Below are 196,182 nucleotides of genomic sequence, written 5' to 3'. Positions count from 1 at the left end.
AGGGTCCTAAAGGGCCGTTGGAGACCACAACGTTGATAGGTGGGGTGTGTAAGCGCGGCGACGTGTTGAGCTAACCCATACTAATTACCCGTGAGGCTTAACCATACAACACCCAAGAAGTGTTCTGGGCCTTGTAGCAAGTGAACGAACTACTTAACTAATTCAGTGATAATGACCCAGTCGTTATTCACATCAGCTTTCTCAGATTGAATTAATTTGCCTGGCGGCCATAGCGCCGTGGAACCACCTGATCCCATGCCGAACTCAGAAGTGAAACGCGGTAGCGCCGATGGTAGTGTGGCATTCGCCATGCGAGAGTAGGACACTGCCAGGCACCCAATACAAGAAACCCCGCTCGATGAGCGGGGTTTTTTATGGCTATGTCCCAATTACGTGTTGCATGGGTTGCCCCAGCGCCTCATGCAAACACGCTTTGATATTCACTCCCTTCCCGTAACGCTCCAGCATCCTGCGCCAACCGAGATAATTCCTCAGGTAATGAGTTGCCACGCCATGGAAGCGCGCCATCCACTCCTTCAACCGATGGTGATACCCATTTACATGCTGGATGTGATACGCGCCGGCCACTCGCTCACCCTGACGATTGCGCACTACTTGATGAGTCACTCCCTGCACTTTACTGAAACTGGCATACACGCCCGCACCATCGCTACACAGCACTGCATCCGGCGAGACAAGGGGCTTTAAGACTGCAATGACTGTTTCGGTATTCATCTTTTCCAACTGAAAATCTGCATGATGGCCAGCGCGGTCCTGCACCACCATCACTGGGATGTAATCCGGCCCGGTACCACGGGTTCGCCCCTTGCCACCACGATGGCGTGCCGGACGCGGCAGTCCCCGTTGCCCCTTGAACGATTCGAGGAAGAAGGTCTCATCGACCTCAACGATACCCTCTTCCCGTGTGGCTTGATGGGCGGCCATCGCACGCAAGAAGCGGTGACGCCAGAGGAACGCGGTGTTCTTGCTGACCCCACAACGCGGAGCTGCCCGGCGGACAGTCAGTCCTTCAATAAGGGCTTGCGCATAGTCTTCCCTGCACTGCGCTTTACGTAATCTGGCCAAGGGGGTCTTGGTCAGCACGGAGCTGGTGCGCAGACACAGTTTGCAACGGTAGCGACGCAGTCCGCGACTCCATCACCAGGGAGCCAGCTGATTGGCATCGGCCTGACAATGTGGGCAACCGCTGCATGCAGGTAGCTGGGTATTGAGTGAGGTAATGGCGTGGGGCGCAGTGAGCTCCTGCTGGGCAACACGACGTTGGCGCAGGGTAAGTTGTGGAAAGAGAGACAAGAGGCGTTGAAAGGCTGGGGTATCCATGATGGTAGACCTCAAGGGGATGGCCTACTTCAAGCTTAGCCTTTCAACACATAATTGGGACAGAGCCTTTTTTATTGGCTGAAATTCAGCAAATCGCCTGATAATTGACCGCTATCGAGCGGTAATTGCAGCTGTGCTGTGGCTACGTGCAGGAAGGGAACCTCTCTGGCAACGGTGGGCTTCGTTTATGGATAATGCTGACATATCAGCGTTATGTTGGTGTTGACCTTGTACTAAGGGTTGGCAGCGCAACAAGCCGCAATAAAAACGGGGCCCTGTAGTGGTCAACTAAAAATGGCCCCGTTCTGCTGTTAGCTTGCAGCTCTCATCGCTTCAGGTAGCGCTGTTCCAGATGCTGGCGCAGCCAGTGCGGGTTGAGCGCTTCACCGGTGGCGCGCCGCACCAGCTCGTCGGTGCTGTGCAGGCTCCCCTGTGACCAGATGTTGCGTCCGAGCCAGCCGAAGATCTCCGGCAGGCGGCCCGCCGCGATGACATCCCCCATGCTGCCTAGCTCTTTCTCGAGGGCAAAGCGCTGCTGGGCGGCATACATGGCGCCCAGGGTGTAGCTCGGGAAGTAGCCGAACGAGCCGTCGGTCCAGTGAATATCCTGCATGCAGCCATTACGGTAGTTGCCCTTGGTCGAGAGCCCCAGCCACTGCTGCATCTTGGCATCCCACAGCTCGGGGATGTCGGCTACCTCGATCTTCCCTTCCACCAGATCGCGCTCCAGCTCGTAGCGCAGGATGACGTGAGCCGGATAGGTCACCTCGTCTGCATCGACCCGGATAAAGCCCGGCTCGACCCGGCTGTAGAGCTTGGCCAGATTGTCCGGTGCAAATGCCGCTTGTTCGCCGAAGTGATGACGAATGCGTGGCGCCAGCAGCGTGAGGAAGGCCGGATGATGCCCCAGCTGCATCTCGCAAAACAGGCTCTGACTCTCGTGGATCGCCATGGAGCGCGCTTCGGCCACCGGCTGACCCAGCAGATGGCGCGGCAGCCCCTGCTCGTAACGGGCGTGACCGGTTTCGTGCACTATGCCCATCAGGCTGGAGACAAACTCCTGCTCGTTATAGCGGGTAGTGATCCGCACGTCGGTCGGCACGCCGCCACAGAAGGGGTGACTGCTCACATCGAGGCGGCCCTGGGCGAAATCAAAGCCGAGCAGCCCCATTACCTCCTGGCCGAGTGCCTGTTGGGTCGGGATGGGGAAGGGGCCTTGCGGCAGCAGCAGGGCATCGCCCTTCTGCTGTTCACTCACGGTCTGGATAAGAGCCGGCAGCCAGCTGGCGAGATCGCCGAAGATCTGATCGAGCCGTGCGCTGGTCATGCCCGGCTCATAGAGCGCCAGCATGGCGTCGTAGGGGCGCACGCCAAGCGCATCGGCCCGCAGCTGCGCCACGTCACGGGAGAGTTTCACCACCTCCTCGAGATTGGGGGAAAAACCGGCCCAGTCGTTGTTCTTGCGCTGGCTGCGCCAGGCATGCTCGCACTTGCTGCCGGCGAGTGACAGCGCTTCGACCAGCTCACCGGGCAGCAGGCTGGCATCTTGCCACTGGCGCTTGATCTCGCCGAGGTTGGCACGTTGTACTTCATCGAGCGGTTCGCTCTCGGCCTTGGCAATCCAGTCGCCCAGCTCGGGAGTGGTGCGCTTCTGGTGGATCAGCAGACCGAGTTCGGCCATCGCTTCGGCGCGAGCATCGTTGCCCCCCTCCGGCATCATGGCCGCCTGATCCCAGCCGCAGATGGCGGCGAGGTGGCTAAAGCGGTGGATCTGCTGCTGATGTTGTTCAAGCTTTTGATATGACATGGGATTGTCCTTGTTATCGTCCCTGATGGTATGCCGCCCCGTACCTGGCATGCTCGGGGCAGTTCGATGCTAACACCGCCGCAGCATCGTTGACCACCATCATGCAGGCGGGCCAAAGGCATGGGGGCGAGAGGCGGATTAGCCGAGCCGCTTCTGGTGCCGTTCGCGGTTTTCCGCTTTTTTGCGTTCGCTTTTACGCAGCAGCACGTATAGAGCACCGCTGCCGCCGTGGCGACGCTCGGCGCTGTGGATCGCCATGACGGCGGGCAGTTGCGGCAACCAGGCGCTGACATAGCTTTTCAGCAGGGCGCGCGGGGTGCTGCGCTCCCCCTTGCCGTGCAGGATCAGCAGGCAGCGGATATCCCGGACTTCACAATCCGCAATGAACTGCACCAGCGTCTGGCGCGCTTCGTTGAGGGTTTTCTGGTGCAAGTCCAGGCTGGCCTGCAGCTCGTATTTGCCGAGCCGCAGCTTTTTGTAGACCCCCTCCTGCACCCCATCACGCTTGAAGCCGATGATTTCGTGCGGATCGCGCATCTCGATGGCCTCCATGGTGAGGTGGTCGAGGGCGAGTTGCTCGGCGGTGGCAGCCTGACGGCGAGCGAGCTGCGCCTCGGTCGGGGCGGATTTGGCCGCATGGGGATGGATGTTGTCGCTGCGAATGGGCCGCACGTCGGCCACTTCATTCATAAATAGCGAGAGTTCGTCGTTATGAGACACGGCAGGCTCCCCATAAGAAAAAGTGGGGGCCATTATAACGGCCGCAACCGGCACAGAAAACGGGGAAAGGGGGAGGGGATAAGGGGCGACGAGGATGGACACAGGTGCAGCCTGGCCCGGGAATCACAGTCGCGAACCATAAAACAGCACAGGCGGTCAGTGTGAGCTGCCGCCTGTGGTCAGAGGATTATTTTCCCTCTTTGGGTTGTTGAGAATGGGGTTGCTGTGAATGAGGCGGTTGCGAGTGCATCACCTTGTAGATGAAGTAGGCCGCGTAAGAGCTGATGAGCAAGAAGGTGCCGATAATCACCAGCATCGACATCAATCCCACGCTGTTGCCAAACATCAGGTCCAGCCAAAAGTCCATTTTATTGCTCCTGTCACCCGGTTGATGACAGGCATGATAAATACCTCTTTGCCCCGTCCGTGATGATCCCGATCAACTCCCTTGCAGGTTGTTTAATAACCAGTGCGATCTGTGATCGTTCTCACTGGACTCCTTGCGACTGAGCCTGCACAGGGCCCGGTGTGGTGAGCGGGGTAATGCGCCACCCCTGCTGCTCCAGCAACGCCAGCAACCCCTGTTCGCCGTAAAGGTGCAGGGCACCTACCACGATAAAGCTCTCGCTGGGCAGGGTGGACCATTTTTTCAGCCAGTTGTGATTGCGCTCGGCCAGCAGGGTTTGCTCCATCCAGTTCTGTAGCGCGGGCGGGGCCATCTCCTCCTTAAGCAGATTGATCAGGGCCGCCTCATCCCCCTGCTGCCACGCCTTCATCACGGCGGCGAATCCGCTCTCCAGCATCGGCAGCTCATCCAGGGTGCTGGCGAGCATCAGGGTCTGGTTGTCACCCACGCTGGCCAGATAACCGAGCTGTTCCAGCAGGGTTTCAAAGCCCACTACCGGTTTACCCTCTTTGGCGGCCCGGGTGGCAAAGTGCTGGTCTATCCCGAGTTCACTGTTGAAGTCGGAGCGGGCCATGGCGGCCTGGGTCAGGGTAATGGCGGCAAACCAGGGCCGCAGGGTGGTGAGGGTAGCCTCGTCGATGCCATAGCGGGCGCCCGCCATCAGGGTGCGTTGATAGAGCTCGGCAGGCAGATGATCCTTGAGCGGTTTGCCATCCACCAGTCGGGTGAGGGAGCCGGTCTGTTGCCACTGATCCGGCGTGATGCTGTTCATGTCCACCTCCATCACCAGTGCGCGGCTCTGCAGCCAGGCACGCTCGACCGGCTCGGGCAGAGGATAAAGGGCAGGCTTGCCCGCATGGATGGAGCCCAGCAGCCAGTGTTGCTGGTTGCCCTTGCTCACCCGATAGAAGGCGGGATCGGCAAAGGCGTGCAGCGGTAGCAGCAGGCAGAGCAGGAAGGCAAAGAGGGTGCGATGAAATCTCATGGGGATCCTTAATATGCGCCGGGTGACTTCTCTTGCTGACAATAACTCCTATGATAAGTCCTCATTTCAGATAACCAAGAGGTTTGCCATGCCCCATCTTCGTTTTCGCGCCGTTACCCTCGATACCCTGCAACAGGTGAGCGGCCCGCTGCTGGCCGAGCTTTGCGAGCTGACCGGCGGCAAGCCGGAGTTTGTCACCATGGAGCGGGTGGAGAGCTGCTGGATCCGCAACGGCGAGCCAGAGGCGGGTTTTCCGTTTGTCGAGCTGCACTGGTTCGAGCGGCCACAAGAGATGCAGGACGCGGCCGCGCGCCTTATCACGCGCCATTTGAAGCAGGTGCTGGGGGAGCAGACCTATGTGGTGGTGCAGGTGATCCCTCTGGTCAAGAGTGCCTACTACAGCAATGGCGAGCACTATTGAAGAGAGGATAAACAAGGTTGGCGGGTCGGGTTTAGGTCGCTACACAGCTAACCCAATCTACGCTACTGGATGCTTATCGCCAATCACGGGATCAGGCCGATTTGGCCAGCAGTTTGTCGAGCCAGCGAGTGGGCAGGATCCGTTTTAGCAGTGCAAAAATCCTGGTCGGGGTGGTCACCGGATAGCGCGCTTTGGGATGGGCGTGGCTCAGTGCATGGAGCAGCGGCGGGATGCAGGCTTCGCTGGGGAGGGTAAAGCCGCTAGTGGCACCCTCTTTTTCCAGCCGGGTCAGGGTCTGGTGGTAGGCAGACTGATGGCGGCTCTGGGCCGGATCGATGTGACGCAAGAAGGCGCTGCGGGCATTGGCACGAAAGCGGGTATCGATGGGGCCCGGCTCGATCAGGCTGATATGTACCCCGCTGCCCGCTAGTTCGAGGCGCAGGGTGTCGCTGTATCCTTCCAGTGCAAACTTGCTGGCGTTGTAGGCGCCACGATACTTCATGGCAACCAGCCCCAGTACCGAGCTGTTCTGCACTATCCGGCCCTCTTTGGCCTCCAGCATCGGCGGCAACACCTGGCGGATCAGATGGTGCCAGCCAAACAGATTGGTATTGAACTGCTCCTTGAGCGCCTCGGTGGGCAGATCTTCCAGTGCCCCAGGCTGGCCATAAGCGCCGTTGTTGAACAGGCCATAGAGGCATCCGCCCGCCAGATGGAGCGCCGCACTGGCGCCCAGCTCAATGGAGGCTGGATCCGCCAGATCCAGCTGTACCGCCAGCAATCCCTGTTGCTGCAAGCGGGCCACATCTTCCGCCTTGCGCGCCGAAGCGATCACGGTAAAACCGTGCTGCCCCAGCGCCTGTGCGGCGGCGAGGCCAATACCGCTGGAACAACCGGTGATCAGAACAAAACGGGGCATGATGGCGTCCTTGTAACTGCTGGCAGAAGTGTGCGGGCTGGTGTGCGGATAAAACCCTTATCCGGCTCGCATGTTAGCCTGCCAACCGGGAAAAAGAAAACCGGGCCAAGTGGCCCGGTTTGCTGACATCGTCTTGCCTGATTACATGATGGTAAACGGAGCAATGATGTGGAACTTGACGTCACGTTCGGAAGTAAACATGTTCGGGTAATACCAGCTGCCCAATTCGTCTTGTTTGTTGTTGTAATCGGTGAAGTGCAGTTTGAACAGAGTACCTTTCAACTTGCCATCTTGTACGGTGTACATGACATCGAAGTTAGCTGCCCACTCTTTACCGTCAACACGTGTGCTGTTGCCATTTTCTGCATCCCAGCCGTAAGCACCGGATACACCAACAGTCCAACCAGGCGCACCAACCAGGTCATCCAGAGAACGAGTTACACCTGCAAACAGTGCTTTCTCGTTGTTTTCGTTCCAGTCGGAACGGGAATCCCACCAAATTTCGTTGGCGCCTTGAGAGTTTGCATAACCAGTGGTCAAACGAGGCAGATAGTTACCCAGATCGCCTTCCGCCTTGGTCCACAGACCTTCCAAGCGGAAACCATAGGGTCCCATAGCCCAAGAGGCGGTCAATGCTTGTTGCCATGCCAGGCCGTTGTAATCGCTGTTATCGGTTTCAGAACCGTAGAACTGGTAGCTGGTGGAGAGGCCGCCCAGTACGTCAAACTTGTGAGCCAGTTTGAAGTGGTAGCTATCCATGTAGCCTTCGGACTGACCGAAAGAACCGGTCACAGCAGTGCCATTTTCGAAGGTGTAACGAGCAGCTAAACCGTGGATATAGTCGATGCTATTTTCATCGTTAAATGCAGTGCTGCCTGCATACATAGACTTTTTAGAGAATCCAGCAGTCTCTTTAAACCATGGTGCTTTGTATTCATCGGCAATTGCGTAAGTAAGGTAGAGACCGCCAAAGTTGCCTTCGACTTGGCCACCACGATAGGTACCTGGTTGATAGGACCAGTTAACACCAATTACACCTGGAACGTATAACTGTGTATAACCGCCTTTAGCGGTAACACTGTCACCCAATTTGAATTTCAGTGCTGCGTTAGAAAGGCTAAATCCACCTTCCGCAACACCATCCATTTTATCGCCCCATTTCTTGCCAATGAAGCTGAACTCGTTTTCTTCGTTAACCCCATTACTTTCATCGATGGAGAGATCGTAAGCGCCGAATCCACCCAGATCCAGACCGATAAAGTTCCACGCATAACCCGAGTTAAAATTCAGGGCGGCTTGAGCGGTACCATGGCTAAGATTGGAATGATATTTTCCATCGCCAGCAGCGCCACCTTGGATGCGCTGACGATCACGCTGGAAGTAGAACAGACCACCACTTAGCTTGGCGTCATCAGCAAAGGCTTCATAAGACTTGCCGTATTCCGGGCTCATCATATCCTGAGCTGCCAACACCATACCGGGGGCGACCAGCGCGGCTACCACAGCGGCACTTAAAGCGGCGCGCTTGAAGATCACTTTTTCCATTTTTATTGCTCCTGATTTTATGGACTTAGCTTTTTGTCCCGGCAGTTGGCATCAGGCCTACCGCTCGGTATTGGCATTGCAATCAAAACCCCTAAGGGCAAAAAATCTTGTCTTGGTTACTTGCGAACTCGGATGTCTTGGCACATCTGTAGTTGGCATTCCTGATCATCACATGTTGTTTTTTTATGTTCCGATTCTTGGCTATCGGACAACCATAAGAGTACGTTCGCGGTGCGAAATATCAATGAAAAGTTCCCGTCATGTTTCAAAAGTATGACCGAGTGCAAATATTCATTACCGCACCTGTAATCTGTTACATCCCCTGTATCGCTGCAATAAAAGCGTTTTTCTTGGCTGTAGCCTGCGTTCACACTGGTTTTTATCAATCAGGGTCCGAGTAGAGCAATTAACCTCGTTGTAACAGATAAATTTTCGTTACAAAAAAACTATTCGCCAGATGTTTGCCAGCTGTCACGGGAGGGAAGCGAGACGTTGAGCCTGCTGACTGAGGTGGTGAAAACCTGAGTCATGACACATGATTTAGGTTTTCCTTTTTTATTTTTGCCAGTGATTCCATAGCCTTGGCTCGTTGACCAAGGGCGCGCATTGTCACATTTCTGGCATGTCGTACCAGTGAGCCAACGCACATTACGGGGATGCAAATGAGGATTATTTTGGTTTTTTTGACTTGGCTAACAGCATGAAATTAATGATAAAAATATTAATTCCTAGCTGACTGAACATGGAGGGTTAGCTGGAAATTCACATATTTTCTTTCGAGAATTAAGATTGAGACTCTGCTGGTTGATTCCTATACTCGGCATGTTCCTCAAGGAACCCAGGTAAAGGGCAAACCGGTAGTGATGTCGGGGCGCAATGCCTCCGGTCTTGATCATGGATCCAGATAGCGGGGTTTCCCTGGGTGAGGGTGGTTTTTGTGGCAAGTCCATTGCCAGTTGTCTGCGCCCATCATGCAGGTTGCGATTGTTCTTTGCCTTGGTGACCAATGCCAAGACAAAACAAGGAAGATAACAATATGCAACAGCTCTTCAGACCCAGCAGGCTTGCCATGCTGGTCGCCCTTGCGGCTGTGCCCGCCTGGGCTCAGGCCGCTTATCCCGCCTATAAATCCGGTACTGCCTACAAGGCTGGCGATATCGTCAGCAACGTCGGCGCTCTCTACGAGTGCAAAGAATTTCCCTATTCAGGCTGGTGCGGGGCATCTCCCTATCACTATGAACCGGGCGTTGGTGCGGTCTGGGCCGATGCCTGGAGGCTCTATGGTGGCGAAGTGCCCCCCCCAGCACTCGGCGTAGCTGTCAGCTCACCGGCTGCCGGTGCCAGTTTCAATGAAGGTGCCAGCGTGGCGCTGGCGGTGAGCTTGAGCGGCCCGGTGACTGCGCTGGTCAAGGTGGAATATCTTGTTGACGGCAAGCAGGTCGCCACGGCGAGCGCCTCGCCCTGGAATGCCAGCTGGAGCGCTGCCGGAGTGGGGGCCCATGCTCTGAAAGCCAGGGCACTGGATAAAGATGGCAAAGTGTTGAGCGAAGCAGATTCCAACTTCAAGGTCACCGCCGTGGTGGCACCAGAGGCGCCCAAGGCGAGCATCAGCAGTCCGGCCAATGGCGCCAAGGTGACGCTGGGTCGCAGTGTGGCGGTGAGTGGCAATGTCACCGATGCCAACAATGACGTGGCCAAAGTCGAGCTGTTTGTCGACGGCAAGAAGATTGGCGAAGATACCACTGCCCCCTGGCAGGTGAACTGGACGCCGGATGCCAAAGGCAGTGCTGCCCTCAAGCTGGTGGCTACAGACAAGACCAATCTGAGCGGCGAGTCGGCGGCGGTGACCGTCAATGTCGAAGAGGCCGCCCTGCCGCCAGATGGGGGGAATCTCTCCTGCGATATCCGTCAGATCTACCGTCCGGATGGCTACGAGTGCATGGGGGATGACCATGCCCGCCGGGTTATCGGCTATTTCACCTCCTGGCGCACCGGCAAGAATGGCCTGCCCGCCTATCTGGTGAGCGATATTCCGTGGAACAAGATCACCCACATCAACTATGCCTTCGCGGCAGTGGATGAGCAGAGCCACCAAGTCAAGGTGGACGACGCTGCCACCAAGATGACCTGGGATGGCGTGCCGGGTGCCGAAATGGATCCTGAATTCGCCTACAAGGGCCACTTCAACCTGCTGTCGAAGTACAAGAAGCAGTATCCGGACGTGAAGACCCTCATTTCGGTAGGGGGCTGGGCCGATACGCGCGGTTTCTACACAGCTACTACCAAGGGCGATTGCTCGGTCAATACCGACGGCATCAATGCTCTCGCCACGTCGGCAGTTGGTTTCATCCGTCAGTACGGCTTTGACGGGGTCGATATCGACTACGAATACCCCACCTCCATGAAGGATGCGGGTAACCCCAACGACTTCCCACTCTCCAACCAGTGTCGTGGGAAGCTGTTTGCCAACTACAAGGTGATGATGCAGACCTTGCGTAACAAGCTGGATGCAGCGGGCAGCGAGGATGGTCGCAAGTACATGTTGACCATCGCCTCACCGGCGTCGGCCTACTTGCTGCGCGGCATGGAGAACTTCCAGGTCACCCAGTACCTCGATTACGTCAACCTGATGACCTATGACTTCCACGGTGCCTGGAACAACTTTGTCGGCCACAACGCGGCTCTGTTTGATAACAAGGCTGATGGAGAGTTGGCCAACTGGGGTGTCTATACCCAGAAAGAGTTTGGCGGCATCGGTTACCTTAATGCGGCCTGGTCGGCACACTACTTCCGTGGTGCGCTGGCAGCCGGCAAGATCAACGTCGGTGTGCCCTATTACACCCGCGGTTGGCAAGGTGTCAGTGGTGGTACCCACGGCCTGGGTGGCAAGGCGGCCCTGCCGAGCCAGAGCGATTGCCAGCCCGGCACCGGTGGCAGCACCATTCCGTGCGGCAACGGGGCGGTCGGCATCGACAACATCTGGCATGATCTGGACAAGAACGGCAAAGAGATCGGCGGTGGCGCCGTGCCCATGTGGCATGCCAAGAACCTGGAGAATGCGGCCAGCCTCGGCATCACTACACTGCCGAGCTACGGCACCGCCTGGGGTCTGGATCCCAACAACCCCGCCCACGTGATGCAAGGCAAGTATGTGCGTTACTACGATGACAAGGCCCACGCACCCTGGTTGTGGAACGAAGAGAAGAAAGTGTTCCTCTCTACCGAAGATGAAGAGTCAATGGGCCACAAGCTCGACTACATCATCAACCGTGGTCTGGGTGGTGTGATGTTCTGGGAGATGGCGGGCGACTACGCTTTCGATCCTGCCAAGAACGAGTACGGGATGGGGGATACCCTGACCACGCTCGCCTACGACAAGTTCGCCAAGGCGACGAAGTACCACACCAAGCAGAACGATCTGGCAGCTCCGGCGGCCCAGCTCGACATCGCAGTGAGCCTCTCCGGCTTCAAGGAAGGGGACTCCAACTATCCGATCAACCCGACCCTCAAGCTCACCAACAACTCGACCCAGACCATTCCGGGCGGTACCCGTATCGAGTTCCTGGTTCCGACCTCTACCTCCGATACCATTACCGACCAGAGCGGCATGGGGCTGAAAGTGGTTGAGAGCGGTGGCAACCAGAACTCCGACGGCATTGCGGGCGAGAAGGACTTTCACAAGGTAGGGTTGACCCTGCCGACCTGGAAGGCCTGGACACCGGGGTCCGATGTAGAAGTGGCGCTGACCTACTATCTGCCAGCCGCTGGTGTGCCGAGCGGTATCCGCATCATCAGCGGCAACCAGACCGCTGGTCTCAAGGCCGAGTTCCCGACTCTGCCCGAGGCGGTGCTAGGTTCCGGTGGGGGTGAGAATCCGGGGACCACTTGCAGCAGCCAGATCATTAATCCTGCATCTTACAAGGCCTATCCGACCTGGCCGCAGGGGGATCATGCCAATGGCGGCGATCGCATTACCCATAACAAGGTGGTGTGGCAGGCCAACTGGTGGACCAGCAGTGAGCCAAAGGCAACCGACGGCAGTTGGAAATCTGTATGTAGTTATTAATCTTGAAATCAATGAGATAAGTGGGGCTTCGGCCTCACTTTTTTTGTCTGGTTGGTCGATCTGGTTGAAAATGCGCCTGCCTTTCCTGGCGGGCAGCCTCTATAATAGAGTCGATTAATAAACAGATGGACGTTGCATATGGCGAGTATATTGGATTCAGTTGATCAACGAACTCAGCTAGTCGGTGAAAACCGCCTGGAGTTGTTGATGTTCCGTCTCGGCACCCGCCAGATCTTTGCCATCAACGTCTTCAAAGTGCGGGAAGTGGTCAAACTGCCGCACCTTAGCCGAATGCCCGGTTCTCACCACAATATCAGCGGTGTGGCCAACATCCGTGGCACCTCGATCCCGGTGATCAATCTGCGCAGTGCCATCGGTATGCGCCCCATGCCCATCGACACTGAATCCAACCTCATCATCACCGAGTACAACCGCACCATTCAGGGCTTTTTGGTGGGGCAGGTTGCCAACATCGTCAACATGACCTGGAAGGATATTTTGCCGCCACCGCGCTCTGCCGGGCGTGCCAACTACCTCACCGCCATCACTCGTATTCCGGATGACGGCGTCGATCAGATCGTCGAAATCATCGATGTGGAGAAGGTGCTGGCAGAGATCATCACCTATGACATCCGGATCTCGGAAGAGGTGCTGGATCGGGATATCCTGCCAGAGATGCATGGTCGCAAGGTGCTGATCGTCGATGATTCCAGCACTGCCCGTAATCTGGTGCGCGAAACCTTGATGCAACTGGGTCTTGAAATCATTGAGTGTCAGGATGGCTTGCAGGCGCTTAACCTGCTTAAAGGCTGGTGTGATGCAGGCAAGAAGGTGACCGACGAGATTTTGCTGATGATCACCGATGCGGAGATGCCGGAGATGGACGGCTACCGTCTGACCCACGAGGTGCGCAGCGATCCGCGTATGTCCGATCTCTTTATCACTCTCAATACCTCCCTGAGTGGCAACTTCAACGAAGCCATGGTCAAGAAGGTAGGGTGTGACCGCTTTATCTCTAAGTTCCAGCCCGACCTGCTGGTGGGGGTGGCCCAGGAGCGGCTGCGCCAGGTGCTGGAAAACTGAGAAGCTGCCTGCCCAGTCATTCTCAATCAATAACAAAACATCCCGCTTCGGCGGGATGTTTTGTTATTGGGATATTGGCTCAAAGAGGCGGACTTATTGGCTGAGTAGCGGTTCCATAAAGCGGGCAACTTTATCGCGGATCCGGGGTTGGGCCGCCGGGGTGGGATGAATGCCATCGTTCATCATAAGTTCAGGGCGCAGCGCAATATCATCCATGAAGAAGGGTAGCAGCGGCAGATCGTTGATCTCTGCCAGCTCCGGGAAGATCTGCTCGAACTGGCGCAGGTAGCGGGCACCGTAGTTGCGGGGCAGCTGGATCTGGGTCAACACCACACGGGTCTGCTGCTCCTTGGCGAGCGCGATCATGCTGGTCAGATTCTGGCGAGTAATGGTCGGCGCGAAGCCGCGCAGGCCGTCGTTGCCCCCCAGTTCGATCAGCAGCCAGTCCGGTTTGTGCTCTTTCAGCAGGGCGGGCAGGCGGGCCAGGGCCCCTTGGGTCGTTTCACCGCTGATGCTGGCGTTGAGCAGGGTGTTTTTGCCCCCCTCATCTTGCCATTTCTGGTTGAGCAGGGCGGGCCAGCTCTGCGCAACCTGCATCTGATACCCGGCGCTCAGGCTGTCACCCAGCACCAGCAGGGTCTGGGCCTGAACCGACGAGAGCAGGCTGCCAAGGCCAACCAACAAAGCAAACAGAATACGCACCATCAATTCAACTCCCGCTATGGATTGCCATCAAGGGATTGGAACAAAGGACACAACGCATGAGTTCAACCCCCATTATTGTCGTCAAGGGCCTCGGCAAATCGGTTCGCCTCGGCCAGGAAAGTCTCACCATCCTTGAAGGGATCGATCTGCAAGTCAATAGCGGCGAGACGGTGGCACTGGTCGGCGCCTCCGGCTCCGGCAAGTCCACCCTGCTGGGGTTGCTGGCCGGGCTCGATCTGCCGAGTCAGGGGGATATCGAAATCCTCGGCAAATCCCTTGGCGAGCTGGATGAAGAGGGGCGGGCCCGATTGCGCGCCGAGCAGATCGGCTTTGTGTTCCAGTCGTTCCTGCTGCTCCCCACCATGACGGCGCTCGAGAATGTGATGTTACCCGCCGAGCTGCGCGGTGAGCGCGATTGCGAGCCAAGAGCCCGCGAACTGCTGGCGGCGGTCGGGCTTGGCGAGCGGTTGCACCATCTGCCGCCACGGCTCTCCGGCGGTGAGCAGCAACGGGTGGCTATTGCCCGCGCCTTTATGACTCGTCCCAGCCTGCTGTTGGCGGACGAGCCGACCGGTAACCTCGACAGCAAGACCGGCGAGAAGGTGATCGAACTGCTGTTTGAACTCAATCGCAAGCACGGCACTACGCTGGTGGTGGTGACCCATGACCATCAGCTGGCCGAGCGTTGCCAGCGGCAAGTGGTGATGACTGCGGGCAGGCTGGATCGCGAGGTGGCCCATGATGTGGTGTAACGGGTTTTGCTGCGGGTCAGGCGGGAGATGCAAGGGATGATGCAGTGGCGATTGGGATGGCGACTGCTTCGCCGGGAAGGGTTCAGCGGTGAACTGCGCTGGTTTGTGCTGGCGCTGGCCCTGAGCGTGGCGTGCGTCTTGAGTGTGGCGCTGGTGGCGGATCGGCTCGATGCCGGACTCAAGGCGTCGGGCCGTGATTTTATCGGGGCGGATCGGGTGCTGCGCACCGCGGCCGCCCTGCCGGATGGCTGGCTGGCCCGGGCGAAACAGGATGGCTTGGCGCTGCAGACCACCGTCAGCTTCAACAGCATGCTGTTTCACGGTGATGCGTTGCAGCTCGCCTCCATTCGGGCGGTGCCCGACGGTTTTCCCTTCTACGGCAAGCTGGTGCTGGAACCGGCCCGCCCCCCGGTCCCCGGCGAGATCTGGCTCTCCGCCCGGGTGATGCAGCTGCTGCAGGCCAAAACGGGGGATGAGCTGGAGGTGGGCAATACGGTACTCAAGGTTGCCGGTCTGCTTGGCGAGGAGCCGGATCAGGGCTTCAGCCCCTTCCTGCTGGCGCCGCGGGCGCTGATCCACAGTGCCGATATCGAGGCGACCGGCGCCCTGTTGCCGGGCAGCCGCCAGCAGTGGCGCTATCTGTTCAAGGGGCCGCGAGAGTCGCTGGCCCGTTACGAGCAGTGGCTGCTGCCGCAATTGCAGGCCGGACAGAAGTGGATCAAACCCGATGACAGTGAATCCCGGGTGGGCCGATCGCTGGCTAATGCCGAGCGTTTCTTCCGGCTCGCCTCGCTAAGCGGGGTGCTGCTGGGGGCGCTGGCGATGGGCATTGCGGTGCGTCACTTTGCCGAACGCCAGACCAATATGGTGGCGCTGCTCAAGACGCTGGGGGCATCCCGTGCCAGCCTGTGGCAACTGATGAGTGTGTTGCTGCTGTCGTTGACGCTGATCGGTGCGCTGCTGGGGCTGGTGGCGGGCACCGCCATGCAGTGGATCACCTTGCAACTGCTGGGGGACCTGTTGCCACCGGATCTGCCGCCTCCCTCCTGGCGACCCTTTGCCCTTGGGGTGGCAGTGGCGCTCTTTATCACCCTGCTGCTCGCTTTTGTGCCCTTCTTGCGGCTGCTGAAGGTGCCGCCGCTGCGGGTATTGCGCCGGGAGCTGGAGGCGGGCATTCCTCCATGGCTTGCCTTGCCGGTCGGTTTGCTCGGGCTGTTTGCGCTGGTGTGGGGGTTCACTGCTGATGTGAAACTGGCGCTGGGCCTGGTCGGTGGCATGGGATTGCTGATGGGTCTGCTGGCCCTGCTGGCATCCCTGATGTTGCGGCTGGGGGCCAGAGTGAAGGGGCCGCAAGCTCTTAGGTTGGCGCTGGCCCACCTGTCGCGCGAGCGCAGCAGCGGCCTGTTTCAGCTGGCGGGTTTTGCGCTGGCGCTGATGCTGTTTGGCTTGCTATGGGCGGCCCGGGTCGATCTGCTGGATGAGTTTTCTGCCCGCCTGCCCGCCGATGCGCCCAACCGGTTTCTGGTCAATGTGGCCGAGAACGAGCGGGAGGGGATCCTGAGCGAGCTTGCAGCAGCAGGGGCCACCACTTCCGATTTCTATCCTATGGTGCGCGGGCGGCTGACCCATATTGCCGGCGAGGCGGTGGGCGAGGGGGCCCGCAGTGGCCGTGAAGGGGTCGATAGGGAGCTCAACTTCACCACCACAGCCACCCTGCCAGCGGATAACAAGCTGGTAGCCGGGAAATGGCTCGCCGGCACCGGCGAGGTGTCGGTGGATAGCGAGTTGGCCAAGCGGCTTGATATCAAGCTGGGGGATATGCTCGCCTTTACCATCGAGGGGCGCAGCTTCGGTGCCAGGGTCACCAGTCTGCGCAGTATCAAGTGGGACAATATGCGTCCCAACTTCTACATGATCTTCTCACCCGATCTGCTGGCCTCTTTCTCCAGTACCTGGTTGGGCAGCTATCGTTTACCGATTGAAGGGCGCAGCGCCGAGGTGGAGCTGATCCGCCGTCATCCCACGGTGAGCCTGATCGATGTGGATGATCTGATCGCACGCCTGACCCATGTATCGGAGCAGGTGAGCCGGGCGCTGGCCCTGATGTTGGGGCTGGTGACGGTGGCGGCATTGCTGGTGCTACTGACCCAGACCCAGGCCAGCATGGCTCAGCGTCGGCGTGAGCTGTTGCTGATGCGCACCTTGGGTGCCAGCAGCGACCTGCTGAAAAAGATGCTGCGCTGGGAGCTGGTGGCCAGTGGTCTGCTGGCGGGGCTCTGCGCCGCCATGGTGGTGGAGCTCTGCTCTTTTGGCCTGCAGTGGTGGTGGTTCGAGGGACAGTGGCAGTTCCACTGGGCCATCTGGCTTGGCCTGCCAACCTTGGGGGCCTTGCTGGTGACGCTCGCCGGGCAGGGGATGCAGCGTCAGCTGCTGGCTGGCACCCTCAGCGATCGGCTGCGGGGTCTGGGTCAGGGGTTGCTGTAATCCCGACAGTGCGAACCGATGCCACCACATGGCGCCATCGATCACCCACTATCACCAACAAGCAAGCAGCCCGGCCATTGGCCGGGCTGCTTGTTATTCGAGGTGCTGACGAGCGGGCTCAGCGAGCTGGCGTCAGTTAACGGGGTTCGTGCAGCAGATTGGTGAGGGCACTTGGCAGCTCGGGATAGCTGAAGTGAAAACCGGCCTGTTGCAGTCGTGCGGGCATCACCTTCTGGCCGGTCAGCAGCAGATCCGCCGCTTCCCCCATCACCAGTTGCAGCAGGGGGGCGGGCACGAAAAAGAGGTGCGGGCGGTGCAACGTGGTGGCCAGGGTCTGGCTGAACTCCCGGTTGCTGACTGGATGAGGGGCGGTTCCGTTGAAGATGCCGCTGCACTCTTCGTGCTCCAGCAAGAACAGCATGGCGCGCACCAGATCCTGCACATGGATCCAGCTCATCATCTGGCTGCCCGGCCCCATGGGGCCGCCGAGCCCGAGTCTATAGGGGGGGAGCATTTTGGGCAGGGCGCCCCCATCCATGCCGAGCACCAGCCCGATCCGCACGATGCAGACCCGGGTCTGGCTGCTCTGTGCTTCCTGCGCCAGAGTCTCCCACTGCTGGCAGAGCTGGTGGGTGAACTCGTCGTTGGGAGATCGGCACTGCTCGTCGAGGGTTTCGGTGCCCTGCCTGCCATACCAGCCGATGGCGGAGGCATTAATCAGCACCTTGGGCGGTGTACTGGAGAGTTTGATGAGATCCACCAGCTGCTCGGTCAGCAGCCAGCGGCTATCGCAGAGCAGCTGTTTGCGCGACTCGCTCCAGCGTCCGGCGGCGATGGGCTCACCCGCCAGATTGATCACTGCATCCACGTCATTGAGGTCATCGAGCCGGTCCAGGCTATCGATCACCTTAATGTCATGGCCGAGCAGGATATAAGCGCGGCTGCTTTGCCGACTCAGTACCACCACCTCGTGATTGACCTTGAGATGAGCCACTAGTTTGCGGCCGATAAAGCCGGTTCCTCCGGTAATCAGAATTTTCATCGTGGTTCACTCCTGCTGCGGTCTTGCTCTACTCTAATGGCACCTATCCAGATCAACAAGCAAGATGCTTGGCGAACATATAGTTACTTAAATGTGTGTTAACCATATCTCTTCCTTGCGATGTATTGTTGAACAAAGTGATGAGTTGATTGATTTTTGTTGGGTGGACATTTGTTGTTCGCTCGCTATCATGACGGCCCTTCGCGCTGTCCATCGGGGCTGTCACCACTTAATCAGTGTATCAAAGAGGCATCCATGCCATTTCGTCGTTTGAAACTTCGCCAGCTCTACAAAAGGATTGTGGTGGCACTGCTGGTTGGCGTCACGCTCCTGCTGCTGGGGGGCGTAGCTGTGATCTGGCAGACCGTTTCGGAGATAAGGCAGGATGCCGAGTCACGTTTGCAGCGTGCCCAGCTGATGTTTGATCGCACCCTGGGTTATGCCCAGCAAGCAGCCACTAATGTGGAGGGCGTGATTGGAGCTCCCTGTTCGGAGGCTGCATTGCTGCTGCGCGAGCAGGTGCTCATGTTGCCAGATGTCCGTTCCGCCAATCTGGCTATTGGTCGCCGGATCTACTGTACGTCCCTGTATGGCGACTATGATGGGCCCTTCGGTCCGGACAACTATGTAGACGGCAAGCTACAACTGCTCAGTGGTAATGCGACGACTCCGGATAGACCGCTGATCGTGCTGCGTCATCAGGTTGACCAAGGAAGTGCACTGATCGCTGTGGATGGGTATTACCTGCGCAGAACCCTGGAGATCTCCAGCAAGAGCTCCCCAATGGCCTTGGTGGTGGGGCAGAGTGCACTGTTTGGCTCAGGTCAGGTCGGGGCAGCGCCTTCCTCAACAGAAGAGGGCTATATGGCACTCTCTTCGGCCAGTTTCCCCTACAAGGTAGTCACCCAGGTGACGAGTGATGACTATCTGAGCCACGCTTGGCGCTATTCCAGAGACACCCTAATCCTTTGCCCCTTGCTGGCGTTACTGGTTGGATTTGGCACCTTCTGGTTGATGGGCCGCAGTAACAGCCCGGCAGAAGAGTTGAAACGGGCGTTGGTACAACAGGAGTTTATTCCCTACCTGCAACTCGTGGTCGGCGGTGATAATGAGCAGTTGCGCGGTTGCGAGGTGTTGATGCGCTGGCAGCACCCCAAACAGGGAATGATCTCGCCGGATCGCTTCATTCCGCTGGCGGAAGATAGCGGGCTGATTGTGCCCATGACCAGCCAGCTGATGGCGCAGGTACGGGATTATTTCTCCCCCCATGCCAGCAAACTGCCGACGAAATTTCATTTTTGTTTCAACATTTGCGCCAGCCACTGTAAGGATCTCAGCCTGGTGGCCGATTGCCGGGCATTTCTCGATGCGTTCAAGGATAACCCCGTCGATTTGGGGCTAGAACTGACCGAACGGGAGCTGATTGTGGCTGATGAGGTAACAGACCAACTGTTTGCCGAATTGCACCAGTTGGGGGTGTTGATTGCCATCGATGACTTTGGTACTGGCCACTCCAGTCTCACCTATCTACAGAAGTTTCAGGTCGATGCGCTCAAGATCGATCAGAGTTTTGTCGGCATGATAGGGACTGATGCGCTCTCCAGCCATATTGTCGAGAACGTGATTGATCTGGCGAGTCGACTGGAATTAATTTTGATAGCCGAGGGGGTGGAGAATAAGACTCAAGCGGATTATCTGCGGTCGCGCAATGTTGACTATCTGCAAGGGTATTTCTATGGGCGGCCAGTCCCGATGAAGGAGTTCAGCAAGCGCTTGTTTGGCTGAGTGGCTTGGCAGTTGCAATAAAAAACCAGCGAGAGATCGCTGGTTTTTTATTAGTGCAGCAGGGTATGCATATCAGAGCATGCGCTGGAGCGCGCGAACCAGCCGTTTGACCCCCTCTTCGATGGTGGCTTCATCCACACAAGAAAAACTCAGGCGCAGGGTGTTTTTGATCTCGGGGCGCACGTAGAAAGGGGCGCCGGGTACGAAAGCCACTTTCTCTTTGATTGCCTCGTCAAACAGCGCCATGGCACTGATGTGGGCTGGCAGGGTCAGCCAGAGGAACATGCCCCCTTCCGGCCGGGTGTAGCTGACGCCGGGCGGGCAGTGACGGGCCAGAGCGGCCTCCATGGCGGCACGCTGGCGACCATAGACCTCTTTGATTTTTTCCAGATGAGCATCCAGCGAGTGATCCATCAGGAAGCGGTGCAGCACCTGCTGACTGAAGGCGTTGCTGTGCAGATCGGTGGCCTGTTTAGCGATGGTGACCTTCTTGCGCAGCCAGTCCGGCACCAGCATCCAGCCAAGGCGGAAGGCGGGCACCACGGTTTTCGAGAAGGAGCCGAGCAGCACGGTATTGTTTGGCGCCAGCTTGGCAATCGGGGGCAGATGCTCCCCTTCGAAGCGCAGTTCGCCGTAGGGATCATCTTCCACCATCAACAGCTCGTGGCTGACCAGCCGCTGCGCCAGCGCTTCGCGGTTGGCACGGCTGTAGGAGACGCCACTCGGGTTCTGGAAGTTGGGCACGCCGTAGAGCAGCTTGGCATTGGAGCCACTTGCCAGCAGCGCATCCAGCGCCGCCAGATCCAGTCCCTCCTCGCCGAGAGTGATGGGTTTGAAGGCGGGCTGATAGACAGAGAAGGCCTGAATGGCGCCAAGGTAACCCGGCTCTTCGATGATCAGATCTTGTCCTTCATCGATCAGCACCTTGCCCAGCAGATCCAGCGCCTGCTGGGAGCCGCTGGTGATCAGGATGTTGTCCGGATTGACCTGCATGCCGTGGCGGGTCAGGTAGCGCTCGGCAATATACTGGCGCAGCGGAGCGAAGCCCTCGGTGGCGGCATATTGCAGGGCGGCAGCCCCTTGCTCGCGCAGTACATCCTGACAGGCCTGATCGATCGCCTTGACCGGAAACAGGTGGGGATTGGGCAGGCCACCGGCGAAGGAGATGATCTCCGGATTGGCGGCAACTTTGAGGATTTCACGGATAAAGGAAGGTTCGACCTTCTCGAAGCGCTGGGCAAAAAACGGCTGCATAGACAATTCTCTCGGCATGTGGGCGGTCGCTCCATTCGACCGCCAGGTTATCCGTTTGTATCAGATTTCAGAAATGAGGCAATGATTGTCACAAAAATCGCCAGAAAAGGGCTGGATTGACACTGGTTCGGATTATATTGAGCGGTTAACTGGGGTATCGAGCCTGTTAAGGGGCCGGTTGGTGGCGCAATGGAATATTTGTTGTGTGAAACACTTGCGCCTTGGGCCTATCTTGGGATAATTCGCTCCCCTGTTTTCGCTGATTGACGAGATAACGAGCAATTCATTATGCCTGTGACCCAAGATGTATTTAACGAAGACGGCACTTTTATGCGCAAAATACGCAGCTTTGTCCGTCGCGAAGGCCGCCTGACCAAAGGGCAGGAGAAGGCACTGGAAGATCTCTGGCCGGTCATGGGTATTGATTTTGCGCCAGCGCCCCTTGATCTGGTTGCCCTGTTTGGCCGTGAGGCCCCGGTGGTACTGGAGATCGGTTTTGGCATGGGTGCTTCTCTGGTTGAGATGGCCAAGAATGCCCCCGAGAAGAACTTCATCGGTATCGAAGTGCACTCCCCGGGCGTAGGTGCCTGTTTGGGTACTGCACAGGAAGCGGGCGTCACCAATCTCAAGGTCATTTGTCATGACGCGGTCGAGGTGCTGGAGCACATGATCCCCAATGGTTCGCTCGCCTGCCTGCAGCTGTTCTTCCCGGATCCCTGGCACAAGAGTCGCCACCACAAGCGCCGCATCGTACAATCGGCGTTTGCGCAGGATATTCGTCAGAAGCTGGCCATCGGTGGCGTGTTCCACATGGCGACCGACTGGGAAAACTATGCCGAGCACATGCTTGAAGTAATGAGCGCCGCCGAGGGTTACCAGAATACCTCTGCGACCGGCAACTGGGTGCCCCGTCCGGACTGGCGTCCGCTGACCAAATTTGAACAACGTGGCCATCGTTTGGGTCACGGGGTTTGGGATCTGATTTTCAAACGCGTCAGCTAAGCTGGCACGTCAATTCACCTAGCGTATCAACTAACTTGAGGAGCTATCATGGCCAATCGTAGCCGCCGTCTGCGTAAGAAACTGCGCGTCGATGAATTCCAGGAAATGGGTTTCGACATCAGCTTCAACTTCCCGGTCGGCACTGCCGAAGAGTCCATCGATGCAGTAGTCGATGCGATGATCGATGAGGTTGTAGAACCCCGCCGCCTGGCGTTCGCCGGTTCAGGCCACCTGGCTTGGGAAGGGATGATCTGCACTCAGCAACTGGGTAAATGTACCGAAGAAGACCGCGCTGTGCTGAAATCCTGGCTGGAAGGCAAGGGGATGGAAGCCGTGGTGGTCACCGAGCTGTTCGACCTCTGGTACGGTGAACCGGCCTGATACAGGGCAGCCTTTCTGGCGCCTTGTTGTGGGTAATTAGACAAATCCCGCCGCTGGCGGGATTTTTGTCAGTGGGGATGGGATCTCCACCGCTGTTTTAGTCATGGAATCGCTTATCGCTTATGGTGTTGTCATCCGAATTACTGGCCAGCATTCTTGAAGAGGTGCGCCCGCTGCTCGGGCAGGGCAAGGTGGCCGACTACATTCCTGCATTGGCTCAGGTACCGGCCGATCGCCTTGGTATCGCAGTCTGTACCGTCGAGGGAGAGCTGTTTACCGCTGGTGATGCCTGCGAACCTTTCTCCATCCAGAGTATCTCCAAGGCCTTGAGCCTGACGCTGGCGCTCACCCTCTATCAGGAGGAGGAGATCTGGGCCAGGGTCGGCAAGGAGCCCTCAGGCCAGCCGTTTAACTCGCTCGTTCAGCTTGAATTCGAGCAGGGCATTCCCCGCAACCCCTTTATCAATGCCGGGGCGCTGGTGGTGAGTGATCTGCTGGAGACCCGCCTCACCGCGCCGCGGCAACGTACCCTCGAGCTGGTGCGGCGTCTTGCTGGCAACCCGGCCATCATGGCGGATCAGGTGGTGGCCCGCTCCGAGTATCAACACTCGGCCCGCAACGCTGCCATCGCCTATTTGATGAAGGCCTATGGCAACTTCGAAAACGAAGTAGACAAGGTACTGCAAAGCTATTTCAATGCCTGTGCCATCCGCATGAGTTGCGTCGATCTGGCGCGGGCATTCGTCTATCTGGCCAACCGTGGCCTGCCGCTGGGCGGCAGCGAGCCGCTGTTGCCAGCCCGCACCACCAAGCAGGTCAACGCCCTGCTCGCCACCTGCGGTCTCTATGACGAGGCGGGAGATTTTGCCTATCGGGTGGGTATGCCGGGAAAATCGGGGGTGGGTGGCGGTATCATCGCCCTGATCCCGGGTGAACTCAGCGTCTGTGTCTGGTCACCAGAGCTCAACAAGGCTGGCAATTCGCTGGCGGGTACGGCGGCACTGGAGCTGCTGGCTGAGCGGCTGGGTCGCTCCATTTTTTAACCTTGTTCACTATGAATCGAGAAATCACCATGAAACGACATTTTCGCTCTCTGCAGGCCGTTTTGGCGACCTTACTGCTCTGGTGCGCACAGCCGGCTTTGGCAGGGGAATTGCCACGGCTCTCGCTGACCGATGCCAAGGCCAAACAGGCGGTCATCCTGGATACCCGCGCCAGCCACTTCTATCAAGGCTGGCCCATGGACGGAGAGAAGCAGGGGGGCCACGTTACTGGCGCCGAGAGTCTTTCCGCCGATTGGAAATACAGTGATGAAGAGTGGCCAGCAGCGCTCGAGAGCAAGGGGCTGAAGGCCGATCGTCCGGTTGCGATCTACGGTGCGCCGCGGGAAGTCGCCGAAGTCGCACGTCTGCTGCGCAAGCAGGGCGTAAAGCAACTGTTTGAGCTGCAGGGCTGGAAAACCATGCCACGGGAGTCTCTGGCTCGCTGGCAGCAGTTGGTCTATCCGCGCTGGTTGGCGGACCTGCAAGAGGGCAAGCCGGTCGTAGCGGCGCCCAAGGGCGACTGGAAGCTGTTTGAAGTGGATTGGGGTTCACCCAAGGCCTACCTTATCAGTCACATCCCGGGGGCGGGGTATATAAATACCAACGACCTGGAAGAGGAGCCGCTGTGGAACAAGGTCTCTGATGAGGCACTCAAAAAGTTGCTGCTGGAAAATGGCATCCGTCACGATACCACCGTCATCCTCTATGGTCGCAACACCATGGCGGCGGCCCGTGCAGCCCACCTGATGATGTATGCCGGGGTGGAAGATGTGCGCCTGCTGGATGGGGGGCTGGATGCCTGGTTCGTGCAGCACCTGCGCACCGAAACCGGTCTGCCTAACAAATATGAGCCGGTGAAGGAGTTTGGCGTGGCCATTCCCGCGCACCCCGAGTACTACACCACCCTGGATCAGGCCAAGGCGCTGCTCAAGCAGCCGGATAGTGCGATGGTCAGCGTGCGTACCTGGGACGAGTTTGTCGGCAACACCTCCGGTTACAGCTACATCAAGCCGAAGGGCGATATCCCGGGGGCCAAGTGGGGTCACGGCGGGGTGGATGCCAACAGCATGAGCGATTTCCACAACCCGGACGGCACCATGAAACCGGCCCGCGAGATCCTCGCCATGTGGGACCAGTGGAATATCGAGCCGACCCAGCAGGCTGCGTTCTACTGCGGTACCGGCTGGCGCGCCTCCGAGGCCTTCTTCTACGCCTGGCTGATGGACTGGAAACGGATCAGCGTCTATGACGGCGGCTGGTACGAATGGAGCATGGATCCGAAAAACCCGACCGTGACCGGTGAGCGTCAGCCCGCCAAGTCATGATTGAGCAGTAGACAAAAGGCCGGACAGAGATGTCCGGCCTTTTTCATTGATGTGTCTACCGAGCCAGATAGCGATGCCAAGTTGCTGATTATCATCTTTGATTATCAGGGCTATCTGCGGGTGGCCCTGTCGTTTTCAGAAGTGACGGGCCACCGCAGGCTGGATGTCGCTGATGTGCTCAAATACTTCCTTTTTCTCACCATTCACGGCATGAATACAGCTTCCGTTATGGTTTGACCCGTATCATAACGCTCCGTTTTTATTGGAGGTGTTATGTCCCTGAACTCAATCTGGCGTATCGCGAGTTCCAGTCGCGTTCTATTTGGTACTTTGTTGCTGGTGGTGGCCTCAGCCTGCCATGCCAGTGATGACCAGTTCACCCTTGGCCGCACTATTTTGCTGGGGATCGGTGATCATGGTGCCAATATTCCCATGGTTGCTTGTCGTCAGACCAAATATATCAAGGTGAAGGCGGAGCGCGATTTGACGCTGGATCGGATCGTGGTGACATATGGTAGCAATCGTACCAAGACCATCAAATTTGATCGCAATATGCGCGCTGATAAAGAGACCGAATGGAAATCCCTCGGCTCGAGAGTCTGCGTAAAACGGCTTGAAGTGTACGGTAATGCAGAGGGGAGCAAGGCGGGCGTCAAAGTATTTGGCCGTAAATAATCGGGCTACGATCTTTTTTTAAATAATGGCGAGCCGTGGCTCGCCATTATTTTTATGGCCAGGTTAGCTATTTTTTCGGTCGAAATGGCTTGATGACGGCTTCATCGCACTCGAGGTAAGGCCCCTCCATCAAATCGATGCAGTAGGGGATGGCGGGGAAGACGGCATCCAGACACTCGCGGATCGATTTGGGTTTACCCGGCAGATTGACGATCAGGGTGTCATCGCGCAGTCCGGCCGTCTGGCGCGACAAAATGGCGGTTGGCACAAACTTGAGGGATTCGGCCCGCATCAGCTCGCCAAAGCCCGGCATCATGCGATCACACACTGCCTCGGTCGCTTCCGGCGTGACATCCCGCTTGGCCGGGCCGGTGCCGCCGGTGGTGACGATGAGGCAGCATTGCTCTTCATCCGTCAGCCGGATCAGGGTCGCTTCAATCTGATCCTGCTCATCGGGGATCACCTGATAGACGGGTTCCCACTCTGAGGTCAGATAGGCGTTCAGGGTGTCGATGATGGCTTTGCCAGAGAGATCTTCATAGATGCCCGCACTGGCGCGATCACTGACGGTGACGATACCGATTTTTGCCTTGCTCATGGTCTGCTCTTGGATGAACGATAAAGTGGCAATTAAAATAACATAATCAGTGAGATATGTTAAATCATCAAGAAATGTGGCCGAGTGGAACGGGGAGAATAAAGTGTCGAATGAAGCGAAGTAAAGTCACACTGGTTTTTATTTGAAGTAAAAAACCTAAACTTACAGCCAAAAGCGTATAAGTATTTTTGAACGTTCAAAATTAAAATAATTGCTTGTTCCTAAACACAATTAAATTTTATAAGCACTCTTTTCTGTTCACCCCGGAACCTGTTGATGGAATCCTTTTTATATTGGTCGTATATACACTGTTATATAGCTGGATCGCTATGGCACCGATGTGAGAAGCCAGCAAACATTGCCGGGGAGGGCGTATGGAGTTGCCTGATTTTGATACCTTGAAAGAGCTGGCTACAACTGAGCCTGCCCGATTGGATGCGATTCTGGAGCAGCAGATAGATCAGTTGATGACCCGGGCAAGTCCTGATCAGCAGCGCCGTCTGCGTGGCTTGCAATTCAAGATTGATGGCCAGCGTCGGTTGGCGAAAAACAACCTCGATAGTTGTATCCGGATCGCCAGCATGATGCGGGAATCCTTTTATGTGATGCGTAGCGAAATGCTCCAGTTCAGTGAGCAGGAGGAGTTACCAGCTGAAAGCGATAGCAGTGGTAAAATAATCTGTCTGGCTGATTATCAATGTGGTAAATAACCTGCCACAACGCTTTTTTTTGATATTTTTACTGAATATGGGAAACCAATATAAATAGCTATTCATGATATGCCGATTGTTATGGTTTTTAATGTTAGTGGTAATGTATTTGTAATGTGGCCTCTTTTTTCCTTCTTGTAATAACTGGTAGACCAGGTTGTGATAGGGGTGGATGAATAACAACAAAAGTTAGGCTAATATGGCCGACACTTTTATTGCTACGACTCGAAGGGATTATGAGAAGTATCACACCAAGACGGGTGTTGTCGCGGGAGCAACAGACAGAGATCACCCGCATTATCGTCAAGGTGGGTCAGATGTTGGCCCAGTTCGGGGCGGAGAGCCGGATCATCGAGCAGACCACGGTGCGCCTTGGCATGGCGCTGGGGCTGGAGAGTGTCGAAATGGCCATCTCTTCCAGTGCTATCGTGCTCACCAGTCTCTATCAGGGCGGTTGCGTCACCACCACCCGGCGGGTGCGCGAGCACGGCATCAACATGCAGGTGGTGTGCGAAATTCAGCGCATCTGCATCATGGCGGAGAAAGAGCTGATCGGTGCCCGTGAAGTGCGCCAGCGCCTCGAAGCCATCGTCCCCTTCCACTATCACCCCTGGCTGGTGGTGCCCATGGTGGGGCTCTCTTGCGGCGCCTTCAGCCTGTTGTTTGGCGGTGATTGGCCTATCTTCCTGGTGACCTGCTTTTCGTCTGCCGTGGCGATGCGGGTGCGCCAGTTGATCGCTCGTCATCACCACAGCCCACTTATCAACTTTGCCGTAACCGGTTTTATCGCCACCCTGCTCTCCTCCAGTGCAACCTTCTTCGGCTGGGGGGCGCAGCCTTATCTTGCCATGGCGGCGAGTGTCTTGCTGCTGGTGCCGGGCTTTCCGCTGATCAACGCGGTCTCCGACATGGTGAAGGGCTACTTCAACATGGGGCTGGCCCGCTGGGGCTCGGCGACCCTGCTGACCATCAGTGCTGCGATCGGCATTATTCTTGCCATGTCGCTGACCGGGATTTGGGGGTGGAAGGTATGACGGATCTGCTCTGGTTATTGGCCAAGGATGCCTTCTGGTCATCTATCCCCGCAGTGGGCTTTGCCATGCTGTTCAACGTGCCGCCGCGGATGCTGAAATATTGCGCCATGGGCGGGGCGTTGGCCCACAGCCTGCGTACCCTGCTGATCCACTACGGTATGCCCATCGAGTGGGCGACCCTGGCGGCGGCGACCACGGTCGGTTTTGTCTGCGTCTACTGGTCCCAGCGTCTGTTGGCGCCGCGTCCGGTGTTCAGTGTGGCTTCGATCATACCGATGATCCCCGGCAGCTATGCCTTCAAGACCATGATTGCGGTGGTGGAACTCAATATCTCCGGGGTGACCATGGAGCTGATGCAGAGCGCGGTGGAGAACGGCCTCAAGGCGCTCTTTATCGTCGGCGCCCTCAGTTTCGGTTTGGCGATCCCGTCTCTGGTCGTGTACCGTAACCGCCCCATAATCTGACAGACGGTGAGAGCCCCAATGAAGATCTCCATGATTGCCGCCATGGCCCACGACCGGGTGATCGGCAAGGACAACCAGATGCCCTGGCATCTGCCTGCTGACCTGGCTCACTTCAAACGGGTGACCCTCGGCAAACCGGTGTTGATGGGGCGCAAGACGTTTGAATCCATTGGACGACCGCTGCCCGGACGGCGCAATCTGGTGATCAGTCGCAACCCCGGCTATCAGGGCGAGGGCATCGAAGTGGTGGGTTCCGTCGAGGCGGCGCTGGCCCTGCTGGCGAGCAGCGCGGTGGCGGAGTTGATGGTGATCGGCGGCGGTCATCTCTATGCCGAGATGTTGGCGAGTGCGGATTACCTCTACCTGACCCGCATCGATCTGGCGGTAGAGGGGGATACCCGCTTCCCCGCCTTTGACGATGGTCAGTGGCAGCGCATCGACAGTGAGAGCCACCCTGCCGATGAGAAGAACCCGCACCCCTACAGTTTCGAGACCTGGCAGCGACGCTGACCCATTGTGATGCGCTAACTGATAGCCAGTAAAAAGCCCCTTGTGTTGCACAAGGGGCTTTTTTCGCACTGGCGGTTTGCCAGAAGAAACCTGTCCAGCAGGCCGATTATCCAAGGTGGCCGTTGCGATCTAAGCGAGGCGTTTGATCACTGCTTCAGCCTCTCTTCTTGTCTCCCAATTGCTCCCCATTCTGACAATTAGATAGTTAGAGTTGTAATTATTTATTGGTGAGAGCTATCAGAGTGGAATGCCCCTATCCAATAGGCGCTTACATGGCTGATTTTGCTGTTTTTTTTGATTGTTTTTAAATGGTTTTCACAACATCTTCTCGCTAACTGTTGCGGTTGTTATGGATAAAATCCGGCCATGTCTGTTTTTAATTGCTTTAAATAATGATTTAAAATCAAGTGCTTATCGATTGCTTTGTTTTACGGGACTCTTGTGGTTCTTTTGTTTTGACTGTTAATTGCTTAGTGTAGAAAGCAATTGGTTCGCGTTCGGCAGGTTAATCACCAAGATGTCGACCATGAAAAAAGGACAGTATGACAGTCAAACTCGAAGTCAAATCACTCTATAAAATCTTCGGAGAACATCCGGAAAAGGTGTTCAAATTGCTGGCGAAAGGGCACGACCGCTCCAGCATTCTGCAGAAAACCGGACAGACTCTGGGTGTGCAGGGGGTCGATCTGGCCATTCACGAAGGGGAGATCTTCGTGGTGATGGGCTTGTCCGGTTCGGGCAAATCGACGCTGGTGCGGCTCTTCAACCGCCTTATCGAACCGACCCGTGGTCAGGTGCTGATCGACGGTGAGGATATCGCCGCCATGTCGGAGAGCGAACTGCGTCAGGTGCGGCGCAAGAAGATCAGCATGGTATTTCAATCCTTTGCCCTGATGCCGCACCTGAGCGTGCTGGAAAATACCGCCTTCGGGCTGGAGCTGGCCGGTGTGCCGCTTCTCGAGCGCCAGGAAAGTGCCCGTCAGGCACTCAATCAAGTGGGTCTTGGCCAGTGGATTGAGGCCTTCCCCGATGCCCTCTCCGGTGGCATGAAGCAACGGGTCGGACTGGCTCGTGCGCTTGCCAATGACCCCGATATCCTGCTGATGGACGAGGCCTTCTCCGCGCTGGATCCGCTGATCCGCACCGAGATGCAGGACGAGCTGCTCAAGCTGCAGGCCAGCCATCAGCGCACCATAGTGTTTATCTCCCACGATCTGGATGAGGCGATGCGGATCGGCGATCGCATCGCCATCATGCAGGATGGTCAGGTGGTGCAGGTCGGTACCCCCGACGAGATCCTGAGCCAGCCCGCCAACGACTATGTGCGCGCCTTCTTTCGCGGGGTGGATCTCGCCAATGTTTTCAGCGCCCGCGATATCGTCAGTCGCAAGCAGATGCCGCTTATCAAGAAACACACCACCGACGGGCCGGGCAACGCCCTGCGTCAGCTCAAGGAGCTGGAGCGGGAATTTGGCTACGTGGTGGATCGCAGTCGCCGTTTCATCGGCGTCGTCTCGGTCGAGTCGCTCAGTGAGGCCGTGCGTGGCAAGGGGAGTCTGGAGCAGGCGTTGCTGGCGGATATCCAGCCGATCCTGGCCGACACCTCTCTCAATGAACTGATCAGTCAGGTGGCAGCTGCACCCTGTCAGGTGCCCGTGGTCGAGGAGGATGGCACTTATCTGGGGCTTATCTCCAAGGCCAATCTGCTCAACACCCTGGACAGGAGTACCCCGGTATGAAGCTGAACAATCCCCACGCATTGCTAATCGGCTTGCTGGCGCTTCTGCTGCTGGCGAGCCCCTCCCTGCGGGCTGATGAAGCGGATGCTGACCCTTGGGGTGCAGCGACCACCACGGTTGCCGCCGATCCCTGGGGCAGTACCGCCACCGAGGCGGCCGACTGGCAAAACCAGATTGCTGCCGTGGATACCCCGGCCGCCGTCAACTGGCTGGATCCCTTCCAGCAGGCGCTGGTGCCGCTAGATAGCTGGGTCGAAGGGGGCATCGGCTGGTTGGTGGAGAACCTGCGCCCGCTGTTTCAGCTGATCCGTGCGCCGGTGGAGGTGACCCTCAACGCCATGACCCATCTGCTGCAGACGGTGCCATCTACCCTGATGATCGGGTTGTTGACCCTGATCGCCTGGCAGCTGGTCAACGGCCGGATGGCGCTTGGTACCCTCGCCGCACTGGTCGGGATCGGGCTGATTGGTGCTTGGTCCGATGCCATGGTGACCCTGTCGCTGGTGCTGACCTCGCTCGTCTTCTGCATTCTGATCGGTTTGCCGGTGGGCATTTTGCTGGCCCGCAGTGAACGGCTCTCCCACTGGACCCGGCCGCTGCTGGATGCGATGCAAACCACTCCGGCCTTCGTCTACCTGATTCCCATCGTCATGCTGTTTGGCATCGGCAACGTCCCCGGCGTCGTGGTGACCGTGATTTTCGCCCTGCCGCCGATGATCCGCCTCACCATGCTGGGGATAAGACAGGTGCCTGTGGATCTGGTGGAGGCCGCTCACTCCTTTGGCGCCAGCCCCTCCCAGCTGTTGTTCAAGGTGCAGTTGCCACTCGCCATGCCCACCATCATGGCCGGGGTCAACCAGACCCTGATGCTGGCGCTCTCCATGGTGGTGATCGCCTCGATGATCGCGGTCGGCGGCTTGGGTCAGATGGTGCTGCGTGGCATCGGGCGTCTCGATATGGGGCTCGCCTCCATTGGCGGTCTCGGCATCGTACTGCTGGCCATAGTGCTCGACCGTCTGACCCAGGCGATGGGCCAACCGGATCGCAACCGGGTTGGCCGCTGGTATCAGCGTGGCCCCGCTTCCTTGCTGCTGCGCCTCACTGGCCGCAGCAAATCCATCGATTACAAAGGAGTAAATGGATGAACCTCATCACCACAACGCGCACTCGTCATTGCTTGCTGTTGAGCACCCTGTTGTTGAGCTCCTCGCTGCTGAGTCCGCTTGCCATCGCCATCGCCAGCACCGAGCGGCCGGGGGAGGGGATCCGCGTTCAACCCTTGCAGAGCTCCCTGCCGGAAGAGACCTTCCAGACCCTGCTGGTTAGCAAGCTGATGGGGCGTCTGGGTTATGACGTCCAGCCGGTGCAGGAGGTGGATTACAACGTGGCCTATGCCTCGGTGGCGCAGGGGGATGGCACCTTCCTCACCTTTAACTGGATCCCGCTGCAGGACAACAAGTACCAGCATGCGGGGGGAGACAAGGTGTTCTTCCGTCAGGGCACTTATGCATCAGGTGCCGCTCAGGGCTATCTCATCGACAAGCAGACCGCGACCCGATATGGCATCACCAATCTGGGTCAGCTCAAGGATCCCAAGCTGGCGGCGTTGTTTGACGGCGATGGGGATGGCAAGGCCGATCTGGTGGGCTGCAACCCGGGCTGGGGCTGCGAAGAGGCGATCAACCATCATCTGGATGAGTTCGGGCTGACCTCCACCATTACTCACAAGCAGGGCAACTATGCGGCGCTGATCGCCGATACCCGTGCCCGCCTCCAGAGCGGCAAGTCGGTGCTCTACTACACCTGGACCCCCTACTGGCTCAGCAGCGAGCTGGTGCCGGGGCGGGATGTGGTGTGGCTTGAGGTGCCTGCTGGCGCCAAAGATGCCGACAGCACCCGCCTGCCCAACGGTAAGAACTACGGCTTCGCCGTCAACACCATACACATCGTGGCTAACAAGGCATTCACCGACGCCAACCCGGCGGCTGCCAAGTTGTTTTCCATCGTCAAGCTGCCGCTGAATGACATCAACATCCAGAACGGGCTGATGAACAAGGGCCAGAACACCCAAGCGGATATCGAGCGCCATGTGATGGCCTGGCTCAAGGGGCACGAAGCTCAGGTCAGCGACTGGTTGACTCAGGCGCGGGTTGCCGCCGAGCAGGTCAACGCGGCAGGTTAAGCCTCTCTCCCGATCCGTCCCGTTGGAAGGGCTGCAAATCAGCCCAAGCAGAACGCCCGGCAGTTGCCGGGCGTTCTTTATGGTCAGGATCCGACCTTGCCTGCGGGCTCAGATGCCGGAGCCGCCCTGCTCGCCATGCTCTTTGCCGCCCTCCTCGTGCAAGCCGCACTCGCGCTTGAGGCCGAAGAAGCGGGTCTGCTCCTCGCTCATGCCCGGCTCCCACTTGGTGGTGGTGTGCACATCGCCGACTGACAGATAGCCTTGCTCCCACAACGGATGGTAGGGGAGGTCGAACTCCTTGAAGTAGTAAAAGACGTCCTTGTTGCTCCAGTCGATCACCGGCAGGAACTTGAAGCGGCCGCGCTGGATGGCCAGCACCGGCAACTTGCCACGGCTGCCGGACTGCTCCCGGCGCAGGCCGGAGAACCAGGTCTGGGCGCCGAGCTCGTGCAGGGCTCTATCCATCGGCTCCACCTTGTTGAGCTGGTTGTAGCGGGTGATCCCCTCCACGCCATGCTCCCACAAGAGGCCAAATCGCGCCTCCTGCCAGGCCGGTGACAACTCGGCACGGTAGATCTTCAGGTTGAGCGCGAGGCGCTCGGTCAGCTCGTCGATAAAGCGATAGGTCTCGGGGAACAGATAACCGGTATCGGTCAGCACCACCGGCACGTCGGCCCGCTCGCGGTTCACCAGATGGAGCATCAGCGCCGCCTGAATGCCGAAGCTCGACGACAGCAGATGCTCCCCCGGCAGATTGGCCAGTGCCCAGCGCACCCGTTCGGGGGCGCTCATGGTATCCAGCTCCCGGTTGAGGGGCGCCAGCGCTTCGGTCTGCTCTTCACGGCCGAGGGCCAGTAGTGCCTGCAGGTCAAGGCGGCCATCTTCAGTGACATTAAGCGGCAGATTAAGCAGCATAGAAGTCTCTCGCAGAATCGATAACGGGAGCAATCACCCCAACCCGGATCACGAAGTCGCCAAAGCATTCGCCCTGATTGCGCTCGTTCGCCCAGCGGCCGATCAGCGCGTCCAGTTCGGCCAGGATCTGCGGCTCTGTGATGTTCTCCTGATAGAGGCGCGGAATGCGGGTCCCCTCCAGATTCCCCCCCAGATGGAGGTTGTAGCGGCCGGGCGCCTTGCCCACCAGACCCACTTCCGCCAACATGGCGCGGCCACAGCCGTTGGGGCAGCCGGTGACCCGGAAGACGATGGCGTCATCCGCCAGCCCGTGCTTGGTGAGCAAGCCCTCGATGTCGGTGACAAAGGCGGGCAGCATGCGCTCGGCCTCAGCCATCGCCAGTGGGCAGGTGGGCAGGGCCACACAGGCCATCGACTGCTTGCGCTGCTCGCTGATGCCGTCATCCAGTAGACCGTATTGGCGCGCCAGCCCTTCGATGCGGGCCTTCTCGCTGGCGGGCACCCCTGCGATGATCAGGTTCTGGTTGGCGGTCAGGCGAAAATCCCCCTGATGCACCTTGGCGATCTCCAGCATGCCGGTTTTGAGCGGCTTGCCCGGGAAGTCCAGCAGGCGGCCATTCTCGATAAACAGGGTGAGGTGGTGCTTGCCGTCGATCCCCTCGACCCAACCGAAGCGATCGCCACGGCTGGTGAACTCATAGGGGCGACTCTCGGCGAAGGGGATACCGGCGCGGCTCTCCACCTCGGCCTTGAAGGCCTCCACCCCCACCCGTTCAAGGGTGTACTTGGTTTTGGCGTTCTTGCGGTTGACCCGGTTACCCCAGTCGCGCTGGGTGCTGACGACGGCAGCCGCCACTTCCAGCACGTGGGAGAGCGGAATAAAGCCAAAATCGCTCGCCTTGCGTGGATAGGTGCTGGTGTCTCCGTGGGTCATGGCGAGCCCGCCACCCACCAGTACGTTGAAGCCCACCAGTTTGCCACCTTCGGCAATCGCCACGAAGTTGAGATCGTTGGCGTGGATATCCACGTCGTTATGAGGCGGGATCACCACAGTGGTCTTGAATTTGCGCGGCAGGTAGTTGGAGCCCAGGATAGGCTCCTCGTCCTGCCCCAGTTTTTCACCGTCCAGCCAGATCTCCACGTAGGCGCGGGTCTTGGGCAGCAGGTGCTCGGAGATCTTCTTGGCCCACTCGTAGGCTTCCTGATGCAACTCGGACTCCACCGGATTGCTGGTGCAGAGTACGTTGCGGTTCACGTCCCCAGCGGTGGCAATACTGTCGATGCCGGTGCTGTTGAGGGTCTGGTGCATCAGCTTGATGTCGCGCTTCAATACCCCGTGAAACTGGAAGGTCTGACGGGTGGTCAGGCGAATGCTGCCGTAGAGACTGTGCTCTTCGGCGAACTTGTCGATGATCTGCCACTGGGCCGGGGTGATGATCCCCCCCGGCAGGCGGGCGCGCAGCATCACGTTGTGCAGCGGCTCCAGCTTCTGGGCGGCGCGCTCGGGGCGAATGTCGCGATCATCTTGCTGGTACATGCCGTGGAAGCGGATCAGCTGGAAGTTGTCGCCGTTGAAGCCACCGGTGAGCGGGTCTTGCAGATCCTGCTCTATGGTACCGCGCAGAAAGTTGCTCTCGCGCTTGAGGCGCTCGTTGTCGGCCAGTGGTCCTTCGACTGGACCGGCTTTTTGTTGCAAGACAGGTTGTTTGCTCATCAATAGACATCCCTTTGATAACGTTTGGCACGACGCAATTCGCTCAAATACTCTTCTGCTTCCTCACGGCTCTTGTGACCGTGTTCGGCAATCACATCCAGCAGGGCCTCCTGCACATCCTTGGCCATCTTGTTGGCGTCACCACACACATAGAAGTGAGCACCTGCTTCCAGCCACTGATAGAGCTCCTGGCCCGCTTCGCGCAGGCGGTCCTGCACATAAATTTTGTTGGCCTGATCCCGGCTGAAGGCCAGCGAGATCTTCGACAGCAGCCCCGATTTCACATAACGCTGCCACTCCACCTGATAGAGGAAATCCTGGGTAAAGTGGGGGTTGCCGAAGAAGAGCCAGCTCTTGCCTTCCGCGCCCTGAGCTTCCCGCTCCTGCATAAAGGCGCGGAACGGGGCGATGCCGGTGCCCGGGCCCACCATGATGACGGGGGTGTCGGGATTGGCCGGCAGGCGGAAGTTGTCGTTGTGCTCCACAAACACCCGCACCTCGCCATCCTCAATCAGCCGATCCGCCAGATAGGATGAGGCCGCGCCAGAGCGCACAGTGCCGTCCTCTTGCGGGTAGCGAACCACCCCGACGGTCAGGTGCACCTCCTCTTCCACCTCGCTCTGGCTTGATGCGATGGAGTAGAGGCGCGGGGTGAGGGGGCGCAGCAGCCCGATCAGCTGCTCGGCAGTGAGTGTGGTCGGGAAACGCTTCAGTACATCCACAATCTGGGCTGAGGCCACCAGCCCATTGACCTGAACCTTGTCGCCGGCCAGATCTTTCAGCGCTGCGTTGCCCGCGATCTCGGCAAGACCGGTGATAAAGCCGCCGTGCAGCCGGGTCAGCTCGAAGTGACCGGTCAGTGCGGCGCGCAAGCTGCCGTGGGCAGTGGCTTCATCGCCAGAGAGGGCGGCCAGGGCCAGCACTTCGCCCACCAGATCGGCGTCGTTGTCGAACCAGACGCCGAGGGCATCACCCGGCTGATAGGTGAGGCCGGAGTCGGCCAGATTGATCTCGATATGGCGGATATCCTTGGTGGAATCCCGACCGGTGATCTTCTGGTTGACTGACAGGCGGGCAGGGAAGGGGTTCTCCTTGCTGTATTGGCTATGACCTACCGCCTGCTGCACCTCGCTTGCCACATTGTTGCTGGCTGCGCCTGTAGAGAGGGTCGCGGCAATGGCGTTGAGTGCCTGCTCGCCCCAGCTCTTGGCGGCATCCTGATAATCCACATCGAGGCTGGCGAGCTCATAAATCCGCTCGGCCCCAGCGGTGGCGAGGAAGTTGTCAAAATCTTTGCCGGTCTGGCAGAAAAATTCGTAGGAGCTGTCACCCAGCCCCAGCACCGCGAACTTGAGGCCGTCCAGCTTGCCAATCTTGCCTTTTTTAAGCTGCTCGAACAGATCGACAGCGCTCTCCGGCGGTTCACCCTCCCCGTAAGTGCTCACTACCACCAGCAGATGGCTCTCTTTCTTGAGCTGCTTGGGTTTGTAGTCGGCCATCGACGCGAGGGTGACCGGTAGACCACGGGCCTCGGCCTGCGCCTTGATGGCACTGGCGACACCTTTGGCGTTGCCGGTCTGGGAGCCGTAGAGAATGGTCAGGCTGCCACTGGGCGCAGCCACGGCCGCGCTGGCGGTAACGCTCTGCTGACCGGTCTGGGAGAGGCCGTAGAGATATCCGCTCACCCAGGCCAGTTGCTGGGTATTGAGGGTCGAGAGTACCTGACCCAGCTGACGTTGCTGCTCGTCAGAGAGGGGGGAGAGGTTGAATGGGGAGTCCTTCAATTGCATCACACGCGTCTTCCATGGTCTGATTTTTGGCCAGATTAAAGGGCGTGTTGGCTAACAACAAAGAATAAAAATATCTTCTTTATTCCATTATTGAATTTATAAAGTGATTTGGCGGTAAAGGAGATAGAAAAACGCCCCGCTGTTACGGGGCGTTTTTATTGGCTATCACGCTCGGGATTGACCCAAGGGATGTAGCTGGCTTCTGTGGGCCTTATTTCTGCGGATCTTACTTTTGTGGGCGTAAGGCCGGGAACAGAATGACGTCACGGATGGTATGGCTGTTGGTGAACAGCATCACCAGACGGTCGATACCGATACCCTGACCGGCAGTCGGCGGCAGGCCGTGTTCCAGCGCGGTGACGAAGTCGGCGTCGTAGAACATGGCTTCGTCGTCGCCTGCTTCTTTCTGATCAACCTGATCCTGGAAGCGCTTGGCCTGGTCTTCTGCATCGTTCAGCTCGGAGAAGCCGTTAGCCAGCTCGCGGCCACCGATGAAGAATTCGAAGCGATCAGTCACGTCCGGGTTCACGTCGTTGCGGCGAGCCAGCGGAGAAACGGCTGCCGGGTACTCTGTGATGAAGGTCGGTTGCAGCAGCATGTGTTCAACGGTCTCTTCAAAGATCGCGGTGATCACGTGGCCCAGCTCCCAGCCTTTCATCAGTTCGATGTGCAGACGCTTGGCAACGGCCTTGGCGCTCTCCAGGGTAGCCAGATCGTTCAGGGTCACATCCGCGTTGAACTTCAGGATGGACTCGACCATGGTGAGGCGCTGGAACGGCTGACCGAAATCGATGGTCAGACCCTCTTCGCCCTCTTTGGCGTAACGGATCTGGGTATCGCCCAGAATGTCCTGCGCCAGGGTGCGCAGCAGATCTTCGGTCAGGTCCATCAGATCGATGTAGTCGGCGTATGCCATGTAGAACTCGATCATGGTGAACTCGGGGTTGTGACGCACCGAGATACCTTCGTTACGGAAGTTACGGTTGATCTCGTACACGCGCTCGAAACCACCGACCACCAGACGCTTCAGGTAAAGCTCCGGGGCGATACGCAGGTACATGTCGATGTCCAGCGCATTGTGGTGAGTGACGAACGGACGGGCTGAGGCACCACCCGGGATGACTTGCATCATCGGGGTTTCCACTTCCATGAACTGCTTGTCGTTGAAGAACTTGCGGATCCCGGCAACCACTTTGGTGCGGATCACGAAGGTCTTGCGGGACTCTTCGTTGGCAATCAGATCCAGGTAACGCTGACGGCAGCGTGCTTCCTGGTCGGTCAGGCCTTTGTGCTTCTCGGGCAGCGGACGCAGCGCTTTGGTCAGCAGGCGGATATCGGAAACGTGAACGGAGAGCTCACCGGTCTGGGTCTTGAACAGGGTACCTTCGACACCGACGATGTCACCCAGATCCCACTTCTTGAACTGCTCGTTGTAGAAACCTTCCGGCAGGTCGTCACGGGTGACGTAGACCTGGATCTTGCCGGCCATGTCCTGCAGGGTGGCGAAAGAAGCCTTGCCCATGATCCGGCGGGTCATGATGCGACCGGCAATCTTCACCCGTTTACCCAGGCTCGTCAGCTCCTCGGCGTTTTTATCGTCAAACTCGGCATGGAGTTCGCCAGAGAGGCTGTCACGACGAAAATCATTGGGGAAAGGATTACCCTGGGCGCGCAGGGCGGCCAGTTTGGAACGACGCTCGGTCATCTCGTTGTTGAATTCGAGTGCTTGGTCGACTACCGGAGTAGTGGTTTGTTCAGACATGGTGATTCCTGCTTGTTTACAGACCTGATTTCAGGCTGGCTTCGATAAACTTGTCCAAGTCACCGTCGAGTACCGCTTGGGTATTACGGGTTTCGACGCCGGTGCGCAAATCCTTGATACGGGAGTCATCCAGCACATAGGAACGGATCTGGCTGCCCCAACCGATATCAGACTTGGTCTCTTCCAGGGCTTGTTTCTCGGCATTCTGCTTCTGAATTTCCAGCTCGTAGAGCTTGGCTTTCAGCTGCTTCATACACTGGTCTTTGTTTTTGTGCTGGGAACGGTCGTTCTGGCACTGCACGACGGTATTGGTCGGCACGTGGGTAATACGCACGGCGGACTCGGTACGGTTAACGTGCTGACCACCGGCACCGGAGGCGCGATAAACGTCAATGCGCAGGTCTGCCGGGTTGATCTCGATATCGATATCATCATCGATCTCGGGATAGACGAACACGGAGCAGAACGAGGTGTGACGACGGCCGCCAGAATCGAACGGAGACTTGCGAACCAGACGGTGAACACCGGTTTCAGTACGCAGCCAGCCGAACGCATATTCGCCGGTGAATTTGATGGTGGCGGACTTGATGCCGGCCACGTCGCCGTCTGACAGTTCAATCAGCTCAGGCTTGTAACCGTGGGCATCGCCCCAGCGCAGGAACATGCGCAGTACCATGTTGGCCCAATCCTGAGCTTCGGTACCACCGGATCCGGACTGGATATCGATATAGCAATCAGAGCCGTCGTGCTGGCCGGAGAACATGCGGCGGAACTCGAGATCTACCAGCTTGGTTTCCAGCTGTTCGGCTTCGGCGATGGCTTCGTTGAAGGTATCTTCATCTTCCCCTTCGACGGCCAGGCTCACCAGCATCTCGACGTCATCCACGCCCTGGGTCAGGGTGTCGATGGTGCTGACCACGTTTTCCAGGGTGACGCGCTCTTTGCCCAGTGCCTGTGCACGTTCGGGCTCATTCCAGACGTCCGGCTGTTCCAGCTCGGCGTTGACCTCTTCTAGACGCTCTTTCTTGGCATCATAGTCAAAGGTACCCCCTAAGAAGCTCGGTCCGTTCAGACAGCTCCTTAAGTTTATTTAATACGGGATTAACTTCGAACATCGTGAAAACTCTCAGGGTCGATGTGACTTAAAAACAGGATATTCTAGCCAATTGTGGAAGGAATAAACAGGGTTGCCTGAGCTTGTGCGGTTTGTGCCGTTAATTTCTGGTGCATTTTGCTGCAGCTCGACAGAAAATATCGCCCGCCGACCCATTTTCAGGTTCAGTTGTTACCTGCCGGGTCGCTAATGACTACGTAGTGTTGTGCACCTTTAGGGATAAACCCGCTCCTCATCTATATAAGAAGAAATTATGATGAACAATCTCTCACTCAAGCAGAAGATACTGTTGTCAGTGGTGATCGCCCTGTCGTTGGTGATTTCGTTGCTCTCCTGGCAGAGCTATAGCAGCCAGAAGAGTCTGTTGCTGCAAGGCAGCCAGGAGCAGCTGCAGCGGCTGGGCACCCAGCAGGCCGCCAGTGTCAGTGACTGGCTCTCTGCCCGTCGTGACGTCATTCAGGCGCTCGGCAACAAGACCAGTGACGAGCCCCTCAATGCCCTGCAACAGGCGCAGGTTTCTGGCCGCTTCCAGCTCACCTACTTCGGTGAGGGCAGTGGCAAAATGAATGACTCCGACCCCTCTATCAACCGTGACGGTTATGATCCCCGCTCCCGTGGCTGGTATCAGGAAGCGATGGGCAAGGGCGGCCTGATCGTCACCAAACCCTATCTCGATGTGGCCTACAACATCATGGTGGTGACTCTTGCCCAGCCCGCTCAGGGCGGCGTGGTCGGTGGTGACCTCTCCATTGCGTCTCTGGTGGATGACGTGACCAAGATGAAGCTGCCTGCTGATGGTTTTGCCATCATGATGCACAAGGATGGCACCGTCATTGCCTATAAAGATGCGGCCAAGGCGATGAAACCGGCGACCGAGATCGACAACGATTTGACCAATGCGCTGATCGAGCAGAGTAAGTCGAGCAAGGATCTGGTACCGGCTTACTTCGACAGCGAAGGCCGCGACAAGCTGCTGTGGGCGGTCGATATTCCGGACACTGACTGGGAGCTGTTGCTGGTACTGGACAAGGCAGTGCTCGAAGCGCCGCTCTCTTCCCTGCTGATGACCCAGCTGGGGATGGCATTGCTGGCACTGGTGGGCAGCATTCTTGCCATCTCCTGGCTGGTCAGTCTGCTGCTCGGCCCGCTGAGCAAGGTTTCCCTGGCTCTCGCTCGCATCGCCGACGGTAACGGCGATCTGACCCAGCGCATCAAGACGGAAGCCAACGATGAAGTGGGCCAGCTGGCCAACAGTTTCAACCGTTTCGTCGGCAGTCAGCACCAGCTGATCGGCAATATCCGCAAGCTGGCCAACGAGCTGAACGCCGATGCCGAGCGCAGTCTAGTGACCAACCAGGCCGCGGTGGACGAGCTGCAACGTCAGCAGCAAGAGGTGACCATGGTCGCGACCGCGGTCACCGAGATGGCGAGCGCCACCATGGAGATCGCCGGCAACGCCGAGAACACCGCTGCTGCTGCCCAGCAATCTGCCCAGAGCAGTGAACAGGGCAAGATGCTGGTCAACAAGACCCGTCAGTCCATCAATGGTCTGGCTGAAGAGGTGGGACAGGCGACCGAAGTGATCGGTGAGCTGAGCCGCCACGCGCAGGCCATCACCAGCATCCTCTCTACCATTCAGGGGATTGCCGAGCAGACCAACCTGCTGGCGTTGAACGCGGCCATCGAAGCGGCTCGTGCCGGTGAGCAAGGTCGTGGTTTCGCGGTGGTCGCTGACGAGGTACGGGTGCTGTCGCGTCGTACCCAGGACTCCACTCAGCAGATCCAGTCCACCATCGAGACCCTGCAACAGACCACCGCCCGTGCGGTGAGCCTGATGCAGACCAGTCAGGGCTTGGCGGACAACAGCGTGCAGGATGCCGATCAGGCGGTGCGCGCGCTGGAAGAGATCACCAGTGCCATCTCCCTCATCTCCGACATGGCGGGCCAGATCGCCACGGCAGCCGAGGAGCAGACCCAGGTGACCGGCGAGATCACCCAGAACACCACCGCCATCAAGGATGTGAGTGACGAGATCACCGCGGCTGCCATGCGCGATCTGGATCAGGCCCACAGCCTTAAAGGCCGTGCCACCGACCTGAACCAGCAGGTGTCGACCTTTATCCTGTAAGGCACAAGTCGCCATCCTTTCCTGGCTGACATAAACAAGCCCCGCCCTCTTTCGAGTGCGGGGCTTTTTGTTGCCTTGGAGATAGATAATTATGGCCAACATATGGTTGATATTATTTGTTTTTCGGTCAGCTAAAAGCCATCACATTCAAGGTTTCTTCTGTGCTGTTTGGAGCTGAATGTCAACAATAGGTCAAATTGCAGCTTCAGTTTTGCTGTGAGTGGTCGCTGTTTATGCAAAGAACAACGTGGTGCTATGCACTTTGAATCATTCCTGATTTGGTCTGAAGAAAAACAGAATGAAAAATTTATCTCTCAAACAGAAGCTTCAGCTCTCTGTGGTTAGCGCACTTTTGTCGGTTATTTTCTTGCTTTCATGGCAGAGCTACAGCAGGCAAAAGGAGCTGCTGCTGCAAGGTAGTCTTGAGCAAGTACAACAATTGGGTACGCTGCATGCTGAGCACATTAGCCAATGGTTGGGCATGCATCGCGATGTGATCCATACCCTTGCCAGCAAGGTTAGTCACAAGTCTTTTGAGGTGTTGCACGTGTCGCAACACGCGGGGGGATTTCAGCTGACCTTTTTTGGTGAGGAAAATGGGAAGATGAATTATTCAGACTCATCTGTGGTCAATGAAAATTACGACCCCCGGACTCGTGAATGGTACCAGAAGGCAATGAACACAAGGGGGAGGGTCACAACCAACCCCTACATGGACTTGGCTTATAACATCATGGTGATTACCTTGGCCGAGCCTACTCAAGGTGGGGTCGTCGGAGGCGACTTGTCCATCGACTCTCTGGTGGATGGCGTCACCAGAATGAAGTTGCCAGCAAACGGGTTTGCCATCATGAAGCACAAAGATGGCACGGTGATCGCCTACAAAGATGTAGCCAAGGCGATGAAACCAATCCACGAGATCGACAACGATCTGACCAATGACCTGATTGAACAGAGTAAAACCCAAAATAGCTTAATTCCCGTTTACTTCGACAATGAAGGGCGCGACAAGCTTTTCTGGGCGGTTGACATTCCTGATACCGACTGGGAACTGGTTCTGGTGCTGGATAAGTCTACTCTGGAGGCGCCACTCTCCTCCTTGTTAATGACCCAGTTTGTGCTGGCTATCGTGGTGCTGGTGATCAGTGTTTTGGCGATTTCCTGGCTGGTTGGTTCTCTGCTAGGACCACTTGTCAGAGTGTCTCAGGCGTTAATGGTTGCAGCGGATAAGGGGGATCTCACTCAGCGCGTAAAGATTGAGGCCCGGGATGAAGTCGGGTTATTGGGGAATAGTTTCAACCACTTTTTTAGTGGCCTCCATCCGTTGATTAACAGCATTCGTGGATTGGCCAGCGAATTAAGCATTGAGGCTGAGCGCAGCTTGGTGACCAATCAGGCCACTGTGGAAAAGTTGATGCATCAGCAGCAGGAGGTGACCATGGTCGCGACCGCGGTCACCGAGATGGCGAGCGCCACCATGGAGATCGCCGGCAACGCCGAGAACACCGCCGCTGCCGCCCAGCAATCAGCCCAGAGCAGTGAACAGGGCAAGATGCTGGTCAACAAGACCCGTCAGTCCATCAATGGTCTGGCTGAAGAGGTGGGACAGGCGACCGAAGTGATCGGTGAGCTGAGCCGCCACGCGCAGGCCATCACCAGCATCCTCTCCACCATTCAGGGGATTGCCGAGCAGACCAACCTGCTGGCGTTGAACGCCGCCATCGAAGCGGCCCGTGCCGGTGAGCAGGGTCGTGGTTTCGCGGTGGTGGCCGACGAGGTGCGGGTGCTGTCGCGCCGTACCCAGGACTCCACCCAGCAGATCCAGTCCACCATCGAGACCCTGCAACAGACCACCGCCCGTGCGGTGAGCCTGATGCAGACCAGTCAGGGCTTGGCGGACAACAGCGTGCAGGATGCGGATCAGGCGGTGCGCGCGCTGGAAGAGATCACCAGCGCCATCTCCCTCATCTCCGACATGGCGGGCCAGATCGCCACGGCAGCCGAGGAGCAGACCCAGGTGACCGGCGAGATCACCCAGAACACCACCGCCATCAAGGATGTGAGTGACGAGATCACCGCGGCTGCCATGCGCGATCTGGATCAGGCCCACAGCCTTAAAGGCCGTGCCACCGACCTGAACCAGCAGGTGTCGACCTTTATCCTGTAAGGCACAAGTCGCAGTCCTCTCTTGGCTGACATAAACAAGCCCCGTCCTCTTTCGAGCGCGGGGCTTTTTGTTGGTCGGAAGAATGCTGGGCATCGGGGGGCAGTCTGGTTTGCGCGCCAGTCATCTTGGTGTCGAATAGGTGACTCGGCCCTGACAACCTCGGCTGGCGAGAAGAGTGCACAAGCAAAGAGCCCACCGAAAGGTGGGCTCTGATCATATATGTCTGACGGGAAGGGGATTACAGGAATGGCATCGCCATAAACAGCTTGATCACCATGGCGTTGATGATGTCGATGAAGAAGGCGCCCACCATGGGCACTACCAGGAACGCCAGATGGGATGGGCCAAAGCGCTGGGTGATGGCCTGCATATTGGCAATGGCTGTTGGCGTTGCGCCAAGACCAAAGCCGCAGTGGCCCGCTGCCAGCACGGCGGCATCGTAGTTGCTGCCCATCACCCGGAAGGTGACGAAGATAGCGTAGAGCGCCATCGCCACCGTCTGGGCGGCTAGCAAGATAAAGATGGGCAGGGCCAGACTGGCCAGATCCCACAGTTTCAGGCTCATCAGCGCCATGGCGAGGAACAGCGACAGGCTGACGTTGCCAAGCAGAGAGACCTCGCGGTCACTCACTTCATGCCAGTTGAACAGGGTCAGCAGGTTGCGCAGCAGCACGCCGACAAACAGCACACAGACGAAGATCGGCAGCTCCAGCATTCCGCCCTTGAGGGAGGCGGAGAGCAGTTCGCCGCCCTTGAGGCTGATGGCGATCAGCGCCAGGGTCTCGATCAGGCTGAAGGTGGTGAGGGGACGCTCCATATCGGGCATCTCAAAGCCCTTGGGGGCTTCATCCTTGTTGTGCTCTTCACCGGGCACCTGCACCTTTTTCACCAGGTGGCGGGCTACCGGGCCACCGATCAAACCGCCCAACACCAGACCGAAGGTGGCACAGGCGATGGCCAGTTCGGCGGCAGATTGCACCCCGTACTTTTCGGAGAAGGTGGCGCTCCAGGCCGCGCCGGTACCGTGACCGCCAGAGAGGGTGATAGACCCAGCCAGCAGTCCCATGTGGGGATCCAGGCCGAGCAGGGTCGCCAGACCCACACCCAGACTGTTCTGTACGATCAGCAGACCGGTGACCACCAGCAGGAAGGTCGCGACCGCTTTGCCGCCACGTTTCAGGCTGGCGAGATCGGCAGAGAGACCGATAGAGGCGAAAAATGCCAGCATCAGCGGGGTTTGCAGGCTGGTATCGAATTGCAGCTCCATCTGCAGGGTGGATCGCAGCAACAGCAGCACCAGCGCGACCACCAGGCCGCCGGCAACCGGTTTGGGGATGTTGAAGGTACGCAGCAGCCCGACCCGGGTGACCAGTACCCGGCCAAGCAGCAATACCAGAGTGGCAGCGACCAGCGTTGCGTAGGAATCAAGTTGTAACATTAAGTACTCCCATGTTGATTGGCTGTGCCTTTCGTTGATGAAGACTCACAGATTCAGCCGGGATAAATAGTGTGGCTCAAGCGCCAACAAAGAGGGGGAGAGTTCTCCCTGCCCCATGAAGATAGGGCCTGTGCGGGCCTGAAATACTCAGGCATCCAGATGAGATTTTAGTAAAATCCGGCGGATTGTAGCAAAAATCATCGTTTAATTCCATCTTTGTCGTATTAATGCTCGTTTTAGCGGTTTTTTGTGATATTTAACACTATGGGGGTAGAGGGCAGAAAAGCCGAAAAGGGTGCATGGAACGGCTGTCATTTGGGGCGTCAGTCTCTATAATCCGCCAGTTTCCGTGGCACGCAGAGGGTATGACGGGAGGTGACATGGTTGTTCACCCCGACATGACTCATGTGCCAGCGGTGTTCACTTCATCAAGAGGAGAGGGTGTGAAGAAGTCTATCTACATTGCCTACACAGGCGGCACCATTGGGATGCAGCGCTCCGATCACGGCTACGTGCCGATGGCGGGCTTTATGGAAGACTGTCTGGCGCGGATGCCCGAGTTCCACCGCCCCGAGATGCCGGATTACCATATCCACGAATATGCGCCCCTCATCGACTCCTCCGACATGACCCCGGCGGACTGGCAGCGCATCGCCGAAGACATCAAGCGCAACTACGACAAGTACGACGGCTTTGTGATCCTGCACGGCACCGACACCATGTCGTTTACTGCTTCGGCGCTCTCCTTCATGCTGGAAGATCTGCACAAGCCGGTCATCATCACCGGCTCCCAGATCCCGCTGGCCGAGCTGCGCTCCGACGGGCAGCAGAACCTGCTCAACGCCCTCTACATCGCGGCCAACTACCCGATCCACGAGGTGACGCTGTTCTTCAACAACCAGCTCTATCGCGGCAACCGCAGCAAAAAGGTGCACGCCGACGGCTTCCACGCCTTCGACTCCCCTAACTATCCGCCGCTGCTTAATGCCGGGATCGCTATCTCGCTGGAAGCGGGTGAGCTGGGCGTGCCGTCCGAGCGGCCGCTGGTGCTGCACGACATCACTCCCCAGCCTATCGGCGTGGTGACCCTCTATCCGGGCATCTCCAGCGAGGTGATCGCCAACATTCTGCAGCAGCCGGTGAAGGCACTGATCCTGCTGTCGTTCGGGGTGGGCAATGCACCGCAGAACCCGGCCATGCTGGCGCTGCTCTCCGAGGCCTCGGCCCGCGGCGTTATCATAGTCAACCTGAGCCAATGTTTGCACGGCAAGGTCAATATGGGCGGCTATGCCACCGGCAATGCCCTGTCGCGGGCTGGGGTTATCTCGGGCTTTGACATGACTGCCGAGGCGGCGCTCACCAAACTGCACTTCCTACTGAGTCAGGAGTTGCCCTCCCACCGCATTCGCGAGCTGATGCAGCAGTCCCTGCGCGGGGAGCTGACCCCCTGAGCGTTGTGGCCCTCACCCTAACCCTCTCCCATCGGGAGAGGGGATAGATCGAGGGGCTGTTGGCAGCGAGGCTTGCCATGGCGATCGCCGACAGGTGACCCGCTTACTGTCCGCAGGCTGCGAGCCAGCTCCCTTCTCCCCTGGCGGGAGAAGGGCTGGGGATGAGGGGGATGAGTCACCCTGCATAGATAGGAAAAAAGAGGAGAGCCATCATGGCTCCCCTCTTTGCTATTTATCGCACTATTTATCGAACTCTCGCTGTTTCATTAGTCGCTGTTCGATAGGCCGCCGCGAGACAGTAGCGGCGAGTGGTCTCAGTGATTGAGATTGACCCGCACTATCTCCTCTTCAACCGGCTGAGGTTCATCACGAAACAGCCGTTTTAGCTCGCTCTTGCTCTTCATCACGATCTCGCCGTCGCGACCGATATTCATGTGTTCTGGCTGGTCGAGGTGTATCGCCTGCCAGGCCATCACCGCTTGCAGAGAAGTTGCCTTCTGCTCGTCGGTGAGGGGCTTGCCATCGGGCCACTTGCCCAGCTCGACCGCGGTCTTGAGCCGCTCGTACACCTCTTGTGGCATCTGCCTGATCGCTTGTTGAAACTCACTCTGTTGCAATGACATCCGGCCTCTCCTTTATCATTGTTCCTTGAACCCGGGGTCTAGCTGGCTGAGCATCAGCCATCTGTGCCATCAGCGGTCCTCAAACTCGTGGTCATACCCTATCTGTCTTGGTGCTGAATCTTGTGGTGATGCAGGCGAACCGAGGGGGCCCGAAACGGGTATCCCGTCAGTCGAAACAAACCGGCTCTGGGTTGTAGACGGCATGGTGGCGGCCTGCCCCGGGGTTCTTGCCATGTCGGCAAGTGGTGATGGCGGGCTACCCGGAGACCGTTTATGTAATCTTGTCGCCGTAAACACAAATTCGTCGAATGCAGATCAGTGTCGGGGTGTATATTTCGTTATATTATTCTGCAATAGCGACGTGATATAGCGCGCTAATTGTAATGAATCTGTAATCAGCTTGCTAGCTTTCGACGGTCTCACAAGACACTGACTCTACCTACAAGATGTGACCCATGGCCCATTTCTCTCTGCGACAGACGCTCATCATGATCTCAGTCGGTCTTGCCGTGACGGGCTGTAATGACGACCGCATCCACAATATTTGTGGTAACAATCCCGAGCTTTGTCAGGATCTGGTGGACGATGGTTGGTGCCGCTATGAGCGTACCGATGTCATTCGTAGCCGCTTCTACCTGAAAGAGGAGGGCACGGATCGGCGCAAGTATGAGTTGATGCGTGGCCTTGAGCGCTATCTCAAGTGTGCCGAACGCTCCACCAATATCGAGTACAAGGCGGCGAAGGAGCAAAAGAGCCCCCGGGTGGAGGGGATGCTGGCCGCAGGGGATCAGCTGGCCCAGCTTGATGTGGCGACTCGCAATTCGCAAGATCCCTATCTGCTGCTCTGGCACTGGACCAATAACACCAACGAGCTGGCTCGCCAGCAGTTTATGGCGCTGGAAGGCAGCAAGGCGTTGGATGAACCCGAGCTGCAACTGGCGCTCGGTGGTATCTACGCCAAGAGCGACCCCGAACAGGCCATTGCCACCCTGCAGCGCGGCCTCTCCCTCTATCATGAGGGGGACAAGGTCAACAGCCGCTTGCTCACCTCCCTCAGTACCCTCTATATGGGGCAAAAGCAGTATGGGCTGGCCTATCTGTGGGGCAAGGTGAGCGAGTCGTTTCAGGATGCGCCCGAGGTGTCAGCCAAGCGCTTTGCTATTTATCACTCACTGAGCAAAACGGAGCAGGATGGCTACGACGTGCGGGCTGCCGAGATCGTCGAGCAGCTCAAGCGTGGCAGCTATCGACCCTGAGGCAATGATGACCACTCTCTCTTCGGCCAGTTGCTGGCCTGACCCTTTCTCTCTCTCTTTTATGCATGGTGAGGTGCTCACTGAGGGTCGCACCCTGGAGCGCCTGACTGTGCGTGCCGTGGTGCGACGTGATGACGAATTGCTGCTGGTCCACTCCCGGGTTAATGGCGATCTGATGTTCCCGGGTGGTGGTATCGAGGAGGGCGAAAGCCATGCCGCCGCGCTGGCCCGCGAGCTGCTGGAAGAGTGTGGCGCCGAACTGTTGGAAGTGGGGGCCCTGCTCGGCGAGACCCGTGAGTATCGTGCTGCTCGCGAGCCGGGCTTTGATGCTTATTGTATCCGCTCGCTCTACTACTTGTGCCGGATTGGCGAGCAGCTGGTGGCCCCGCAGCCACAGCCCTACGAGATCCGCCTCGGCTTTGTGCCTGGCTGGTTTGTGCTCGACGAAGCGTTGCAGACCAACAAGACCCAGCTGGCGGGCCCCTGTCCCCAATGGACGGCTCGTGAGACCCGGGTGCTGGCCCAGCTGCAACGCTGGCATCAGCAGGGGTTTTTCGACAGCGGCAGCTGAGTGCATCAAGCTGCAACAGTCAGAGACACCAACAAAAAGAGCGCCAATAGGCGCTCTTTTTGTTGCTGGCATTCGTCGTTGAGGTTATTTGACCTCTTCCCCTTTCGCCTGCAGGTCGGCGTGATAGGAGGAGCGCACGAAGGGGCCGCAGGCAGCGTGGCTAAAGCCCAGCGCCATGGCGACATCTTTCAGCTCGTCAAACTCTGCAGGCGGCACGTAGCGCTTGACCGGCAGGTGGTGGCGGCTCGGCTGCAGATACTGGCCCAGGGTCAGCATGTTGACGCCGTGCTCGCGCAGATCGGTAAGCACCTGAACGATCTCTTCGTTGGTTTCGCCCAGACCCATCATGACACCGGATTTGGTGGGGACATGGGGGTGCATCTCTTTGATGCGACGCAGCAGTTCCAGCGACCACTTGTAGTCGGCACCCGGGCGGGCAACCCGATACATGCGCGGGGCGGTTTCCAGGTTGTGGTTGAACACGTCCGGTGGCGTTTCACGGAACACCTCCAGCGCCTGCTCCATCCGGCCACGGAAGTCCGGGGTGAGGATCTCGATGCGGGTCTGCGGGCTGTGCTCGCGGATCTGCTTGATGCAGTCGGCAAAGTGCTGGGCACCGCCGTCGCGCAGGTCGTCGCGGTCTACCGAGGTGATCACCACATATTTCAGCCCCATCTCCTTGATGGTGAGCGCCAGCTTCTGCGGTTCGTCCGGATCAAGGGCCAGCGGGCGACCGTGGGCCACGTCGCAGAAGGGGCAACGACGGGTGCAGATGGCGCCCATGATCATGAAGGTGGCCGTGCCATGGTTGAAGCACTCCGCCAGATTCGGGCAGGAGGCCTCTTCACATACCGAGTGCAGCTTGTTTTTGCGCAGGGTGCTCTTGATGTGCTCGATCTTCTGGCTGGAGGGGGGCAGCTTGATCCGCATCCAGTCCGGCTTGCGCAGAATTTCTTCGCTTGGATCCGGCATGAATTTCACCGGGATCAGGGCCATCTTGTCGCCATCGCGCAGCTTGACGCCCGGCTCCATACGAACGGGTTTGCTCATGATTCACTCTCGGTGTTTGTTATTGTTTGATTGATAGCTGTCGGGTCACTTGCATATCCCCATCGCTGTGCGGCATAGCCGGGCAGCAGCGGGTTTGCTTATGATGCCTCTTCGGTATTGGTTATTGCGTCATAGCCAATCAGCTTGGCCAGTTCGGCTACCAGAATGGCTTGCGCCTCGGCCACGCTTTGCGGGCCGCCCAGGGCGCTGGTCTGGGTCATGGCCATGCCCGCATAGCCGCACGGGTTGATATGCAGGAAGGGGGTCATGTCCATGTTGATGTTGAGAGCCAGCCCGTGGAACGAGCAGCCCTTGCGGATCCGCAGTCCCAGCGAGGCCAGTTTGGCCTCCATGCCGAGATCATTTTTCACATAGACCCCGGGGGCGTCTGCCTTGGCATATGCATTGATATTGCTCTTGGCAAGGGTGCTGATAATGGCGGTTTCCAGTGCGGTCACCAGCTCGCGGACCGAGAATTTACAGCGACGCACATCCACCAGTACGTAGAGCACCAGCTGGCCCGGGCCATGATAGGTAATTTGACCGCCGCGATCGCTCTGCACCACCGGAATGTTGCCCGGATTGAGCAGGTGTTCGGCCTTGCCAGCCTGGCCCTGGGTGTAAACGGGATCGTGCTCGACCACCCAGAACTCGTCCGGGGTATCGCTGGTGCGGTGGTCGGTGAAGACTTTCATGGCGTCCCATACCGGTTGGTAGGGGCTGCGGCCCAGATGTCTGACGATCAGTTGGGACTGGACGGGGATCCGGGATGGCATGGCTTCCTCAGCACAAAAACAGTCGCCCCGCAGAACGGGGCGAGAGAGAAGTTACAGTACGTATTTGACCAGCTCGATATCGCCGAGCGCTTTGTACATGGCTTCGATATGTTCTTTGTTCTGGGCCGTTACCGTCACGCGTACCGAGTGGTAAGTACCTTTGGCACTGGGCTGAACGGTCGGGCTGTAGGTGCCGGGAGCGTGCTGTTGCAGCACTTCTACCACTCTATGGGGCAGCGCAGGGTCGGCAATGCCGAGCACCTTGAACGGGAATTTGCAGGGAAACTCCAGCAGTTCATCAAATTTGGTATTCATTTACTCACCTTTTTCGTCATCAACGGGATGACTTCATCTTGGATAGCTAGTGGCCTATGACTCGCAAAAGCCGCCATTTCAAGTCTATATGGGCACTGCCCGGACCGGGATCAAGGCCAGCATCAGTCAGACCAGAATGGAAGTGCTGCTTTTTACCACAAATCAGGGGAGGGCGGAACCGGCAGTTTGCAGGGTTATTCACAGTGCAGATATGACCAAGGCAGCAGCGGCGCCTGTTGGCGCCGCTGCTAGGTGACAATATTGCGCCGTGATTACTTGAACCAGCTGGTGACCAGCAGTACCAGGTAATCCCACAGACGGCTCACCAGACCACCTTCCTGCACCTCTTCCAGGGCAACCAGCGGAACCTGTTTGATCTCCTTGTCGCCCTGCTTCAGGAATACAGTACCGACGCGCTGCCCCTTGGCCAGCGGCGCTTTCAGCTCGCTATCGAGTTGGAAGTCCGCTTTCAGGTTGTTGCCCTGACCACGGGTCACCAGTACGGAAACATCCTGATCAACCCCCAGTTTCACCTCAGACTTGTCGCCCATCCAGATCTTCTGGGTGACCAGCTCGGTACCGGCTTTGTACGGGGTCAGGCTCTGGAAGAAGCGGAAACCGTAGGTGAGCAGTTTCTTGCTCTCGGCCGCACGGGACCCTTCACTGCTGGCTCCGAATACCACGGCGATCAGGCGCATGCCTTCGTTATTGGTGGCAGAGGAGACCAGGTTGTAGCCGACCTGGCTGACGTGGCCAGTCTTGATGCCATCCACTTGCAGGGATTGATCCCACAGCAGGCGGTTGCGGTTGTGCTGGGTGATGCCGTTGAACACGAAGGATTTCTGGGAGTAGACCTTGTACTCCTCCGGCAGGTCGCGGATCAGCGCCTGACCCAGACGGGCCATATCGTGAGCGGTACTGTAGTGACCTTCCGCATCCAGACCGTGCGGGTTCATGAAGTGGCTGTCGTTCATGCCGAGCTTGGCGGCCCAGCTGTTCATCAGGCTGGCGAAGGAGTCGGTGCTGCCCGCCAGGAATTCTGCCATGGCGACGCAGGCGTCGTTGCCGGACTGGATGATGATGCCTTTGTTGAGATCATCGACGGAGACCTGCTTGCCCACCTCGATAAACATCTTGGAGGAGTCGGAGTAGTTCTTGGACCAGGCGTTCTGGCTGATGGTCACCATGTCGGTGCGCTTGATGTTCCCCTTCAGCAGCTCCTGGCCGATGATGTAGGAGGTCATCATCTTGGTCAGACTGGCGGGCGGCAGACGCTCTTCGGCGTTCTGCTCGGCCAGCACCTGACCCGAGTAGTAGTCGATCAGAATATGGGCCTTGGCGGAGATCTCCGGCGCGGCGGGAACCACCATGGGCATGGCATTCGGAGTCGGTGTCGGCACCGGCGTATTGGCCTGGGCGGTAACGCTGACCAGCGAGGCCAGAAGAACTGAACGGGCAAATTTGGACATCTTGAAATTCCTGCGAGCCAGATGGGGATAAAATGCGGGCCTAACTATACCAGATGCGTCCGCTGGTCATAGCCTGACATGGCGATCATCACTGGTTTTTTATCCATCAGCCCGGCCATCACGCCATAAAGCGACGTGATGGCCGGGGCTGGGACATGGGCTACGCCCGCCTGCAGAGAGGGGTTAGGGAACGATAAAGGCCTGTTCCAGTCCGCCTTGACGTACTTTTTCCAGCACGCTTGCCTGCTGGTCAGCGGCGACCGGGCCAATCAGCACCCGGAAAATGGCGCCATGGGCATCGACCCGATAGGGCACGCCGTAGCGCTGGGTCATCACCTTGCCCATCGCCTCGGCCCGTTCCTGTGAGCCGCTGGCCAGCACCTGGATCATCTTGCCATCGCCGCTGCTGGCAGGCGCTGCGGCCTTGGCTGACGCTGGTTTGATAGGCGCCGCTTTGGCTGGCTTGGCGGCTGGCGCCTTGACGGGGGCGGGGTCGGCGGCGGGAGTTGCCATCGCCAGCGCAGTCGGTTCACCCAGGAAGCCATCTTGCGACAGGGTGTTGGGCGCCGCAGCGGCCGGAGTGGTCGGGGTCATCTCGATGGGCTTCATCGGCTCCATGATCACCATCTGATCCGGGGTGTCGTTGATCAGCTCCAGCCGTACCCGCGCTTCCCCGCTATCGACCATCTCCAGCAGCTTGGCTGCCGCGTAGGAGAGATCGATCAGGCGAGGGCTGTTGAACGGGCCGCGATCGTTGACCCGCACGATCGTCTCCAGCCCGTTGTCCAGATTGGTGACCCGCACATAGCTCGGGATGGGCAGGTTGCGGTGGGCAGCGCTGAACAGCGTGCTGTCCAGCACATCGCCGTTGGCGGTCTTCTGGCCATCCAGATCCGGCGACAGCCAGCTGGCGGTGCCCTCTTCGCTGTAGTGCTTGATATCGCGCCACACCTCGTTTTTCTGCTTGCCGATCCAGTAGTCCCGGTTGCCGCTGGCACTCAGGGGCTCGGGGCGCGGAATGGCGCCGGTGGCTTGCGGGATCTCGATGACGGGCGGCTTGCTGACCGGTGCTTGCGGTTCGACGGGGGCGGTCTGTTCCGGCTGGCTGCTACAGGCGGCCAGCAACAAGCTCAGGCTGAGCGGGAGGAGTTTGTGACGAAGATGCATACGCTTCCTGAATGGCTTGGCTAAGTTGATACACCGCCATCGCATAGAGTGGGCTGCGATTGTAGCGGGTGATCACATAAAAGTTATGCCGTGCGACCCAGTATTCCGGTCCATCGGCTTGGGCAAACGCCAGTAACTTGACCGGCGTCTGTGGGGCCAGCGGCGTGGCGAGCTCAATCCCTGCCGCCGCCAGTTCTGACCACTGTTGTGTTAGCTCGGGCTCAGGCCTGAGCAAGGGTTCGACTGCCATCAGCCCGATCTGGGCCGGTTCCACCACGGATTCGCCCCAGCGCCACTGGTGGCTGGCAAAATAGTTGGCCACGCTGCCGATGGCATCGACCGGGTTGGCAAACAGATCCCGCTTGCCATTGCCATCGAAATCAACGGCGTAGTGGCGGTAGCTGGAGGGCATGAACTGGCCCATCCCCATGGCTCCGGCATAGGAGCCCTTGAGGCGATCCAGCGCCCACCCTTCCTCTTTTGCCAGCAACACCAGCTGGGCAAACTCCTTGGCAAAGAAGTCGCTGCGCTCGGGGTAGTGAAACCCCAGGGTGTAGAGGCTATCGAGCACCGGATGACGGCCCATCTGGCGACCATAGAAGGTCTCTACCCCGATGATGGCCACTATGATTGACGCCGGTACCTGATAGGTTTGCTCGGCCCGCGTCAGGGTGGCAGCATGCTGCTGCCAGAACAGCAGCCCATCCCGGATGCGATCCGGGGTGACGAACAGCGGCCGGTAGCGATGCCAGGGTTTGGCTTCCCATGGCTTGCTGATGGTGTCGAGCACCTCCTGGCGCAGCTGGGCGCGGGCGACTGCGGCCTGCAACTCCGCCAGCGGCACCTGTTGCTGCTCGGCGAGCAGCGCCAGCCGATCCGGCGCCACGGCGGCAGTTGCCACCGTTGTGGCGAGAGAGAGCAGCAATCCAACCCATCTCATCAGGCGAGCAGTCTTCTATGAGTCTGAATGGACATCAGGATGCCGAAACCGGCCATCAGGGTCACCATGGAGGTGCCACCATAGCTCACCAGCGGCAGGGGTACCCCCACCACCGGCAAGATGCCACTCACCATCCCCATGTTGACGAACACATAGACGAAGAAGGTGAGGGTGATGGCGCCCCCCAGCAGCCGCTCGAAGCTGCTTTGGGCCTGCATCGAGATATAGAGGCAGCGGCTGATGACGTAGAGATAAAGCACCAGCAACAGGGCGACCCCCACCAGACCAAACTCCTCGCTAAATACCGCGAAGATAAAGTCGGTATGGCGTTCGGGCAGGAACTCCAGCTGGGACTGGGTCCCTTGCAGCCACCCCTTGCCGAACACGCCGCCGGAGCCGATGGCGATTTTGGATTGAATGATGTGATAGCCACGGCCAAGCGGGTCTTTCTCCGGGTCGATCAGCATCATCACCCGCTGGCGCTGGTAGTCGTGCATCAGGAAGAACCAGAGTACCGGCATAAAGGCCACTATCAGCATGACCGCCAGCCCGATCAGCCACCAGCTGAGTCCCGCCAGGAAGATGACGAAGAAGCCGGAGGCGGCCACCAGAATGGACGTACCGAGATCGGGCTGGGCGGCGATCAGCAGGGTGGGCAGCAGCACCATCACCAGGGCGATCACCACATGGCTGAACTTGGGGGGCAGCGAGTGGCGGCTGAGCCAGGCGGCCACCATGATCGGCATGGAGAGCTTCATTACCTCGGAGGGCTGGAACTTCATAAAGCCCAGATCGAGCCAGCGCTGGGCCCCCTTGCCGATATGACCGAACACATCCACCGCAATCAGCATCAGCACTACCACCGCGAACAGCGGCACCGACCAGCGGGCATACAGAGACGGTGGCAGCTGGGCCATGCCGATCATCAGGGCAAAGGCGATGCCGCCCCGTACCAGCTGGCGCACGATGGAGTCGAGATCCTGACCGGAGGCGGAGTAGAGCACCACCATGGAGAGTGTCATCACGGCCAGCAGACCGAGAAACAGCGGCAGATCGATATGCATCTTGTACCAGATGCTTTGCTGCCGAGCGGAATTACTCATGGGAAATAACCTTGTGCTGAATTGACGGCACCCCTTGGTGGCGCAAAATCGGGTCAGCCTGCTGCGGCCGATGGACATCTGATTGATGTCCACAGCCTTGCTGGCGGGCGGCGTTACTCACTGGGGCTGACCTCGCTCGGCTGGGACGGCGTGGTCGGCGTCGGTGCCGGTGGCAGTTGCGGATCCGGGGGCAGCAGATAGGCATCCAGCATGGCGCGCGCCACCGGCGCTGCATTTTTACTGCCGCCGCCTGCGTTTTCGAGTACCAGTGCTATCACCGCTTTAGGCGCATCAAAGGGAGCAAAGGCGACGAACAGGGCGTTGTCTCGGTGCTCTACCTTCATGTTCTTGGCGTTGTAGACCTGATTCTCTTTCATGTTGACCACCTGCGCGGTGCCCGACTTGCCCCCGGAGGCATAGGGGGTGTTGGCAAAGGCGTGGCGGCCACTCCCTTCCTTGCCCTGGTTCACCCGCCACATCCCCTCTTTGGCAACCTGCCAATAGCTGTCGCTTTTGGTTTTGAGGGCGATATTCGGGTTGATGGGGGCATTCACTACCTCCGCCAGCGAGGCGGTGCTCTTGAGCAGGTGCGGGGTCACATCATGGCCGTTCTGGGTCAGGATGCTGATCGCCTTGGCCAGCTGGATCGGCGTTGCGCTCCAGTAGCCCTGACCGATACCGATGGAGATGGTGTCACCCTGATACCAGGGCTGGCGCCAGCGGGCCATTTTCCAGTCACGGGACGGCATCACCCCTTTGGTCTCTTCATAGAGGTCGACCCCACTGTACTGACCAAAACCGAACTTGGTCATGTAGCTGTGGATCTTGTCGATGCCGACCCGATAGGCGAGATCGTAGAAATAGGTATCCGCCGAGACCTCGATGGCGCGATAGACATCGAGCCAGCCATGACCCCAGCGGCGCCAGTCACGGAACTTCTTGGTGGTGCCCGGAATGGAGAAGCTCGGGCCACCGAAGTAACGATAGTTGGGGGTGATGGCCCCCTCGTTGAGCCCCATGATGGACATCATGGGTTTGACGGTGGAAGCGGGTGCATAGATGCCCTGCGTGGTGCGGTTCACCAAGGGACGTGCCGGATCGTTGAGCAGTCCCGAGTAGTTGGCACTGGAGATACCGGTGACAAACAGGTTGGGGTCGTAGCTCGGGCTCGACTCCATGGCGATGATAGCGCCGGTTTGCGGGTTCATCATCACGATGGCACCACGCTGGCCCGCCAGTATTTGCTGGGCTTTCAGCTGCATCCGGATGTCGATGTTGAGGTAGATATCCTTGCCGGGAGTGGGCGGCTGGAACTTGAGGGTGCGGACGACTCGGCCGCGGTTGTTCACCTCGACCTCCTGATAGCCTGCAACTCCGTGTAGTTGCTCCTCGTAAAATTTCTCGACACCCTGTTTGCCGATATCCTTGGTGGCCGCGTAGTTGGCGAGTTTTTCTTCCTTGTCGAGGCGCTCCACATCGCGGGTGTTGATCTTGGCCACATAGCCCAGCGCGTGGGTGAGGGTGTCACCAAAGGGATAGTAGCGCTTGAGGTTGGCCTCGATGCTGGCGCCCGGATAGTTGTGTTGGTTGACCGAAAAGAGGGCCACCTGATACTCGGTCAGTTTCTCGAACAAGGGGACTGGCTTGAAGCGGCGCTGACGCTTCACTTCGGCCAGAAATTTCTCTTTGGTCCCCTCCGGCAGCCCCAGCAGGGTGATCAGCTGGTCGGCGGTGAGCTCGAGATCTTTGGTCTCTTCCGGCACGATTTCCAGACTGTAGACCGGACGGTTTTCTGCCAACAGCACGCCGTTGGCGTCATAGATGAGCCCGCGAGGGGGGGCCACCGGTACCACCCGGATACGGTTGGAGTTGGAACGGGTCTGGTAGGTGTCAAAAGATTCAACCTGCAGATAATAGAGATTACCCAGCAGCACCAGCATCAGCACGACGATGCCGATGTAGGCTACCAGGGTGCGCCGGAAGAACAGATTGCCCTCGGCACTGTGATCGCGCATCTCGATGCGATTCTTCAACATGCCGTTACCTTCTGGTTGACGAGGTCATGAGCAGTGAGACTCTGGCGATTCATGCTCACTCTCTGTGATACGGGTATTGGAGGGTGATGCTTGGATAGTGCATGGCCCACTCTTTGTGATACGGGTATTGGAGGGTGATGCTTGGATAGTGCATGGCTCACTCTCTGTGATACGGATGATTGGTGGTGATACTCCATGCCCGATAGAGGCTCTCGGCCACCAGCACCCGCACCAGCGGATGGGGCAGGGTGAGTGGCGACAGCGACCAGCTCTGCTCGGCGGCAGCCTTGCAGTCGGGGGATAAGCCCTCCGGCCCGCCGACCAGCAGGGCCACATCGCGGCCATCCAGCTTCCAGGCTTCCAGCTGGGCAGCCAGCTGCTCGGTGGTCCAGGGTTTACCCGGAATATCCAGCGTGACGATGCGCGAGCGCCCCGCGGCTGCCAGCATGGCTTCCCCTTCCTTCTGCAGGATGCGGGGAATGTCGGCATTTTTGCCCCGTTTGCCGGCGCCGATCTCGACGAGTTCAAATGGCATGTCTTTCGGGAAGCGGCGGCGATACTCTTGGAAGCCATGCTCTACCCAGGCAGGCATCTTGGTGCCCACCGCAATCAACTGGATCTTCATCGTCGTTACACTTGTGCTCTTTATTGCATGTTCACGTGAGCGGCACCGCTCCACAATTTTTCCAGCTGGTAGAAGTCACGAGGTTCATCCTGCATCACATGCACGATCACCGACCCCATATCTACCAATGCCCATTCGCCGCTCACTTGGCCCTCTACGCTCAGCAGATCCAGACCTGCATGGCGGGCCTCGCTGGCCAGATGGTGGGCAATGGCGCTGACGTGACGACTGGAGTTGCCGGAACAGACGATCATGGCATCAGTAATGGTGGATGTGCCGCGTACATCGAGGGTGATGATGTCGCGGCCTTTCATGTCATCGATTTTGTCGATGATAAAGGCATGCAGTTCTTGGCCTTGCAATGAGTCTCTCCTCTATTCCGGCGCGCTATTACAGCGTCAGGGCGGCGGATTATATCATGGTCACTCCCGTTTCCCATCGGCTGGGGCGGGATTACGGCAGGGGCTAGCGGCGATTGGCGCGGTAGAGCCCCTGTTGATCAATATAGTGTGCAACCGACTCGGGCAAGAGGTAGCGGGTGTCTTGCCCCGCCTCCAGCAAGGCCCGCAGCCGGGTGGCTGACAGTTCGACGGGTTGGTTGTCCGCCAGCCAGATATGGCCAGCCAGCTGCCGGTGCAGCGCGCTGGCATCGCTGGTGTGATGGTTAGTCAACAATTGCGCCACTCCGGCCGGATAATCGAGCTGCCAGCCAGGGCGCGTACTCACTACCAGATGGCCATAGTCGAGCAGCTCCTGCCAGCGGTGCCAGCTTGGCAGGCTCAGCAGTGAATCCATCCCCATCAGAAAGCAGAGCGGGGTATCGGGCAGTTCATGACGCAGCTCGATCAGGGTATCTATGGTGTAAGAGGGTTTATCCCGCTTTAGCTCCCGCTCATCCACCACAAAATGGCGGTTCTCCGCCGCCGCCAGCCTGACCATGGCGAGCCGTTGCTCGCTGGAACAGAACGGATTGGCTCGGTGAGGCGGGATATGGTTCGGGATCAGCCGGATTTCGGCCAGCTCAAGGGTGTCGCGGGCTTCGATGGCCGGGCGCAGATGGCCGATATGGATGGGGTCGAAGGTGCCGCCCAGAATACCGATAGGAGCCTTCAGCAGGCTGACAGGAGCCTTCAGCACGGGCTGCTCTCCATCCCCAGTGGCAGCGGGGTGCTATCACGAAAACCGAGGGCAATGGTCTGCAGCATCAGCCAGGCCTGTTCGGTATTGAAGCTGCGCTGGGCATCGTCCAGCTGGGCCATCAGTTGCCACAACTGCTGCAACTTGGCAAACGGAAGTCGGGTCAGCGCCTGCTGGATCAGCTGCTGGCGGCTCTGCCAGATACGCAGACGGCTGAAATGCTCCCCCAGCGGCTGGCCACTGCGCATCGCCAGTGACAGCTCGGTCAGCTGCTCCAGCTCGCGGCAGAGGGTCCAGGCCAGCATCCCCGGCTCGGTGCCTTCGGCTCGCAGGGCGGCCAGAATGCGCTGGGCCCGGTTCACCTTGCCTTCCAGCAGGGTATCGACCAGCTGGAACGGGGTGAAGTGGGCGTGGCGGATAATGGTCTCTTGCAGATAGGTGACGCTGATGGGCTGGGGCGGCGAGAGCAGGGTCAGCTTCTCGATCTCCTGACTGGCAGCCAGCAGGTTGCCCTCATAGGCGTGGCACATGAAGTTGATGGCATCCGGCAGCGCCTTGAGGCCAAAACGCTGGAAGCGAGCACTCATCCAGCGCGGGAAGAACTTGGGCTCCGGATGGTTGACCGGCACATAGGTGCCGATCTGGTAGAGCTTGTCGAACCAGGCTGCCTTCATCTGGGTCTGGTTGAGGCGACCGCCACTCAGCACCAGCAGCAGATCAGGGTGGAGCTGCTTGCCGATTTCACTGATGCGGGTGGCCAGATCCTTGTCCACCTTGGCGGGCAGCTCCAGCTCGATGATCTGGCGGGCAGAGAAGAGGCTCATGGCCTGACAGGCATCGTAGACCTGATTCCAGTCCAGCCCCTGTTCCACCACGAAGGTATGGCGTTCATCGAAACCCTGTTTGCGGGCGATCTGACGGATGGCGTCGATGGCCTCCAGTCGCAACAGGGGCTCGTCGCCAAAAACGAGATAGCAGGGCCTGAGCCCTGCTTTGAGGTGGTCACCAAATTGCTCGGGATAAATTCGCATCAGAAGCTTGCCTGACTGAAATGAAGGCGCACAAGAGTAGCTGCCTGCGTTGGCTGCTTGAACTGCGACTCGTCACCAAATTGCTCTGGGTAGATCCGCATCAGAAGCTGACCTGACTCAACTGCCGGATCACCTGATTGGCCGCCTGCTCCTGCATCTCGCGGTTGAGCTGCTCCTGCTCACGAGAAGAGGCGAGCGCTGCATCCGGCTTGTTGAGGAAGCTGCGGTTGAAGTTGATGGGGAAGACCTGGGTCGGCTTGCCCGGCACCGAGACGGTGAACTGGGTACTGAAGCCCAGCACATATTCAGTGTCGACGCCCTGAGCGTTGACCGAAGCGACCTGACTGGCGCTGCCGACGCCGCCCAGAGTGAGCACCGGAATGCCCTCCTTGTCGGCCAGGGTGACCCCGGAGGCCTTGAGGCGGGTAGTGACCAATCGGTAGAAGTCGCTCTTGTTGTCGCCCACGACCTTCATGGTCATCAGCTCGCTCGGAATGCCGTTGCCGCGCATCTGAAAGCCGCAGCCTTGCAGCAGCAGGGCTGCCAGCATGACGGCCATCAAGCGGGTGAATATGGTGCCCATAGAAAATCCTCTTTGCATGAAGGGAAGAGCGGCGGGCGCAGGGCCCGCCGTTATCATCCGTTTGCTGTCACAGATTGGCAATGATCAGTTGGTGACTTCTCAGTTAGCAACGATGTTGAGCAGCTTGCCAGGTACATAGATCACCTTGCGCACGGTCAGACCGTCGGTGAACTTCTGTACCGAGGCATCGGCCATCGCCAGCTTCTCGACGTCTGCCTGGCTGATCTCGGCCGGCACGGTCAGCTTGCCGCGCATCTTGCCGTTGATCTGTACCACCACCAGCTTCTCGGTCTCGACCATGGCCGCTTCATCAGCCACTGGCCAGACGGCGTGATCCACGTCATCACCCTTGCCCAGCATTTTCCACAGCTCGAACCCGATGTGCGGGGTGATGGGGGTGAGCATCACGACGATGGCCTCCAGCGCTTCCTGCATCAGGGCGCGATCCTGAGGCTCGGTATCCAGCTTGGTCAGGCTGTTCATCAGCTCCATGATGGCGGCGATGGCGGTGTTGAAGGTCTGACGACGACCCACGTCATCGCTCACCTTGGCGATGGTTTTGTGCAGCTCGCGGCGCAGGGTTTTCTGCTCGCCGGAGAGGGCTGCCACATCCAGTGCCAGAACGGCACCGGCAGAGACGTGCTCGAAGGTCAGGCGCCACAGGCGACGCAGGAAGCGCTGGGCACCCTCTACGCCAGAGTCTGACCACTCCAGGGTCATCTCGGCTGGCGAGGCGAACATCATGAACAGACGGACGGTGTCGGCGCCGTAACGCTCCACCATCAGCTGTGGGTCGATGCCGTTGTTCTTGGACTTGGACATCTTGGTCATGCCGGAGTGGATCACCTCACGGCCTTCGTTGTCGATGGACTTGGTGATGCGACCCTTCTCGTCACGCTCTACCTTGACGTCGGTCGGGCTGACCCAGACGTTGCCGCCTTTTTCGTCTTTGTAGTAGAAGGCATCGGCCAGCACCATGCCCTGGCAGAGCAGGCGCTTGAACGGCTCGTCGCTGTTCACCAGCCCTGCGTCACGCAGCAGCTTGTGGAAGAAGCGGGCGTAGAGCAGGTGCATACAGGCGTGCTCGATACCGCCGATGTACTGATCCACCGGCAGCCAGTGGTTGGCAGCAGCCGGATCCAGCATGCCCTTGTCGTAGTCCGGGGAGCAGTAGCGCGCGTAGTACCAGGAGGACTCCATGAAGGTGTCGAAGGTATCGGTCTCGCGGAACGCTTCCTGACCGTTGTAAGTGGTCTTGGCCCACTCGGCATCGGCTTTGATCGGGCTCTGGATACCATCCATCACCACATCTTCCGGCAACAGTACCGGCAGTTGATCTTCCGGCGTTGGCACTACTGTGCCATCAGCCAGAGTCAGCATCGGGATGGGGGCACCCCAGTAACGCTGACGGGAGACGCCCCAGTCACGCAGACGGAAGTTGACGGTACGCTTGCCGTGGCCGAGGGCTTCCAGCTTGTTGGCGATGGCGTCAAAAGCGCCCTGGAACTCGAGACCGTCAAACTCGCCGGAGTTGAACAGTACGCCCTTCTCGGTGTAGGCGGCGTCGCTCACGTCCACCTCGCCATCGGCAGGCTTGATGACGGCCTTGATGTCGAGGCCATATTTGGTGGCGAATTCGAAGTCACGCTGGTCGTGACCCGGAACCGCCATCACGGCGCCGGTACCGTAGTTCATCAGCACGAAGTTGGCGACCCAGACCGGTACCTTGCGGCCATCCAGCGGGTGAATGGCATAGAGGCCGGTGGCCATGCCCTTCTTCTCCATGGTGGCCAGTTCCGCTTCGGCTACCTTGGTGTTCTTGCACTCTTCGATAAAGGCAGCCAGTTCCGGATTGCTGGCAGCAGCCTGCAGGGCCAGCGGGTGACCGGCAGCGATACCGACATAGGTGACGCCCATGAAGGTGTCCGGACGGGTGGTATAGACCTCCAGTTGCTCAGCCTGACCCTCGATGGCGAAGCTGATGTTGACCCCTTCGGAGCGGCCAATCCAGTTGCGCTGCATGGTCTTGACCATCTCCGGCCAGCCTTCCAGATTGTCGATGTCGTTCAGCAGCTCTTCGGCGTAGTCGGTGATCTTGATGAACCACTGGGGGATCTCTTTTTGCTCCACCGGGGTGTCACAGCGCCAGCAGCAGTTGTCGATAACCTGCTCGTTGGCCAGCACTGTCATGTCGTTCGGGCACCAGTTGACGGAGGAGGTCTTCTTGTAGACCAGACCCTTTTCGTAGAGCTTGGTGAAGAACCACTGCTCCCAGCGGTAGTAATCCGGCTTGCAGGTGGCCAGCTCGCGATCCCAGTCATAACCCAGCCCCAGCATCTTCAGCTGGTTCTTCATGTATTCGATGTTTTCGTAGGTCCAGGGTGCCGGCGCCGTGCTGTTTTTGACCGCGGCGTTCTCCGCTGGCAGGCCGAATGCATCCCAACCTATGGGCTGCAGCACGTTCTTGCCATTAAGCCGTTGATAACGGGAGATCACATCACCTATGGTGTAGTTACGAACGTGCCCCATGTGTAGTCGACCAGACGGATAGGGGAACATGGACAGGCAGTAGAACTTCTCCTTGTCTACTTTCTCCACGGCCTTGAAGGTTTTCTTGGCATCCCAGTGCTTTTGCACTGCTGGTTCGATTGATTGGGGAACGTATTGCTCTTGCATTGGTGACATCCGGATCTGTGAAATGAATAGATAAATCAGCTGGGAAATCGCAATAGAATACCCATATCCTGCGGCGGCAACAACCGCCAGCGTCCCTCGGGCCTTAAGCCGGGCCAGATCAGGGTTTAGTAGAGGAGTAACAGCCATGGACAAACGTCAAAAAGGGTACGAAGCCTTCATTGCCGAGCTGCAAAAACAGTGGCAAGAGACTGAACAGTTCCAGGGGGAGCGCCTCAACCGGATGATTGCCAAGGTGCAGGCCTATCTGGAGGCCGCCAGCGACCTGACTCAGGACGAGCTGGCGCTCATCGCCGAGTACGTGAAGCGGGATCTGGGCAACTATGACGAGGGGCGCCATGATGATAGCGAGCAGATTGAAGAGTCTGCTTTCATGCTGGCCCTCAAAGACACCGCCTGGTCCTGGTTGGCGGATGTGACCGACCGCGCCCAGGTGGAGTGGCGCGAGCTGGCCGACGAGCTGGAGCACAAGGGAGTCTATGAGGCGGGTGACTGGGTGGGGCTCGGGGTCATGGTGTGTGACCAGTGTGGTTGGCGCCATACCGTGCTGCATCCCCAACAGCTTGATACCTGCCCCGAGTGTGGCTGCGCCGAGTATCACCGCGAGCCGCTTTCACCCTGAGTGGCCGTATCATCAGGCTAAGGTACCGACCGGTAGGGACGATTAGCGAAGCGTAATCGTCCATTTATCCAGAGGCATCGACACTCTGCTTGCCAATGTGAGAAAGGCGCCATCAGGCGCCTTTTTCTTACTTGCCGGTCTCAACGGGGCGTTTACTTGCCGGCGACGGAGAGGCCGCCAAAACGGATAAGCGGGGCGTAGAAGCCCTTGCCGTCGTTGTGGTGCAAGGTGTCACCGACCGCTTCCAGCTCGCCCAGCAGGCGGTAGAAGTTGCCCGCCACCGTGATGCCACGCACCGGCTGGAGCCGCACGCCATCGCGGCAGAGGAAGCCCGACGCGCCAAAGGAGAAGTCGCCGCTTACCGCATCGGCACCGGAGTGCAGACCGTCCAGCTTGACCAGCTCCAGATAGTCGCCGCTCTGCACTTCCGCTTTGCAGTGGGGGCCCGCGCCAAATACCAGATGGCGAGCGGTGACATCGAGGGCGCTGCGGGCACCGCGGGCGGCCGAGCCGTTGCTGGCGACGCCAAAGTGGCGGGCGGTGGCGCTGTTGTGGAGCAGGGTTTTCAGCTCGCCGTCGCCAATCAGCAGCAGATCCGAGGTAGCAGCTCCCTCGCCATCAAACGCCTTGATGTTCATGCCGCCCGGCATGTAGACCCGGCTCTCTAGGGTGAGCCAGCGGGAGGCGACACTCTGCCCCACCTTCTCCCGCCAGGGGTTGATCCCCTGCTGGGCCCACTTGCCCGACAGCACCCCCTGAAAGCAGCCAAACAGACTGGCGAAGCAGTTGGTGCTGAAGATGACGCTGTAGCGGCCACCCGGCAGCGCCTCACCCGGCAGCAAGTCGCTGGCGACGGCATAAATCTGGTCGATGAGTCGCTGGCTATCCAGTTCGTCAAAGCGACGGCCATACTGCCCCTGCGAGTGCATCGACTGGCGGCCATCCCGTTCGACCAGTGCCGAGGTGTAGCAGCCAACGCTGAACTCGCCGTGCTGGCAGAGGGTTCCCTGACTGTTGGCGAGCCAGAGGCGGCTCTCCCCTTCGAAGAAGCTGTTGTAGGGGGCGCCGCTCACATCGGGCATGGCCAGCATGTCTGACTCGATGCGCAGGGCCAGGGCGATCTTCTCCTCTACCGGCGTGGTATCGGGTTGGTTGATCTCGGCGCAATCTGTGGTGATCCGGCTGCCCGCCACCGAGATGCGCTGATCCGCATCCACCTTGGCAAAGCGGCTGGCATCGAGCGCATCTTGCAGCATGGCATCCAGCGCCAGCTCATCGAGGGATTCCGAGTAGGCGATGCCGACCCGGCCCTCTTTGATCAGGCGAATGCCGAGTTGCTGGCTGCTGGTGACCTTGTATTCACCGAGTTCGCCCTTGTCTGCCTTGAGGGAGAAGGCTCTCTCCTGATTGGCGATGATGTCTGCTTCGGCACCGAGATCAGCCACTTTATCCAGCAGACGGGTGAGCAGTAGGTTCATGTCGAGTTGGCTCATCAGGCGTTCCCTCCCACCAGAATGTTGTCCACTTTCAGCGCCGGCTGGCCCACCGAGGTGGGGACCGAGCCCGACACCGAGCCGCACATACCGGCGGCCAGCGCCAGATTGCTGCCCACCATGGAGATCTCTTTCAGCACCTGCGGGCCGGTGCCGATCAGGGTGGCGGACTTGAGCGGTTTGGTGATCTTGCCGTGCTCGATGAGGTAGGCCTCCTGCACGTTGAAGTTGAACTCGCCGGTGCCGGGCTGTACCGAGCCGCCCCCCATCTTCTTGGCGTAGATGCCGTGTTCGACGGTGGCCAGCATATCGTCGAGGCTGTGGTTGCCCGGTTCGATATAGGTGTTGCGCATGCGCGAGGTGGGGGCGTACTTGTACGATTCGCGCCGACCCGAGCCGGTGCGGGCATAGCCGGTCTTCAGCGCCCCCATTCTGTCCACCAAAAAGCCGGTCAGCACGCCGTCCTTGATGAGCTGGGTGTGCTGGGTCGCCATCCCCTCATCATCGACGTTGATGGAGCCCCAAGCATTGCCTTGCAGCCCCTCGTCCACCGCGCTGACCGCCGGATTGGCGATAAGCTGGCCCATTTTGTCGTGGAATACCGAGGCCTTCTTGGCCACCGAGGTGGTCTCCAGCAGGTGACCGCACGCTTCGTGGAAGATGACGCCGCCAAAGCCGTTCTCCATGATGACTGGCAGAGTGCCGCTCGGGCAGGGGGCTGCACCCAGTTTCACCAGCGCCTGGCGGGTGGCGGTGAGGGCCAGCTCGCGGGGATCGATGCGCTCGGCATGCTCCCAGCCCATCAGGGCGCCTGGCGCCTCGTAGCCGACGCTCTGCTCGCTCCCTTCCATTGCGATGGTCTGGGCCATGATGCGGTTGTAGTGGCGGCGATCGCTCACCTGCAGCCCTTCGCTGTTGAAAATCTCCACCTCCTGCTCCCAGCCCAGCACGTTGCCGGAGAACTGGCTCACCTTGTCGCTCTCGGCGCGGGCCACCGCATCCATGGCGTGCAGGTAGGCAATCTTCTGCTCCAGCAGTTTGTCGGCCGACAGCGGCAGTGCCACCGGGTTGCGGTCGGTCAAACGGGTGAAATCGAAGGCGGTGGCGGTCACCACGGGGTCACGGCGGTCTTTGGCCGCCAGCAGGGTGACAATGCGCAGTAGCTCGTCGCGGCTGGCCAGATTGGTGTAGCCGTAGAGCACCTTGTAGCCGTAGCAGAGGCGTACGCCGATGCCGAAATCGAGGCCGCCGCTGATGTTCTCTATCTGGCTGGAGAGCAGGCTGAGCTGGCTGCGGCGCTTGCGCTCCACAAACAACTCGGCGAAATCGGCACCCAGTGCCAGTGCGTGATCGAGCACGTCACGGGCGATGGCGGGGGCCAACAGGGAGAATGGAGTCATAGAATATCCTTTTCTGGTCTGTCAGTTTGCTTCCGACACCCGGCTCTGATTGTTATGGGATGTCGAGTCCATTGTTGCAGACCAGCACAAAAAAGTCGCTATAGGGTCACGCGATGATACCGATTGAGAAAATCGGTGCGATTACTGCGCCCGGGTGGCCATAGCACAGGGCAAGTGGCCACCCGGGCAGGAGGAAGAAGGCGTCAGAGCAGGGCGTGGATTTCGCTCAGGATCTGCTCGACCCACTGCTCGATGCGCGGATCTGTCTGGTCATATTGATTGGCATCGTCCAGTGCCAGCCCGACAAAGTGGTGGCCATCGTCGATCAGCGCCTTGGAGGCGTCGAACTCATACCCTTCGTTGGGCCAGTAACCCACCAGCTTGACCCCTTTGGGCACCAGCTGATCGTGCAGCAGGCCGAGGGCGTCCTGGAACCATTCGCCATAACCGAGCTGATCTCCGAGGCCAAACAGGGCGACGATGCGTCCCTCCAGATGGAGATCAACGATATCTTCCCAACGGGACTCCCAGTCCTCCTGCAGCTCGCCGAAATCCCAGGTGGAGATGCCGAGGATCAGGATCTCGTAATCCTCCATCCGGCGCAGGGAGACATCCTTGATATTGTGAATATCCACCAGCTCGGGGCCGATGAGGGCGCGGATCTTCTCGGCAGCCATCTCGGTGTAACAGGTGGTGGAACCGTAAAACAGACCAATCTTCATCGCTCTTCTCTCTGTTGGCGCTTTCTCGCTTGCTCGTGTGGACGACGCCATGTGGGCAACACGATGGGTAACGTAAGGGGAGGGGGCCAGTCTAGCAGATTGCCATTCGACCTTCACCGCCCGGCAAGGGGCTTGCCACAAGGGCCTTATCTTTCCAATGAAAGTGCCTTGTCTTTGCAAGGAGTTGGCGCGTTACAATGGGCCATCGATCCCCTGATTGCAGCGCACCATGAGCAAGCCCGACCCCCATCCTCTGATTGAACCCTTCCTCGACGCCCTCTGGCTGGAGCGGGGATTGGCTGACAACACGGTCAGCTCCTATCGCAGCGATCTGGAAAAGTTTTCGTTCTGGCTCGACGAGCAGGGGAGCTCTCTGCTGTTGGCGGGGATGGACGAGATCCAGCACTACCTCGCATGGCGGGTGGATCACTTGTTTGCAGCGAGCAGCACCGCTCGTTTCCTCTCGGCTTTGCGCCGTTTTTACCAATATCTCAACCGCGAAAAGCTGCGCAGCGATGACCCTACCGTACTGCTGGAGGGGCCCAAGTTGCCGAAAAAATTGCCCTCTGATCTCAGCGAAGCCGAGGTGAACGCGCTGCTGACCGCGCCGTTGGTGGACGACCCGCTGGAGCTGCGGGACAAGGCGATGCTTGAACTGCTCTACGCCACCGGGCTGCGGGTCTCCGAGCTGGTGGGGCTCACCGCCGAGCATGTCAGCCTGCGTCAGGGGCTGGTGCGGGTGGTGGGTAAGGGCAACAAGGAGCGGCTGGTGCCGATGGGGGAGGAAGCGATGCACTGGCTGGAGCGTTACTACCGGGAGGCCCGCACTCTGCTGCTGGGGGGCACCAGCTCGGATGTGGTGTTCCCTTCAAAGCGGGCGCAGATGATGACCCGCCAGACCTTCTGGCACCGCATCAAGATCTATGCCCTGCGGGCGGGCATCCATGGTGAGTTGTCACCTCATACCCTGCGTCACGCCTTTGCCACTCATCTGCTCAACCACGGCGCCGACTTGCGGGTGGTGCAGATGCTGCTGGGGCACGCGGATCTCTCCACCACCCAGATCTACACCCATGTGGCCAACGAGCGACTCAAGGCGCTGCACGGTGAACACCATCCCAGAGCCTGAGCCGGTGCGCGAGTCTGTCAAAATAAAAAACCGCCAGCAGGCGGTTTTTTGGCATTACACGACAGGAGATTGCGCTTATTTCCCCTGTTGGGATTTGAGCAGATCGCGGATCTCGCTCAGCAACTCTTGATCCTTGGTAGGACCGGCGGGGGCAGCGGCCTCTTCTTGCTTCTTCTTGAGGGTATTGATGCCCTTCAGCCCCATGAAGATGGCGAAGGAGATGATCAGAAAATCGATGATGGTCTGGATGAACTTGCCATAGGCGATGACCACGGCCGGCGTCGTCCCTTCTGCGGCCTTCAGGGTGACCGCCAGATCGCTGAAGTCCACGCCACCCAGGATCAGACCGATAGGCGGCATGATCACGTCACCGACAAAAGAGGAGACAATCTTGCCGAAGGCGGCACCAATAATGATACCAACCGCCATGTCGATGACGTTGCCGCGGGCGGCAAAGGCTTTGAACTCTTGAATCAAACTCATAATATCCTCCGAAATTAAACAAAATAGCGCATGGATCGCCCCTGAACAGGGGACGCTGCTTTATCAGGAAAACGGAGGCGAGGCCGCGTTATTCCTGTCGTCGTGACTAGCTTGCTGGGGTTGGCTTTGATTGGCAATCTGCGGGCCATTATTTTTTGGTACAGTCTGGTATTAATTTTTTGGTGATTAGCGGATTGAATAATAAACTATGCTGCTGTACTTTGCCGGGTCAATTCATTCATACCATGTGAGTAATCCAGTGAAGTATTTACTACTGGGAATGATGCTACTGTTCACATTTTGTGCCAGAGCCGGGATGGACCCCCACGCCTTGAAAGAGGTCATCTCAACCCGGTTGGGGATAGCGGTCTATCTGGTCGAGCAGACACCGATTAGCGGGTTATACATGCTGGGCACTTCCCAGGGGGTGCTCTACAGCGATGCCAAAGGGGACTACGTTGTCCAGGGCATCATGCTGGATATGGCCCATGACATGAAAAATCTGACCGTTTCAGGCCTGCGAGAGCAGCGTCGACTGGGTTTGTCTCAGGTGAGCTATGCGCCCATTGTGCTTGAGGCTCCTGACGAACGTCATCGAGTCGCGCTGTTTCTCGGTGAACATGAGGCGAGAAGACGGCAGTTGGCTCCGACGTTACAACATCTCCAGGCATTAGGGATCAGTGTCGAGCTGTATCCTGTGATTGAGCATGCGGCACAGGCTGCCGATTGGTGCAGCGACCCCCTGCTGCAAAATTCCCCCTTCAAAGCTTATTTGCCTCAACAGGAATGTAGTGAGACCCTTATTCAAAATATTGGCCTGAGCAAATGGTTGGGGGTCAAGGTATTGCCTGCCTGGGTATCCTCTGACGGGAATCTGGTTCGCGGTTACCAAAGCCCTGAGCAATTGCTAAAAATACTGGATCACTATGCCGAAGCCCCTGCAAATCCGTCGTCGTCCGCGAGTTGATGATTCCCATCTGCCTGCCACCCTGCATCCCCTGCTTCGCCAAATCTTTGCCAGTCGTGGCGTAGACGATCCGGCCCTGCTGGAGCGCAGCGCCAGCCAGCTGTTGCCGCCCCAGCGCCTCTATGGCATGGAGCAGGCGGTGCCGCTGCTGGCAGAGGCCCTGACTGCCCAGAAACGGATCCTGATCGTCGGTGACTTCGACTGTGATGGCGCCACCAGCTCGGCACTGTGTGTGCTGGCGCTGCGCGCTATGGGCGGTCGCCACATCGATTTTCTGGTGCCCAACCGCTTCGAGTTTGGCTACGGCCTCACCCCCGAAATTGTTGAGCTGGCGGTGGCGCGCGGCGCCGAGTTTCTGATCACGGTGGATAACGGCATCTCCAGCATCGCCGGAGTGGCGGCGGCCAAGGCGGCCGGCATGCAGGTACTGGTTACCGATCACCATTTGCCGGGTCAGGAGCTGCCTGACGCCGATGCCATCGTCAACCCGAACCAACACGGCTGCGACTTCCCTTCCAAGTCGCTGGCCGGGGTCGGGGTGGCCTTCTACCTGATGGCGGCCCTCAACACCCATCTGCGCCAGCTCGGCTGGTACGAGCGGCAAGGGCTGCGTGCCCCCAATGTGGCGGATTACCTCGATCTGGTGGCCCTCGGCACGGTGGCCGACGTGGTGGCGCTCGATGGCAACAACCGTATTCTGGTGCATCAGGGGTTGCAGCGGATCCGGGCCGGTCGCTGCCGCCCCGGCATTCAGGCGCTGGTGGATGTGTCGGGCCGCGATGGTCGCCGCCTCACCGCCGCCGACCTCGGCTTTGCGCTGGGGCCCCGCCTCAACGCGGTGGGCCGCCTCGATGACATGTCCCTCGGGGTCGCCTGTCTGCTGAGTGATGATCTCAATCTGGCGCGCCAGCTTGCGGCCGAGATGGACAGCCTCAATCAGGAGCGCAAGGAGATCGAGCAGGGGATGCAGCAGGAGGCCCTCGCTACGCTGGAGCAGATCCGTTTTCGCGATGGTGAAGTGCCGTCTGGCATAGTGCTGCACCGCAACGAATGGCATCAGGGGGTGGTGGGGCTGGTGGCCTCCAAGGTGAAGGAGAAGTACTACCGCCCGGTCATCGCCTTTGCCGAGAGTAGCGAGACTGAGCTTAAGGGCTCCGGTCGCTCCATCCCCGGGGTGCACCTGCGCGATGCGCTGGAACTGCTCGATACCCGCCATCCTGGCCTGATGGGCAAGTTTGGTGGCCACGCCATGGCAGCGGGGCTGACCTTGGCCAAGGCCAATATCGAGGCCTTCAGCCGCGCCTTTGAGGCGGTCATCTGCGAGCTGGTGACCCCCGAGCTGCTGACCGGAGTGCTGCTCACCGACGGCGAGCTGCTGCCGGACGAGCTCAACCTCGAGCTGGCGGAGCTGATCCGCGCCTCCGGCCCCTGGGGGCAGGCGTTCCCGGAGCCGCTGTTTGACGGCGAGTTTGTGCTGGTGCAGCAGCGGCTGGTGGGGGAGAAGCACCTCAAGCTGATGCTGACTACTGATTCCGGCTATGCGGTGGATGCCATCGCCTTCGGCGTCGATCTCAAGCGTTGGCCCGATGCCTCGGTGAAGCGGGTGCGGCTTGTCTACCGGCTTGATGTCAACGAGTGGCGCGGTAACCGCAGCGTGCAGCTGCTGGTGGAGCATCTGGAGGCTGCTGGTCTCTAGCCCTACAGCCACGCTGTTCTGCTGATCATGACGGTCACCCTCGGGTGGCCGTTTTGCTGTGGCCCGGGGTGTGACTCTACCGCGTTGTCATGATGGTTTTTAATTGCTGGTTTTCTGAGTAAGAGGGTTTTAAGTCTCGTTTTATGTCGGTTTGTACGGTTTCAAATTCAAGAAAATGAGGCGTTGTGATACATTCATCCCCGAATCATTTTGTTGTTTGAACGGGACTGACTCTTTGCTGCCCTTTGGCCGACTATCGACCTGGGCGATGGCCCTCGCTATCGCCAGCCTGCTGTGGTTTGCCGCTTTCGCTGCGGTAGGGGTCACTGCAACGCCTCATCAGGAATCGGTTGGGCAGGGCGTCTCGATGCAGCTGCATGAGTCATCCGATCAGGGACTGGCCAACAGCGTCAGCCTCCCTCCTGCCTCCCAGTGGCGACTCGGCTTCGAGCAGGGGCGGCGGCTGGAAGGGGCCACTCACTCCGAGCGCTATCAGATGGTGCTGGCCTGGTTCCAGCACGACATCCTTGGCCTGCTCTGCGGTCTACTGTTCTTTGTGCCGCTGATCTATGTCAGACAGGCCTGCGGCCACTTTGGTTATCTGCACAAACAGCAACTGCTCGGCCACCATCTGCAATTTCGCTTCTGCCACGGCGACTAGCTCACCCTGCTGGCGGGCGCCCATCCACGTTTTCACACTGCTGTTGAACGCTCCTGATTGACTGACGGGGCAGGCTGACACCTGCTGCCTGCGGTCTATCATCCGGTGCTGCGTCCACCCTTCCTGTTGCTTTGTCCATGCTGCTGGCCACCGGCCAGAGGCAGACTTTCTCTTTGCGCAAACACCTGGTGAGCACACCTATGGACTACTACCTCAACCTGTTTATTCACTCGATTTTTGTCGAGAACCTCGCCCTGGCCTTTTTTCTGGGGATGTGTACCTTTCTGGCCGTCTCGAAAAACATCAACACTGCCTTCGGTCTTGGCATGACGATATTGGTGGTGATGGTGATCGCCATTCCTCTTAACAATTTGATCTTCCGTCATATTTTGCGGGCAGGCAGTACCTTTTTCGGCGAATACGATCTGGGGTTTCTCGATTACATCATCTATATCGGGGTGCTGGCGGCATTGGTGCAGGTGATGGAGATGGTGCTCGACAAGTACTTTCCAAGCCTCTATCAGGCGCTCGGCATCTATCTGCCGCTGTTGACGGTGCACTGCGCCATCTTTGGCGGGGTGATGTTTATGGCGCAGCGGGATTACGATTTCGTCGAGTCGCTGGTCTACAGCGCCGGCTCCGGGCTCGGCTGGCTGTTGGCGATTGTCGCCATGGCCGGTTTGCGCCAGAAGCTGAAGTACGCTGATGTACCCGAGGGGCTGCGGGGCATCGGTATCACCTTTATCGTGGCGGGGCTGATGTCCCTTGGCTTCATGTCCTTCTCCGGCATATCCCTGTGAGGGGATGACAGAAAAAAACGAGGCGCCTGCGGGCGCCTCGTTGTTTATCGGGAATTGCGGGTTGGCGTTACAGCTCGCGGGCCCAGGGGTGAGCCTTGGGGCGCAGCGCCAGTGCCAGACCCAGCAGCAGGACGGTCAGGCCGTAGAGGGGCCAGCTACCAAAGCGCAGGTAGGGGGTCTCGCCGTGGGCGGGACGCACCTCGCTGCGCAGCACACCCGCTTCAAACTGCGGGATCTGGCCTATGATGCTGCCGTCGATCTCGGTAACGATAGTGATGCCGGTGTTGGTGTCGCGCAGCAGCGGGCGAGCCAGCTCCAGCGCGCGCATCCGGGCGATCTCCATATGCTGCCAAGGGCCGATGCTGGTGCCGAACCAGGCGTCGTTGGAGACGGTCAGCAGGAAGTCGGTATCGGCATTGACGTTGCGGCGCAGCTCTTCCGGGAAGATGATCTCGTAGCAGATGGCGGCGGCGAACTTGAGTCCCTTGGCGATCAGGTTGGGCTGCACTTCGTCACCCCGGCTGAAGGAGGACATCGGCAGGTTGAAGAAGGGGGCGATGGGGCGCAGCAGATCTTCAAACGGCACGAACTCGCCGATGGGCAGCAGGTGGTACTTGTTGTAGCGGTTGGGGTGGCTGTAGAAGTAGGACTCCTTGCCATCCGCATCCTGTACCCCCATGCCGAGCACGGTATTGTAGAAGCGCTGTTGCTGCTCGTCGTAGTGGATGATCCCCGCCAGCAGGCCGGTATCGTTCACCTTCATCGCCTTGTCCAGATTCTCCAGATAGGGGCCCATCGCCTTTTCGATGGCCGGGATCGCCGACTCCGGCCAGACGATGATGTCGGCATCCTGATTCTCGCGGCTCAAATCCTGATAGGTGCGCACCGTGGGGGCCAGCGCCTCCGGATCCCACTTGAGGGACTGGGCGATATTGCCCTGCACCAGCGCCACTTTGACCGGCTCGCCACGGGTGACCCAGTTGAGCTGCATCAGGCCGTGGGCACTGGCCACCAGCAGGGCAGGTACTGCCAGCCACAGTGGCGAGCGGGATTTCCACACCAGCCAGATGGCGGAGGCACAGAACAACAGTGCCAGCGTGATGCCCTGCACCCCGAGGATGGGGGCGAAGCCCTTGAGGGGGCCATCGATCTGGCTATAGCCAAACCAGAGCCAGGGGAAACCGGTCATCACCCAGCCGCGCAGCCAGTCAGCCACCAACCACAGGGCCGGGAAGGCGAGTAGCCAGCGGCTCCAGTGACGGCCGCCAAAGAAGCGGGCGAAGGCCCAGCATGCCAGCGTCGGGTAGAGTGCCAGATAGGCGGAGAGCCCGGCCAGCAGCACGAAGGCGACCGGCAGCGGAATGCCGCCAAATTCGGTCATGCTGACGTGGATCCACCACAGCCCCGGCAAAAAGAGTCCCATGGCGTAGCCAAAACCGCGCCAGGCGGCCTGTTTCGGCGTGGCTTTGTCCAGCATGGCATAGAGGCCGAGCAGGGAGGGGATCACCAGCGGCCAGTAGCCGAAGGGGGAGAAGGCCAGCACGGCGATGGCACCACAGGCCAGCGCGCTGAGGCTCAACAGGATTCTTGATGTAACGGGGGATGATTTCACGGGCGATTGTGCTCGTCTTGGTGTGCAACTGGGGTCGAATGGTCGGTATCTTAACCTGTAAGCGGGGCAACGGCGAGCCTCGATGCCGGTTGCAGAGAGAACAACGCCCCGAGGTCGGGGCGTTGTTTCACACATCGAGCGGATTTGCTTACTGCGGCTCGGATTGCGCCGCCGCGTGGTGCTCGGGGATCTTCACCTGCAGCTGCTGCAGACGGCGTCGGTCGGCATGCATCACCTTGAACAGGTAGCCGTCCAGCTCGATCTCCTCGCCCTTCTTGGGCAGGTGGCTGAAGGCGTGCATCACCAGACCGCCGACGGTATCCACCTCTTCATCGCTGAATTTGGTGCCGAAGAAGTCGTTGAAATCCTCGATCTCGGTCAGGGCGCTGATAGAGAAGACCCGCTTGCTGAGGCGGCGAATTTCGTCCGGCTCATCCTCGATATCGTCAAACTCGTCGTCAATCTCGCCAACGATAAGTTCCAGTATGTCTTCGATGGTCACCAAACCGGAGACACCACCAAATTCATCGACCACGATGGCCATGTGGTAGCGCTCTTCACGAAACTCCTTGAGCAGACGGTCAACCCGTTTGCTTTCGGGGACGATCACCGTGGGGCGCAAGATTTTTTCGAGCTGTAGCGGCTCGCTGGCGTGATGGCCGCCAAACCCGAAGGGGAGCAGATCCTTGGCGAGCAGAATGCCCTCCACATGATCCTTGTCTTCGTTGATCACCGGGAAGCGGGAGTGACCGGACTCGATGATCACCGGCAGGATCTCGTCGATCGGCTGGGATTTCTCGATGGTCACCATCTGGGAGCGGGGGATCATGATGTCGCGCACGCGCAGCTCGGCGATCTCCAGCACCCCCTCGATCATGTCTTTGGTGTCTTGATCGATGAGGTCTCGCTCTTCGGCATCGGCTATCACGTCTACCAAATCATTGCGGTCTTTTGGCTCGCCCTGGAAGAGTTGGCTGAGTTTGTCGAGCCAGGTTTTCTTCGGCGAGCCGGTACTAGGGTGATCGTCGGTCATTTTTTCTCTTGGTTACTCGCTTCAACACATGTGGGATTGTTTGAATGATATGAGGATAGTCATCGGCTGTTTCAAGGCAATGACTGTCCCCCCTTAACGCTGCGTTTTACTCTTCGTCGTTCAGATAAGGATCGGCAAAACCGAGCTCCTGCATGATGTCGCGTTCCAGCTGCTCCATCTCTTCGGCTTCCTCATCTTCGATATGGTCATAACCTAGCAGATGCAGACTGCCGTGCACAACCATGTGGGCCCAGTGGGCCATGAGGGGCTTGTTCTGCTCGTTTGCTTCCTGTTCCACCACCTGACGGCAGATCACCAGATCGCCGAGCAGCGGCAGCTCCAGACCGGGCGGTGCCTCGAACGGGAAGGAGAGCACGTTGGTGGGCTTGTCCTTGCTGCGATAGGTGAGGTTGAGTTCGTTGCTCTCCGCCTCATCGACGATGCGTACCGTCACTTCGGCCTCTTGCTGGAAGCCGAGGATGGTGCCGTCGAGCCAGCCTTGCAGCTGGGTTTCGGTGGGCAGGCCGTCGGTGCTGGCGCTGGCCAGTTGCAGATCCAGGATCACACTCATTGGGCACTCTCTTTATGGGATTTTTTGGCCGCCAGCGCGTCTGCCTGCTGGGCATCGAACGCCTCGTAGGCTTGTACTATGCGAGCCACTACCGGATGGCGTACCACGTCCTTTGATTCAAAGAAGTTGAACGACAACCCTTCGACACCCTGCAGCACGTCCAGCGCATGGCGCAGGCCGGATGTCTGGTGGCGGGGCAGGTCAGTCTGGGTGATGTCGCCGGTGACCACCGCCTTGGCGTTGAAGCCGATGCGGGTCAGAAACATCTTCATCTGCTCGGTGGTGGTGTTCTGGGCCTCATCGAGAATGATGAATGCATCGTTCAAGGTGCGGCCCCGCATGTAGGCAAGCGGCGCCACTTCGATGATGTTGCGTTCCATCAACTTCTCGACTCGCTCAAAACCCAGCATCTCGAACAGGGCGTCGTAGAGGGGGCGCAGATAGGGATCCACCTTCTGGGAGAGATCGCCGGGCAGGAAACCGAGCTTCTCGCCCGCTTCCACCGCCGGGCGAGTCAGCAAGATACGACGGACCTCCTGACGTTCCAGCGCATCTACCGCTGCCGCGACCGCCAGATAGGTTTTGCCTGTTCCTGCCGGGCCTATGCCAAAGCTGACATCGTGACGGACGATATTGGCGATGTACTGCGCCTGATTGGGGCTGCGCGGCTTGATGAGACCGCGCTTGGTCTTGACCGTCACCTCTTTGCCATAGGGGGTGCCCGGTGCCGGTTCGTCATCCTGCTCCAGTACCCGTGACTCCGAAATGGCCAGATGGACCATATCGGGGGTGATATCGGTCACCTTGCCACCCTTGAGGGGCTGGGTTTCCACATAGAGGTGCTTGAGGATGACGGCGGCAGCATCCAGTTGGGCTTGTTTACCTGCCAGCTGGAAGTGGCTGTCACGGTAGCTGATCTCGACGCCGAGGCGGCGCTCCAGCTGCTTGATATTGTCATCGAACGGGCCGCACAGGCTTGCAAGGCGCTGATTGTCGGCGGGCTCCAGATGCAGATTCAGGGTCGCGGTATGTCGGCTCACAATATCCTCGTCTCAAGGCACTCCCCATCCGCCGGGCGAATGGGGAGGAGGGGATTAATGGGGGGTGAAGGCGGCTACGCCCAGCTCGTCCGGCACATTGTCCGGGCGGCGTGCCAGGATCTCGCTCGGGGCGGTGGCAATGCGCAGGTTCATCTCGCTCTCGCCGCGGATGAACTTGCCGCGCAGGGAGTTGGGACGCACCTCGGTGATCTCCACGTCGGCAAAGCCGCCGATCAGGGTGTGCTGACCTTCGAAGTTGACCACCCGGTTGTTCTCGGTGCGGCCACACAGCTGCATCGGGTCGAGCTTGGAGGGCCCTTCCACCAGGATACGCTGGGTCGAGCCTAGCATGGCGCGGCCAATCTGCATCGACTGATTGTTGATGACGTGCTGCAGACGGGCCAGACGGGCTTTCTTCACTTCCATGTCGACATCGTCGGGCATATCGGCGGCCGGGGTGCCCGGGCGCGGGCTGAAGACAAAGCTGTAGCTCATGTCAAAGTTGATCTCTTCGATCAGCTTCATGGTGGCTTCAAAGTCTTCATCCGTCTCGTTCGGGAAGCCGACAATGAAGTCGGAGCTGATGGTGATATCGGGACGGACGGCCCGCAGGCGACGGATCTTGGACTTGTATTCGAGGATGGTGTGCGGACGCTTCATCATGGTCAGGATGCGGTCAGAGCCGCTCTGCACCGGCAAGTGCAGGAAGCTGACTACTTCCGGGGTGTCCTTGTAAACCTCGATGATGTCGTCGGTGAACTCGATCGGGTGGCTGGTGGTGTAACGAATGCGATCGATACCGTCGATGGCGGCCACCAGACGCAGCAGCTCGGCGAAGGTGCAGATGCCGTCATCAAAGGTCGGGCCACGCCAGGCGTTGACGTTCTGACCGAGCAGGTTCACTTCGCGCACGCCCTGCTGGGCGAGCTGGGCGATTTCGTAGAGCACGTCGTCCAGCGGTCGGCTCACCTCTTCACCGCGGGTGTAGGGCACCACGCAGTAAGTGCAGTATTTGGAGCAGCCTTCCATGATGGAGACAAAGGCGGTGGCCCCTTCGGCGCGCGGCTCCGGCAGATTGTCGAATTTTTCAATTTCGGGGAAGGCGATATCAACCTGGGCGCCACGGCCCTCTTGCACTTGCTTGATCATGGCGGGCAGGCGATGCAGGGTCTGCGGGCCGAACACGATATCCACATAGGGAGCGCGTTGACGAATCGCATCGCCCTCTTGAGAGGCAACGCAGCCACCCACGCCGATCACCAGACCGGGCTTTTTGGCCTTGAGTTTTTTCCAGCGACCCAGCTGGTGGAACACCTTCTCCTGCGCTTTTTCGCGGATGGAGCAGGTATTCAGCAGCAGGACATCTGCCTCTTCGGGCTCTTCGGTAAGGGTGTAGCCATTGCTGGCATCCAGCAGGTCGGCCATCTTGGACGAGTCATACTCGTTCATCTGGCAACCCCAGGTTTTAATGTGAAGTTTCTTGCTCATTGCTTCTCTTGACTTGTGTTGAAATCGGCATGGTCAAAGGACCGCGCATTTTACTCCGCAATCTGGATACTGCCTAGCTAATATCCAGCTGGCAATGGTGCTCACCCGATACCTGTTGCCCGTGAGCTCAATAAGCTTTCTCCTTGATTTGACGCAGCAATTCCCCGTTTGCCTCACTGTTTATCAGGCGCCCTTGCGCTATCATGTTGCCATCCGGTTCACGTCCGGGCGTTGTCGCCGGACGCACCCTTTCAGGAATAAATGTATGGAACAGTGTGATATCGCCATCGTCGGCGCCGGCATGGTGGGCGCTGCCACTGCCTGTCTGCTGGCGGCCCAGGGCCTCTCGGTGCGGGTCATCGAAACTAGCCTGCCGGAGCATTACGCGCCAGCGCAGCCGCTGGATCTGCGGGTCTCCGCCATCAGTCAGGCCTCGGTGGCGCTGCTGGAGCAGGCCGGAGCCTGGCAACACCTGCAACAGATGCGGCTCTGCCCCTATCGCCGACTGGAGACCTGGGAGCTGGACGGCTTTGCCACCCGTTTCAGCGCCGCCGATCTCGGCCTGCCCCAACTCGGCTACATCATCGAGAACCGGCTGGTGCAGCTCGCCCTGCTCAAACGGATGGAAGATTTCCCCAATATCCAGACCCACACCCCGGCGGCGGTGACCAGCCTGCGCCAGAGCGCGGATGAAGCTGTGCTGACCCTGGATGACGGCACCGAGCTGGCCGCCCGCTGGGTGCTGGCCTGCGACGGCGCCGAATCCCACACCCGCAAGCTGGCTGGCATTGGCGTCTCGCGCTTCGAGTACCGCCAGCACTGCATGCTGATCAATATCGACACCGATTTCGCGCAGGAAGATATCACCTGGCAGCAGTTCACCCCGAGCGGCCCGCGTGCCTTCCTGCCGCTGCCCGGCCAGCACGGATCCCTGGTGTGGTATGACAGCCCGGCCCGCATCCGGGCGCTGGCGGCCATGAGCAACGAGGGGCTGGCCGCCGAAGTGCGCCGCCACTTCCCGAGCAGGCTCGGCGGATTTACCGTCACCGGCAAGGGGAGCTTCCCGCTGGTGCGCCGCCACGCCAACGACTACCACGCCGGTCGGGTGGTGCTGCTCGGCGATGCTGCCCACACCATCAACCCGCTGGCGGGGCAGGGGGTCAACCTCGGCTTCAAGGATGTGGCCTGCTGGGTCGATCTGCTGCAAGGGGCTGGCGCCGACTGGCATCAGCTGGCGCTCGCCACCCGTTATGAGCGCCGTCGTCGCCCCGACAACTTGCTGATGCAGTCGGGGATGGATCTCTTCTACGGGGTGTTCAGTAACGAGATTGGCCCCCTCAAGCTGGCCCGCAATCTGGCCCTCAATCTGGCGGACAAGGCGGGCCCGCTCAAGGAGATGGCGCTGCGCTACGCGCTGGGGTTGGTTTAGTCGCGAGGCAGGGCATGAGGCCATGACGCAGCGATGGCCAACTTGATGCCCCTCGTATTTTTTATCTTGCCCCCTCGTTTTACCCTCTGCCAGCGGTTGCGCGGGTGCTTTGTGAGGGCGATTTGGTGCCCGGATGGATAGTAACAAGGATGGACAGATGCGTTATCAGGGACGAATCGCGAGCTGGAACGAGGCGCGCGGCTTCGGGTTTATTACGTCAGAGCAAGATGGCGCCGAACCGGCAACCGCAGGAGAGCGTGGTACAGGGTTGTTTGTGCATGTCACGGCGTTGCAATCAGATGGTCGCTTGCCCGAGAAAGGGGAGCGAGTCACTTATCTGATCGGCAGTGATCAGGATGGCAAACCGCGGGCGCTGCAGGTGTTTTTCCCCGATCGCCCGCTCACGTTGGCTGATGTCGGGCCATCGGCCGTGCGAGCTCCCACATCATCAGCTGCGCCATCATTTCGGGTGGCAAGTCAGCCGCCACAGCCCACCGCGACCAGACCGCGAATTAACCCCTACCGGCGCCGCAAGAGCAGCTGGCGCGGCAAGCTCATTCCCCTGTTGGTGCTCGCCGGTCTCTTTTCCATCTATTCCCGTTTCTCGGCCGAGTCGCAGGACCCCTGGCCGACCTCCTCCGTTAGCGGCAGTGACAGCGGCCTCAGTGAGGTCTCGCTGCAACCGGCCCAACGCTACCAGTGTGATGGCCGACAGCATTGCTCCCAGATGACCTCCTGCGAAGAGGCAACCTGGTTTTTGCAAAACTGCCCGAATACCAAGATGGATGGGGAGGGGGATGGTATTCCCTGTGAAAACCAGTGGTGTGGTCATTAGCGCCCACTTATTGGATTGATAAATAACAGGTATTTCATTTAATTTCTGGCATGGAATTGTGGGTTGGAATCTTGCCGGATCGCCTTGCATCACAAACTGTGGTCTCAGTTGGCTAAGTGGCATTTGGGTGCTTTACTCAATCTGCTGATTCAATTGTTAATAGGTGGCGATTCGCCACTTTTGCCACAGGATGGCCACCATGGTGGATGAGATACAGGGGTTGCCGACTCGCTTCGCCGAACGGGCCCACTATCTGGCAGCATTGCTGGATTCGCTGGAAGACCAAATTTCGGTGATAGACCGAAATGGGGTGATCCATTACACCAACCTGGCCTGGGACAGATTTGCGGAACAAAACGGCATGCCCAAGGGTTATAACTGGCTTGGCGTTAACTACATGGGGGTGTGTGACGGTTCAGATGAACCCCTTGCCCAGAGTGCGGTGGAGGGGATCCGGCGGGTGCTTAGCCGCGATCAGGAGACCTTCTATCTGGAGTATCCATGTCACAGCCCCGACGCCCAGCGCTGGTTCATGATGCGGGTGGCGAAGGTGATCGGCGTTGAAGCCGAGTTTTATGCCATCGCGCACATCAATATCACTGAACGCAAGTTACTGGAGCAGGAGGTCGAAAAACTCTCCTTGCATGATCCCCTGACCGGGCTGGCAAACCGGCGCCTGTTCAACAGCTTTTTGCACAGTGAGTGGCGGCGCAGTGTGCGCGAGCAGACCCCGCTCTCTCTCATCATGGTTGATCTGGATAACTTCAAGGCATGCAACGATCATCTGGGTCACCAGATGGGGGATGGCTCTCTGCAACTGGTTGGCCATCTGTTGCAATCTTTTTGCAAGCGTCCGGCCGATCTGCCTTGCCGCTTTGGGGGTGACGAGTTTGCCCTGATCCTTGGCAATACCGACAGTGCTGCAGCCTTGCAACTTGGTGAGGAGATCCGTCATGCCATCAACGATCTCGACATCGTGGTGGCAGATAATATTCAAGTCAGCGCCAGTGTTGGCATTGCCACCTATACGGCAGAGCATCCGCTGGATTGTGAAAACGCGCTGCTGGCAGCTGCTGATGTGGCGCTCTATAGCGCCAAGGGGGCAGGGAAAAATCGCAGCCACTGTGTCAGTTGTTGAGAGCCTCCTGTTATTCATGCTGCGCCCCCGTGATGGGGGCGCACTGTTTTAAATAAGATCTACGAGTCTCAACGTTCGGGCAGTGCCGCGATCGGGGTGGGCTGGCTCGCAATGGCCAACTGGATGAAGTGATCCCGGATGGGATCGGCAAAACCTGGGTTCCATACCATGCTTATCTCCCACTCTGAGCAGGGGCCGGAGAGGGGATAGAGGGTGACATCGGGGCCTGCGATAAAGCTGACACTGCGGGGCAGGATGGCGTTGCCGATGCCAGCCGCCACCAGCGCTACCAGCGTCTGGATATCCTCGGCTTCCTGGATCATGCCGGTCAGCCGGTTGGCGCCGAGAAAACCGGCGATCTGCTGGCTGAGACCGGGGCAGCGGTGGCCGACCATCTGCAGCAGCGGTTGGCTGGCCAAGGCTTGCTGGAGATCGAATGCGGCCGGGTCGGGCGTGGTCATTCGGGTCGGTACCGCCAGAACCAGCCGATCGGTTAGTAGCCGGTGTTCCTGCAGCTGAGGGGTGTCAGGTCGGCGCATAAAGCCCAGTTGCAACTGGCCGGAGAGTAGCTGCTCCTGCTGGATGGCGGAGGGCATGTCCTGCAGATGGACCATGACGTTGGCAACCTGTTGCTTGAAGCGGGCCACCAGCGAGGGAGCCAGTGCAAAGCTCGACAGGCCGAAACCAATCTTGAGCCGCCCTGCCACGCCGCTGGCGAGTGCCAGCGCATGGCGCTCAAATCCCTTGCCATGTTCGACCAGCGCACTCGCCTGGGTGAGTAGCTGGGCGCCGATGGCCGTCAGCTCGGCGCCGTGGCGACCGCGATTGAACAGGGTGCTGCCGAGCGCCTGCTCCAGCCCCTGGATCTGCTTGGTCAGGGCCGGTTGGGTGATGAACAGGCGGGTGGCGGCTTCCCGGTAGTTGGCGGTGTCGGCCAGCGTCACAAACGCCTGCAGTTGCCTCAGGTCGAATTTCATTCCAGTTGGTTATCTAAGGTGGCGATTTGTTGATTATAAATTATCTAATCGACTTGTTCTAATGGTCCGGTAAAGGGAGTCGCGGCTCCCTCAGACCTGAAACAAGGAGCCATATCATGTCGACTCAACGTTATCTTTTTTTGATCAAGGGCACGCTGGTGCTAGCCCAGCCATTGGCAGCACCTGAGACGGGGGAGCTGCTCGCCAGCCTGTTGCAACAGGGGTTTGTGGTCGGCCCCTTGCCGGTGTGGGCTGGCAGTGCCGAACAAGCGCTGGCCTGTTACGAGCGTGCCGCCCAGCAGCAGGCCTTTGCCGATGCGCTCTCTGGCGCTGCGTCTGAGCTGGCCGGGGTGATTCCATGAGTGCCAATCTGAGAACAGAAATGAGCGCCGACATGAGCAACATCACCTTGTCGGTATCCGCCCTGCTGCTCGATATGGATGGCACTCTGGTCTGCTCGACCGGCGATGTGGAGCAGGTGTGGCGGATCTGGTGCCAGCATCACCAGCTTGCCCCCGAGCCGGTGCTGGCGATGTGCCACGGCATGCGCTCGCGGGAGGTGATCCGGGCGCTGGCCCCGCAACTGGATGTGGAGCGGGAGGCCGCGCGGCTCGACGAGCTGGAGATGGTGCATACCGGGGGCGATGCTATCGCAGGAGCTGGCGAGTTGCTGTGCCGCTTGCCGCTACAGCATTGGGCCATCGTGACCTCCGCCAGTGAGCGGGTTGCCCGCCACCGCCTGCGTTGTGCCGGTTTGCCGCTGCCCAACCTGCTGGTGGGGGGCGAAGCGGTGCTCAATGGCAAACCCGATCCCGAACCCTATCTGCTGGGTGCCAAACGGCTTGGCGTTTCGCCCGCTCGCTGTCTGGTGTTCGAGGATGCGCCGGCCGGTATCGAGAGTGCCCTGCGCGCAGGTTGCACCGTGGTGCAGGTAGGGGGTGAGGAGCCACTCAATCCGGCGGTGGTGGCGGTGATCCGCGACTGGCGCGAGGTGAAGGTGGAGTTGAGGGAAGGCGAGTCCCTGCTGGTGACGCTGCCCGCCTGAGCGTCGCAGATCGCGCGCTGCGGCGGCATATTGCGGCATGAGCCATCGCCACCGCCTGCGGCAATAAAAACGCCCCCGATTTACGGGGGCGTTTTGCTATCTCAACCGTTATTTGAACACGCGGAAACGGCTGGCGTCGTCGATAAAGGTCTTGTCGCCGGCCGGTTGCTTGATGCTGCCAAAGGGCATCTGGGCGCGCAGCAGCCAGCTGGCGGGCAGATTCCACTCCTTGCGTACCGCCTCATCGATCAGCGGATTGTAGTGCTGCAGGGAGGCGCCGATCTTCTCCTGCGCCAGGGTTGTCCAGACTGCAAACTGGGCGATGCCGGTGGCATGTTCTGACCAGACGGGGAAGTTGTCGGCATACAGCGCAAATTTTTGCTGCAGATCCTTGATGACGTCGGTGTCCTCGAAGAACAGCACGGTGCCAAAGCCTGCGCGGAAGCTGCCATCCACCTTGGCCTCGCTCTGGGCATAGGCTTCCAGCGGCACAATCTTTTTCAGCTCGGCTTTGACGATGTCCCACAGCTTGTGGTGCTGGGCGCCAAACAGAATGACGGCGCGAGAGCTCTGGGAGTTGAAGGAGGAGGGGCTGTGTCTGATGGCATCCTGGATCAGGGCCGTCAGCTGCTCCGGCGTATGGGACACCTGGTCGCCCAGGGCATAGATGGTACGACGTGCTTTGATCTGCTCGATAAACGGACTGCTCATAACATCTCCTTTGTTTGCCTGATAGTCACATCTGGTGGGTGGAGCAAAGCCATCCGGCTCCAATCGCTCAAGGTATAGACTATACCACCCTCTCAAGATCAGAGTGTTAACCGGGAGTGATGATGCTTTTTCCTGATAGTTGATACTGGACCCGAGATTTTTGATTCATAGCTAATATGAATGTTGCCATTTGAACCGTTTAGATCTGACGGCAATCAATAATTCATAGTGGATATCGCCCTAAAATCAGTCCTTATCAATCTGGTCTATGGATGTGATGTGAGTCGGTTCCCCCTTGATAGACGCTATTACGTACTCGCTCTTCTCTCCTTTGTGCTGGGGTTCCTGGTGCTGCTTGCAACGCTGATCCTGGCGGCAGCCAGCTATGTGCGTGATATCGACAAGACGGTGGCGGGTTTTGGTCATATGGCCTCCTCGGTTGAAGCCGCATTGATCCATGAAATGGTGCAAGTCAATGAGCGGCAGCTCGCGGTGTTGGAAGCTTCTTTGGATAAACAGGCGATTGCCCGTGGTGAGCCGGCCAACAACCCAAGTTGGGCCATTGCTCATCAGATCAAGCGCAACAGTCATTACATCTATTTTTACAATCCACGGTTTGACCTGATCAGCTGTTATCCCGAGTGGGTGCGGCCTTCCGGTTATCGAGCCTCGGTGCGCCCCTGGTACAAGGTGCTGTCTCTGCCAGGGGATAAGACGGTCTGGCTTGGCCCTTATCCCGAATACAGCACCGGAGAGCTGATCCTTACCTTGGTCAAACGAGTGCGAGATGACAAGGGTCACCTGCTGGGGTTGCTGATGGTGGACATGTCATTCAAGACATTGCAGCAGGCGCTGCAAAGAACAGTAGGGAACAACCCTGCTGCGCTCTATCTCACCCTGCGCGGCAGTAATGAGCTGATCGTGGGTAGCCATCTTGAACTGCTGGATAGAGAGGCGGAGAAAGTGGTGGACGGGCACAACGGGTTTGGCCTCGATGTGCTTTGGCATGGCACTCATATCAAGCGTGAGCTGGAAGAGATTGGTTGGGATCTCAACATCTATTTACCTCCATCAGTCTTTCGTGACGGCCTCAAAGAGTCCCTTTTGATGGTGGTGCTGCCCCTGTTATCACTTTTTTTGATCTGGTTTCTCAGCATAGGTTTTCTGGTGCGGATATTTCGTCAGGAACAGGCATTGGTATCCGGTTCACTGAGCGGGATTGTCCAGGATCCGGCAGCGACCGAGCCGGTTGCAGAAGCAAATACCTGGTTTGTGCACAGCAGCCTCAGTGAAATAGAGCAGGTGCGTGCCACCTTTCTCAAGGATCAGGATTTGCTGCTGCGCGATCCGCTGACCGGCAGCATGAACCGGCGTGCTTTCGAACAACATAAACGGGCGCTTGAGCAGACCGAACTGCATTTTTGGCTGCTGCTGTTCGATGTGGACTGCTTCAAAGGGATCAATGACACCCTGGGTCATGCCTTTGGTGATCAGGTGTTGGTTCGGGTTACCCACATTCTGGCCGAAGAGTTTGGCGAACATGCGGTCTACCGGATTGGGGGGGATGAATTTGCCGCATTGGTGCAACTTGAGCGCAGTGAGCTGGAAGCCGCTCTGGTTCATCTGCTCTATCGGGTACGCAGTCAGGAGTGGCGCGAGTTCAAGGGGCGGGTCACCCTGAGTGCGGGGGGCGCCAGCCATCAGCAGGATGGCACCGCGCTATTTGAACGGGCCGATGTGCTGCTTTATCAAAGTAAGCACAGCGGGCGGGATTGTTGGCATCTCTCGGCAGGGGGCGAGGTGAGCCGCAAGGAGCAATCCTGACAATAAGTTGTCTGATGACGCCAGCCTCTAATGCCCGCCCGCAGGGGATCTCGTTGATCGCCTGCGGGCGGGCAAGGTCTAGCTGAACAGCAGATAGGAGAGAGTCATGCAGCAGATGATGCCCGAGATGATGGGCACCGAGGTGCGCTTGATGATCTCGATGGGGTTGCTGCCGGTAATTGAGGCGATGACGATGATCACCGCGGCCACCGGCGACATGGAGCGGATCAGGTTGGCGGTGAGCTGCATTGGCAGCGCCACTGACACACTGTTGACACCGACCTTCTCGGTGATCTCGGGAATGATGTTGATAAAGGAGTAGAAGACCGCCAGCCCGCTGCCGCTGATAAACCCGATCAGCGCCGCCGTGCCGGAGAAGAAGAACATCAGGATGGAGCCGACCCCGTCGATGTGCTTCACGCTCTCCACCAGGGTATCGATGATACCGATGGCTTTGAGCCCCTCCACCAGCATGCTGGCCGCCACGATAAGCGACACCACCTGAGCCAGACCCGTCCCCATGCCGGTAAAGAAGATGGCGAACTCCTTGCTGGTCTCCTTGATATTGCCTTTGCGCAGCAGCTCCACCCCTATGGTAAGCAGCAGGCAGACGAAGGTGATCTCCACCAACCCCAGCGAGATGTGGGTGAAGAAGATGCCGAACAACAGCACCAGCACCAGCGGCAGCACCGGGAAGAGGCCGTAGTAGGCGGGTGGCAAGCCGGTGGGCAGGGCGAGGGATTCATTCTTCTCTTCCAGTCCGCCGCGCGCCTGCTGCCGCTTGTCCATCGCCTTCTGCCAGAAGTAGTGCACCACTGCCATCAGTGCCAGCGTCGGCAGCGAGATTGGAGCGTGGTAGGAGACGATGTACTCCACCAGCGGGATCCCCAACTTCTGGGCAGCCAGCACGTTATCGGCCCCCAGCGGACTTGGCATTATGGTGGCTGTGGTGGCAATGACGGCCCCGGCGGTGAGGGAGGACATATTCGACGCCTTGAGCACCGGATAGAGGGTCGCCATCAGCAGCACTGCCAGACTGGCGGCACTCGGTACCACCAGCGAGAGCAGGTTGCCCAAGAGGAAGATCACCGGCACCAGCAGATAGGGGGAGCGGATGCGGCTCAAGGGGCGGGTCAGCAGCATAACGGTCACGTCGTTGGCGCCGATGTGGCTCATGTAGCTGGAGAAGCCGAACAGCACCATGATGGTGAGGCCGACATTGCCCATCTGGCTGATGAAGATCTGCTTGATCTGGACGAAGGGATCAAGCCAGCTGAGGCCGCTGCTCTGCGCCGCAGGCAGTAGCGGGTGGCCCAGTCCGACGGCGGCAAACATCAACAGCAAACCTGCGCCAAACAGCACTATCTTGGAATCGTAGTTTTTGGCGATGAGATAGCCGCAGATGACCAGGATCAGGGTGCTGACAATTATTTCCAGCATGGTTCCAACACTCTCTTCTTGATATGAATTGGCCAGCAAGCTGGCGGTTCGGGATCAGATGGCGCGGGCAAGGGTCTCCATGCACCAGGCTCTGAATCCGGGCACGTCGATATCGAAGCACACCTCGGCGTTGGGCGGCCGCTTGAGCCGGTTGTTGATATCCACCGAGGTGGTGCCCAGGGTGTGCTCGCCCCGGGTTTCGATGGCCACATGGCAGGCTTGGGTGGTGAACAGATCGGGGCGCACCAGATAGGCGATGGCGCAGAGATCGTGCATCTTGAGCCCGGTCTGCATGCTGCCGCCGCGATAGTGGCCGAACAGGGCGTGGAGCATGGCACCGGTGCGGTTGAGGGCTGGCAGCATCGCAATCATCTCGCCGGTCAGGGTCGCCCGGCTGGTGACATCGAGCCCGCACATCACGATGGGCAGGCCGCTGCTGAAGACGATGTGAGCCGCCTCCGGATCCACGTAGATATTGAACTCGGCATTGGGGGTGTGGTTGCCCCGGCCAGCCGAGCCGCCCATCAGCACGATCCGCTCGATCTTCTCCCGGCACTCGGGGTGCAGGGTGAGCAGCAGGGCGATATTGGTCAGCGGCCCGATGGGCACCAGCGTCATGGGGCGTTCGCTGGCCAGCAGGGTGGTTTTCATGGCTTCGACGGCATGTTCCGGCAGCGGCTGTTGCTGGGGCTCGGCAAACTCGTAACCGTCGAGGCCGGAGTGGCCATGGATATGGCTGGCATTGTCGAGGGGGCGCACAAGGGGCTGGCTGGCCCCTTGCGCCACCGGCACCTCTTTGCCAAAAAAGTGCAGCAGGCGCAGGGTGTTGCGGGTGGTCTTGCTGACATCCACGTTGCCAGCGACCGTGGTGATGAGCGCCAGCGCGACCCCGGGGTGAAAGAGGGCGGCGGCGATGGCAACGGCATCGTCGATGCCGGGGTCGGTATCCAGAATAATGGCGACAGGGTTCACTCTGTTCTCCTCGATGTTAATCGGCTTGGCTGGCATCGGCATGGGGCCAGCTGCAAATGAAGGGGTTGACGATCTCGCGGGTCAGGCCGTCGGTGAGGCCGAGATCGGTCAGATGGGGCCCCGCATTGCAGGCGAGGCAGGTTCCTTCGATGGCCTTGAAGACCCGGTAGGGGGGCTCCCACTCCACCACCCGGCCGCTAACTTCCCGCAGGGCGTGGAAACTGGCCGCCAGCTCGCTGGCTGGCAGGTCGGATAGCATACCGGCGATGGGCATGGCGACGTGGGCCAGCACCTCACCCTGCTGAACGACCGCCATGCCGCCTCCGCTGGCGATCAGGGTGTTGGCGGCCAGCATCATCTCTTGCGGGTCGCGCCCCAGCACCACCAGATTGTGGGAGTCGTGGGAGTAGCTGGTGGCGATGGCACCTTGCAGCTCGCCCCATCCCTCCAGCAGCGCCAGCCGGGTGCCCGCCTGATGGCGGCCGTGACGGTGTTGCACCGAGATCAGGCTAAACCCCTCCGGCACAATCACCTGACCCTCTTTGACCTCTACTTCGGTTTCGCTCCACTGGGTGAAGCGGGCCCCCTTGATGGTCTTGAAACGGGCACGCCCCGCCGCCAGCCCAGGCACCCGGATGACGAAGTCCTCCAGAGTGCGCAGGGGGATCTGCATGGTATCGCGCGGCGCCTGGCAGCCAGCGACAGGCATGGAGGGGGTGAGAATGGCGCCATGGCGGGCGACCCGCTGGCCGCCGCTGTAGACCCAGAGCGGGTTAAGATCGGTGAGGTTGTCAAACACCACCAGATCGGCGCAGCGGCCCGCAGCAACCAGCCCCAGATCGTTGCGTTGCAGGCGGATGGCGGCATTGAGGGTGGCCATTCGCAGCACATCGGGCACCGCCAGCCCCAGCTCTGCCAGCAGTTTGACCAGCGCAATCATGCCTCCCTTCTCCAGCAGCATGTCGGGCGGCACATCGTCGGTACAGAGAGTGATTTGGGAGGAGAGGTGGGGCAGCTGTTTCAGCGCCGTGACGATCTCCGGCAGCAGGTAGGGGTGGGAGCCGCGCAGTTGCAAGGTGAGCCCGGCCCGCAGCTTCTCCAGTGCATCGGCTGCCGAGGTGAGCTCGTGATCCGAGCTGACCCCGGCGGCCAGATAGGCTTGCAGCCGGTTACCGCTTAGGCCCCGGGCGTGCCCCTCAATCAGGGCATTGCGTTGCAAACCGGCGTGCAGGATGCCGGTCATCCGTTCGCTGCCGCCCAGCACCCCTTGCATGTCCATCACTTCGGCGATCCCGGCGACTTCCGGCCACTCCAGCATGGTCGCCATCTCGGGGCCATGAAACTCGGCCCCCGACATCTCGAGGCCCGGCGTCGAGGGGACGCTGGAAGGGGCGGCGCAGATCACCCGCAGCGGCAGGTTGCGGCTGGCGTCGATGGCGTAGCGAACCCCCGCCAGCCCGAGCACATTGGCCAGCTCGTGGGGATCCCAAAAGATGGTGGTGGTGCCCTGCGCGACCACCACATCGGCGTAGCGCTCCGGCGTCAGGTGGGAGCTCTCCACATGGACATGGCTGTCGATAAGCCCCGGTGAGAGATAGGCTCCGGCCAGATCGTGGATCTCGCTCGCCTGCTGGCAGGTGCCGACCGGATGAACGCTGGCGATTAGCGGGCCGACCAGCCCCACATCGGCGGGGCGGATCTCGCCGGTCACCATGTCGATCACCTTGGCATTGGTGAGCAGCAGATCGAAGGGGACTTCACCGAGGGCCGCCTGCACGGCGCGGCGGCGCAAGTTGAGGGATGCATCTTGTTCACACATGAAGGAGATGGCCTGACAAGGGGAATAATGGGCACACTTTAGGGAGGGGATTGGCCCGTGCATAGCGCAAAGAATTTATAACTGGATAAGAAAGGGTTATGCTGCTGCAAACGTTTTCTCCGGTTGTCTCTTCCATGTCTGAACCCTGGCGCCGTTTGCCTGCGCTCTCTCTCAAGCAGATCCAGTATTTTGTCACTCTGGCCCAACTGCGCCACTTCACTGAAACGGCCAACCAGATGGCCATCAGTCAACCCGCCCTGAGCAGTGCCTTGCGCCAGATTGAATCAGTGCTCGGCGGCAAACTGTTCCATCGTACTGCGCAGGCGGTCACCCTCACCGAGCAGGGGGAGGCGATCCTGCCCCACGCCAAGGGGCTGCTCAATGTGGCCCACGCCGCTTTCGCTGACATGCAGCAGGTGATGGCCGAAGGGGGTGATGGCACCCTGCGTATCGGCTTGATCCCGTCGGCCTGCGCCCTGATGTTCCCGCTGGCGGCCGCCCGCTTGCAGCAACAGTTTCCTTGTTTGCGGGTTGAGTTTCAGGATCACACCAATGATGGCCTGCTGCTGGCGCTGGCCGAGGGAGCGCTGGATGCGGGGATTGGCGTGCTGGATGGCGAGTTGCCCGACTCGCTGGAGGTCACGCCGCTGCTGGACGATGCGCTGGTGGCGGTGGTCAACCGGCAGGACACGCTGGCAACGGAGGATGTCATCAGTTGGCAGGAGTTGACCCACCGCGATATCGCCCTGTTTGCCAGAGGCAACGTCAGCCGACAGGTCAACGGGCTGGCCCAGAGCCAGTTGCCCGGGCTCAAGCCCAGATACACCACCGACTATGTCGAGACCCTGCACGGTCTGGTGCGTTCGGGGCTGGCCATCGCCATCCTGCCCAGACTCTATACCGCCCATCTCTGTGATCCCCAGCTTAAGGTGGTAGATCTACATCAACCGGTGCTGAGTCGTACGCTGGCGCTGATGTGGGCCAAAGGACTCTCCCGATCGACCCGCATCGATGAGGGGCGCGCTCTGTTGCGCAGCACCATCATCGAGCAGCTGGGCAGCCAGCACGGCTGAGATTGCGTCACCCAACCCCGTGCTGGTGACAGGAGCTGTCCGATCGTCAGCAGTCGGCAGCGGTGCTGCGACAGCCTCTCGGCCCTGCCGAGGGCCGCGCCATTCCTGTGAAATGCAAATTTTCTTGTGGTTATTCAAGTGATTGAATTCAATCTCTCGGGTCATTCCTGAAACCGGGTTTCAAGCGAAGAGCTACCCGCCGTCAGGCCCCCACTGGCGTGCCGCCTGCCGGTTTGTATAGTGCTGGGGAAATTAATCAGGTTTGACAGGAGTATCCATGGAGATGAATAGCGGTGGCATTCGCGCGCTGGCTTTGCTGGGGGCGTTATTGCTGGGCAGCACTTCTGCACACGCCTCCGAGACCCTCAACACCATTCTCGGTGGCGGAGCGGGCGGGGTGGCGGGCACCATGATCGGCAAGGAGCTGGGGGGTGATACCGGCGCGCTGGTGGGGGCCGCCTTGGGCGGTGCTGCCGGTGGCGCAGCGACGGCCAACAAGGGCAACAAGAATGAAGCGGCCCTCGGCGGCGCGGTGGGGGCGCTGGGTGGCGCCGCCATTGGCAAGAGTGTCGGCGGTGATACCGGTCAGTTGATCGGGGCCGGGGTCGGCGGGGCGAGCGGTTCGGCCATTGGCGCCAAGACCGGTGATGGTCACAAGAGCCAGGATCGCTATTACGATGATGACGATGATCATCACCATCATAAGCACCACAAAAAGCACAAGAAGCATAAAAAGCACGGGGGGTACCATGATGACTGATGCCGCCTGGTTGCGTGCAACAAAGTGAAAGAGGTGGCCCGTTGGCTTGCCTGCAATAGATAGCTCCCCACCTTGGTGGGGATGTTTGTCACATTGCGGGGTGCTGTTTCCTCCACGTCTTATCTGCATTTCAACTCGCGCCCTTGACCTGGATGGTGAGCCATCCCCGATTTACCCCATCTGGCCGACAACCTATTGGCATATGCAAACCTGGAGGGCCTATGTCTGCTGCTTGTGGCATCTGGGTATCTAGGCAGCTGGGCTTGTGGATTGTCAGGGGAGGGGCTGCAGGCCGTTAGCTATGGGGGAGCAAGAGGCAGGCCTGAATACGCAGCTTTATGGCATACTCCCCAGCCAGCCATGCCCGAGGAGATAATTGATGGCCAAGTATGACAAAGTTTCCCCCGAGACCCAGCAGGAAGCGGTGAAGATTGCCCGTGCCAACCAGAAGCCGGGGCAGACCAAAGAGCAGACTCAACTTATCGCGCAAGGGATCCAGAAAGGCATCGATGAGTACAAGAAGCAGATGAAGGCGCGGGCCCGTGAGGCGAGTCGCCAAAAGAAGCTGCAGAGCAAAGCCAAACAGTCACAGGGCACACCACTGCCAGAGGATCAGGACGACCAGATCGAATTGGTAGAAGTGACTCGTCAGCATCCACTGCCATGGGTCTTGCTAGGGCTGAGCTGGTTGGGTTTTGCCGCAGCCTGGTTCTGGCGCAGCTAAAGCGCCCGGTAGCAAATCTTTGCCCGGGATCCTCTTCACAGCCCGGGCCCGGGCTGCTGGTCATCATCCGCGAAGAGTGCTTAAATCCCGCGCCTGTTGTGCCTGCCCCCGATTTTCAGACGACTTGTTTTCAGGAAAAATGTTATGAACCCCGCACCGCTCTATTTGCTGGCCCCTTTTGTGTTGTTTCTGGTGACCATGCTGCTCTATCGCATCTCGCCGCTGCGCGCGGTCGCTGCCAGTGGAGTTCGCTGGTTTATCCTGCCCGCCTTCACCCTGTTTATTTTGTTGATCATCATCAATGGTGCGGCCGATCCCGCCTTGCGCAATCCGGCGTTCCATTGGCTGATGCCGGGGCTTGGCTTTGCCCTGAGCCTGTTTCCGGCGCTGCCCAAGGCGCTGGTGCCCCGTCTCGCCATCAAGGAGGGGGTCTTTGCCGCGCTCGGCCTGATGTTGATGAGCCTGGCCATGGTCTACTGACCGGCTGACCACTGCTGTTGACATGACTCAAGGGGGGCTCTGTGACGAGCCCCCCTTGTACAAACAATGGCCTGCAGGCATCTTGGTGAAAGGATCGCCAGCCAGGAGGCCAGATGGACAATCAGCCCGATTTCATGGCGCAGTGGGATTATCAGGATCCCGCCGCCGACCTGCAACTCGAGCTGGAGTTGCTGACCCAGATCGCCCGCACCCATTCGCTGCAACGCCAGTTTGAGCAAGCTCACCAGCTGCTCGACGAGATAGCACCCCGGCTCGGCGACGCCACACCAAGGGCCAGGATCAGAGCCCTGCTGGAGCGGGGTCGCACCTTTAACTCGGCAGGTGACAAAGCCCGCGCCAGAACCCTGTTTGAACAGGCATGGCAGCTGGGGCTCAAGGAGAAGGAGCTCTATCTCGCCATCGATGCCGCACATATGGTGGCCATCTCGGCTCCGCTTGAAGAGCAGAGCCGCTGGCATCAACTGGCGATGGAGCTGGCGGAGCGCAGCAGCGATGAGAAGGTGCGCGGCTGGCTGGCCACGCTTTATAACAATCAGGGCTGGACCCTGTTCGAACTGGGCCGCTTTGATGAAGCCAAAATCCTGCAACAGAAGTGTCTGGCCTGGCATCTGCAACACAACAATCGGGCCAAGGCTTTTATCGCCCGCTGGAGTCTGGCCCGGCTGACCCGAGCAAAAGGTCTGCATGAGGCTGCGCTGGCTGAATTGGTGCAGCTCAAAATCGATATGACCGAGGCTGGCGAGCCTGAGGATGGTTATTTGTTTGAGGAGATGGGTGAAAACGCGCTGGCACTGGACGATCCGGCAGCGGCAGAATATTTTGCCCGCGCCTGGTTCCTGCTATCACGGGATGGCTGGCTCAAGGTCAATGAGGCGGAGCGACTGGCTCGCCTCAAGCACCTCGCCAAGCTCTGAACACCCCGAAAATAGAGAGAGCGGCTCGCGCCGCCCCTCACTTGCTTCAATGTCATTATTCTCTGGATCGATTCCGCTCCGGCACCAGGGATAGTGCCGCTCACTCAGGTCAGGCTGGCCTCTTCCCAACCCTGCTTCTTGCGATAGATGGTGGAGGGGCTGATCTCCAGCAGCGCCGCCGCCTTGGGAATATTGCCGTCACAGCTGGCGATGGCCTGTTCGATCACCTCTTTTTCCACTATCCAGAGCGGACGGATCGGCCCGCTTGCTGCCCCATTGACAACCGGAGTCGATGCGACTGCCGCGGCAATTGCCGCTGGCAGTTGGGGACGAACCCCATTGAGCGGTGGTGGCAAAATATCCGGGCTGACCAGCTCTTTGTCGTTTAGCACCACGATATTGCGCACTACGTTTTGCAGCTCGCGGACGTTGCCGGGCCAGGGGTAGTCGATCAGCACCCTGGCCGTGCTGGGGTCGAAATCCTTGAAGCGCTTGTTCTCCTCTTTGGCATAACTCTGCAACAGGGTGCGTGCCAGCAGCAGAATATCTTCACCCCGCTCCCGCAGGGCCGGCAGGCTGAGGGGAATAACATGCAACCGGTAGTAAAGATCTTCACGGAAACGGCCAGCCTTGACCTCCACCAGCGGGTCACGATTGGTGGCGCAGATAAAACGCACGTCGACGGTTTCAAGTTTGCCGCTGCCGACCCGCTGCAGGGTGCCGGTCTGGATAAAGCGCAACAGCTTGCTCTGCAGGTCCAGATCCATCTCGCAGATCTCGTCCAGAAACAGGGTGCCGCCATCGGCCAGACTGGCTGCTCCTTTACGATCCCCCTGAGCACCGGTAAAGGAGCCTTTCACATGGCCGAAGATCTCGCTCTCCATCAAATCGTGGGGAATGGCGGCGCAGTTGAGAGCAATAAAAGGTTGATCTCGGCGGGGACTGCACTGATGAATCGCATCGGCACACACCTCTTTGCCGGTACCGCTCTCACCGGTAATAAAAACGGTCGCTTTGCTGGGCGCCGCGCTCTCGACGATGCGATAGACCGCCTGCATCGGCATAGATGCGCCGATAAAGCCGAAAAATGAGCTGCGCTCGAAGTTCTCCTTATAGTGGGCGACCAGCGAACTTAACTGTTGATGCTTAAGGGCATTGCGAACGGTGGCACAGAGCCGCTTGCTATCGAATGGCTTGGTCAGAAAATCAAAGGCACCCAGACGCATCGCCTCCACCGCCACATCCACCGAGCCGTGGGCGGTGATCACCACCACGGCGCAAGGCAGCTGTTGTTCGGTGATCATCTGCAGAATATCCATACCGGACATATCCGGTAGCTCCAGATCGAGCAGCACCACGGGAGGTGGGCTGGTCTGCAACTGTGCAAGCGCCTGCTGGCCGCAGTCGGCCAGTAACACCTCATACCCCTCCAGCCGCAGGTACTGTTCATAAACTACCGCCAGACTTCGGGTATCTTCCACCAGTAGAACACGCGGTTTGTTTTCAGCCACTGGAGTCATCCTTGTATTTGATTTTGCGATCTATTTTGTCTGCACCAGCGTTTATATCCAACGCAGGGAAACCCTGTTATCTCGCGATTATAAGGCATATACAAGTAAAAACGGCTCCCTAAGGAGCCGTTTTTACTACAGGTATTTCATTACTTCTTGGCGTCGTCAGCGGCCGGCTTTTCAATCGCCAGCAGCTCTACGTCAAACACCAGCACGGCGTTTGCCGGGATGGAGCCTGCACCGTGCTCGCCATAGGCCAGCTTGGACGGCAGGAAGAACTTGAATTTGGAGCCAACAGGCATCAGCTGCACGCCTTCAGTCCAACCCGGGATAACCTGGTTGAGCGGGAAGGTGGCTGGCTCGCCGCGATCGACGGAGCTGTCGAACTTGGTGCCATCGGTCAGGGTACCGGTGTAGTGAACCTTGACGATATCGGTGGATTTCGGCTTGGCGCCATCACCCATCTTCTCGACCAGATATTGCAGGCCAGATTCGGTGCTCTTCACGCCCTCTTTCTTGGCGTTGGCAGCCAGATACTCGTCACCTTTTTTCAGGTTATCAACAGAATCTTTCTCAGCCTTGGCCTTGGTCAGTTCGTTGATTTTGGCATCGTAATCTTGCAGTACTTTCTGGATCTCTTCGTCAGTCATCTTGGCTTCTTTACCCAGACCGTCGGTCACCCCTTTCAGGATCACGGCGTTCTCCAGCTTGATGCCCAGTTCCTGCTGACGCTCAAGGGTGTTAGCGATATAACGACCCATGGAGAGGCCAATTGCGTAGCCGGATTGCTCTTCAAAGCTCTTGGCTTCAGCTTTGGTGCCCTCTGCAGGCTTGCTGGCCTCTGCCTTTACTTCGGCGGTATTGGCCGCAGCAGGCTTCTCGTCTTTTTGGCAAGCAGTCAGACCGACGGCAACCGCCGCAGCCAACAGGGACACCTTCAGAAATTTGTTCATCAGTTTCTCCAAACTCCAAATACCGCTCTCGGTTTCATCGTGAAATGAGAGGTTTATCGTGATAAGCGCCTTATACTAACGCCGTGATCGCAGGTAACAAAAGCATGAGACCGCAAAAATGATAAAAAGTGCTATTTATCTGGTGAGCCTCTGTTTAATGCTCACTGGTTGCGAGCAGAGCTCCCAACCCAGCCAGCAATTGACCCTCGCCAGCACCGGTCTGCTGACCGCTGATCTGGCCAGTGACGGCAAGTTGGCCATCGTTTCCAGCATCAGTCAGGGCATTATTGTCTGGGATCTCGAACAGAACCGCCAGCGCTGGCGCTGGAAGCAGTCTGACTCGCCGGATGATCTGGTTTTCATTACCCGTTTCTCCGAAGACAATAGCCATGCCATTACCGCAACAACTGACACCTTTGCCACCTGGCGGTTACAGGATGGACGATCCCAAGGTTACTACTCTCTTCCTGAATCCAAGCTGAGGGATATTGCGCTATCAGCCAATGGGCGCTACGTGCTGATCGGTCGGGAAGATGGTAAAGCGGAATGGCTCGATACCCAAAGTGGCCGTCGTCTGCAATTTCTGGGGCATACCGAACAGATCAATACGGTGGATCTGTCGGCCAATGGCCGCTACGCCCTGACGGGGGGTAATGACTACAGCGCCTATTTATGGGATACCCGCAGCGGTCAGGTTATCTGGCGCTTTAACCATGGTGGTCGGGTGGTGATGGCCAGGTTGGAGCCGAGCGGTCGCTATGCATTCACCGCCGACAGCAGCCGGGCCAGCATCTGGGATCTGAAAACCGGCAAGGAGGTGAGCCAGCTGCAATATGATCACCGCTTCGAGGTCTACACCAGCGCCCGTTTTGTCAACGATGGCAAGTGGCTCATCACCGGCGCCCCTTCCCGCCAGCTCTCCCTGTGGCAAGTGAGCGATGGCGCCCTGCTGCAGCGCTGGCGTGTCTCGCCGCAACCCAAGGTGAAACCGCCCAGTGCAGTGGTCTATGGCGTCGCTTTGCGCGACAATAGTCACTTGATCAGTGCCAGTTCCAGTGGGCTGGCCGAAATCTGGACAATCAAGTAAGGACCCGAAGGCCCATGAGTCAGCAACTTAACGATCGCATCGAAACCCTGGAAACCCGTCTCGCTTATGCGGAGTACACCGTAGAGCAGCTTAATGGGGAGGTGACGACCCAGGGCCGTGAGCTCGACCGGCTCAAATACCAGATCCAGCTGCTGATCGACAAACTGCAAAGTGTACAGCCCAGCCAGATCGCCAGCATGGCCGAAGAGACGCCGCCACCGCACTACTGATCAGGCAATTTCCGTTGTCAGGCAACCTTGCCAATCCCGGTCGCCAGCCAATAAAAAACCCGCGATAATCGCGGGTTTTTTATCATCAGCGTGGCTGTGATCAGTGTTGATGGCCCTTGCCACCACAACCGCCACCACCGCAGCAACCGCCATGGCCCTTTTCAGCGCCGTGATCGTGGCCGTGGTCATGACCGTGACCAGCACCGCCACAGCAGCCGCCATGCTGGTGATCATCGTGATCGTGATCATGACCATGGTCGTGACCGCAACCTTCATCGCCATGGACATGGCCATGTGCCAGCTCTTCAGCAGTGGCAGCGCGCACGTCCTGGATCTCGACCTTGAAACGCAGCGTCACGCCCGCCAGCGGATGGTTGCCATCTACCTTGACGAACTCTTCCGAGACTTCAACCACGGTGACCGGACGGTGACCGTCATCGGTTTCAGCCACGAAAGTATCCCCTTCGGAGACTTCCATGCCATCAAACAGCTCACCCGGCACTTCTTGTACCAGAGTCTCGTCATACTCGCCGTAAGCCTGGGCGGGGGCCAGGGTCACTTCGAATGCTTCACCTACCGCGCGACCTTCCAGCTCGGCTTCCAGGCCAGAGACCAGGTAACGAGTGCCGTGCAGATAGACCAGCGGCTCTTTGCCAACTGTGCTGTCGATGACTTCACCGTGCTCGTCGGTGACTGTGTATTCCAGCGTAACCACGCTCAGAGGAGCTACTTTCATGTCAGGATCCTGCGGATAGAAAAAAACGGGCTCAGAATACCTTAAAAAATGAGCCGCGCATATGCCATGGCTGGCGCAATAATGTCGAAAAAAACGGCATAAACTGCAGCGGTGAGTCTCATTCCGGTAGTCGTAGTGGCTATTACGGGCGGAATACCCCGATCACCTCTTCCGCCTCGCGGGTCAGGCTGTCGACCTCGGCAGGGGTTTGCACCTGGGTATCGCCACAGGCGACGCAGGTCACCTTCTCGACTCCATGCTCCAGATACAGCATCATGTTGTCCAACTTGCCGCACGCCGGGCAGACTGCACCGGCAATGAAGCGTTTTTTACGTCTGGTTTCCATTTTTGTTACCTCCAGGCAGCATCATATCAGGGTTTTTACATGCATCATGCCATCGAATACCACCATTTTTCTTGCCACGGCTTGCAGGCGGGCAACCGCAAACGGACCCCGGTCGGGCAACTGTTGCGGATAACCCGGGGCGCCGCGCTGCTGAGACTGGGCCAGCATGAGCTGCTGTTGCCCGCAGGTCGTTGCTTCTGGCTCTGCGCCGATGCCCTCGCCGCGTTCAGCCCGCTCAGTGGTTGCCACTACGATCAACTGAGCGTCTCGCTGCGGGTTGAGCAACCGCAACAGGCCGGGTGGTTGCAGACTACCCCTCTGCTCGATGCGCTGCTCGATTCGCTGGCCCAGTGGCAGCGGCCACAAGAATGGCAGGGGATATATGGTCAGCGGCTTCAGGTGATCCTGGACGAGCTGCAACAGTGCACCATTAGTCAGCAAGGGGAGCCGAGTTTGCAGGCATGCTGGCAAGCGCTGGCCAATGGCAGGCCAGAGAGCCTGCAACTGTGGGCACAACAGGCCGAACCGCCAGTAGAAGGGCTTGCTCTGCAACAGCAGTGGCAACTGCTGCAGGCACTCAGACTGCTCAAGGGCGGTAGCAAGCCAGCCGTGGTTGCCAGCAAGCTGGGTTATGCTGATGAGGGGGCGCTGCAAGCCGCCTGCCAGCAATGGGGCGTTAGCGGGAGTGGCGAGTAATCGCCGGCTTGCTCGGCTATCGCGCCAATTTAATTAGCTGAACTAGTTCAGTTTTTTGCCAAGTGGTCGTTAACAAGGAAGGGTCACCGCCTGTGATCCTATATGCTAGCGGCCCGAAATGAGTGCCAACGTTTTGACCAACAGGACATCTGCCATGACGAGCAAAGCCAATCAATCCCAGGGCATGTTGCTGTTTCATCTCTCGACCAAACAATCCTTTGCCATCGGTACCCTCAAGGTGAAGGAGATAGTGCCTTATACCAGGCTGACTGCGCTGCCTCACTCTCACCCCACTGTGCTGGGGGCCGCCAACATGCGTGGTGCCACGATTCCGGTGATTGATATGGCGATGGCGGTGGGTTATCGCCCGGTCAGTCAGGAGGAGCTGGCGCACTGCTTCATCATCATTACCGACTGCCGCCGGACGCTGGTGGGTTTTCTGGTGCGGGGTATCGACAAGATCACCGAGTGTAACTGGCGTGACATCGAGTCGCCCCCAGCCGCACTCGGCCACAATGTCTTCGTGACCGGGGTAACCCGAGTCAATGACCAGCTGATCCAGCTGCTGGATGTGGAGCTGATCCTCTCCCGGGTCTACCCGGACGATCCCAGCCACCTCTATCCGGTGTTGACCGATGTGCAGCGGGAGCGGATCAAGCCGATGCGGATCCTGCTGGTCGATGACTCTTCCGTCGCCCGCCGTCAACTGATGGCCGCCCTCGACTACATCAATATTCCCTATGAGGTCCGCTCGAACGGTAAGGATGCGTTGAGCCTGATGCAGGAGCGAGCCAGCCAGAAGAGTCCGATAGACATTCTGGTCAGCGATATCGAAATGCCTGGGCTCGATGGTTATGAATTGGCGTTTGAGGTGCAAAGTGATAGCAAGCTGGCGGGTGCCTACATCATCTTGCACACCTCGCTCTCCAGCGAGATCAGCGTAGAGCGGGCCCACCAGGTGGGGGCCCATGAGGCGCTGACCAAATTTGAGGCCAACGAGCTGGTTCAGGCCATGTTGCGTGGTGCCGAGCATCACGATCGTCTGCTGCAATAATGCGGCTATCCGGTGGGAGATGCGATCCTCTTGCCCATCTTAACCAAAACAGACTGAAACCATGCTGATCGAGAGCCACTTCCACGCCCCCTGGTGGGCCCGCAATGCTCATCTGCAGACCATATTGCCCAAATGGCTGCGCCGCATGCCAGCCCGCTTTGTGGCTGAGCGGTTTGAGCTGCGGGAGGGGGATTTTGTCGATCTTGCCTGGAGCGGCGAGGTAAGCGCGGATGCGCAGCCGCTGGTGGTGGTGTTCCACGGGCTGGAGGGGAGCATTCATTCCCACTATGCCAAGGGACTATTTGCCCACCTGCAGCAAGAGGGTAGGGAGGCGGTACTGATGCACTTTCGCGGTTGCAGCGGCGAACCCAATCGTCATTTGCAGGCCTATCACTCTGGCGCCATTGGTGATGCGCAAGAGCTGATCGCCGAGCTGAGCCTGCGCTTCCCGGGCAAACCGCTGATCGCCATCGGCTTTTCACTTGGCGGCAATATGCTGGTCAATCTGCTGGCGCGGGCTTGCCCTGAAGCACTGAAGGCGGCAGTGGTGGTCTCGGCCCCGCTACAACTGACCAGCTGTGCCGAACGGGTTAATCAGGGCTTCTCCAAGGTCTATCAGAACTATCTGCTGCGTACCATGCGCCGCAATTTGCTAAATAAAATCAGCCGCCAGCAAAAAGCAGGCGAACGTTGGCAGCCAAGGCAAGTGGAGCAGATTGCCACCCTGCGGGAGTTCGACGAACAGGTCACAGCGCCGCTACATGGCTTTCGCAACGCCAGCCACTACTATCAAAGCTGTTCAGGCCTGCCCCTGCTGCGTCAGATCCCCATCCCGACCCTCATCATTCACGCCGCCGATGATCCCTTCATGTCACACGCTGTCATCCCTCAGCCGGAACAGTTGTCTCCCATGGTGCGCTATGAGCTGAGCCAGCGTGGCGGCCATGTCGGCTTTTTGCACGGCACCCCCTGGCGGCCAAAGTTCTGGCTGGATGAACGGATCAGCCGTTGGCTGGCTGAGTGTCTGACTGAGCCATGCGATAGCAGTTGCGCCCTTCGGCCTTAGCCTGATAAAGAGCCCCATCAGCCCGGGCGATGACCCGGTCGAGTGATTCTCCATTTCTCCACAAGGCGATCCCCTGGCTCACGGTGACATAGGGTGCCACACAAGAGTAGGCATGGGGCAGGGAATGGCGCGCCAGCGCCGCAGCAACACGCTGGGCCACTGTCTCGGCAATGTTCAGGGTCGCCTTCGGCAATAACAGCACAAACTCCTCACCGCCGTAACGGGCGACCAGATCGTCCTGACTTCGTACCACCTCACGCAGATATTCAGCGACACTTACCAACACTTCGTCGCCGCGTTGATGGCCATAGCCATCGTTCAGCTTTTTGAAAAAATCCACATCGAGCAGGATCACCGCAAATGATTGATCCTGCAGCATGGCCTGCTTGATCGTACGCTCTCCGACCAGGTTGAAGTGGCGACGATTGGCCAATCTGGTGAGCGGGTCTTGCTTGGCTTGACCATCCAGCTGGCGGGCTAGCTCCAGATTCTCGTACTCCCGGGCAACTGCCAGCACGAACCAGTCGTACAACATTCGTCGCCCCGTCTCCAGCAACAGCATCAACCCGGCTACCAGCAAGACATGCATGGCAAGAAACGGAACCTTCACGGTCAGGGGTTCGATAAGCAGATAGAACAAAGGGGGAGCCATAAAGCAGTAACAGAGGCTTTTTTCGCAATAAAAGGCGATCAGGGAGGTCATCAACAGCAGACTGAGGGACATAAAGGCCAGGCTAAAGCCTCCTCTCACCTCGGTCACTGCGGTGGCATAGCCCACCATTGCCCAACCTGTCCCCCACAACAGCGCATAGACCCGCAGGCTATTTAGCCACTCTCGCCCTGGTCTGTGCTGCAGCAACCAGCGCAGCAACGGATAAGTCAGATTGGCGGCCGCCATGATCCATAACTGCCACTCATAGCGCCAGGGCAGTTTGTTGTCGATCACCAATTCGGCGTTCTGGTAGACATAAAAGCGGGCAAGCAAGAAGATGCTGCCTAGCAGATTGGCCACCCAGAACCAGCGGATCCCCTGGCTCAATGCCTGACGGCGAATGCTCCATAGATGGTCGTCGAAATCGGCAGCTTGCGAGTGAAAATGAGCAGAGAACATCTCAGATCCTACCAAAAAACATATAAACACCTTGCGCTCGATGGTCACAGATAGAAAATAGCGCCATTCTGGCTAATAGAACTTCCATCATGATTATTCCCTGGCAAGAACTCGACGGCGACACCTTGACCAACCTGATCGAGCAATTTGTGCTGCAAGAAGGCACCGAATATGGTGAACAGGACGTATCACTCGAGGTCAAAGTAGACGCGGTGCGATCGCAATTACAGCAAGGCAAGGCGGTTATCGTCTATAGCGAGTTGCACGAATCGGTCAATATCGTAGTGAAAGATCGTTTTATCGAGCAATCTTGACCAACTTGCGCCCCTGATCTTATAACGACACTCCCAAGGAAGAGAGAATTCTATGTCGGCCAAGCATCCCATTATTGCAGTCACCGGCTCCTCCGGTGCCGGCACCTCCACCTCCACTAACGCTTTTCGCTCGATGTTTCATCAGTTGGGTTATACCGCGGCGGTGGTAGAAGGTGACAGTTTTCACCGATATACCCGCCCGGAAATGGATGTGGCGATCCGCAAGGCGCGCGAGCAGGGGCGTCACATCAGCTATTTTGGCCCTGAGGCCAATGACTTCGGTTTGCTGGAGAATTTTTTCCAGGGCTATGGGCAGGATGGCAATGGCCAGTATCGCCGCTATCTGCACAGCTTTGACGAGGCGGTGCCTTTTAATCAGATGCCCGGTACCTTCACCCCCTGGCAGAATCTGCCCAGCAATACCGATCTGCTGTTTTATGAAGGGCTGCACGGCGGCGTAGTCACCGAGGATCACAATGTGGCGCGCCATGTGGATTTTCTGATCGGCGTGGTACCCATCGTCAACCTGGAGTGGATCCAGAAGCTTATTCGCGATACCTCGGAGCGGGGCCATTCCCGGGAGGCAGTGACCGACTCCATCGTCCGCTCCATGGATGACTACATCAACTTCATTACCCCGCAGTTTTCCCGCACCCATATCAACTTCCAGCGAGTGCCGACGGTGGACACCTCCAACCCCTTCAGTGCCAAGGTGATCCCGAGTCTGGACGAGAGTATGCTGGTGATCCGGTTTCGCGGTATCAAGCAGGTGGATTTCCCCTACCTGTTGTCGATGATCGATGGCTCTTTCATCTCACGAATGAACACCATTGTGGTGCCGGGTGGCAAGATGGGATTTGCGATGGAGTTGATCCTGCGCCCGCTCATCCAGCAACTGCTCGAAACCGGAAAAATAACCTGATTCAAAGGAGTTCATGATGCGGTTTGCTTATCTTTCTGTGGCGCTGCTTGCCCTGCTGGGCGGGTGCAGCAGTGGGCCATCGGCCCCCACGCTGGAATCGGGCACCATGGTGGTTCGTCCGATCAGTGACTGGACATTTGGCGCCACACCGCGCTATGCCCTGGCTGAGCAGTATCAGTTCGCCGGAGAACACGCTGAAGGCTGGCTGGAGCCGATGCAGCAAGCAGTCAGTCAACAACTTGATGGCAAGGGATGGCGCAGTGTGCCCCTTGAGGAGGCCGACCTCTGGGTGGCTATCGGGGTCGCGGGGGGCAAAGATATCAGCGATGGCGAGATTTTCTCACGTCTGGGCATGACGCCGGGGATTGGAGCATCTGCCAGTGGACGCAAGGGCACGCTGGTGATCGTGTTGCTTGACCCTCGCAGCAAAAAAGCAGTTTGGAGCAGTGCGATTTCCCTTGCCAGCGAGGCAGCTATCGCCGAGGGGCAGCGCCAGCAACTGAGTCAGCAACTTGCCGCTGAATTACTGGGGGCCTTGCCTACCCGATAAGCCATATACATGGCACTCATCCGGACCAAGATAAAAAAGCAGCTTGCCATCTGGCAAGCTGCTTTTTTTTGACGGGACGCTTGTGGTCAAAACAAGGGCGCCGCCTCAAGGGAGAGTGCATTCATCTATTTACGGGTACAGGTCAACAAGGTGACCTCTTTTTGGGTCAGTGTGGTCTGTTTTTCCTGATTCCAGAAGGTGGTCACGCTGTCAGAATATTTCTCGCCAGACTCCGACTCGACTCGAGCAAGCTTGTGGTAAACCCCGTTGTAGGGGAACTGCACCATGTCAGCCTGGGCATCATAGGTCACGGCTAACAGCTCTTCACCACACTGATACTGGTTGTATTGATACTGGGTCGGCTGTGGGCTGGTACATGCCGCCAGACCCAGTAGAGGAAGTAGGGCTATCAATTTTTTCATTGCACTTTCCTTATGTAATGGCCTAACGCCATGGCTTTTCCACGTAACAATTATCAGTTATCAGGCTTCAAGAATTTGATAACTATGGGTAATTTGTACCGCTTTTTCCAGCATCAGGGAAACGGAACAGTATTTTTCCATCGATAGCGTCACAGCTCTCGCAACCTGCTTCTCTGCCAGCCCGGTGCCGGTTACCACAAAGTGCAGGTTAATTTTTTCAAAAACGCGCGGGGTGCTCTCTACCCGTTCACCGTTCAGTTCTACGTGGCATGCGGTCACTGATTGACGTGCTTTCTCGAGAATGGAGACCACATCAATAGAGCTGCAGCCACCCACCGCCAGCAGGATCATCTCCATCGGGCTCACCCCTTCTCCCGGATTAGCACCATCCAGGGTCACGGTGTGACCGGATTCGCTCTCACCGATAAATTTCATCCCTTCCACCCAGCTGACTTTGGCTTTCATCTTGTTCATCCTGTTGCTTGTTATGGCGTGTTCATTATGTCCCTAGCATACCCCAGCTATCGAACCGGTGGCATCTCTGCGCCTGATGCTCAGAAAGCGACGAGTTGGGAGGGAAATAGATCAAAATCAACATCTGTTACCGCCATCTTCCCTAGAATGACCCACGCAGCGCAGCAGGCATTACTCAAAGGGCTCTTTCAAAAGCCCGCAAAGCCTTGTCAGCACAGGCAAAGGCTCTTATCCTACTGCGACTAATACAAGGAATGGCAAGATTGGCAGCTTGCCCGGACGCACAAGTCCATAAAAAGACACTACAGAGGAATTCTCATGGTCATTGGCAAACCGCAAAGCGATCCCACCCTGGAATGGTTCTTGTCGCACTGCCACATTCATAAGTATCCCGCCAAGAGCACCCTGATCCATGCGGGTGAAAAAGCGGAGACCCTCTATTACATCGTCAAGGGTACGGTGGCCGTCTTGATCAAGGACGATGAGGGCAAAGAGATGATCCTCTCCTATTTGAACCAGGGCGACTTCCTGGGCGAAATGGGGATGTTCGAAGAAAATGACAATCCTGAGCGTTCTGCTTGGGTGCGTGCTAAAGGCTCCTGTGAAGTCGCAGAGATCTCCTACAAGAAGTTCCGCCAGTTGATCCAGGTCAACCCGGATATTCTGCTGCGTCTCTCCGGTCAAATGGCCAAACGCTTGCAACATACCAGCCAGAAAGTGGGTAACCTCGCTTTCCTGGATGTGACCGGCCGGATCGCCCAGACCTTGCTCAACCTGGCTACCCAGCCAGATGCCATGACCCATCCGGATGGCATGCAGATCAAGATCACCCGTCAGGAGATCGGCCAGATTGTCGGCTGTTCTCGTGAGACTGTGGGCCGCATCCTCAAGATGCTGGAAGAGCAGGAGCTCATCTCTGCCCATGGCAAAACCATAGTGGTTTTTGGCACCCGCTGATTGTTGAACCAATGACCGGATAATGGTCTTGGGATCAAAAAGGCTGCTACGGCAGCCTTTTTGGATCCTCTCCCCTATAATCCCGAACGCCCTTCCCTGTACCATGGCGTCAGCCAAGAGAGTTTGTATGCATCTTCAATGCCCCCGTTGCCGCAGTCCGCTCCATCTTCATGAGGCCTCTCAAGGCCGTTATTGCGACAACAAACACCATTTTGATCCGGCTCCGGAAGGTTATCTGGATCTGATCCCCGGTAATAAAAATCCCAAAGACAGCGACAGCCGTGCGCTGATGCGCGCCAAACACCACTTTTTGGAGCAGGGGCACCAGCTGCCACTGGTCGAGGCAATGGTGGGTCTGCTCTCCAACTTGCCCGAGCAAGAGCTGATCCATCTGGGCTGTGGCGAGGGTTACTATTGCCGTGCGCTGGCTGCACGCCTGCCCGGTTGGCAGTTTAGTGGCATCGATATTGCCAAGAACACCATCTTTGCTGCCAAAAAGGCCCAGCCAGAGAACCAGTTTGTCATTGCCGATCCTGCCCGTGCCCCGTTACAACCGGGTAAAGCACAGGTGTTGCTGGTCAATGACCTCAAGGTCAAGAGCGAACTGCTGGCGGACTGGTTGGCCCCAGGCGGTTACCTGCTCTATTTGCAGCCGGGTCCGCGTCATCAGTGGCAACTGCGGGTCAGCCTCAACCCGGTGAGCATGGAGCATCCCCTGAGTTGGCCCACTTTGCCGGGGCTGACCGCAATGGGGCAACAGCGCTGCCAATTCGCCCTGCAGATGGATCAAGCCCTGCGCAGCTTTATTCTGGAAACCAGCCGTCTTGGCTGGCGAGCCACTGGCGAACAACGCCATGCCTTTATCCAGCAAGGGCCGGATGAACTGGAACAGGATCTGCTGCTGACCTTGTGGCAAAAGCCGCTCTGATAGCATGAAAAACGGCCCTGTTTTGTTGAAAACAGGGCCGTTTTTGTGCCTAAGAGAATATGTTATCGATGGATGCTGAAGGTGGCTTGCGCCATGTTTGGCGACACATTCCCCCGACGAACCGCCACCCCTTATATGAATGTGCAGGATGTTACCCGCCCTGCACATTCATCTATCTATCCGGCCAACGGGTGTGCCCTTGACTCCTTGCGCATCGCCCGCCACATCACCAGTACCAGCAATGAGCTGCAAGTCGGTAGCGCCAACCAGACACCGGGTACCCCCCACAGGGTCGAGAATCCCCACAAGAAGCCGCCGATCAGCACCAGCTTGCCGCCGGTGAGCAGTGAAGCGATGCGCGCACGATTGATGGCTTGGAAATAGGTGGCCCCCACCAGCAGTAACCCTTCCATCGGCAAGCCCCAGAAATAGAGCCAGATCCCGAGGCTAGCCACTGGCAGCAAGGTTGCGTTGTCACCGGCAAACAGATAAACCGCTCCTTCCGGCCATAGATAGAGCGGTATCATGGCGCACAGGGCGATCCCCAGCGTCACCCCGAGGGCCAGATTGCGCACCCGCAACACCCGCTGCCAGTGACCTGCCCCGGCGTTAAAGCTGGCGATGGGCTGGATACCCATGGCGATCCCCTCGAACACCAGATAAAAGAACGCCTCGGTGTAGCTGATCACCCCGTAGGCGGCCACATGCAGCGAAGTGCCCACCGCCAGCAGCGCCTTGTTATGCAGCGCCAGTACCACCGAGAGGTAGAGGTACATCAGAAAGCTCGACACCCCGAGTCGTATCGTTTCGGCCATCAGCGCGAGATCAGGGCGCAGGGTGTCCCAGCTGATCCGCAGCTGGCTGCGCGGCGTGAAGAAGTGCCACAGACAGGCAAGGCCGGTGACGGCCTGGGAGATCATGGTGGCCGTTGCCACCCCGGCCAGCCCGAACGGGAACACCACCATCAGTAGATAATCGAGCCCCACATTAAGTAACCCTCCTACCACCATGATGATGGTGACAAACCCGGGTCGGCCATCGTTGCGTAGCAGTGAGCTGAATGCCATCGACAGCACTGCAAATACGCCGAGCCAGGCGTAGGCCTGCAGATAAGCAAGACCTGCCGTGAAGATCTCCCCTTCCGCCCCCATCCAGGCCAGCATGGGCTCGCCATAGCGGATCCCGATAAAGCTGAGCAACGCCGAGGCCAGCAGCACCATCACCAGCGCATTGCCGACGATATGGCGGGCTTTGGCCGGGTTGCCCTGCCCCAGATAAAAGGAGACCAGCGACGAGGCTCCCATGCCGATCAGGGCCCCCACCGCATAGAGCACGGCGCAGATGGGATAGGCCAGCATAAGACCAGCCATGCCGTCCTGACCGAGCAAGTGGCCAACGAAGATGCCATCGATGGTGACATAGATGCCAGTGATCAACATGGCAGCCACGGTCGGGGTTACGTAACGCCAGAAAAGGCGAGATAGTGGGGCAGTGCCCAGATCAACAGCTGACATGTTCGGCTCAGTGGAGGGAAAGCGGCGAGGATAATAGCGAAACAGCGCAATAACTGCCTGTTATTTATGTTATGAATCATTAATGTAGACGGCTTTACCCGTCTCCCTGAGCTGTTTTAGGCTAGGGCCACCTCTTCTGAATGGAAACGAGCCTCATGTTGCAACGCCAGCTCACCCTCCTGTTGCTCTCTTTGGTGTTAATGTCGCCAGCGGCACAAGCCGAAACCCTGTTGCAGTGCGTACCCAAGAGCGATACCCCGGAAAATCAGAAGCTGTACGAGATCTATCAACAGATCGACATTCACCTGAGCCGCGGCTGACCCTCGAGGTAAAAGGAGCTGAATATGCAGATTATTGCCCACCGTGGCGCCAGCGGTCTGGCACCGGAGAACACCCTCAAAGCGATGGCCAAAGCGCTGGAGTTGGGAGCGCCAGCTATCGAGATCGACGTGCAGGCGGCCGATGGCGAGTTGTGGGTATTCCACGATCGGCGGTTGGAACGCTGCAGCAACGGCAAGGGGGTACTGACCGAACAAGCTCGCGCTTATCTGGAGCAGCTCGATGCCGGTGAGGGGGAGGTGATCCCGACCCTGTGGCAGGTGATGGAGATCATCGCCGGACGCTGTGAACTTCACATTGAGCTCAAGGGCGCTCATACCGCCGATGCGGTGGCAGCCCTGACCCTGCGGGCAGAAACAGAGCTCGGTTTTGCTGCCTGTCAGTGGGTGGTCTCCTCCTTCCACCACCCTGAGCTGGCCCGATTTGCTGCTTTGCGGCCCGATATCCGGCTCGGCGCCCTGACCGCCAATCTGCCGTTTACACTGGCGCAGTTTGCCGAAGATCTGGGGGCCTGGTCACTCAATTGCGATGTGGATTTTGTCGACCGGATGCTGGTTGAAGATGCCCATAGGCGCGGGTTAAAGGTGCTGGTTTATACCGTTGATTATCCTGAGGATTATGAAACGCTCGCCAGCATGGGGGTCGATGGAATCTTTACCAATCGACCCGATCGTTTGCTGGTGCCATGAGGGCGCGATACACATATGGATAAGCACTGATTTAGGCACTAACTTTAAATAGCAGTTCGGGATACAAAAAGTTCAACAACGGCCGATAGCTACTGGCTCATAACAATAACTTGCACATACACACTCTGACTGACGCTCACAAGGATGTAACCATGAACTTATCCATAAAAAACAAGCTGGTCCTTGCGATAGGGATCATCATTCTGGTGATCACCGGCCTGCAAGTCTGGTACAACACCACGCAACTGCGCAGTGAAACCCAGCGTCTGGTCTGGAACATCATTGACGAAAGCTCCATGGCCAACGTCAAGGGGATCTCACGCTGGGTCGACTCCCGGATCAGCATAGTCAGCACCACCAAGGAATCATTCGCCAAAGAAGATGAGCCCATCAGCCATCTGGCCCAGTCGATGAGCGCAGGTGGCTTCGATCTGGTCTATGCCGGTACCGCAGATGGCAAGATGATCCAGAGCAAACCGACCGATCTGCCTGCCGGTTATGATCCCCGCCAGCGCCCCTGGTACCAAGATGCCATGGCGGCAGGAAAACTGGTCATCACGGCGCCCTATGCCGATATCTCCAGTGGCCAGTTGATCGTTACCATTGCCGAGCCGTTTCAGCGTGGCAATACCCAGGGGGTCATCGCCGGCGACGTCTCTATCAGCGCCCTTATCTCGGATATTCTGGCGGTCAGCTCCGAAGGGACTTATGCCATTCTGGTAGACAGCAATGGCACCATTATCGCGCACCCTGATGCCTCCCTAAGCTTGAAACCCGCCACGGCACTGGCACCCGAGTTGACCGCATCTTACATCAACCAGATTGCCCATGACGGCATGATCAACGAGCTGGTGATCAGCGGCAAGAAAGAGGTCTTTGACTTCAACGCTATCCCCAATACCAGCTGGTATTACGGCATGATGGTGGATGAAGAGACCGCCTACCAGTCGGTACGCAGCATGGTCACCTCCTCCCTCATTCAGGGGCTCATCACCATACTGATCGTGGCTGGCTTCTCCTATGTCGCCATCAACGGCTCGCTGGCCCCCCTGAAAACCCTGGGCGAGGCGATTGCCGATCTCTCCCGTGGCAACGGCGATCTGACCCGCCGCATCAAGATCGAGCGTGAAGATGAGGTGGGTGCTGTTGCCAAACACGTCAACACCTTCATCGACCGGATCCATGTCATGGTGCAGGATATCTCCAACTCCTCCGGTCAACTCAACCAGCAGGCCAAGTCCTCCCACAGCATGGCGGAGAAGGCCAATCAGGGGCTGGCACGCCAGCAAAACGAGATCTCCCAGATCGCCACTGCGGTACACGAAATGTCAGCCACTGCGGTCGAGGTAGCCAGTAACGCTGAGCAGACAGCAGATGCGGCTCGTTCGTCTTCTAGTAGTTGTGAGCACGGCAAGCAGGTGATCGCTCGCAATCAGCGCTCCATCACTGATCTGGCGACCCAGGTAGAGCAGGCCTCCAACATCATTCAGGAGCTGGAGAAGAACGCTCAGGAGATCAACACCATCCTTTCTACCATTCAGGGCATTGCCGAGCAGACTAACCTGCTGGCATTGAACGCGGCGATTGAAGCCGCCCGGGCGGGCGAACAGGGTCGAGGTTTTGCGGTGGTCGCCGATGAGGTGCGGGTATTGTCACAGCGTACCCACAGCTCCACCGTCGAGATCCGCAGCATGATCGAGACTCTTCAGCGCAACACCCAGGGGGCTGTCAGCACCATGCACGAAGGGCAACAGCTGGCACAAAACAGCGTGGATGATGCCAACAATGCCACCCATGCGCTGGAGCAGATCACCACCTCGATCAACCAGATCTCCGACATGGCGACCCAGATTTCCAGTGCCGCTGAAGAGCAACGGGCCGTCACCGATGAGGTAAGTCGCAACATTCAAGCGGTGAAAGATGTGTCCGACGAACTGGCGGTAGATGCGGACAGCTCTCGTAATCTCTCTGAACAACTTAAAAATATTTCGGGGGAGCTGAGCAATCAGGTCGGCATGTTCCGTATTTAACACTGATAGCCAGTGGCCTGTTGGCCAGCCTCTGATACAAAAATCCCCGCCTTGTCTGGCGGGGATTTTTTTGATCTGCAGATCATGTTTTAGTGCGGGTTCGTTCAGGGGCTAAGCCCCACCTTCATCTGGATGCCACGCTTTGCACCGATACGCTGTGCAGGGTCAGCAGATGCAAACCCGTTGACCTGGGGGGCGCTGCTGGATGCGGATTGCAGCGCTGTGGTTCAGACCAGCCGGTGCTGGCGGCGACCGGCAGCGAAAGCGTTGATGTTATCTATCAGTTGATCGGCCAAGCGCTGCATCGACTCCTCGCTGGCCCAGGCCACATGAGGGGTCAGAATGAAGTGGGGGTATTGCAGGGCCTTCATCAGCGGGTGATCGGGGGGCGGAGGTTCGACACTCGCCACATCGAAGCCTGCGCCACCGAGCTGGCCATTGGCCAACGCTTGCAGCAGCGCCTCCTCATCCACCAGTCCACCACGGCCGACGTTGATCAACAAAGCTCCCGCTTTCATCAGCCCCAGCTCCCGCTCGCCAATCAGGTTGCGGGTGTAGGGGGTCAGCGGGCAGTGCAGGCTGATCACATCCGAGCTTTGCAGCAGTTCATCGAGGGGCAGGCGATCCTCATCGTGGCTGGCGCCAACCTGACTCTGGGCGTAGCGCACCGTCATCCCCATCCCTTTAGCTCGCTCGCCAAGCGCTTGGCCAAGGGTGCCCTTGCCGATGATGCCGATCTGCTTGCCGTGCAGATCCATGATGTTGTGGTCGAAGAAGCAAAACTGGCCGCTCTGTTGCCAGCGCCCCTCCAGCAGCGACTGGCGCCAGCAGAAGAGGTTGCGCGACAGGGCCAGCATCAGCGCCATGGCGTGCTCCGGCACCGAGGGGCCCGAGTAGTTACGGATGTTGCACACCCCGACGTTGGCGGCGCGGCATGCTGCCAGATCCACGTTGTCACTGCCGGTGGCAGCCAGGGCGATAAGCTTGAGATCCGGCAATTGAGCCAGCTCTGCGGCACCGATCCGCACCTTATTGATGATGGCGATGCTGGCATCTTTCAGCCGCTCCACCACCTGTTCCGGGGCGGTTCGCGGATAGCTCTGCCAGTGGTGGGGGAAGTCTGGGTGATGCAGGGTGATGCCCGCATCCAGGGTATCGCTGTCGAGAAATACGATTTGCTGCATGGACCTGCCTGCCATTTTTCCGAGTCGAGAGGCAATGATGCCAAAGAGAATGCGGTCAGGGCGAGCCTGCATCTGCGTTATGTCGGGGCTTTATCCGGCGGATGTGAGCTTGCGCGCGCTTTGGCGTCTGATTGTTGCTGCGGTGGGGTCTGCTTAGAGCCAGCCCAGATGATTGAGCCACCCCTGAATGCGGGTGGGGGTCTCCCCCAGTTCCATTAGCGCGTAGGGACGATAGTTGAGTTTGTGGCTGCGCCGGCTCTCGCTTCTACGGGCCTCTGCGGCTAAGAGTGGCCAGCGGCCGCCATCCTCCTGATAGAGATCGAGGGTGGGGATGGCAGCCTGCGCCACTTGTTTGGCCAGCATCTGATTACTCTGCTGATTGGGGAAGAAGCCGTCGAGCAGTACCAGCGCATCGGGGGCGGGCAACTGTTCGCTGGCGATGAGATTAGCGGTCCAGGCGGCGCCGGTGCCTTGCGCCAGGATCAGCTTGAAGCCCCCCTCTTGCAGCTTGGCATCGGCCAGCTTGCTGATCCGCTCGGCAAACTGCTTGCGAAATTCGTCGCTGTTTTTCGCTTTTTTCTCGGCGGCGGGGTCGAATTCGGTCTGTTGGGGGGAGGGGAGCAGCAGCAGGGTATCAAAGCCCAGCTGACCAAGGGCGCGGGTCAGTTGCCACAGTTGGCCGCTGCGCTGCCAGTCGGGCAGCAAAATGGCCAGCCCCAGATAGTTTTCACTGTCGTGTTTGGCGAACAGCACCGTCTGCTTGTCGATCTGGGTAGCATCGGGTAGCCCTTTCCAGTCGCTGGCTTGCCAGTGATCGAGAGGGAGTGGTTCGGCGACGGGGGGCGTGACTTCGCTCGCTTGCGTCACGTTGCCAGCCAGCATGGTCAATAACAGCAGTGATAAGGATAATCTGGCCATAGTATGCACCCCCGGTTAACAGGGTTAGCGGCGGCGGCAGGATTTTCTGAAGGTGGGTAGTGTGATGGCAATGCGCAGGTAATAAAAAAGCGAGCCGTTGGCTCGCTTTTTTGCAATCAATTCAAAGCGGTCAATTAGTTGACGCGACGCTTGAATTCGCCGGTGCGGCTGTCGATTTCGATCTTGTCACCGATCTCTACGAAGGCGGCAACAGCCAGCTCGTAGGTAGTGCCCTTCAGACGGGCAGGCTTGGTCACTTTACCGGAGGTGTCGCCACGAGCGGACGGCTCGGTGTACTCAACTTCGCGAACGATAGTGGTCGGCAGTTCCACGGAGATGGCTTTCTCGTTGTAGAAAGTTACTTCGCAGATGTCTTCCATACCGTCTACCAGGTAGTTCAGCGCGTCACCCAGGTTGTCTTTCTCGATGTCGTACTGGTTGTACTCGGTGTCCATAAAGACATACAGGGGATCGGAGTAGTAAGAGTAGGTGCACTCTTTACGCTCCAGCTGAACCACGTCCAGCTTGTCGTCGGCCTTGAAGACGGTCTCGGTGGCGCTGCCGTTCAGCAGGCCTTTGAGCTTCATTTTGACCACGGCGGAGTTACGGCCGGATTTGTTGAATTCAGCCTTCTGAACCACCATCGGCTCGGTACCGATCATGACTACGTTACCAGCGCGGATTTCCTGTGCGGTTTTCATGTAAAAAATTCCTGTTCGTGAAACGGACGGATAAAAACTGCCAGATTATATACGGCTTTCTAAAAATTTCACCAACCGCGTGACGAGATCCCCATCCCGGAGCAACTTCTGTGACCAGCTTCGCCCATGTTGCTGCCAAATGGCGCTATATCGGGGCCATTGGGCCCAAAGTTCGCCTGTCTCCTCCCCCTGATTGAGGGCATGGCTGAAATTTCGTAGCCATTGGGCTGCGTCTGCGGGCAGTTCGGCCAGATAGTGATCGAGAAAACCGTCCAGTTTGATCATGTGGGCCTGCTCTTCTTGCGGGTAGATGTGCCACAGGAAAGGGCGGGCAGCCCACTGGGCCCGCACGAAGGAGTCCTCCCCGCGCACCAGATTGAGATCGCAGCTCCACAGTAGCCGATCGTAGCCGGCCTGATCGGTCATCGGCAGCAGCTTGATGGTGAGATTGCCCGAGTGGAGCAGATCTCCCGCCTTGGCGGCGGTGATGACCTCTTCAAGGCCTGCGCCGCGCAGCACATCCTGTAGCGAGCGGCCCAGCGGCAGCAGCAGGGTGATGGGGGTAGCGCTCTGGCACCAGCTGTTGACCAGACTTTTCAGCGCATCGCTTTCGTAGGTAAAGAGGCTGACTCGCAGCTCGTGCTCTTGTTGCGCTGGCAAACCGAGACTGGCCCAGTAGGCGGCAATGCCTGCCTTATCCTGTTGCCACCGCTCTCGTTCGGCGATGAGCCCCTGCTCGCACAGGAGGCCACCGGTTTTAGCGGTAAAGCCCGGGAAGAAGAAGTATTTGTTGAGGCTCTGGTTGCCGACCCGTTGCGGCGAGGCGAGGGCGTGGCAATCCTCGACCCAGCTCTCTGCCGAGAGGTACTCCAGATTGATCCAGCAGGGGGGGCTGGGTTGGCTCGCCATCTGCTCGGCCATTCGTTCAATGAAGGGGGCGGGCAGCTCGCAGGCAAAGGCCTCGATCACCACCTTGGCCGGGGTCATGTCAGTCGGCAGGGTCTCATGCCAGTGCTGGATATAGATGCCCTCGACCCACTGGCCATCCTGCGCCGGATCGAGCCCCGGACAAATGCGGGCAAAGCTTGCCAGATCGTCCACCCAGAGTCGCACCTGTACTTCATTGCCGTGGGTGGGGATCTTCCCCTCTCGCTTCAGCTGGCGAGCGAGCCGCCAAGTGACGCCGATGTCACCGAAGTTGTCTACGACGCAACAGAAAATATCCCAGTCAAAGGGGGGCAGGGGGCTGGTCATGGCTCGGGGTTCCAGATGCAAAAAACCGGTGCGCAGGGTAGCACACCGGTGGATTGGCTTCTAACCGTCAGCGCGTGACGGCGGTCTGCTGCAAGTTACTCCTTGCCGTAGACGTTGTTCTCCTGCTCGTGTACCCGGATAAAGGTAGTGCGCTTGGTGAGTTCCTTGAGCTGACTGGCGCCAACATAGGTACAGGTGGAGCGCACACCGCCCAGAATGTCACGCACGGCGTTCTCGACCGGACCACGATAGGGCAGCAGCACGGTTTTGCCTTCGGAGGCGCGATACTCGGCAACACCACCGGCGTGCTTGTCCATGGCGCTGGAGGAGCTCATGCCGTAGAACTTCATGAAGGGCTCGCCGTTCACATCAACGATCTCGCCGCCGCACTCCTCGTGGGCTGCCAGCATGCCGCCCAGCATCACGAAGTCGGCGCCGCCGCCGAATGCCTTGGCCACATCACCCGGGCAGGTGCAACCACCGTCCGCGACGATCTGGCCGCCGAGGCCGTGGGCCGCATCGGCACACTCGATGATGGCGGAGAGTTGCGGATAGCCGACGCCGGTCTTGACGCGAGTGGTGCAGACAGAGCCCGGGCCGATGCCAACCTTGACGATGTCGGCGCCGGAGAGGATCAGCTCTTCGACCATCTCGCCGGTCACCACGTTGCCCGCCAGAATGACGTGGTTGGGGCAGGCTTCACGAATTTTGCGCACGAATTCGACGAAGTGTTCGGAGTAGCCGTTGGCCACGTCGACACAGATGAAGCGCAGCGCTTCGGACATGGCGAGGATCTGGCGGGTCTTGGCGAAATCTTCAGCCGAGGTGCCGGTGGAGACCATCACATGGCCCAGCAGCGCCGGGTCGGTCTCGTTGACGAAAGCTTGCCACTGCTCAAGGCTGTAGTGCTTGTGTACCGCGGTCATCATCTCGAAACCGGCCAGCGTGCGCGCCATGGCGAAGCTGCCGACGGTATCCATGTTGGCGGCGATGACGGGTACGCCCTGCCATTGGGTCTGAGTGTGTTTGAAGGTGAACTGACGGGTCAGGCTTACTTGGGAACGGCTCTTGAGAGTAGAGCGCTTGGGGCGGAACAGGACATCCTTGAAACCGAGCTTCAAGTCTTCTTCGATACGCATTACAAATTCCTTATTGAGCCTTGTTGAAAGTCACTTTTGCAGTGGCAAATTTTCGGCAGGCGCAAAAAAACCGGTGGTTTTCAGGCCCTCCGGTTTACAACAGTGTAGGCAAAAATCCCTTCAGAACAAGACTGATAATTTGTAAATCCTTGTGGTAGCCTTTGGCGTCACAACCTGAGGTTAACCACCAGTTTCATCCAGCACCGTTCAGTGCCTTGCTCTCCTTCGATATTCCTTCCCGCTTGGGCCGCCGTTCGGCCACCCCTTGTCGTCTCTCTCCTGACCAGCCAGATATTATCCAAGTAGCTGAAATAAATCGGATTGACCCACAATGGGACTGTGGTAGATCTGAGCGCAGGATTGACAAGGCAGGGCAGTAAAATGGGCAAGATGATGGTGGGGATCGCCTTGATGCTGGCACTGTGTGGCAGTGCGCTGGCTGAGACCCCGACCAGCTATGGCTGGATCGAGAAGGGGCTTATTTTGCCCACCGGCGTGGCGGTGAAGATGAAACTCGACACCGGGGCGCTCACCTCTTCCCTCGATGCGCGCTCCATCACCAGATTCAAACGGGATGGCAAGCCCTGGGTGCGCTTCATGCTGGTGGTTACCGATGCCGACAGCGGCAAGCTGGTCAAGCAGCAGTTCGAGCGGCGGGTCGAGCGCAGCGTGACGGTGCGCGGGGCGGGCGGTATGGAGCAGCGGCCAACGGTGACCATGTCCATCTGTCTGGGGGACAAGGTGTATGAGGAGTGGTTCACCCTGCGGGATCGCAGCAAGATGATCTATCCGGTGCTGCTGGGCCGCCGGCTGCTGGCCGAGCTGGGCCCGGTAGATGCCAGTCGAACCTTTACCGTGCAGCCAGCCTGTCATTGAAAGCAAACAGCCCGCATCGCGGGCTGTTTGCTTATCGCTTATCTTGCCGGCGGGAGCGGGAGTAACACGCTCACCTCCAGCCCCCCTTCCGGCCGGTTGTGGACATCGAGGTCGGCGCCGTGCAACTGGGCGATGCGCGAGACGATGGCCATGCCAAGGCCGACGCCATCCCCCTGCTGGGGATTGACCCGAAAGAAGCGTTCATACAGCCGGGGCAAGGCACTGGCGGGAATGCCGGGGCCGTTGTCGCTCACATCCACCCTCACCCGGTTGCCTTCTCGCTGAACCCGCACCCTGATCTCGCCCTCCGGCTGGGTGTAGCGCAACGCATTGTCGATCAGGTTGCTGAACAGCAGCTCGAGCAGGGTGGCCTGCCCCATCACCAGCAGCGGAAATTCACACTCCAGCGATAGCTGCTGATCCTTCTTGAGCGCGATGGGAGCCAGCGTCGCCAGGGTGCCTTGCAGCAGGTGGCCTATCTCCAGCTCGGTCAGCACCAGTCCCTGCTGGTTGTCGATACGGGCCTGGGTCAGCAGTTGGCGGATCAGCCGATCGCTGCGATCGAGGGCTTGCAGCATCTTGTGCAGGGATTGCTGGCGGCTCACTTCATCTTCGGCAGTCAGGGCATTTTCACTGTGGATCCGCAGCACCGCCAGCGGGGTGCGCAGCTCGTGGGCCGCCTCGTTGGTGAACTGCTTCTCCCGCTCTATGGTCTCCGCCAGCGCCTGCATCAGCCGGTTGATCTCGTTGGTGAGGGGCGTCAGCTCCTGCGCGCTTATCTTGAGGCTGAGCGGGCTCAGGTTGGCGGGGTGACGTTCGCTGATGGCCTGGGCCAGCTGACGAAGGGGGGCCAGCCCGCGGGTGATGAGCCACCAAAGCAGGGCCAGCAGAAAGGGCAGGGTGATCAGCAGCGGCAGCATGGTGAGGGTGGCCATCTTGCTGGCCAGTTCGCTGCGCTCGTCGTCCCGCTCGGCTACCACCAGCCAGGTCTGCTCCTGCTGGTTGTAGAGAGTGAAGGTGCGCCACTGGTGATTATCTTTTTCGACCGTGTCGAAGCCGATAGCCAGGGTGACCAGCGGCTGCTCCGGGGCGCTGGGGGCGCGCAGCAGCAAGCCGCCCTTTTCATCGAGCAGCTGGAAGTAGAGATTGCGTTCGAACTCGTGGCCGTAGGGGGTGATCTCCCGATCCTCGCCGGTCAGGTTGAGGCTGGGGTCTTTTTGCCACTCATCGGGATTTTGCGCCTCCCACTCCTGATAGACGGTGCCATTGGCGGGCAACTGCCCCTGCTGGGCCATATAGCGGGCCAGCAGCTGGTTGGTGATGCGCGCCGACTGGGCTAGGCGCGCATCAAACAGCTCCTCCATTTCGTGGCTCGCCTCCATGTAGCCGATAAAGGCGCTGATGGTAAGACTCAGGCTCACCAGCGTCAGGATACCGGTGAGCAGAAAGCGGCGAATGGAGCGGGGGCGTTTCATCGTGCGGGTGTCCGGCTTGGCTGTTCGAGCTGGGGAATGATGTAGCCGACCCCGCGAATATTGCGGATGAGATCGCTGTAGAACTTCTTGCGCAGATGGTGGATATGCACCTCTACCGCGTTGCTCTCGGCCCCTTCATCCCAGCCGTAGAGGCTCTGTTGCAGCTGATCCTTGCTCAGCACCCGGCCGCTCTGGCTGATCAGCTCCTGCAGCAACTTGTATTCGTGGGGGGTGAGTTTGACCGCCTCCCCCTGATAGGTGACCTGCTGGGATTCGGGATAGATAAGAATATCGCCATACTCCAGTACCGCCTGAGCCTGCCCCTTGCTGCGACGAACCAGGGCGCGCAGGCGGGCGTTGAGCTCCTGCAGGGCGAAGGGCTTGACCATGTAGTCGTCGGAGCCGGCATCGAGGCCGACCACCCGATCGTCCAGCGCATCGCGGGCGGTGAGGATCAGCACAGGCAGCTGGTGTCCTTCACGTCGCAACTTGCGCAGCAGGCTGAGGCCATCGATGTCGGGCAGATTGAGATCGAGGATCAGGGCGGCGAACTCGTCGCTCTTGAGGGCAGCCAGAGCGGGCAACCCCTGTTGCAGCCAGTCCACCGTGTAGCCGCTATGGCGCAGTGCATCCTGCATACCATCCCCCAGCATCACATCATCTTCTACCAGCAGGATCCGCATTCTTTTCTCCCTGTTTGTTGGGTGTCGCGATCTGGCTCAGCGCCAGGGCGTGCCGTGGCATAAACAACCCTGCCCACCAGTATGCAAGCTGGTGGGCAGAGTTTAAATAGTTCTTTGATCCATCTGGGTTTTATAGCTTGGCCAGCCGATCGCGGATCTCCATTCTGCGCCCTTCGTCGGCCACTTCGCGGCCCGGGCGGGCCGGGGCGGCCAGCGCCTTGTCGAGGTAGGTTTTGGCCTCGGCCTTGCGACCCTGATCCAGCAGGAAGTCGCCATAGAAGAAGTTGGGGTCGATGCCATCCGGATTGATGGCCAGCGCCTGCTTGAGCAGCTGCTCTGCCTTTTCGTCATCGCCAAAGCCGACCGGCCAGCCGGGCACCTGATAGTAGAGGGATCCCAGACTGGTGTAGGCGGAGCCGTCCAGCGCCTTGGGATCCTGCTTGAGCGCAAGCTCCAGCTTGGCCTTGGCCTCTTTCACCAGCCCCAGAGCCCCCAGCCCCCCTTTGGCCCCCGCCCAGGTGCTCTTGACGATGGCCGACCAGATCAGCAGATCGGCACGAAAAGGCTCCTTGGCGCTGGCCGCTTCGGCCCGGGTGCTCAGAGTTTCGAGGCAGCTCTCTTTCGCCTTGCCGGTCTGTTGATACTGGCAGACGGCCCACTGTTGCTGGATGGGGACGAGGGCATCACCCGCGGCCATGACCGAGGAGGACCCCAGCAGGATGGCGATGGCACAAGAGGTCACTGATTGACGGACAAAATTCATATTAATGCTCCTTCTTGGTCGGGATCGGGCGGGACAAGTCTGGTTGTGGCGCACTGTTGGCGCCGGCATCAGCCGTCCCTGGCTGAAGATGACGGGCATAACGTTTGATGATCGGCAGCTGTCTGGCCAGCGCTTTATCGACGATGCCGGGCAGCAGGGCGTTGAGCCGCACGAACAGTTTTTCCGGCCAGCCGAGCCAGCTGCGGCGGGTTTCGTTGCACAGGGCGATGACCGCCTCTTCCGCTACTTCCTGCGGGCTGTCGGTCTGGGTGCCGAGCGCTGCATTCATCTCGTAAGCCGCTTCGGAATTGAGTTTGGTGCGGGTGGCGCGGGGGGCAAAGTGCAGCACCTTGATGCCGCTGCCCTCCAGCTCCCGTCCCAGCGCTTCGCTAAAGCCGCGCAGGGCAAATTTGCTGGCGCAGTAGACGCTGTAACCGGGGTAGCCGATGCTGCCCAGGCTCGACCCCATGTTCATGATGATCCCCGGCTTGCGCATGGTTGGCAGCAGGGCACGGGTGAGCTGGATGGGCGCCTCGATATTGAGCAGCAGCTGGCGCTCCACCTGCTCGAAGCTCTGATCTTCCAGCCAGGCAAACTGGTTGCAGCCAGCGTTGTTGATCAGGATGTCGATCCCGTTCTCCAACGCCGGGTGTTGCAACAGCTTGGCCCGCTCCTGGGCAGAGCCGAGGTCGGCGAGCACCACCTGATGGCGCTCGGGATGCGGCAGTGACTTGCACAGTCGCTCCAGCGCTGGACCGCGGCGGCCGTGCAGCAGCAGGTGGGCCCCCTGGGCGGCCAGCTCCTGCGCCAGCTCCTCACCTATGCCACCGCTGGCGCCGGTGAGCAGCACGAGTTTCCCTTCAAGCTTCATGGTGTGGGTTCCCTTTTTGCTGTCTGCTGCCGATTTACACAGTGGCGGTGAGGTTGTAGAGCATCTCGCCATAGAGGCGGTAGACCACCTTGGCCCCGTGGATGATGGCCGCCTGATCCGCCGGGCTCTCGACCCGATCCATCAGGGATTCGAAGAACTTGAGGTGCTCCTGATCCAGAGTACCGTGGGAGCTCAGGTAGCTCATCGCTTGTGGAGGCAGTCCGAGGCCGCTCTTCAGCTGGTCGGCGACGGTGAGGGCGATGGCCACGCTGGTGCCTTCCAGTACCTGCACCATGCCGAAGAAGCCCATGGGGTTGCCGCGCTGGATCTGGTCGTAGAGGAAGGCCACCATCAGCTCGATGGGCAGCCCCGGCTGACCGTGGCGTACCGCCTCGGCATCGCCGCCACAGGCGCGGATATCATTGAGGATCCACTCCTGATGGCCATACTCCTCGTCGATGTACTCGGCAAGGGCACCGCGTACCCACTCGTACTCCTGACCCAGCTTGCCGCCGGTTGCCATCAAGAGCGGAACCGTCTGGCGCACGTGGTAGTAAGCCTGCGCCAGAAAGGCGAGATAGGTGTCACGGCTGATGTCGCCACGGCGACAGGCTTCGATGATGGGGGCGTTGAACAGATGCTCGCGATCCTGGGCAGTAGCTTGTTGCAGAGTCTGGTAGAAGCTCATGACGATTCTCCTGTAAGGCATTGGCTAATTTGCTGGGAAAAGTGTTGGTAAATCTCGTTGCGACGAGGGCGCCCGTTGGCGGTCAGCAGCCCGGGATGTTGATCCAGCGCGACCGGCAACCAGTGGTGCAGCCGGGCATAATCGGGTAAACGGCTGTTCAATCCTTCAATTTGGCGGGGCAGGTCGGCTTCGGCTCCCGGCAGTGGCTGGATCAGCGCCACGTTGGCGGGCTGGCCATCGCCAAAGACCACGATACGGGCGATGGCGGGACAGAGCTGGGCTTCAGCCTCGACCCACTCGGGGGAGAAGTTGCGGCCAAAGGCGGTGATCTGGACATTCTTCTTGCGTCCGGTGATATGGAGGTAGCCCTCATCATCCAGATGTCCCAGGTCGCCGGTGGCGATCTGCTCCGGCTTGGGCTCATCGTCTCCCAGATAACCCAGCATCGGATTGCCGCGCACCAGGATCTCGCCATCATCGGCAATGGAGACCTGGCAGTGCGTCAGGGGGCGGCCCACGCTACCCGGCTTGTCAGCGTTCAGGCTGTTGAGGGCGACCACGGAGCCGCACTCCGAGAGGCCATACCCCTCATAAACCGGCAGGCCAATTTGGCGCGCATGAGCGATAAGGTCGGGGGCGACCTTGCCGCCACCGACGGCGATAAAACGCAACCCCTTGAGCTGCTGGATCAGCGTCGGTGTGCTGGCACACAGGGCAAGCAGCAGGCGCAGCAGCTCGGGCACCAGCACCAGACTGTGGGTTGGCCAGCGCAGCAGCGCCTGGGCCAGCATGGCCGGGTTGAGTGAGCTGGAACCGGTGAAGCCGAGCTCCCCGAGCGACGGGATGCGGCTGCAGGCGCCGGTCAGCAGTGGTACATAGAGGCCGGTAATGTTCTCGAGCAGGGTGGCCAGCGGCAGCAGGGTGAGGTGTTTTTCTACCTGTGCCGGGGAGACGCGCTCGGCCAGTGCGGCGCTCACCGCCATCATCTGGGCCAGTGACAGACAGACGCCCTTGGGCTGGCCCGTGGTGCCGGAGGTGTAGGTGATCTTGGCCGTGCCCTTGGGCAGCACCGGACGATTGGCCGGGGTGTGGCGCCACAGCGGCAGTTCACCAGTGACCAGTTTGAGGGGCTCTGCGGCATGCCACCCCTGATGGCACGGTCCCACCAGTGCATCGGCGCCGCTGCTCTCCAGCAACCACTCTTGCTGGGCCAGACTGAAGAAGTGGGGGACCGGGATGACCACGATCCCCGCCTTGCTACAGGCCAGATCCATCAATGCCCAGGGCAGGCCGTTATCCAGTTGCAGGGCCAGGCGGCTGATCCCCGCCTGTTCCAGCTGGCTGGCCAGCCGTTGAATTTGCTGCCACAGAGTCTGGTAATCCAGCAGCTGATGGCTGTCGCGCAGTGCCGGTTGTTGCGGCATCTGGCTGGCGTGTTTGGCGATGACGTCGAACAGGTTCATTGGGCGCACCTTTTGTCGCTATTGATGCAGGTGTGGCTAAAAAGGGTCGGCATGGGGACCAGCAGGTTGAGCAGCAGGCTATTCTGGGCCAGGACTTCACGACCCTGATTGATATCGCCCACCATCACTTTGGGTTGGCAGCGGTAGTATTCGCCCCAGGCTGCGGCATCTTCACCTACCTGATGAGCCTGGGCGGGGGCCAGTTCCACCGGGTTGAGGCGCAGACGGGTGAAGCTGTTGCGCAGCTTGGCGGTGCCGGTAAAGACCACGTAGTCGAGGGCGTTTTCACACAGCAGACGGCACAGCGCTGCAAACATCAGGCGGGCATTGCCCGGTTCGCTGCAGGCCAGATTGCCCACTTCGATAATGCGGTTGCGTGCCGGATAGACCCCGAGGCGGGTATTGATGGCGGCCTCGATGGGTTGTTCCAGATACTGTTCCAGATAGAGAGGCCCCTCACTGGCATGATTGAGACCACAGGCACCGACCAGTGTCCCGTCTGCCCGATAGAGCCCCAGCAGGCAGGGGAGAAAATGGGGGATGCGGGCATTGAACTCGAGGGTGTAGGCGGCCTGGATATAGGCTTGCAGCGCCATGACCTGCTGCTCTGATTCGGCCAGGATCAACCGGTAGGGGGCTTGGATCTCGGTGGTCATGGGTGACTCCTTCTCTTTTGATGGGTTTAGAGTAAAAGGGCAAACTTAAGAAACCCTTAAGGAGCAAAAAAAGTTGTCAGCGACGCGGCAGGCAGGCAATCTGCGCCGCTGTCACTGTTGAGGAACCACCATGTCATCCACCGTCTGCTGCCCCCTGTGTGCCAGCCATCGCAGTTATCCCCTGCCGGTGGCAGGCAAGCGCTATCATCGCTGCCTCGCGTGCGAGCTGGTCTGGCTGGATGCGGGCGATCATCTGGATGAGGTGGCGGAGAAGGCGGTCTATGACGGTCACGACAATCGGGTGGATGATCCCCGTTATCGCACCTTTCTGATGCGGGCTTTTGGCGAGGTGCTGATCCGGGTGGCAGCGCCTGCCAGTGGCCTCGACTTTGGCTGTGGCCCGGGCCCTGCGCTGGTGGCGATGGGGGGCGAGGCGGGTTACCAGATGGCGGGGTACGACAAGTTCTACGCCGATTTTCCCGAGTTGCTGACGCGCCAGTATGACTTCATCACCAGTACCGAGGTGATCGAGCACATTGCCGAGCCGCGCGCCGTGCTGGCGCAGTTGTGGGATTGCCTCAAGCCCGGTGGCCTGCTGGTGTTGCAAACCCAGCGGGTGCTCAGTGACGAGCGGTTTAAAAACTGGCGCTATCGCCACGACCCGACCCACATCGTCTTCTTTGCCGAGGCATCGTTTCAGGTGTTGGCAGCCAGCTGGCAGGCCGAGCTCAGCTTCCCTCACGCCGATGTGGCGGTATTGCAAAAAGGCACGCCCTGAGGCGTGCCTGCTGATGGATGGTTTTAGGAAGTAGTTAAATGCCCTGCATTTAACGTTATCAGTTATTTATCCAGCATGATGCTCAACAATTTGTCATCTTGCTTGTTGTAGAGCTTGGAGACCAGCTCGCCAAACAAGAAGGCAACGTTAACGCCCTGTCCGCCGTTATATCCAAGGGCATAATAAATATTCTGATTCGTACCGGTGACGCCGATCATTTCATTCTTGGTTGTGGTTTCTGCAATGATCCCGTCCCAGGTTTTTTCAATTTTGATCCCTTTTATTGATGGATAGAGCTCACCAATACGCTTGGAGATTTGAGCTTCAATCTTTTTCAAATCACCGGGGTACTGCAGGTCATCCCCCTTATTGTATTCGACGCTACCACCACCAATAACAATGCGATGGTCAGCGGTCATGACCATGTGGTAGGTGGCATCACTGTCCGTTCCGGCATATTGGTCGTCATACCATGAGATGTTGTTTTTCCAGCCAATACTGTTGTATTGCGCATCCGTCAGTGGGGCCGTGACTGCCACTTGAGTGTGAGAGGGTTCAATATCATCAGGCTTGAAGCCAAGCGTCTTTCCGGCATAGGCATTGGCTGCCACAACAATATTTTTTGCGGTAACTTCATAGCGTTTTTCATTGACCTTGACTGGCAATGAAATCAGCTTGCCATCTTCTTCATATTCCAGCACCGGGCTGTTTTCATAGATGACGACCCCGGCATCTTCCGCCAGTTTCTTGAGCGCGGCGACCAGCTTGCCCGGGTTGACCATGCCGCCATTGGGATCATATACCGCACCGACCAGCTCTGGTGAGCCGAGCATATTCACGGCTTTCTCTTTGCCCCACAATTCAATCGGCATGCCCAGTTTTTTGGCCTGAGCCACATACTCTTTGGCATCATCCATATTTTCAGGGTTAAAAATCCCCAACGATTGGCCATTGAGTACGTACCCCGGGTCAATGCCGGTCGATTCGGCCAACCGTTTAATCCGGTGCATGCTATTGACGGTAATGTCATAAATCTCTTTATGATTCGCTTTGTGATCACCCATCACAAAGCCGCCTTCGCTATAGGTTTGCGCCAACACCAGAGCGCCATTACGGCCAGATGCGCCATTGCCGACCCGCTTTGCTTCCAAAATGACCACAGTGCTGGCCGGATTGGATTTCTTGATATGGTATGCGGCAGATAATCCCGTATATCCACCGCCGATGACGGCGACATCCACATCAATATCTTTATTGAGGCTGGCGTTTACGTTGGGCAAGAACTGAGCCCAGTAACTCTGATTGTCATCATAAAATTTGGCGATATTTTCCTCGTTGGCGAAGGCGTTGGTAGCGAGTGTGCCACTCAACGCGATCAGCGAAAAAATAGTGCCTTTTAATACCGGAAATACACGCATGTTGACTCTCCATTGATAGTAAAAAAATTCGCGCGAGATTTAGCTAATTCGATGTCAGCCAGCAATGCTGGCGTCTCTTGTCAAACGTCGGTTGCTGCTGCCAACCCATGCTGCCCGCTCTATCACCCCGCAGTGTGTCGGGCAGCCATGGAAAATGGATGTCAGTGCTGCGGGCCAAACCGCAGGTTGGCAGATACATAGCGCGTTATGGCTCCAGATAGCCGCGATCCTGCCAGTGATAGAACATCAGGGCAGATTTGACGCCGATTGACTTGAACGGCTCAGGCGGCAGCCACATCGGCAGGGTCTGTTCGGCGTGGTTGAACCAGGGATGCTCCTTGCCTTGATAGAGGCTGGCAACGATGTCGCCAAACAGGAAGGAGAGGTTGATGCCGTGGCCGTTGTAGCCGAGGGCGTAGTAGATGTTGTTGTGGTCCCCCATAACTCCCACCGCTTCGGTGCTGTCGCCGGTCATGCCGAGCACCCCGTCCCACACCTGCTCAAATTTGATCCCCTTGAGGGCCGGATAGAGGGTCACCAGCTCGGTCATCATCATCTCGCTGACCCGGTTGAGGTCGCCCTTGTAGTTGAGGCCGTCGTTGAAGACGTACTCGGCATTGCCGCCGCCGATGACGATGCGGTTATCCGGGGTCAACACCAGATGGAACAGGATATTGCGGGTGTCGTAGTAGGGCACCTTGCTTTGCCACTGAATGGCGTTGAGCTGATCCCGGGTAAGCGGCTCGGTGACGGCGCTCTGGGCGTGCACCGGAAAGACCCGGCCGCTGAAGTAGCCAAGCTTGGAGGTATAGCCGTTGGTCGCCAGCACTATGCTGTCGGCGGTCACCTTGTAGTTGTCGGCCACATTCAGTTCGATCTGCTTGCCCTCCTTGATCCCCATTACCGGGCTCTGCTCGTAGATGGTGACGCCCGCCTGCTCCACCGCCTTGCGCAGGGCATTGACCAGCTTCATGGCGTGTACCTGACCGCCATTGGGGTCGTAGACCGCCCCCACGTAGCGATCGGTGCCGAGTTTTGCCTCTGTGGTATCGGCGTTCCAGTACTGGAGCGGGATGCCGAGGCGATTGGCGGTTTTCACATAGTCGCGGTACTCGGCGATATCCTCCTCATCGAGGATCGCCTCCACATAGCCATCGAGCTTGAGGTCGGCCTCGACGCCGGTTGAGGCAACCAGCGCCTGCAGCTTGCGCATGCTGGCGACGGTGAGATCGTAGTGGCGCTTGCTCGCTTCCCCCTCTTCGTAGAGGTCCATCACCTCGGAGCCCGGCAACACCATGCCGCCGTTGCGGCCCGAGGCACCACTGCCCACCTGCTTGGCTTCGAAGATGGCGATCTTGAGCGACGGATTGGCCTTGGCCAGATGCCAGGCGCTGGAGAGGCCGCTGTAGCCGCCGCCGACGATGGCTATATCCACCTTCATGTCTTGCGCCAGCGGGGCACTCTCCTCTGCCGGTTTCTCCTTGAACCAGTAGCTGGTGTTGGGCTCAAAGTCGCTCATCTTGGGGCCGCAGGCGGCGAGAAAAAAACAGCTGATGCACATGGTTAACGCTCGTTGGCAAAGGGTGGTCGGATTCATCTTCTACTCCGGTTACAGATACAAAATGTCAAATCATTCAATCGGGTTGGGCGGTATTGACCCGGCGGCCGATGTCTCGCAGCCGGGCCAGCTGATCGGCCAGACCGGGCCCCTCGTCGAGACTGGTGACGAAGTTCCAGAGGTAGGTCATCACAGCATAGACATGGCCTGCCGAGACCTGGGGCTGGGCCATCAGCATGGTGATGGCCAGCAGGAACAGCAGGGAGGCGCTGATACCGACCGCCAGAAAAGCGAGCGCCTCCCGATCCGAAATCCGGATGCGGAGCCAGGCCAGCGCACGGTAGTGGCGGGAGAGACTGGCTGACTGGGCATGGGTGACCAGCTTGACCTCGTGTTCCAGCCGATCGTTGAGCCGCTCGTGCAGCAGCTGGTTCTTGCGCGAAAAGCCGGGCAGCAGCAGGCCGAACAGCAGCAATACCCCCATACAGGCGATGCCGACCCAGAACTCGATCACCATCAGCATCACGGCCGCCCCGACGATGGAGATCAGGCTGGTGGCCAGGATCGGGATATGTTTCTCGAAGAAGTCGACAAACTCCCGCGCCAGGGTGACCCGCGCCACTATGGTGGATTGCCGCTCCTGCTGCTGGCGCTGGGTCAGGATCACCGGCACCGCCAGCGCCGCATAGATATGGGTAAAGGTGCGGGTATCGACCGCCCGGCGCAGGGCGCCGATCAGCCAGAACAGCAGCACGATGAGGGCGTAGCTCGAGGCCTGCCACCACTGTCCCTTGACGATGGCGTCGATGGCAAAGCCGGCAAACAGGGGATAGACCACCAGCAGGATGTTTTCGAGGGCCACCAGCGAGAAGGTGCCCGCCAGCTTGAGGGGATTGGCCCGCGCAATCGCCCCCAGCGAACGACCGGCCGAGTGTGGCAACGGCGTAGCCTGCTCGTTGCAACTGGCTGCCGAAGTGGTTGGTGTTGTCATGGGTTATCTCCTAAGATGTCGGAAATGCTAAGTTTGAGCGAGTGCTCAAAGTTTGTTTGAGCGGTCGCTCAAAGTCAAGCAGATCGATTGGTATCGCAGGAGGTCAGATGGCACGCCCATCAGCAGAACAGCGTAAAGAGATGATCATCGAGGCCGTACTGGCCCTGTTTCGAGAGAAGGGGATGGCGGCATCGTCAACCCGTGATATTGCCGAACGTACCGGTCTGGCGCGCAGCCACGTCTACCACTATTTCAAGGATTGGAAGGAGCTCTGCCTCTGCGCCGTGGAGCGTTTCACCAGTCAGGAGATAGCCGAGCAGCGGGAGTGGCTATTGCCGCTGCCTGCCCGCGAAGCGTTGCCGCTGTTCGTGCGGGACAACCTGCCGACCAGTCAGGATGCCTCCTGGGCCATCTATCTGGATGCCTGGAACGAGTCACTGCGCGACCCTGTGTTTGCCGAGAGCTACCGCAAAATCATTTTGGCGTGGCGCGAGGTGCTGGAGCAGATCCTGCAAAAGGGGATCGACAGTGGCGAGTTTGTGGCGGGCGATGCCCGGCGACTGGCGCGCCAGATCACCTCGCTCATCAACGGCTATGCCGATGATCTCATTCTGGAGCCGACCCCCGAGACGGTCGAGGCCACTTATCAAGAGATCATGCAGGTGGTCAATCAGCTGGTCTTGCCCCCGGCCCACTCATAGCTGCGCAGGCACACAAGGGGGGGAGGCGCGCTAGCGTGGTGCCTCCCCCGGTTTTGTTGGCCACCAGCCGGGCGTGCGATGGCCAGATACCAGGGAGCGGTTGTTGATGTCGATTACCCATTTGTCACTGCAAGATGCTCGTCATCTGCAGCTGGAGGCGCAGGGGTTGCTGGCCCCCCGTCGCAGCAAGGCGACCCCGGCCGATCTGCTGGCCACCATTCGCCGCATGGCGCTGCTGCAGATCGATACCATCTCGGTGGTGGCCCGCAGCCCCTATCTGGTGCTGTTCAGCCGGCTTGGTCACTATGAACCGCGCTGGCTGGAGCAACTGCTGGCCGACGGCGAGATCTTCGAATATTGGGCCCACGAGGCCTGTTTCGTTCCCCGCGAAGATTACCGGTTGCTGCGCCACCGGATGCTCGACCCTGCCGCCATGGGCTGGAAGTTTTCGGCCAACTGGCTCGCCACCCATCAGCAGGAGATCGGCCAGCTTATCGAGCGCATTCGTCAGCATGGCCCGGTGCGGGCGGCCGACTTTGAACGCACAACCGGCAAGGGGAGCGGCTGGTGGGACTGGAAGCCGGAGAAGCGCCATCTGGAGGTGTTGTTTACCACCGGTCAGCTGATGGTGCGGGAGCGGCGCAACTTTCAGCGAGTCTATGACCTGGCCGAGCGGGTCATCCCCGAGTGGGACGACCCGCGGGATCTGCCGAGCGTCGAGCTGGCGCAGCGGGATATGGTGCGCGCCAGCTGTCGGGCGTTGGGGCTGGTCAAAACAGGCTGGGTTGCGGACTACTACCGGCTGCGGCGCGGTAAGTACGACGCCCTGCTCCATCAGCTGGCGGACGAGGGGGAACTGTTGCCGGTACGCGTCGAGGGGTGGCAGCACGGTGCCTTTGTGCATGCATCTCTGGCCGATGAGCTGGCAAGGGCACAGGCGGGCACCCTCAAGGCAACCCATACCACGGCCTTGTCGCCGTTCGACCCGCTGGTGTGGGATCGCAAACGGGCCAGTGAACTGTTCAACTTCGACTATCGCATCGAGTGCTATACCCCGGCCCCCAAGCGCCAGTACGGCTACTTCGTGTTGCCACTGCTACATCGCGGCAAGCTGGTGGGCAGGATGGATGCCAAGGCCCATCGCCAGCAGGGGATCTTCGAGATCAAGAGCCTCTACCTGGAAGCCGGGGTGAGAGTGACCCGCCAGCTTGCACAGGATCTGGCGAAAGCCCTGCAAAAGCTGGCTGACTGGCACCAGACGCCGCAGCTGCGTTATGGTGCCATTCCAGCCAATTTGCTGGCGTTGTGGCATGAAAGCGCCCCTGCAAAGTGAGGTCTATCCCTTCTGGGCTAAGCTGCAAGGGGGATAAACAGTTCGGGAGCAGGAGATGAAGCGAGCGGGAACATGGTGGGCTGGATTGGCGATAGCCATCTTGTCCCCCGCGTTATGGGGGCAGGAGCAGCCGGTACAGATCTGTCTGGGGGATGGCAACGAGTGGGCCCCTTTTACCTACTGGGAGCGCAAGGATGGGGTGCCCGATACCAGCCGCCTCACCGGTTCGGCCACCACGCTAGTGCTCGATGCGTTGCAAAAGGGTGGATTGTCGCACCAGATCCGCTATCTGCCCTGGGCGCGAGTGCAGCAGGAGCTGGCGGATTATCGCCAGAATGGTCTGTGTGAGCTGACCTGGGATGCCAGCTACAAGCCGGAGCGGGCCGAGTTTGCCTTCTACAGCGTGCCCCTCTATTACACCCACCTCGGTTTCTTCTATCTCAAACGCCGTTTCCCCGAGCCACCGGATCTGCAGACGGTCAACCGCTCCCGGGTGTGCGGGGTAATCGGCTACAACTACACCCCCTATGGGTTGGCGCAGGAGCCACGCCGGGTCAAGCAGTTGCAGCAGGCACTGGACATGATGGAGCGGGATCGCTGTGACTTTCTGCCGAGTGAAATAGAGCCGCTGATGAGCGGCATCAGCCTTGGCATCTACCACAGCGAGAGCGGGTTGCTGCATCTCGCCCATCCCGGTCGCAAGGGATTTTATCTGCTGGTGAGCAAGGGCTCCCCCCGCGCCCATGAACTGGTGAACACCCTCAATCAGGCGCTGGTAGCATTTCAGGAAGGGGGGCATGCCGACGAGGTGATGCGCCGTTTCTTGTCACCGATGGAGTAACCGCGAAGCGCTGCAATCAGTCTGTGGGCGCAGATGAACAGAGGGCCAGCCGGTGCGAACCGGCTGGCCCTTTTGGTTAATCAGGGACAATAAAAAACCGGGCACGAGGCCCGGTTTGGTCAATCAGTTAGATGCTCGGTGATTACTGGAATACCAGCACCATCAGCAGACCAACGGTAATGGCAGATACCAGGAAGGCAAAGCCATAGAACACATAGTGGTGCAGCTTGGTGGTGTGGATCCCCAGATCGTGCAGACCGTGGTAGATACGGTGCATGCCGTGCCAGATTGGCAGGGCGATGATCACCAGCAGGATGCAGGCACCCCACCAGGAGCTAGCGAACGCGTGCACGCGATCAAAGCTCATGGTTTCTACGTCCATGATACCCATGGGTACCAGCAGACCGGTGATGAGGACAATGACCGGCAGCAGCATGGCAACGACCATGCCACCCGCACCAAACAGACCCCAGTAAATTGGTTCGTCAGAACGTCTCATTGTTTTCTCCTCAGGCCACGATGATCAGGACAAGCAGGGAAACCACCGCCAGCGCCACATATTGGACGAGTACGATCGGCTTCTCTGGCACCAGGTCTTCACCACGGAAGATACGCATGGCTTTCGGCGCCAGGGCGAACCAGGTCTTGGCATGGAACAGGCACGCCGCCAGGGCGATGACATGGAACAGGATGGCGATCGGGCTTTGCAGGGATTCCAGCCAGCCGTTGAACGCTTCCTGACCCTGAACCAGACGCATCAGGCCCCACATCAGCACGACGGCATAGATGGAGACGAAGATACTGGTGCCTTCACGGATCATGTAACTGGTGTAAAAGGAGCTCTTTAGCCACCAGTCTTTCTTCATTTCGCGGACGTAAGGCTTACGTTTGCTATTGGTGTTGTTCATGGTCTCATTCCTGATCTCAATCTGGCTTGAACATGGCGATCATGTAGTCCTTGGCGCTTTCGACCTTGCCAAGCTGGATGGCTGCGGCCGGATCCACACCTTTCGGGCAGACTACCGAGCAGTAGCCAACGAAGGTACAGCCCCAGACGCCTTCGTCCTGGCTGATGATCTTCATCCGCTCTTTGGACGCGCCATCGCGGTTGTCGGCGTTGTAGCGATAGGCCAGAGCAAGTGCTGCCGGACCGGTGAACTGCTTGTTGATGCCATATTGCGGGCAGGCTGCATAGCACAGACCACAGTTAATGCACTGGGAGAACTGGTGATACTTGGCCATTTCAGCAGGGGTCTGCTTGTATTCGCCATCACACAGGCTGCGCGGTTCGCTCGGGATGATGTAGGGCTTGATGCTCTCCAGCTTCTCGATGAAATCGGACATGTCGACCACCAGGTCACGCTCAATCGGGAAGTTGTTGAGCGGCTCGATAGTCATCTTGCCTGGCAGATAGTCGCGCAGGAATGCTTTGCAACCCAGCTTGGGTACACCGTTGACCATCATGCCGCAAGAGCCGCAGATCGCCATCCGGCAGGACCAGCGGAAGCTCAGGGTAGAGTCCAGGTGATCCTTGATGTATTGCAGGGCATCCAGCAGAGACATCTCTCTGAGGTACGGTACCTGGAAGGTCTGCATCCAGGGTTCATTGTCCTGCTCCGGGCGGTAGCGCAGGATTTCAATTTCAATCATCTCAGCCATTCTTCTTAGCCTCGTCTTGTTTCTCACCTTCGGAACCGTACACGCGTTTGGCCGGTTGGGATTTAGTGATCTTCACATCGGAATAATCGATGGTCGGGGCGCCTTCCGGTGCGTAGAAGGAGAGAGAGTGCTTGAGGAAGTTCACGTCATCACGCTCTTCATAACCGTCCAGACGCTGGTGGGAACCACGAGACTCTTTACGGTTGATGGCGGAGTGAGCCATGGCTTCGGCCACGTCCAGCATGTAGCCCAGTTCGATGGCGTACAGCAGGTCGGTGTTGAAGACAGAGGACTTGTCGTTGATCTTGACCTTCTTGTAACGGGCTTTCAGCTCGTTAATCTTGTCGATGGTGCCCTGCATCAGCTCTTCGGTACGGTAGATACCGACACCGGCTTCCATGGACAGACCCAATTCGTTGCGGATATCCGCCGGATTTTCGGTGCCGTCGATGTCCATCAGCGAGAGGTGCTGTTTGATCAGCGCTTCGGCTTTGGCGAGCAGTGCTTCGGTATTGCCGTGTTGCTGAGTCGCTGCGAATTCGGCAGCCTGTTCACCAGCCAGCTTGCCGAATACCACGATCTCGGACAGCGAGTTGGAACCCAGACGGTTGGCACCGTGCAGACCGACGGAGGCACACTCGCCTGCGGCGTAGAGGCCAGGCATGCGGGTTGCGCACTTGTTGTCAGTCTCGATACCACCCATGGTGTAGTGGGCAGTCGGACGTACCGGGATCGGCTCTTTGGCCGGATCCACACCCACGTAGGCCTTGGCCAGCTCGCAGATGAAAGGCAGACGCTCTTTCAGGTACTTCTCGCCAAGATGACGCAGGTCAAGGTGAACCACGTCGCCCATCGGGCCCTGGATCACGCGGCCTTTTTGCTGCTCTTGCCAGAATGCCTGCGAGAGACGGTCACGGGGACCCAGCTCCATGTGTTTGTTTTTTGACTGGCCAATCGGTGTTTCCGGGCCCAAGCCGTAGTCTTGCAGGTAACGGTAGCCATCTTTGTTCAGCAGAACACCACCCTCACCACGGCAACCTTCGGTCATCAGGATACCGGTGCCTGGCAGGCCGGTCGGGTGATACTGGACGAACTCCATATCACGCAGCGGTACGCCGTGACGATAAGCCAGCGCCATACCATCACCGGTGACGATGCCACCGTTGGTGTTGTAGCGGTATACACGACCTGCGCCACCGGTAGCCATAATCACGGATTTGGCCTGGATGAAACGGGTAATGCCGTTCTGGATGTCAAAGGTCAGCACGCCTTGCACACGGCCATCATCCACGATCAAATCGAGACAGAAGTGCTCATCGAAGCGCTTGATGGTCGGATATTTGATAGAGGTCTGGAACAGGGTATGCAGAATGTGGAAACCGGACTTGTCTGCTGCAAACCAGGTGCGGGGGATCTTCATTCCACCAAAAGGACGCACGTTGGCTTTGCCATCCGGCTTGCGGCTCCAGGGGCAACCCCAGTGCTCAAGTTGGACCATCTCTTTGGTCGCGTTGTTGACGAAGTAGTCGACCACGTCTTGCTCGCACAACCAGTCACCACCGGAAACGGTGTCATTGAAGTGGTTTTCGAGGGAGTCGTCATCGCGTACTACGCCTGCAGCACCGCCTTCCGCAGCCACTGTGTGGCTACGCATCGGATAGACTTTGGAAATCAGGGCGATTTCGAGTTCCGGATGGGCTTCTGCAATGGCGATAGCGGCACGCAGGCCAGTACCACCGGCACCGATGATGGCAACATCGGTCTTGATAATATCCACATCTGCCTCCTTAGGGATAGATTTGCTGGGCACAATTTTGCTCTATGAAAAAAATTCAGGCTTGATGCAAGTCAAACTGCTAGGTTTTAGTCCGTTTTTCTTACTGGTTTTTTTGTAAAACACCCAAATCCCTGGATGAAAATGTCGTTATTATCGCCATTTATGGTGTTGCTGAGCAGTTAAACACCTTGCTATGAATACTTTAACCCCAAGATTATACGTAGTTTTCTTTCAACAAAATGCGAATTGCCTCTCTTTTTAGGTATTTTCAAAAAAATTTTAAGTTTTTAATTATGTCACTCGTTTGACAATAGTTATCATTTGTATTTGCCATGAAAATAAGTAATCCAATGTCGACCATCAAGCAGGGGCTTAAGGCCACAAGTGGATAACGAGAGCCATGATGTCGCAGGAAATGAGTGGCAGACAGGATCTTGGGTCGAAGATCACAATTAGTAGAATTTGTGGGTCATCGATGAAAAATGGTCATCTGCAGTTTGTTATATTGGCAACCCAATTGGCAACCAACCTCAGTACAGAGTTGTTAAATAACATAATAATCAAGGTGATATGGAAATGAATAATAACTTTATCAAAGGCAGCTTGGCTCTGACCGTGCTGGCTGCACTGACTGGCTGCAATTCCTCTGCCAATGGCGTTGCTACGCCCTGCACCGATAATGTCTGCAAACTGACCATACTGCACACCAACGATACCCACGGCCGTTTCTGGCACAACGCAGAAAACGAGTACGGCATGGCTGCCCAGAAGACCCTGGTCGATCGACTGCGGGCCGAGGCCAAGGCCGCTGGCAGCGAGGTGCTGTTGCTCTCTGGTGGTGATGTCAACACCGGGGTGCCTGAATCCGACCTGCAGGATGCTGAGCCAGATTTCATGGCGATGAACAGCATTCACTACGACGCCATGGCAGTGGGCAACCACGAGTTTGACAACCCCCTCACTGTGCTGGAGAAGCAGCGTGAGTGGGCTAAGTTCCCCATGCTGTCGGCCAACATCTACGACAAAGCCAGCGGTAAGCACTATTTTGACCCCTACAAGGTGTTCACGCTGGAGAGTGGTCTCAAGGTCGCTGTATTGGGCCTGACCACCGAGGATACTGCCCAGTTGGTGGATCCTGACAACGTGAAAACCCTGGCGTTTCGCGATCCGACCAGCGAAGCGGCCAAACTGGGTCAGCAGATCCGCAGCAACAAGGAAGCCGATCTGGTCTTCGCCATCACCCATATGGGCCATTACGAGAATGGTCAGCATGGCAGCAATGCACCGGGTGATGTCGAGATGGCTCGCGCCCTTCCTGCGGGTACCCTGGATGCCATTATTGGTGGCCACTCCCAGAATCCGGTCTGCATGGAGCCGAGCACAATCAACAAGTACGCCAATTTTCAACCGGGTGATACTTGCCAACCGGACCAGCAGAAGGGCACCTGGATCATGCAGGCTTTCGAGTGGGGTAAATATGTGGGCCGTGCCCAGTTTGACTACCAAAATGGCAAGTTGACCCTGACCAGCTATGAGCTGATCCCGGTCAACCTTGTCAAGCGTAACGCTAAGGGTGAGCCTATCGACAGCCAGGGCAAGGCCACATTAAATCCAGCCTTGATGCAGTGGGTACAAAAAGAGATTACCAAGGATCCTGATCTCTATCGCACGCTACAGAAATACCAAGATAAAGGTCAGCAGGAGCTAAATGTGCTCATAGGTTCTACCGACGGCCTGCTGGTTGGTGATCGCAACTCGGTTCGCAACAAGCAGACCAACCTTGGGCGCCTCATTACCACTGCCACTACCAGCAAATTGGCGGCCGACTTTGGCATCGTTAACTCCGGTGGCGTGCGTGACAGCATCCCTGCCGGTGATATCACCTATCGCAGCGTGCTGCTGGTTCACCCCTTTGGCAACACAGTCAACAAAGCGGTTTTGAAGGGGAGCGATCTGGCGACCTATCTGGGTAAGGTAGCTACCAAGACCCGCAACACCGGCGGTTATGCCCAGTTTGGTGGTATCAACATGGCGGTAGACTGCCAGGCCAAGAGCGTCAATATCACCAGCGTTGGTGGCAAGGCCTTCGATCCGGCTGCGACCTACAGCTTCGCTATCCCGAGCTTCAGCGCCTCTGGTGGTGACGGTTATCCGAAGATCGATACCATCAACGCCGGGCTGGTGGATGCCGCAGTGCTGAAGGAGTACATCGAGATCAAGAAGGTCATCAATGTGGCTGATTACCAGCCAGCCAACGAAGTGAGCTACCTGAACTCCACTTCTAGCGAAGGGTGTAACTGATTCGTTATCGGGACTTGTCGTCCCTGATGCAGCCCTAAAGAGCTGCCAGTGGTCTGTCTCTGATATACAGAAATCCCCAAGTATCACTTGGGGATTTTTTTCGCCTTGTTTCTCTTGCGTGACCTGACGCTTTTATCACTCTTCATCAATGTTCTGACATGGCTGTCACTGATTGGTCGAGTATGGCTGCCTGGCCCTATTTACATGGCGTTTTACACCGCGTTGCATCACAGGTTTGCGGCGATCCGCGCGCCGAGCGCTGCATTGTTCAGCACCAGCTGGATATTGGCGGCGAGCGAGTTGCCGCCGGTCAGTTCGCAGACGCGGGCCAGCAGGAAGGGGGTTGACGCCTTGCCCTTGATCCCCTGCTCATCTGCTTCACGCAGCGCTTGGGCAATGGCCGCATCGATATCGGCCTTAGGCATGGCGTGTGCGGTCGGGATGGGGTTGGTCACCACGGCGCCGCCCGCCAGTCCCAGCTCCCACTTGAGGCGCAGCGCTTCGGCGATGGCGGCCGGGGTATCGAGCCGGTAATCAACCTTGAAGCCGCTCTCGCGGGTGTAGAAGGCGGGCAGCTCGCCCGTTTGATAGCCGATCACCGGCACGCCTTGCGTCTCCAGATACTCCAGGGTCAGCCCGATATCGAGGATCGACTTGGCGCCAGCGCAGACCACGGCTACCGGCGTCTGGGCCAGCTCCTGCAGATCCGCCGAGATATCGAAGGTCTCCTGCGCGCCGCGATGTACCCCGCCGATACCGCCGGTGGCAAAGACCCGGATCCCCGCCATGGCGGCGATGATCATGGTGGAGGCGACCGTGGTGGCCCCCATTCCCTTGCGTGCCAGCACGAATGGAATGTCGCGGCGGCTGCACTTGGTCACGTCGTGGCCAGCCCGGCCCAGCGCTTCCAGCGCACCGGCATCGAGACCCACCTTGAGGCGGCCGTCGAGGATGGCGATGGTGGCCGGAATGGCGCCGTTATCGCGCACCACCTGCTCCACCTGACGGGCCGTCTCCACGTTCTGCGGATAGGGCATGCCGTGGGAGATGATGGTGGATTCGAGGGCGACCACCGGTTTGCCAGCGGCCAGCGCGGCAGCAACTTCCGGTTGGATATCGAGGTAAGCGTTCAGCATGAGTACTCCTCCAGTATGCGGTCAACGGCGGTCTTGCTCAGACCGGAAAAAACGGTATCGGAACAATTGACGGTGAGGGCGGCGCAGCCCAGGGCAAAGCGGGTGGTCTGGGCGATGTCGAGCTGTTGCAGCCAAGCGTGGGCGAGGCCAGCCATAAAGGCATCCCCGCCGCCGGTGACGTTGAGTACCGGACTGCCCAGCACTGGCAGGTGGCCTTGCTGCTCGCCATCGCTGTAGAAGATCCCCTGTTCACCCAGACTGAGGAACAGCCGCTTGACCCCGGCGCGGTGGAACCAGGCGGCCGCCATGGGCCAGGTTTCGGGCCCGGCGATGGTCATGCCGCACAGCTGCTCGGCCTCGCTGCGATTGGGTTTGAGGGTGTGGATCTTGCCAAGCCAGGGGCGGATCTTCTCCACCTTGGCTACCGAGACGGTATCGACAAAGATGGCGTGATCCCCCTGCCGTTCGAACAGCCAGTCGAGGGTGTGGATGGCCAGATTGGTGTCGAGTACCCAGAGCCGGGCACCGCCGAGAAAGCCACCGAGCGGGGTTAGGCGGGCAGGGGTGAGCTGCTCGATAATGGCCATATCATTGATGGCACAGCTCATTTCGCCGCTGCCGTCATGCAGGCTGAGGTAGCAAGAGGTGGTGTGGCCATCGAGCACCAGGGTCTGGCGCACATCGACGCCAGCCCGCTGGCTCACCTCCAATAGATGGTGACCATACTGGTCGTTGCCGACCGTGGTCAGCAGCCGGGTATCGCTACCGAGCCGCGCCAGATTCTCGGCGATATTGCGGCCAACTCCACCCGCCGAGGTACGCACCTTGCCAAGGTTGGAGTCGCCGAGCAGCAGGTTGTCGTGGCTGGTGCCGCAAATATCCATATTGGCACCACCGATCACCACCACGTAGGGGCCTTCTCGCAACACATAGCCTCTGCCTTGCACATACCCCTGCCGGATCAGGCTGGAGATGTGGCTGGCCAGTGCGGAGCGGCTGATGCCAAGGCGATCGGCCAGATCCTGCTGGGCAATCATGGGGTCCTGGCGTAGCAGGGCGAGGATCTCTTGTTCACGCGTCGTCATAGATAACTATCCATTTGCAAACGTTTGTCTATTATTTCCGATAAACGTTTGCTGGCTATCGGCTTGTACAAAATTTGTCGATTGACGCACAAAAAATCGCCATCAGCGATGGGTTGGTGAGCGGTTGAGCCTGGCAGGGTACTTTTAACGGGTCGGTGGTCCCGTTGCTGCTTATAATGGCCGCCACAAGATGAGGAGAGATGATGGAAAAGAGTGCATTCTGCTGTGTGGGGCTGGTCAATCCCAAGTCCCCGGAAAATGTCGGCTCCGTGATGCGGGCTGCGGGCTGCTACGGGGTGGACGAGGTCTACTACACCGGCAACCGCTTCGAGCTGGCGCGCCGCTTTGCCACCGATACCAAACAGATGGTGGAGAAGATCCCGCTGCTCGGGGTGGATGACCTGATGGCGTTTATCCCGCAGGGATGCGTGCCGGTGGTGGTCGATCTCATCGAGGGGGCCACTGCGTTGCCCGACTATGTCCATCCCGAGCGCGCCTTCTATATCTTCGGGCCTGAGGATGGCACCCTCGATCCTGCGCTCTACGGGGCGGTGCAAGATGTGGTCTATGTACCGACTCAGGGCTGCATGAATCTGGCCGCCTCGGTCAATGTGATCCTCTATGACCGCTTGGCGAAGGGGATGAGGGGGGCGTAATTAGCACAGGGCTATCATTCTGGTGTCGGGTTGGCGGCTGCTTTCTGTTCCAGTTCCCTGATAAATCCTTGGTAGTAGTCATAGAGCTGATAGTGTTTATAGATTTCAGCCAGAGTCCCGCGGCGGATCAACTCAACCATCCCATTATCCCAGAGTTGCATCATCCGGTTGCCTTGGGTGGTGTCGGCAAAGATGGGGTAGGTCGGGATCCAGCGCAGGAAGGCGCGATGCAGGTTGGGGGGAATGTCATCTTTCGCATAGAGCACGCCGGCAGTCAGGTAATAGCGATAGCGCTCTTTGCCGAGTAGCTGCAGAGCCATCTCATCGCTATCGATTTCATGCCACTGCATGGTGACAGTAATGTATTTGTCGAATGCCCAGCCCCGTCGCCATACCACAGATTGTCCCTGCAGGCTTTTTTCCCCCTGCCACTTTGGCTGCCATTTTTTGAGCATGAACACGGTCAGGTCATCGGCTGATGCGGGATAGCGAGGTTGTCGGACACCGGTGACTTCATCGCGATAAACCCCCATCGCCATATCCCCCCCTTTTTTGGCTATCACCGCCAGAGCCCGTTTATAAGGCACGATATGGGGGATGACCTGATAACCATGAGGTTGATAGATAGCACGAACCAGATCGAGATAAATACCTCTGCCATCCGGTTGGCAAAAGCCGGGCCAGTCATCGCAATAGACATCAATAGATGCTGCGCGGCAGTTAAAAGAGCCACAGAGACAACAGAGCAACAGGCAGGCGATGCGCAACATGGTCAGGGCAGGCCTTGTGTGAGTGGAAAACCGGATAGCCTGATTTATACCATGGCATCTATTGTGGTTATGCGGAGAAAAAATCTCTCATCTTCATTTTGCGACAGGGTCGAGGGTTATTTGCAGTCGGATCGTTATGATCGAGTAAAGATTCAATAGCACCCCAATCAGTAGAGGAGACTGCATTATGCCATCAATTAAAACTCTGCTCTGTCCTGTCGATTTTTCCCAAATGTCTCGTGCGGTACTCGACTATGCCGTGTTTATGGCGCAGAGCCATCAGGCCCAGCTCAAGCTGATCCACGTGGTTGATCAACTGCACGGTTTTGACAGCTACAAAATTCTGCATATGACGGCAGTGGAAATTACCCATGAGATGGAGCGTCAGGCTAAAACGCAGCTTAAAGAGCTGGTTGCAACCCTGCCGATCCCTGCCACCTTTGATATTCGCTTTGGTCGTGCCGCCGACGAGATCGTCATTCAGGCCAAGGATGATGAGGTGGATCTGATAGTGATGGGTAGCCACGGCCGTTCAGGTATCAGCCATCTGCTGGTCGGTAGCGTTGCTGAATCTGTGGTGCGCCATGCACCCTGCCCGGTACTGGTGGTGCGCCAATAACGCGCCCCGTTTAGTGTGACAAGCGTAACAAGCAAGGCCAGCGATTGCTGGCCTTGCGTTTTCTGGCTCTGTGCCCGCTAGCCGTGGGCGTAGATGACACTGCCACCCTTGATGGTGTCGATGATGGCTCGGGCCTGCTCTTTGGGCAGGGCGGGGCAACCCCAGCTGCGGCCGAGCTTGTCATATTTGCGCAGATGTGTCGGGCTGGCATAGGTGGCGCCGTGCACCACGATGGCACGTTTGCGGGCATTGCTGTTTTTGCCTGGGGTGAGGCCGTCCAGCCGCAGAGAGTAGCCATGCTTGCCCAGATAGGTTTCAGCGGTGCGATAGACGCCGAGGGAGCTTTGTCGGGAGTTGAGCTGGTTGGAAAAGCGCTCTGCGGCCAGCTCACCCGAGTTGCGGCCATGACTGACCCAGGTGTGATAGAGCAGCTTGTGGCGTTTCATATCGATGACAAACAGCCTGCGCTGGGTGGATGGCTTGCTGTAATCGATGATGGTGAGAATGGGTTTGCGCTTGTGGCGCACGGTTTGATAACTGTTGAGTGCTTGGCGAAAGGTCTGTTTATCCAGCTTGCCTGCCAGACCCAGCTGACGATAGAGACTCTGATCCCAGCTGGCATCTGCCGTGCTGCTCCAGATGAGCGACATCCACAGCAGTGGCAACAGCAGCCACCCACTTTGCCAGCCTCTGTTCCCGCGAACTTGCATCATCCGTGAATATCTCCTTTTGTACTCCCTGCCAACCACGCGGATACGACAGCCGATCCGCTTGATAGTTATATGCAAGGGGCTGAAAAGGCGCAATAAAAAAACCGGCCGCAGAGCGGCCGGAAGTAATTCAAACAGTAGACATTGCTTTCACAGGGTATAACTGACTTCCAATTGCTTAGAAGTTGTACTGCAGGGCAAAAGCAACGGTATCGTCGGTCTTCTGGCCCAGCTTGGATTTGTTGGTTGAACCCACTTCGTCCAGCAGATTGATCTTGTAATCTACATAAGCTTTGACGTTGCTAGTGAAGTTGTACCAAGCACCGATGGAGACATATTCGGTCAGGGTATCGTCGATACCGTTAGCGGTGTCTTGCACGTCAGTGCGCAGGTAGGCTACAGAGGGCTTGAACTTGCCGAAAGTGTACTGAGCAACGGCTTCATAACCGTCGTGCTGGTCAGCATAACCACCGTTGACGAACTGGTGGTTCTCACCGTGGGAGTAAGTCGCTGCCAGGTAGAGGTCACCCATGGCATATTTGGCACCGACGCCCATCAGCATCGCATCGTCGTTGCCACCGAAGGCTGCTTTGCGGACTTGATCATCAGTCTTGCGAGCTTGGTTGTAAGCGGCAGACAGACCCAGGCCCATATCGAAATCATAGGCAGCAACTACTGCATAACCCTGGTCAGAGCCTTTGTACCATGTGCCCAGCTTGTCAGAGTCAGCAGCGGTGTTTTCGCCAGTCATCTGTACACCAAAAGTCAGGCCATTCTGGTTGAATACATACTTGGCAACGCCATTGGTACGGCCGGTGCCGAAGACGTCGGTGCCTTTACCCAGGCCATCACCGCCCCACTCAGGCAGCACGTCGGTGTAGTCGTTTACGATCGTAAACAGACCATCTTGACGGCCGTAGCTGAAGGTACCGAAACGGTCGTGCTTCATACCTACAAAGGCGTAACGCACTTCGTTGTTGTCTGCACCTGAGGTTTCCATGTTGTATTCGCCGAAACCAAATGCGGTCAGCTCATTGGCAACCTTGGTCTCGCCGCGCATATTCAGACGGAAATAGCTCTTGTCGCCTTCAGAGGCGTCATTTTCGCTTGCGTAGTACATGCCATGAACACGGCCACCGATTTCCAGCTTGGAATCGTTCTGGTTGTAGACGGTAGCAGCATGGGCGCCGCTTGCCAGCAGCAGGCTGGAGATGGCGATAGTCAGTGCAGACTTCTTCATAAACTTTATTCCTCTGATGTAAACACATGGACCTGTACCGGTCCTTGTTGATGTGTGATCGGATTAGAGCCGATGGGGACAAGGTAGAGCCATTAACCTTGACTGGAGCTGAATCAGAGGTGGGTTACCCATTGATGAGTTTGTTGTTATGACCAAAGTGCAAGCCCCTTCACATACCGTTACACCAAGTAACGCTGTTTTTATCGACAAAGCGCGAGATGTGAGCTCATGGCGCAAGCAAGGTTTGAATCGCATAGATGTAGTGGCCTTGGCCATTTTTCAGGCGCATTGAACCGAGGCACAACAAGATCCTGTGCGGTTACTGGACGTTTTTCACTGTGTTAGCGGTTTGGGTGGGCCGTTAAGGTCAGTGGGATCGCCGTGACACCTGATGAACCTTCCGGTTTACAGGCGGCCAGTGAAGCCGATGGCGATCACTGGCTCAATGAGCGCGCGCGTCTCTGAGTTTGCCGGTTCACAAGGTTGCAAGGGGATGAACTCACTCCTGCCAGATGGGATCGGCCGCCATGCGGGCCAGCAGAAAATCGAGGAAGCTGCGCAGCAGCGGCGACATCTGTTTGCGGGTGGCATACACCCCGTAGACCCCGAGCCGCTTGGGCTGCCAGTCGGTCAGCAGGGGCACCAGTTCTCCTCGTTCCAGATAGGGCTGGGCCGAGTAGCGAGGCTGCAGGCTGATCCCGGCGCCGCCCAGCGTCGCCTCCAGCAGCAGGTTGGAGATATTGGCGCTCAGGTTACCGCTGACTGGCACTGACTCGGGGCCATCCGGGCCATTGAACTCCCACAGGCTCTTGCCGAAGTAGGTGTAGGTGAGGCAGTTGTGCAGCGCCAGATCCTGCACCTTGTGCGGCATCGGATGACGGGCCAGATAGGCCGGGCTGGCACAGACTACCGAGTGGCAGGTGCCGAGACGGCGTGCCACCAGATTGGGGTCGAGGTCGTTGGTGATGCGCACCGCCAGATCGATCCGCTCCTCTACCAGATTGACGGTTCTGTCGAGCAGCAGAATGTCGATGGCCGTCCCCGGGTATTGCGCCAGATAGTCGTTGGCAGCCCCGACCAGCAGCGCTTCTGACAGGGAGTAGCTGCTGGTGATCCGCAGTTGTCCCTTGGGGGCGTCATCCCCCTTCACGGCGATCTGCTCCATCTCTTCGCCGAGCGCCAGCATGGCGCGGGCCCGGTTCAGTGCCTCCTCTCCCGGCCCGGTCAGGCTCAGGCGGCGGGTGGTGCGGTGCAGCAGGCGGGCGCCCATCCAGCTCTCCAGCTCGGCCAGATAGCGCGACACCATGGCGCGCGACATATCCAGTTTCTCCCCGGCGCCGCTCAGGCTCCCTTGTTCGACTACGCTGACGAAGACCCGCAAGGCGGTCAGTCGATCCATGTATGGCTCTCTATATGTTCGATATGTGCAACAGTGATGCGCTGTTAGTGCTGTATTTGCACCCTAAATGATCCAATACACTGTGTCCATCAAATGAACCCCCGAATACTTAATGAGGAATAGATGATGAACAACACCCTGATCCGCAACCTGACTCTGGCCACCACCCTGCTCAGCGGCGCCGCACTGGCCACCCCCCTGAGCGTGACCGTCTACAACCCAGGCGAGAAGGCGATCTTCCCGGTCTCCTCCTCACTGGTGACCGGTGACAAAGAGGCAATCCTGATCGATGCCCAGTTCGACGTGCAAAATGGCCAGGCGCTGGTCGACCTGATCAAGAAGAGCGGCAAGAAGCTGACCACTGTTTATATCAGTGCCGGTGACCCCGATTTCTACTTCGGTCTGGAGCCCGTCATGGCTGCATTCCCGGATGTCAAAGTGCTGGCCGACCAGCATGTGGTTGACCATATCAACCAGACCAAGGATGCCAAGCTGAGCTACTGGAGCCCGATCCTCGGCAAGGGCGCACCGAAGAGCCTGACCGTGCCGCAAGTGATGACTGCCAGCCACCTGACGCTGGATGGTGAGAAGATTGAAATCAAAGAGATGAACACCCCGAATGCCTACCTCTGGGCCCCTTCCATCAAGACTGCTTTTGGTGGTGTGCCGGTTTACCACGGGGTGCATGTCTGGATGGCGGACAGCCAGACCAAAGCTGCCCGCAGCAACTGGGTCAAGGCGCTGGACAACTTGCTGGCCCTGAAACCCGAGCGCGTGGTACCGGGCCACTTCCTGGGCGCTGCGCCCAAAGGCACTGCCGCTGTGACCTTTACCCGTGACTATGTACAGCGTTTCGAGCAGGAGCTGGCCAAGGCGAAAAACTCCGGTGAGTTGATCGAGGCCCTGAAGAAGGCCTATCCGGCACTGCCGGTTGACGATGGTCTGGCCATTGGTGCCAAGGTCAATACCGGCGAGATGAAGTGGTAAGCCACTGAGCCTGCTCTCCCTGTGTTTTTTTACCGGGCCTAAGGGCCCGGTTTTTTATCCAAGATTGACGTGAGAATGAAGATGAGCGAACAACAAACCACCCTCCATTATGTCTATGACCCGCTCTGTGGCTGGTGCTATGGTGCCGCCCCTTTGCTGCAGGCGGCAGCCACCATTGCCGGACTCAAGATCGAGCTGCATGCGGGCGGCCTCTGGCTGGGCAGCCGCCGTCAGCCGATGGGCGAGGCATTGCGTGATTATGTGCGCCCCCATGATCAGCGGATCGAAGCGCTGACTGGCCAGCATTTTGGCGAGCGTTATTTCAACGAATTGCTGCTGCGGGAAGGGTGTCTGTTGGACTCCGAGCAGCCGATCCGTGCGGTATTGGCCGTCACGGCACTGGGGGGTGATGGTCTGGCGATGTTGCACCGGATCCAGCAATCCCACTATCGGGACGGGATCTGGATTGGTGAAACGGCGTTTCTCGCCACGCTGGCGGCAGAGCAGGGGATTGCTGCCGAGGCATTCCAGCAAGCCTATCTGCAGGCTCCCTTGTTACAACATTTGGCGGACAGTCAGGGCTGGATGAAACCGCTGGGTGGTCAGGGCTATCCCACCCTTGGGTTGCTGCACAACGGTCGAGTAACGTCTATCCGCGTTGCCGATTTTCTGGGAGACCCGGATGGATTTCGCCAACATCTTATCGTCTTGAACAAGTGACAATTTCCGGTAAATGGGTCGGGGTGACTTCAGGAGTCCGCTCTTGGGCCGATAGCTAAGCATGCACCGAAACGATATGAAATCCTTCCGTTTTCTGTGCGCAGGCTATGCTCTATATGACCATTCCCGGAGGATGTCACGGGAGTGAAGACCCATTTCAAGGAAGCCCTCATATGTTCAAAAACATGTCTATCGGCCAGAAGTTGAGCGCCGGATTTGCCATTCTGGCCGTGCTTGTTCTGGGGTTGGCCTGGTTCTCTATTAGCCAGTTAGCAAAGCTCTATGGTGATACCGAAACCATAACCGGCAATATGCTGCCTTCTACCCGTTTGGCGAGCCAGATGCACGTTGCCGTGCTGGACGCCCGCCGTTCAGAGTTGGCCCAGGTGATCGGCGGATTGAATAAAGATATGCAAGAGGTGAGCGATCGTACCGCTACCTTCAACAAGGCCAAGCAGGAGTTCGAGCAGGCCGCTCAAAAATATGGGGCTTTACCATTCAGTACGGCCGAAGAGAAGCAGGTCTATGAACAGACGGTCGCAGCAGGTGCCAAGTATTTTTCGGTGCATGAACAACTGATGAGCGCCTTCGCGGCTGGCGATTTGGAACGGGTCAGAAGCTTGCGCAAGAACGAAACCCGCGCCGCGTTGGAAGAGGTGGGAGCCAAATCTTATCGCTTGCGGGAGATCAACAATGAGCTCGCCGAGCAGATGACAAAAGATGTGGAGGCGCTCTACAGCAGTGCCAGAACCATGAGCATTATCGTCAGCCTGGTGACTCTGGGCTTTGTGGTGGTGATTGCCTGGCTGCTGACCGGTCAGATCCGTAACCCGGTGATGGCGTTGCTGGAACAGACCCGCCGGGTATCTTCCGGTGATCTGACCTCCCGCATCGATATGCAACAGTTCAACAATGATGAACTGGGGACCCTTGCCAAAGGATTTGGCGAGATGCAGGACAATTTACGTACGCTAGTCAGTGAGGTTTCCGGTTCCGTGGTGCAACTGAGCTCCGCCACCGAGGAGATGAGTTCGGTGGCCCGTCAGTCGGCCAGTAACATGAGTGCCCAGCAGCACGAGCTGAACCAGTTGGCCACGGCAATGAACGAGATGCAGGCCACGGTGCAGGAGGTTTCGCGTAACACCAGCGATGCCGCCAGTGCGGCCACCTCGGCCAGCGAAACCGCAGAGATTGGGGCCAAGACGGTGAACGACTCCATCCAGCGTATCGAGCGGGTCGCCGGCGCCATCGAGAGTACTGCTGTGGTTATCCGTCAGTTGGGGGATGACAGCCGCAATATCGGCATGGTGCTGGAGGTGATCCGCGGCATTGCCGAACAGACCAACCTGCTGGCGCTCAACGCCGCCATCGAGGCCGCTCGGGCCGGTGAGCAGGGGCGTGGCTTTGCGGTGGTAGCCGATGAGGTGAGAACCTTGGCCAAACGGACTCAGGACTCCACCTCCCAGATCAACACCATCATTGCCGAGCTGCAGCAGCGTGCCGAACAGGCAGGCACTACCATGCTGCAGAGTCAGGAGCTGATGAACACCACAGTTTCTACTGCGCGGGAAGCCGGGGCATCCATCTCCCAGATCAGTGGCTCGGTCAGCAGCATCTCCCATATGAACATCCAGATTGCGACGGCCACCGAAGAGCAGGGAGCGGTGAGTGAGGAGCTCAACCGTAACGTGGTCAATATCAGCCATGCCTCCGAAGAGGTGGCCGCCGGTGCCAATCAGATGTCTCAGGCATGTAACGAGCTGAATCATCTGGCGACTCAGTTGCAGGAGATGGTGCGTCGTTTCAGGGTGTAATAGATCAGCCAGTCAAACAGCCCGGTTGCCGCGAGGTGATCGGGCTGTTGCTATTTGGGACGTGACGGGTGAGTCAGGTTCGGGGCCGATGACTTGTCCTGCAAGGCGATATTGTGCATGCTGATGGCCCATTTCCAGGCAGGACTCTTGCTGTATGAATCTTCGCGATCTCGAATATCTGGTGGCGCTGGATGAGGAAAAACATTTTCGCAAAGCCGCCGAGCGCTGTTTTGTCAGCCAACCAACCCTGAGCGGTCAGTTACAAAAGCTGGAAAATGAGCTCGGGGTGATCCTGATCGAACGTACCTCGCGCAAGGTGTTGTTCACCCCGGCTGGTGATGCCATGGCTCATCAGGCCCGCCGGGTACTCAAAGAGGTGCGCGAGCTTAAAAGTATCGGCCAGCACTTCTCCGAACCCATGTCAGGGGAGATCCACATCGGTTTCATCCCGACCGTGGGCCCCTATCTGTTGCCCCGCATCATCCAGACCCTCCGTGAGCGTTTTCCCCAACTGGAGTTCTACCTCTACGAGGAGCAGACCCAGGCCCTGTTAAAGAAGCTGGAAGAGGGCGAACTGGATTGCGTCATTCTGGCGGAAATGCCGGGGATGGAGGGGTTTGGCTCGATCCAGCTCTATCACGAGCCGATGTGGCTGGCGGTGCCTTGCCATCATCCCGAGGCGCAGGCTAGCCAGGTGCCGCTCGGCAATCTCAAGGGCAAAAAGTTGTTGATGCTGGCGGATGGTCACTGCTTGCGGGATCAGGCGATGGGATTCTGTTTTGCCGGCGGTATCGGGGAGGATCAGCGCTTTAAGGGCACCAGTCTGGAGACCCTGCGCAACATGGTGGCGGCTGGCAGTGGCATGACCCTGATCCCCAAGTTGGCAGTACCTGCCGATCATGATGAGGGAGGGGTGAGCTATCGACCTGTGGTTGACCCTGTGCCGGGGCGTACCATCTCGTTACTCTATCGCCACTACTCGGTACGTCGCCCCTGTTTCAACGAGCTGGCTGCCTCGATCGCCACCTTGATGGCAACGCAGTTGGCGCAATAAAAAAACCGGCAGCCTTGGCTGCCGGTTTGGTCTCTGCCGCGAGGGCGGGCTTAGAAGATATCGTCGGTGGAGACAGGCCCTTCCACATCAGGGTTGTCACCGCCATAGACCTGATTGCCATCCGAGCTGGGCGCTGCGTAGCGGGTCGGCTCGGTACCTTCCTTGAAGTATTCGTCGCTGCCGCTACCGGTCGCCAGCAGGCCGGTTTCGCTGTCAATCTTGACTGTCATTATCCCTTCGGGAACCGGCATCTTGTGCTCGGGCAGCTTCTTGAGGGCGACTTTCATGAAGTCGATCCAGATAGGCTGCGCGGCGCCACCGCCAAACTCGGCACGGCCAAGGCCACGCTGGTGGTTGTCAAAACCGATCCAGGAGGTAGCGACTATGTCCGGGGTATAGCCGGAGAACCAGGCATCCCGTGATTCGTTGGTGGTCCCGGTTTTACCGGAAATGTCGTGACGTTTCAGATCGCGGGCAGCCCGCCAGCCAGTACCACGCCAGCCGTTGCCACCCCAGATGGCTGTGCTCAAGGTATCGGTGATCAAAAATGAGCTTTGGGCACTGATGGTATGGGGAGCAATGGTTGGTGCAAGTGCAGTCAGCGAACCATCTTGTTGCGTAGTATTCTCAGCAGTTGTTGGTTGCTGCATGGTCTCTTGCGCGGGCATCGCCTGCTGTTCGCAGGTGGTGCAGGCAATGGCGGGATTAGCCTGATAGAGAGTGTTCTCCAGGCTGTCGGTGACCTTGTCGATAAAATAAGGGGTCACCAGGAAGCCGCCGTTGGCTAGGACCGAGTAACCGCGAACCACCTCCAGCGGGGTAAATTCGGCAGCACCCAGCGCCAGCGATTCATGGGGCGAGATAAAGTTGCGTGGAAAGCCAAAGCGGGTCAGTCCATCGATATAGGTATCCAGACCGATGGCGCGCATCAGACGTACTGACATCACGTTCTTGGACTTTGCCAGACCAAGGCGCAGCGGGGTTGGCCCATCATAGACGGCCGGTGAGTTCTTTGGCTGCCACATCGGACCTTTTGACGGGTCCCACTGGTTGATGGGGGCATCGTTGATGAGAGATGCCAGGGTGTAGCCATGCTCCAGCGCAGTAGCGTAGAGGAAGGGCTTGATGTTGGAGCCGATCTGGCGACGGGCCTGATCAACCCGGTTGAATTTGGATAGCTCGAAGCTGAAACCACCCACCACCGCTTCCAGCGCGCCATTTTTCGGATTCATGGCAACCAGCGCGGCGTTAACATCGGGTACTTGCGCCAGCAGCAGATTTTCACCTTCTGCTCTTACCCAAATCTGGGCACCGACTTTCAGCACATCGCGCGCCGATTTGGGCGCATAGCTTTGGCGGTCATCGGTGATAAATGAGCGAGCCCATTTGATGCCGTCCCAACCCAGCTCCGCTTCTTTGCCATTCTTAAGTACCAGAGTGGCGTTGCGATCACCCAGTTTGGTGACGACCGCCGCCATCAGCGGATCATAAGTGGGCTGCTTGCCTAGGTGAGCAACGATCTGCTCGTAATCCCAGCTGGTTTCGCCCGCTTTCCACAGCTGTGCCGTCGGGCCACGATAGCCGTGGCGCATGTCGTAGGCAAAGATGCCATCCAACAGTGCCTGTCTGGCGGCCCGCTGACGCTCTGCACTCACAGTGGTGTAGATGTGAATGCCCATGGTGTAGGCATCCTCTCCAAACTGCTCCAGCATTTTTTGCCGCACCATCTCGCCAAGATAGGGAGCGTGGAGGGTCACTTCAGCGCCGTGGAAACGGGCCTTGATAGGCATTTTTGAGGCTTCGTCAAACTGGGCCTGGGTGATCTTGCCGGTTTCCAGCATCCGGCCCAGCACCACGTTGCGACGCGCAAAGGCGCGCTCGGGAGAGCGGATGGGGTTGAGCATGGATGGCGCTTTAGGCAGACCGGCGATAATGGCGATCTCATCCAGCCCCAGATCCTTGACCTCTTTACCGAAGTAAACCTGAGCCGCAGCACCGATACCAAAGGAGCGGTAACCGAGAGGGATTTTGTTGAGATACAGCTCAAGGATCTCATTTTTGGTGAGGTTTTGCTCTATACGCCAAGCTAGGAATACTTCCTTGACCTTACGAATGATGGTTTTTTCGTTACTCAGAAAGAAGTTACGAGCAACCTGCTGGGTAATGGTACTGGCACCCTGACGGGCATGGCCGGAGACGGCCCATACTGATGCAGCACGGATGATACCAATGGGGTCTATGCCGGGGTGTTCATAGAAGCGTGCATCTTCTGTCGCCAGCACGGCATCGATCATCGGTTGTGGAATTTCGTCCAGACGCAACGGAATACGACGAATTTCGCCATATTGGGCGATCAATTCCCCATCGCGACTGTAAACCCGCATAGGGGTCGCCAGCTTGACATCACGCAGTGCGGTGACATCAGGAAGTTGGGGTTTGATATAGAAGTAGATACCGATGAGGCTGGCAACACCCAGCGCAGCACCTAGCATCATGACAATAAACAGGCGAACGAGCCATTTCAGCATGGAAGAACTACCAATCGTCTTAAAATTAGCCAACGGGCGCAGAGTATAGCCCTTTTGCCATCGGGAATTCGAGGTTTTCCTGTGGCAAGCCACCCACCTCAAAATGAGGCGAAAGGTTAGCACTACGGGCCGCAATAACCAAGGATGGCCACCCGGCACCAAGAAAGCGAACCAGGTCACTTTTCGGTATAAACTTTATGACATTGATAGATAGAGCATTTAGGATGAGAGAAGGACTCTTCTGATTGTGTGTCCTACACTCAGTATGAGTAAAAAAACCCAATAACGCATGGATGTGTATATGTTTGGGCTATTCAATAAGGGTTCTCTTTTGCCGCTGGTGGGCATTGACTTTGGTAGTCAGACCATCAAGGCCGTCACTATCAGTGGTCGCCCTGGCAAACTACATCTCGAATCGGTTGCCGATATCCCTACACCCAAAGGGACGCTGGTCGATTATCAATTGCAAGATATCGAGCGAGTCAGCCAATCTCTCAAAACCCTCAAACGCTTGATCGCTGGCAACAGCGAATATGCCGCCACTGCGGTAACGGGTTCCAATGTGATCACCAAGGTTATCCAGACCGATGCTCGTCTTGGCGACAAGGATCTGGAGAATCAGGTGCAGTTGGAAGCTGAGCAGATCATCCCTTTCCCCATTGATGAAGTGAGCCTCGATTTTGAGGTACTTGGCCCCACGTTCAATAATGATGACCGTCAGGATGTCTTGTTAAGTGCCGCTCGGACTGAAAGTGTCAATGGCAGGGTCAGCGCCCTTGCCGAGGCGGGAATGGTGGTCAAGGTGGTCGATGTGGGGGCCCATGCGCTGGGTCGTGCCGTGGTCACTTGTTTGCCAGAATTACAGACCAGTGAGCGGCCCGTCGGAGTGATCGATATCGGGGCCAGCGCCATGACATTTGCGGCGTTGATCAAAGGGGAGGTGATCTACTCCCGTCTGCAGAATTTTGGTGGTGATCAATATAGTCAGGCGCTCTCCTCCTTTTACGGCATGACCCTGGACGATGCTGAACAGGCTAAAACCAAGGGGACCTTGCCGGTCGATCATGAGCTGGATGTGCTGATGCCCCATATCAATTTATTGCTGCAGCAAGTACGCCGTAATATCCAGCTTTTTTGCAGTTCGTCCGGTTATCGGGAACTATCGACACTGGTACTGACCGGTGGTGGTAGTTTGCTGCCCGGTTTGGTGGTGCAGGTCAAGGAAGAGGTGAATTGCGAGGTGTTGCACCCGGATCTGTTCGCCCTGTTTGGCAAACCGAAAGGTGAGGCCGAGTTGACCCATGGCGCCAGGTACATGACGGCATTCGGGTTGGCTCTGAGGAGTTTCACACCATGTCAAATATAAACCTATTACCTTGGCGTGAAGCCAGGGCGCAGCGGCAGAAGAAACAGTTTGGTGCCTTGCTGGGGGTGTTTGTTCTGGTGACGGTGGTGTTGGGGTTCTTCGCCGACTGGTTGGTTGAGCGCCAGATAAGTACCCAGCAACAGCGCAATCAGCGACTGGTGCAGGAGATGGCTATTCTGGATGCCCAACTGGGTGAAATTCGTCTGCTAAAAGAGCGCCGAAAGGAGCTTATTGATAGAATGGAGCTTATCGAATTATTACAGATGCGCCGTAATGTCCCTGTTCGCCTCTTTAATCAGCTTCCTGAACTGGTGCCAAATGGCGTGTATCTCAATACCCTTGCCATGCAGAGCAATACCATTGATGTCAACGGTAAGACCGAAGCCTATGGCCGGGTGGCGAGCATGATGCGGAGGATCGATGCCTCCGGCTGGTTGGGACAGTCGAAGATAAGTACTATTTTTGCAGCCGATGTTGCACCCGTGTCCCTTAGCCAGTTTTCCATGATGTTCCTGATCGCTAACAACGCTACGGTTTCAGCGGATGTGGCCAAGGAGAACCAATGAATCTTCAGCAACTTAACGAGCTGGATTTAAATGACATAACCAGCTGGCCAAAATGGGCAAAGGGGATCTTTATTCTGTTTTGCTGCGTGCTGAGCGGAGGGGCGATTTATCACTATGTGATCGCCAATTCGCTGACCAGGTTAACTCAGGAAACCGGTAAAGAGGCTGAGCTGAAAGGGCAGTTTGAGAGTAAGGCAATGCTGGCAGCAAATTTGGGAGCCTACAAGGCGCAAATGATCAAGCTGGAACAGATGGTTGATACCCAGCTCAAGCAGTTACCCAATACCCATGAAGTTGCCGGTTTATTGGACGACATGAGTTTCATCGCTACTGATAATGGCTTGAAATTGAACAGGATAAACTGGGAGCCGGAACTCAAACACGAGTTTTCGACCGAGCTCCCGATGCGCATTGAAGTGGTGGGAAGTTATCATGAAATTGGCAAATTCACCGCAGATATGGCTGCCTTGCCCCGTATCGTGATCCTCGACTCCTTCACTCTGGGTCAAAACAAGGAGTCGGGAGACCTGATTTCAATGTCGATGCTGGCCAAGACCTACAAGTACAACGGTAAAACTGTGGAGCCGAAACAATGAAACGCAGCTGCTGGTTGTTACCTGCCCTCCTGCTGGCGGCGTGTGGTGGCCAGGAGGATATGGATGCTTATGTGGCACAGGTCAAGGCTAGACCCCCCATCCCTATCGAACCTTTGCCCGAACTTAAGCCTTTTTCTCCTATGAGCTATCAGCAGCGAGAGCTGCGCAGCCCTTTCATGATGCCGCAGCCAGAGGCAAGCGTTGGGAGTGACAGCACTGCCAAACTGAAGCCTGATTGCGCTCAGACTGTGATGGAGAGGGAAAAAGAAGTGTTGGAGAGCTACTCGCTTGCCAGTTTGTCGATGCAAGGTTCGCTAGGTAAAAAAGGTCAGTTGTGGGCATTGGTCCGTACGCCGGATGGCCAGTCGATGCGGGTTGGGCTTAATCAATACATGGGGCTGGATCAGGGCAGGGTTATCAAGATCACCGACACTGCCGTAGATTTGCTAGAAACCATCCCGGACGGGAAGGGGTGCTGGGTCACAAGAGAAACCCAGTTGGCCATGGCCAATGTGCAAGAAAAACAATAATCAGGGACGAACAGCAATGAGAACAACAATAGAGAGTGTATCCAAAGTGGCTTTGCTGTTTTGCGCCAGCGCCTTCAGTCAGGCGTGGGCAGTGGCAACCCTGCAGGAGATCAAGGTCAATCCATTGCTGGCTGATCAGTTGCAGCTGGAGCTCAGTTTTAGTGAACCTGTCACTGGCTTCACGGACCGACTCTCTTATCAACCCAACCAGCTGTTATTGCATGTACCAGGGGCGGTCGGTGCGTTGAAGGTCAACCCGCTGCCGATCCAGCGTCAGGGGGTCGATAATATCAAGGTGGAAGGGAAGGGGGCTGGTCTTGATATCAAGATAGCCCTCGATCAACTGGCTCCTTATCAGGTTCAGCAACAAGGCAATAAATTGCTGGTCTCGTTAGGTGAGGGTGCATCTTCTTCGTTGATCAACAACGAGAGTACCTTGATCGCACCGTCTGCCGTGACTCCCGCCGCGATGCCAGTTGTGGCACCCTCTGCCCTTATTAATTCACAAGTTGTTGCAAAGTCGATGCCTGTTGCCTCGACATCTGCCCCTGTTGTGCTTCCCGCCAGCAAGCCGGTCCTGAATAATTACCAGAGCAGTGGCAGTGGCGCCTATTTCAATACCGTTACAGGGGTCGATTTTCGTCGTGGTAAGGATGGCCAGGGGGAGTTTTTGGTGACGCTTGATAACAGCTCTGCTGCTGTTGATGTGAGCAGTCGTGGCCAAACGGTATTGGCCAAATTTCATGGTACCCGCGTACCGGATAGTTTGCTTAATCTCATCAATGTGCAAGATTTTGCCACCCCGGTATCCCAGGTTGAAGTCTTTCGGCAGGGCAGTGACACGCTGTTTGAATTGTCGATCAATGGCCAGTTTGATTATCGTTATGATCAGGCCGACAAACTGTTGATTATCGAGGTGAAAAAGCGCACCGCAGCTACTGCCGCGAAGCAGTATCAAGGTAAACCCATCTCATTGAACTTCCAGGATATTCCTGTTCGAACCGTGTTGCAGTTGATTGCCGATTTTAACAATCTGAACCTGGTGACGACCGATTCGGTGTCTGGGAACATCACCCTGCGTCTGGATGGGGTGCCCTGGGAGCAGGCACTCGATATTATTTTGAAGGTACGTGGTCTGGACAAGCGGTTGGATAACAACATCCTGCTGGTGGCTCCTGCAGAGGAGATTGCGACCCGTGAGAAGCAGCAACTGGAGAGCCGTAATCAGGTCGCCGATCTGGCTCAGCTTTATACCGAGTATCTGCAAATAAACTACGCCAAGGCCACGGAAGTGGCAGCTTTGCTCTCCTCTCAAAGCACCAAATTGCTGTCTCCCCGTGGTGCAGTGAGTGTGGATGAGCGAACTAACGTGCTGGTGGTCAAGGACACGGCAGATGTCATCAGCAGCATCAAGCGGATGCTCGATATCCTCGACATTCCGGTTAAACAGGTGGTCATCGAGGCGAGGATGGTCACTATTGATGACGGCTTTGACGAGGCGCTCGGGGTCCGTTGGGGGGTGACCAAGAACGATGGTCATGGCAACAGTACCTCCGGCTCCATTGAGGGAAATGACGGCTCTGGTAACAACAATGGTGGTTCGACAATTACCAGGCCATCAGCAGACGATCGGATGAACGTTAACCTGCCGGTCACCAATGCAGCAGGTACCCTGGCCTTCCAGGTCGCTCGTCTGGCTGATGGGACTTTGCTGGATCTTGAGTTGTCGGCGCTGGAAAAAGAGAGTAAAGCCGAAATCATCGCGAGCCCGAGAGTCACCACTGCCAACCAGAAACCGGCACTGATTGAACAGGGTACCGAGATCCCCTATGTGGAATCGTCATCCAGTGGTGCAACGTCAGTGACCTTCAAGAAAGCGGTGCTGAGCTTGAAAGTTACGCCGCAAATTACCCCCGATAACCGGGTTATTCTCGATCTGACAGTCACTCAGGATACCAAGGGGGAAACTGTGCCAACCGGTACTGGAGATGCGGTGTCTATCAATGCCCAGTCCATCACCACCCAAGTATTGGTCAACAACGGTGAGACGCTGGTGCTTGGTGGCATCTATCAGCAAACCATCAAGAGTGATGTGACCAAGGTGCCATTGCTGGGTGATATCCCCGGATTGGGAGCGTTGTTTCGCAAGACCACCAGTGAGAACAAAAAGCGGGAATTGTTGATATTTGTAACGCCGCGGATCGTCACTGACGCCTTTTGAATGCTTTACATGTGAGGGTAAAACACATATAACCTTACGCCCCAATGAGGCAGGGGCGTGAGGGCTGCGGTTGCCAGTCCCGATTTCTATTGAGATAATCCCCCTCCTGATCCATCGCAAGATAAGGTTCATAGGTACCCCGAACGAGTTGTTTTCGGGGTCGTACAGTTTGTAATTACTAACGAAAAGACATGGCTGAGAAACGCAATATATTCCTGATAGGTCCCATGGGTGCGGGCAAGAGCACCATAGGTAGACATCTGGCAGAACAACTGCATATGGAGTTTTTCGACTCAGATCATGAGATTGAGCGCCGTAGTGGTGCCGATATCGGCTGGGTGTTCGATGTTGAAGGCGAAGAAGGGTTCCGGATCCGCGAAGAGAAGGTCATAGGTGACCTTTCAGAACAGCAGGGGATCGTGCTGGCAACGGGTGGCGGTGCCATCAAGAGTCGTGAAACACGCAACAAACTCTCTGCTCGCGGTATCGTGGTATACCTCGAAACCACCATTGAAAAGCAGTTGGCGCGCACACAGCGAGACAAACGCCGCCCTCTGCTACAGACCGAAGAGCCGCCGCGCGAAGTGCTGGAGCGTCTGGCACAAGAGCGTAATGCCCTCTATCAAGAAGTGGCTGACTTTGTCATCCAGACTGATGATCAGAGTGCAAAAATCGTTGCCAATCAAATTGTAAAGCTGATCGGTATGTAATCTAGAGGACGTCCATGGAACGGTTGAAGGTCGAACTGGGTGAACGCAGCTATCCCATCGAGATAGCTGCGGGGTTGTTGCAGCGCCCCGAGGCGCTGGCATCGACTATCAAGGGCAAGCGAGTCATGATCGTTACCAATTCGGTAGTGGCTCCGCTTTATCTTGAGCAGGTAACTGCGCTGCTGTCCGGATTTCAGGTGGAACACCTGGTGTTGCCGGACGGCGAGGCATACAAGAACCTGGCGACCTTTGAGCAGATCATGTCTGCTCTGCTTGAAACCAACCATGGGCGTGATACCACCTTGATCGCTTTGGGGGGCGGGGTGATTGGGGATCTGGTGGGCTTTGCGGCAGCAAGCTATCAACGTGGCATTCCTTTTATCCAGATCCCGACCACCCTGCTTTCCCAAGTCGACTCTTCTGTTGGCGGCAAGACTGCCGTTAATCACCCTCTCGGCAAGAACATGATTGGTGCTTTTTATCAGCCCAAACAGGTTGTTATCGATACCGAGTGTCTGACTACCTTGCCTGCCCGCGAATTTGCCGCGGGGATGGCCGAGGTGATCAAGTACGGCATCATTTGGGATGCTGATTTCTTCAGCTGGCTGGAGCAGAACATGGTGCGTCTGCAACAGCTGGAACCTGCCGCGCTGGCTTATGCCATCAAACGATGCTGTGAAATCAAAGCCGATGTAGTCGGTCAGGATGAGACCGAGCACGGTGTGCGCGCGCTACTCAATCTTGGCCACACTTTTGGTCATGCTATCGAAGCTGAACAGGGCTATGGTAACTGGCTGCACGGTGAAGCTGTATCAGCCGGTACCATGCTGGCTGCCCGGACTGCGCAGGCCCGTGGCGATATGAGTGAAGCGGACGTTGCGCGGGTTCGCGCCCTGCTGCTTGCCGCCAATTTGCCAATTCAAGCCCCTGCCGAGATGGATTTTGCCGCCTTCATTCGCCATATGCGTCGTGACAAAAAAGTGTTGGCAGGCAAGCTGCGTCTGGTGTTGCCGGTTGGTATCGGTCATGCAAAAGTGGTCGCCGATGTATCTGATGCTGAACTATTGGCGGTGATTGAGTCTGGTCGTGACGAATAAACTGCTTAACCTTCCTTCCCAGCGGCAGCTGGCTGATCGGCTGCTGCATCTGATTGAGTTCAATCACCCCTTTATATTTCTTTCCGGTAAGGCTGGCAGTGGTCGAGGCACCTTGTGTGAATCCCTGCTTGGCAAGTTGCCGGAAAAAGTACGGGTGGTGAGCCTGATTGGTACACCCGCCATGAAGATGGTGGATGTGCGCCAATTGTTGTTGCCACAAGTGGTGGCGCGGCCGCTGTTCAACCCACAGGATGCGCTGGCGGAGAGCTTCTTTCGCATGCTGGAGGGAGCTAAACCGGCCACCTTGCTGCTGATGATCGAACGTGCCGATCAGCTACCGGCCGAGTTGCCTGCGGAACTGTGGGCGATCAGTCGACACAATGACACCTTGGCTACGCCGCATCAGCTGGCCATTTTGGTGTCAGGTAGCGATAGCTGGTGCCGTGATCAGAAGTCGCAGCTGAAAGGGCGTGCCATGCCGGCCCTTGAGCTGGAAGTGCCGCCACTGAGCCCGCCCGAGCAGCGCATCTTCTTGTATGAGAAAGCCAAAGAGCTCAAGATCCCGGCGGCCCTCTTGCCCAAGTTGACCGTGGAAGAGATTCTGAAAACGGCGAATGGGCATCCGTCCACCATCATGCAGTTATTGGAGGATATCATGACCGACAGAAGACCCAAGAAGCGTCAGGCAGAGTTGCCTGTCAAGAAAATAGCTATCTCCATCGCGGTGGTAGCCGGTGGGTTGCTGGGGTTGAGTTATCTGCTGCCTGCGTTATTTGACGGGGCAAGTAAGCCCGCACAGCAGGACCCGGCACAGACCACTGCCCTGCCTGTTGCTGTATCGGGGGGAGATCCTCTCACCGTTGGCAATGTAAAAGGGGCGAATGTGACTCAAGGTGTTGACAGCCGCCCGGCGAGCAATCCGAATGGTGTGGTAAAGGATTGGCAGCCGGAAGGTAAAGTGCTGCCAAAGTCGGTCGAAAATGAAGGCCTGACCACCGAATCCGGTAATTACGAAGGGCGTAGGGTGGTGATCTCTGACGAAGTCGTGCAAAAGCTGATGACCGAGCCCAAGGTGAGCGGCGCACTGCCTACTGATGTGGAGGACGAGCTGACCGGCAAGGGCCCGAGTGGTACGTCCGCCAGCGGTGCAGTGGCTGCCACGTTGCCAGTCAATCCGGTGGTGAGTCCCCCCGCGCAGAATGCTGCCCGTGTAGCGACGCCTACCGTGGCAACAGCGGCACCCGTCGCCAGTGAGCCTGCGGCGGTAGCAGCCCCCCAAGTGGCGTTGACCCCGGTCGCAACCCTGAATCAAAAACCGCGTAATCATTACAGCATCCAGCTGATGGGGGCGAGCAACACCAAGGCGGTGGATCAGTTTGTCGCCGAGCATGGTTTGGCGGGCAAGGTGTGGGTCTATCAGACTAAATTCCGCGGTAGCCCCTGGTATGTGGTGCTGCAAGGGGATTATGCCGGGCTGAATCCGGCCAAGAGTGCCATTCGCAAGCTCTCCCCTGCCTTGCTCAAAGGTCAGCCCTGGCCCAAGTCATTTGCCCAGGTACAAAAAGAGTTGAAGCAATAGCCTTGATACCAAATAAGGGGGTAGAATCGTCCCCCTTTTTGGTTCTTGCCTTCTTACACACCGGATTTCCATGAAGAAAACACGCGCTTTTTTAAAATGGGCCGGGGGAAAATACTCCCTGGTTGAAGAGATCGCCGAGCGTCTGCCCGCCGGGCGTGTGTTGCTGGAGCCTTTCGTCGGTGCCGGGTCTGTGTTCCTCAACACGGATTACGATGCGTATGTGCTCAATGACATCAATCCGGATCTGATCTGTCTTTATAACCATCTCAAACTGACGCCAGATCGCTTCATCGCAGAAGCTCGCAAGCTGTTCGTTGCAGAGAACAATCACAAAGCGGCCTACTATCGGTTGCGCATTCAGTTTAATCAGACCGAAGCGACCTTCGATCGCGCACTGCTGTTTCTGTTTCTCAACCGGCACGGTTTCAACGGGTTGTGCCGCTATAACAAGAAAGGGGGCTTCAACGTCCCGTTCGGTTCTTACAAAAAGCCCTACTTCCCGGAAAAAGAGCTGTGGGCTTTCGCCGAGAAGGCGCAAAAGGCGACCTTTATCTGTGAAAGTTATGCCGATGCGATCAAGCGTGCCGAAGAGGACTGGGTGATTTATTGCGATCCTCCTTACGTGCCGCTATCGACCACCGCCAGCTTCACCAGCTATGCGGCGGGTGGTTTTACCCTGGATGATCAGGCTGTACTTGCCCGTCTGGCGCGCCATACGGCGGCAGAAAAGGGGGTGCCGGTGCTGATCAGCAACCACGATATCGAACTGACCCGTGAGCTCTATCGCGGCGCCCGTCTCGACGAAATCCTGGTCAAGCGCACCATCAGCCGTAATGGCGGCACCCGCAACAAGGTGGCCGAGTTGCTGGCGCTCTATCCCCCCGGCATCGAGCCGGAGCAGGGGTTCTACCCTAGCGATAGCGAACTGCTGCCACTGGCGTAACACTTCATACGGCACTCAAGGGTGCCGTTTTTTGTGGGTGACTTGCTCGTGTCCCGATGCGCCGGAGCTCGGGCGGGAAGGGGTCGCGGGCCTATTGCCCCATTTCCCCCCGCATTCGAGTCGTGTTCGCCAGCCTTTTACGTTAAAATTGCGCCGCTTTTTCTCCCTGGCTGCCAATGGATGATGCTGATGAAAGACTTTCTGATTGCCCCCTCGATCCTCTCTGCCGATTTTGCCCGTCTGGGTGACGATGTAGCCAAGGTGCTGGCTGCCGGTGCCGACGTGGTTCACTTTGACGTGATGGACAACCACTATGTTCCCAACCTGACTATCGGCCCCATGGTCTGTCAGGCGCTGCGTGACTACGGTATCGAGGCCCCCATCGACGTGCACCTGATGGTCAAGCCGGTGGATCGCATCATTCCAGATTTTGCCAAGGCGGGTGCCTCCCTGATCACCTTCCACCCGGAAGCGTCCGATCACCTCGATCGCTCCCTGAGCCTCATCAAGGAGATGGGCTGCCAGGCGGGTCTGGTGTTCAACCCAGCGACCTCCCTCTCCTGCCTGGAGTATGTGATGGACAAGCTGGACGTGATCCTGCTGATGTCGGTCAATCCGGGCTTCGGTGGCCAGAGCTTCATCCCCGGCACCCTCGACAAGCTGCGTCAGGTGCGCCGTCTGATCGACGAGAGCGGCCGTGACATCCGTCTCGAGATCGATGGCGGGGTCAAGGTCGACAACATCCGAGAAATCGCCGAAGCGGGCGCCGACATGTTCGTCGCCGGCTCAGCCATTTTCAGCCAGCCTGACTACAAGGCGGTGATCGACAAGATGCGTGCGGAGCTGGCTCATGTCACACGCTGAACGCGCATTTGATTTGGTGCTGTTCGATCTGGACGGTACCCTCATTGACAGCGCCGCCCAGCTGGCGCTGGCGGTCAATCTGACCCTGACCGATCTGGGTCTGGCGCAGGCTGATGAAGCCGTGATCCGTACCTGGGTCGGCAACGGGGCCGACAAGCTGATCCAGCGGGCGCTCGCCTATCGCGAGGCTGATCCCGAGCTGTTTGCCAAGGCCAGACCGATCTTTTTCCAGCACTACAACGCCTGTCTGCTGCAAGGGCTGGCCATGTATGACGGTGTTGCTCCTAGTCTGCGTCGGCTGCAAAAGCTGGGTTACCAGCAGGCGATAGTCACCAACAAGCCGAGCGATTTTGTGGCCCCCATTCTCGATGCCCTCGGCATCAGCGATTGCTTCGTGCTCTGGCTCGGCGGCAACTGCGTTCCCGTTAAAAAACCCAGCCCGGAGCCACTGCTGTATGCGTGCCGCGAGCTGGGAGTGAGCCCGGCGCGCACCCTGATGGTGGGCGACTCCGAAAATGACGTGCTGGCAGCCCAAGCGGCGGGCATGAAGGTGGTCGGGCTGACTTATGGCTATAACTATGGCCGCCCCATTGCAGACTCCCATCCTGACTGGGTGTTCGAGCAGTTTTCCCAGCTCGACGCACTGTTGGTCTAATCGGGCAACCGGGCTGGCTGAATCACAAGGATTAACACTTTTATGACTAAACCAATCGTATTGAGCGGGGCGCAACCCTCCGGCCAACTGACCATCGGCAACTACATGGGAGCCCTGCGTCAGTGGGTCAACATGCAAGATGACTACGACTGCCTCTACTGCATCGTTGATCTGCATGCCATTACCACCCGCCAGGATCCGCTGGCACTGCGCAAGGCCTGCCTTGATGCGGCAGCCCTCTATCTGGCGGTCGGCATCGATCCCAAGAAGAGCACTGTCTTCATCCAGTCTCACGTGCCGCAGCATGCCGAGCTGGGCTGGATCCTCAATTGCTACACCCAGATGGGTGAGCTGTCGCGGATGACCCAGTTCAAGGACAAGTCCGCCCGTTTCGAGAACAACGTCAACGTCGGCCTATTCGGTTATCCGGTGCTGATGGCCGCTGACATCCTGCTCTATCAGGCCAACCAGGTGCCGGTCGGCAACGACCAGAAGCAGCATCTCGAGCTGACCCGCGATATCTGCACCCGTTTCAATAACCTGCATGGTGATGTTTTCACTCTGCCGGAGCCCTTCATTCCGACCGAAGGGGCGCGGGTGATGAGCCTGCAGGATCCGACCAAGAAGATGTCCAAGTCGGATGACAACGAGGCCAACTTCATCGGCCTGCTGGAAGACCCCAAGCAGATCGTCAAGAAGATCAAGCGTGCGGTGACCGACTCTGACGAGCCTGCAGTAGTGCGTTTCGATCCGGAAAACAAACCGGGAGTCTCCAACCTGCTGACCCTGATGTCCGGGGTGACCGGTCGCTCCATCCCCGAGCTGGAGCAGCACTTCGAAGGCAAGATGTACGGCCACCTCAAAACCGAGACCGCCGAAGCCGTGGTCGCGCTGCTGGAGCCCATTCAGGCGCGTTTCCACGAGCTGCGCCAGGATGAGGCCCATCTGATCGCGATTCTGGCCGAAGGGGCACAAAAGGCGCGTGAAAGAGCTGAAAAAACCCTGACCAGCGTATATGATGTAGTCGGCTTCGTTCCTCGAGCCTGACATACTGGGAAGGTGTAGTAGAAGGGAGCTGGGTATTTGCCTGGCTTTCTTTATTTTCTACCCGGCTATTTTGTTTAATTTTTTATTTCAACGTGGGTAATATCCCCAAGAGAAAGCATGTCTGTTCAACCAACTATTTCTGCTGAAGAGCTGAGTGACAAAGGTCACTGGCTGCGTAAATTTCGCAAGGCGAAAAACCTCAATACCCTGCAATTGATGGTCTCCAATGCCATCGACAAACACCATAAAACCCCTGCCGTTGCTGCCGCCATCTATCTGGCTGAATGTCAGCGTGAGCGGGAAATGGAACAGGGTCGTTTTCTCGATCGTTAATTCTCCGCTGTTGGTTATCTCATGCTGTTGTTGATCGATAACTACGACTCTTTTACCTGGAACCTGGTGCAATATTTCGGCGCTCTGGGACAAGAGGTTGTGGTCAAGCGCAATGATGAACTGACCCTTGATTCCATAGCGCAGCTCTCCCCCCGTTTTCTGGTGATCTCCCCCGGTCCCTGTACGCCCAATGAGGCGGGGATCTCTCTCGACGCCATTAGTCATTTCGCTGGCAAGCTGCCCATTCTCGGCGTCTGTCTCGGTCATCAGTCGCTGGCACAAGCCTTCGGCGCCCGCGTTGTGCGTGCCCGCCAGGTGATGCATGGCAAAACCTCGCTCATTCGTCATCGGGGAGAGGGGGTCTTCAAGGGGCTCAACAACCCGCTGCGGGTGACCCGTTATCACTCGTTGGTGGTTGAACGCGAGAGTTTGCCCGATTGCTTCGACATCACTGCCTGGAGCGAGCATGCCGATGGCTCGTTTGACGAGATCATGGGGCTACGCCACAAGACGCTCCCTATCGAAGGCGTTCAGTTCCATCCGGAGAGCATTTTGAGCGAGCAGGGCCATCAGTTGCTGGCCAATTTTCTGGCGCGTTCATAAAAAATTGTGATCGCCTTCTCAAGTTCGAGAGAAGGCAAAAAAAATCTCCCTGACACTTTATTCACCCTCTCTGCTGTCCAAATTATCTCTTGCCAATCCCCCCTGAGTCGTTATGCAATGCGGTTGCCTAAAATCTCAAGGGCAATCGAACATTGTTCCTCATGGGCTGGCTTGTTACAGACATTTTACTTTAGTTCTGTGATAATCCAGCCACGTTTACATGGATTTAACTTTTGGGCGGCAGATTATTCTGTCGCTGATTTGAAGGAGAGTTGTATGTCAGAGTTGTTGGCAGTGACACGTGAAGTGTTTGATGAAGTGATGGTTCCCAATTACGCCCCCGCCAAGATCATCCCGGTGCGTGGTGAAGGATCACGTGTCTGGGATCAGGAAGGGCGCGAGTATGTCGACTTCGCCGGTGGCATCGCCGTCAATGGCCTTGGCCATTGTCATCCCAAGCTGGTTGAGGCCCTGAAAACCCAGGGCGAGAAGCTGTGGCACCTCTCCAACGTGATGACCAACGAGCCTGCCCTGCGTCTGGCCAAGAAACTGGTCGCCGCCACCTTCGCCGACAAGGTCTATTTCTGCAACTCCGGCGCCGAGGCAAATGAAGCGGCCCTCAAGCTGGCTCGCCGCTACGCCATCGAGAAGTTTGGTGAGCAGAAGACCCAGATCATCGCTTTCCATCAGGGCTTCCACGGTCGCACCTTCTTCACCGTCAGCGTCGGTGGCCAGGCTGCCTACTCCGATGGTTTCGGCCCCAAGCCCGGTGATATCACCCATGTTCCCTACAACGATCTGGCTGCGCTGGCTGCGGTTATCTCCGACAACACCTGCGCCGTGGTGATGGAGCCGCTGCAAGGGGAGGGGGGCATCATTCGTCCCACCGACGAGTTTGCCAAAGGGGTGCGCGAGCTGTGCGACAAACACAATGCCCTGTTGGTCTATGACGAAGTGCAATCCGGGGTTGGCCGTACCGGTGATCTCTACGCCTATATGGGTCTGGGCATCACGCCGGATATCCTCACCAGCGCCAAGGCGCTCGGCGGCGGCTTCCCCATCGGCGCCATGCTGACCACCGACGAGATCGCGGCTTACCTGAAAGTGGGCACTCACGGCTCTACCTACGGCGGCAACCCGCTGGCCTGTGCGGTAGCCGAAGCGGTGATCGACGTGGTCAACACCCCCGAGGTGCTAGCGGGCATCAAGCAGCGCGAACAGCTGTTCCGCGAGGGACTCGAGGCGATCAATGCCCAATACCACTGTTTTAGCGAGATCCGCGGCAAGGGTCTGTTGCTGGGCGCCGCCCTGAGCGATGCCTACAAGGGACGCTCGCGCGACTTCCTGCTGGCCTCTATCGATCAGGGGTTGATGGCACTGGTGGCCGGTACCAACGTGATTCGTTTTGCCCCTTCACTGGTGATCCCGGAAGCGGATATCAAGGAAGGGTTGGCCCGCTTCGAGAAGGCGGTTGCCCAGGTGGTTAACGCCTGATTCCAAATTGAGGTGGGGAGCTCTCCCGGCAGGAGCCGGGCCCCCACCTGTCGTCAATGAAAGGGAGTTGTCATTTATGTTGGTTATCCGTCCCATCGAGCAAAAAGATTTTGCCGGGCTCAAGATTTGCGCCATCGAGTCCGGCACCGGCATGACCTCGTTGCCCGTCAACGATGAGCTGCTGCAGCGCAAGATAGACGCCTCTACCCAGACTTTTTCCGACAAGCCCGCTGGCAAGGGCGATTGCCTTTATTTCTTCGTGGCCGAGGATCTGGAGACCGGCGAGATGGTCGGCACTTGCGCCATCGATGCGGCCGTGGGCCTCTCCCAGCCGTTTTACAACTACCACATCGGCAAGGTAGTGCACTCGTCCCCCAAGCTCGGTATCTATAACGTCGTTGAAACTCTAACCCTCTCCAACGACTACACCGGCAACTCCGAGCTCTGCACCCTGTTCTTGCGCGAATGTGCCCGCGAGGGGATCAATGGCCGGCTGCTCTCCAAGCACCGTTTTCTGTTTATGGCCGAGCACCCGGAACTGTTTGACGATACCGTCTTCGCCGAGATGCGCGGCGTATCCGACGGCGATGGCCACAGTCCCTTCTATGAGTGGCTGCAGACCCACTTCTTCTCGATGGATTTTCCCACCGTCGATTATCTGACCGGCATCGGCAAGAAGCGCTTTATCGCCGAGTTGATGCCCAAGTACCCCATCTACGTCAATTTGCTGAGCAAAGAGGCGCGGGCCGTCATTGGCCAGACCCACGAGAAGACCCGCCCCGCCATCAAGATGCTGCAGGACGAGGGCTTCGTGAACCGTGGCTACGTCGATATTTTCGATGCCGGCCCCACCGTCGAATGCGACGTGAAGAATATCCGCAGCGTGCGCCGCAGCAAGAAGCTGCGGGTTCTGGTGGGTGAGCCCATCGGTGGCAAGACCCACCTCATCTGCAACAGCCGTTTCGAACACTACCGTGCCTGCTACGGCAATATCCGGGTCGATCTCGACAAGCACGAGGCCATCATTCCGCCCAAGATGGCGGCGGCGCTCAAGGTGCAGGATGGCGACATGGTGCGGGTAGTTGACCTCGACTGAGGCAAACAGGACAAGCAAACCGATTATCAGACAGGCAGCCGAGGCTGCCTGCCAGCGACAGGGAGTGAATGGATGAGCCAGTCAGTGCAATTTATCGACGGTCAATGGCTTGCCGGTGAAGGCAAGCCGTTCGAGTCACGGGATCCGGCCAAGAACGAAGTGATCTGGCAGGGGGCTGCCGCCAGCGCGGCGCAAGTGGATGCTGCCGTCAAGGCCGCCCGCGCCGCCTTCTACCATTGGGCGGATATGAGTCTTGAGGATCGCCTGTCCATAGTGCGTCGTTATGCCGACCTGCTCGGCGAGCAGAAAGAGGCGCTGGCGCTGACCATCGCCCGCGAAACCGGCAAACCGCTGTGGGAGACCCGCACCGAAGTGGCGGCCATGCAGGGCAAGATTGCCATCTCCATCCGGGCGCACGACGAGCGCACCGGCACCGTTGAAAATGCCATGCCGGGCGCCAAGGCGTTTGTCCGTCACAAGCCCCACGGCGTGGTGGCGGTGTTCGGCCCCTACAACTTCCCGGGCCATCTGCCCAACGGCCATATCGTGCCTGCGCTGATCGCGGGTAACGCCGTGGTGTTCAAACCCTCCGAGCTGACTCCCATGGTGGCCGAAGCCATGGTCAAGGTGTGGCAGCAGGCCGGGCTGCCCAAAGGGGTACTCAATCTGGTGCAAGGGGAAGTCGAGACTGGCAAGGCACTGGCTGGCAACCCCGATATCGACGGCCTCTTCTTTACCGGTTCGTCCCGCACCGGCCATTTCCTCCATCAGCAGTTTGCCGGTCAACCGGGCAAAATTCTGGCCCTCGAGATGGGCGGCAACAACCCGCTGATCGTCAAGGATGTGAGCGACATCGACGGCGCTGTGCATGCCATCGTCCAGTCCGCCTTCATTACCTCGGGTCAGCGCTGCACCTGCTCCCGCCGTCTGTTTGTCGAGCGCGGCGAGCGAGGCGATGTGCTGGTCAAGCGACTGGTGGAGGTGGTCGGCCAGATCAAGGTCGGCCTCTATGACGCCGCCGAACAGCCTTTCATGGGGGCGATGATCAGCGAGAAAGCTGCGATTGGCATGGTCGAAGCACAAGCCAACCTGCAACAGCTGGGTGGCGAAAGCCTGCTCACCCTCAAGCATCTGGAAGCGGGTACCGGCTTTGTCTCTCCGGGTATTATCGATGTGACCCAAGTCGCCGCACTGCCTGACGAAGAGTATTTCGGCCCGTTGCTGCAGCTGATGCGCTACGACGATTTTGATGCCGCCATCGATCAGGGCAACGCCACCAGCTTCGGCCTATCGGCTGGCCTGCTGGGTGATAACGAGGCGGACTGGCAGCACTTCTTCAAGCGGATCCGCGCTGGCATCGTCAACTGGAACAAGCCCATCACCGGCGCCTCCAGTGCCGCGCCGTTTGGTGGCATTGGTGCCTCCGGCAACCACAGAGCGAGCGCCTACTACGCCGCTGACTACTGTGCGTATCCGGTTGCCTCTGTCGAAGACAGCAAAGCCGCCATGCCGGATCAGCTGTCTCCTGGCTTGACGTTTTAAGAGCAAACGGGGATGCCAATGCAGCAGAGATGGCTCAACGCCGCCGACTACTGTGTCATATCCCCGATTGCCTCTGTCGAAGACAGCAAGGCCGCTATGCCGGATCAACTGTCGCCCGGCCTGCGCTTCTGATAACGACACGGGGCATCCAGCGGTGCCCCCATCTGTACCCGCAATCAAAGGAAAGAGAGATGCAAAAGGATATCGACACCCTGTTCAGCCATCTGTGGGACAACTACATCAAGGTGACCCCGAGCGCCCTCAAGGTGCACACCCTGCTGGGTGGCGGCGAGCCCATCGTCAACGATCACGTGGCGTTTCGAACCTACAACCTGCCCAAGCTGGGGCTGGATAAGCTGGCTGCCCATTTTCTGGCGCTCGGTTACGAGCAGAAGGGCGAGTACCTCTTCAAGGCCAAGAAGCTCTACGCCAAGCACTTCGAGCATAAAGATCCGGACGCTCCCAAGGTGTTTATCAGCGAGTTGAAGGTGGAAGAACTCTCCGAAGGCGCGCAGGCCATCATCCACAAGCTGGCGGATCAGGTGCCCGATCATCTGACCGATACCCCGGCATTTCTCTACACCGGCGCCCCCTGGCAGGTCTCCTATGTCGATTACCAGACCCTGCTGGCGGAGAGCGAGTATGCGGCCTGGATGGCGGCATGGGGCTATCGTGCCAACCACTTCACGGTCAATATCAACAAGTTGAAGGATTTTGACACCATCCATCAGGTCAATGGGGCGCTGAAGGCGGCGGGTTTCGTCCTCAACAGCGTGGGTGGCGAGGTGAAAGGAGACCCGCAGGTGATGCTGGAGCAATCCTCCACCATGGCGGACAAAGCCGAAGTGCCGTTCAGCGATGGGGTGCGTACTATTCCAAGCTGCTTCTACGAGTTTGCCCTGCGCTATCCGCAGGCCGATGGCGTGCTCTATCCGGGCTTTGTAGAGGCCTCGGCCGACAAGATCTTCGAATCGACGAATGCCATGTAGCAGACCATGTAGCAGGCCATGTAACGGGGACAACCCTGTTCAAGTCGCAACGCCTCCTCGCCGGAGGCGTTTTGTTTGGAGCCGGGTAGCGTTACGGGGCTTGTTGGAAACTGCCACATTAAAAGGAGCTGGATAGCACATCTTTGGCAGGGAGTTGTTGATAAAAATGTGAACGAGATCACCAGAATGACTACATATTGGCGCTGGTAAAAGACTCAAAAGAGGTAGAATGGCGCTTTGTTTTTGCAGGGCCAATCGATGCCTAATTATCAATTTTTCAAGCAAGGTCAGGCGCTTACTTATCTAGATGCCAATGTCCCCAGCTATAGTGATGAGCGTCGTCAACTGGTTGAGCAGGGCTTTGCGGCCATAGCACCTCCTACCTTCGCAGATACCCCTGCCGAAGCCCTGGCGCTGCTGCGCAAGCATCAGGGGTGGCAGGATGAGGAGCAGGGGAGTGCCGCTTGACTGATAGTTGCCGCTATACCTGTAGCGATAGCCGGTTTGTCAGAGAACTGAAAAGCAAAATGGTGCCATGACAATGACACCATTTGACGGGTTGGCCTGATCTCCCCTGAGCCGTTTAGCGCTGGTGCAGATCACCTTCGATGACCAGCACGGTATCCATCCCTGCCGCCTTGCCTGCCTCAAGCCCGATCCGGGTATCTTCAAATACCAGACAGTTTGCCGGATTGGCGCCGAGCCGCTCGGCTACCTGCAAAAAGGTGTCGGGGTGCGGTTTGTGGTTGGTGACATCATCGGCGCTCACCACCACCGAGATATAGGCATCGAGCCCGGTGCTCTTCAGGATGGAGTCCGCCTGGCTGCGCGGTGAGCCGGTGCCAATCCCCATCTTCACCTTGCCGTGATAGTGCCTGACCAGCTCCCACATCTTGGGAAAGACGCTGACCTTGTCGATATGTGCCATGTAGAGAGCAATTTTGCGACGGGTAAAGGCCTCGACATCCACCGTCAGCCCCTGCTGTTCGGCCAGCATGGCGATGATCTTGCGTGTGGGAATGCCGCCGTACTGATAGAGCTGCTCCCGCTCGAAAGGGATGTCGAACTCGGCGCAGGTGAGCTCCCAGGCATCCAGATGAAGGGGCATGGAATCTACCAAAGTGCCATCCATATCGAAAATCAGGGCATCGTAGTGATCAAACCCGTACTGCTCACGCTCGCTCATGGAGGCTCCTCGGATCAAATAGGGCAGGCTAGCAGAAACGGTCGGCGCTTTGTGGGATCTGCTTCATGGTTGGGCAGATTGTGGCCGCCGTTTTTTCTATCTCTTGCTGATTTGTGAGACAATAATCCGTTCATTGCCGGATACTTTGGCATATCAGATCAGCGAGTCCGCTTATGACCTCGAAAATATCCCCTAAAACCATTTTCTCCAGTGTGGCGCTGGTGATCGCGCTCGGTTCGCTGGAAAAGAGCATAGTCACCACCCCGCTGCCCATGATTGGCGCCGAGCTGCACGCCGGTGCCGCCCTCACCTGGGTGGTGACCGCCTACCTGCTGGCCGCCACCGCCGTGCTGCCCCTTTACGGCAAATTGAGTGATCTGTTTGGCCGGGTGCGGATGCTCAATATCGGTATCGGCCTGTTTCTGGCGGGCTCGGTGGCCTGTGCCCTCTCCCAGGATCTGCCGACCCTGCTGGCGGCCCGGGTGCTGCAAGGCCTGGGCGGCGGCGGCCTGATTGCCCTCGCGTTTACTGTGATTGCCGACACCATTCCGCCGCGAGAGGTGGGCAAGTATCAGGGCTACATCTCGGCGGTCTATGCGGTCTCCAGCATCGCTGGCCCGCTGCTGGGCGGCTACTTTACCGAGCAGCTCAGCTGGCGCTGGATCTTCTGGATCAACCTGCCGCTCGGTGCGCTGGCGGTCTTCCTGATCAATCGCAACCTCAAGCAGCTCAACGTACGCCGTCATAGCCGCTTCGACTGGAAGGGGGCGGCGCTGCTCATTACCGTCACCACCCTGACCCTGTTGCTGCTTTCGCCGGAGACGGCCCTGCCCGCCATCTGGCTGGCGAGTGCACTGGCGGTCTCGCTGCTGTTGCTGATCCTGATTGAGCGACGGGCTCACGATCCCATTCTGCCTGCCCATCTGGCGCGGCTGCCCGGTTATCTGGTGAGCGTGCTGCTGGTGATGCTCTCCCAGCTGCTGATGTTTGCGGTGCTGGTCTATCTGCCGCTGCAGATGCAGTGGCAAAAGGGGTTGAGCGCCAGCCAGAGCGGGGTGAGCATGGTGATCTTCATGATCTGCATCACCGCCGGAGCTTTTGTTGGCGGCAAGCTGATTGGCCGTACCGGTCACTACAAGAGCTTTGTAGCGGTGGGGTTTGCGCTGGCTGCGGTGGCGCTGTGGCAGATCCACTTCGATGCCTGGGTCAAGCTGGCCCTCGGGTTTGCCGGTCTTGGTTTGGGTCTGGTGCTGCCGGCGCTCTCGGTGGTGGTGCAAAATGCCCTGCCACGGGAAGATCGTGGCATTGGCATGTCGCTATTCAACTTCGGTCGTGAGCTGGGGGGCGCAGTCGGGGTAGCCATCTGCTCCATGCTGTTCCACTCTCAACTCCCCCCAGGCAGCGCCGGTCAGCTCAGCTCATTGAGCCCGCAGGTGCTGGCCCCCGGTTTCAGTGCCACCTATATCGGGATGGCGCTGATCGCCACATTGGCACTGCTGCTCACCCTGTTGGCGCTCAAGCGCCACGAGTTGGCCTCCATCAATGCCTGATTATTGGCGCAGCCACACAGTGCATTGGTATGGGGCAAACAGCGGCGCAGGTTGACTCGGGTAGTTGTTCATCAACAGTGTCATGCTGCTTTCCACCTTGTCGAAGTGAGGCATCGGCAAGGGGGTGGCGGTGAGATTGGCGAGTAGCAGCAGGGTGTGCCGCGCCCCCGTTGTCGGGTCTTGCCAGTGGCGGCGGTAGCCGATGCGCTCGGGGTCATCCCCATCCAGCAGCTCGAACTCGCCGTGGCGAATGACGGGGTGAGCCTTGCGCAGGGCGATAAGCTGGCGATAGCAGTGAAACGGCGAGTCGGGGCGGGTCAGCTGCTCGGTGGCGTTGATATCCGAGTGGTTGGCGTTGAGGGCAATCCAGGGCGTGTTGGTGCTGAAACCTGCATTTTGACCGCCGTCCCACTGCATCGGGGTGCGGGCGTTGTCGCGGCCGATGGCATCGAGCCGCCGACTCAGCTCGGCGGGATCCAGCCCCGACTGGCTGGCGCGGTAGTTGATCGCCTCCACATCGCGCAGCTCGTCGGTCTGCCAGTGGCGGTTGGTCATGGCCAGCTCCTCCCCCTGATAGATGAAGGGGGTGCCCTGCATCATGTGCAGCACCATGGCCCACAGCTTGGCGCTCGTTTCGCGCCACTCGGGCCTGTCATCGCCAAAGCGGGAGACTGCGCGGGGCAGGTCGTGGTTGTTCAGAAACAGGCTGTTCCAGCCCTGATCGTGCAGCCCTTGCTGGTGGCGAGCCATGGCCCGTTTGAAGGCGAGGGGATCAAAGCGGGATGACCACTTGTCACTGCCCAGCCCCAGATGCTCGAAGTTGAACACCATGCTGAACTCGCTGCCATCGGGGTGTGAGTAGCGCTGCATATGGGCGAGATCCGCTCCCCAGGTTTCCCCCACCGTGATGATCCCCTTGCCGCCGAAGCTCGCGGCATTGAGCTCGCGGATATAGTCGTGCAGGCGCGGGCCATTGCTCATGGCCAGTCGGTCCCACTCCTTGCTCACCATGTCGATCACATCGAAGCGAAATCCCTTGATCCCTTTGCCCAGCCAGAAGTTGATCACCTCCGCCATCTCGGCGCGCACCGCCGGATTGTCCCACTCCAGATCGGCCTGGCTCGCATCGAAGTTGTGCAGGTAGTAGCGATCAAGCGCTGGCACATACTGCCAGCCGCTGCCGCCGAAGATGGAGGTGATAGGGTGAGCGTCGACGAAGGCTTGGTCGCGAAATACGTAGTAGTCCTGATAGCGGGGATCCCCCGCCAGCGCTTTCACAAACCACTCGTGCTCGGTGGAGGTGTGGTTGGCGACGATATCCATCATGATGCCGATACCACGGGCGGCAGCCTCGCTGATCAGCAGCTCCATCTCGGCCAGAGTGCCGAAAGCGGGGTCGATGGTGCGGTAGTCCGCCACATCGTAGCCGTTGTCCCGTTTGGGGGAGCGATAGATGGGGGTGAGCCACAGCAGGTCGACACCGAGCTGCGCCAGATAGTCGAGACGCTGGCGGATGCCGTTGATATCGCCCATGCCGTCGCCATCGCTGTCCTGAAAACTCATGGGGTAGATCTGGTAGATGACGCAGCTATCGAGGTCGATGGCGGGCGTGTGGAGGATATGCGGGTTCATCAGCGTGGCCGGTTGGGGGAAGAGATTTTCTATCTTACCCAGATGAGCGGGCAGTCAACAGGGCAGGGGAAGCCTTGAAAAGGGTTCCATTATTGGCTGATTTCCAAAAGTGAGGGGAGTGTCACAAAGGGCACCCCGAGCCACGGGTGTGGTCGGGGTGGCGGTTTACTCATATGCCCTGGGGCATGAGCCGTTATCGGGTGGCTCCGGCCTGCTCGGCGTTTGGCTCCTGCTGGCGTTCCGCCTGCGCCTCCAGCTCCTTGCCGAGGAAGTAGTTCAGGAAGGTGCGGATTACCGCGATGATGGCAAGGCGGATCAGCTCCTCCTTGCTCGGCGCCACCGTGGTGGCCAGGATGTCGGCGGCCAGCTGGAACTCCAGCGCCAGGATCAGCCAGCTGCCAAAGCAGAGGCGAATACGCGGAAAGCCGGGCTGGTGATCCCGCACCCGTGCCGCCAGCCAGAGAGTTTTAAAGAGGCCAATGACCACACAGGCGATGGAGATGATCTCCAGCAGCAGCTGGAACAGCTCGACCCCGTGCATCATCCCCTCTTTCAGGCTCGCTATCTCAAACACTCGGGTCACCTCTTTGATTCAAAAGAGCACACTATTAACATATTGCTCGGCAAAGGCCAAATCCGGCTCAGGCAATCAGTTTGAATTCAATCACATAGAGCGGCGGCAGGGCGGGGTAGATATCCCTGATCACCTGTTTGAGCTCAGGGAGGGTCATGTTCTCCTGACGGGCGTGCTCGTCGCTGAGCTCATCGAAGGCGACGGCTTTAACCGAGATCACTTCGATGGTGCCAAAGGGCTGGTGCTCCGGGTTGGTAAACAGCGCCAGCCGCTGGCCGGGCTGCCAGTTGGCCTCGCTCTCGTCGCGGATGGTGATGGTCTTGCGGCCAGCCTGAATGTCGGCGACGAAGCGGCTGAAGAAGGTGAACTCGGGATAGGGATGGGCAGACATGTTAACTCCTGACAGGGTGAATCGAAATTAGGTGAATAGAACTCAAAGGTCGAGATAGGCGCGCAGCCTGGCCAGATCGGCGATGGCGGGGCCCTCGGCCCCTTCGCAGACAATCCCCTGTTCGATCAGCTCCTTGAGGGCGCGGCGGTAGACCCGTTCTGTGGTGCCAAAGCGCGCTGCCTCGTGGGCCCGCTTGCGCGATCCCAGCATCGGGGTGCGCTGCCGTTCGCGCCACAGCTCATAGGCGATGTTGTAGGCGATGGGATGGAGCAGGCGGCTGGTGGTGATCTCCAGGGTGTCGAGATAGTCGCTGGCGAGCGCGGCGGCAAAGAACAGGGTCAGTTCGGGTTCGGCCAATAGTCGCTGGGCCAGCTTGTCGGCACAGATGACCCGGGCATCCAGCTCGGTCTCGGCCACCACGTTCCACTGCACCGGGGTGGCGCTGAAGAACTCCATCTCGCCGAAGATCTGGCTGTGGCAGGCTATTTCGCCGAGCTGGAAGCTGCGACCCGAGTGAACCGTGCTGTTGAGGGAGACCCGGCCACTTTCGACCAGATAGAGCTGCTCGCTCTGCTCCCCCTGCCGCATGATCAATTCGCCCGGCAGGTAACGGCGCAGAAACAGGGTGCAGGCCTCGATCGCCGCGGCAAAGCGGGGTTCAAGCTGCTGGAGTTCGGCGTGAAAGCGGCCGAGGGGGTAGGGCTGTTGCTGCATGACTTGCCTGTCGCACCGGATGACGAGGGCCATGAGGCTAGCAAGAGTGCGGGCCGGATACCAGCCCGCACGGTAACGGATGTGCCGCAGTTAACGGTTTGCCGCTTATTGCGCCAGGGCGTGGAGGGCGGCTGCGATGGCTTGCTGCTCACCGGCCATCATCGCCTGTTCGGCGCTGGCGTAGTCCGCCACCCCTTGCTGCACATCCTGCTCGAACAGCACCACGTTGCAAAGCACCGCAGCGACCCGCACCTTGCGCAGGCGCCCCACGGTCAACAGGGTGGCGGTCTCCATATCGGCGCCGAGCACGCCACGGGCATGCCAGTAGCGGCACACCTCCTGCTCGTCATCCCGATAGAAGCTGTCGTGGGAGCGCACCAGCCCGTGCCAGTAAGGCTGGCTGCCGGTGGCCACATGGTTGAGCAGGGCCGCTTGCAGCCAGATATCGGCGCAGGCGGGGTACTCAGGGGGCAGATAGGCCTGTGAGGCCCCTTCACTGCGCACCGCCCCTTCCACCACGATGAGATCCCCGAGCCCGATGTCGTGTTGCAGGGCACCGGCGGAGCCGACCCGTATAAGCGATGTGGCACCGGCTTGCACCAGCTCCTCCAGCGCTATGATGGCCGACGCGCCACCGATGCCAGTGCTGCAGACCGTGATGGGCAGCCCCTGATAGGATCCGTTGATGAGGCGAAACTCCCGGTTTTGCCCCAGCACCTCACACTGTTCAAGCTGGCTGGCGATGCGGTCGACCCGGGCCGGGTCGCCGCACAGCACCACCCGCTCGGCAATCTGGTCAGGGCGGCACTGGAGATGGGGTAACAGAGTCATGGCTTACAGACCTTGTGGCTGGCGCTTGGCGGCAACTACCCAGAGGCGGGTGCCGTTGGCGGCGATAAACAGCAGGATCAGGTACTCCAGCGACATGGCGTAGACGCCCTGCGCGGCATAGACACCGATGCTGATGATGTTGATGACGACCCACAGGATCCAGTTCTCCACGTATTTGCGGGTCATCAGGATCTGGGCGACTACCGAGAGTACCGTCATGCTGGCATCCCAGAACGGGAAGGCATCGGGGGAGGGCTCGGGGGTGGCCAGGTTGGCACCCAACAGGTTGAGCAGGGAGACCGAGGTGCGCGCCAGAGTGGCGAAGACCGGGTCGATATAGCGGGTCAGCAGGGCGATGGCCAGCACGCTCACGGCGGCGGTCACCATCAGTTTGGATTTGCTGAGCCAGCGGATCTGCAGGGTATCTCCCTGATCGTTGGCTGGCCGGGTCCAGGCGTACCAGCCGTAGACGTTGGCGCAGAAGAAGAACAGCTGCAGCATCAACAGCCCGTAGAGCTGGATCTGGAAGAAGATGATGGCAAACAGGCTGACGTTGATCAGACCAAACAGGTAGTTGATGGTCTTCTCCTGACTGGCGAACCAGATGCAGGCCAGACCGAATAAAGTGCCGATGGCTTCAATCCATGACATGGCATAGCCGCCACCCAGCGGGATGGTCACTAGGGTGTTATTGATGCTGAACAGCTCGAATATGCTCATTTTCTGATCCTTGGCATGAGGGGGAGTATGCGAGGACGCCATTCTAAGGGGTGAGGGGGAGCAGGGGCAGGACTTTTGTCCGCCCCGGGCTTGGCCCATATCAAAGAAATCGCCGCTTGTGCCCGGTTATTCCAGCATCGATGGGTTATGGTGCCCCGGCTGGCCGGACTTTATTGATATGTAGCAAGATGATAGTGCGGTGGCTGTGGTCTGATAGAGTCCACTCTCCGGGAGGAGAATCACGTGATAACAGGAGGTTGCATTGAATTCCGAGCTTGTCTGGGTGCTCTGTCTGCTGGCAGGGGCCATCTATCTCTTTATGACCAACAAGGTGCGCATGGACGTGGTGGCCCTGGGTGTGGTCATCCTGTTTGTGCTGAGCGGCACCCTCACCCTGCCGGAGGCGCTGGCGGGCTTTAGCGATCCCAACGTCATTCTGATTGCCGCCCTGTTCGTGGTGGGTGAGGGGCTGGTGCGCACCGGCATCGCCTATCAGGTGGGGGATGCGCTGGTGAAGGTGGCGGGCAGCAGCGAGACCAAACTGCTGGTGCTGCTGATGGTGGCGGTGGCGAGCCTAGGGGCAGTGATGAGCAGCACCGGGGTGGTGGCCATCTTTATCCCGGTGGTGCTGAGCGTGGCGAACCGGATGGGGATCCCCGCCGGTCGCCTGATGATGCCCCTCGGCTTTGCCGGGCTGATCAGCGGCATGATGACGCTGGTGGCCACGCCCCCCAACATGGTGGTCAACAGTGAACTGATGCGCCACGGCATTCACGGCTTCGGGTTCTTCGATTTTACCCCCATGGGCGTGCTGATCTTGGGGCTGGGCATTCTCTACATGCTGCTGGTGCGCGGCTCTTTGGTGGGCGAAGGGGAAGAGGGCAAGGGCAAGCCGACCGGGCGCCGAACCCTGCGCGATCTGATCCGTGATTACCGGCTGGCCGGTCGGGCCCGCCGATTGGCGCTGCGCCCTGACTCCCCGTTGATTGGCCACACTCTGGATGAGCTGCAACTGCGCGCCCGCTATGGCGCCAATGTCATCGGGGTGGAGCGCTGGCGCAAATTTCGCCGGGTGATGGTGCCGGTGTCGGGGATCAGTGAATTTCAGGCCAAGGATGTGCTGCTGATCGACATGTCAGATCCTGCGGTGGATGTGCGGGAATTCTGTAGCGAGGCGCGGCTCGAACCCATGATCCTGCGCGGGGAGTACTTCTCCGATCAGGCGCGGGAGGTGGGGATGGCCGAGGTGTCGCTGATCCCCGAGTCCAAGCTGTTGGGCAAAAGCGTGCGGGAGGTGACCTTCCGCTCCCGCTATGGTCTGAGCATGGTAGGGCTGCGCCGCAACGGTGAGGCGCTGGCGGGCAAGCTGGTGGATGAATCGCTACAGATGGGGGACACCTTGCTGGTGGTAGGGAACTGGAGCCACATCAGACAGTTGCAGACCCACAGCCGTGACTTTCTGCTGATGGGGCTGCCCGCCGAGGTAGACGAGATGGCCCCCGCCCGCAGCCAGGCGATCCATGCCCTCTTTTGTCTTGGAGTGATGATCCTGTTGATGGTGACCGATCCGGTGCCCAACGTGATTGCGGCGCTGATCGCCTGTCTGCTGATGGGCAAGTTTCGCTGCATCGACATGGAGAGCGCCTACAAGTCGATCCACTGGCCGACCCTGATCCTCATCGTCGGCATGCTCCCCTTCGCGCTGGCGCTTCAAAAAACCGGCGGGGTGGACCTTATCGTCGGCGGCTTGATGAATGCGGTGGGCGAAATGGGGCCGCGGGTGATGCTGGCCAGCCTGTTTGCCCTCTGTGCGGTGATCGGGTTGTTTATCTCCAACACCGCCACTGCGGTGCTGATGGCGCCCATTGCGCTGGGCACTGCGCAGCAGATGGGGGTGTCGCCCTATCCGTTTGCCATGACCATCGCCATCGCCGCCTCGGCTGCCTTTATGACGCCGGTCTCGTCACCGGTGAATACCCTGGTGCTGGGGCCGGGCAACTACAGGTTCGCCGACTTTATGCGGATTGGCGTCCCCTTTACGCTGCTGGTGATGGCGGTGAGCGTGGTGGCGATCCCCTGGTTCTTCCCGTTCTGATCAGCGGGTTGATGGTGGTGCATACAAGCGGCTTGCGGGCCGCTTTTTTGTGGCCGTGAGACGAGATTGGCAATGGCTGTTCGGGATGGGTGAAGAGGGATGGACATTAAGGCGAAGATGGGATGATACAGGGATGAGAGAAAACCGAAGAGAGGCAAATTAGAGAGGCAAATTTCAGATACAAAAAAACCAGCCTGAGCTGGTCTGATTGTTACTACTAATAATGGTGCGGAAGGAGAGACTCGAACTCTCACACCTTACGGCGCCAGAACCTAAATCTGGTGCGTCTACCAATTTCGCCACTTCCGCAATACTAATGGTGGCTATGACGGGATTCGAACCTGTGACCCTCGCATTATGAGTGCGATGCTCTAACCAACTGAGCTACATAGCCTTCTTGTGTTCGACCTAGGTCAAATACAAGCAAAAATGGCTGGGGTACTAGGATTCGAACCTAGGGATGGCGAGATCAAAACCCGCTGCCTTACCGCTTGGCGATACCCCAACAGTGCTCCTCAACAGTCATCTGACTGGTAAAGAACCTTAAAAATTGCTGCGGTACTAGGATACGAACCTAGGAATGTTAACGAGATCAAAACCTCTTACATTCACCACAGCTATCACCGACAAGGTCGATGAAATGCAATAATGGCTGGGGTACTAGGATTCGAACCTAGGGATGGCGAGATCAAAACCCGCTGCCTTACCGCTTGGCGATACCCCAACAGAAACAATTTAAATAATGGTGGCTATGACGGGATTCGAACCTGTGACCCTCGCATTATGAGTGCGATGCTCTAACCAACTGAGCTACATAGCCTTCTTGTGCTCGACCTGAGTCAAATACAAGCAAAAATGGCTGGGGTACTAGGATTCGAACCTAGGGATGGCGAGATCAAAACCCGCTGCCTTACCGCTTGGCGATACCCCAACAGTATTCCTCAACAGTCATTTGACTGGCAAAGAACTTTTAAAAATGGCTGGGTACTAGGAGTTGAACCTAGGCACGTTGACGAGATCAAAACCTCTCACGCTTACCACAACAAATCACCGACAAGGTCGATGACCAAAAATAATGGCTGGGGTACTAGGATTCGAACCTAGGGATGGCGAGATCAAAACCCGCTGCCTTACCGCTTGGCGATACCCCAACTGAACAATTAATGGTGGCTATGACGGGATTCGAACCTGTGACCCTCGCATTATGAGTGCGATGCTCTAACCAACTGAGCTACATAGCCAACCGTGCTTCCAGTGAGTCGTTGCCTCGTCACTGTGCGGGCCGAATTATGCGTATCTGGCTCTGGGGCGTCAACCATTTTTTTGTCAGAAAAACTGATTTTGGGTGCGTTTGGTGAGATATTGGTCTCTGTTGCGCAAAAGCCCAACAATATGATTTTTTTTAAGACATACCCCCGGCCGCGGCAAGGATTCCGGAGACAACATGGCCAGTAAATAGCGGCCTTCCCTCGCCAACGGGGCACCTCCTGTAACCATGGCCCGGTTTTTGGCAAAGCAGCTTCCAGGTTTTTTCTGTGTCGCGTTGCCCCGTGCTTTCAGCTGGGTGAAACAGCACGCCCGGCGAGCTTTACCGCTCAGCGGAGCCATTATCTCGCTCTCGCCCTAAAAGCCCCCTCAGGTCACAGGTTGGCCGGAGAAAGGCGCTTTTAGCCATTCAGCCACGGCAACGCAGTGGTGGCGTGTTTGGCAAGCCGTTGTCAGTGGCCCGCGCGGGTAGGGTTTACTTGTGCTCGCAGTTGGCCACCCACGCCCTCCATTGTTGTGGTTATGCACAAAGATGCGATTACTGCACGTCTCGTGTGGGGCTCTTTGCACGAAATAAACTCATGTGGTTTCATTAGAAAACTTCATTGATTGGTAATTTTAAAGTGTGATCAACCATTAAGTTCGTTAATAGCCAGTGGGATAGCATGGCCAACCTTGGAAGAGTGACATTTAATCTCAATGTGCGCCGCTGCTTTGTGTAGCAGGGTCATTGAGTGGGTATCACTATATATGGCCCAAGGTATCAGGAGTGGCGCCATACAACCTGTGACCCACAGGAGTGAGTATGGCCAAAGGTAGAGTGTTCGGCGGATGAACCGGCCGGCATGAAAGGGCTGGTGACGAGAGGGCAACCCCGAACGGCCACATGGCATGGTGAGACCCGGCAGCAGATCGATCCCGGCTACTATCGCCCGATAACAACGCATTGAAACCGGCTAGATGAATTTTATCTTTCATCGAACGGGGTAGTTGCATCCAAAAATGTCCAGTGTGCATGGCTGACGCGGTTATTACCCATTGAACGATCGCGTTATCAGTGCCGCTGGATGAATAAAAATAAACAGCAATAAAGGCAGGTTAGTATGCATCCATCTACAGCTCCGACCGGGTTATTACAACAACCCAAACCCTTCTTCATGATCTTTTTTGTCGAACTCTGGGAGCGCTTCGGTTATTACGGCGTGCAAGGGATCCTGGCGGTTTTCTTTGTCCAGCAGCTGGGTTTTTCTCAAGAGCAGTCATTTATTACCTTCGGCGCCTTCTCGGCGCTGGTATATGGCCTGATATCGGTTGGCGGCTATGTCGGGGACCATGTACTCGGGACCAAGCGCACTATGGTACTGGGGGCGCTGGTGCTGGTATTGGGTTACTTCATGACGGGCATGTCCATTTACCATCCAGACCTTATTTTCTACGCGCTGGGCACCATTGCGGTGGGTAATTGTCTGTTCAAGGCCAACCCGGCCAGCCTGCTGTCGAAATGTTATCCGCCAAAAGATCCCCGTCTGGATGGCGCGTTTACCCTGTTCTATATGTCGATCAATATTGGCTCGCTTATTTCCCTCTCACTGGCGCCGGTCATCGCTGACCATTATGGCTATACCGTGACCTATAACCTGTGCGGTGTCGGGCTGATCATTGCGTTGCTGGCCTTCTTTGCCTGCCGCCATATGGTCAAGGATATCGGCTCTGAACCGGATCATCTGCCGCTCAACTACAGCAAGCTGCTGCTGGTCTTGCTGGGTGCCGTTGGGCTGGTCTTCTTCTGTGCTTGGTTGATGCACCATATCGTGATTGCCAATATGGTGCTGATGACGGTGACCATAGTGGTGGTGGTGATTTTCTTTCGTGAGGCATTCAAGCTGGATCTGGTCGGCCGCAACAAAATGTATGTGGCGTTTGTGCTGATGCTGGAGGCGGTGCTGTTCTATGTGCTTTATGCCCAGATGCCAACCTCGTTGAATTTCTTTGCCATCAACAACATGCATCACGAGATGCTGGGGGTGAGCGTCAATCCCATCAGCTTCCAGGCGCTCAACCCCTTCTGGGTGGTGGTGGGTAGCCCGGTGCTGGCGCTGATCTATACCCGGATGGGCAGCCAGGGGAAGGATCTCACCATGCCGCTCAAATTTACCCTCGGGATGTTCTTCTGCTCGCTCGGCTTTTTGACCGCAGCCGCTTCCGGCTGGTGGTTTGCTGATGCCCAGGGGCTCACCTCTCCCTGGTTTATGGTGCTGATCTATCTGTTCCAGAGTCTGGGTGAGCTGATGATCAGCGCACTGGGTCTGGCCATGGTAGCTGCACTGGTACCGCAGCGGTTGATGGGCTTCATTCTCGGGATGTGGTTCCTGACCCAGGCGATGGCATCTTTGCTGGGGGGCTATGTGGCCACCTTTACCGCCGTGCCGGAAGGGATGAACGATCCTTTGTTGACCCTGCCTATCTATACCGATGTGTTTGGCAAGATTGGTCTGGCGACCCTGCTTATTGCGGTGGTGATGGGGCTGATGGTGCCCTGGCTCAACCGGATGATGAATGCGACCGGGCCGCAGGAAGAGGGGGTACTGGCGCCGCAATCACAGGCGTGACGGGAAGATAGTGACAATACCAAGGCAAGGGCTATGACCCTTGCCTTGGTTATTCCTGGCTCAGTTGTACTGCTCTTCCATCCAGGCTTCGACGATCAGTTGGGCTGACACTCCATCCACACTGCCTTTTTCCAGCGCGCGATAGCCGCCCCGTTCAAACAGTCGGGCACGGGCATCCGTGGTGGTGAGCCGCTCATCCTTGAACTCCACCTGCTTGCCAAAGCGGCCGTGCAGCCGGTTGCCGAACTTGCGAGCCCGCACCGTGATCTCCTGATCGGTGCCATCCATGTTCAGCGGCAGGCCGACCACCAGCAGGTCCGGTTGCCACTCCTTGAGCAGCTTGTCGATATCGTCCCAGTTAGGGATGCCGTCGTTGGCCTTGATGGCGCGCAGAGGCTGGGCGGTGCCGGTCAGCTCCTGACCGATGGCAACGCCAATGCTCTTGGTACCATAGTCAAAGCCCATGATGCTGCGTGATGACATGAAAAAATCCTCGAAAGGCAACGCAGGGGGCGTTGCCGGGTGTTAGCTATGGCCGATGTCGCTGGAGAGATGAACCGTGTTCACCCCTATGCTGGCGGCGGCTTGTTGCCAACGTGTGTGAATGGGGGTTTTGAATACCAAATCCGGATTGGGGGGGATCACCAGCCAGGCGCCATCGACCAGTTCCTGCTCCAGCTGACCGGCGCTCCAGCCCGCATAACCCAGTGCCACCAGCCAGTGGCGGGGAGCGGCGCTGGTACCCAGGGTCTCCAGTATATCTTTGGAGGTCGTCACCATCATCTCATCCCCCACCTGCAGGGTGGAGTTGAAGCCGGGGTGGAAGCTGTGCAGCACGAAGCCACGGTCGGCGTGAACCGGCCCCCCTTGCAGCACCTGCTGCTTGAGCTGCGGATTGCCGGGTACCGAAATCTTGAGCTGGGTCAGCATGGCTTCCAGCGACATCTCTACCGGAATGTTGACCACCAGCCCCATGGCACCCTCTTCGCTATGTTCGCACAGATAGACCAGTGAACGGGCGAAGTAGGGATCCGTCAGGCTTGGCATGGCAAGCAGGAAATGATTTTGCAGTGTTTGCATAGGCCAAATAGTGCAAAGGTCGTTGGCAAGTGAATAGGGCAATTATGGCAGTTCATCACTTTGGGCAAAACCGCTTTTTGTCGAGCATGTTTTGACAACTGACCAAAGGGGGCCGCAGAGACAACCATGGATGGTATCTCAATCAGACCGAAGTTGATCCGGGTTATGTCGTGCCGCGGTTGGCACTGCTGGCGTTGCTGGTGGGCGCAACCCAGGGGATGTCACGGCTGGTGGCTAGCATGAACGCTATGTATTAGTGGGCGTTGCGCCCCCTGCGCTTATGCCACGAAAAAACAGAGGCGGCCCAAGGGCCGCCTCTTGTTATGAGCCTTTAGCCGTTGCTGGCTCAGGCTTTCGCCAGCCGGCGCTCGATGGCGTCCATCAGCATGCCGGTGATATGCACGTCGAAGGCCGCTTCGATCTCGCGAATGCAGGTCGGGCTGGTGACGTTAATCTCGGTCAGCCGATCGCCGATGATATCGAGGCCGACGAAGATCAGGCCCTTCGCTTTCAGGGCAGGACCGACTGCACGGGCGATGGCCCAGTCCGCTTCGCTCAAGGGGCGCGCCTCACCACGGCCACCGGCCGCCAGATTGCCACGAGTTTCCCCTTGCGCCGGAATGCGCGCAAGGCAGTAGGGAACCGGCTCACCGTCCACTACCAGCACCCGCTTGTCGCCATCCTTGATGGCGGGCAGATAGGTCTGGGCCATGCAGTACTGGCTGCCATGTTCAGTCAGGGTTTCAATAATCACGCCGACGTTGGCGTCATCTTCCTTCATGCGGAAGATGGAGGCGCCGCCCATGCCGTCCAGCGGTTTGAGGATCACATCCTTGTGCTGGGCGTGGAAGGCGCGCAGCTTGTCGGCGCGGCGGGTCACCAGCGTGGTCGGGGTGTGCTCGGCAAACCAGGCAGTGTAGAGCTTCTCGTTGGCATCGCGCAGGCTTTGGGGCTTGTTGACGATGAGGCACCCCTCATCCTCGGCCCGCTCCAGCATGTAGGTGGCGTAGATAAATTCGGTGTCGAACGGCGGATCCTTGCGCATCAGGATCACATCGAGGTTGGAGAGGGGCTGATCCACCACCTCGCCCAGGCTGTACCAGTCGGCATAATCATATTTGACGGTCAGCGGGCGCATGGTGCCAAAGGCGCGACCGGCTTCCATATAGAGATCAGACATCTCCAGATAGAACAGCTCATAGCCGCGCTTTTGCGCCTCTTCGAGCATGGCAAAGCTGGAATCTTTCTTGATGTTGATGGCCGAGATGGGGTCCATCACGATGCCGAGTTTAATGGTCATCCGAATATCCTTCTTAATGGCTCGATTGGGTTGTAGGGTCGATTAGCGAAGCGTAATCGGCCGTTTGAGGCTGCCATCATTCGATGCCGCCACGCGGCTTATCGACGCTGCCCGCAGGTATTAAGCGAGATCGCCAAAGCGGCACTGCAGCGCAGTAATCGCAGTCAGGGCGGCGGTTTCGGTGCGCAGCACCCGCGGCCCCAGCAGCATCTCTTTGAAATCTTCCTGCACGGTACGGGCGATCTCGTCGCTCGACAATCCCCCTTCCGGGCCAATCAGCAGCCGTACCCCGTGCTCGGGAACGGGCAGGGTGTTGATGCTGTACTCGGCACGGGGGTGCAGGTTGAGCTTGAGCTCTTTGGTCTCTTCGGCCAGCCAGGCATCCAGCTCCATCGGCATGCGCACCTCGGGCACCACGTTGCGGCCGCACTGTTCGCAGGCACTGATCACCACTTTTTGCCACTGCTCGCGCTTTTTCTCCAGCCGATCGGCGGGCAGCTTGACACCGCAACGCTCGGAGAAGAGCGGGGTGATGCAGGTAACGCCCAGCTCCACCGATTTCTGGATGGTGAAGTCCATCTTGTCGCCACGGCTGATCACCTGACCCAGATGGATGGCGAAGGGGGACTCCACCGATTGGGCGTCGCAGCGGTCGATGGTCACTTCCACCGACTTTTTGCTGACGCTGGCGATGGTGGCGGGATATTGATTGCCATCGCCATTGAACAGCTCGAGCTGCTGGCCCGGCTGCATGCGCAGTACCCGGCCGATGTGGTTGGCGCCGTCTTCTGACAGGGCGATGGTCTGGCCAGCCTGCATGGCGGCCGCTTCATAGATACGTGGAATGCGCATGGCTAAGTGTCAGTCTCTGGTTCAAGAAGAGGGATTTTAAATCCCTTGTGCCCATAGGTGGGGTTATTGGCACTGCTTTTCAATAAAGGGATTGGTATTGCCTTGCAGCTTGCCGATGCGGCGGTTGCGCTCGCACTCCCAGCCGTCTGCCGGGTATTGTCTGTCCCAAGCTTCGAACAGTTTACGCTGTTGCGCAGCCAGACGCAGCCCATACTGCTGGCTCATATAGAGGTAGGCGCGGGCGATCTGGCCCCGCACCGGCCCCTTGGGCGGCTGCACTCGACGATCCTTGAAATCCACCAGCATCTGGCACTGGCCGTACTGATCCGGTTTGCCGTTCCAGTCAGAAAAACGGAAGTTGGCCCGATCGCCGTTCACTTCACCGATGGCGGGCACCAGATTGTGCATGTCCCCCTCCATCTGGTTGAATTCATCGCTCTTGCCGCAGTTTTTGCGACCGCCATCCTGCCAGCACTGCAACTGGTGGCCGAACTCCCAAGCGGGGACTATGTGTTCCCACTCGATGCGGGCGGCGCGCTTGGGCTGCTTGCGCGGCTCGTAACCGCAGCTGGCCAGATCCGGGCTCATCTTCTTGCCCTGATAGTTGATGTCACAACCGCAGTAGAAGGTGGTAACAGCGGGGTTGGTTTGATAGAGCTTGACCAGATCCTGTTTGGCGGAGCGAAAGGTCTGGGCATGGAGGGGAGCACTGAGCAGCGGCAAACCGGCCAACAGGGTCAGGGCGAACGATAGCAGGGGGCGAAACATGAAGATCCTTGGCAAGAAAATAGGTGGATGAAACGAGCCGCCCCTGGCGCGGGGGCGCGACACAAGTTGGCTTATCGGGTGACGGCTGGCTCTGGTCGTTCCTGCGCCAGCGGCTGTTTGCAACGACGGCAGTGATAGCGAGCCTCACCGCGCACCACCTTGTTATGGCGGCGGATCGACAGTTGATGTTGCTGGCAGTGACAGCGATAGGGCACGGTCGGCTGCGCCAGTACCGCCAGATCGAAGCTGTGGGTGGTTCTGGGCTCAAGGCCGAACACCTCCCGCATCACCGATTGCCACTGGGTGCCGTGGGGCAAGACCCGGTTTTTGCCGCGGCCGTCGCCCCACAGGGCATAGACCAGCAGATGGGCCACTTCGTGGGGCACCACCTCAGCCAGAAACGCCTGTTGATTGGCCTGATAGAGGGCGGGATTGAAGCGCAGCTCCCAGGTTTGCAGCCGTGCCGAACCCGCTGCCCGGCCCCGCATATTGCAGTAGATCCGCGGGCGGGCAAAGGTGCGGTCAAGGCGCGCCTCGGCCTGCACAAAGCAGGCTTCTACGCGTTGTTGCAGCAGGGATGCAAGCTGGACAGGAGTGGCGTTCATCAACATCTCGGCGGGTAACGGAAAAGCAAAAGGGGAGCCAGGCTCCCCTTTTATCACAACTGGCGACTGTTACAAGCCAGCAGCGGAGCGCAGCAGCTCGGCTTTGTCGGTCTGCTCCCACGGGAACTCTTCGCGACCGAAGTGACCGTAGGCGGCAGTGGCCTGGTAGATCGGACGCTTCAGATCCAGCATCTCGATCAGGCCATACGGACGCAGTTCGAAGTGCTCGCGCACCAGCTTGACCAGCAGATCCTCGGCGACCTTGGCAGTACCGAAAGTTTCGACGCTGATGGAGGTCGGCTCGGCCACGCCGATGGCGTAGGAGATCTGGATTTCACAACGATCGGCCAGACCGGCAGCAACGATGTTCTTGGCAACGTAGCGGGCAGCGTAAGCAGCGGAGCGGTCAACCTTGGACGGATCCTTACCGGAGAAGGCACCACCACCGTGACGTGCCATGCCGCCGTAGGTGTCGACGATGATCTTGCGACCGGTCAGACCGCAATCACCCATTGGGCCGCCGATAACGAAACGGCCGGTCGGGTTGATGAAGTATTTGGTGTCTTTGGTGACCCACTCTGCCGGCAGCACCGGCTTGATGATCTCTTCACGTACCGCTTCAACCAGATCTTTGTGGCTGATGGACTCGGCGTGCTGGGTAGAGAGCACCACCGCATCGACACCAATGATCTTGCCGGCGTCATCGTAGGCGAAGGTCAGCTGGCTCTTGGCATCCGGACGCAGCCACGGCAGGGTGCCGTTCTTGCGCACTTCAGCCTGACGCTTCACCAGCAGGTGAGAGTAGGTGATGGGGGCGGGCATCAGCACGTCGGTTTCGTTGGTGGCGTAGCCGAACATCAGGCCCTGGTCACCGGCGCCCTGCTCCAGCGGATCGCGGCGGTCAACACCCTGGTTGATGTCCGGGGACTGCTTGCCGATGGCGTTCAGCACGGCGCAAGAGTCAGCGTCGAAGCCCATGTCGGAGTGGGTGTAGCCGATTTCACGTACGGTATCACGCACGATCTCTTCGATATCAACCCAGGCAGAGGTGGTTACTTCACCGGCCACCATGACCATGCCGGTCTTGACCAGAGTCTCACAGGCAACACGGGCCTTGGTATCTTGCTTGAGGATGGCGTCCAGTACCGCATCGGAGATCTGGTCCGCAATCTTGTCTGGGTGGCCTTCGGAGACCGACTCGGAAGTAAACAGCTTTGCCATGATGGGAGTCTCAGCTTGTCTGGGTTATCGCCACAGCAATAACCGGGTGAATAGGATGGTGTAGAGGTATCTACATCTGGACGTCTATTTTAATTAGCGCCCCACCCGATTGCCAGCACTATTTTGTCGTGCAGCCGCGGCTGGGTTACTAATGGCTCCTTTCTATCCCCAAGGGGATGGAAATCAAACGTTTGCTGTTGTTCTCTTTGGCCTGCAGGGCCCAAGAAAAGCGATTGTCCTCCCAAAGCCACTTTATTCGTCCAGATAGTATTTGCACGCCGCGCCCCCTGCTGGGACAATAACGCGCCTTAATCTTGGCCATCAAATGAAGCAATCGCAGGAGATACAGATGCCTTCTCGTAAAGAGCTTGCCAATGCCATTCGCGCATTGAGTATGGATGCCGTTCAAAAAGCCAACTCCGGTCACCCGGGCGCCCCCATGGGAATGGCGGATATCGCCGAAGTGTTGTGGCGTAGCCACCTCAAGCATAACCCGAACAACCCCAAGTGGGCCGACCGCGACCGTTTCATCCTGTCTAACGGTCACGGCTCCATGCTGCTGTACTCCCTGCTGCATCTCTCCGGTTATGACCTCTCCATCGACGATCTGAAAAACTTCCGCCAACTGCACTCTCGCACCCCGGGTCACCCGGAGTACGGTTATGCGCCGGGCATCGAGACCACCACTGGCCCGTTGGGTCAGGGCATCACCAATGCTGTGGGTATGGCGATCGCCGAGAAGGCCATGGCTGAGCAGTTCAACCAGCCGGGTCACGACATCGTTGACCACTTCACCTACGCCTTTATGGGCGACGGCTGCCTGATGGAAGGCATCTCCCACGAAGCGTGCTCCCTGGCAGGTACCCTGCAACTGGGCAAGCTGATTGCATTCTGGGATGACAACGGTATCTCCATCGACGGTCACGTTGAAGGCTGGTTCACCGACAATACCCCCAAGCGTTTCGAAGCCTACGGCTGGCACGTGATCGCGGATGTTGACGGTCACAGCCCGGAAGCGCTCAATGCCGCCATCGAAGCCGCCAAGGCCGAGACCGGCAAGCCGACCCTGATCTGCTGCCGCACCATCATCGGTTACGGTTCACCGAACAAGTCCGGTTCTCACGATTGCCACGGCTCACCGCTGGGCAACGACGAGATCGCCGCGGCGCGCGCGTTCCTGAAGTGGGACCACGCCCCGTTCGTTATCCCGGCTGATATCGCTGCCGAGTGGAACGGTCAGGAAAAAGGCGCTGCGCTGGAAGCCGACTGGGATGCCAAGTTCGCCGCCTATGCTGCCGCTCACCCGACCCTGGCTGCCGAATTCAAGCGCCGTACCACTGGCGAGTTGCCAGCTAACTGGGCTGCCGAATCTGCCAAGATCATCGAAACCCTGCAAGCCAACCCGGCCAAGATCGCCACCCGTAAAGCGTCTCAAAACGCGCTGGAAGCGTTCGGCAAGCTGCTGCCGGAGTTCATGGGCGGTTCTGCCGACCTGGCTCCGTCCAACCTGACCATGTGGTCCGGTTCCAAGTCTCTGACTCCAGAGAGCGCAGCAGGCAACTACATCCATTACGGCGTGCGCGAGTTCGGCATGTCCGCCATCATGAACGGTATCGCTCTGCACGGTGGTTTCATCCCCTACGGTGCTACCTTCCTGATGTTTATGGAGTACGCCCGTAACGCCCTGCGCATGGCTGCGCTGATGAAGCAGCGTTCCATCTTCGTTTATACCCACGACTCCATCGGTCTGGGTGAAGATGGTCCGACTCACCAGCCGGTTGAGCAGATCGCTTCCCTGCGTCTGACCCCGAACATGAGCACCTGGCGTCCGTGTGACCAGGTTGAATCTGCGATTGCCTGGAAGCACGCCATCGAGCGTACCGACGGCCCGACCTCGCTGATCTTCTCTCGTCAGAACCTGGCCCAGATGGACCGTACCGCCCAGCAGCTGGCTGACACCGCCAAGGGTGGCTACGTGCTGAAGGATTGCGCCGGTACTCCTGAGCTGATCCTGATCGCCACCGGTTCCGAAGTAGAACTGGCTGTTGCCGCCTATGAGCAGCTGACTGCCAAGGGCCGTGCCGTGCGCGTGGTCTCCATGCCTGCGACCGACGTGTTCGACGCCCAGTCTGCCGAGTACAAAGCATCCGTGCTGCCGATGTCCGTCACCAAGCGTGTGGCCATCGAAGCAGGCATCGCTGACTACTGGTACAAGTACGTCGGTTTCGGCGGCAAGATCATCGGTATGACCACCTTCGGTGAGTCCGCACCGGCCGAGCTACTGTTCAAGGAATTCGGCTTTACCGTGGAAAATGTGGTTGCGACCGCAGAGTCCCTGTAATTCCAGAGTCTTTGCAAATAAAAACGCCTCCTTATGGAGGCGTTTTTACATTCTAAATAGAAATGGAAATATATAAATCAGTTTGTATGTTAATTATAGGGTATTAAATTAATAAAAAGTGGCATAGACTTGCTTATTGCTAGGAATATATAAGATATAAACAGTGAGTAATCTCTAATCCTGTAACCAACTTCTATCTTATTTCCTAGCTTGTGCAGTTCATTTTTTCTCTCTGGAAGTATTTCTGATAATGCTCTAACCTTTAGCTCTGACTCATCAGGATATAATATATCCCCATTCTCCTCATTGATTGCAATGCCGCCTTCAATGACATTTTTCTTGTATCCAGCTAAATGCTCTGAAAGGTCTAGGTATTTTCCATTTTTATTTAAATAAATGTTGTAAAGTGATATTGTTTTCAATCCACAAATAACTGATATTGAAAGCAAAGTTAACGCTAGTAAAATGACTGTGCTTTCATTGAAATAAAAATGCTCACTAACCTTGAAATCTTTAGCAAAATAAGAAAATGTCGCAGCTCCAATGCCTACTATAAAGTAGTCATACTTATTAGCTCCGTTGATGCTCTGTTTTATTAACTCTATGGAACGTTCAGACATAGATTTATAATCTCCCATCGATAATTAGGATCGTTAATATGCTGACAATTAGATGAATAATGCCATAAGCAGTGAGTATTTCCTAAATAACTGTTCCGAATAGTAGATCACTGGAGGAAGGGAACTCAGTCCAGTTTGTGCGATCTGATTAGTCGCCAAACAAAACAAGCCACACCCAAAGGACTGAGTTGATGCCTATCCTACCACCC

General features: G+C 58.2%; 183 protein-coding genes, 8 tRNA genes, 2 rRNA genes, 1 pseudogene and 1 riboswitch. Of the genes and pseudogenes, 91 read left to right on the top strand and 103 right to left on the bottom strand.

The annotated features are described in order from the left end of the window. Both BN4575_RS10230 and rrf read left to right on the top strand, forming a co-directional pair. Positions 1-105: ribosomal RNA gene (locus BN4575_RS10230) — 23S ribosomal RNA — on the top strand; the annotation flags it as partial. 114 nt (positions 106-219) lie between these two features. Then, a 5S ribosomal RNA gene (gene rrf / locus BN4575_RS10225) occupies positions 220-334 on the top strand. 44 nt (positions 335-378) lie between these two features. On the opposite strand, the pseudogene BN4575_RS10220 reads toward rrf, so the two are convergent. From BN4575_RS10220 to BN4575_RS10200, 5 genes and pseudogenes are all read right to left on the bottom strand, one after another. Continuing rightward, positions 379-1,341: pseudogene (locus tag BN4575_RS10220) on the bottom strand (IS1595 family transposase). Between the two features lie 325 nt (positions 1,342-1,666). Next, the gene (locus BN4575_RS10215) at positions 1,667-3,148 is read right to left on the bottom strand and encodes a carboxypeptidase M32 (protein WP_068978101.1); all 1,482 of its coding nucleotides are present in this window, start codon (positions 3,146-3,148) and stop codon (positions 1,667-1,669) included. Positions 3,149-3,286: 138 nt separating this feature from the next. Then, a complete protein-coding gene (smrA, locus tag BN4575_RS10210) occupies positions 3,287-3,868 on the bottom strand; it encodes a DNA endonuclease SmrA (RefSeq protein ID WP_040068561.1) in 582 nt (193 codons plus the stop codon). A 187-nt stretch (positions 3,869-4,055) separates the two neighbouring features. Further along, on the bottom strand, positions 4,056-4,235 hold the full coding sequence (locus tag BN4575_RS10205) for a DUF3149 domain-containing protein (protein WP_005338733.1): 180 nt from the start codon (positions 4,233-4,235) through the stop codon (positions 4,056-4,058). 121 nt (positions 4,236-4,356) lie between these two features. Further along, a complete protein-coding gene (locus tag BN4575_RS10200; protein ID WP_068978100.1) occupies positions 4,357-5,259 on the bottom strand; it encodes a TraB/GumN family protein in 903 nt (300 codons plus the stop codon). Positions 5,260-5,347: 88 nt separating this feature from the next. Between BN4575_RS10200 and BN4575_RS10195 the strand changes: the two genes are divergently transcribed. Beyond that, positions 5,348-5,680 carry a DUF1904 family protein gene (locus BN4575_RS10195; RefSeq protein ID WP_058052357.1) on the top strand — a complete coding sequence of 111 codons (333 nt, stop codon included), beginning with the start codon at positions 5,348-5,350 and terminating at the stop codon, positions 5,678-5,680. 91 nt (positions 5,681-5,771) lie between these two features. Here the strand turns inward: BN4575_RS10195 and BN4575_RS10190 are convergent, their stop codons facing one another. Both BN4575_RS10190 and BN4575_RS10185 read right to left on the bottom strand, forming a co-directional pair. After that, positions 5,772-6,599, bottom strand: a complete 828-nt coding sequence (locus BN4575_RS10190) for an SDR family oxidoreductase (protein WP_068978099.1) — start codon at positions 6,597-6,599, stop codon at positions 5,772-5,774. Positions 6,600-6,740: 141 nt separating this feature from the next. Continuing rightward, the gene (locus tag BN4575_RS10185; protein WP_068978098.1) at positions 6,741-8,144 is read right to left on the bottom strand and encodes an OprD family outer membrane porin; all 1,404 of its coding nucleotides are present in this window, start codon (positions 8,142-8,144) and stop codon (positions 6,741-6,743) included. Between the two features lie 838 nt (positions 8,145-8,982). Further along, positions 8,983-9,065, top strand: a riboswitch (cyclic di-GMP riboswitch). Positions 9,066-9,213: 148 nt separating this feature from the next. Between BN4575_RS10185 and BN4575_RS10180 the strand changes: the two genes are divergently transcribed. Beyond that, entirely contained in the window at positions 9,214-12,210 is a 2,997-nt protein-coding gene (locus BN4575_RS10180; RefSeq protein ID WP_141689764.1) for a glycosyl hydrolase family 18 protein, read from the top strand. A 138-nt stretch (positions 12,211-12,348) separates the two neighbouring features. Continuing rightward, a complete protein-coding gene (locus BN4575_RS10175) occupies positions 12,349-13,293 on the top strand; it encodes a chemotaxis protein CheV (protein WP_042022746.1) in 945 nt (314 codons plus the stop codon). Between the two features lie 93 nt (positions 13,294-13,386). On the opposite strand, the gene BN4575_RS10170 is transcribed toward BN4575_RS10175, so the two are convergent. Continuing rightward, positions 13,387-13,998, bottom strand: coding sequence for an arylesterase (locus BN4575_RS10170; protein ID WP_068978096.1), 612 nt, complete (start codon positions 13,996-13,998; stop codon positions 13,387-13,389). 56 nt (positions 13,999-14,054) lie between these two features. On the opposite strand from BN4575_RS10170, the gene BN4575_RS10165 reads away from it, so the two are divergent. After that, positions 14,055-14,750 carry an ABC transporter ATP-binding protein gene (locus BN4575_RS10165; RefSeq protein ID WP_064340783.1) on the top strand — a complete coding sequence of 232 codons (696 nt, stop codon included), beginning with the start codon at positions 14,055-14,057 and terminating at the stop codon, positions 14,748-14,750. 36 nt (positions 14,751-14,786) lie between these two features. Continuing rightward, positions 14,787-17,234, top strand: coding sequence for an ABC transporter permease (locus tag BN4575_RS10160; RefSeq protein ID WP_068978095.1), 2,448 nt, complete (start codon positions 14,787-14,789; stop codon positions 17,232-17,234). 136 nt (positions 17,235-17,370) lie between these two features. On the opposite strand, the gene BN4575_RS10155 is transcribed toward BN4575_RS10160, so the two are convergent. After that, positions 17,371-18,276, bottom strand: coding sequence for a TIGR01777 family oxidoreductase (locus BN4575_RS10155; RefSeq protein WP_068978094.1), 906 nt, complete (start codon positions 18,274-18,276; stop codon positions 17,371-17,373). Positions 18,277-18,531: 255 nt separating this feature from the next. Here BN4575_RS10155 and BN4575_RS10150 point away from each other — a divergent pair, with 255 nt between their 5' ends. Then, positions 18,532-20,061 (top strand): EAL domain-containing protein, encoded by a 1,530-nt coding sequence (locus BN4575_RS10150; RefSeq protein ID WP_068978093.1) that lies wholly within the window; start codon positions 18,532-18,534, stop codon positions 20,059-20,061. 72 nt (positions 20,062-20,133) lie between these two features. On the opposite strand, the gene BN4575_RS10145 is transcribed toward BN4575_RS10150, so the two are convergent. Continuing rightward, a complete protein-coding gene (locus BN4575_RS10145; protein WP_068978092.1) occupies positions 20,134-21,315 on the bottom strand; it encodes an aminotransferase-like domain-containing protein in 1,182 nt (393 codons plus the stop codon). A gap of 288 nt (positions 21,316-21,603) precedes the next feature. On the opposite strand from BN4575_RS10145, the gene trmB reads away from it, so the two are divergent. The 6 genes from trmB to BN4575_RS10115 all read left to right on the top strand — a co-directional run bounded on the left by trmB (position 21,604) and on the right by BN4575_RS10115 (position 25,741). Further along, positions 21,604-22,317, top strand: a complete 714-nt coding sequence (trmB, locus tag BN4575_RS10140) for a tRNA (guanosine(46)-N7)-methyltransferase TrmB (RefSeq protein ID WP_042022762.1) — start codon at positions 21,604-21,606, stop codon at positions 22,315-22,317. Between the two features lie 48 nt (positions 22,318-22,365). After that, on the top strand, positions 22,366-22,698 hold the full coding sequence (locus BN4575_RS10135; RefSeq protein WP_042022764.1) for a YggL family protein: 333 nt from the start codon (positions 22,366-22,368) through the stop codon (positions 22,696-22,698). A gap of 122 nt (positions 22,699-22,820) precedes the next feature. Then, positions 22,821-23,741: a glutaminase B gene (glsB, locus tag BN4575_RS10130; protein ID WP_068978091.1), complete on the top strand. Its 921-nt coding sequence runs from the start codon at positions 22,821-22,823 to the stop codon at positions 23,739-23,741. A 29-nt stretch (positions 23,742-23,770) separates the two neighbouring features. Beyond that, a complete protein-coding gene (locus BN4575_RS10125) occupies positions 23,771-25,066 on the top strand; it encodes a sulfurtransferase (RefSeq protein WP_068978090.1) in 1,296 nt (431 codons plus the stop codon). Positions 25,067-25,147: 81 nt separating this feature from the next. Continuing rightward, positions 25,148-25,303: a hypothetical protein gene (locus BN4575_RS22070; protein WP_176716428.1), complete on the top strand. Its 156-nt coding sequence runs from the start codon at positions 25,148-25,150 to the stop codon at positions 25,301-25,303. A gap of 36 nt (positions 25,304-25,339) precedes the next feature. Then, a complete protein-coding gene (locus BN4575_RS10115) occupies positions 25,340-25,741 on the top strand; it encodes a DUF2541 family protein (protein WP_068978088.1) in 402 nt (133 codons plus the stop codon). 67 nt (positions 25,742-25,808) lie between these two features. Here BN4575_RS10115 and mog read toward each other — a convergent pair whose 3' ends face one another. Then, positions 25,809-26,339 (bottom strand): molybdopterin adenylyltransferase, encoded by a 531-nt coding sequence (gene mog / locus BN4575_RS10110; protein WP_068978087.1) that lies wholly within the window; start codon positions 26,337-26,339, stop codon positions 25,809-25,811. A gap of 374 nt (positions 26,340-26,713) precedes the next feature. Between mog and BN4575_RS10105 the strand changes: the two genes are divergently transcribed. The 7 genes from BN4575_RS10105 (at position 26,714) to proX (ending at position 32,978) form a co-directional block, all read left to right on the top strand. Continuing rightward, entirely contained in the window at positions 26,714-27,049 is a 336-nt protein-coding gene (locus BN4575_RS10105) for a DUF3135 domain-containing protein (RefSeq protein ID WP_068978086.1), read from the top strand. A gap of 236 nt (positions 27,050-27,285) precedes the next feature. Continuing rightward, positions 27,286-28,083, top strand: a complete 798-nt coding sequence (locus tag BN4575_RS10100) for a threonine/serine exporter family protein (RefSeq protein ID WP_068978085.1) — start codon at positions 27,286-27,288, stop codon at positions 28,081-28,083. Continuing rightward, complete coding sequence (locus BN4575_RS10095) at positions 28,080-28,547, top strand: threonine/serine exporter family protein (RefSeq protein ID WP_042022775.1); 468 nt, start codon at positions 28,080-28,082, stop codon at positions 28,545-28,547. The genes BN4575_RS10100 and BN4575_RS10095 overlap by 4 nt, the downstream gene beginning before the upstream one ends. An 18-nt stretch (positions 28,548-28,565) precedes the next feature. Next, positions 28,566-29,057 (top strand): type 3 dihydrofolate reductase, encoded by a 492-nt coding sequence (gene folA / locus BN4575_RS10090; RefSeq protein WP_068978084.1) that lies wholly within the window; start codon positions 28,566-28,568, stop codon positions 29,055-29,057. A gap of 542 nt (positions 29,058-29,599) precedes the next feature. Further along, positions 29,600-30,796 carry a glycine betaine/L-proline ABC transporter ATP-binding protein ProV gene (gene proV / locus BN4575_RS10085; protein WP_068978083.1) on the top strand — a complete coding sequence of 399 codons (1,197 nt, stop codon included), beginning with the start codon at positions 29,600-29,602 and terminating at the stop codon, positions 30,794-30,796. After that, positions 30,793-31,941 carry a glycine betaine/L-proline ABC transporter permease ProW gene (gene proW, locus BN4575_RS10080; RefSeq protein WP_068978082.1) on the top strand — a complete coding sequence of 383 codons (1,149 nt, stop codon included), beginning with the start codon at positions 30,793-30,795 and terminating at the stop codon, positions 31,939-31,941. Before proV ends, proW begins: the two co-directional genes overlap by 4 nt. After that, complete coding sequence (gene proX, locus BN4575_RS10075; protein ID WP_068978081.1) at positions 31,938-32,978, top strand: glycine betaine/L-proline ABC transporter substrate-binding protein ProX; 1,041 nt, start codon at positions 31,938-31,940, stop codon at positions 32,976-32,978. The genes proW and proX overlap by 4 nt, the downstream gene beginning before the upstream one ends. Before the next feature lie 108 nt (positions 32,979-33,086). Here proX and BN4575_RS10070 read toward each other — a convergent pair whose 3' ends face one another. The 5 genes from BN4575_RS10070 to prfB form a co-directional block, all read right to left on the bottom strand. Continuing rightward, on the bottom strand, positions 33,087-33,893 hold the full coding sequence (locus BN4575_RS10070; RefSeq protein ID WP_068978080.1) for a phosphoadenylyl-sulfate reductase: 807 nt from the start codon (positions 33,891-33,893) through the stop codon (positions 33,087-33,089). Further along, positions 33,883-35,607: an assimilatory sulfite reductase (NADPH) hemoprotein subunit gene (cysI, locus tag BN4575_RS10065; protein ID WP_068978079.1), complete on the bottom strand. Its 1,725-nt coding sequence runs from the start codon at positions 35,605-35,607 to the stop codon at positions 33,883-33,885. The genes BN4575_RS10070 and cysI overlap by 11 nt, the downstream gene beginning before the upstream one ends. Further along, positions 35,607-37,397 (bottom strand): assimilatory sulfite reductase (NADPH) flavoprotein subunit, encoded by a 1,791-nt coding sequence (locus BN4575_RS10060; protein ID WP_068978078.1) that lies wholly within the window; start codon positions 37,395-37,397, stop codon positions 35,607-35,609. The genes cysI and BN4575_RS10060 overlap by 1 nt, the downstream gene beginning before the upstream one ends. 226 nt (positions 37,398-37,623) lie before the next feature. Continuing rightward, the gene (gene lysS, locus BN4575_RS10055) at positions 37,624-39,102 is read right to left on the bottom strand and encodes a lysine--tRNA ligase (RefSeq protein ID WP_223290151.1); all 1,479 of its coding nucleotides are present in this window, start codon (positions 39,100-39,102) and stop codon (positions 37,624-37,626) included. Positions 39,103-39,175: 73 nt separating this feature from the next. Beyond that, a protein-coding gene (gene prfB / locus BN4575_RS10050; RefSeq protein WP_098970334.1) for a peptide chain release factor 2 occupies positions 39,176-40,274 on the bottom strand; the annotation gives its coding sequence in 2 pieces (ribosomal slippage) (positions 39,176-40,198 and positions 40,200-40,274; 1,098 coding nt in all). 255 nt (positions 40,275-40,529) lie between these two features. On the opposite strand from prfB, the gene BN4575_RS10045 reads away from it, so the two are divergent. After that, the gene (locus BN4575_RS10045) at positions 40,530-42,401 is read left to right on the top strand and encodes a methyl-accepting chemotaxis protein (protein ID WP_068978077.1); all 1,872 of its coding nucleotides are present in this window, start codon (positions 40,530-40,532) and stop codon (positions 42,399-42,401) included. Between the two features lie 298 nt (positions 42,402-42,699). Further along, the gene (locus BN4575_RS10040) at positions 42,700-44,568 is read left to right on the top strand and encodes a methyl-accepting chemotaxis protein (protein ID WP_068978076.1); all 1,869 of its coding nucleotides are present in this window, start codon (positions 42,700-42,702) and stop codon (positions 44,566-44,568) included. 238 nt (positions 44,569-44,806) lie between these two features. Here the strand turns inward: BN4575_RS10040 and gltS are convergent, their stop codons facing one another. After that, positions 44,807-46,006 carry a sodium/glutamate symporter gene (gene gltS / locus BN4575_RS10035; RefSeq protein ID WP_042022793.1) on the bottom strand — a complete coding sequence of 400 codons (1,200 nt, stop codon included), beginning with the start codon at positions 46,004-46,006 and terminating at the stop codon, positions 44,807-44,809. A gap of 443 nt (positions 46,007-46,449) precedes the next feature. On the opposite strand from gltS, the gene ansA reads away from it, so the two are divergent. After that, positions 46,450-47,457: an asparaginase gene (gene ansA, locus BN4575_RS10030; protein ID WP_068978075.1), complete on the top strand. Its 1,008-nt coding sequence runs from the start codon at positions 46,450-46,452 to the stop codon at positions 47,455-47,457. A 314-nt stretch (positions 47,458-47,771) separates the two neighbouring features. Here ansA and BN4575_RS10025 read toward each other — a convergent pair whose 3' ends face one another. Next, complete coding sequence (locus BN4575_RS10025; RefSeq protein WP_042022795.1) at positions 47,772-48,080, bottom strand: YeaC family protein; 309 nt, start codon at positions 48,078-48,080, stop codon at positions 47,772-47,774. A gap of 455 nt (positions 48,081-48,535) precedes the next feature. Here BN4575_RS10025 and BN4575_RS10020 point away from each other — a divergent pair, with 455 nt between their 5' ends. Further along, positions 48,536-49,336, top strand: coding sequence for a DUF2989 domain-containing protein (locus tag BN4575_RS10020; protein WP_068978074.1), 801 nt, complete (start codon positions 48,536-48,538; stop codon positions 49,334-49,336). A gap of 4 nt (positions 49,337-49,340) precedes the next feature. Beyond that, the gene (locus BN4575_RS10015) at positions 49,341-49,907 is read left to right on the top strand and encodes an NUDIX domain-containing protein (protein ID WP_068978073.1); all 567 of its coding nucleotides are present in this window, start codon (positions 49,341-49,343) and stop codon (positions 49,905-49,907) included. Positions 49,908-49,991: 84 nt separating this feature from the next. Here the strand turns inward: BN4575_RS10015 and lipA are convergent, their stop codons facing one another. From lipA to leuS, 14 genes are all read right to left on the bottom strand, one after another. Next, a complete protein-coding gene (gene lipA / locus BN4575_RS10010; RefSeq protein WP_042022800.1) occupies positions 49,992-50,957 on the bottom strand; it encodes a lipoyl synthase in 966 nt (321 codons plus the stop codon). A 98-nt stretch (positions 50,958-51,055) separates the two neighbouring features. After that, positions 51,056-51,733, bottom strand: coding sequence for a lipoyl(octanoyl) transferase LipB (gene lipB, locus BN4575_RS10005; protein ID WP_068978072.1), 678 nt, complete (start codon positions 51,731-51,733; stop codon positions 51,056-51,058). A gap of 51 nt (positions 51,734-51,784) precedes the next feature. Beyond that, positions 51,785-52,048: a DUF493 family protein YbeD gene (ybeD, locus tag BN4575_RS10000; protein ID WP_042022802.1), complete on the bottom strand. Its 264-nt coding sequence runs from the start codon at positions 52,046-52,048 to the stop codon at positions 51,785-51,787. 272 nt (positions 52,049-52,320) lie between these two features. Continuing rightward, entirely contained in the window at positions 52,321-53,517 is a 1,197-nt protein-coding gene (locus BN4575_RS09995) for a D-alanyl-D-alanine carboxypeptidase family protein (protein ID WP_042022803.1), read from the bottom strand. Between the two features lie 183 nt (positions 53,518-53,700). Further along, complete coding sequence (locus BN4575_RS09990; protein ID WP_068978071.1) at positions 53,701-54,684, bottom strand: septal ring lytic transglycosylase RlpA family protein; 984 nt, start codon at positions 54,682-54,684, stop codon at positions 53,701-53,703. Beyond that, complete coding sequence (mltB, locus tag BN4575_RS09985) at positions 54,626-55,624, bottom strand: lytic murein transglycosylase B (protein ID WP_068978070.1); 999 nt, start codon at positions 55,622-55,624, stop codon at positions 54,626-54,628. Before mltB ends, BN4575_RS09990 begins: the two co-directional genes overlap by 59 nt. Then, positions 55,624-56,727 (bottom strand): rod shape-determining protein RodA, encoded by a 1,104-nt coding sequence (gene rodA / locus BN4575_RS09980; protein ID WP_068978069.1) that lies wholly within the window; start codon positions 56,725-56,727, stop codon positions 55,624-55,626. Before rodA ends, mltB begins: the two co-directional genes overlap by 1 nt. 113 nt (positions 56,728-56,840) lie before the next feature. Continuing rightward, positions 56,841-58,763: a penicillin-binding protein 2 gene (gene mrdA, locus BN4575_RS09975; RefSeq protein WP_042022808.1), complete on the bottom strand. Its 1,923-nt coding sequence runs from the start codon at positions 58,761-58,763 to the stop codon at positions 56,841-56,843. 157 nt (positions 58,764-58,920) lie between these two features. Beyond that, positions 58,921-59,388: a 23S rRNA (pseudouridine(1915)-N(3))-methyltransferase RlmH gene (gene rlmH, locus BN4575_RS09970; RefSeq protein ID WP_042022810.1), complete on the bottom strand. Its 468-nt coding sequence runs from the start codon at positions 59,386-59,388 to the stop codon at positions 58,921-58,923. Between the two features lie 20 nt (positions 59,389-59,408). Further along, positions 59,409-59,750, bottom strand: a complete 342-nt coding sequence (rsfS, locus tag BN4575_RS09965; RefSeq protein ID WP_042022811.1) for a ribosome silencing factor — start codon at positions 59,748-59,750, stop codon at positions 59,409-59,411. Positions 59,751-59,853: 103 nt separating this feature from the next. Next, positions 59,854-60,504 carry a nicotinate-nucleotide adenylyltransferase gene (nadD, locus tag BN4575_RS09960; RefSeq protein WP_068978109.1) on the bottom strand — a complete coding sequence of 217 codons (651 nt, stop codon included), beginning with the start codon at positions 60,502-60,504 and terminating at the stop codon, positions 59,854-59,856. A gap of 14 nt (positions 60,505-60,518) precedes the next feature. Further along, entirely contained in the window at positions 60,519-61,556 is a 1,038-nt protein-coding gene (gene holA / locus BN4575_RS09955; protein ID WP_068978068.1) for a DNA polymerase III subunit delta, read from the bottom strand. A 100-nt stretch (positions 61,557-61,656) separates the two neighbouring features. Continuing rightward, positions 61,657-62,139 (bottom strand): LPS-assembly lipoprotein LptE, encoded by a 483-nt coding sequence (gene lptE / locus BN4575_RS09950; RefSeq protein ID WP_068978067.1) that lies wholly within the window; start codon positions 62,137-62,139, stop codon positions 61,657-61,659. Between the two features lie 99 nt (positions 62,140-62,238). After that, a complete protein-coding gene (leuS, locus tag BN4575_RS09945; RefSeq protein ID WP_068978066.1) occupies positions 62,239-64,815 on the bottom strand; it encodes a leucine--tRNA ligase in 2,577 nt (858 codons plus the stop codon). Positions 64,816-64,960: 145 nt separating this feature from the next. Between leuS and BN4575_RS09940 the strand changes: the two genes are divergently transcribed. Further along, the gene (locus BN4575_RS09940; RefSeq protein WP_042022821.1) at positions 64,961-65,455 is read left to right on the top strand and encodes a zinc ribbon-containing protein; all 495 of its coding nucleotides are present in this window, start codon (positions 64,961-64,963) and stop codon (positions 65,453-65,455) included. Between the two features lie 152 nt (positions 65,456-65,607). Here BN4575_RS09940 and BN4575_RS09935 read toward each other — a convergent pair whose 3' ends face one another. The 3 genes from BN4575_RS09935 to fldB all read right to left on the bottom strand — a co-directional run bounded on the left by BN4575_RS09935 (position 65,608) and on the right by fldB (position 69,070). Continuing rightward, positions 65,608-66,948: a TldD/PmbA family protein gene (locus BN4575_RS09935; RefSeq protein WP_068978065.1), complete on the bottom strand. Its 1,341-nt coding sequence runs from the start codon at positions 66,946-66,948 to the stop codon at positions 65,608-65,610. Beyond that, positions 66,948-68,348 carry a TldD/PmbA family protein gene (locus BN4575_RS09930; protein WP_068978064.1) on the bottom strand — a complete coding sequence of 467 codons (1,401 nt, stop codon included), beginning with the start codon at positions 68,346-68,348 and terminating at the stop codon, positions 66,948-66,950. The genes BN4575_RS09935 and BN4575_RS09930 overlap by 1 nt, the downstream gene beginning before the upstream one ends. Positions 68,349-68,551: 203 nt before the next feature. Beyond that, positions 68,552-69,070, bottom strand: coding sequence for a flavodoxin FldB (fldB, locus tag BN4575_RS09925; RefSeq protein WP_042022826.1), 519 nt, complete (start codon positions 69,068-69,070; stop codon positions 68,552-68,554). 229 nt (positions 69,071-69,299) lie between these two features. Between fldB and xerD the strand changes: the two genes are divergently transcribed. Further along, entirely contained in the window at positions 69,300-70,199 is a 900-nt protein-coding gene (gene xerD, locus BN4575_RS09920) for a site-specific tyrosine recombinase XerD (protein ID WP_042022938.1), read from the top strand. A 75-nt stretch (positions 70,200-70,274) separates the two neighbouring features. Here the strand turns inward: xerD and mscL are convergent, their stop codons facing one another. Further along, on the bottom strand, positions 70,275-70,682 hold the full coding sequence (gene mscL / locus BN4575_RS09915; RefSeq protein WP_068978063.1) for a large-conductance mechanosensitive channel protein MscL: 408 nt from the start codon (positions 70,680-70,682) through the stop codon (positions 70,275-70,277). 316 nt (positions 70,683-70,998) lie between these two features. Here mscL and BN4575_RS09910 point away from each other — a divergent pair, with 316 nt between their 5' ends. From BN4575_RS09910 to nqrE, 4 genes are all read left to right on the top strand, one after another. Beyond that, positions 70,999-71,649, top strand: a complete 651-nt coding sequence (locus BN4575_RS09910) for a disulfide isomerase DsbC N-terminal domain-containing protein (RefSeq protein WP_068978108.1) — start codon at positions 70,999-71,001, stop codon at positions 71,647-71,649. Continuing rightward, positions 71,609-73,345 (top strand): single-stranded-DNA-specific exonuclease RecJ, encoded by a 1,737-nt coding sequence (gene recJ / locus BN4575_RS09905; protein ID WP_068978062.1) that lies wholly within the window; start codon positions 71,609-71,611, stop codon positions 73,343-73,345. The genes BN4575_RS09910 and recJ overlap by 41 nt, the downstream gene beginning before the upstream one ends. 268 nt (positions 73,346-73,613) lie before the next feature. After that, positions 73,614-74,006 carry a hypothetical protein gene (locus tag BN4575_RS09900; protein WP_068978061.1) on the top strand — a complete coding sequence of 131 codons (393 nt, stop codon included), beginning with the start codon at positions 73,614-73,616 and terminating at the stop codon, positions 74,004-74,006. A 200-nt stretch (positions 74,007-74,206) separates the two neighbouring features. Next, complete coding sequence (gene nqrE / locus BN4575_RS09895; RefSeq protein ID WP_068978107.1) at positions 74,207-74,806, top strand: NADH:ubiquinone reductase (Na(+)-transporting) subunit E; 600 nt, start codon at positions 74,207-74,209, stop codon at positions 74,804-74,806. A gap of 67 nt (positions 74,807-74,873) precedes the next feature. Here the strand turns inward: nqrE and lnt are convergent, their stop codons facing one another. The 5 genes from lnt to miaB all read right to left on the bottom strand — a co-directional run bounded on the left by lnt (position 74,874) and on the right by miaB (position 80,550). Beyond that, entirely contained in the window at positions 74,874-76,418 is a 1,545-nt protein-coding gene (lnt, locus tag BN4575_RS09890; protein WP_068978060.1) for an apolipoprotein N-acyltransferase, read from the bottom strand. A gap of 148 nt (positions 76,419-76,566) precedes the next feature. Next, a complete protein-coding gene (gene corC, locus BN4575_RS09885; RefSeq protein ID WP_033137507.1) occupies positions 76,567-77,451 on the bottom strand; it encodes a CNNM family magnesium/cobalt transport protein CorC in 885 nt (294 codons plus the stop codon). A 106-nt stretch (positions 77,452-77,557) separates the two neighbouring features. Beyond that, positions 77,558-78,022, bottom strand: a complete 465-nt coding sequence (ybeY, locus tag BN4575_RS09880; protein ID WP_068978059.1) for an rRNA maturation RNase YbeY — start codon at positions 78,020-78,022, stop codon at positions 77,558-77,560. Then, on the bottom strand, positions 78,019-79,062 hold the full coding sequence (locus BN4575_RS09875) for a PhoH family protein (protein WP_068978058.1): 1,044 nt from the start codon (positions 79,060-79,062) through the stop codon (positions 78,019-78,021). Before BN4575_RS09875 ends, ybeY begins: the two co-directional genes overlap by 4 nt. 54 nt (positions 79,063-79,116) lie before the next feature. Further along, complete coding sequence (miaB, locus tag BN4575_RS09870) at positions 79,117-80,550, bottom strand: tRNA (N6-isopentenyl adenosine(37)-C2)-methylthiotransferase MiaB (RefSeq protein ID WP_042022841.1); 1,434 nt, start codon at positions 80,548-80,550, stop codon at positions 79,117-79,119. Between the two features lie 265 nt (positions 80,551-80,815). On the opposite strand from miaB, the gene BN4575_RS09865 reads away from it, so the two are divergent. The 3 genes from BN4575_RS09865 to BN4575_RS09855 all read left to right on the top strand — a co-directional run bounded on the left by BN4575_RS09865 (position 80,816) and on the right by BN4575_RS09855 (position 83,952). Next, positions 80,816-81,979 (top strand): FAD-dependent monooxygenase, encoded by a 1,164-nt coding sequence (locus BN4575_RS09865; protein WP_068978057.1) that lies wholly within the window; start codon positions 80,816-80,818, stop codon positions 81,977-81,979. 157 nt (positions 81,980-82,136) lie between these two features. Beyond that, on the top strand, positions 82,137-82,814 hold the full coding sequence (locus BN4575_RS09860) for an excalibur calcium-binding domain-containing protein (RefSeq protein ID WP_068978056.1): 678 nt from the start codon (positions 82,137-82,139) through the stop codon (positions 82,812-82,814). Between the two features lie 199 nt (positions 82,815-83,013). Continuing rightward, entirely contained in the window at positions 83,014-83,952 is a 939-nt protein-coding gene (locus BN4575_RS09855; RefSeq protein WP_068978055.1) for a sensor domain-containing diguanylate cyclase, read from the top strand. 68 nt (positions 83,953-84,020) lie between these two features. Here the strand turns inward: BN4575_RS09855 and BN4575_RS09850 are convergent, their stop codons facing one another. Further along, the gene (locus BN4575_RS09850) at positions 84,021-84,929 is read right to left on the bottom strand and encodes a LysR family transcriptional regulator (protein ID WP_068978054.1); all 909 of its coding nucleotides are present in this window, start codon (positions 84,927-84,929) and stop codon (positions 84,021-84,023) included. A 116-nt stretch (positions 84,930-85,045) separates the two neighbouring features. Between BN4575_RS09850 and BN4575_RS09845 the strand changes: the two genes are divergently transcribed. Together BN4575_RS09845 and BN4575_RS09840 are read left to right on the top strand one after the other, a co-directional pair. Next, positions 85,046-85,291 (top strand): hypothetical protein, encoded by a 246-nt coding sequence (locus BN4575_RS09845; protein WP_068978053.1) that lies wholly within the window; start codon positions 85,046-85,048, stop codon positions 85,289-85,291. Between the two features lie 32 nt (positions 85,292-85,323). Beyond that, positions 85,324-85,974 (top strand): HAD-IA family hydrolase, encoded by a 651-nt coding sequence (locus BN4575_RS09840; protein ID WP_068978052.1) that lies wholly within the window; start codon positions 85,324-85,326, stop codon positions 85,972-85,974. A gap of 108 nt (positions 85,975-86,082) precedes the next feature. On the opposite strand, the gene BN4575_RS09835 is transcribed toward BN4575_RS09840, so the two are convergent. Further along, complete coding sequence (locus BN4575_RS09835; RefSeq protein WP_068978051.1) at positions 86,083-86,685, bottom strand: nitroreductase family protein; 603 nt, start codon at positions 86,683-86,685, stop codon at positions 86,083-86,085. A 279-nt stretch (positions 86,686-86,964) separates the two neighbouring features. Here BN4575_RS09835 and BN4575_RS09830 point away from each other — a divergent pair, with 279 nt between their 5' ends. Beyond that, positions 86,965-88,509 carry a diguanylate cyclase gene (locus tag BN4575_RS09830; protein WP_068978050.1) on the top strand — a complete coding sequence of 515 codons (1,545 nt, stop codon included), beginning with the start codon at positions 86,965-86,967 and terminating at the stop codon, positions 88,507-88,509. A gap of 78 nt (positions 88,510-88,587) precedes the next feature. Here the strand turns inward: BN4575_RS09830 and dcuC are convergent, their stop codons facing one another. Genes dcuC through BN4575_RS09815 form a run of 3 tightly spaced genes read right to left on the bottom strand, consistent with a single transcriptional unit; the run spans position 88,588 to position 92,740 of the window. After that, positions 88,588-89,949, bottom strand: coding sequence for a C4-dicarboxylate transporter DcuC (gene dcuC / locus BN4575_RS09825; RefSeq protein WP_068978049.1), 1,362 nt, complete (start codon positions 89,947-89,949; stop codon positions 88,588-88,590). Positions 89,950-90,003: 54 nt separating this feature from the next. Next, a complete protein-coding gene (gene rihC, locus BN4575_RS09820) occupies positions 90,004-90,921 on the bottom strand; it encodes a ribonucleoside hydrolase RihC (protein WP_256028935.1) in 918 nt (305 codons plus the stop codon). 16 nt (positions 90,922-90,937) lie between these two features. Continuing rightward, positions 90,938-92,740, bottom strand: a complete 1,803-nt coding sequence (locus BN4575_RS09815; RefSeq protein WP_068978048.1) for an adenine deaminase — start codon at positions 92,738-92,740, stop codon at positions 90,938-90,940. Between the two features lie 134 nt (positions 92,741-92,874). Here BN4575_RS09815 and BN4575_RS09810 point away from each other — a divergent pair, with 134 nt between their 5' ends. The 5 genes from BN4575_RS09810 to BN4575_RS09790 all read left to right on the top strand — a co-directional run bounded on the left by BN4575_RS09810 (position 92,875) and on the right by BN4575_RS09790 (position 96,712). Beyond that, complete coding sequence (locus tag BN4575_RS09810; protein WP_068978105.1) at positions 92,875-93,813, top strand: LysR family transcriptional regulator; 939 nt, start codon at positions 92,875-92,877, stop codon at positions 93,811-93,813. A gap of 277 nt (positions 93,814-94,090) precedes the next feature. Continuing rightward, a complete protein-coding gene (locus tag BN4575_RS09805; RefSeq protein WP_068978047.1) occupies positions 94,091-94,573 on the top strand; it encodes a YMGG-like glycine zipper-containing protein in 483 nt (160 codons plus the stop codon). 379 nt (positions 94,574-94,952) lie between these two features. Continuing rightward, the gene (locus BN4575_RS09800) at positions 94,953-95,297 is read left to right on the top strand and encodes a DUF2956 domain-containing protein (RefSeq protein WP_068978046.1); all 345 of its coding nucleotides are present in this window, start codon (positions 94,953-94,955) and stop codon (positions 95,295-95,297) included. Positions 95,298-95,441: 144 nt separating this feature from the next. Further along, positions 95,442-95,777, top strand: a complete 336-nt coding sequence (locus BN4575_RS09795) for a hypothetical protein (protein WP_042022863.1) — start codon at positions 95,442-95,444, stop codon at positions 95,775-95,777. Positions 95,778-95,890: 113 nt separating this feature from the next. Then, positions 95,891-96,712 carry a tetratricopeptide repeat protein gene (locus BN4575_RS09790; RefSeq protein ID WP_068978045.1) on the top strand — a complete coding sequence of 274 codons (822 nt, stop codon included), beginning with the start codon at positions 95,891-95,893 and terminating at the stop codon, positions 96,710-96,712. Between the two features lie 104 nt (positions 96,713-96,816). Here the strand turns inward: BN4575_RS09790 and BN4575_RS09785 are convergent, their stop codons facing one another. Further along, positions 96,817-98,223 carry a sigma-54-dependent transcriptional regulator gene (locus BN4575_RS09785; RefSeq protein ID WP_042022867.1) on the bottom strand — a complete coding sequence of 469 codons (1,407 nt, stop codon included), beginning with the start codon at positions 98,221-98,223 and terminating at the stop codon, positions 96,817-96,819. A 149-nt stretch (positions 98,224-98,372) separates the two neighbouring features. Then, positions 98,373-99,176, bottom strand: coding sequence for an FKBP-type peptidyl-prolyl cis-trans isomerase (fkpA, locus tag BN4575_RS09780; protein WP_042022868.1), 804 nt, complete (start codon positions 99,174-99,176; stop codon positions 98,373-98,375). A gap of 118 nt (positions 99,177-99,294) precedes the next feature. On the opposite strand from fkpA, the gene BN4575_RS09775 reads away from it, so the two are divergent. Both BN4575_RS09775 and BN4575_RS09770 read left to right on the top strand, forming a co-directional pair. Beyond that, positions 99,295-100,263: a WD40 repeat domain-containing protein gene (locus BN4575_RS09775; RefSeq protein ID WP_068978044.1), complete on the top strand. Its 969-nt coding sequence runs from the start codon at positions 99,295-99,297 to the stop codon at positions 100,261-100,263. A 14-nt stretch (positions 100,264-100,277) separates the two neighbouring features. After that, complete coding sequence (locus tag BN4575_RS09770) at positions 100,278-100,493, top strand: SlyX family protein (protein WP_042022871.1); 216 nt, start codon at positions 100,278-100,280, stop codon at positions 100,491-100,493. A 100-nt stretch (positions 100,494-100,593) separates the two neighbouring features. Here the strand turns inward: BN4575_RS09770 and slyD are convergent, their stop codons facing one another. Both slyD and BN4575_RS09760 read right to left on the bottom strand, forming a co-directional pair. Next, positions 100,594-101,229, bottom strand: a complete 636-nt coding sequence (gene slyD / locus BN4575_RS09765) for a peptidylprolyl isomerase (RefSeq protein ID WP_068978043.1) — start codon at positions 101,227-101,229, stop codon at positions 100,594-100,596. A 142-nt stretch (positions 101,230-101,371) separates the two neighbouring features. After that, positions 101,372-101,575 carry a YheV family putative zinc ribbon protein gene (locus tag BN4575_RS09760; RefSeq protein ID WP_042022874.1) on the bottom strand — a complete coding sequence of 68 codons (204 nt, stop codon included), beginning with the start codon at positions 101,573-101,575 and terminating at the stop codon, positions 101,372-101,374. A gap of 39 nt (positions 101,576-101,614) precedes the next feature. Between BN4575_RS09760 and BN4575_RS09755 the strand changes: the two genes are divergently transcribed. The 3 genes from BN4575_RS09755 (at position 101,615) to BN4575_RS09745 (ending at position 104,391) form a co-directional block, all read left to right on the top strand. Beyond that, positions 101,615-102,271 (top strand): hypothetical protein, encoded by a 657-nt coding sequence (locus BN4575_RS09755; protein WP_068978042.1) that lies wholly within the window; start codon positions 101,615-101,617, stop codon positions 102,269-102,271. Positions 102,272-102,425: 154 nt separating this feature from the next. Continuing rightward, on the top strand, positions 102,426-103,325 hold the full coding sequence (locus BN4575_RS09750; protein WP_068978041.1) for a chemotaxis protein: 900 nt from the start codon (positions 102,426-102,428) through the stop codon (positions 103,323-103,325). Positions 103,326-103,386: 61 nt separating this feature from the next. Next, positions 103,387-104,391, top strand: a complete 1,005-nt coding sequence (locus tag BN4575_RS09745; RefSeq protein ID WP_068978040.1) for a hydrolase — start codon at positions 103,387-103,389, stop codon at positions 104,389-104,391. Here BN4575_RS09745 and BN4575_RS09740 read toward each other — a convergent pair. Beyond that, entirely contained in the window at positions 104,327-105,502 is a 1,176-nt protein-coding gene (locus BN4575_RS09740; RefSeq protein WP_068978039.1) for a GGDEF domain-containing protein, read from the bottom strand. The two genes, BN4575_RS09745 and BN4575_RS09740, sit on opposite strands and share 65 nt — an antisense overlap. Before the next feature lie 89 nt (positions 105,503-105,591). Here BN4575_RS09740 and BN4575_RS09735 point away from each other — a divergent pair, with 89 nt between their 5' ends. From BN4575_RS09735 to BN4575_RS09725, 3 genes are read left to right on the top strand one after another with little or no spacing between them, the layout of a single operon-like run. After that, the gene (locus tag BN4575_RS09735; protein WP_042022884.1) at positions 105,592-105,816 is read left to right on the top strand and encodes a YheU family protein; all 225 of its coding nucleotides are present in this window, start codon (positions 105,592-105,594) and stop codon (positions 105,814-105,816) included. Positions 105,817-105,868: 52 nt separating this feature from the next. After that, the gene (locus tag BN4575_RS09730; RefSeq protein ID WP_042022886.1) at positions 105,869-106,738 is read left to right on the top strand and encodes a phosphoribulokinase; all 870 of its coding nucleotides are present in this window, start codon (positions 105,869-105,871) and stop codon (positions 106,736-106,738) included. Positions 106,739-106,754: 16 nt separating this feature from the next. Further along, entirely contained in the window at positions 106,755-107,288 is a 534-nt protein-coding gene (locus BN4575_RS09725) for a DUF4136 domain-containing protein (RefSeq protein WP_068978038.1), read from the top strand. A 125-nt stretch (positions 107,289-107,413) separates the two neighbouring features. Here the strand turns inward: BN4575_RS09725 and BN4575_RS09720 are convergent, their stop codons facing one another. Together BN4575_RS09720 and BN4575_RS09715 are read right to left on the bottom strand one after the other, a co-directional pair. After that, the gene (locus BN4575_RS09720) at positions 107,414-107,710 is read right to left on the bottom strand and encodes an MliC family protein (protein WP_042022892.1); all 297 of its coding nucleotides are present in this window, start codon (positions 107,708-107,710) and stop codon (positions 107,414-107,416) included. A gap of 60 nt (positions 107,711-107,770) precedes the next feature. Beyond that, a complete protein-coding gene (locus BN4575_RS09715) occupies positions 107,771-108,175 on the bottom strand; it encodes an OsmC family protein (RefSeq protein ID WP_068978037.1) in 405 nt (134 codons plus the stop codon). Positions 108,176-108,502: 327 nt separating this feature from the next. Between BN4575_RS09715 and crp the strand changes: the two genes are divergently transcribed. After that, positions 108,503-109,141, top strand: coding sequence for a cAMP-activated global transcriptional regulator CRP (gene crp / locus BN4575_RS09710; RefSeq protein ID WP_042022897.1), 639 nt, complete (start codon positions 108,503-108,505; stop codon positions 109,139-109,141). Between the two features lie 127 nt (positions 109,142-109,268). Next, positions 109,269-110,069 carry a putative RNA methyltransferase gene (locus BN4575_RS09705; protein WP_042022900.1) on the top strand — a complete coding sequence of 267 codons (801 nt, stop codon included), beginning with the start codon at positions 109,269-109,271 and terminating at the stop codon, positions 110,067-110,069. A gap of 176 nt (positions 110,070-110,245) precedes the next feature. Here BN4575_RS09705 and BN4575_RS09700 read toward each other — a convergent pair whose 3' ends face one another. Further along, positions 110,246-111,583 carry an MATE family efflux transporter gene (locus BN4575_RS09700; RefSeq protein WP_068978036.1) on the bottom strand — a complete coding sequence of 446 codons (1,338 nt, stop codon included), beginning with the start codon at positions 111,581-111,583 and terminating at the stop codon, positions 110,246-110,248. Between the two features lie 155 nt (positions 111,584-111,738). On the opposite strand from BN4575_RS09700, the gene BN4575_RS22065 reads away from it, so the two are divergent. The 3 genes from BN4575_RS22065 to BN4575_RS09690 all read left to right on the top strand — a co-directional run bounded on the left by BN4575_RS22065 (position 111,739) and on the right by BN4575_RS09690 (position 114,641). Next, entirely contained in the window at positions 111,739-111,903 is a 165-nt protein-coding gene (locus BN4575_RS22065; RefSeq protein WP_162515581.1) for a hypothetical protein, read from the top strand. A 24-nt stretch (positions 111,904-111,927) separates the two neighbouring features. Further along, entirely contained in the window at positions 111,928-112,611 is a 684-nt protein-coding gene (locus BN4575_RS09695; protein WP_068978035.1) for a glycerophosphodiester phosphodiesterase, read from the top strand. Positions 112,612-112,763: 152 nt separating this feature from the next. Continuing rightward, the gene (locus BN4575_RS09690; RefSeq protein WP_068978034.1) at positions 112,764-114,641 is read left to right on the top strand and encodes a methyl-accepting chemotaxis protein; all 1,878 of its coding nucleotides are present in this window, start codon (positions 112,764-112,766) and stop codon (positions 114,639-114,641) included. Positions 114,642-114,868: 227 nt separating this feature from the next. Here BN4575_RS09690 and BN4575_RS09685 read toward each other — a convergent pair whose 3' ends face one another. The 5 genes from BN4575_RS09685 to BN4575_RS09665 all read right to left on the bottom strand — a co-directional run bounded on the left by BN4575_RS09685 (position 114,869) and on the right by BN4575_RS09665 (position 119,837). Then, positions 114,869-115,825, bottom strand: a complete 957-nt coding sequence (locus BN4575_RS09685; RefSeq protein WP_068978033.1) for a D-2-hydroxyacid dehydrogenase — start codon at positions 115,823-115,825, stop codon at positions 114,869-114,871. 153 nt (positions 115,826-115,978) lie between these two features. Continuing rightward, positions 115,979-116,743 carry a DUF3530 family protein gene (locus BN4575_RS09680; protein ID WP_068978032.1) on the bottom strand — a complete coding sequence of 255 codons (765 nt, stop codon included), beginning with the start codon at positions 116,741-116,743 and terminating at the stop codon, positions 115,979-115,981. Between the two features lie 134 nt (positions 116,744-116,877). Next, positions 116,878-117,444: an elongation factor P gene (gene efp, locus BN4575_RS09675; protein WP_042022911.1), complete on the bottom strand. Its 567-nt coding sequence runs from the start codon at positions 117,442-117,444 to the stop codon at positions 116,878-116,880. A gap of 45 nt (positions 117,445-117,489) precedes the next feature. After that, entirely contained in the window at positions 117,490-118,698 is a 1,209-nt protein-coding gene (earP, locus tag BN4575_RS09670) for an elongation factor P maturation arginine rhamnosyltransferase EarP (RefSeq protein ID WP_068978031.1), read from the bottom strand. Between the two features lie 95 nt (positions 118,699-118,793). Continuing rightward, complete coding sequence (locus tag BN4575_RS09665; protein ID WP_068978030.1) at positions 118,794-119,837, bottom strand: GMP reductase; 1,044 nt, start codon at positions 119,835-119,837, stop codon at positions 118,794-118,796. 381 nt (positions 119,838-120,218) lie between these two features. On the opposite strand from BN4575_RS09665, the gene BN4575_RS09660 reads away from it, so the two are divergent. Continuing rightward, complete coding sequence (locus BN4575_RS09660) at positions 120,219-120,713, top strand: retropepsin-like aspartic peptidase RloA3 (RefSeq protein ID WP_068978029.1); 495 nt, start codon at positions 120,219-120,221, stop codon at positions 120,711-120,713. Between the two features lie 38 nt (positions 120,714-120,751). Here the strand turns inward: BN4575_RS09660 and BN4575_RS09655 are convergent, their stop codons facing one another. From BN4575_RS09655 to BN4575_RS09625, 7 genes are all read right to left on the bottom strand, one after another. Then, complete coding sequence (locus tag BN4575_RS09655; RefSeq protein WP_068978028.1) at positions 120,752-122,188, bottom strand: ATP-binding protein; 1,437 nt, start codon at positions 122,186-122,188, stop codon at positions 120,752-120,754. Next, on the bottom strand, positions 122,185-122,871 hold the full coding sequence (locus BN4575_RS09650; protein WP_005335091.1) for a response regulator: 687 nt from the start codon (positions 122,869-122,871) through the stop codon (positions 122,185-122,187). The genes BN4575_RS09655 and BN4575_RS09650 overlap by 4 nt, the downstream gene beginning before the upstream one ends. A gap of 130 nt (positions 122,872-123,001) precedes the next feature. Next, a complete protein-coding gene (locus BN4575_RS09645; RefSeq protein WP_234918700.1) occupies positions 123,002-123,568 on the bottom strand; it encodes a tetratricopeptide repeat protein in 567 nt (188 codons plus the stop codon). Between the two features lie 67 nt (positions 123,569-123,635). After that, on the bottom strand, positions 123,636-124,505 hold the full coding sequence (locus BN4575_RS09640; protein WP_068978026.1) for an SDR family oxidoreductase: 870 nt from the start codon (positions 124,503-124,505) through the stop codon (positions 123,636-123,638). A gap of 34 nt (positions 124,506-124,539) precedes the next feature. Further along, positions 124,540-125,193: a TenA family transcriptional regulator gene (locus BN4575_RS09635; RefSeq protein ID WP_068978025.1), complete on the bottom strand. Its 654-nt coding sequence runs from the start codon at positions 125,191-125,193 to the stop codon at positions 124,540-124,542. Continuing rightward, positions 125,190-126,656 (bottom strand): AMP-dependent synthetase/ligase, encoded by a 1,467-nt coding sequence (locus BN4575_RS09630; protein WP_068978024.1) that lies wholly within the window; start codon positions 126,654-126,656, stop codon positions 125,190-125,192. The genes BN4575_RS09635 and BN4575_RS09630 overlap by 4 nt, the downstream gene beginning before the upstream one ends. Then, positions 126,653-127,312, bottom strand: a complete 660-nt coding sequence (locus BN4575_RS09625) for a thermostable hemolysin (protein WP_068978023.1) — start codon at positions 127,310-127,312, stop codon at positions 126,653-126,655. Before BN4575_RS09625 ends, BN4575_RS09630 begins: the two co-directional genes overlap by 4 nt. 130 nt (positions 127,313-127,442) lie before the next feature. On the opposite strand from BN4575_RS09625, the gene BN4575_RS09620 reads away from it, so the two are divergent. Further along, positions 127,443-128,090 (top strand): class I SAM-dependent methyltransferase, encoded by a 648-nt coding sequence (locus BN4575_RS09620; protein WP_068978022.1) that lies wholly within the window; start codon positions 127,443-127,445, stop codon positions 128,088-128,090. 62 nt (positions 128,091-128,152) lie between these two features. Here BN4575_RS09620 and BN4575_RS09615 read toward each other — a convergent pair whose 3' ends face one another. The 3 genes from BN4575_RS09615 to BN4575_RS09605 form a co-directional block, all read right to left on the bottom strand. Continuing rightward, positions 128,153-129,508, bottom strand: a complete 1,356-nt coding sequence (locus BN4575_RS09615) for an NAD(P)/FAD-dependent oxidoreductase (RefSeq protein WP_068978021.1) — start codon at positions 129,506-129,508, stop codon at positions 128,153-128,155. A 205-nt stretch (positions 129,509-129,713) separates the two neighbouring features. After that, the gene (locus tag BN4575_RS09610) at positions 129,714-131,105 is read right to left on the bottom strand and encodes an NAD(P)/FAD-dependent oxidoreductase (protein WP_068978020.1); all 1,392 of its coding nucleotides are present in this window, start codon (positions 131,103-131,105) and stop codon (positions 129,714-129,716) included. Between the two features lie 37 nt (positions 131,106-131,142). Next, on the bottom strand, positions 131,143-132,057 hold the full coding sequence (locus BN4575_RS09605; RefSeq protein ID WP_068978019.1) for an ABC transporter six-transmembrane domain-containing protein: 915 nt from the start codon (positions 132,055-132,057) through the stop codon (positions 131,143-131,145). Positions 132,058-132,164: 107 nt separating this feature from the next. On the opposite strand from BN4575_RS09605, the gene BN4575_RS09600 reads away from it, so the two are divergent. The 3 genes from BN4575_RS09600 (at position 132,165) to BN4575_RS09590 (ending at position 134,932) form a co-directional block, all read left to right on the top strand. Continuing rightward, on the top strand, positions 132,165-132,758 hold the full coding sequence (locus BN4575_RS09600) for a TetR/AcrR family transcriptional regulator (protein WP_068978018.1): 594 nt from the start codon (positions 132,165-132,167) through the stop codon (positions 132,756-132,758). Between the two features lie 106 nt (positions 132,759-132,864). Next, positions 132,865-134,091, top strand: coding sequence for a winged helix-turn-helix domain-containing protein (locus BN4575_RS09595; protein WP_068978017.1), 1,227 nt, complete (start codon positions 132,865-132,867; stop codon positions 134,089-134,091). A gap of 55 nt (positions 134,092-134,146) precedes the next feature. Then, positions 134,147-134,932 (top strand): substrate-binding periplasmic protein, encoded by a 786-nt coding sequence (locus BN4575_RS09590; RefSeq protein WP_068978016.1) that lies wholly within the window; start codon positions 134,147-134,149, stop codon positions 134,930-134,932. 142 nt (positions 134,933-135,074) lie between these two features. Here the strand turns inward: BN4575_RS09590 and frdD are convergent, their stop codons facing one another. Genes frdD through frdA form a run of 4 tightly spaced genes read right to left on the bottom strand, consistent with a single transcriptional unit; the run spans position 135,075 to position 138,368 of the window. Further along, on the bottom strand, positions 135,075-135,431 hold the full coding sequence (frdD, locus tag BN4575_RS09585) for a fumarate reductase subunit FrdD (protein WP_042020380.1): 357 nt from the start codon (positions 135,429-135,431) through the stop codon (positions 135,075-135,077). A 10-nt stretch (positions 135,432-135,441) separates the two neighbouring features. Beyond that, positions 135,442-135,840, bottom strand: coding sequence for a fumarate reductase (locus tag BN4575_RS09580; protein WP_042020381.1), 399 nt, complete (start codon positions 135,838-135,840; stop codon positions 135,442-135,444). 16 nt (positions 135,841-135,856) lie between these two features. Continuing rightward, positions 135,857-136,591 (bottom strand): succinate dehydrogenase/fumarate reductase iron-sulfur subunit, encoded by a 735-nt coding sequence (locus tag BN4575_RS09575; RefSeq protein WP_042020382.1) that lies wholly within the window; start codon positions 136,589-136,591, stop codon positions 135,857-135,859. Beyond that, on the bottom strand, positions 136,584-138,368 hold the full coding sequence (gene frdA, locus BN4575_RS09570; RefSeq protein ID WP_042020383.1) for a fumarate reductase (quinol) flavoprotein subunit: 1,785 nt from the start codon (positions 138,366-138,368) through the stop codon (positions 136,584-136,586). Before frdA ends, BN4575_RS09575 begins: the two co-directional genes overlap by 8 nt. Positions 138,369-138,944: 576 nt before the next feature. On the opposite strand from frdA, the gene ushA reads away from it, so the two are divergent. Further along, on the top strand, positions 138,945-140,669 hold the full coding sequence (gene ushA / locus BN4575_RS09565; RefSeq protein WP_068978015.1) for a bifunctional UDP-sugar hydrolase/5'-nucleotidase UshA: 1,725 nt from the start codon (positions 138,945-138,947) through the stop codon (positions 140,667-140,669). A gap of 227 nt (positions 140,670-140,896) precedes the next feature. Here the strand turns inward: ushA and BN4575_RS09560 are convergent, their stop codons facing one another. Together BN4575_RS09560 and BN4575_RS09555 are read right to left on the bottom strand one after the other, a co-directional pair. Then, complete coding sequence (locus BN4575_RS09560; protein ID WP_068978014.1) at positions 140,897-141,805, bottom strand: pseudouridine-5'-phosphate glycosidase; 909 nt, start codon at positions 141,803-141,805, stop codon at positions 140,897-140,899. Then, the gene (locus tag BN4575_RS09555) at positions 141,799-142,890 is read right to left on the bottom strand and encodes a PfkB family carbohydrate kinase (RefSeq protein ID WP_068978013.1); all 1,092 of its coding nucleotides are present in this window, start codon (positions 142,888-142,890) and stop codon (positions 141,799-141,801) included. Before BN4575_RS09555 ends, BN4575_RS09560 begins: the two co-directional genes overlap by 7 nt. 203 nt (positions 142,891-143,093) lie before the next feature. Between BN4575_RS09555 and BN4575_RS09550 the strand changes: the two genes are divergently transcribed. Further along, positions 143,094-143,546: an RNA methyltransferase gene (locus BN4575_RS09550; RefSeq protein ID WP_068978012.1), complete on the top strand. Its 453-nt coding sequence runs from the start codon at positions 143,094-143,096 to the stop codon at positions 143,544-143,546. A gap of 14 nt (positions 143,547-143,560) precedes the next feature. On the opposite strand, the gene BN4575_RS09545 is transcribed toward BN4575_RS09550, so the two are convergent. Then, a complete protein-coding gene (locus BN4575_RS09545; RefSeq protein WP_068978011.1) occupies positions 143,561-144,316 on the bottom strand; it encodes a hypothetical protein in 756 nt (251 codons plus the stop codon). 187 nt (positions 144,317-144,503) lie between these two features. Between BN4575_RS09545 and BN4575_RS09540 the strand changes: the two genes are divergently transcribed. Then, the gene (locus BN4575_RS09540) at positions 144,504-144,935 is read left to right on the top strand and encodes a universal stress protein (protein ID WP_068978010.1); all 432 of its coding nucleotides are present in this window, start codon (positions 144,504-144,506) and stop codon (positions 144,933-144,935) included. Between the two features lie 77 nt (positions 144,936-145,012). Here the strand turns inward: BN4575_RS09540 and BN4575_RS09535 are convergent, their stop codons facing one another. The 3 genes from BN4575_RS09535 to BN4575_RS09525 form a co-directional block, all read right to left on the bottom strand. Next, positions 145,013-145,648 carry a murein L,D-transpeptidase catalytic domain family protein gene (locus BN4575_RS09535; protein ID WP_068978009.1) on the bottom strand — a complete coding sequence of 212 codons (636 nt, stop codon included), beginning with the start codon at positions 145,646-145,648 and terminating at the stop codon, positions 145,013-145,015. Positions 145,649-145,823: 175 nt separating this feature from the next. After that, positions 145,824-146,885, bottom strand: coding sequence for a porin (locus tag BN4575_RS09530; RefSeq protein WP_068978008.1), 1,062 nt, complete (start codon positions 146,883-146,885; stop codon positions 145,824-145,826). Positions 146,886-147,384: 499 nt separating this feature from the next. Then, the gene (locus BN4575_RS09525; RefSeq protein ID WP_068978007.1) at positions 147,385-148,284 is read right to left on the bottom strand and encodes a LysR family transcriptional regulator; all 900 of its coding nucleotides are present in this window, start codon (positions 148,282-148,284) and stop codon (positions 147,385-147,387) included. A gap of 126 nt (positions 148,285-148,410) precedes the next feature. On the opposite strand from BN4575_RS09525, the gene BN4575_RS09520 reads away from it, so the two are divergent. The 4 genes from BN4575_RS09520 to oxyR all read left to right on the top strand — a co-directional run bounded on the left by BN4575_RS09520 (position 148,411) and on the right by oxyR (position 152,859). Next, on the top strand, positions 148,411-149,271 hold the full coding sequence (locus tag BN4575_RS09520) for a Vmh family MBL fold metallo-hydrolase (protein ID WP_068978104.1): 861 nt from the start codon (positions 148,411-148,413) through the stop codon (positions 149,269-149,271). Positions 149,272-149,346: 75 nt separating this feature from the next. After that, the gene (locus tag BN4575_RS09515) at positions 149,347-149,991 is read left to right on the top strand and encodes a DsbA family protein (RefSeq protein WP_068978006.1); all 645 of its coding nucleotides are present in this window, start codon (positions 149,347-149,349) and stop codon (positions 149,989-149,991) included. A 173-nt stretch (positions 149,992-150,164) separates the two neighbouring features. Next, positions 150,165-151,805 (top strand): methyl-accepting chemotaxis protein, encoded by a 1,641-nt coding sequence (locus BN4575_RS09510; protein WP_068978005.1) that lies wholly within the window; start codon positions 150,165-150,167, stop codon positions 151,803-151,805. Between the two features lie 154 nt (positions 151,806-151,959). Then, on the top strand, positions 151,960-152,859 hold the full coding sequence (gene oxyR / locus BN4575_RS09505; RefSeq protein ID WP_068978004.1) for a DNA-binding transcriptional regulator OxyR: 900 nt from the start codon (positions 151,960-151,962) through the stop codon (positions 152,857-152,859). Between the two features lie 50 nt (positions 152,860-152,909). On the opposite strand, the gene BN4575_RS09500 is transcribed toward oxyR, so the two are convergent. Next, complete coding sequence (locus BN4575_RS09500; protein ID WP_068978003.1) at positions 152,910-155,387, bottom strand: penicillin-binding protein 1A; 2,478 nt, start codon at positions 155,385-155,387, stop codon at positions 152,910-152,912. 301 nt (positions 155,388-155,688) lie between these two features. Here BN4575_RS09500 and tapM point away from each other — a divergent pair, with 301 nt between their 5' ends. The 19 genes from tapM (at position 155,689) to BN4575_RS09405 (ending at position 174,086) form a co-directional block, all read left to right on the top strand. Then, a complete protein-coding gene (gene tapM / locus BN4575_RS09495) occupies positions 155,689-156,753 on the top strand; it encodes a PilM family type IVa pilus assembly protein TapM (protein ID WP_068978002.1) in 1,065 nt (354 codons plus the stop codon). Next, positions 156,741-157,319: a PilN family type IV pilus biogenesis protein TapN gene (gene tapN / locus BN4575_RS09490; protein WP_068978001.1), complete on the top strand. Its 579-nt coding sequence runs from the start codon at positions 156,741-156,743 to the stop codon at positions 157,317-157,319. Before tapM ends, tapN begins: the two co-directional genes overlap by 13 nt. Further along, positions 157,316-157,915 carry a PilO family type IV pilus biogenesis protein TapO gene (gene tapO / locus BN4575_RS09485; RefSeq protein ID WP_068978000.1) on the top strand — a complete coding sequence of 200 codons (600 nt, stop codon included), beginning with the start codon at positions 157,316-157,318 and terminating at the stop codon, positions 157,913-157,915. Before tapN ends, tapO begins: the two co-directional genes overlap by 4 nt. After that, positions 157,912-158,445: a pilus assembly protein PilP gene (locus BN4575_RS09480; protein ID WP_068977999.1), complete on the top strand. Its 534-nt coding sequence runs from the start codon at positions 157,912-157,914 to the stop codon at positions 158,443-158,445. The genes tapO and BN4575_RS09480 overlap by 4 nt, the downstream gene beginning before the upstream one ends. Positions 158,446-158,461: 16 nt before the next feature. Further along, positions 158,462-160,666 carry a type IV pilus secretin PilQ gene (locus BN4575_RS09475; protein WP_068977998.1) on the top strand — a complete coding sequence of 735 codons (2,205 nt, stop codon included), beginning with the start codon at positions 158,462-158,464 and terminating at the stop codon, positions 160,664-160,666. Between the two features lie 191 nt (positions 160,667-160,857). Next, on the top strand, positions 160,858-161,376 hold the full coding sequence (gene aroK / locus BN4575_RS09470) for a shikimate kinase AroK (protein WP_042020402.1): 519 nt from the start codon (positions 160,858-160,860) through the stop codon (positions 161,374-161,376). A 14-nt stretch (positions 161,377-161,390) separates the two neighbouring features. Continuing rightward, positions 161,391-162,473 (top strand): 3-dehydroquinate synthase, encoded by a 1,083-nt coding sequence (aroB, locus tag BN4575_RS09465; RefSeq protein ID WP_068977997.1) that lies wholly within the window; start codon positions 161,391-161,393, stop codon positions 162,471-162,473. Beyond that, positions 162,463-164,052, top strand: a complete 1,590-nt coding sequence (locus BN4575_RS09460) for an SPOR domain-containing protein (RefSeq protein WP_068977996.1) — start codon at positions 162,463-162,465, stop codon at positions 164,050-164,052. Before aroB ends, BN4575_RS09460 begins: the two co-directional genes overlap by 11 nt. A 70-nt stretch (positions 164,053-164,122) precedes the next feature. Beyond that, positions 164,123-164,995 carry a Dam family site-specific DNA-(adenine-N6)-methyltransferase gene (locus BN4575_RS09455; RefSeq protein ID WP_042020408.1) on the top strand — a complete coding sequence of 291 codons (873 nt, stop codon included), beginning with the start codon at positions 164,123-164,125 and terminating at the stop codon, positions 164,993-164,995. A 189-nt stretch (positions 164,996-165,184) separates the two neighbouring features. Further along, complete coding sequence (gene rpe, locus BN4575_RS09450) at positions 165,185-165,859, top strand: ribulose-phosphate 3-epimerase (RefSeq protein WP_068977995.1); 675 nt, start codon at positions 165,185-165,187, stop codon at positions 165,857-165,859. Next, positions 165,846-166,514 (top strand): phosphoglycolate phosphatase, encoded by a 669-nt coding sequence (locus BN4575_RS09445; RefSeq protein WP_068977994.1) that lies wholly within the window; start codon positions 165,846-165,848, stop codon positions 166,512-166,514. The genes rpe and BN4575_RS09445 overlap by 14 nt, the downstream gene beginning before the upstream one ends. Positions 166,515-166,556: 42 nt before the next feature. Beyond that, on the top strand, positions 166,557-167,561 hold the full coding sequence (gene trpS, locus BN4575_RS09440) for a tryptophan--tRNA ligase (protein WP_042020414.1): 1,005 nt from the start codon (positions 166,557-166,559) through the stop codon (positions 167,559-167,561). 117 nt (positions 167,562-167,678) lie between these two features. Continuing rightward, positions 167,679-167,894, top strand: coding sequence for a hypothetical protein (locus BN4575_RS09435; protein WP_042020416.1), 216 nt, complete (start codon positions 167,679-167,681; stop codon positions 167,892-167,894). Between the two features lie 21 nt (positions 167,895-167,915). Further along, on the top strand, positions 167,916-168,497 hold the full coding sequence (locus tag BN4575_RS09430) for an aminodeoxychorismate synthase component II (protein WP_042020418.1): 582 nt from the start codon (positions 167,916-167,918) through the stop codon (positions 168,495-168,497). Between the two features lie 276 nt (positions 168,498-168,773). Beyond that, entirely contained in the window at positions 168,774-169,991 is a 1,218-nt protein-coding gene (locus BN4575_RS09425) for an aspartate aminotransferase family protein (protein ID WP_068977993.1), read from the top strand. A 76-nt stretch (positions 169,992-170,067) separates the two neighbouring features. Then, entirely contained in the window at positions 170,068-171,087 is a 1,020-nt protein-coding gene (astA, locus tag BN4575_RS09420) for an arginine N-succinyltransferase (RefSeq protein ID WP_068977992.1), read from the top strand. A 72-nt stretch (positions 171,088-171,159) separates the two neighbouring features. Next, on the top strand, positions 171,160-172,629 hold the full coding sequence (gene astD, locus BN4575_RS09415) for a succinylglutamate-semialdehyde dehydrogenase (RefSeq protein ID WP_068977991.1): 1,470 nt from the start codon (positions 171,160-171,162) through the stop codon (positions 172,627-172,629). 191 nt (positions 172,630-172,820) lie between these two features. Further along, positions 172,821-173,618: a DUF1338 domain-containing protein gene (locus tag BN4575_RS09410; protein WP_068977990.1), complete on the top strand. Its 798-nt coding sequence runs from the start codon at positions 172,821-172,823 to the stop codon at positions 173,616-173,618. Positions 173,619-173,876: 258 nt separating this feature from the next. Next, positions 173,877-174,086 carry a hypothetical protein gene (locus BN4575_RS09405; protein WP_068977989.1) on the top strand — a complete coding sequence of 70 codons (210 nt, stop codon included), beginning with the start codon at positions 173,877-173,879 and terminating at the stop codon, positions 174,084-174,086. 115 nt (positions 174,087-174,201) lie between these two features. Here BN4575_RS09405 and BN4575_RS09400 read toward each other — a convergent pair whose 3' ends face one another. Then, positions 174,202-174,804 carry an HAD family hydrolase gene (locus BN4575_RS09400; protein WP_068977988.1) on the bottom strand — a complete coding sequence of 201 codons (603 nt, stop codon included), beginning with the start codon at positions 174,802-174,804 and terminating at the stop codon, positions 174,202-174,204. 173 nt (positions 174,805-174,977) lie between these two features. Here BN4575_RS09400 and BN4575_RS09395 point away from each other — a divergent pair, with 173 nt between their 5' ends. Further along, positions 174,978-176,354, top strand: coding sequence for an MDR family MFS transporter (locus BN4575_RS09395; protein WP_176716427.1), 1,377 nt, complete (start codon positions 174,978-174,980; stop codon positions 176,352-176,354). On the opposite strand, the gene BN4575_RS09390 is transcribed toward BN4575_RS09395, so the two are convergent. The 6 genes from BN4575_RS09390 to pnuC form a co-directional block, all read right to left on the bottom strand. Beyond that, on the bottom strand, positions 176,355-177,986 hold the full coding sequence (locus tag BN4575_RS09390; protein ID WP_068977987.1) for an alpha-glucosidase: 1,632 nt from the start codon (positions 177,984-177,986) through the stop codon (positions 176,355-176,357). Positions 177,987-178,179: 193 nt separating this feature from the next. Beyond that, complete coding sequence (locus BN4575_RS09385) at positions 178,180-178,560, bottom strand: DUF1622 domain-containing protein (protein ID WP_083221023.1); 381 nt, start codon at positions 178,558-178,560, stop codon at positions 178,180-178,182. Between the two features lie 67 nt (positions 178,561-178,627). After that, positions 178,628-178,951 (bottom strand): N(4)-acetylcytidine aminohydrolase, encoded by a 324-nt coding sequence (yqfB, locus tag BN4575_RS09380; protein WP_068977986.1) that lies wholly within the window; start codon positions 178,949-178,951, stop codon positions 178,628-178,630. A gap of 42 nt (positions 178,952-178,993) precedes the next feature. Continuing rightward, positions 178,994-179,665, bottom strand: a complete 672-nt coding sequence (locus BN4575_RS09375; RefSeq protein ID WP_068977985.1) for a Crp/Fnr family transcriptional regulator — start codon at positions 179,663-179,665, stop codon at positions 178,994-178,996. Between the two features lie 105 nt (positions 179,666-179,770). Beyond that, complete coding sequence (locus BN4575_RS09370; protein ID WP_068977984.1) at positions 179,771-180,496, bottom strand: nucleoside phosphorylase; 726 nt, start codon at positions 180,494-180,496, stop codon at positions 179,771-179,773. 3 nt (positions 180,497-180,499) lie between these two features. After that, complete coding sequence (gene pnuC / locus BN4575_RS09365) at positions 180,500-181,216, bottom strand: nicotinamide riboside transporter PnuC (protein ID WP_068977983.1); 717 nt, start codon at positions 181,214-181,216, stop codon at positions 180,500-180,502. Positions 181,217-181,478: 262 nt separating this feature from the next. Here pnuC and BN4575_RS09360 point away from each other — a divergent pair, with 262 nt between their 5' ends. Then, entirely contained in the window at positions 181,479-183,311 is a 1,833-nt protein-coding gene (locus tag BN4575_RS09360) for an SLC13 family permease (RefSeq protein ID WP_068977982.1), read from the top strand. A 224-nt stretch (positions 183,312-183,535) separates the two neighbouring features. On the opposite strand, the gene BN4575_RS09355 is transcribed toward BN4575_RS09360, so the two are convergent. The 8 genes from BN4575_RS09355 to BN4575_RS09320 form a co-directional block, all read right to left on the bottom strand. Next, positions 183,536-183,620 (bottom strand) — tRNA-Leu (locus BN4575_RS09355). An 8-nt stretch (positions 183,621-183,628) separates the two neighbouring features. Then, a tRNA-Met gene (locus BN4575_RS09350) sits at positions 183,629-183,705 on the bottom strand. Positions 183,706-183,741: 36 nt separating this feature from the next. After that, positions 183,742-183,816 (bottom strand) — tRNA-Gln (locus tag BN4575_RS09345). 144 nt (positions 183,817-183,960) lie between these two features. Next, positions 183,961-184,035: transfer RNA gene (locus BN4575_RS09340), tRNA-Gln, on the bottom strand. A gap of 19 nt (positions 184,036-184,054) precedes the next feature. Next, a tRNA-Met gene (locus tag BN4575_RS09335) sits at positions 184,055-184,131 on the bottom strand. Between the two features lie 36 nt (positions 184,132-184,167). Then, positions 184,168-184,242, bottom strand: a tRNA-Gln gene (locus BN4575_RS09330). Positions 184,243-184,387: 145 nt separating this feature from the next. Beyond that, positions 184,388-184,462: transfer RNA gene (locus tag BN4575_RS09325), tRNA-Gln, on the bottom strand. A 13-nt stretch (positions 184,463-184,475) separates the two neighbouring features. Continuing rightward, positions 184,476-184,552: transfer RNA gene (locus tag BN4575_RS09320), tRNA-Met, on the bottom strand. Between the two features lie 1,128 nt (positions 184,553-185,680). Between BN4575_RS09320 and dtpB the strand changes: the two genes are divergently transcribed. After that, positions 185,681-187,186 carry a dipeptide/tripeptide permease DtpB gene (dtpB, locus tag BN4575_RS09315; protein WP_042020442.1) on the top strand — a complete coding sequence of 502 codons (1,506 nt, stop codon included), beginning with the start codon at positions 185,681-185,683 and terminating at the stop codon, positions 187,184-187,186. A gap of 60 nt (positions 187,187-187,246) precedes the next feature. Here dtpB and ruvX read toward each other — a convergent pair whose 3' ends face one another. The 7 genes from ruvX to metK form a co-directional block, all read right to left on the bottom strand. Next, positions 187,247-187,669, bottom strand: coding sequence for a Holliday junction resolvase RuvX (ruvX, locus tag BN4575_RS09310; RefSeq protein ID WP_042020444.1), 423 nt, complete (start codon positions 187,667-187,669; stop codon positions 187,247-187,249). 42 nt (positions 187,670-187,711) lie between these two features. Then, positions 187,712-188,266 (bottom strand): YqgE/AlgH family protein, encoded by a 555-nt coding sequence (locus BN4575_RS09305; RefSeq protein ID WP_068977981.1) that lies wholly within the window; start codon positions 188,264-188,266, stop codon positions 187,712-187,714. A gap of 346 nt (positions 188,267-188,612) precedes the next feature. Continuing rightward, entirely contained in the window at positions 188,613-189,566 is a 954-nt protein-coding gene (gene gshB / locus BN4575_RS09300; protein ID WP_068977980.1) for a glutathione synthase, read from the bottom strand. 120 nt (positions 189,567-189,686) lie between these two features. Continuing rightward, complete coding sequence (gene rsmE, locus BN4575_RS09295; RefSeq protein WP_068977979.1) at positions 189,687-190,418, bottom strand: 16S rRNA (uracil(1498)-N(3))-methyltransferase; 732 nt, start codon at positions 190,416-190,418, stop codon at positions 189,687-189,689. A gap of 63 nt (positions 190,419-190,481) precedes the next feature. Further along, positions 190,482-191,186 carry an endonuclease gene (locus BN4575_RS09290; RefSeq protein ID WP_068977978.1) on the bottom strand — a complete coding sequence of 235 codons (705 nt, stop codon included), beginning with the start codon at positions 191,184-191,186 and terminating at the stop codon, positions 190,482-190,484. 71 nt (positions 191,187-191,257) lie between these two features. Next, on the bottom strand, positions 191,258-191,791 hold the full coding sequence (locus BN4575_RS09285) for a SprT family zinc-dependent metalloprotease (RefSeq protein WP_068977977.1): 534 nt from the start codon (positions 191,789-191,791) through the stop codon (positions 191,258-191,260). A gap of 69 nt (positions 191,792-191,860) precedes the next feature. Beyond that, on the bottom strand, positions 191,861-193,012 hold the full coding sequence (metK, locus tag BN4575_RS09280; protein WP_042020452.1) for a methionine adenosyltransferase: 1,152 nt from the start codon (positions 193,010-193,012) through the stop codon (positions 191,861-191,863). Positions 193,013-193,361: 349 nt separating this feature from the next. Between metK and tkt the strand changes: the two genes are divergently transcribed. Then, a complete protein-coding gene (gene tkt, locus BN4575_RS09275) occupies positions 193,362-195,353 on the top strand; it encodes a transketolase (RefSeq protein WP_068977976.1) in 1,992 nt (663 codons plus the stop codon). Positions 195,354-195,442: 89 nt separating this feature from the next. Here tkt and BN4575_RS09270 read toward each other — a convergent pair whose 3' ends face one another. Further along, entirely contained in the window at positions 195,443-195,973 is a 531-nt protein-coding gene (locus BN4575_RS09270; protein WP_068977975.1) for a hypothetical protein, read from the bottom strand. Between the last annotated feature and the right edge of the window lie 209 nt (positions 195,974-196,182).

Source organism: Aeromonas sp. EERV15, assembly GCF_900079845.1.
Classification (GTDB): Bacteria; Pseudomonadota; Gammaproteobacteria; order Enterobacterales; family Aeromonadaceae; genus Aeromonas; species Aeromonas sobria.
The sequence above is the reverse complement of the archived record's forward strand: the minus strand, read 5'-3'. Positions and strand labels throughout refer to the sequence as shown.

Excerpts from the sequence above, each read along its gene's own strand:
- BN4575_RS10215 (WP_068978101.1), bottom strand. The coding sequence starts at position 3,148 with ATGTCATATCAAAAGCTTGAACAACATCAGCAGCAGATCCACCGCTTT.
- BN4575_RS10205 (WP_005338733.1), bottom strand. The coding sequence starts at position 4,235 with ATGGACTTTTGGCTGGACCTGATGTTTGGCAACAGCGTGGGATTGATG.
- BN4575_RS10200 (WP_068978100.1), bottom strand. The coding sequence starts at position 5,259 with ATGAGATTTCATCGCACCCTCTTTGCCTTCCTGCTCTGCCTGCTGCTA.
- BN4575_RS10195 (WP_058052357.1), top strand. The coding sequence starts at position 5,348 with ATGCCCCATCTTCGTTTTCGCGCCGTTACCCTCGATACCCTGCAACAG.
- BN4575_RS10190 (WP_068978099.1), bottom strand. The coding sequence starts at position 6,599 with ATGCCCCGTTTTGTTCTGATCACCGGTTGTTCCAGCGGTATTGGCCTC.
- BN4575_RS10185 (WP_068978098.1), bottom strand. The coding sequence starts at position 8,144 with ATGGAAAAAGTGATCTTCAAGCGCGCCGCTTTAAGTGCCGCTGTGGTA.
- BN4575_RS10180 (WP_141689764.1), top strand. The coding sequence starts at position 9,214 with ATGCTGGTCGCCCTTGCGGCTGTGCCCGCCTGGGCTCAGGCCGCTTAT.
- BN4575_RS10175 (WP_042022746.1), top strand. The coding sequence starts at position 12,349 with ATGGCGAGTATATTGGATTCAGTTGATCAACGAACTCAGCTAGTCGGT.
- BN4575_RS10170 (WP_068978096.1), bottom strand. The coding sequence starts at position 13,998 with ATGGTGCGTATTCTGTTTGCTTTGTTGGTTGGCCTTGGCAGCCTGCTC.
- BN4575_RS10165 (WP_064340783.1), top strand. The coding sequence starts at position 14,055 with ATGAGTTCAACCCCCATTATTGTCGTCAAGGGCCTCGGCAAATCGGTT.
- BN4575_RS10160 (WP_068978095.1), top strand. The coding sequence starts at position 14,787 with ATGATGCAGTGGCGATTGGGATGGCGACTGCTTCGCCGGGAAGGGTTC.
- BN4575_RS10155 (WP_068978094.1), bottom strand. The coding sequence starts at position 18,276 with ATGAAAATTCTGATTACCGGAGGAACCGGCTTTATCGGCCGCAAACTA.
- BN4575_RS10150 (WP_068978093.1), top strand. The coding sequence starts at position 18,532 with ATGCCATTTCGTCGTTTGAAACTTCGCCAGCTCTACAAAAGGATTGTG.
- BN4575_RS10145 (WP_068978092.1), bottom strand. The coding sequence starts at position 21,315 with ATGCAGCCGTTTTTTGCCCAGCGCTTCGAGAAGGTCGAACCTTCCTTT.
- trmB (WP_042022762.1), top strand. The coding sequence starts at position 21,604 with ATGCCTGTGACCCAAGATGTATTTAACGAAGACGGCACTTTTATGCGC.
- BN4575_RS10135 (WP_042022764.1), top strand. The coding sequence starts at position 22,366 with ATGGCCAATCGTAGCCGCCGTCTGCGTAAGAAACTGCGCGTCGATGAA.
- glsB (WP_068978091.1), top strand. The coding sequence starts at position 22,821 with ATGGTGTTGTCATCCGAATTACTGGCCAGCATTCTTGAAGAGGTGCGC.
- BN4575_RS10125 (WP_068978090.1), top strand. The coding sequence starts at position 23,771 with ATGAAACGACATTTTCGCTCTCTGCAGGCCGTTTTGGCGACCTTACTG.
- BN4575_RS10115 (WP_068978088.1), top strand. The coding sequence starts at position 25,340 with ATGTCCCTGAACTCAATCTGGCGTATCGCGAGTTCCAGTCGCGTTCTA.
- mog (WP_068978087.1), bottom strand. The coding sequence starts at position 26,339 with ATGAGCAAGGCAAAAATCGGTATCGTCACCGTCAGTGATCGCGCCAGT.
- BN4575_RS10105 (WP_068978086.1), top strand. The coding sequence starts at position 26,714 with ATGGAGTTGCCTGATTTTGATACCTTGAAAGAGCTGGCTACAACTGAG.
- BN4575_RS10100 (WP_068978085.1), top strand. The coding sequence starts at position 27,286 with ATGAGAAGTATCACACCAAGACGGGTGTTGTCGCGGGAGCAACAGACA.
- BN4575_RS10095 (WP_042022775.1), top strand. The coding sequence starts at position 28,080 with ATGACGGATCTGCTCTGGTTATTGGCCAAGGATGCCTTCTGGTCATCT.
- folA (WP_068978084.1), top strand. The coding sequence starts at position 28,566 with ATGAAGATCTCCATGATTGCCGCCATGGCCCACGACCGGGTGATCGGC.
- proV (WP_068978083.1), top strand. The coding sequence starts at position 29,600 with ATGACAGTCAAACTCGAAGTCAAATCACTCTATAAAATCTTCGGAGAA.
- proW (WP_068978082.1), top strand. The coding sequence starts at position 30,793 with ATGAAGCTGAACAATCCCCACGCATTGCTAATCGGCTTGCTGGCGCTT.
- proX (WP_068978081.1), top strand. The coding sequence starts at position 31,938 with ATGAACCTCATCACCACAACGCGCACTCGTCATTGCTTGCTGTTGAGC.
- BN4575_RS10070 (WP_068978080.1), bottom strand. The coding sequence starts at position 33,893 with ATGCTGCTTAATCTGCCGCTTAATGTCACTGAAGATGGCCGCCTTGAC.
- cysI (WP_068978079.1), bottom strand. The coding sequence starts at position 35,607 with ATGAGCAAACAACCTGTCTTGCAACAAAAAGCCGGTCCAGTCGAAGGA.
- BN4575_RS10060 (WP_068978078.1), bottom strand. The coding sequence starts at position 37,397 with ATGCAATTGAAGGACTCCCCATTCAACCTCTCCCCCCTCTCTGACGAG.
- lysS (WP_223290151.1), bottom strand. The coding sequence starts at position 39,102 with ATGACCGAGCGTCGTTCCAAACTGGCCGCCCTGCGCGCCCAGGGTAAT.
- BN4575_RS10045 (WP_068978077.1), top strand. The coding sequence starts at position 40,530 with ATGAACAATCTCTCACTCAAGCAGAAGATACTGTTGTCAGTGGTGATC.
- BN4575_RS10040 (WP_068978076.1), top strand. The coding sequence starts at position 42,700 with ATGAAAAATTTATCTCTCAAACAGAAGCTTCAGCTCTCTGTGGTTAGC.
- gltS (WP_042022793.1), bottom strand. The coding sequence starts at position 46,006 with ATGTTACAACTTGATTCCTACGCAACGCTGGTCGCTGCCACTCTGGTA.
- BN4575_RS10025 (WP_042022795.1), bottom strand. The coding sequence starts at position 48,080 with ATGTCATTGCAACAGAGTGAGTTTCAACAAGCGATCAGGCAGATGCCA.
- BN4575_RS10020 (WP_068978074.1), top strand. The coding sequence starts at position 48,536 with ATGGCCCATTTCTCTCTGCGACAGACGCTCATCATGATCTCAGTCGGT.
- BN4575_RS10015 (WP_068978073.1), top strand. The coding sequence starts at position 49,341 with ATGATGACCACTCTCTCTTCGGCCAGTTGCTGGCCTGACCCTTTCTCT.
- lipA (WP_042022800.1), bottom strand. The coding sequence starts at position 50,957 with ATGAGCAAACCCGTTCGTATGGAGCCGGGCGTCAAGCTGCGCGATGGC.
- lipB (WP_068978072.1), bottom strand. The coding sequence starts at position 51,733 with ATGCCATCCCGGATCCCCGTCCAGTCCCAACTGATCGTCAGACATCTG.
- ybeD (WP_042022802.1), bottom strand. The coding sequence starts at position 52,048 with ATGAATACCAAATTTGATGAACTGCTGGAGTTTCCCTGCAAATTCCCG.
- BN4575_RS09995 (WP_042022803.1), bottom strand. The coding sequence starts at position 53,517 with ATGTCCAAATTTGCCCGTTCAGTTCTTCTGGCCTCGCTGGTCAGCGTT.
- BN4575_RS09990 (WP_068978071.1), bottom strand. The coding sequence starts at position 54,684 with ATGCATCTTCGTCACAAACTCCTCCCGCTCAGCCTGAGCTTGTTGCTG.
- mltB (WP_068978070.1), bottom strand. The coding sequence starts at position 55,624 with ATGAGATGGGTTGGATTGCTGCTCTCTCTCGCCACAACGGTGGCAACT.
- rodA (WP_068978069.1), bottom strand. The coding sequence starts at position 56,727 with ATGAGTAATTCCGCTCGGCAGCAAAGCATCTGGTACAAGATGCATATC.
- mrdA (WP_042022808.1), bottom strand. The coding sequence starts at position 58,763 with ATGTTGAAGAATCGCATCGAGATGCGCGATCACAGTGCCGAGGGCAAT.
- rlmH (WP_042022810.1), bottom strand. The coding sequence starts at position 59,388 with ATGAAGATCCAGTTGATTGCGGTGGGCACCAAGATGCCTGCCTGGGTA.
- holA (WP_068978068.1), bottom strand. The coding sequence starts at position 61,556 with ATGCGAATTTATCCCGAGCAATTTGGTGACCACCTCAAAGCAGGGCTC.
- lptE (WP_068978067.1), bottom strand. The coding sequence starts at position 62,139 with ATGGGCACCATATTCACCCGCTTGATGGCCGTCATGCTGGCAGCCCTG.
- leuS (WP_068978066.1), bottom strand. The coding sequence starts at position 64,815 with ATGCAAGAGCAATACGTTCCCCAATCAATCGAACCAGCAGTGCAAAAG.
- BN4575_RS09940 (WP_042022821.1), top strand. The coding sequence starts at position 64,961 with ATGGACAAACGTCAAAAAGGGTACGAAGCCTTCATTGCCGAGCTGCAA.
- BN4575_RS09935 (WP_068978065.1), bottom strand. The coding sequence starts at position 66,948 with ATGAGCCAACTCGACATGAACCTACTGCTCACCCGTCTGCTGGATAAA.
- BN4575_RS09930 (WP_068978064.1), bottom strand. The coding sequence starts at position 68,348 with ATGACTCCATTCTCCCTGTTGGCCCCCGCCATCGCCCGTGACGTGCTC.
- fldB (WP_042022826.1), bottom strand. The coding sequence starts at position 69,070 with ATGAAGATTGGTCTGTTTTACGGTTCCACCACCTGTTACACCGAGATG.
- xerD (WP_042022938.1), top strand. The coding sequence starts at position 69,300 with ATGAGCAAGCCCGACCCCCATCCTCTGATTGAACCCTTCCTCGACGCC.
- mscL (WP_068978063.1), bottom strand. The coding sequence starts at position 70,682 with ATGAGTTTGATTCAAGAGTTCAAAGCCTTTGCCGCCCGCGGCAACGTC.
- BN4575_RS09910 (WP_068978108.1), top strand. The coding sequence starts at position 70,999 with ATGGACCCCCACGCCTTGAAAGAGGTCATCTCAACCCGGTTGGGGATA.
- recJ (WP_068978062.1), top strand. The coding sequence starts at position 71,609 with ATGCCGAAGCCCCTGCAAATCCGTCGTCGTCCGCGAGTTGATGATTCC.
- BN4575_RS09900 (WP_068978061.1), top strand. The coding sequence starts at position 73,614 with ATGGCCCTCGCTATCGCCAGCCTGCTGTGGTTTGCCGCTTTCGCTGCG.
- nqrE (WP_068978107.1), top strand. The coding sequence starts at position 74,207 with ATGGACTACTACCTCAACCTGTTTATTCACTCGATTTTTGTCGAGAAC.
- corC (WP_033137507.1), bottom strand. The coding sequence starts at position 77,451 with ATGACCGACGATCACCCTAGTACCGGCTCGCCGAAGAAAACCTGGCTC.
- ybeY (WP_068978059.1), bottom strand. The coding sequence starts at position 78,022 with ATGAGTGTGATCCTGGATCTGCAACTGGCCAGCGCCAGCACCGACGGC.
- miaB (WP_042022841.1), bottom strand. The coding sequence starts at position 80,550 with ATGAGCAAGAAACTTCACATTAAAACCTGGGGTTGCCAGATGAACGAG.
- BN4575_RS09865 (WP_068978057.1), top strand. The coding sequence starts at position 80,816 with ATGGAACAGTGTGATATCGCCATCGTCGGCGCCGGCATGGTGGGCGCT.
- BN4575_RS09860 (WP_068978056.1), top strand. The coding sequence starts at position 82,137 with ATGCGTTATCAGGGACGAATCGCGAGCTGGAACGAGGCGCGCGGCTTC.
- BN4575_RS09855 (WP_068978055.1), top strand. The coding sequence starts at position 83,014 with ATGGTGGATGAGATACAGGGGTTGCCGACTCGCTTCGCCGAACGGGCC.
- BN4575_RS09850 (WP_068978054.1), bottom strand. The coding sequence starts at position 84,929 with ATGAAATTCGACCTGAGGCAACTGCAGGCGTTTGTGACGCTGGCCGAC.
- BN4575_RS09845 (WP_068978053.1), top strand. The coding sequence starts at position 85,046 with ATGTCGACTCAACGTTATCTTTTTTTGATCAAGGGCACGCTGGTGCTA.
- BN4575_RS09840 (WP_068978052.1), top strand. The coding sequence starts at position 85,324 with ATGAGCAACATCACCTTGTCGGTATCCGCCCTGCTGCTCGATATGGAT.
- BN4575_RS09835 (WP_068978051.1), bottom strand. The coding sequence starts at position 86,685 with ATGAGCAGTCCGTTTATCGAGCAGATCAAAGCACGTCGTACCATCTAT.
- dcuC (WP_068978049.1), bottom strand. The coding sequence starts at position 89,949 with ATGCTGGAAATAATTGTCAGCACCCTGATCCTGGTCATCTGCGGCTAT.
- BN4575_RS09815 (WP_068978048.1), bottom strand. The coding sequence starts at position 92,740 with ATGTGTGAACAAGATGCATCCCTCAACTTGCGCCGCCGCGCCGTGCAG.
- BN4575_RS09810 (WP_068978105.1), top strand. The coding sequence starts at position 92,875 with ATGTCTGAACCCTGGCGCCGTTTGCCTGCGCTCTCTCTCAAGCAGATC.
- BN4575_RS09805 (WP_068978047.1), top strand. The coding sequence starts at position 94,091 with ATGGAGATGAATAGCGGTGGCATTCGCGCGCTGGCTTTGCTGGGGGCG.
- BN4575_RS09800 (WP_068978046.1), top strand. The coding sequence starts at position 94,953 with ATGGCCAAGTATGACAAAGTTTCCCCCGAGACCCAGCAGGAAGCGGTG.
- BN4575_RS09795 (WP_042022863.1), top strand. The coding sequence starts at position 95,442 with ATGAACCCCGCACCGCTCTATTTGCTGGCCCCTTTTGTGTTGTTTCTG.
- BN4575_RS09790 (WP_068978045.1), top strand. The coding sequence starts at position 95,891 with ATGGACAATCAGCCCGATTTCATGGCGCAGTGGGATTATCAGGATCCC.
- fkpA (WP_042022868.1), bottom strand. The coding sequence starts at position 99,176 with ATGAACAAATTTCTGAAGGTGTCCCTGTTGGCTGCGGCGGTTGCCGTC.
- BN4575_RS09775 (WP_068978044.1), top strand. The coding sequence starts at position 99,295 with ATGATAAAAAGTGCTATTTATCTGGTGAGCCTCTGTTTAATGCTCACT.
- BN4575_RS09770 (WP_042022871.1), top strand. The coding sequence starts at position 100,278 with ATGAGTCAGCAACTTAACGATCGCATCGAAACCCTGGAAACCCGTCTC.
- slyD (WP_068978043.1), bottom strand. The coding sequence starts at position 101,229 with ATGAAAGTAGCTCCTCTGAGCGTGGTTACGCTGGAATACACAGTCACC.
- BN4575_RS09760 (WP_042022874.1), bottom strand. The coding sequence starts at position 101,575 with ATGGAAACCAGACGTAAAAAACGCTTCATTGCCGGTGCAGTCTGCCCG.
- BN4575_RS09755 (WP_068978042.1), top strand. The coding sequence starts at position 101,615 with ATGCATCATGCCATCGAATACCACCATTTTTCTTGCCACGGCTTGCAG.
- BN4575_RS09750 (WP_068978041.1), top strand. The coding sequence starts at position 102,426 with ATGACGAGCAAAGCCAATCAATCCCAGGGCATGTTGCTGTTTCATCTC.
- BN4575_RS09745 (WP_068978040.1), top strand. The coding sequence starts at position 103,387 with ATGCTGATCGAGAGCCACTTCCACGCCCCCTGGTGGGCCCGCAATGCT.
- BN4575_RS09740 (WP_068978039.1), bottom strand. The coding sequence starts at position 105,502 with ATGTTCTCTGCTCATTTTCACTCGCAAGCTGCCGATTTCGACGACCAT.
- BN4575_RS09735 (WP_042022884.1), top strand. The coding sequence starts at position 105,592 with ATGATTATTCCCTGGCAAGAACTCGACGGCGACACCTTGACCAACCTG.
- BN4575_RS09730 (WP_042022886.1), top strand. The coding sequence starts at position 105,869 with ATGTCGGCCAAGCATCCCATTATTGCAGTCACCGGCTCCTCCGGTGCC.
- BN4575_RS09725 (WP_068978038.1), top strand. The coding sequence starts at position 106,755 with ATGCGGTTTGCTTATCTTTCTGTGGCGCTGCTTGCCCTGCTGGGCGGG.
- BN4575_RS09720 (WP_042022892.1), bottom strand. The coding sequence starts at position 107,710 with ATGAAAAAATTGATAGCCCTACTTCCTCTACTGGGTCTGGCGGCATGT.
- BN4575_RS09715 (WP_068978037.1), bottom strand. The coding sequence starts at position 108,175 with ATGAAAGCCAAAGTCAGCTGGGTGGAAGGGATGAAATTTATCGGTGAG.
- crp (WP_042022897.1), top strand. The coding sequence starts at position 108,503 with ATGGTCATTGGCAAACCGCAAAGCGATCCCACCCTGGAATGGTTCTTG.
- BN4575_RS09705 (WP_042022900.1), top strand. The coding sequence starts at position 109,269 with ATGCATCTTCAATGCCCCCGTTGCCGCAGTCCGCTCCATCTTCATGAG.
- BN4575_RS09700 (WP_068978036.1), bottom strand. The coding sequence starts at position 111,583 with ATGTCAGCTGTTGATCTGGGCACTGCCCCACTATCTCGCCTTTTCTGG.
- BN4575_RS22065 (WP_162515581.1), top strand. The coding sequence starts at position 111,739 with ATGTTGCAACGCCAGCTCACCCTCCTGTTGCTCTCTTTGGTGTTAATG.
- BN4575_RS09695 (WP_068978035.1), top strand. The coding sequence starts at position 111,928 with ATGCAGATTATTGCCCACCGTGGCGCCAGCGGTCTGGCACCGGAGAAC.
- BN4575_RS09690 (WP_068978034.1), top strand. The coding sequence starts at position 112,764 with ATGAACTTATCCATAAAAAACAAGCTGGTCCTTGCGATAGGGATCATC.
- BN4575_RS09685 (WP_068978033.1), bottom strand. The coding sequence starts at position 115,825 with ATGCAGCAAATCGTATTTCTCGACAGCGATACCCTGGATGCGGGCATC.
- BN4575_RS09680 (WP_068978032.1), bottom strand. The coding sequence starts at position 116,743 with ATGGCCAGATTATCCTTATCACTGCTGTTATTGACCATGCTGGCTGGC.
- efp (WP_042022911.1), bottom strand. The coding sequence starts at position 117,444 with ATGAAAACCGCACAGGAAATCCGCGCTGGTAACGTAGTCATGATCGGT.
- earP (WP_068978031.1), bottom strand. The coding sequence starts at position 118,698 with ATGACCAGCCCCCTGCCCCCCTTTGACTGGGATATTTTCTGTTGCGTC.
- BN4575_RS09665 (WP_068978030.1), bottom strand. The coding sequence starts at position 119,837 with ATGCGTATCGAAGAAGACTTGAAGCTCGGTTTCAAGGATGTCCTGTTC.
- BN4575_RS09660 (WP_068978029.1), top strand. The coding sequence starts at position 120,219 with ATGGGCAAGATGATGGTGGGGATCGCCTTGATGCTGGCACTGTGTGGC.
- BN4575_RS09655 (WP_068978028.1), bottom strand. The coding sequence starts at position 122,188 with ATGAAACGCCCCCGCTCCATTCGCCGCTTTCTGCTCACCGGTATCCTG.
- BN4575_RS09650 (WP_005335091.1), bottom strand. The coding sequence starts at position 122,871 with ATGCGGATCCTGCTGGTAGAAGATGATGTGATGCTGGGGGATGGTATG.
- BN4575_RS09645 (WP_234918700.1), bottom strand. The coding sequence starts at position 123,568 with ATGGCCGCGGGTGATGCCCTCGTCCCCATCCAGCAACAGTGGGCCGTC.
- BN4575_RS09640 (WP_068978026.1), bottom strand. The coding sequence starts at position 124,505 with ATGAAGCTTGAAGGGAAACTCGTGCTGCTCACCGGCGCCAGCGGTGGC.
- BN4575_RS09635 (WP_068978025.1), bottom strand. The coding sequence starts at position 125,193 with ATGAGCTTCTACCAGACTCTGCAACAAGCTACTGCCCAGGATCGCGAG.
- BN4575_RS09630 (WP_068978024.1), bottom strand. The coding sequence starts at position 126,656 with ATGAACCTGTTCGACGTCATCGCCAAACACGCCAGCCAGATGCCGCAA.
- BN4575_RS09625 (WP_068978023.1), bottom strand. The coding sequence starts at position 127,312 with ATGACCACCGAGATCCAAGCCCCCTACCGGTTGATCCTGGCCGAATCA.
- BN4575_RS09620 (WP_068978022.1), top strand. The coding sequence starts at position 127,443 with ATGTCATCCACCGTCTGCTGCCCCCTGTGTGCCAGCCATCGCAGTTAT.
- BN4575_RS09615 (WP_068978021.1), bottom strand. The coding sequence starts at position 129,508 with ATGCGTGTATTTCCGGTATTAAAAGGCACTATTTTTTCGCTGATCGCG.
- BN4575_RS09610 (WP_068978020.1), bottom strand. The coding sequence starts at position 131,105 with ATGAATCCGACCACCCTTTGCCAACGAGCGTTAACCATGTGCATCAGC.
- BN4575_RS09605 (WP_068978019.1), bottom strand. The coding sequence starts at position 132,057 with ATGACAACACCAACCACTTCGGCAGCCAGTTGCAACGAGCAGGCTACG.
- BN4575_RS09600 (WP_068978018.1), top strand. The coding sequence starts at position 132,165 with ATGGCACGCCCATCAGCAGAACAGCGTAAAGAGATGATCATCGAGGCC.
- BN4575_RS09595 (WP_068978017.1), top strand. The coding sequence starts at position 132,865 with ATGTCGATTACCCATTTGTCACTGCAAGATGCTCGTCATCTGCAGCTG.
- BN4575_RS09590 (WP_068978016.1), top strand. The coding sequence starts at position 134,147 with ATGAAGCGAGCGGGAACATGGTGGGCTGGATTGGCGATAGCCATCTTG.
- frdD (WP_042020380.1), bottom strand. The coding sequence starts at position 135,431 with ATGAGACGTTCTGACGAACCAATTTACTGGGGTCTGTTTGGTGCGGGT.
- BN4575_RS09580 (WP_042020381.1), bottom strand. The coding sequence starts at position 135,840 with ATGAACAACACCAATAGCAAACGTAAGCCTTACGTCCGCGAAATGAAG.
- BN4575_RS09575 (WP_042020382.1), bottom strand. The coding sequence starts at position 136,591 with ATGGCTGAGATGATTGAAATTGAAATCCTGCGCTACCGCCCGGAGCAG.
- ushA (WP_068978015.1), top strand. The coding sequence starts at position 138,945 with ATGAATAATAACTTTATCAAAGGCAGCTTGGCTCTGACCGTGCTGGCT.
- BN4575_RS09560 (WP_068978014.1), bottom strand. The coding sequence starts at position 141,805 with ATGCTGAACGCTTACCTCGATATCCAACCGGAAGTTGCTGCCGCGCTG.
- BN4575_RS09555 (WP_068978013.1), bottom strand. The coding sequence starts at position 142,890 with ATGACGACGCGTGAACAAGAGATCCTCGCCCTGCTACGCCAGGACCCC.
- BN4575_RS09550 (WP_068978012.1), top strand. The coding sequence starts at position 143,094 with ATGGAAAAGAGTGCATTCTGCTGTGTGGGGCTGGTCAATCCCAAGTCC.
- BN4575_RS09545 (WP_068978011.1), bottom strand. The coding sequence starts at position 144,316 with ATGTTGCGCATCGCCTGCCTGTTGCTCTGTTGTCTCTGTGGCTCTTTT.
- BN4575_RS09540 (WP_068978010.1), top strand. The coding sequence starts at position 144,504 with ATGCCATCAATTAAAACTCTGCTCTGTCCTGTCGATTTTTCCCAAATG.
- BN4575_RS09535 (WP_068978009.1), bottom strand. The coding sequence starts at position 145,648 with ATGATGCAAGTTCGCGGGAACAGAGGCTGGCAAAGTGGGTGGCTGCTG.
- BN4575_RS09530 (WP_068978008.1), bottom strand. The coding sequence starts at position 146,885 with ATGAAGAAGTCTGCACTGACTATCGCCATCTCCAGCCTGCTGCTGGCA.
- BN4575_RS09525 (WP_068978007.1), bottom strand. The coding sequence starts at position 148,284 with ATGGATCGACTGACCGCCTTGCGGGTCTTCGTCAGCGTAGTCGAACAA.
- BN4575_RS09520 (WP_068978104.1), top strand. The coding sequence starts at position 148,411 with ATGAACAACACCCTGATCCGCAACCTGACTCTGGCCACCACCCTGCTC.
- BN4575_RS09515 (WP_068978006.1), top strand. The coding sequence starts at position 149,347 with ATGAAGATGAGCGAACAACAAACCACCCTCCATTATGTCTATGACCCG.
- BN4575_RS09510 (WP_068978005.1), top strand. The coding sequence starts at position 150,165 with ATGTTCAAAAACATGTCTATCGGCCAGAAGTTGAGCGCCGGATTTGCC.
- oxyR (WP_068978004.1), top strand. The coding sequence starts at position 151,960 with ATGAATCTTCGCGATCTCGAATATCTGGTGGCGCTGGATGAGGAAAAA.
- BN4575_RS09500 (WP_068978003.1), bottom strand. The coding sequence starts at position 155,387 with ATGCTGAAATGGCTCGTTCGCCTGTTTATTGTCATGATGCTAGGTGCT.
- tapM (WP_068978002.1), top strand. The coding sequence starts at position 155,689 with ATGTTTGGGCTATTCAATAAGGGTTCTCTTTTGCCGCTGGTGGGCATT.
- tapN (WP_068978001.1), top strand. The coding sequence starts at position 156,741 with ATGTCAAATATAAACCTATTACCTTGGCGTGAAGCCAGGGCGCAGCGG.
- tapO (WP_068978000.1), top strand. The coding sequence starts at position 157,316 with ATGAATCTTCAGCAACTTAACGAGCTGGATTTAAATGACATAACCAGC.
- BN4575_RS09480 (WP_068977999.1), top strand. The coding sequence starts at position 157,912 with ATGAAACGCAGCTGCTGGTTGTTACCTGCCCTCCTGCTGGCGGCGTGT.
- BN4575_RS09475 (WP_068977998.1), top strand. The coding sequence starts at position 158,462 with ATGAGAACAACAATAGAGAGTGTATCCAAAGTGGCTTTGCTGTTTTGC.
- aroK (WP_042020402.1), top strand. The coding sequence starts at position 160,858 with ATGGCTGAGAAACGCAATATATTCCTGATAGGTCCCATGGGTGCGGGC.
- aroB (WP_068977997.1), top strand. The coding sequence starts at position 161,391 with ATGGAACGGTTGAAGGTCGAACTGGGTGAACGCAGCTATCCCATCGAG.
- BN4575_RS09455 (WP_042020408.1), top strand. The coding sequence starts at position 164,123 with ATGAAGAAAACACGCGCTTTTTTAAAATGGGCCGGGGGAAAATACTCC.
- rpe (WP_068977995.1), top strand. The coding sequence starts at position 165,185 with ATGAAAGACTTTCTGATTGCCCCCTCGATCCTCTCTGCCGATTTTGCC.
- BN4575_RS09445 (WP_068977994.1), top strand. The coding sequence starts at position 165,846 with ATGTCACACGCTGAACGCGCATTTGATTTGGTGCTGTTCGATCTGGAC.
- trpS (WP_042020414.1), top strand. The coding sequence starts at position 166,557 with ATGACTAAACCAATCGTATTGAGCGGGGCGCAACCCTCCGGCCAACTG.
- BN4575_RS09435 (WP_042020416.1), top strand. The coding sequence starts at position 167,679 with ATGTCTGTTCAACCAACTATTTCTGCTGAAGAGCTGAGTGACAAAGGT.
- BN4575_RS09430 (WP_042020418.1), top strand. The coding sequence starts at position 167,916 with ATGCTGTTGTTGATCGATAACTACGACTCTTTTACCTGGAACCTGGTG.
- BN4575_RS09425 (WP_068977993.1), top strand. The coding sequence starts at position 168,774 with ATGTCAGAGTTGTTGGCAGTGACACGTGAAGTGTTTGATGAAGTGATG.
- astA (WP_068977992.1), top strand. The coding sequence starts at position 170,068 with ATGTTGGTTATCCGTCCCATCGAGCAAAAAGATTTTGCCGGGCTCAAG.
- astD (WP_068977991.1), top strand. The coding sequence starts at position 171,160 with ATGAGCCAGTCAGTGCAATTTATCGACGGTCAATGGCTTGCCGGTGAA.
- BN4575_RS09410 (WP_068977990.1), top strand. The coding sequence starts at position 172,821 with ATGCAAAAGGATATCGACACCCTGTTCAGCCATCTGTGGGACAACTAC.
- BN4575_RS09405 (WP_068977989.1), top strand. The coding sequence starts at position 173,877 with ATGCCTAATTATCAATTTTTCAAGCAAGGTCAGGCGCTTACTTATCTA.
- BN4575_RS09400 (WP_068977988.1), bottom strand. The coding sequence starts at position 174,804 with ATGAGCGAGCGTGAGCAGTACGGGTTTGATCACTACGATGCCCTGATT.
- BN4575_RS09395 (WP_176716427.1), top strand. The coding sequence starts at position 174,978 with ATGACCTCGAAAATATCCCCTAAAACCATTTTCTCCAGTGTGGCGCTG.
- BN4575_RS09390 (WP_068977987.1), bottom strand. The coding sequence starts at position 177,986 with ATGAACCCGCATATCCTCCACACGCCCGCCATCGACCTCGATAGCTGC.
- yqfB (WP_068977986.1), bottom strand. The coding sequence starts at position 178,951 with ATGTCTGCCCATCCCTATCCCGAGTTCACCTTCTTCAGCCGCTTCGTC.
- BN4575_RS09375 (WP_068977985.1), bottom strand. The coding sequence starts at position 179,665 with ATGCAGCAACAGCCCTACCCCCTCGGCCGCTTTCACGCCGAACTCCAG.
- BN4575_RS09370 (WP_068977984.1), bottom strand. The coding sequence starts at position 180,496 with ATGACTCTGTTACCCCATCTCCAGTGCCGCCCTGACCAGATTGCCGAG.
- pnuC (WP_068977983.1), bottom strand. The coding sequence starts at position 181,216 with ATGAGCATATTCGAGCTGTTCAGCATCAATAACACCCTAGTGACCATC.
- dtpB (WP_042020442.1), top strand. The coding sequence starts at position 185,681 with ATGCATCCATCTACAGCTCCGACCGGGTTATTACAACAACCCAAACCC.
- ruvX (WP_042020444.1), bottom strand. The coding sequence starts at position 187,669 with ATGTCATCACGCAGCATCATGGGCTTTGACTATGGTACCAAGAGCATT.
- BN4575_RS09305 (WP_068977981.1), bottom strand. The coding sequence starts at position 188,266 with ATGCAAACACTGCAAAATCATTTCCTGCTTGCCATGCCAAGCCTGACG.
- gshB (WP_068977980.1), bottom strand. The coding sequence starts at position 189,566 with ATGACCATTAAACTCGGCATCGTGATGGACCCCATCTCGGCCATCAAC.
- rsmE (WP_068977979.1), bottom strand. The coding sequence starts at position 190,418 with ATGCGCATTCCACGTATCTATGAAGCGGCCGCCATGCAGGCTGGCCAG.
- BN4575_RS09290 (WP_068977978.1), bottom strand. The coding sequence starts at position 191,186 with ATGTTTCGCCCCCTGCTATCGTTCGCCCTGACCCTGTTGGCCGGTTTG.
- BN4575_RS09285 (WP_068977977.1), bottom strand. The coding sequence starts at position 191,791 with ATGAACGCCACTCCTGTCCAGCTTGCATCCCTGCTGCAACAACGCGTA.
- metK (WP_042020452.1), bottom strand. The coding sequence starts at position 193,012 with ATGGCAAAGCTGTTTACTTCCGAGTCGGTCTCCGAAGGCCACCCAGAC.
- tkt (WP_068977976.1), top strand. The coding sequence starts at position 193,362 with ATGCCTTCTCGTAAAGAGCTTGCCAATGCCATTCGCGCATTGAGTATG.
- BN4575_RS09270 (WP_068977975.1), bottom strand. The coding sequence starts at position 195,973 with ATGTCTGAACGTTCCATAGAGTTAATAAAACAGAGCATCAACGGAGCT.